The 225,519-nt window shown below is 73.5% G+C and carries 216 protein-coding genes, 4 pseudogenes and 1 riboswitch (1 of these 221 cut by a window edge); of the genes and pseudogenes, 125 read left to right on the forward strand and 95 right to left on the reverse strand.

Annotated features, from left to right (window positions below):
• Positions 1-166 precede the first annotated feature (166 nt).
• On the reverse strand, positions 167-967 hold the full coding sequence (locus CP977_RS21080; RefSeq protein ID WP_062752652.1) for an esterase/lipase family protein: 801 nt from the start codon (positions 965-967) through the stop codon (positions 167-169).
• 301 nt (positions 968-1,268) lie between these two features.
• Between CP977_RS21080 and icmB the strand changes: the two genes are divergently transcribed.
• Entirely contained in the window at positions 1,269-1,676 is a 408-nt protein-coding gene (gene icmB, locus CP977_RS21085; RefSeq protein WP_062752650.1) for a coenzyme B12-dependent isobutyryl CoA mutase small subunit, read from the forward strand.
• A 300-nt stretch (positions 1,677-1,976) separates the two neighbouring features.
• Here icmB and CP977_RS21090 read toward each other — a convergent pair whose 3' ends face one another.
• Both CP977_RS21090 and CP977_RS21095 read right to left on the reverse strand, forming a co-directional pair.
• Positions 1,977-3,749: a DUF5691 domain-containing protein gene (locus CP977_RS21090; protein WP_221331359.1), complete on the reverse strand. Its 1,773-nt coding sequence runs from the start codon at positions 3,747-3,749 to the stop codon at positions 1,977-1,979.
• A 123-nt stretch (positions 3,750-3,872) separates the two neighbouring features.
• Complete coding sequence (locus CP977_RS21095; RefSeq protein WP_229991402.1) at positions 3,873-5,189, reverse strand: SWIM zinc finger family protein; 1,317 nt, start codon at positions 5,187-5,189, stop codon at positions 3,873-3,875.
• Between the two features lie 203 nt (positions 5,190-5,392).
• Between CP977_RS21095 and CP977_RS21100 the strand changes: the two genes are divergently transcribed.
• From CP977_RS21100 to sucD, 6 genes are all read left to right on the forward strand, one after another.
• A complete protein-coding gene (locus CP977_RS21100) occupies positions 5,393-5,842 on the forward strand; it encodes an MmpS family transport accessory protein (RefSeq protein ID WP_152370644.1) in 450 nt (149 codons plus the stop codon).
• A gap of 125 nt (positions 5,843-5,967) precedes the next feature.
• Entirely contained in the window at positions 5,968-7,125 is a 1,158-nt protein-coding gene (locus CP977_RS21105; RefSeq protein WP_062752646.1) for an ATP-binding protein, read from the forward strand.
• Between the two features lie 152 nt (positions 7,126-7,277).
• A complete protein-coding gene (locus CP977_RS21110) occupies positions 7,278-9,761 on the forward strand; it encodes a DUF5682 family protein (protein ID WP_372460619.1) in 2,484 nt (827 codons plus the stop codon).
• A gap of 86 nt (positions 9,762-9,847) precedes the next feature.
• Positions 9,848-11,287, forward strand: coding sequence for a VWA domain-containing protein (locus CP977_RS21115; RefSeq protein WP_208420883.1), 1,440 nt, complete (start codon positions 9,848-9,850; stop codon positions 11,285-11,287).
• Between the two features lie 412 nt (positions 11,288-11,699).
• Positions 11,700-12,878, forward strand: coding sequence for an ADP-forming succinate--CoA ligase subunit beta (gene sucC / locus CP977_RS21120; protein WP_152370645.1), 1,179 nt, complete (start codon positions 11,700-11,702; stop codon positions 12,876-12,878).
• Positions 12,879-12,899: 21 nt separating this feature from the next.
• A complete protein-coding gene (gene sucD / locus CP977_RS21125) occupies positions 12,900-13,784 on the forward strand; it encodes a succinate--CoA ligase subunit alpha (protein ID WP_062752639.1) in 885 nt (294 codons plus the stop codon).
• Between the two features lie 118 nt (positions 13,785-13,902).
• On the opposite strand, the gene CP977_RS35350 is transcribed toward sucD, so the two are convergent.
• Positions 13,903-14,772, reverse strand: coding sequence for a sigma factor-like helix-turn-helix DNA-binding protein (locus CP977_RS35350; protein WP_308433244.1), 870 nt, complete (start codon positions 14,770-14,772; stop codon positions 13,903-13,905).
• Between the two features lie 489 nt (positions 14,773-15,261).
• Positions 15,262-15,402 (reverse strand): annotated as a pseudogene (locus CP977_RS35355) (helix-turn-helix domain-containing protein); the annotation flags it as partial.
• 119 nt (positions 15,403-15,521) lie between these two features.
• On the opposite strand from CP977_RS35355, the gene CP977_RS34180 reads away from it, so the two are divergent.
• Positions 15,522-17,096 (forward strand): cell division protein PerM, encoded by a 1,575-nt coding sequence (locus CP977_RS34180; RefSeq protein ID WP_167308901.1) that lies wholly within the window; start codon positions 15,522-15,524, stop codon positions 17,094-17,096.
• Positions 17,097-17,103: 7 nt separating this feature from the next.
• Here CP977_RS34180 and CP977_RS21135 read toward each other — a convergent pair whose 3' ends face one another.
• The gene (locus CP977_RS21135; RefSeq protein ID WP_152370647.1) at positions 17,104-17,874 is read right to left on the reverse strand and encodes a hypothetical protein; all 771 of its coding nucleotides are present in this window, start codon (positions 17,872-17,874) and stop codon (positions 17,104-17,106) included.
• Between the two features lie 364 nt (positions 17,875-18,238).
• On the opposite strand from CP977_RS21135, the gene purN reads away from it, so the two are divergent.
• From purN to CP977_RS21150, 3 genes are all read left to right on the forward strand, one after another.
• The gene (purN, locus tag CP977_RS21140) at positions 18,239-18,868 is read left to right on the forward strand and encodes a phosphoribosylglycinamide formyltransferase (protein ID WP_062752633.1); all 630 of its coding nucleotides are present in this window, start codon (positions 18,239-18,241) and stop codon (positions 18,866-18,868) included.
• Complete coding sequence (purH, locus tag CP977_RS21145) at positions 18,843-20,408, forward strand: bifunctional phosphoribosylaminoimidazolecarboxamide formyltransferase/IMP cyclohydrolase (protein WP_062752631.1); 1,566 nt, start codon at positions 18,843-18,845, stop codon at positions 20,406-20,408. The genes purN and purH overlap by 26 nt, the downstream gene beginning before the upstream one ends.
• A 140-nt stretch (positions 20,409-20,548) precedes the next feature.
• Positions 20,549-22,057: a DUF2079 domain-containing protein gene (locus tag CP977_RS21150; protein ID WP_152370648.1), complete on the forward strand. Its 1,509-nt coding sequence runs from the start codon at positions 20,549-20,551 to the stop codon at positions 22,055-22,057.
• A gap of 70 nt (positions 22,058-22,127) precedes the next feature.
• On the opposite strand, the gene CP977_RS21155 is transcribed toward CP977_RS21150, so the two are convergent.
• On the reverse strand, positions 22,128-22,718 hold the full coding sequence (locus CP977_RS21155) for a hypothetical protein (RefSeq protein ID WP_109185200.1): 591 nt from the start codon (positions 22,716-22,718) through the stop codon (positions 22,128-22,130).
• A gap of 250 nt (positions 22,719-22,968) precedes the next feature.
• Between CP977_RS21155 and CP977_RS21160 the strand changes: the two genes are divergently transcribed.
• The 7 genes from CP977_RS21160 (at position 22,969) to CP977_RS21190 (ending at position 30,218) form a co-directional block, all read left to right on the forward strand.
• Positions 22,969-23,829 (forward strand): bifunctional methylenetetrahydrofolate dehydrogenase/methenyltetrahydrofolate cyclohydrolase, encoded by an 861-nt coding sequence (locus CP977_RS21160; protein WP_109185201.1) that lies wholly within the window; start codon positions 22,969-22,971, stop codon positions 23,827-23,829.
• Positions 23,830-23,851: 22 nt separating this feature from the next.
• Positions 23,852-24,259: a DUF3017 domain-containing protein gene (locus CP977_RS21165; protein WP_079131062.1), complete on the forward strand. Its 408-nt coding sequence runs from the start codon at positions 23,852-23,854 to the stop codon at positions 24,257-24,259.
• A 259-nt stretch (positions 24,260-24,518) separates the two neighbouring features.
• On the forward strand, positions 24,519-25,676 hold the full coding sequence (locus CP977_RS21170; protein WP_152370649.1) for a helix-turn-helix domain-containing protein: 1,158 nt from the start codon (positions 24,519-24,521) through the stop codon (positions 25,674-25,676).
• A 202-nt stretch (positions 25,677-25,878) separates the two neighbouring features.
• The gene (locus CP977_RS21175; protein ID WP_062752624.1) at positions 25,879-26,868 is read left to right on the forward strand and encodes a malate dehydrogenase; all 990 of its coding nucleotides are present in this window, start codon (positions 25,879-25,881) and stop codon (positions 26,866-26,868) included.
• Positions 26,869-27,087: 219 nt separating this feature from the next.
• Entirely contained in the window at positions 27,088-28,878 is a 1,791-nt protein-coding gene (locus CP977_RS21180) for a hypothetical protein (RefSeq protein ID WP_109185203.1), read from the forward strand.
• Entirely contained in the window at positions 28,871-29,254 is a 384-nt protein-coding gene (locus CP977_RS21185) for a hypothetical protein (protein WP_062752622.1), read from the forward strand. The genes CP977_RS21180 and CP977_RS21185 overlap by 8 nt, the downstream gene beginning before the upstream one ends.
• Position 29,255: 1 nt before the next feature.
• Entirely contained in the window at positions 29,256-30,218 is a 963-nt protein-coding gene (locus CP977_RS21190; protein ID WP_152370650.1) for a serine/arginine repetitive matrix protein 2, read from the forward strand.
• 9 nt (positions 30,219-30,227) lie between these two features.
• Here CP977_RS21190 and CP977_RS21195 read toward each other — a convergent pair whose 3' ends face one another.
• Positions 30,228-30,725, reverse strand: coding sequence for a carboxymuconolactone decarboxylase family protein (locus tag CP977_RS21195; RefSeq protein WP_152370651.1), 498 nt, complete (start codon positions 30,723-30,725; stop codon positions 30,228-30,230).
• Positions 30,726-30,772: 47 nt separating this feature from the next.
• On the opposite strand from CP977_RS21195, the gene pdxR reads away from it, so the two are divergent.
• Together pdxR and CP977_RS21205 are read left to right on the forward strand one after the other, a co-directional pair.
• Positions 30,773-32,173 carry a MocR-like pyridoxine biosynthesis transcription factor PdxR gene (gene pdxR, locus CP977_RS21200; RefSeq protein ID WP_152370652.1) on the forward strand — a complete coding sequence of 467 codons (1,401 nt, stop codon included), beginning with the start codon at positions 30,773-30,775 and terminating at the stop codon, positions 32,171-32,173.
• A 34-nt stretch (positions 32,174-32,207) separates the two neighbouring features.
• Positions 32,208-32,474 (forward strand): annotated as a pseudogene (locus tag CP977_RS21205) (dienelactone hydrolase family protein); the annotation flags it as partial.
• A gap of 45 nt (positions 32,475-32,519) precedes the next feature.
• Here CP977_RS21205 and CP977_RS21210 read toward each other — a convergent pair.
• Positions 32,520-33,257 carry a 3-keto-5-aminohexanoate cleavage protein gene (locus CP977_RS21210; RefSeq protein ID WP_152370653.1) on the reverse strand — a complete coding sequence of 246 codons (738 nt, stop codon included), beginning with the start codon at positions 33,255-33,257 and terminating at the stop codon, positions 32,520-32,522.
• Positions 33,258-33,386: 129 nt separating this feature from the next.
• On the opposite strand from CP977_RS21210, the gene CP977_RS21215 reads away from it, so the two are divergent.
• Positions 33,387-33,638: a hypothetical protein gene (locus CP977_RS21215; protein ID WP_062752610.1), complete on the forward strand. Its 252-nt coding sequence runs from the start codon at positions 33,387-33,389 to the stop codon at positions 33,636-33,638.
• A 54-nt stretch (positions 33,639-33,692) separates the two neighbouring features.
• Here the strand turns inward: CP977_RS21215 and CP977_RS21220 are convergent, their stop codons facing one another.
• The gene (locus tag CP977_RS21220) at positions 33,693-34,400 is read right to left on the reverse strand and encodes a hypothetical protein (protein WP_062752609.1); all 708 of its coding nucleotides are present in this window, start codon (positions 34,398-34,400) and stop codon (positions 33,693-33,695) included.
• A gap of 35 nt (positions 34,401-34,435) precedes the next feature.
• On the reverse strand, positions 34,436-35,272 hold the full coding sequence (locus tag CP977_RS21225; RefSeq protein WP_062756916.1) for a DMT family protein: 837 nt from the start codon (positions 35,270-35,272) through the stop codon (positions 34,436-34,438).
• 130 nt (positions 35,273-35,402) lie between these two features.
• Between CP977_RS21225 and CP977_RS21230 the strand changes: the two genes are divergently transcribed.
• Together CP977_RS21230 and CP977_RS21235 are read left to right on the forward strand one after the other, a co-directional pair.
• A complete protein-coding gene (locus tag CP977_RS21230; protein WP_062752608.1) occupies positions 35,403-35,714 on the forward strand; it encodes a hypothetical protein in 312 nt (103 codons plus the stop codon).
• A 14-nt stretch (positions 35,715-35,728) separates the two neighbouring features.
• Positions 35,729-36,913, forward strand: a complete 1,185-nt coding sequence (locus CP977_RS21235; protein WP_062752607.1) for a glutathionylspermidine synthase family protein — start codon at positions 35,729-35,731, stop codon at positions 36,911-36,913.
• Between the two features lie 15 nt (positions 36,914-36,928).
• On the opposite strand, the gene CP977_RS21240 is transcribed toward CP977_RS21235, so the two are convergent.
• Positions 36,929-37,624: a polysaccharide deacetylase family protein gene (locus CP977_RS21240; RefSeq protein ID WP_062752606.1), complete on the reverse strand. Its 696-nt coding sequence runs from the start codon at positions 37,622-37,624 to the stop codon at positions 36,929-36,931.
• A gap of 107 nt (positions 37,625-37,731) precedes the next feature.
• Entirely contained in the window at positions 37,732-38,937 is a 1,206-nt protein-coding gene (gene rocD, locus CP977_RS21245) for an ornithine--oxo-acid transaminase (protein ID WP_062752605.1), read from the reverse strand.
• Between the two features lie 115 nt (positions 38,938-39,052).
• Positions 39,053-39,143: riboswitch (ZMP/ZTP riboswitch) on the forward strand.
• A 74-nt stretch (positions 39,144-39,217) separates the two neighbouring features.
• On the opposite strand from rocD, the gene CP977_RS21250 reads away from it, so the two are divergent.
• The 3 genes from CP977_RS21250 (at position 39,218) to CP977_RS21260 (ending at position 42,399) form a co-directional block, all read left to right on the forward strand.
• Positions 39,218-40,504 carry a serine hydroxymethyltransferase gene (locus CP977_RS21250; RefSeq protein WP_062752604.1) on the forward strand — a complete coding sequence of 429 codons (1,287 nt, stop codon included), beginning with the start codon at positions 39,218-39,220 and terminating at the stop codon, positions 40,502-40,504.
• A gap of 163 nt (positions 40,505-40,667) precedes the next feature.
• Entirely contained in the window at positions 40,668-41,681 is a 1,014-nt protein-coding gene (gene trpS / locus CP977_RS21255) for a tryptophan--tRNA ligase (protein ID WP_152370654.1), read from the forward strand.
• Positions 41,682-41,808: 127 nt separating this feature from the next.
• Positions 41,809-42,399: a 2'-5' RNA ligase family protein gene (locus CP977_RS21260; protein ID WP_062752602.1), complete on the forward strand. Its 591-nt coding sequence runs from the start codon at positions 41,809-41,811 to the stop codon at positions 42,397-42,399.
• A 16-nt stretch (positions 42,400-42,415) separates the two neighbouring features.
• Here CP977_RS21260 and dprE2 read toward each other — a convergent pair whose 3' ends face one another.
• Entirely contained in the window at positions 42,416-43,171 is a 756-nt protein-coding gene (gene dprE2 / locus CP977_RS21265; protein ID WP_152370655.1) for a decaprenylphospho-beta-D-erythro-pentofuranosid-2-ulose 2-reductase, read from the reverse strand.
• Positions 43,172-43,188: 17 nt separating this feature from the next.
• On the reverse strand, positions 43,189-44,565 hold the full coding sequence (gene dprE1, locus CP977_RS21270; RefSeq protein WP_152370656.1) for an FAD-binding oxidoreductase: 1,377 nt from the start codon (positions 44,563-44,565) through the stop codon (positions 43,189-43,191).
• Between the two features lie 214 nt (positions 44,566-44,779).
• Here dprE1 and CP977_RS21275 point away from each other — a divergent pair, with 214 nt between their 5' ends.
• Positions 44,780-45,781 (forward strand): YihY/virulence factor BrkB family protein, encoded by a 1,002-nt coding sequence (locus CP977_RS21275; protein WP_152370657.1) that lies wholly within the window; start codon positions 44,780-44,782, stop codon positions 45,779-45,781.
• On the opposite strand, the gene CP977_RS21280 is transcribed toward CP977_RS21275, so the two are convergent.
• Entirely contained in the window at positions 45,669-46,985 is a 1,317-nt protein-coding gene (locus tag CP977_RS21280) for a D-alanyl-D-alanine carboxypeptidase family protein (RefSeq protein WP_229991400.1), read from the reverse strand. The two genes, CP977_RS21275 and CP977_RS21280, sit on opposite strands and share 113 nt — an antisense overlap.
• A gap of 109 nt (positions 46,986-47,094) precedes the next feature.
• Here CP977_RS21280 and CP977_RS21285 point away from each other — a divergent pair, with 109 nt between their 5' ends.
• From CP977_RS21285 to CP977_RS21295, 3 genes are all read left to right on the forward strand, one after another.
• Positions 47,095-47,340 carry an SCO4848 family membrane protein gene (locus CP977_RS21285; RefSeq protein WP_109185214.1) on the forward strand — a complete coding sequence of 82 codons (246 nt, stop codon included), beginning with the start codon at positions 47,095-47,097 and terminating at the stop codon, positions 47,338-47,340.
• A gap of 22 nt (positions 47,341-47,362) precedes the next feature.
• Complete coding sequence (locus tag CP977_RS21290; protein ID WP_062752586.1) at positions 47,363-48,661, forward strand: metallophosphoesterase; 1,299 nt, start codon at positions 47,363-47,365, stop codon at positions 48,659-48,661.
• 193 nt (positions 48,662-48,854) lie between these two features.
• Complete coding sequence (locus tag CP977_RS21295; protein ID WP_062752585.1) at positions 48,855-50,408, forward strand: ABC transporter substrate-binding protein; 1,554 nt, start codon at positions 48,855-48,857, stop codon at positions 50,406-50,408.
• A 48-nt stretch (positions 50,409-50,456) separates the two neighbouring features.
• On the opposite strand, the gene CP977_RS21300 is transcribed toward CP977_RS21295, so the two are convergent.
• The 3 genes from CP977_RS21300 to CP977_RS21310 form a co-directional block, all read right to left on the reverse strand.
• Positions 50,457-51,194 carry a TetR/AcrR family transcriptional regulator gene (locus tag CP977_RS21300; protein ID WP_062752584.1) on the reverse strand — a complete coding sequence of 246 codons (738 nt, stop codon included), beginning with the start codon at positions 51,192-51,194 and terminating at the stop codon, positions 50,457-50,459.
• Positions 51,195-51,204: 10 nt separating this feature from the next.
• The gene (locus tag CP977_RS21305) at positions 51,205-51,657 is read right to left on the reverse strand and encodes a thiol-disulfide oxidoreductase DCC family protein (protein ID WP_229991431.1); all 453 of its coding nucleotides are present in this window, start codon (positions 51,655-51,657) and stop codon (positions 51,205-51,207) included.
• A gap of 99 nt (positions 51,658-51,756) precedes the next feature.
• Positions 51,757-52,191, reverse strand: a complete 435-nt coding sequence (locus tag CP977_RS21310) for a hypothetical protein (protein WP_062752582.1) — start codon at positions 52,189-52,191, stop codon at positions 51,757-51,759.
• 150 nt (positions 52,192-52,341) lie between these two features.
• Here CP977_RS21310 and CP977_RS21315 point away from each other — a divergent pair, with 150 nt between their 5' ends.
• The gene (locus tag CP977_RS21315) at positions 52,342-53,121 is read left to right on the forward strand and encodes an alpha/beta fold hydrolase (protein ID WP_152370659.1); all 780 of its coding nucleotides are present in this window, start codon (positions 52,342-52,344) and stop codon (positions 53,119-53,121) included.
• 142 nt (positions 53,122-53,263) lie between these two features.
• Positions 53,264-53,809 carry a MarR family winged helix-turn-helix transcriptional regulator gene (locus tag CP977_RS21320; protein ID WP_062752580.1) on the forward strand — a complete coding sequence of 182 codons (546 nt, stop codon included), beginning with the start codon at positions 53,264-53,266 and terminating at the stop codon, positions 53,807-53,809.
• Between the two features lie 36 nt (positions 53,810-53,845).
• On the opposite strand, the gene CP977_RS21325 is transcribed toward CP977_RS21320, so the two are convergent.
• The 6 genes from CP977_RS21325 to CP977_RS21350 form a co-directional block, all read right to left on the reverse strand.
• Positions 53,846-54,427 (reverse strand): hypothetical protein, encoded by a 582-nt coding sequence (locus tag CP977_RS21325; protein ID WP_062752579.1) that lies wholly within the window; start codon positions 54,425-54,427, stop codon positions 53,846-53,848.
• A 106-nt stretch (positions 54,428-54,533) separates the two neighbouring features.
• Entirely contained in the window at positions 54,534-55,292 is a 759-nt protein-coding gene (locus CP977_RS21330) for a succinate dehydrogenase iron-sulfur subunit (RefSeq protein ID WP_062752578.1), read from the reverse strand.
• The gene (gene sdhA / locus CP977_RS21335; protein ID WP_062752577.1) at positions 55,292-57,046 is read right to left on the reverse strand and encodes a succinate dehydrogenase flavoprotein subunit; all 1,755 of its coding nucleotides are present in this window, start codon (positions 57,044-57,046) and stop codon (positions 55,292-55,294) included. The genes CP977_RS21330 and sdhA overlap by 1 nt, the downstream gene beginning before the upstream one ends.
• 24 nt (positions 57,047-57,070) lie before the next feature.
• A complete protein-coding gene (locus CP977_RS21340; RefSeq protein ID WP_062752576.1) occupies positions 57,071-57,544 on the reverse strand; it encodes a succinate dehydrogenase hydrophobic membrane anchor subunit in 474 nt (157 codons plus the stop codon).
• A gap of 8 nt (positions 57,545-57,552) precedes the next feature.
• Positions 57,553-57,933: a succinate dehydrogenase, cytochrome b556 subunit gene (gene sdhC, locus CP977_RS21345; RefSeq protein WP_073809812.1), complete on the reverse strand. Its 381-nt coding sequence runs from the start codon at positions 57,931-57,933 to the stop codon at positions 57,553-57,555.
• A gap of 192 nt (positions 57,934-58,125) precedes the next feature.
• Entirely contained in the window at positions 58,126-58,644 is a 519-nt protein-coding gene (locus tag CP977_RS21350) for a 2-oxo-4-hydroxy-4-carboxy-5-ureidoimidazoline decarboxylase (RefSeq protein WP_062752575.1), read from the reverse strand.
• A 389-nt stretch (positions 58,645-59,033) separates the two neighbouring features.
• Between CP977_RS21350 and CP977_RS21355 the strand changes: the two genes are divergently transcribed.
• The 4 genes from CP977_RS21355 (at position 59,034) to CP977_RS21370 (ending at position 62,034) form a co-directional block, all read left to right on the forward strand.
• Positions 59,034-60,641, forward strand: coding sequence for a beta-N-acetylhexosaminidase (locus tag CP977_RS21355; RefSeq protein ID WP_062752574.1), 1,608 nt, complete (start codon positions 59,034-59,036; stop codon positions 60,639-60,641).
• A 43-nt stretch (positions 60,642-60,684) separates the two neighbouring features.
• Complete coding sequence (locus CP977_RS21360; protein WP_062752573.1) at positions 60,685-60,915, forward strand: FitA-like ribbon-helix-helix domain-containing protein; 231 nt, start codon at positions 60,685-60,687, stop codon at positions 60,913-60,915.
• A 5-nt stretch (positions 60,916-60,920) separates the two neighbouring features.
• Complete coding sequence (locus CP977_RS21365) at positions 60,921-61,331, forward strand: type II toxin-antitoxin system VapC family toxin (protein ID WP_208420874.1); 411 nt, start codon at positions 60,921-60,923, stop codon at positions 61,329-61,331.
• Positions 61,332-61,458: 127 nt separating this feature from the next.
• A complete protein-coding gene (locus CP977_RS21370) occupies positions 61,459-62,034 on the forward strand; it encodes a hypothetical protein (RefSeq protein ID WP_062752571.1) in 576 nt (191 codons plus the stop codon).
• Between the two features lie 90 nt (positions 62,035-62,124).
• On the opposite strand, the gene CP977_RS21375 is transcribed toward CP977_RS21370, so the two are convergent.
• On the reverse strand, positions 62,125-62,874 hold the full coding sequence (locus CP977_RS21375; protein WP_062752570.1) for a Clp protease N-terminal domain-containing protein: 750 nt from the start codon (positions 62,872-62,874) through the stop codon (positions 62,125-62,127).
• 401 nt (positions 62,875-63,275) lie between these two features.
• Between CP977_RS21375 and CP977_RS21380 the strand changes: the two genes are divergently transcribed.
• The gene (locus CP977_RS21380) at positions 63,276-63,965 is read left to right on the forward strand and encodes an RNA polymerase sigma factor (RefSeq protein WP_062752569.1); all 690 of its coding nucleotides are present in this window, start codon (positions 63,276-63,278) and stop codon (positions 63,963-63,965) included.
• Positions 63,965-65,161: a hypothetical protein gene (locus tag CP977_RS21385; RefSeq protein ID WP_152370661.1), complete on the forward strand. Its 1,197-nt coding sequence runs from the start codon at positions 63,965-63,967 to the stop codon at positions 65,159-65,161. Before CP977_RS21380 ends, CP977_RS21385 begins: the two co-directional genes overlap by 1 nt.
• 163 nt (positions 65,162-65,324) lie before the next feature.
• Here the strand turns inward: CP977_RS21385 and CP977_RS21390 are convergent, their stop codons facing one another.
• Positions 65,325-66,281: a L,D-transpeptidase family protein gene (locus tag CP977_RS21390; RefSeq protein ID WP_152370662.1), complete on the reverse strand. Its 957-nt coding sequence runs from the start codon at positions 66,279-66,281 to the stop codon at positions 65,325-65,327.
• 216 nt (positions 66,282-66,497) lie between these two features.
• Between CP977_RS21390 and leuE the strand changes: the two genes are divergently transcribed.
• Both leuE and CP977_RS21400 read left to right on the forward strand, forming a co-directional pair.
• Positions 66,498-67,163, forward strand: a complete 666-nt coding sequence (gene leuE, locus CP977_RS21395) for a leucine efflux protein LeuE (RefSeq protein ID WP_109185223.1) — start codon at positions 66,498-66,500, stop codon at positions 67,161-67,163.
• Between the two features lie 58 nt (positions 67,164-67,221).
• Positions 67,222-68,043, forward strand: a complete 822-nt coding sequence (locus CP977_RS21400; protein WP_109185224.1) for a MerR family transcriptional regulator — start codon at positions 67,222-67,224, stop codon at positions 68,041-68,043.
• A 59-nt stretch (positions 68,044-68,102) separates the two neighbouring features.
• Here CP977_RS21400 and CP977_RS21405 read toward each other — a convergent pair whose 3' ends face one another.
• Both CP977_RS21405 and CP977_RS21410 read right to left on the reverse strand, forming a co-directional pair.
• Positions 68,103-69,425 (reverse strand): polysialyltransferase family glycosyltransferase, encoded by a 1,323-nt coding sequence (locus CP977_RS21405; RefSeq protein WP_109185225.1) that lies wholly within the window; start codon positions 69,423-69,425, stop codon positions 68,103-68,105.
• Complete coding sequence (locus CP977_RS21410; RefSeq protein WP_104860422.1) at positions 69,422-70,456, reverse strand: glycosyltransferase family 2 protein; 1,035 nt, start codon at positions 70,454-70,456, stop codon at positions 69,422-69,424. The genes CP977_RS21405 and CP977_RS21410 overlap by 4 nt, the downstream gene beginning before the upstream one ends.
• A 220-nt stretch (positions 70,457-70,676) precedes the next feature.
• On the opposite strand from CP977_RS21410, the gene CP977_RS21415 reads away from it, so the two are divergent.
• From CP977_RS21415 to CP977_RS21470, 12 genes are all read left to right on the forward strand, one after another.
• Complete coding sequence (locus CP977_RS21415) at positions 70,677-71,966, forward strand: DUF6716 putative glycosyltransferase (protein WP_152370663.1); 1,290 nt, start codon at positions 70,677-70,679, stop codon at positions 71,964-71,966.
• 182 nt (positions 71,967-72,148) lie between these two features.
• Positions 72,149-73,354 (forward strand): acylneuraminate cytidylyltransferase, encoded by a 1,206-nt coding sequence (locus CP977_RS21420; protein ID WP_062752562.1) that lies wholly within the window; start codon positions 72,149-72,151, stop codon positions 73,352-73,354.
• An 11-nt stretch (positions 73,355-73,365) separates the two neighbouring features.
• Entirely contained in the window at positions 73,366-74,259 is an 894-nt protein-coding gene (locus tag CP977_RS21425; protein ID WP_062752561.1) for an N-acetylneuraminate synthase family protein, read from the forward strand.
• A complete protein-coding gene (locus CP977_RS21430; RefSeq protein ID WP_062752560.1) occupies positions 74,256-75,461 on the forward strand; it encodes a hypothetical protein in 1,206 nt (401 codons plus the stop codon). The genes CP977_RS21425 and CP977_RS21430 overlap by 4 nt, the downstream gene beginning before the upstream one ends.
• 150 nt (positions 75,462-75,611) lie before the next feature.
• Positions 75,612-76,832 carry an amidohydrolase gene (locus tag CP977_RS21435; RefSeq protein WP_062752559.1) on the forward strand — a complete coding sequence of 407 codons (1,221 nt, stop codon included), beginning with the start codon at positions 75,612-75,614 and terminating at the stop codon, positions 76,830-76,832.
• A 323-nt stretch (positions 76,833-77,155) separates the two neighbouring features.
• Positions 77,156-78,214 carry a BMP family lipoprotein gene (locus tag CP977_RS21440; protein ID WP_062752558.1) on the forward strand — a complete coding sequence of 353 codons (1,059 nt, stop codon included), beginning with the start codon at positions 77,156-77,158 and terminating at the stop codon, positions 78,212-78,214.
• A 106-nt stretch (positions 78,215-78,320) separates the two neighbouring features.
• Positions 78,321-80,036 carry an ABC transporter ATP-binding protein gene (locus CP977_RS21445; protein WP_062752557.1) on the forward strand — a complete coding sequence of 572 codons (1,716 nt, stop codon included), beginning with the start codon at positions 78,321-78,323 and terminating at the stop codon, positions 80,034-80,036.
• A complete protein-coding gene (locus CP977_RS21450) occupies positions 80,033-81,151 on the forward strand; it encodes an ABC transporter permease (protein WP_062752556.1) in 1,119 nt (372 codons plus the stop codon). The genes CP977_RS21445 and CP977_RS21450 overlap by 4 nt, the downstream gene beginning before the upstream one ends.
• A complete protein-coding gene (locus CP977_RS21455; protein WP_062752555.1) occupies positions 81,148-82,410 on the forward strand; it encodes an ABC transporter permease in 1,263 nt (420 codons plus the stop codon). Before CP977_RS21450 ends, CP977_RS21455 begins: the two co-directional genes overlap by 4 nt.
• On the forward strand, positions 82,407-82,811 hold the full coding sequence (locus CP977_RS21460; RefSeq protein ID WP_062752554.1) for a cytidine deaminase: 405 nt from the start codon (positions 82,407-82,409) through the stop codon (positions 82,809-82,811). Before CP977_RS21455 ends, CP977_RS21460 begins: the two co-directional genes overlap by 4 nt.
• 82 nt (positions 82,812-82,893) lie before the next feature.
• Positions 82,894-84,171, forward strand: a complete 1,278-nt coding sequence (locus CP977_RS21465) for a thymidine phosphorylase (protein WP_062752553.1) — start codon at positions 82,894-82,896, stop codon at positions 84,169-84,171.
• Positions 84,172-84,277: 106 nt separating this feature from the next.
• Positions 84,278-84,877, forward strand: coding sequence for a Uma2 family endonuclease (locus tag CP977_RS21470; protein ID WP_062752552.1), 600 nt, complete (start codon positions 84,278-84,280; stop codon positions 84,875-84,877).
• Here the strand turns inward: CP977_RS21470 and CP977_RS21475 are convergent.
• The gene (locus CP977_RS21475) at positions 84,874-85,533 is read right to left on the reverse strand and encodes an HAD family hydrolase (RefSeq protein WP_152370664.1); all 660 of its coding nucleotides are present in this window, start codon (positions 85,531-85,533) and stop codon (positions 84,874-84,876) included. The two genes, CP977_RS21470 and CP977_RS21475, sit on opposite strands and share 4 nt — an antisense overlap.
• A gap of 63 nt (positions 85,534-85,596) precedes the next feature.
• Between CP977_RS21475 and CP977_RS21480 the strand changes: the two genes are divergently transcribed.
• Positions 85,597-85,893 (forward strand): STAS domain-containing protein, encoded by a 297-nt coding sequence (locus CP977_RS21480; RefSeq protein WP_229991399.1) that lies wholly within the window; start codon positions 85,597-85,599, stop codon positions 85,891-85,893.
• Here the strand turns inward: CP977_RS21480 and CP977_RS21485 are convergent.
• From CP977_RS21485 to CP977_RS21495, 3 genes are all read right to left on the reverse strand, one after another.
• Positions 85,876-86,847, reverse strand: coding sequence for a sigma-70 family RNA polymerase sigma factor (locus CP977_RS21485; protein WP_062752551.1), 972 nt, complete (start codon positions 86,845-86,847; stop codon positions 85,876-85,878). The genes CP977_RS21480 and CP977_RS21485 overlap by 18 nt on opposite strands.
• 82 nt (positions 86,848-86,929) lie before the next feature.
• Positions 86,930-87,637: a L,D-transpeptidase family protein gene (locus CP977_RS21490; RefSeq protein ID WP_062756911.1), complete on the reverse strand. Its 708-nt coding sequence runs from the start codon at positions 87,635-87,637 to the stop codon at positions 86,930-86,932.
• A gap of 126 nt (positions 87,638-87,763) precedes the next feature.
• The gene (locus tag CP977_RS21495; RefSeq protein WP_062752550.1) at positions 87,764-89,023 is read right to left on the reverse strand and encodes an MFS transporter; all 1,260 of its coding nucleotides are present in this window, start codon (positions 89,021-89,023) and stop codon (positions 87,764-87,766) included.
• A 62-nt stretch (positions 89,024-89,085) separates the two neighbouring features.
• Between CP977_RS21495 and CP977_RS21500 the strand changes: the two genes are divergently transcribed.
• Complete coding sequence (locus CP977_RS21500) at positions 89,086-90,057, forward strand: LysR family transcriptional regulator (RefSeq protein ID WP_030218010.1); 972 nt, start codon at positions 89,086-89,088, stop codon at positions 90,055-90,057.
• Between the two features lie 15 nt (positions 90,058-90,072).
• Here CP977_RS21500 and CP977_RS21505 read toward each other — a convergent pair whose 3' ends face one another.
• Positions 90,073-90,846: an alpha/beta hydrolase gene (locus CP977_RS21505; RefSeq protein WP_062752548.1), complete on the reverse strand. Its 774-nt coding sequence runs from the start codon at positions 90,844-90,846 to the stop codon at positions 90,073-90,075.
• Between the two features lie 186 nt (positions 90,847-91,032).
• Between CP977_RS21505 and CP977_RS21510 the strand changes: the two genes are divergently transcribed.
• Positions 91,033-92,187 carry an adenosine deaminase gene (locus CP977_RS21510; RefSeq protein WP_062752546.1) on the forward strand — a complete coding sequence of 385 codons (1,155 nt, stop codon included), beginning with the start codon at positions 91,033-91,035 and terminating at the stop codon, positions 92,185-92,187.
• Between the two features lie 179 nt (positions 92,188-92,366).
• Positions 92,367-92,729 (forward strand): hypothetical protein, encoded by a 363-nt coding sequence (locus CP977_RS21515; protein WP_062752545.1) that lies wholly within the window; start codon positions 92,367-92,369, stop codon positions 92,727-92,729.
• Between the two features lie 90 nt (positions 92,730-92,819).
• On the opposite strand, the gene CP977_RS21520 is transcribed toward CP977_RS21515, so the two are convergent.
• The 5 genes from CP977_RS21520 to afsQ1 form a co-directional block, all read right to left on the reverse strand.
• Entirely contained in the window at positions 92,820-93,026 is a 207-nt protein-coding gene (locus tag CP977_RS21520) for a PspC domain-containing protein (protein WP_030218001.1), read from the reverse strand.
• 90 nt (positions 93,027-93,116) lie between these two features.
• Positions 93,117-93,707: a VanZ family protein gene (locus CP977_RS21525; RefSeq protein ID WP_208420666.1), complete on the reverse strand. Its 591-nt coding sequence runs from the start codon at positions 93,705-93,707 to the stop codon at positions 93,117-93,119.
• Between the two features lie 40 nt (positions 93,708-93,747).
• Positions 93,748-94,407, reverse strand: a complete 660-nt coding sequence (locus tag CP977_RS21530; protein ID WP_152370665.1) for a hypothetical protein — start codon at positions 94,405-94,407, stop codon at positions 93,748-93,750.
• Positions 94,404-95,933 (reverse strand): sensor histidine kinase, encoded by a 1,530-nt coding sequence (locus tag CP977_RS21535; protein ID WP_109185236.1) that lies wholly within the window; start codon positions 95,931-95,933, stop codon positions 94,404-94,406. Before CP977_RS21535 ends, CP977_RS21530 begins: the two co-directional genes overlap by 4 nt.
• Positions 95,930-96,607 (reverse strand): two-component system response regulator AfsQ1, encoded by a 678-nt coding sequence (afsQ1, locus tag CP977_RS21540; protein WP_017239746.1) that lies wholly within the window; start codon positions 96,605-96,607, stop codon positions 95,930-95,932. The genes CP977_RS21535 and afsQ1 overlap by 4 nt, the downstream gene beginning before the upstream one ends.
• A gap of 170 nt (positions 96,608-96,777) precedes the next feature.
• On the opposite strand from afsQ1, the gene CP977_RS21545 reads away from it, so the two are divergent.
• Entirely contained in the window at positions 96,778-97,500 is a 723-nt protein-coding gene (locus CP977_RS21545; protein WP_030217986.1) for a SigE family RNA polymerase sigma factor, read from the forward strand.
• Positions 97,501-97,680: 180 nt separating this feature from the next.
• Here the strand turns inward: CP977_RS21545 and CP977_RS21550 are convergent, their stop codons facing one another.
• Positions 97,681-98,313, reverse strand: coding sequence for a uridine kinase family protein (locus tag CP977_RS21550; RefSeq protein WP_062752541.1), 633 nt, complete (start codon positions 98,311-98,313; stop codon positions 97,681-97,683).
• 117 nt (positions 98,314-98,430) lie between these two features.
• Between CP977_RS21550 and CP977_RS21555 the strand changes: the two genes are divergently transcribed.
• Complete coding sequence (locus CP977_RS21555; protein ID WP_062752540.1) at positions 98,431-98,829, forward strand: hypothetical protein; 399 nt, start codon at positions 98,431-98,433, stop codon at positions 98,827-98,829.
• A gap of 57 nt (positions 98,830-98,886) precedes the next feature.
• On the opposite strand, the gene CP977_RS21560 is transcribed toward CP977_RS21555, so the two are convergent.
• From CP977_RS21560 to deoC, 3 genes are read right to left on the reverse strand one after another with little or no spacing between them, the layout of a single operon-like run.
• On the reverse strand, positions 98,887-99,780 hold the full coding sequence (locus tag CP977_RS21560) for an aldehyde dehydrogenase family protein (protein WP_062752539.1): 894 nt from the start codon (positions 99,778-99,780) through the stop codon (positions 98,887-98,889).
• Positions 99,773-101,209 carry an aldehyde dehydrogenase family protein gene (locus tag CP977_RS21565; protein WP_062752538.1) on the reverse strand — a complete coding sequence of 479 codons (1,437 nt, stop codon included), beginning with the start codon at positions 101,207-101,209 and terminating at the stop codon, positions 99,773-99,775. Before CP977_RS21565 ends, CP977_RS21560 begins: the two co-directional genes overlap by 8 nt.
• 5 nt (positions 101,210-101,214) lie before the next feature.
• Positions 101,215-102,174, reverse strand: coding sequence for a deoxyribose-phosphate aldolase (gene deoC / locus CP977_RS21570; protein ID WP_152370666.1), 960 nt, complete (start codon positions 102,172-102,174; stop codon positions 101,215-101,217).
• Between the two features lie 286 nt (positions 102,175-102,460).
• On the opposite strand from deoC, the gene CP977_RS21575 reads away from it, so the two are divergent.
• The 3 genes from CP977_RS21575 (at position 102,461) to CP977_RS21585 (ending at position 105,193) form a co-directional block, all read left to right on the forward strand.
• Entirely contained in the window at positions 102,461-103,699 is a 1,239-nt protein-coding gene (locus tag CP977_RS21575) for a hypothetical protein (protein ID WP_152370667.1), read from the forward strand.
• Between the two features lie 155 nt (positions 103,700-103,854).
• Positions 103,855-104,487: a class F sortase gene (locus CP977_RS21580; RefSeq protein ID WP_152370668.1), complete on the forward strand. Its 633-nt coding sequence runs from the start codon at positions 103,855-103,857 to the stop codon at positions 104,485-104,487.
• Positions 104,488-104,521: 34 nt separating this feature from the next.
• Positions 104,522-105,193 (forward strand): PH domain-containing protein, encoded by a 672-nt coding sequence (locus tag CP977_RS21585; RefSeq protein ID WP_062752534.1) that lies wholly within the window; start codon positions 104,522-104,524, stop codon positions 105,191-105,193.
• 79 nt (positions 105,194-105,272) lie between these two features.
• Here CP977_RS21585 and CP977_RS21590 read toward each other — a convergent pair whose 3' ends face one another.
• The 3 genes from CP977_RS21590 to CP977_RS21600 form a co-directional block, all read right to left on the reverse strand.
• A complete protein-coding gene (locus CP977_RS21590) occupies positions 105,273-106,937 on the reverse strand; it encodes a phospho-sugar mutase (RefSeq protein ID WP_062752533.1) in 1,665 nt (554 codons plus the stop codon).
• 336 nt (positions 106,938-107,273) lie between these two features.
• Positions 107,274-108,077 (reverse strand): purine-nucleoside phosphorylase, encoded by an 804-nt coding sequence (locus CP977_RS21595; protein WP_062752532.1) that lies wholly within the window; start codon positions 108,075-108,077, stop codon positions 107,274-107,276.
• Positions 108,078-108,247: 170 nt separating this feature from the next.
• Positions 108,248-108,685 carry a gamma-glutamylcyclotransferase family protein gene (locus CP977_RS21600; RefSeq protein ID WP_062752531.1) on the reverse strand — a complete coding sequence of 146 codons (438 nt, stop codon included), beginning with the start codon at positions 108,683-108,685 and terminating at the stop codon, positions 108,248-108,250.
• A 236-nt stretch (positions 108,686-108,921) separates the two neighbouring features.
• Between CP977_RS21600 and CP977_RS21605 the strand changes: the two genes are divergently transcribed.
• A complete protein-coding gene (locus CP977_RS21605; RefSeq protein ID WP_030217003.1) occupies positions 108,922-110,361 on the forward strand; it encodes an NAD(P)H-quinone dehydrogenase in 1,440 nt (479 codons plus the stop codon).
• 225 nt (positions 110,362-110,586) lie between these two features.
• Complete coding sequence (locus CP977_RS21610; RefSeq protein WP_062752530.1) at positions 110,587-111,513, forward strand: DeoR/GlpR family DNA-binding transcription regulator; 927 nt, start codon at positions 110,587-110,589, stop codon at positions 111,511-111,513.
• A gap of 52 nt (positions 111,514-111,565) precedes the next feature.
• Here CP977_RS21610 and CP977_RS21615 read toward each other — a convergent pair whose 3' ends face one another.
• Positions 111,566-112,111: a TetR/AcrR family transcriptional regulator gene (locus CP977_RS21615; RefSeq protein ID WP_152370669.1), complete on the reverse strand. Its 546-nt coding sequence runs from the start codon at positions 112,109-112,111 to the stop codon at positions 111,566-111,568.
• A gap of 79 nt (positions 112,112-112,190) precedes the next feature.
• Positions 112,191-113,945, reverse strand: coding sequence for an acetyl/propionyl/methylcrotonyl-CoA carboxylase subunit alpha (locus tag CP977_RS21620; protein ID WP_062752528.1), 1,755 nt, complete (start codon positions 113,943-113,945; stop codon positions 112,191-112,193).
• A gap of 373 nt (positions 113,946-114,318) precedes the next feature.
• Between CP977_RS21620 and CP977_RS21625 the strand changes: the two genes are divergently transcribed.
• Entirely contained in the window at positions 114,319-114,762 is a 444-nt protein-coding gene (locus CP977_RS21625; RefSeq protein ID WP_167308900.1) for a hypothetical protein, read from the forward strand.
• A gap of 5 nt (positions 114,763-114,767) precedes the next feature.
• Here the strand turns inward: CP977_RS21625 and CP977_RS21630 are convergent, their stop codons facing one another.
• The 4 genes from CP977_RS21630 to CP977_RS21640 all read right to left on the reverse strand — a co-directional run bounded on the left by CP977_RS21630 (position 114,768) and on the right by CP977_RS21640 (position 117,553).
• On the reverse strand, positions 114,768-115,373 hold the full coding sequence (locus CP977_RS21630) for a nucleoside triphosphate pyrophosphatase (protein ID WP_062752527.1): 606 nt from the start codon (positions 115,371-115,373) through the stop codon (positions 114,768-114,770).
• Positions 115,374-115,454: 81 nt separating this feature from the next.
• Positions 115,455-115,583 (reverse strand): morphogenic membrane protein MmpB, encoded by a 129-nt coding sequence (mmpB, locus tag CP977_RS35240; protein ID WP_260321758.1) that lies wholly within the window; start codon positions 115,581-115,583, stop codon positions 115,455-115,457.
• Positions 115,584-115,721: 138 nt separating this feature from the next.
• Positions 115,722-115,934 (reverse strand): acyl-CoA carboxylase subunit epsilon, encoded by a 213-nt coding sequence (locus CP977_RS21635; protein WP_062752524.1) that lies wholly within the window; start codon positions 115,932-115,934, stop codon positions 115,722-115,724.
• A 26-nt stretch (positions 115,935-115,960) separates the two neighbouring features.
• The gene (locus tag CP977_RS21640; RefSeq protein WP_062752523.1) at positions 115,961-117,553 is read right to left on the reverse strand and encodes an acyl-CoA carboxylase subunit beta; all 1,593 of its coding nucleotides are present in this window, start codon (positions 117,551-117,553) and stop codon (positions 115,961-115,963) included.
• A 134-nt stretch (positions 117,554-117,687) separates the two neighbouring features.
• On the opposite strand from CP977_RS21640, the gene CP977_RS21645 reads away from it, so the two are divergent.
• The 5 genes and pseudogenes from CP977_RS21645 to hutH all read left to right on the forward strand — a co-directional run bounded on the left by CP977_RS21645 (position 117,688) and on the right by hutH (position 124,008).
• The gene (locus CP977_RS21645; RefSeq protein WP_062752522.1) at positions 117,688-118,542 is read left to right on the forward strand and encodes a biotin--[acetyl-CoA-carboxylase] ligase; all 855 of its coding nucleotides are present in this window, start codon (positions 117,688-117,690) and stop codon (positions 118,540-118,542) included.
• 170 nt (positions 118,543-118,712) lie between these two features.
• Positions 118,713-119,852: an adenylate/guanylate cyclase domain-containing protein gene (locus CP977_RS21650; RefSeq protein WP_062752521.1), complete on the forward strand. Its 1,140-nt coding sequence runs from the start codon at positions 118,713-118,715 to the stop codon at positions 119,850-119,852.
• A 69-nt stretch (positions 119,853-119,921) separates the two neighbouring features.
• Positions 119,922-120,710 carry an enoyl-CoA hydratase/isomerase family protein gene (locus CP977_RS21655; RefSeq protein WP_062752520.1) on the forward strand — a complete coding sequence of 263 codons (789 nt, stop codon included), beginning with the start codon at positions 119,922-119,924 and terminating at the stop codon, positions 120,708-120,710.
• A gap of 112 nt (positions 120,711-120,822) precedes the next feature.
• Positions 120,823-121,932, forward strand: a pseudogene (locus CP977_RS21660) (GGDEF domain-containing protein); the annotation flags it as partial.
• Positions 121,933-122,466: 534 nt separating this feature from the next.
• Complete coding sequence (gene hutH / locus CP977_RS21665) at positions 122,467-124,008, forward strand: histidine ammonia-lyase (RefSeq protein WP_062752518.1); 1,542 nt, start codon at positions 122,467-122,469, stop codon at positions 124,006-124,008.
• A 92-nt stretch (positions 124,009-124,100) separates the two neighbouring features.
• Here hutH and CP977_RS21670 read toward each other — a convergent pair whose 3' ends face one another.
• On the reverse strand, positions 124,101-124,373 hold the full coding sequence (locus CP977_RS21670; protein WP_062752517.1) for a hypothetical protein: 273 nt from the start codon (positions 124,371-124,373) through the stop codon (positions 124,101-124,103).
• 111 nt (positions 124,374-124,484) lie between these two features.
• Here CP977_RS21670 and CP977_RS21675 point away from each other — a divergent pair, with 111 nt between their 5' ends.
• Positions 124,485-124,826 (forward strand): hypothetical protein, encoded by a 342-nt coding sequence (locus tag CP977_RS21675; protein ID WP_062752516.1) that lies wholly within the window; start codon positions 124,485-124,487, stop codon positions 124,824-124,826.
• A 193-nt stretch (positions 124,827-125,019) separates the two neighbouring features.
• Positions 125,020-126,291 (forward strand): L,D-transpeptidase, encoded by a 1,272-nt coding sequence (locus CP977_RS21680; RefSeq protein ID WP_109185247.1) that lies wholly within the window; start codon positions 125,020-125,022, stop codon positions 126,289-126,291.
• Positions 126,292-126,354: 63 nt separating this feature from the next.
• Here CP977_RS21680 and CP977_RS21685 read toward each other — a convergent pair whose 3' ends face one another.
• On the reverse strand, positions 126,355-127,218 hold the full coding sequence (locus CP977_RS21685) for a helix-turn-helix domain-containing protein (RefSeq protein ID WP_062756908.1): 864 nt from the start codon (positions 127,216-127,218) through the stop codon (positions 126,355-126,357).
• 127 nt (positions 127,219-127,345) lie between these two features.
• On the opposite strand from CP977_RS21685, the gene CP977_RS21690 reads away from it, so the two are divergent.
• Positions 127,346-128,398: an NAD(P)-dependent alcohol dehydrogenase gene (locus tag CP977_RS21690; protein WP_062752514.1), complete on the forward strand. Its 1,053-nt coding sequence runs from the start codon at positions 127,346-127,348 to the stop codon at positions 128,396-128,398.
• Between the two features lie 90 nt (positions 128,399-128,488).
• Positions 128,489-128,839, forward strand: coding sequence for a DUF1330 domain-containing protein (locus CP977_RS21695; protein ID WP_152370671.1), 351 nt, complete (start codon positions 128,489-128,491; stop codon positions 128,837-128,839).
• 9 nt (positions 128,840-128,848) lie between these two features.
• On the opposite strand, the gene CP977_RS34470 is transcribed toward CP977_RS21695, so the two are convergent.
• From CP977_RS34470 to CP977_RS21710, 3 genes are all read right to left on the reverse strand, one after another.
• A complete protein-coding gene (locus CP977_RS34470) occupies positions 128,849-130,057 on the reverse strand; it encodes an HNH endonuclease signature motif containing protein (RefSeq protein ID WP_152370672.1) in 1,209 nt (402 codons plus the stop codon).
• A gap of 43 nt (positions 130,058-130,100) precedes the next feature.
• Positions 130,101-130,763: a peptide-methionine (S)-S-oxide reductase MsrA gene (msrA, locus tag CP977_RS21705; protein WP_062752512.1), complete on the reverse strand. Its 663-nt coding sequence runs from the start codon at positions 130,761-130,763 to the stop codon at positions 130,101-130,103.
• 67 nt (positions 130,764-130,830) lie between these two features.
• Positions 130,831-131,937 (reverse strand): hypothetical protein, encoded by a 1,107-nt coding sequence (locus CP977_RS21710; protein WP_062752511.1) that lies wholly within the window; start codon positions 131,935-131,937, stop codon positions 130,831-130,833.
• A 71-nt stretch (positions 131,938-132,008) separates the two neighbouring features.
• Between CP977_RS21710 and CP977_RS21715 the strand changes: the two genes are divergently transcribed.
• Positions 132,009-133,163 carry a cystathionine gamma-synthase gene (locus CP977_RS21715; protein WP_030217059.1) on the forward strand — a complete coding sequence of 385 codons (1,155 nt, stop codon included), beginning with the start codon at positions 132,009-132,011 and terminating at the stop codon, positions 133,161-133,163.
• 128 nt (positions 133,164-133,291) lie between these two features.
• Here CP977_RS21715 and CP977_RS21720 read toward each other — a convergent pair whose 3' ends face one another.
• Both CP977_RS21720 and CP977_RS21725 read right to left on the reverse strand, forming a co-directional pair.
• On the reverse strand, positions 133,292-133,483 hold the full coding sequence (locus tag CP977_RS21720; RefSeq protein WP_030217063.1) for a DUF1059 domain-containing protein: 192 nt from the start codon (positions 133,481-133,483) through the stop codon (positions 133,292-133,294).
• A gap of 80 nt (positions 133,484-133,563) precedes the next feature.
• Positions 133,564-134,127 carry a MarR family winged helix-turn-helix transcriptional regulator gene (locus tag CP977_RS21725; protein WP_062752510.1) on the reverse strand — a complete coding sequence of 188 codons (564 nt, stop codon included), beginning with the start codon at positions 134,125-134,127 and terminating at the stop codon, positions 133,564-133,566.
• A gap of 149 nt (positions 134,128-134,276) precedes the next feature.
• Here CP977_RS21725 and ilvA point away from each other — a divergent pair, with 149 nt between their 5' ends.
• The 3 genes from ilvA to CP977_RS21740 all read left to right on the forward strand — a co-directional run bounded on the left by ilvA (position 134,277) and on the right by CP977_RS21740 (position 137,619).
• Positions 134,277-135,506 (forward strand): threonine ammonia-lyase, encoded by a 1,230-nt coding sequence (gene ilvA / locus CP977_RS21730; RefSeq protein WP_062752509.1) that lies wholly within the window; start codon positions 134,277-134,279, stop codon positions 135,504-135,506.
• Between the two features lie 161 nt (positions 135,507-135,667).
• On the forward strand, positions 135,668-136,759 hold the full coding sequence (locus tag CP977_RS21735) for an ATP-binding cassette domain-containing protein (RefSeq protein ID WP_062752508.1): 1,092 nt from the start codon (positions 135,668-135,670) through the stop codon (positions 136,757-136,759).
• A complete protein-coding gene (locus CP977_RS21740; RefSeq protein ID WP_079131054.1) occupies positions 136,756-137,619 on the forward strand; it encodes an ABC transporter permease in 864 nt (287 codons plus the stop codon). Before CP977_RS21735 ends, CP977_RS21740 begins: the two co-directional genes overlap by 4 nt.
• 34 nt (positions 137,620-137,653) lie before the next feature.
• On the opposite strand, the gene CP977_RS21745 is transcribed toward CP977_RS21740, so the two are convergent.
• From CP977_RS21745 to CP977_RS21760, 4 genes are all read right to left on the reverse strand, one after another.
• Positions 137,654-139,996: a serine/threonine-protein kinase gene (locus CP977_RS21745; RefSeq protein ID WP_152370673.1), complete on the reverse strand. Its 2,343-nt coding sequence runs from the start codon at positions 139,994-139,996 to the stop codon at positions 137,654-137,656.
• Positions 139,997-140,001: 5 nt separating this feature from the next.
• The gene (locus tag CP977_RS21750; RefSeq protein WP_152370674.1) at positions 140,002-142,581 is read right to left on the reverse strand and encodes a protein kinase domain-containing protein; all 2,580 of its coding nucleotides are present in this window, start codon (positions 142,579-142,581) and stop codon (positions 140,002-140,004) included.
• Positions 142,582-142,692: 111 nt separating this feature from the next.
• Entirely contained in the window at positions 142,693-143,190 is a 498-nt protein-coding gene (gene greA / locus CP977_RS21755) for a transcription elongation factor GreA (RefSeq protein ID WP_062752505.1), read from the reverse strand.
• A 189-nt stretch (positions 143,191-143,379) separates the two neighbouring features.
• Complete coding sequence (locus CP977_RS21760; protein ID WP_062752504.1) at positions 143,380-143,781, reverse strand: DUF4307 domain-containing protein; 402 nt, start codon at positions 143,779-143,781, stop codon at positions 143,380-143,382.
• 99 nt (positions 143,782-143,880) lie between these two features.
• Between CP977_RS21760 and mca the strand changes: the two genes are divergently transcribed.
• The 4 genes from mca to CP977_RS21780 all read left to right on the forward strand — a co-directional run bounded on the left by mca (position 143,881) and on the right by CP977_RS21780 (position 149,722).
• On the forward strand, positions 143,881-144,762 hold the full coding sequence (gene mca / locus CP977_RS21765; RefSeq protein WP_062752503.1) for a mycothiol conjugate amidase Mca: 882 nt from the start codon (positions 143,881-143,883) through the stop codon (positions 144,760-144,762).
• Entirely contained in the window at positions 144,755-144,991 is a 237-nt protein-coding gene (locus CP977_RS21770; RefSeq protein ID WP_062752502.1) for a hypothetical protein, read from the forward strand. The genes mca and CP977_RS21770 overlap by 8 nt, the downstream gene beginning before the upstream one ends.
• A gap of 347 nt (positions 144,992-145,338) precedes the next feature.
• The gene (locus tag CP977_RS21775; protein WP_062752501.1) at positions 145,339-147,582 is read left to right on the forward strand and encodes an FG-GAP repeat domain-containing protein; all 2,244 of its coding nucleotides are present in this window, start codon (positions 145,339-145,341) and stop codon (positions 147,580-147,582) included.
• Positions 147,583-147,703: 121 nt separating this feature from the next.
• Positions 147,704-149,722, forward strand: a complete 2,019-nt coding sequence (locus tag CP977_RS21780) for a thioredoxin domain-containing protein (protein ID WP_062752500.1) — start codon at positions 147,704-147,706, stop codon at positions 149,720-149,722.
• A 79-nt stretch (positions 149,723-149,801) separates the two neighbouring features.
• Here the strand turns inward: CP977_RS21780 and CP977_RS21785 are convergent, their stop codons facing one another.
• Positions 149,802-150,209 (reverse strand): rodlin, encoded by a 408-nt coding sequence (locus CP977_RS21785; protein ID WP_183953225.1) that lies wholly within the window; start codon positions 150,207-150,209, stop codon positions 149,802-149,804.
• 269 nt (positions 150,210-150,478) lie between these two features.
• On the opposite strand from CP977_RS21785, the gene CP977_RS21790 reads away from it, so the two are divergent.
• Positions 150,479-150,652 carry a hypothetical protein gene (locus CP977_RS21790; RefSeq protein WP_229991398.1) on the forward strand — a complete coding sequence of 58 codons (174 nt, stop codon included), beginning with the start codon at positions 150,479-150,481 and terminating at the stop codon, positions 150,650-150,652.
• Between the two features lie 67 nt (positions 150,653-150,719).
• Here CP977_RS21790 and CP977_RS21795 read toward each other — a convergent pair whose 3' ends face one another.
• Positions 150,720-151,118 carry a rodlin gene (locus CP977_RS21795; protein ID WP_152370675.1) on the reverse strand — a complete coding sequence of 133 codons (399 nt, stop codon included), beginning with the start codon at positions 151,116-151,118 and terminating at the stop codon, positions 150,720-150,722.
• A gap of 219 nt (positions 151,119-151,337) precedes the next feature.
• Between CP977_RS21795 and CP977_RS21800 the strand changes: the two genes are divergently transcribed.
• The gene (locus tag CP977_RS21800) at positions 151,338-151,748 is read left to right on the forward strand and encodes a rodlin (RefSeq protein WP_062752498.1); all 411 of its coding nucleotides are present in this window, start codon (positions 151,338-151,340) and stop codon (positions 151,746-151,748) included.
• Positions 151,749-152,002: 254 nt separating this feature from the next.
• Positions 152,003-152,236 carry a chaplin gene (locus CP977_RS21805; protein ID WP_062752497.1) on the forward strand — a complete coding sequence of 78 codons (234 nt, stop codon included), beginning with the start codon at positions 152,003-152,005 and terminating at the stop codon, positions 152,234-152,236.
• On the opposite strand, the gene CP977_RS21810 is transcribed toward CP977_RS21805, so the two are convergent.
• Positions 152,226-153,533, reverse strand: a complete 1,308-nt coding sequence (locus CP977_RS21810) for a carboxylate--amine ligase (RefSeq protein ID WP_229991397.1) — start codon at positions 153,531-153,533, stop codon at positions 152,226-152,228. The two genes, CP977_RS21805 and CP977_RS21810, sit on opposite strands and share 11 nt — an antisense overlap.
• A 156-nt stretch (positions 153,534-153,689) precedes the next feature.
• Between CP977_RS21810 and CP977_RS21815 the strand changes: the two genes are divergently transcribed.
• On the forward strand, positions 153,690-155,243 hold the full coding sequence (locus tag CP977_RS21815; RefSeq protein WP_152370676.1) for a glycoside hydrolase family 26 protein: 1,554 nt from the start codon (positions 153,690-153,692) through the stop codon (positions 155,241-155,243).
• On the opposite strand, the gene CP977_RS21820 is transcribed toward CP977_RS21815, so the two are convergent.
• From CP977_RS21820 to CP977_RS21855, 8 genes are all read right to left on the reverse strand, one after another.
• The gene (locus CP977_RS21820) at positions 155,221-156,381 is read right to left on the reverse strand and encodes a GNAT family N-acetyltransferase (protein ID WP_152370677.1); all 1,161 of its coding nucleotides are present in this window, start codon (positions 156,379-156,381) and stop codon (positions 155,221-155,223) included. The two genes, CP977_RS21815 and CP977_RS21820, sit on opposite strands and share 23 nt — an antisense overlap.
• Complete coding sequence (locus CP977_RS21825) at positions 156,378-157,043, reverse strand: YveK family protein (RefSeq protein ID WP_062752496.1); 666 nt, start codon at positions 157,041-157,043, stop codon at positions 156,378-156,380. Before CP977_RS21825 ends, CP977_RS21820 begins: the two co-directional genes overlap by 4 nt.
• A gap of 14 nt (positions 157,044-157,057) precedes the next feature.
• Positions 157,058-158,191: a glycosyltransferase gene (locus tag CP977_RS21830; RefSeq protein WP_109185262.1), complete on the reverse strand. Its 1,134-nt coding sequence runs from the start codon at positions 158,189-158,191 to the stop codon at positions 157,058-157,060.
• Positions 158,188-158,994 carry a polysaccharide deacetylase family protein gene (locus CP977_RS21835; RefSeq protein ID WP_152370678.1) on the reverse strand — a complete coding sequence of 269 codons (807 nt, stop codon included), beginning with the start codon at positions 158,992-158,994 and terminating at the stop codon, positions 158,188-158,190. Before CP977_RS21835 ends, CP977_RS21830 begins: the two co-directional genes overlap by 4 nt.
• Complete coding sequence (locus CP977_RS21840) at positions 158,888-160,525, reverse strand: lipid II flippase MurJ (protein WP_372460616.1); 1,638 nt, start codon at positions 160,523-160,525, stop codon at positions 158,888-158,890. The genes CP977_RS21835 and CP977_RS21840 overlap by 107 nt, the downstream gene beginning before the upstream one ends.
• Positions 160,526-161,075: 550 nt before the next feature.
• Positions 161,076-162,407 carry an O-antigen ligase family protein gene (locus CP977_RS21845; RefSeq protein ID WP_109185264.1) on the reverse strand — a complete coding sequence of 444 codons (1,332 nt, stop codon included), beginning with the start codon at positions 162,405-162,407 and terminating at the stop codon, positions 161,076-161,078.
• Between the two features lie 2 nt (positions 162,408-162,409).
• The gene (locus CP977_RS21850) at positions 162,410-163,876 is read right to left on the reverse strand and encodes a sugar transferase (protein ID WP_152370679.1); all 1,467 of its coding nucleotides are present in this window, start codon (positions 163,874-163,876) and stop codon (positions 162,410-162,412) included.
• Positions 163,873-165,009, reverse strand: coding sequence for a glycosyltransferase (locus CP977_RS21855; protein ID WP_062752492.1), 1,137 nt, complete (start codon positions 165,007-165,009; stop codon positions 163,873-163,875). Before CP977_RS21855 ends, CP977_RS21850 begins: the two co-directional genes overlap by 4 nt.
• Before the next feature lie 452 nt (positions 165,010-165,461).
• Here CP977_RS21855 and CP977_RS21860 point away from each other — a divergent pair, with 452 nt between their 5' ends.
• From CP977_RS21860 to CP977_RS21880, 5 genes are all read left to right on the forward strand, one after another.
• Positions 165,462-165,701, forward strand: coding sequence for a chaplin (locus CP977_RS21860; protein ID WP_062756905.1), 240 nt, complete (start codon positions 165,462-165,464; stop codon positions 165,699-165,701).
• Between the two features lie 448 nt (positions 165,702-166,149).
• A complete protein-coding gene (locus CP977_RS21865) occupies positions 166,150-166,431 on the forward strand; it encodes a hypothetical protein (protein ID WP_062752491.1) in 282 nt (93 codons plus the stop codon).
• Between the two features lie 232 nt (positions 166,432-166,663).
• Positions 166,664-167,509 (forward strand): hypothetical protein, encoded by an 846-nt coding sequence (locus CP977_RS34475; RefSeq protein ID WP_183953226.1) that lies wholly within the window; start codon positions 166,664-166,666, stop codon positions 167,507-167,509.
• A gap of 152 nt (positions 167,510-167,661) precedes the next feature.
• The gene (locus CP977_RS21875) at positions 167,662-168,123 is read left to right on the forward strand and encodes a hypothetical protein (protein ID WP_229991396.1); all 462 of its coding nucleotides are present in this window, start codon (positions 167,662-167,664) and stop codon (positions 168,121-168,123) included.
• Positions 168,124-168,402: 279 nt separating this feature from the next.
• Positions 168,403-168,684, forward strand: a complete 282-nt coding sequence (locus tag CP977_RS21880) for a chaplin (RefSeq protein WP_062752488.1) — start codon at positions 168,403-168,405, stop codon at positions 168,682-168,684.
• Between the two features lie 91 nt (positions 168,685-168,775).
• Here the strand turns inward: CP977_RS21880 and CP977_RS21885 are convergent, their stop codons facing one another.
• On the reverse strand, positions 168,776-169,642 hold the full coding sequence (locus CP977_RS21885) for a tyrosinase family protein (RefSeq protein WP_109185268.1): 867 nt from the start codon (positions 169,640-169,642) through the stop codon (positions 168,776-168,778).
• Positions 169,626-170,042 carry a tyrosinase family oxidase copper chaperone gene (locus CP977_RS21890; RefSeq protein WP_152370681.1) on the reverse strand — a complete coding sequence of 139 codons (417 nt, stop codon included), beginning with the start codon at positions 170,040-170,042 and terminating at the stop codon, positions 169,626-169,628. Before CP977_RS21890 ends, CP977_RS21885 begins: the two co-directional genes overlap by 17 nt.
• Before the next feature lie 175 nt (positions 170,043-170,217).
• On the opposite strand from CP977_RS21890, the gene CP977_RS21895 reads away from it, so the two are divergent.
• From CP977_RS21895 to CP977_RS21915, 5 genes are all read left to right on the forward strand, one after another.
• On the forward strand, positions 170,218-170,721 hold the full coding sequence (locus CP977_RS21895; protein WP_208420663.1) for a DUF5949 family protein: 504 nt from the start codon (positions 170,218-170,220) through the stop codon (positions 170,719-170,721).
• 29 nt (positions 170,722-170,750) lie between these two features.
• Entirely contained in the window at positions 170,751-171,398 is a 648-nt protein-coding gene (locus CP977_RS21900; RefSeq protein ID WP_152370682.1) for a vitamin K epoxide reductase family protein, read from the forward strand.
• 1 nt (position 171,399) lies between these two features.
• Positions 171,400-172,431 carry a glycoside hydrolase family 26 protein gene (locus CP977_RS21905; protein ID WP_229991395.1) on the forward strand — a complete coding sequence of 344 codons (1,032 nt, stop codon included), beginning with the start codon at positions 171,400-171,402 and terminating at the stop codon, positions 172,429-172,431.
• A gap of 74 nt (positions 172,432-172,505) precedes the next feature.
• Positions 172,506-173,105 carry a TetR/AcrR family transcriptional regulator gene (locus tag CP977_RS21910; RefSeq protein ID WP_152370683.1) on the forward strand — a complete coding sequence of 200 codons (600 nt, stop codon included), beginning with the start codon at positions 172,506-172,508 and terminating at the stop codon, positions 173,103-173,105.
• 13 nt (positions 173,106-173,118) lie between these two features.
• The gene (locus CP977_RS21915) at positions 173,119-174,072 is read left to right on the forward strand and encodes a hypothetical protein (protein ID WP_208420662.1); all 954 of its coding nucleotides are present in this window, start codon (positions 173,119-173,121) and stop codon (positions 174,070-174,072) included.
• Here CP977_RS21915 and CP977_RS21920 read toward each other — a convergent pair.
• Positions 174,061-174,666, reverse strand: a complete 606-nt coding sequence (locus CP977_RS21920) for a TetR/AcrR family transcriptional regulator (RefSeq protein ID WP_152370684.1) — start codon at positions 174,664-174,666, stop codon at positions 174,061-174,063. The genes CP977_RS21915 and CP977_RS21920 overlap by 12 nt on opposite strands.
• A 17-nt stretch (positions 174,667-174,683) precedes the next feature.
• Positions 174,684-175,370: a PAQR family membrane homeostasis protein TrhA gene (gene trhA, locus CP977_RS21925; RefSeq protein ID WP_062752483.1), complete on the reverse strand. Its 687-nt coding sequence runs from the start codon at positions 175,368-175,370 to the stop codon at positions 174,684-174,686.
• Between the two features lie 196 nt (positions 175,371-175,566).
• Here trhA and CP977_RS21930 point away from each other — a divergent pair, with 196 nt between their 5' ends.
• Positions 175,567-177,390 (forward strand): phosphoenolpyruvate carboxykinase (GTP), encoded by a 1,824-nt coding sequence (locus CP977_RS21930; protein WP_062752482.1) that lies wholly within the window; start codon positions 175,567-175,569, stop codon positions 177,388-177,390.
• A 129-nt stretch (positions 177,391-177,519) separates the two neighbouring features.
• On the opposite strand, the gene CP977_RS21935 is transcribed toward CP977_RS21930, so the two are convergent.
• From CP977_RS21935 to CP977_RS21960, 6 genes are all read right to left on the reverse strand, one after another.
• Positions 177,520-178,113, reverse strand: coding sequence for a hypothetical protein (locus CP977_RS21935; protein WP_183953227.1), 594 nt, complete (start codon positions 178,111-178,113; stop codon positions 177,520-177,522).
• Complete coding sequence (locus CP977_RS21940; protein WP_152370685.1) at positions 178,100-179,689, reverse strand: substrate-binding and vWA domain-containing protein; 1,590 nt, start codon at positions 179,687-179,689, stop codon at positions 178,100-178,102. Before CP977_RS21940 ends, CP977_RS21935 begins: the two co-directional genes overlap by 14 nt.
• The gene (locus tag CP977_RS21945; protein WP_152370686.1) at positions 179,686-180,933 is read right to left on the reverse strand and encodes a toxic anion resistance protein; all 1,248 of its coding nucleotides are present in this window, start codon (positions 180,931-180,933) and stop codon (positions 179,686-179,688) included. Before CP977_RS21945 ends, CP977_RS21940 begins: the two co-directional genes overlap by 4 nt.
• Positions 180,930-182,066, reverse strand: coding sequence for a hypothetical protein (locus CP977_RS21950; RefSeq protein WP_183953228.1), 1,137 nt, complete (start codon positions 182,064-182,066; stop codon positions 180,930-180,932). The genes CP977_RS21945 and CP977_RS21950 overlap by 4 nt, the downstream gene beginning before the upstream one ends.
• Positions 182,067-182,205: 139 nt before the next feature.
• Positions 182,206-182,601, reverse strand: a complete 396-nt coding sequence (locus CP977_RS21955; protein WP_062752479.1) for an SCO4983 family protein — start codon at positions 182,599-182,601, stop codon at positions 182,206-182,208.
• Positions 182,602-182,683: 82 nt separating this feature from the next.
• Complete coding sequence (locus CP977_RS21960) at positions 182,684-183,895, reverse strand: pyridoxal phosphate-dependent aminotransferase (RefSeq protein WP_109185273.1); 1,212 nt, start codon at positions 183,893-183,895, stop codon at positions 182,684-182,686.
• Positions 183,896-184,014: 119 nt separating this feature from the next.
• On the opposite strand from CP977_RS21960, the gene mptB reads away from it, so the two are divergent.
• Positions 184,015-185,472 (forward strand): polyprenol phosphomannose-dependent alpha 1,6 mannosyltransferase MptB, encoded by a 1,458-nt coding sequence (mptB, locus tag CP977_RS21965; protein ID WP_062752477.1) that lies wholly within the window; start codon positions 184,015-184,017, stop codon positions 185,470-185,472.
• On the opposite strand, the gene CP977_RS21970 is transcribed toward mptB, so the two are convergent.
• Together CP977_RS21970 and CP977_RS21975 are read right to left on the reverse strand one after the other, a co-directional pair.
• Entirely contained in the window at positions 185,447-187,048 is a 1,602-nt protein-coding gene (locus CP977_RS21970; protein ID WP_109185275.1) for an N-acyl-D-amino-acid deacylase family protein, read from the reverse strand. The two genes, mptB and CP977_RS21970, sit on opposite strands and share 26 nt — an antisense overlap.
• Positions 187,049-187,077: 29 nt before the next feature.
• Positions 187,078-188,406: an alanine racemase gene (locus CP977_RS21975; RefSeq protein WP_152370687.1), complete on the reverse strand. Its 1,329-nt coding sequence runs from the start codon at positions 188,404-188,406 to the stop codon at positions 187,078-187,080.
• Positions 188,407-188,674: 268 nt separating this feature from the next.
• Between CP977_RS21975 and CP977_RS21980 the strand changes: the two genes are divergently transcribed.
• The 4 genes from CP977_RS21980 to CP977_RS21995 are packed head-to-tail and all read left to right on the forward strand — an operon-like array spanning position 188,675 to position 191,418.
• Positions 188,675-189,721: a sugar kinase gene (locus CP977_RS21980; protein WP_208420854.1), complete on the forward strand. Its 1,047-nt coding sequence runs from the start codon at positions 188,675-188,677 to the stop codon at positions 189,719-189,721.
• Positions 189,718-190,479 (forward strand): IclR family transcriptional regulator, encoded by a 762-nt coding sequence (locus tag CP977_RS21985; RefSeq protein ID WP_062752475.1) that lies wholly within the window; start codon positions 189,718-189,720, stop codon positions 190,477-190,479. The genes CP977_RS21980 and CP977_RS21985 overlap by 4 nt, the downstream gene beginning before the upstream one ends.
• Complete coding sequence (locus CP977_RS21990) at positions 190,476-190,910, forward strand: RidA family protein (RefSeq protein WP_062752474.1); 435 nt, start codon at positions 190,476-190,478, stop codon at positions 190,908-190,910. The genes CP977_RS21985 and CP977_RS21990 overlap by 4 nt, the downstream gene beginning before the upstream one ends.
• Positions 190,911-190,962: 52 nt before the next feature.
• Positions 190,963-191,418, forward strand: a complete 456-nt coding sequence (locus tag CP977_RS21995) for a hypothetical protein (RefSeq protein WP_062752473.1) — start codon at positions 190,963-190,965, stop codon at positions 191,416-191,418.
• Between the two features lie 60 nt (positions 191,419-191,478).
• Here CP977_RS21995 and CP977_RS22000 read toward each other — a convergent pair whose 3' ends face one another.
• Complete coding sequence (locus CP977_RS22000) at positions 191,479-192,852, reverse strand: M14 family metallopeptidase (protein ID WP_152370688.1); 1,374 nt, start codon at positions 192,850-192,852, stop codon at positions 191,479-191,481.
• Between the two features lie 211 nt (positions 192,853-193,063).
• On the opposite strand from CP977_RS22000, the gene CP977_RS22005 reads away from it, so the two are divergent.
• Positions 193,064-194,392, forward strand: a complete 1,329-nt coding sequence (locus CP977_RS22005; RefSeq protein WP_152371619.1) for a serine/threonine-protein kinase — start codon at positions 193,064-193,066, stop codon at positions 194,390-194,392.
• Between the two features lie 86 nt (positions 194,393-194,478).
• Here CP977_RS22005 and CP977_RS22010 read toward each other — a convergent pair whose 3' ends face one another.
• Positions 194,479-196,197 carry a chitinase gene (locus CP977_RS22010; protein ID WP_183953230.1) on the reverse strand — a complete coding sequence of 573 codons (1,719 nt, stop codon included), beginning with the start codon at positions 196,195-196,197 and terminating at the stop codon, positions 194,479-194,481.
• Positions 196,198-196,604: 407 nt separating this feature from the next.
• On the opposite strand from CP977_RS22010, the gene CP977_RS22015 reads away from it, so the two are divergent.
• The 13 genes and pseudogenes from CP977_RS22015 to CP977_RS22070 all read left to right on the forward strand — a co-directional run bounded on the left by CP977_RS22015 (position 196,605) and on the right by CP977_RS22070 (position 206,296).
• The gene (locus tag CP977_RS22015; RefSeq protein ID WP_152370689.1) at positions 196,605-197,708 is read left to right on the forward strand and encodes a hypothetical protein; all 1,104 of its coding nucleotides are present in this window, start codon (positions 196,605-196,607) and stop codon (positions 197,706-197,708) included.
• A gap of 106 nt (positions 197,709-197,814) precedes the next feature.
• A complete protein-coding gene (cpaB, locus tag CP977_RS22020) occupies positions 197,815-198,522 on the forward strand; it encodes a Flp pilus assembly protein CpaB (protein WP_062752469.1) in 708 nt (235 codons plus the stop codon).
• Positions 198,523-198,529: 7 nt separating this feature from the next.
• The gene (locus tag CP977_RS22025) at positions 198,530-199,792 is read left to right on the forward strand and encodes a CpaE/TadZ family protein (RefSeq protein WP_062752468.1); all 1,263 of its coding nucleotides are present in this window, start codon (positions 198,530-198,532) and stop codon (positions 199,790-199,792) included.
• Positions 199,793-199,795: 3 nt separating this feature from the next.
• Complete coding sequence (locus tag CP977_RS22030) at positions 199,796-200,158, forward strand: TadE/TadG family type IV pilus assembly protein (protein WP_152370690.1); 363 nt, start codon at positions 199,796-199,798, stop codon at positions 200,156-200,158.
• Complete coding sequence (locus tag CP977_RS22035; RefSeq protein WP_152370691.1) at positions 200,155-200,607, forward strand: TadE/TadG family type IV pilus assembly protein; 453 nt, start codon at positions 200,155-200,157, stop codon at positions 200,605-200,607. Before CP977_RS22030 ends, CP977_RS22035 begins: the two co-directional genes overlap by 4 nt.
• On the forward strand, positions 200,604-201,947 hold the full coding sequence (locus CP977_RS22040) for a TadA family conjugal transfer-associated ATPase (RefSeq protein ID WP_062752465.1): 1,344 nt from the start codon (positions 200,604-200,606) through the stop codon (positions 201,945-201,947). Before CP977_RS22035 ends, CP977_RS22040 begins: the two co-directional genes overlap by 4 nt.
• 73 nt (positions 201,948-202,020) lie before the next feature.
• Positions 202,021-202,962, forward strand: a complete 942-nt coding sequence (locus tag CP977_RS22045; RefSeq protein WP_109185282.1) for a type II secretion system F family protein — start codon at positions 202,021-202,023, stop codon at positions 202,960-202,962.
• Positions 202,963-202,973: 11 nt separating this feature from the next.
• Entirely contained in the window at positions 202,974-203,861 is an 888-nt protein-coding gene (locus CP977_RS22050) for a DUF5936 domain-containing protein (protein WP_109185283.1), read from the forward strand.
• A gap of 98 nt (positions 203,862-203,959) precedes the next feature.
• Positions 203,960-204,133, forward strand: a complete 174-nt coding sequence (locus CP977_RS34195) for a hypothetical protein (RefSeq protein ID WP_159057759.1) — start codon at positions 203,960-203,962, stop codon at positions 204,131-204,133.
• A 96-nt stretch (positions 204,134-204,229) separates the two neighbouring features.
• Positions 204,230-204,436 carry a Flp family type IVb pilin gene (locus tag CP977_RS22055; RefSeq protein WP_152370692.1) on the forward strand — a complete coding sequence of 69 codons (207 nt, stop codon included), beginning with the start codon at positions 204,230-204,232 and terminating at the stop codon, positions 204,434-204,436.
• 38 nt (positions 204,437-204,474) lie between these two features.
• Positions 204,475-205,074: pseudogene (locus CP977_RS22060) on the forward strand (pilus assembly protein TadG-related protein); the annotation flags it as partial.
• Between the two features lie 14 nt (positions 205,075-205,088).
• A complete protein-coding gene (locus CP977_RS22065) occupies positions 205,089-205,676 on the forward strand; it encodes a hypothetical protein (RefSeq protein WP_341874346.1) in 588 nt (195 codons plus the stop codon).
• Positions 205,673-206,296, forward strand: a complete 624-nt coding sequence (locus CP977_RS22070) for an OmpA family protein (RefSeq protein WP_062752460.1) — start codon at positions 205,673-205,675, stop codon at positions 206,294-206,296. Before CP977_RS22065 ends, CP977_RS22070 begins: the two co-directional genes overlap by 4 nt.
• A 409-nt stretch (positions 206,297-206,705) precedes the next feature.
• Here the strand turns inward: CP977_RS22070 and CP977_RS22075 are convergent, their stop codons facing one another.
• Both CP977_RS22075 and CP977_RS22080 read right to left on the reverse strand, forming a co-directional pair.
• Positions 206,706-208,952 (reverse strand): tetratricopeptide repeat protein, encoded by a 2,247-nt coding sequence (locus CP977_RS22075; RefSeq protein WP_167308896.1) that lies wholly within the window; start codon positions 208,950-208,952, stop codon positions 206,706-206,708.
• Positions 208,953-208,956: 4 nt separating this feature from the next.
• A complete protein-coding gene (locus CP977_RS22080; RefSeq protein ID WP_152370695.1) occupies positions 208,957-209,412 on the reverse strand; it encodes a hypothetical protein in 456 nt (151 codons plus the stop codon).
• Positions 209,413-209,649: 237 nt separating this feature from the next.
• On the opposite strand from CP977_RS22080, the gene CP977_RS22085 reads away from it, so the two are divergent.
• The 3 genes from CP977_RS22085 to CP977_RS22095 all read left to right on the forward strand — a co-directional run bounded on the left by CP977_RS22085 (position 209,650) and on the right by CP977_RS22095 (position 212,472).
• The gene (locus CP977_RS22085) at positions 209,650-210,024 is read left to right on the forward strand and encodes a hypothetical protein (protein WP_062752457.1); all 375 of its coding nucleotides are present in this window, start codon (positions 209,650-209,652) and stop codon (positions 210,022-210,024) included.
• Between the two features lie 138 nt (positions 210,025-210,162).
• The gene (locus CP977_RS22090; RefSeq protein WP_152370696.1) at positions 210,163-211,236 is read left to right on the forward strand and encodes a CCHC-type zinc finger protein; all 1,074 of its coding nucleotides are present in this window, start codon (positions 210,163-210,165) and stop codon (positions 211,234-211,236) included.
• A gap of 99 nt (positions 211,237-211,335) precedes the next feature.
• Positions 211,336-212,472: a glycosyltransferase family protein gene (locus tag CP977_RS22095; protein WP_152370697.1), complete on the forward strand. Its 1,137-nt coding sequence runs from the start codon at positions 211,336-211,338 to the stop codon at positions 212,470-212,472.
• Here the strand turns inward: CP977_RS22095 and CP977_RS22100 are convergent.
• Positions 212,444-212,845 carry a DUF192 domain-containing protein gene (locus CP977_RS22100; RefSeq protein ID WP_104860413.1) on the reverse strand — a complete coding sequence of 134 codons (402 nt, stop codon included), beginning with the start codon at positions 212,843-212,845 and terminating at the stop codon, positions 212,444-212,446. The two genes, CP977_RS22095 and CP977_RS22100, sit on opposite strands and share 29 nt — an antisense overlap.
• A gap of 202 nt (positions 212,846-213,047) precedes the next feature.
• Between CP977_RS22100 and CP977_RS22110 the strand changes: the two genes are divergently transcribed.
• On the forward strand, positions 213,048-213,785 hold the full coding sequence (locus CP977_RS22110) for a prepilin peptidase (RefSeq protein ID WP_152370698.1): 738 nt from the start codon (positions 213,048-213,050) through the stop codon (positions 213,783-213,785).
• Positions 213,786-214,070: 285 nt separating this feature from the next.
• Here CP977_RS22110 and mgrA read toward each other — a convergent pair whose 3' ends face one another.
• Entirely contained in the window at positions 214,071-215,108 is a 1,038-nt protein-coding gene (gene mgrA, locus CP977_RS22115) for an L-glyceraldehyde 3-phosphate reductase (protein WP_152370699.1), read from the reverse strand.
• Between the two features lie 126 nt (positions 215,109-215,234).
• Here mgrA and CP977_RS22120 point away from each other — a divergent pair, with 126 nt between their 5' ends.
• The 5 genes from CP977_RS22120 to CP977_RS22140 all read left to right on the forward strand — a co-directional run bounded on the left by CP977_RS22120 (position 215,235) and on the right by CP977_RS22140 (position 220,958).
• A complete protein-coding gene (locus tag CP977_RS22120; RefSeq protein ID WP_062752452.1) occupies positions 215,235-215,996 on the forward strand; it encodes an isoprenyl transferase in 762 nt (253 codons plus the stop codon).
• A 294-nt stretch (positions 215,997-216,290) separates the two neighbouring features.
• Positions 216,291-217,616 carry an RNA 5'-3' helicase PhoH2 gene (gene phoH2, locus CP977_RS22125; RefSeq protein ID WP_062752451.1) on the forward strand — a complete coding sequence of 442 codons (1,326 nt, stop codon included), beginning with the start codon at positions 216,291-216,293 and terminating at the stop codon, positions 217,614-217,616.
• A gap of 374 nt (positions 217,617-217,990) precedes the next feature.
• Positions 217,991-218,719, forward strand: a complete 729-nt coding sequence (locus tag CP977_RS22130) for an aggregation-promoting factor C-terminal-like domain-containing protein (protein WP_062752450.1) — start codon at positions 217,991-217,993, stop codon at positions 218,717-218,719.
• Positions 218,720-218,853: 134 nt separating this feature from the next.
• Positions 218,854-220,287: an AI-2E family transporter gene (locus CP977_RS22135; RefSeq protein WP_062752449.1), complete on the forward strand. Its 1,434-nt coding sequence runs from the start codon at positions 218,854-218,856 to the stop codon at positions 220,285-220,287.
• Entirely contained in the window at positions 220,284-220,958 is a 675-nt protein-coding gene (locus CP977_RS22140; RefSeq protein WP_062752448.1) for a hypothetical protein, read from the forward strand. Before CP977_RS22135 ends, CP977_RS22140 begins: the two co-directional genes overlap by 4 nt.
• 62 nt (positions 220,959-221,020) lie before the next feature.
• Here CP977_RS22140 and CP977_RS22145 read toward each other — a convergent pair whose 3' ends face one another.
• On the reverse strand, positions 221,021-221,560 hold the full coding sequence (locus CP977_RS22145; RefSeq protein WP_062752447.1) for an alkyl hydroperoxide reductase: 540 nt from the start codon (positions 221,558-221,560) through the stop codon (positions 221,021-221,023).
• 6 nt (positions 221,561-221,566) lie between these two features.
• The gene (locus CP977_RS22150) at positions 221,567-222,121 is read right to left on the reverse strand and encodes a peroxiredoxin (protein WP_062752446.1); all 555 of its coding nucleotides are present in this window, start codon (positions 222,119-222,121) and stop codon (positions 221,567-221,569) included.
• 134 nt (positions 222,122-222,255) lie between these two features.
• Between CP977_RS22150 and CP977_RS22155 the strand changes: the two genes are divergently transcribed.
• Positions 222,256-223,242, forward strand: a complete 987-nt coding sequence (locus CP977_RS22155; protein WP_079131048.1) for a hydrogen peroxide-inducible genes activator — start codon at positions 222,256-222,258, stop codon at positions 223,240-223,242.
• A gap of 52 nt (positions 223,243-223,294) precedes the next feature.
• Here CP977_RS22155 and CP977_RS22160 read toward each other — a convergent pair whose 3' ends face one another.
• On the reverse strand, positions 223,295-225,519 hold the 3' portion of the coding sequence (locus CP977_RS22160) for an FtsX-like permease family protein (RefSeq protein ID WP_109185616.1). 151 nt of this gene lie beyond the right edge of the window; only the last 2,225 of its 2,376 coding nucleotides appear in the window; its start codon lies off the right edge, out of view — the gene reads right to left on this strand; the stop codon is at positions 223,295-223,297.

The raw sequence follows: 225,519 nt of genomic DNA on the forward strand, positions 1-225,519 counted from the left end.
GTTTCGCCAGCTCACGGAGAGAGCTTTGGCCTTGTGTTCGAGAAACGTTCGAACAGGGGTGTCGCGCGGTCGGGCGAAGGGGTGGCGACACCGTCGACGCCTTGTGAAAGGGCGGCCACGGTGTGTCCACAGGACGTCTACGAGACGCGGGCGCGGCGATTTCCGGTCAGGCCACGGAGGACGCGTCCGGCCCCTCTCCCCGGTCGGCCCGGGTGCCGGGGCCGTCGCCGTCGAGCGCCTCGCGGACCCCGGCGGCCACCGTCGGGTGCACGGGCAGCGCGAGATGCCCGATGCCGCTCACCCGCACGTTGTGCACCACCAGGTCGGGGTGGTCGAGACGGGCGGTCTCCACCGGCACCATCACCTGGTCCAGATCGCTCCAGAAGCTCACGAACCTGGTCCGGCAGCCCGGCGCGGGGCCCGCCAGCTCCCGCAGCACCTCCGAACCGGGCCTCATCTGCCGCACCAGCGGATGGGCGGCGGCGAGCCGGGCCACGGTCGTGCCCGCGTGCGGGGTGCCGAGCATGACCAGGGTCCGCACCCGCGCGTCACCCCCGAGGCACTGCACGTAATAACGGGCGATCAGCCCGCCGAGGCTGTGCCCGACGATGTCGACCTCGGCGTGTCCCGTGCGGGCGCGGATCTCGTCCACCCGGCGGCCGAGCAGCTCGGCGGCGGCCCGCAGGTCGCAGGTGAGCGGTGAGTAGTTGAGCGACTCGATTCCGTCACGACCGTGCCGAGCGAGGGAGCGGCGCAGCATGACGAAGACGGAGCGGTTGTCGACGAAACCGTGCAGGAGCAGGACGGGGCGCCTGCCCCGGCCGAGTCCTTCGGCCGGCGTGTCGGACGGGGCGGGGGCGAGGCGCTCGGCCGCGATCCCGGTGGGGTAGAGGACGAGATGGCCGGTGAGGATCGCGAGCTCCAGCGCGGTGGCCTTCATCAGGGTGGTGACCTTGGCGAACTCCATGGCCGGCCTCCCGAACGGCGTGTGGGGTCTGACGATGTGGCCGGTGCGCCGCGCCTCCGCGCCGCACGGACGGCGGCACGGAGGCGCGGCGACCACGTCGCGGCTCCCTTCGCGACCGGGCCCGCCTGCGGCTGGTGGGCCCAGGAGGAGGGCCCGGGAGCGGGTCGGCGCGGAGCGAACATGTCCCACGTGTGATTTCCCCCTCGGTGGCTGCCGCGAAACGGCCGCTTGCGGGATGCTGGGGATAACGTTCGTTCACCTCCCCGGCAAAGAGGCGCGGGGGTCGCATGTGGAGGCAGTGATGGGTGTGACCGGTCCGATCCGCGTGGTGGTGGCCAAGCCGGGTCTCGACGGCCACGATCGCGGGGCCAAGGTGATCGCGCGAGCGCTCCGGGACGCCGGCATGGAGGTCATCTACACCGGGCTCCACCAGACGCCCGAGCAGATCGTCGACACCGCGATCCAGGAGGACGCCGACGCGATCGGCCTCTCGATCCTCTCGGGCGCGCACAACACCCTCTTCGTGAAGGTCCTGGAGCTCCTCAAGGACCGCGACGCGGAGGACATCAAGGTCTTCGGCGGCGGCATCATCCCGGAGGCGGACATCGCGCCGCTGAAGGAGAAGGGCGTGGCGGAGATCTTCACCCCGGGCGCGACGACGACGTCCATCGTCGACTGGGTGAACGCGAACGTCCGCGTGGCCGCGTAGGACGCGGTCCGCGCGTCCGGGACCTGGTCCGCGTGTCTGGGGCCCGGTCCGAGCGTCTGGAACCTGGTCCGCGTGCCTGGGACCCGGCCCGTTCGGGTGGCCGTGTACTCGTCCGTTCGGGTGGCCGTGCCGAGTGGCCGGTACGTTCGCGTGGGTACGCGGAAGGTGGTCCGCGCGCCCGGACGCCTGGCGCCCGGCCCGTTCGCGCGGCCGCGCAGTACCTGGCCCGTGCGTGTCGCGCCCCCTCGCTGTCCAGGGCCCTCCCCACGGGAGGGCCCTTCGCCGTTTCCGTACGGATCCTCAGGCGGGCGGCGTGAGTTCGGCGCGTATCGAGGCGCGCAGGCGGAGCGTGGAGACCAGGCGCCGGAAGGCCTCCGACCAGTAGCCGCCCGCTCCCGGAACGATGTCCTCCGCCTCGTCCGGACGGGCCGTCAGGGGTTCGAGGCGCCCGACCGCCTCCGGGGCGAGGCAGCGCTCCGCGAGGCCCATCACCCCGCTGAAGCTCCACGGGTAACCGCCCCCCTCCCGCGCGATGTCCAGGGCGTCGATCACCGCCTCGCCGAGCGGTTCCGCCCACGGCACGGCGCAGACGCCGAGGAGCTGGAACGCCTCCGACAGGCCGTGGGCCGCGACGAACCGGGCGACCCAGAGCGCCCGTTCCTCCGGGGACAGCATCGACAGGAGCCGGGCCCGCTCGGCGAGCGACGAGGTCCCGGGCCCGGTCGCGGGCGGGATCGCGGGCGGACCGAGCAGCGCCCGCGACCAGTCCGCGTCCCGCTGCCGCACGGCCGCCCGGCACCAGGCCGCGTGCAGCTCGTCCCGCCACCCGTCGGCGACCGGCAGGGCCACGATCTCCTCCGGGGCGCGTCCCCCGAACCGGGCCGGCCAGCAGGAGAGCGGGGCCGACTCCACGATCCGGCCCAGCCACCAGGACCGCTCGCCCCGGCCCGCCGGGGGGACCGCCACGACGCCGTCGCGCCGCATCGCCGCGTCGCACTCGTGCGGGGCCTCGACCCCGATCGTCGGCACGTCGGCCGTCCGGTCGAGGCCGACGCAGGTCAGGGCCCGGGCCGCCATCCGGCCCGCGAGGGCGGAGGCGGGGAGGGCGGAGAGGAGTTCGGCGGCGGTGGCGCGGACGTTCCGGCTGCGGTCGCCGAGGGCCGCCTCCAGGAACTCCTCGTCCGCGTCGGAGATCCCGGCCCGCAACGAGTCGAGGAACATCAGCCGGTCCTCCGCCCGCTCGGTGGCCCAGGTGGAGGCGAGGAGGGCGAGACCGGCGGCCGGATCGTCGTTCCGTACGGCGGCGAGCAGGGCGACCCGCTCGGCGAACAGTCCCTCGTCCCACAGGGCCCGCACCCCCTCCGCGTCCCGGGGGGACGGGAGGGCGCCGGCCGCCCCCGTACCGCGGAGGGCGAACCTCCACTCGGGATTGAGCCGGGCCAGCCACAGCCCGCGCGGCCCCGCGAACCGGAGGGCCGAGGGACGCAGGTCGGTGCGGGCCCTGGCCGCGTCCAGGAGGGCGGGCAGGGCGGCGGCGGGCGCCTTGTACCCGTGCCCTTCGGCGAGGGCCAGCCACTGGGGCAGCAGTTCGGCGAGGTCGGGCGCGGCTCCCCGCCGCCCGGCGGGCGAAGGCGCGGTCCGGCCCGCGAGCAGCTGGTCGAGGCGCCGCCGGGCCGCCTCGGGCAGCGGCACGCGCGGGTCCTCCGGGGCGGGCTCCGGCGGGGGCGCGGCGGGCCCGGGGCGCAGCCCCGCCCTGCGCCGTACGGTGTGCAGCGCGGCGGCATCGAGCAGCGCGCCCGCCGCGTCGCCGACTGCCGCGTCGCCGGCTGTCGTGCTGCCGCCCGCCGCCGTGCCGCCCTTCGCTGCTTCGCCGCCGGTCGGGCGCGTGAGCCCGGTCGGTGTCCGCCGGTCCGTCCCGAGCAGCGCCGAGGTGACGAGTTCCTCCCAGAAGCGGTCGGGAGCGGCGCCGGGCTCGACGGTCGTACGGCCCTCGTCGCCGCCCGTGGCGCGAACGGTCACGGTGTCCGCGACTTCCGGCGCGGCCGTGGCGGAAGTGGTCGTGGCGGTGTCCATCGGGTTCCTCCGTGCGGTCGGTGATCGGCGGTTGGAGGTCGGCTGCGGTTGGCGGTCGGTGATCGACTGTGGTCGGCGGTTGGCGGTCGGCCTTGGGATCACGGGCTCAGTGGCGTCACGGGTTCATACGAGAGGCACCGTCTCCGTCGGTGTCTCCGGCGACCAGGCGGCGAGCGGGGTGAACCCCCGGTGCCCGCACTCCCCGAAGACGGTCACCGGAGCGCCGCCGGACAGGGCGACGAGCCGCCAGAGGCCCGGGCGGGACCGGGCTTCGGGCGTCAGCGGCAGGGCCTCGCGGCCGTCCGCGTCGGCGAGCTGCCAGCCGTACTCCGCCCGCGCCGGCACGACCCCGTCCAGCGTCACGGGCCACGCGTCCAGCCACGGGTCCTCGCGCAGCGCGCGCCCGTACGCGTCGAGGGCCGCGCCGACCGGGCCGCCCGGCGGCGGGGCGGCGGGGCCGCCGACCGGGACGAAGCGCTCGCCCGGCTCCGCCCGCAACTGCCCGGAGCCGCCGTACGGGGTCAGCTCGCCGTCGAGCACCGCGCCCACCGGGAGGGACAGTCGGGGCGCCCGGCCCGCCGCCCCGTACGAGAGGACGAGCGCCGTGCGTCCGCCGGCCGTCCCGTACAGCCAGACGCGCCGGGTGGTCAGCCGGGTGTCGCCCGTGTCGTACTGCGCGAGGACGAGCCAGTGGTCGCGCACCGGGGCCCCGGAGACCGGGGCGGGGAGGCCGACCCGGGTCCGTACGGTCGTCGCGAAGGGGGCGGGCAGCCGGTCGGCGGCCAGCCAGGCCCGGTCGAGGAGGTGGGTCAGCGCGCACTCCTCCAGGAGCCGCACGGGCCAGCCGGGCCCCGAGCCCGGTATCGCCCCCAACTCCCTCACCCGGCCGGCCAGTCCCGGCGCCTGGGCGTCGACCATGCGGGCCGCCGTCTCCTCCCACAGGCCGTATCCGGACTGCCCGGCCGCCGCGAGGCCGCCGCGCAGCAGGTCGGTGAGCCGCTGCTCCAACTCCCTCGTCCCCGAGGTGATCCGGGCCGCCCTCCGCTCGGCCCTGCGGCGGGCCGCCTCCGGGTCGGCCACGCCTTCGCTCCCGGCCCGCCGCTCCGCGAGCCGCCGACCGGCCCAGTCGGGCACGGCCGACTCCTCGAACACGGTCCCGTCCGACGCCCGGAGCAGCAGCAGGCCCAGCGCGTGCGCGCACGGGGGCGGGTCGGCGGGACAGTCGCACGCGTAGGCGTACGCGGGCCCCGCGGTGTCGACGACCGTCCGGTGCGCGGTGCCGCCGCCGTCCCGGCACAGACCCCAGACGGCGCCGTCGCCGCACCCCGTGTCCGACCACGGCCCGGCCGTGCCGAGACTGCTCCCCGCTCTGCGCGCGGTCTCGTCAGGAGCCAGCGCCAGCACCTGCTCGACCGTCGAACGCACCCCCATGCCATTCATGACCACGACGGTAGAGGCCGCCACTGACAACGCCTCCGGCCTGTGGTTTCGCCCGGAAAGGGGGGAGTTGACGGGGAGTCGGGCGGGGGAGGGGAGAGGGTGTGGGAGGGGTGAGGGGGAAATCGGAGGGATTTGACTTTACTCTCCCTTTACGATTCTCTGCGCGGGATCCACGATCGATTCCACACACCAGGGGGACCCGCGTGAAGCGCACCGCCCGTACCGCCCGTACCGCCAGTACCGCCCGTACCGTCCGCACCGCCGTCTCGGCCCTCGCCGTCACCGGCCTCGCCCTCGGCCTCGGCGCCTGCTCTGAGGCCGCGGAGAAGGCCGTCGACCAGGTCGACAAGTCCGTGAACGAGACCTACGAGGTCACGTACGAGATCACCGGCAGCTCGATCGAGTCCATCGACTACCACGCCGGCGGCGGCACCGCGATGGAGCCGAAGGTCGAGTCGGAGAAGAAGCCCGCCACCCCGTGGAAGAAGACGGTGACCCTGAAGGGGATCATGCCGCCGGCCGTCATGCCGGTCTCGCTCAACCCCTCCGACCTCACCTGCAAGATCACCTACAACGGCAAGGTCATCAAGGAGGCCAAGGCCGAGCAGGCGATGGCGGGCGGCTGCGTCGCCGTCTCCCCGATCGTCGGCTGACCCCCGCCGGGACCGGAGGGCACGTCGGACCCTCCAACCGCCCCTGACCAGCGGTGACATCGGATTGTCAGTGGCATGGTGCACGGTGGATCGCACAGCAGGTCGAACGATCTGGAGGGGGATCCATGCCCGTGCCCGAAACCATCGCGAAGCCCGGTGACGGTGCCGAGACGGACACCGCGCCGGGCCGGCCGCAGACCTCCACCGAGGTCCTGCGGCCGCACGCCGAGCACGCCTTCGCCGCCGAACTCGCGGCGCTCGCCGCCGCCGACGACCGGCCGCGGCCCGCCCGCTGGCGCCTCTCGCCCTGGGCCGTCGCCACCTACCTCCTCGGCGGCACGCTCCCCGACGGGACCGTGATCACACCCAAGTACGTCGGCCCGCGCCGCATCGTGGAAGTCGCCGTCACCACCCTCGCCACCGACCGGGCGCTGCTCCTCCTCGGCGTCCCCGGCACCGCCAAGACCTGGGTCTCCGAGCACCTGGCCGCCGCCGTCAGCGGCGACTCCACCCTCCTCGTCCAGGGCACCGCCGGCACCCCCGAGGAGGCGATCCGGTACGGCTGGAACTACGCCCGGCTCCTCTCCCACGGCCCCGACCGGGAAGCGCTCGTGCCGAGCCCCGTCATGCGGGCCATGTCCCGGGGCGCGACGGCCCGCGTCGAGGAGCTCACCCGCATCCCCGCCGACGTGCAGGACACCCTCATCACGATCCTGTCCGAGAAGACCCTGCCCGTCCCCGAGCTGGGGGAGGAGGTGCAGGCCGTCCCCGGCTTCAACCTCATCGCCACGGCCAACGACCGCGACCGGGGCGTCAACGAGCTCTCCAGCGCCCTGCGCCGCCGCTTCAACACGGTCGTGCTGCCGCTGCCCGCGACCCCCGAGGACGAGGTCGACATCGTCGCCCGGCGCGTCGAGCAGCTCGGCCGCTCCCTGGAACTGCCGGTCCCGCCGGACGGGGCGGCCGAGATCCGCCGGGTCGTCACCGTCTTCCGCGAACTGCGCGACGGGGTCACCGCCGACGGGCGCACGAAGGTCAAGTCCCCCTCTGGGACGCTCTCCACGGCCGAGGCCATCTCCGTCGTCACGGGCGGCCTCGCCCTCGCCGCCCACTTCGGCGACGGCGTCCTGCGCCCCGCCGACGTCGCCGCCGGCCTCCTCGGCGCCGTCGTCCGCGATCCGGCCGCCGACCGGGTCGTCTGGCAGGAGTACCTGGAGACGGTCGTCCGGGAGAGAGACGGCTGGAAGGACTTCTACCGCGCCTGCCGCGAGGTGAGCGCGTGACTCCGCCCGCGACCTTCTCCTCGCCCGCGACCTTCTCCTCGTCCGCCGCCGCGGCTTCGTCCGCGACCCCACCCGCGCCCGCGCTCTCGTCCCCGTCCGTGACTTCGTCCGCTGCCGCGCCCTCGTCCGCTGCCGCGGGTACGCCCACCGCCATGAACCCGCCCGCCGCCGCGGTCCCGTTCGCCTCCGCACCCCTGTACGCTGCTGCGGCTTCGTCCGCCGCCATCACGCCGTCCGCTGCCGCGAGTTCGTCCGTCACCGCCACCGCACCGTCCGCTGCCGCGAGTTCGTCTGCCGCTGCCGCACCGCCTGCCGCTGCGTCTCCGCCCGCCGCCACGGCCCCGTCCGTCCCCCGCGCCCCGCGCGCGGACCCCGGCGGCCCCCTGCTGCTCGGGGTGCGGCATCACGGGCCCGGGTCCGCGCGTGGGGTGCGGGCCGTCCTGGAGGCCGAGCGGCCCGCCGCGGTGCTGATCGAGGGCCCCGCCGAGGCCGACGCGCTGGTGGAGCTCGCGGCGGACCCGGGCATGCGCCCGCCCGTCGCCCTGCTCGCCCACGCCCTGGACGACCCCGGGCGGGCCGCGTTCTGGCCGATGGCCGAGTTCTCGCCCGAATGGGTCGCGCTCCGTTGGGCCCTGGAGCGGGGCGCCGCCGTCCGCTTCTTCGACCTGCCCGCCGCGCACACCCTCGCCGCCGACCCCACCTGGGACGACGGCGAGAACGAGGGGGAGGAGGGGGCCGTCGGGGACGGGGCGCGGATCGACCCCGTCGCGGAACTCGCCGGGGTCGCCGGGTACGAGGACGCCGAGCGCTGGTGGGAGGACGTCGTCGAGCTGCGCGGCGACGGCGACCCCGCCGCCCCCTTCCGGGCCCTCGCCGAGGCCATGGGCGCCCTGCGCGAGGCGTACGGGCACGGCGGCCACCCCCGCGACCTCGTCCGCGAGGCGTACATGAGGCTCCGGCTCCGCGAGGCGCGCAAGGAGTTCGGGGACTCCGTCGCCGTCGTCTGCGGCGCCTGGCACGTCCCCGCGCTCACCCTGCGCACCACCGTCGCCGCCGACCGGGCCCTCCTCAAGGGCCTGCCCAAGGTGCGGACCGGGGCGACCTGGGTCCCCTGGACCCACCGCAGGCTCGCCCGCCGCTCCGGCTACGGCGCCGGCATCGACGCCCCCGGCTGGTACGCACACCTCTTCACCGCCCCCGACCGGCCCGTCGAGCGCTGGACGACCCGGGTCGCCGGTCTCCTCAGGGCCGAGGACCACCCCGTCTCCCCCGCCCACGTCGTCGAGGCCGTCCGGCTCGCCGAGACCCTCGCCGCCCTGCGCGGCCGCCCGCGCCCCGGCCTCGACGAGACGACCGACGCCGTCCGCGCCGTCCTCTGCGAGGGCTCCGACGCGCCACTCGCCCTCGTCCGGGACCGCCTCGTCGTCGGGGACGTCCTCGGCGAAGTGCCCGAGGGCGCCCCCGCCGTCCCCCTCCAGCGCGACCTGACCCGACGGCAGCGCTCGCTGCGCCTCAAGCCCGAGGCGGAGGAGCGCGAGCTCGCGCTCGACCTGCGCAAGGGGACGGACGGCGACCGCAGCCGCCTGCTGCACCGGCTGCGGCTCCTCGGCGTCCACTGGGGCGAACCGGCCCCCGGCCGCACCGGCACCGGCACCTTCCGCGAGACCTGGCGGCTGCGCTGGGAGCCCGAGCTGCACGTCCGGGTCGCCGAGGCCGGCGTCTGGGGCACCACCGTCGAGGCCGCCGCCACCGCCAGGGCCGAGGGCCGGGCCCTGGCCGCCACCACCCTCGGAGACATCACCGCCCTCGCCGAGGACTGCCTCCTCGCCGGACTCGCCGACGCGCTCCCCGCCGTCATGCGGGCCCTCGCGGACCGGGCCGCGCTCGACACCGACGTCGTCCACCTCGCCCGCGCCCTCCCGGCCCTCGCCCGCGCCCTGCGCTACGGCGACGTCCGGGGCACCGACACCGCCGCCCTCGGCGAGGTCGCCGCCGGGCTCGCCGAGCGGATCTGCGTCGGCCTGCCGCCCGCCTGCGCCGGGCTCGACGCCGACGCCGCCGCGCCCCTGCGCGAGCGCATCGAGGAGGTCCACCGGGCCCTCGGCCTGCTGCCCGACGCCGAGGGGACGCGCGAGCGCTGGACCGGCGTCCTGCACCGGCTCGCCACCCACGACCGGGTGCCCGGACTCCTCCGGGGCCGGGCCGCCCGGCTCCTCCTGGACGAGGGACGCATCCCCGACGACGGGGCCGCCCTCCTCATGGGCCGCGCCCTCTCGCCCGGCGCCCGGCCGCCCGACGCCGCCGCCTGGATCGACGGCTTCGCCGGCACCGCCTCCGGCGGCGGACTGCTCCTCGTCCACGACGAGCGCCTCCGCGGCCTCGTCGACGCCTGGCTCGCCTCCGTACCGGCCGAGGCGTTCACCGACGTCCTGCCCCTGCTGCGCAGGACCTTCGCGGCGTACGAGCCGGGGGTGCGCCGCGCCCTCGGCGAGCTGGCCGCCCGGGGGCCCGGCGCCGGCGGCCCCGGCGCCTCCACGCCCGGCGTACCCGGCTTCGCCCCCGCCCCCGACCGGGAGCGCGCGGACGCCGTCCTCCCCCTCCTCCACCTCGTCCTCGACACGGAGGCCCCCGCATGACGCCCCTGACGCCTCCGACGCCCCTGACCCCCATGGCTCCCACGACCTCCGCGGCCCCCACGCCCCGCCCGAGCGGCGACCCGAGCATGTCCGACCCCACGGCCTCCGCTCCTGCGCCCTCCGCCCTGGTGGCCTCCGCTCCCGCGCCCTCCGCCCTTGCGGCCCCCGCTCCCACGGCCGCCACCCCCGCGCCTGCGTCCTCCGACCTCACGGCTTCCGCTCCCGCGCCCCCCGGCCCCACGGCCTCTGCCCCCACAACACCCGCTCCCGCGACCCCCACCCCCACGGCCTCCGCCCCTGCCGCCTCCACCCCCTCGGCCCCCGCTCCAGCACCCCCCACACCCCCCGTCCCCGCCGACGAGCGGCTTCGCCGCTGGCGGCTCGTGCTCGGCGGGGGTGACGCCGACGGCACCGGGCGCGTGCTCACCGGGACCGACGCCGCCGTGGACGGAGCCCTCGCCGCGCTCTACGACCGGCACCCGGACGACCACGGCCACGACCGCACAAGCACCGGCACCGGCACCGGCACCGGGCGGAGTCGTACCGCCGGGCTCGGCGCCTCCGTGCCCTCCGTCGTCCGCTGGCTCGGCGACATCCGTGCGTACTTCCCCGCCCCCGTCGTCCAGGTCATGCAGCGCGACGCGATCGACCGGCTCGGTCTCGCCACCCTCCTCCTGGAGCCGGAGATGCTGGCGGCCGTCGAGCCCGACGTGCACCTCGTCGGCACCCTCCTCTCCCTCCGCGACGCCATGCCCGAGACCACCAGGGAGACCGCCCGCGCCGTCGTCCGCAAGGTCGCCGACGACCTGGAGAGGCGCCTCGCCGCCCGCACCCGCGCCACCCTCACCGGCGCGCTCGACCGCTCCGCCCGCACCAGCAGGCCCCGTCACCGGGACATCGACTGGGACCGTACGATCCGCGCCAACCTCAAGAACCACCTGCCCGAGCACCGCACGGTCGTCCCCGAGCGGCTCGTCGGCCACGCCCGTGCGGCCCGGGGCGTACGGAAGGAGGTCGTGCTCTGCGTCGACCAGTCCGGCTCCATGGCCGCCTCCGTCGTCCACGCCGCCGTCTTCGCCGCGGTCCTCGCCTCCCTGCGGACGATCGCCACCCGGCTCGTCGTCTTCGACACCGCCGTCGCCGACCTGACCGACCGGCTGGACGACCCCGTCGACGTCCTCTTCGGCACCCGCCTCGGCGGCGGCACCGACATCGACCGGGCCCTCGCCCACTGCCAGGCGGGCATCACCCGCCCCGCCGACACCGTCGTCGTCCTCATCAGCGACCTGTACGAGGGCGGCGCCCGCGACGGGCTGACGAAGCGGGTCGCGGCGATGAAGGCCTCCGGCACGCAGGTCGTGGTCCTGCTCGCGCTCTCCGACGAGGGCACCCCCGCCTACGACCGCGACCGGGCGGCGGCGCTCGCCGCGCTCGGCGTCCCGGCCTTCGCCTGCACCCCCGACCTCTTCCCGGAGATCATGGCGGCCGCCCTGGAGGAGCGCCCCCTGCCGATACCCGCCGACTGATCCCCGCAGGACACCCGCAAGGTGCGGAATCCGTCGTCGCGGACCACCCGCACGGGTGGACGGAGCGCGACTGAGTTCCATATCACAGCGGCCTCGAGGCACCCCTCACGCAGCCGCCCCGCGCCCGGTGAGGGACCGGAACCCCGGGCCCCGCCTGCCACGACCGCCGCGGTCGGCCCTCCCGCGCCCCCCGCGGACCGTCCCGCCGCCCTCACGCCCTGTGACCCGTATCACCGCTCTCCTGTGATCTGCGATTTAGGGACCCACGGCACACGGCGATAACCTGCGAGACGGACATGCCGCGTCCACGGACACCGTGTACGCCTCCCTTGTGACAGAGCAGTCACGTTGCCCTCCGCGGCACGCCCACGCAGACAACGAACCGCGATCATCAGAAAAGGGACGGACGCGCGTGGACCTGTTCGAGTACCAGGCGAGGGACCTCTTCGCCAAGCACGGTGTACCGGTGCTGGCCGGTGAAGTCATCGACACGCCTGAGGCGGCGCGCGAGGCCACCGAGCGTCTTGGCGGCAAGTCGGTCGTCAAGGCGCAGGTGAAGGTCGGCGGCCGCGGCAAGGCCGGCGGCGTGAAGCTGGCCGCCACCCCGGAGGAGGCCGTCGCCCGCGCGACGGACATCCTCGGGATGGACATCAAGGGCCACACGGTCCACAAGGTGATGATCGCGGAGACCGCTCCGGAGATCGTCGAGGAGTACTACGTCTCGTACCTTCTCGACCGCACCAACCGCACCTTCCTGGCGATGGCCTCCGTCGCCGGCGGCATGGACATCGAGGAGGTCGCCGCGACGACCCCCGAGAAGCTCGCCAAGGTGCCGGTCGACTCCAACAAGGGCGTCGACATCGAGAAGGCCCGCGAGATCGTGGCCCTGGCGCAGTTCCCGGCCGAGGTCGCCGAGAAGGTCGCCGAGGTCCTCGTGACCCTGTGGGACACCTTCGTCGCCGAGGACGCGCTCCTCGTCGAGGTCAACCCGCTGGCGAAGGTCGCCTCCGGCGACGTCATCGCCCTCGACGGCAAGGTCTCCCTCGACGCGAACGCCGACTTCCGCCAGCCCGGGCACGAGGCCCTGGAGGACAAGGCGGCGGCCAACCCGCTCGAGGCCGCGGCCAAGGCCAAGGGCCTCAACTACGTCAAGCTCGACGGCGAGGTCGGCATCATCGGCAACGGCGCCGGCCTGGTCATGTCGACCCTGGACGTCGTCGCCTACGCCGGTGAGAACCACGGCGGCGTGAAGCCGGCCAACTTCCTCGACATCGGCGGCGGCGCCTCCGCCGAGGTCATGGCGAACGGCCTGGAGATCATCCTGGGCGACCCGGACGTCAAGTCCGTGTTCGTCAACGTCTTCGGCGGCATCACCGCCTGCGACGAGGTCGCCAACGGCATCGTCCAGGCCCTGGAGCTCCTCGCCTCCCGCGGCGACGAGGTCACCAAGCCGCTGGTCGTGCGCCTCGACGGCAACAACGCCGAGCTGGGTCGCAAGATCCTGTCGGACGCCAACCACCCGCTGGTGCAGCGCGTGGACACCATGGACGGAGCGGCCGACAAGGCCGCCGAGCTCGCGGCTGCGAAGTAAGGGACGAGGGACACCAGAGCCATGGCTATCTTCCTCAACAAGGACAGCAAGGTCATCGTCCAGGGCATGACCGGTGCCACGGGCATGAAGCACACCAAGCTCATGCTGGGTGACGGCACCAACATCGTCGGCGGCGTGAACCCGCGCAAGGCCGGCACCAAGGTCGACTTCGACGGCACCGAGGTCCCGGTCTTCGGCACCGTCGCCGAGGCCATGAAGGAGACCGGCGCCGACGTCTCGGTCCTCTTCGTGCCGCCGGCCTTCGCGAAGGCCGCCGTCGTCGAGGCCATCGACGCCGAGATCCCCCTCGCGGTCGTCATCACCGAGGGCATCGCCGTCCACGACTCCGCCGCGTTCTACGCGTACGCCGTGGAGAAGGGCAACAAGACCCGCCTCATCGGCCCGAACTGCCCCGGTCTCATCACCCCGGGCCAGTCCAACGCCGGCATCATCCCGGGCGACATCACGAAGCCGGGCCGCATCGGCCTGGTCTCGAAGTCCGGCACGCTGACGTACCAGATGATGTACGAGCTCCGTGACATCGGCTTCTCGTCCGCCGTCGGCATCGGTGGCGACCCGGTCATCGGCACCACGCACATCGACGCCCTGGCGGCCTTCGAGGCCGACCCGGAGACCGACCTGATCGTGATGATCGGCGAGATCGGCGGCGACGCCGAGGAGCGTGCGGCCGACTTCATCAAGGCCAACGTCACCAAGCCGGTCGTCGGCTACGTCGCGGGCTTCACCGCGCCCGAGGGCAAGACCATGGGCCACGCCGGCGCCATCGTCTCCGGCTCCTCCGGCACCGCCCAGGCGAAGAAGGAGGCCCTGGAGGCCGCGGGCGTCAAGGTCGGCAAGACCCCGACCGAGACGGCCAAGCTGGCGCGCGCGATCCTCGCGGGCTGACGCCGCCGCATCCGCACAGCGAGTGGGCCCCGCCCCCTCCCGGGAAACCGGGCGGGGGCGGGGCCCACTCGCGTACGTACGGGACGGCGCCCGCTCCCGTACGGGACGGGGACGGGGGCTACCCGGCCACCGGGATCAGCCGCTCGGGCCCCGGGTTCGGTTCGGAGCGCAGCTGGTCGCGGAGCTCCACGTCCTCGGGCCTGAGCTTCTCCGGGCCGCCGCGCACCGGCACCCCGTTGACCGTCTCGCCGGGCGCGTTCACCGGGACGTACCGGGTCGGCGCGGTCACCGCCGTGAAACCGGTCATCGCGATGAGGACCGCCGTCACGCCGACCACCGCCCGCGTCCAGGTGCGGGTCCGGTGCTCGCTGCCGGTCCGGACCGCGTGGGCCGCCGGAAGGTCCGCCACCGGCTCCTCCGCGACCAGCGCGTTCAGCCGCCGGTGCAGTTCCTCGGGCTCGGTGAGGTCGGGGTCCTTCCGTCCGAGGACCGTGCGCGCGTGCAGCAGCCGGTTGGCGGCGGCGGGGGTGCTCGCCTCCGTCTCGGCCGCCGTGTCCGGCAGGTCGAGGCCGAGGCCGTCGTAGAGCAGCACGGTGCGGCGGTACGGCGGCGGCAGTTCGAGCAGCGCGGAGAGCAGCTCCTGCCCCCGCCTGCCCGCCTCGGCCGGCGGGGCGTCGGGGTGCTTGTGGGCGCGGCGCAGCCGGTGCCAGGGGGAGAGGGCGTACTCGTACGCCGCCGCCCGCACCCAGCCCACCGGGTCCGCGTCGACCGCGACCTCGGGCCAGCGCTGCCAGGCCTGCTGGAAGGCGCGCTCGACGGCCTCCCGGGAGAGCGCCCGGCGGCCGGTGAGCAGGAACGTCTGGTGGACGAGGTCGGGCGCGGCCTGCGCGTAGAGCGCGTCGAACGCCTCCTCGGGGGTGAGGCCAGGCGCGGCGGACTCCGCCTCCCCCGACGCGGAGACCTCCGGTTTCAGGCGCTCCGCCGGCATGGAGACCCCGTCACCGGCGGGCACGGGGGGAAGCACCCGGGTCGGCCCGGCGTCCCCGGCGGGGCGCCGGGAGGAATCGGGGGAGGAGGGGGCCGAAGGAGTGACCCCGGCGGTTCCGACACCCGTTTCCGGGCCGGGCACGGCTCCCGGCCCGGAGGCCGTTCCTGAAACCGCTCCTGAAACGGACCCGCCTCCCGCCCCGGCGACCGCTCCCGGGCCGGTGGGCGTCCCCGAGCCGGTAGTCGTCCCCGGACCAGGGGTCGCTCCCGGGCCGGAGGCCGCTTTCGTCCCAGGCGCCGCTTCCGTCTCGGGCGCCGCTTCCGCCCCGGGGGCCGTTTCCGTCCCCGGGGCCGTGGTCGGCCCGGGCGTCGCTTCCGTTCCGGGGGCGGGGCGCCGTGTTCCGGTCTCTCCGGTGGGGGCCGGGCCGAGGAGCAGCCTCGCGTACGCCTCGCGCTTGCGGCCCCGGGGCGCCGAGCGTCCGTTCTCCCACGCCTTGACCGTGGCTTTCGTGACGCCCAAGGTCTCGGCGACCTGCTCCTCGCTCAGGGCGAGGGCCTCGCGCAACCGGCGCCGCTCCTTGGGGGTCGGCAGGGTGGCGGAGGGGGTGGAATCCGCGGTGCTCCGGCTCATGGGCGTCGACCTCCCGCAGAGCTTCTCTGGGCGGAAAAGTACATAAACGTATCTTGGGCGACACAACGGATGTTTGCCTGTTACGCGGCGAAAGCGCGTGTCGTTGGGAGCATGGCCCCGTGACCCACGTGACCGAGCATCCCCTGGTCCAGGGCGGCCGCTCCGCCGCGCTCGCCGCCGCCTGCGTCCGGGGCGGGGTCGCCGCCGGACTGGGCCTCGGCGCCCTCGCGGTCCTGGCGATCGCGGCCTGGATCAGCTCCCCGTTCCCCGACGGCGGCCCCCACGACGTCCTGCACGCCGTCGCCGGGCTCTGGCTGCTCGCCCACGGCGTGGACCTGCTCCGTACGGACACCCTCTCCGACGTGCCCGCGCCCCTCGGCGTCGTCCCGCTCCTCCTCGCCGCCCTGCCCGTCTGGCTCGTCCACCGGGCCGCTCGCGACACCCTCGATCCGGGCGCCGGCGGCCGGAACCGGCCGCGCCCCTCCCCGAGCGGCGCGATCGGCGCGGTGGCCGGGGGATACCTGCTGGTCACGGCGGCGGTCGTGCTCTACAGCGAGAGCGGACCGCTGCCCGCCGACCTGGTCACGGCCGGACTCTGGCCGCCCGCCGTCGTCACCGGCGCGGCGGCGGCCGGGGCCTGGACGGCGCTCGGCCGCCCGTTCCCCGGGCCCCGGTGGGCGGTCCTCCCGCGCGCGGCGGGGTTCGGCCTGGTGACGCTGCTCGTCGGCGGCGCGACGGTCGCGGCGGTCCCGCTGGTCCTGCGCGCGGACCGGGCGCAGGACCTGTTCCTGGGCCTGGCGGGGGAGTGGTCGGGCCGGGCCGCGGTCCTGTTGCTCGTCCTGGCGCTGCTGCCGAACGCCGCCGTGTGGGGGGCCGCGTACGGCCTCGGGCCCGGCTTCGCCCTCGGTACGGGCGCCCTCGCGACCCCGCTGGGCCTCGCCGGGGACCCGGCCGTACCGCCCTTCCCGCTCCTGGCGGCGGTGCCCGCCGAGGGGCGCGGCACCTGGCTCCACTGGTCGGCCGCGGCGGTCCCGCTGGTCGCGGCCGTGCTCCTGGGGCACCGGGTGGGCCGCTCGGCGCGGACCTGGACCGTCCGGGACACGGTACTGACGGCCCTGGGCGCGGCCGGGGCGTGCGCGGCGGCCTTCACCGCCCTCGCGGGCGCGGCGGGCGGCCCGCTGGGCTCCGGCCGGCTGTCCGCGTTCGGCCCGGTGTGGTGGCAGGCGGGCGCGGCGGCGGCGCTGTGGACGGTCTGCGCGGGCGTTCCGACGGCGCTGGGGGTACGGGCCTGGGGCCGCCGCTCCCCGCGACCGAAACACGCACCGGCCCCCGTCCCGACCGCCCCGGACCCCACGGAAGCGGAGGTGGAGACGGAGACGGAGACGGGGGAGGGCGCCGCCACCGGCGGGAAGCCCTCCCGGATGCCCTCCCTGAAGTGGGTACGGCTCCGGGACCGGGATCGCGGCCGGGCCCGGAACCGCTTCCGGCTCCGGGGCCGGCGGTCCGGTGCGGCTCAGGGAACCCCGGAGCCCGGCACCGACCCGTACGACGGCGATCCGTACGACGACCTGTACGGGGACCCCTTCGGCGACACCGGCTACGAGCCGTACGACTTCCTCCCGGCGGCCTGGGAGCCCACCGCGAAACCGGAGCCGGAGCCGGAGCAGGACTCCGAGGGCCCCGGCACCGCGTAGGGCCCGTCTACTCCCGTACCCCGAAGCCCGCCCGCAGCGGCTTCGGCAGGAGGTCGTTGCAGGACAGCCGGCCCGCGTGGGTGAGGGCGTCGTCGCGGCACTCGTAGAAGTCGCGGTAGACGATCTGCATGGTGAAGCCGCCCGCCACGATCGCCAGGGCCACGCTCGACGCGACCAGACCGCTGATCGCGGCCGTCCGCATCGCCCGCAGCGGGGCGGCCGCCGGGGAGGCGCCCTGCCCCGGAGCCTGGCCGGGGGCCCGTCCCGAGGGCTGGGACGCCGACTGTGACGTCGGCGACACCCCGGAGGCCCCGTCCGCCGCCTGCCGCTCGTCCCGCTTCGGCTTGGCGCGCAGCGAGCTGATCGCCCAGTAGAGGCCGAGGGCGCCGAGGAGCAGCGCCAGCTCCGGGAGCTCGAAGAGCGCGAAGAAGAAGCCCCACATGCCGGCGAGGATCGCGTACCGCGCCCGCCGCTGCGCCGGGTCCGTCGGGTCCCAGCGGAGCCCCGGGCCGCGCCCGGACCCGCCCTGCCCGGACCCGCCCTGGCCACCCTGGCCGCCCTGGCGCTCGGGTCCGCGGCCGAAGCCGTCCCCGGAGGGGCCCGGCTGGCGCGGGCTCCAGCGCCCGTCGGACGGGCCGGACGGCCCCGACGGGTCGGGGGGTCCGGACGCGTCGCCGTCCGAGCCCTCCGGTCGCCGCGGCTGCCACGGCTGGTCCGGCCGGCCCTCGGGCGGCGGCGCGAACGGGTTGTTGTCGTCCGTGGACTGGCGTTCCGGCATCTGCTGAACGTCTTCCCTCTGTCGTCTCGACCACGGCCGCACCCGTGGTCTCCGCTGTGTGTCTCGACTGCTGTCTCGTACTGCCTGCGTACCGCTTGCGCACGGTCTGCGTGCTTTGCGTACTGCTTGCGTGCTGCCCGGCACCGACCGGCACTGTTTCCCGTCCGCGGCGCCCGGCCCCCGACCGGTCCGGCGCGCGTCCGGCCCAGGGCCTGACGCTACCGCCCTGCTCCGCCCCCGTCCCGTGGGGGCCGTCCGGTGTGCCGGTATCGTTGCTGACGGTCGAGCCATTCGTAGGGTTCCCCGTATCGAGCGACACGATTCGTTCGTACGACCGCACAAACACCACGGAAAGAGTGACCCAGTGGCTGCCGCCCGCCTCGTCGTCCTGGTCTCCGGTTCCGGTACCAATCTGCAGGCCCTCCTCGACGCCGTCGCCGCCGACCCCGACGGGTACGGCGCCGAGATCGTGGCCGTCGGCGCCGACCGCGACGGGATCGCCGGTCTGGAGCGCGCCGAGCGCGCCGGGCTGCCGACCTTCGTGTGCCGGGTGAAGGACCACGCGAGCCGCGAGGAGTGGGACCGCGCCCTGACGGAGGCCACCGCCGCGCACGAGCCCGACCTCGTCGTCTCGGCCGGCTTCATGAAGATCGTCGGCAAGGAGTTCCTCGCCCGCTTCGACGGCCGGGTCGTCAACACCCACCCGGCCCTGCTGCCCAGTTTTCCCGGTGCCCACGGGGTGCGCGACGCCCTCGCGTACGGCGCGAAGGTCACCGGGTGCACCGTCCACTTCGTCGACGACGGCGTCGACACCGGCCCGATCATCGCCCAGGGCGTGGTCGAGGTGCGGGAGACGGACGATGAAGCCGCTCTGCACGAGCGCATCAAGGAAGTCGAGCGCTCGCTGCTCGTCGACGTCGTGGGGCGTCTCGCCCGGCACGGCTACCGCATTGAGGGACGAAAGGTTCATGTCGGTGAACACGGACACCGTTAAGCCCATCCGCCGCGCGCTGGTCAGCGTCTACGACAAGACGGGGCTCGAAGACCTGGCCCGCGGCCTGCACGAGGCCGGTGTCGAGCTCGTCTCCACCGGCTCCACCGCCGGGAAGATCGCCGCGGCGGGCGTTCCCGTCACCAAGGTCGAGGAGCTGACCGGCTTCCCCGAGTGCCTGGACGGGCGCGTCAAGACCCTCCACCCGCGCGTGCACGCCGGCATCCTCGCCGACCTGCGCCTGGAGTCGCACCGCGAGCAGCTCGCCGAGCTGGGCGTGGAGCCGTTCGACCTGGTCGTCGTGAACCTCTACCCGTTCCGCGAGACGGTCGCCTCCGGCGCCACCCCGGACGAGTGCGTCGAGCAGATCGACATCGGCGGCCCGTCCATGGTCCGCGCCGCCGCGAAGAACCACCCGTCCGTGGCCATCGTCACCAGCCCGGAGCGGTACGGCGACGTGCTCGCCGCCGTCCGGTCCGGCGGCTTCGACCTGACCGCCCGCAAGCGCCTCGCGGGCGAGGCCTTCCGGCACACCGCCGCGTACGACGTGGCCGTCGCCTCCTGGTTCGCCGACGACTACGCGGCGGCGGACGACAGCGGCTTCCCGGGCTTCCTGGGCGCCACGTACGAGCGGAACAACGTCCTGCGGTACGGCGAGAACCCGCACCAGGGCGCCGCGCTCTACGTGGACGGCACGGGCGGCCTGGCCGAGGCCGAGCAGCTGCACGGCAAGGAGATGTCGTACAACAACTACACGGACACCGACGCCGCGCGCCGGGCCGCGTACGACCACGACGAGCCCTGCGTCGCGATCATCAAGCACGCCAACCCGTGCGGCATCGCGATCGGCGCCGACGTCGCCGAGGCCCACCGCAAGGCGCACGCCTGCGACCCGCTGTCCGCGTTCGGCGGCGTCATCGCCGTCAACCGCCCGGTGACGGTCGAGCTGGCCGAGCAGGTCGCGGAGATCTTCACCGAGGTCATCGTCGCCCCGGCCTACGAGGACGGCGCGGTCGAGGTCCTGGCCAGGAAGAAGAACATCCGCGTGCTGCGCGCCGAGGGCGCCCCGGCCAACCCGGTCGAGGTCAAGCCCATCGACGGCGGCGCCCTCCTCCAGGTCACCGACCGCCTCCAGGCCGACGGCGACGACCCGGCGAACTGGACCCTCGCCACCGGCGACGCCCTCTCCGACGGGGAGCTGGCCGAGCTGTCCTTCGCCTGGAAGGCCTGCCGCGCGGTCAAGTCCAACGCGATCCTGCTCGCCAAGGACGGCGCCTCGGTCGGCGTCGGCATGGGCCAGGTCAACCGCGTCGACTCCGCGAAGCTGGCCGTCGAGCGGGCGGGCGAGGAGCGGGCGCGCGGCTCGTACGCCGCCTCCGACGCCTTCTTCCCCTTCCCCGACGGCCTGGAGATCCTCACCGCGGCCGGCGTGAAGGCGGTCGTGCAGCCCGGCGGCTCGGTCCGCGACGAGCTGGTCGTCGAGGCGGCGGCCAAGGCCGGCGTGACGATGTACTTCACGGGCACCCGCCACTTCTTCCACTGACCCGTGTCCGCGTGACGCGAACGGCCCGCCGTCCCTCCCCGGGGCGGCGGGCCGTCCACGTCGTGTCGGCGGATCAGTCGATCGGGTGGTCTCTGTTCTAATGGATTGCTCTTCTGTCGACCGCCGGTAATGAGGGCGTGATGTTGGACGTAGGGAACAAGTCCCCCGAGGAGGCCGTCGGAGCCGATGCCCCCGCCGTCGGCATTCCCGCCCCGGCGAGCGCCCCGGAGGCCTCGGGGGCCCCGGACGCCGCTGGCACCGGGGCGCCGGCCGGTCTCGCGCCCGCCCCCCTCCGCCCGTACCTGATCGTCGCGGGCGTCCTCTGCGCGCTCTACTTCCTCTACTCCTGGGTGCAGTACGCGCACTTCCGGACCCCCTCCTGGGACCTCGGGATCTTCGGGCAGTCCGTCCGCGCGTACGCCGAGTTCCGGGCCCCGATCGTGGACATAAAGGGGCCCGGCTTCCCGATCCTCGGGGACCACTTCAGCCCGGTCACCGCCCTGCTCGCGCCGCTGTACTGGATCTGGCCCTCGCCGGTCGCCCTGCTCTTCGCGCAGGCCGCGCTCTTCGCCGCCTCGTCCGTCGTCGTCGGCCGCACCGCGCAGCAGGTGCTCGGCAGCCGGGCCGCCGGCCTCGGGCTCGCGATCGCGTACGGGCTCTCCTGGGGGCTCCAGGAGGCGGTGAAGTCCGACTTCCACGAGATCGCCTTCGCCGTCCCGCTGCTCGCCCTGACCTGCCGGGCCCTGATCCTCGGCCGCTGGTCCCTGGCCGCCTCCTGGGCGATCCCGCTGATCCTGGTCAAGGAGGACATGGGGCTCACCGTCGCCATGGTCGGCGCGGTCCTCTTCCTCAAGGGGAGCCGGCGGCTCGGCGCCGCCCTGGCCGCCTTCGGCGTCGCCGCCTTCGCCCTCACGGTCCTCGTCCTGATCCCGGCGGCGAGCAGCCTCGGCCAGTACGACTACTGGTCCAAGATCGAGAAGACCGGCGAGGGGGCCGACACCTCCTTCGGGCAGATCGTCGGCGACGCCCTCGCCTCCGGCGACCGCTGGGAGATGGTCTTCCACCTGCTCGCGATCACCGGCTTCCTCGCCCTGCGCTCCCCGCTGGTCCTGCTCGTCCTGCCGACCCTGGGCTGGCGCTTCCTCTCCCAGGACCCCAACCACTGGGGCATGCTCTGGCACTACAGCGCGATCCTCATGCCGGTCGTCTTCCTGGCCCTCGTGGACGGCGCCCGCGCGGTGCGCACCTCGCCGCGTGCCTGGCTCGTCTCGTACGGGAGGGTCGTCGTCCCGGTGGCGACGGCGGTCGCCCTCGCGCTCGCCGCGCACCTGCCGCTGCGGGAGCTGACGAAGCCTGAGACGTACCGGGCGGACGCGCGGGTCGCGCAGGCGCGGGCGGCGCTGGCGGCGGTCCCGGAGGGGGCGAGCGTGGAGACGGACGTCTCGCTCCTCGCCCACCTCACGGCGGACCACCGGGTCTACTGGGCCGGGACCTCCCAGGACGTCGATCCCGACTACCTGGTCTACGACCTGCGCGGCTGGTCGCAGCACGCCTCGGACCCGGAGCTGCTGGCTTCGCAACTGCATCCGCGGGCCCGGTACGAGCTCACGCACCGCTCGGACGGATTCGCGGTCCTGAAGCGGCGGTGACGCACGGCGCACGACGGACGGCGGGGGCCCGGTTCCTGAAGGAACCGGGCCCCCGCCGTCCGTATGCGGATCAGTACTGCTGCTTGTTGCGGTTGAACCAGGCCGCGCCGTCCGACTTCGCCACGAAGACGATGATCAGGATGGCGAGGACGAGGCTCACGATGCCGAGGGGCAGCGAGAAGAGGCTGAACAGCGCGCCGATCGAGGCCCAGACGATGGAGCCGATGCGGACGCCGCTTCCGCCCGACTTGAACTTGGCGGCCAGCACCATGCCGAAGACGGCGAAGACGAGCGAGACGACGCCCGCGACGATCAGGATGCCCTGGCCCATGTCGGCGAGCATCTGGGCGTCGGCGGAGTTCGCGCCCGACTTCTCCAGCTCGCTGTCGAGGGCGAAGGACATGCCGATCACCACGAGGCCGCCGAGCAGGTTGAAGGCGCTCAGGATCCACAGCATCACGCGCGCGGCCTTCACACCGCCGGGCATCTCCATGGTCGCGCCCGGGTAGCCGCCGCCGTACGGCGAGACCGGCGGGGCCGCCGGGTAGCCGTAGCCCTGCTGCGGGACGCCCTGCGGGGTCTGCTGCGGGTAGCCGTAACCGGGCTGCTGTCCCTGTCCCTGGGGCTGGCCGTAGGGGTTGTTCGGTTCGCCGAAGCTCATCGCGGGGTTCCTCCGTGAATTTCTCTGTGCGGGGACGACGCGGCCCGCGCGGAGGACCTTCACGGCATCTGAGCGGATTTCCCCCCGGCACTTTCCGCGGTACTTCGCGGATCATCGTCGTCGCAAGGGCAACTTTTTGTCCAGTCGATACGTCGTGGAGTTGTGCAAGTGCAACCTTCCGTTCCGCGGCCGGAGCCCCTCCGTACGGGCGAATTGGAAGAAGGCGGGGGGCATCCGGGAAGATGGCTCCATGAGCGCCCAGATTCTCGATGGCAAGGCCACCGCAGCCGCGATCAAGTCCGATCTGACCGCCCGTGTGGCGGCCCTCGGGGAGAAGGGCGTCACGCCCGGCCTCGGCACCCTCCTCGTCGGCGACGACCCGGCCAGCCAGAAGTACGTGGCCGGGAAGCACCGCGACTGCGCGGAGGTCGGCATCGCCTCCATCCAGCGCACGCTGCCGGCCACCGCCACCCAGGAGGAGATCGAGGCGGTCGTACGGGAACTCAACGAGGACCCGGCCTGCACGGGCTACATCGTGCAGCTCCCGCTGCCCAAGGGCATCGACGAGAACCGCGTCCTGGAGCTCATGGACCCGGAGAAGGACGCGGACGGACTGCACCCGACCAACCTCGGCCGCCTGGTGCTCAACGAGCCCGCCCCGCTGCCCTGCACCCCCAACGGCGTCATCACCCTGCTGCGCCGCCACGGCGTCGAGATCAACGGCGCCGAGGTCGTGGTCGTCGGGCGCGGCGTCACCATCGGGCGCTCGATGCCCCTGCTGCTCACCCGCCGCTCCGAGAACGCCACCGTGACCCAGTGCCACACCGGCACCCGGGACCTCGCGGCGCACCTGCGGAACGCCGACATCATCGTCGCGGCGGCCGGTGTCCCGCACCTGATCAAGCCCGAGGACGTGAAGCCGGGCGCGGCCGTCCTCGACGTCGGCGTCTCGCGCAACGCCGAGGGGAAGATCGTCGGCGACGTGCACCCGGGCGTCGCCGAGGTCGCCGGCTGGATCTCCCCGAACCCGGGCGGCGTGGGCCCGATGACCCGCGCCCAGCTCCTCGTCAACGTCGTCGAGGCCGCCGAGCGCGCGGCCGCGGCGCTCTGACGTGACCCCCGGGAGCTCCCTGATGCGACGCGGACCGCGCAGACGGCCGCCCACCGTCACCACCGACACCGCGCGCCCCGAGGGCGGCGGGCGCGCGGCGCCCGGCGCCGCCCCGGCGCCCGCGCGCCAGTGGCCGCTGCTCACGGTCCTCTCCGTGGCCGGGGCCGGGCTGCTCGTGGTGGGCACGGACGCGTTCCCGCACGCCTTCCGCGTGGGGACGCTCCTGGTCGGGGCCGCGCTCCTGCTCGGCGCCGTGATGCGGCGGACGGTGTCGTCCGTGGGCATGCTGGCGGTCCGGTCCCGCTTCACGGACATGATCACGTACGGGGTGATGGGCGGCCTGATCGTGCTGCTCGCGCTCATGGTGCAGCCGGAGCCCTGGCTGCGGATCCCGTTCCTGGAGGACATCCTCCACCTGACGGTGACGTGAGCCCCTTGTGATGTGAGCCTCTTGAGCCCCTTGTGACGGGTGCGGCGCCCGCCCTCTCCCCCGTGGGAGGGCGGGCGCCGTCGTGATCAAGGGTCATGTACGTGCCAACGCCGGTTCAAGGTCCGTCGGTGCGCTGTGGCACGGAAGTGACCATTCCGGTACGTCGTCCCGGCGCGGGGGCCCACGCCGCTCCCGGAGCTGCCATCCTTCGACGTGACGGACGGGACAGGGGACGAGAGCAGGGACGAGGGGGCCGCACATGCCTGGCTGGAAGGCGCTTCCGGAGGAACTCGACCCGGAGGTACGCGCGTTCACGGAACTGATCCGGCGCCTGATCGACCGCAGCGGCCTCGGCGTGGCGGCCGTCGCCGAACGCACCGGGCGCGAACGGGCCTCCTGGTACGCGTACCTGAACGCGCGCCAGCCGATGCCGAGGGGCGCGGTGACCGCCCTCGCGGAGGTGACGGGCGCGGAACCGACGGACCTCGTGGGGCGGTGGGAGCGGGCGAGGGGGCGCTTCGCGACCGGTGGACCCGAGGGCGCTGGTCCCGGTTCCGAACGGCCCGGCCTGTCCGGCGGTTCCGAACGGCCCGGCCTGTCCGGCGATCCCGAACGGCCCGATGCCCCCGGCGGCCACGACCGCTCCGGCCTCCCCGACGAGCCCGGCAACGACAGCACCATGCAGATCCGGCGCCTCGACCCGGAGCGCCCGGCGAAGGCCCCGGGCTCGGTCCCGGACTCCGTCCTGGCCCCGGGCCCGGGTCCGGAACCGGCCGGATCCCCGGACCCGCACCCGGCCCCGCCCCGGGACCGGGACCGGGCCCAAGTCCCGGCCCCCGCCCCTTCTCCCGGCGGAGCCCCCGCTCCCGCCCCCTCCCCCCGTAAAACCCCCCTCCTCCTCTACGTCGCCGGCATCCTCGGCGCCCTGCTCGTCGTCACCGCCGCCCTGCTCCTCGTCGACCTGGGCGGCGGCGACGGGGCGGACGGCGGCGCGGACGGGCGCGCGTCCGCGCCGCCCACCACCCCCGCCCCGAGCCCCACGTCCCGTCCCGAACTCCCCGCGGGGGTGAAGTGCTCCGGGGCCGAGTGCGCCGGGCGGGACCCCGAGGCCATGGGGTGCGGCGGCCCCCTCGCCGTCACCGTCGCCCGCGTCCGCGTCGGCACCGCCGGCGTCGAGGTCCGCCACAGCGCCACCTGTTCGGCCTCCTGGGCCCGGATCACCGGCGCCGCCCCCGGCGACACCGTCTCCGTCGAGGTCGCGGGCGCGACCGAACGCGCCACCGTCCCGGAGGGCGCCGACACGGCGGCGGCGGAGACCGACGCGTACACCCCGATGCTGGCCGTCACGCCGCGGGCGGCCGCGCGCGCCTGCGGCACCCTCGCGGACGGCACCAGGGCCTGCACGGCGGGACGGTAGGGCCCGCACGGAGGGCAGGGAGCACGGCCCGCGCGGACGGGTGGCAGTGAGCCGGACCACAAGGGGGTGGGGATTCAGGAGGGCCCGGGTCGGATAGCCTGACCGCTGGATATCTCTTCACGTCGAGACACCGATCGATCAAGAGGGGTATCCCGCACCAGGGGCAGGGACCCCCACCGCCAGCTGTCTTACGGAGATCGCCATGACCCGCACTCCCGTGAATGTCACCGTGACCGGCGCGGCCGGCCAGATCGGCTACGCGCTGCTCTTCCGCATCGCCTCCGGCCACCTGCTCGGCGCGGACGTGCCGGTCAAGCTGCGCCTCCTCGAGATCCCGCAGGGCGTCAAGGCCGCCGAGGGCACCGCCATGGAGCTCGACGACTGCGCGTTCCCGCTGCTCAAGGGCATCGACATCTTCGACGACCCGAACCAGGGCTTCGAGGGCGCCAACGTCGCGCTGCTCGTCGGCGCCCGCCCCCGTACCAAGGGCATGGAGCGCGGCGACCTGCTCGCGGCCAACGGCGGCATCTTCAAGCCGCAGGGCAAGGCCATCAACGACCACGCCGCGGACGACATCAAGGTCCTCGTCGTCGGCAACCCGGCCAACACCAACGCCCTGATCGCCCAGGCCGCCGCCCCGGACGTCCCGGCCGAGCGCTTCACCGCGATGACCCGCCTGGACCACAACCGCGCGCTGTCGCAGCTCGCGGCCAAGACCGGCGCCTCCGTCGAGGACATCAAGCGCCTCACCATCTGGGGCAACCACTCCGCGACCCAGTACCCGGACATCTTCCACGCGGAGATCGCCGGCAAGAACGCCGCCGAGGTCGTCGCCGACGAGGCGTGGCTGGCCGACACCTTCATCCCGACCGTCGCCAAGCGCGGCGCCGCGATCATCGAGGCCCGTGGCGCGTCCTCCGCCGCCTCCGCCGCGAACGCCGCCATCGACCACGTCCACACCTGGGTCAACGGCACCGCCGAGGGCGACTGGACCTCCATGGGCGTCCCGTCGGACGGCTCCTACGGCGTCCCCGAGGGCCTCATCTCCTCCTTCCCCGTCACCACCAAGGACGGCAAGTACGAGATCGTCCAGGGCCTGGAGATCAACGACTTCTCCCGCGCCCGCATCGACGCCTCCGTGCAGGAGCTCGCCGAGGAGCGCGACGCGGTCCGCGAGCTCGGCCTCATCTGAGCCGGCTCCCCCCGCACCTCCGGCGCCCCCGGTCCGTACGACGCCCGTACGGACCGGGGGCGCCGCCTTTTCCGCGCCGCCCTCCCTGCCGCCTTCCGCGCCGCCGCCCTCCCCGCCGTTTTTCCACCGGCGGGGAGCTCCCCCCTCGCCTATGCTGTGCCACCGGCTCCCGGTCAACTCTTCGGGAGCGAAGGACAGTTCCACACCATCGGGGGAGCCTTGGCGCAGTCGTTCGTACCCCAGCAGCCCGGAGAACCACCCAGCACCCCGCCGCACGGCACACCGCCCCCCGGCACACCGCCGCACGGCACCCGGCCGCCGGGCGCCCACCCGGCCACCAGCGAGGCGACCCGGCTGCTCTGCGCCGGCGCGTACCTCGACGACGGTTTCCGCGACGCGGTCATCGACCAGCTGTACGTCCACGAGGAGCGCTTCGCCGCCCCCTCCCTCGGCTACGACGCGAGCCGCGTCCTCGCCCACGCGCTGCGAGCCCGCCGCGTCGAACTCGGCTGGGCCGCCGGCATCCTGGCCCTCTGGATCGTCGCGTTCCCGCTCACCAAGGGCCTCGTCGTCCTCCTCGTCGCGCCCTTCCTGATCCTCGGGATCGCCCGCTGGATCCGCGGCCGGGCCACCACCGCCGCCACCCCCGTGTACCGCCTCGTCCCGGCCTTCTTCCTGCGCTGGTACGGACGGCTCATGCTCCTCCAGGGCGCCCTCCTCCTTCTCTTCCTCGCCCTCGGCGACGAGGAGGACCGCTGGGAGCTCCTCGGCGACCTCTCCGAGGCGGGCGAGTTCCTCGGCGGTGCCCTGTCCCTGCTCGCCGCCGAGGAGATGTGGGGCGTCGGCCGGCTGGAGGCGTGGATCACCGTCGCCGTGCCGCTGCTCGTGGCCTGGGCGGTGGCCGTCCAGCGCGGCCAGTTCGCCCGCGCGCTCACCCAGGAGCTCTCCAGGGAGCGCTTCCCCGACCAGCGCGCCGACCCGGCCGAGCAGGCCGAGGGCGCCCGCTCCCGCCGCCTGCGCGACCGCATCCGGATCGAGCAGCACGCGCGTCTGGTGATGTACGGCGCCGACGACCCGTTCTGCGGCGCGGGCGAACCGTACGAGCCCTGGTCGCTCTCCATCGAGCTGCGCCCCCGCAAGAACCTCGACGGCAAGGCGCCCGAACCGCTCGACAACAGCGCCATCATGCGGCACGTCGTCCCGCTCGTGGAGGCGCTGCGCGTGCCCTCCCCGCACGGCTCGCCGCAGATCCAGGCGGCCGTACGGGACCGGCTGCGCGACCTGGAGATCGACGAGGTGGTCTTCCTGCCCGTCGACGGCCTCCCGGCCCGCACCGCCGCCCCGTACACCCCGGAGGGCTTCGAGGCGCACCGCTCGGGCTCCATCGAGGAGGGCGGCGAGACCCGCCGCCACTTCCTGCGCATCCGGGTCGGCGGCTGGGGCGAGGAGATCGTCACCACCGTCTTCGTCCGCGTCCACACGCAGGGCGGCATGCTGATGCTGGAGGTCGCCCCGCACGTCCTGCGGCCGGTGAAGCCGCTCTACCGGTACGCCGACCGGATCGCCCACCGCTACCGGCACAACCACCGCTTCGGCAAGGCCGTCTGGGCCCTCGGGCAGACCCCGCGCTCCGCCGGGCACGCCCTCGTCACCCTCTGGCGCGCGCTCGGCCACGCCTGGCGGCTGCTCACCGCGGGCCACGCCCACGCCCTGCCCGAGGGGCCCGAGGTCTCGGTCCGCGAGCTCGGCTCCGACGACGAGGCCTCCCTGTTCCAGGAGATGGACGTCAGCCGCTACCTCAAGAGCATCCAGGACCGGGTCGCGAACGGCGTGACGGTCGCGCTCCGCGAAGCCGGTTACGAGACCGCCGAGTTCGAGCAGAAGATCGTCCACGTCGCCGAGGGCGGCACGTTCATCGAGAACACCAGGGGCAACGTCACCCTCGGCAACAACAACACCGTCACCAACAAGTCCTTCACCACCTCGACGCCCGGAGGCACCCGTGGCTGACACCGACGACAACACCCCCCGCCGCGACGGCATCCAGGTCTCCAACACCGGAGGCAACGTCACCATCGGCGACCACAACACCGTCACCAACACCGTGAACGGGAGCGGGCCCGCCCGCGACCCCCTCCAGGAGGAACTGCTCCGGGCGATCCGCCGCCTGCGCGCCGACCTGGAAGGTGTCGTCCCCTCCGAGCAGACGGCCGCCCTCGACGCCGAACTCTCCGACGCCGAGGACGAGATCGAGGGCACCGGCCGCGCGGACACCGGCCGCCTCACCCGCCTCCGCCGCGCCCTCGCGGACGCGGGCGCCGTGACCGGCATCCTCGCCTCGGGCGTGGCCGTGGGGCAGGCCGTCGGCGCCCTCCTCGGAGGGTGAGATGAGCGGGTACGGGGGAGGCGGGGGCGGCGGGGCCCGCTGGAACGACGAGACGCAGAGCTGGGAGACGATCGCTCCGGCATCCGGGCCCGGCCCCATCGGCGGGTCCGGCCCCGCCGGCGGGCCCGGCCCGCTCCTCCCGCCACTGCCACCACCCCCGCCGCCGACCGCACCGGAGTACGTCCCGGGCCCGGGACACAGCCCGGGGTACGACCCGGGACACGGCCCCCAGTACGTACCGGAGACCGGCGAATGGCAGTACGCGCCGCCCCCGCCCCCGCCGTCCAGGCCCCCCGCGCGGACGGCGGTCGCGGCCGGGGTGGCCGCGGCCGTCCTGGCGGCGGGCTCCGTCGGCGGCTGGCTGCTCTGGGGCGGGGACGGCGACGGGAAGAACCCGGCGGCGGCCCCGCCGGGTTCGGTGTCGGCCCCGGAGGGGACGCCGGAGACGACGGAGACGCCCCCCGACGCCCCGACCCCGACGCCCACCACCTCCGCGACCCCCTCGGACGACGTGCCCCCGCCCGGCTACCGGGCGGTGAAGGACCTCAAGAGCTTCACGATCGCGATCCCCGAGGACTGGCACCGCACCGAGACCGACCAGGGCGTCTTCTACAACGCCCCGGACGGCCGGAGCCTCCTCCAGGTCTTCGTGGTCACCGAGGACGGCCTGACGCCGTACGAGGCCCTGCGCGGCACCTCGCGGGACGGAAAGGCCACCAAGCCCGGGTACGAGGAGATCAGCCTCGAACGGATCACCGGCGAGCCGGACGCCCCGGCCGACACCGTCGAGCTGGTGTACGCGTACGACCGCGACGGGGGCCGCCGCAAGGTGGTCGACCGGGCGTTCACGGCGCCGGACGGCAACCACTACGCGATCCTGGCGGCGGGCCCGGAGGAGGACTGGCCGAAGCAGCGCGAAGTGCTCCGGGTGGCCCTGGAGTTCTTCGAACCGGGCCCGTACTGACCCGGGGGCCTACGGGGCGCCCGGCTTGTAGTGGCCGGGCGTCATCCGGGTGGTGACGCCGATCCGGTTCCAGGCGTTGATGGTGACGATCGCGGCGATCACCCGGGCCAGTTCGGTCTCCTCGAAGTGCGCGGCGGCGAGCGCGTACACCTCGTCGGGCACGAAGCCGTCCGTGAGGACGGTGACGGCCTCGGTCAGGGCGAGCGCCGCGAGCTCCCGCTCGGTGTAGAAGTGCCGGGACTCCTCCCAGGCGGAGAGCTGCACGATCCGCTCGACGCTCTCGCCCTCCGCGAGGGCGTCCTTGGTGTGCATGTCGACGCAGAACGCGCAGTGGTTGATCTGCGAGGCCCGGATCTTGATCAGGTGGTAGAGGGCGGGGTCGACGTCCTTGGCGGCGGCCGTCTCCAGGCGGACCATCGCCCGGTAGAACTCGGGGACCCGCTCGGCGAAGGGCATCCGGGGCGCGTGCTCGTGGGCGCGCTCGACGGTGGTGTGCGTACTGGTCATGGCGTCCACCGTAGGAGCCGGTTGGCGCAGGGGTATGGTCCATTTCCATGCCGAACGACTGGGCCACTTTCGGGGCCGACCTCCATCTGGAACTCCGCGGGACGCGCCTGCGCGCGGGGCTCATGGACGCCCTGCGGGAGGCGGTGCGCAGCGGGCGCCTGGAGGCGGGTACCCGGCTGCCGTCCTCCCGCTCGCTCGCCGCCGACCTCGGCACGGCCCGCAACACGGTGGCCGACGCGTACGCCGAGCTGGTCGCCGAGGGCTGGCTGACCGCCCGGCAGGGCTCCGGCACCCGGGTGGCCCGCCGGGCGGAGCCCCGGGACCGGCCGCGCCACCGGGCCCCCACCCCTCCGGCCACGGCCACCCCCGTCCACAACCTCAAGGCGGGCACCCCCGACCTCGCGGCCTTCCCCCGCGCCGACTGGCTCAAGGCGTACCGGCGGGCGCTCACCACCGCCCCCGACGAGGCCTTCGGGTACGGGGACCCGCGCGGCCGCCCCGAACTGCGCGCCGCGCTCGCCGAGTACCTGGCCCGCGCGCGGGGCGTGCACGCCCGGCCCGAACGGATCGTGGTCTGCGCGGGGTTCGCGCACGGCCTGACGCTGCTCGGGCAGGTGCTGCGGGACCGGGGGGTGCGGGCCGCGGCCGTGGAGCCGTACGGCCTGGGGCTGCACGCCGACGTGCTGGCCCGCGCGGGCCTGGACACCCCGGCCCTACTCCTGGACGAACGGGGCACGAGGGTCGAGGAGTTGCCGTCCCTCGCGGGCTGCGGGGCGGTCCTCATGACGGCGGCGCACCAGTTCCCGCTCGGCGGGGCGCTGCCCCCGGACCGGCGGGCGGCCGTCGTGGACTGGGCGCGGGCCTCGGGCGGCCTGGTCCTGGAGGACGACTACGACGGGGAGTTCCGCTACGACCGGCAGCCGGTGGGGGCGCTCCAGGGCCTCGACCCGGAGCGGGTCGTGTACCTCGGCACCGCGAGCAAGTCCCTCGCCCCCGGCCTGCGCCTGGCCTGGGCGGTCCTGCCGGAGGGCCTGGCGGACGAGGTGGCGGCGGCGAAGGGCACCGTGCACGGGGCGTCGAGCGCGCCGGACCAGCTGGCGTTCGCGGAGTTCCTGCGCTCGGGGGCGTACGACCGTCACGTACGGGCGATGCGGCTGCGCTACCGGCGACGGCGCGACCAGCTCGTGGCGGCGGTGGCCGCGCACGCGCCGGCGACCCGGGTCGGCGGCATCGCGGCGGGCCTGCACGCCGTCCTGACCCTCCCCCCGGGCACCGAACGCCCGACCCTGCGGGCCGCCGCCCGCCACGGCCTCGCCGTCCAGGGCGTCTCCCACTACCGCCGCCCCACCGCGGCCCCGTCCCCGGACGCCCTCGTCGTCGGCTACGCCACCCCGTCGGACAGCGCGTGGCCGGGCGCGCTGGAGGCGCTGTGCGGGGTGCTGCCGTGAGGCGCGCCCGCGCTGCTCCGCCGACGGTGAACTCCGGTCCGACGCCCACACCGAACTGGGGTACGTCGCGCTGGCCTTCGACCTCCACGGCGGACGCCGTGTGAGCGACCCCGAGGAGATGCTGGCCCGTTGCCTGCCGCTGCTCGCCGACCCCGACCGGATGCGGGGCATCGGCCACGCGGCGCTCGACGTGCTGCGCGCCGAACCGCGGATCGAACCCGACCGGATCGCCGCCATCGGCTACGGGACCGGGGACGCGATCGCGCTGGAACTCGGGCGCGACGGCGTCGACCTGCTCGCCGAGTGCCTGCCCGTGACGGAGTGATCCGGTCCGGTCCGCACGGGCTCAAGGCCGTCGGGTGCGGTGTTCGGTGAGGACTTCCCGGGCCGCCCGTACGAGGTGGGCGTTGTCCGTCGCGGGGGAGCCGTCCGGCAGGGTCAGGGTGTCCTCCAGGCCGATCCTGGTGGCCAGGCCCAGGGTGGTCGCCGCGTGCAGTACGGGCCAGGCGCCGCCGTCCTCGCCGTGCAGCAGCAGGGGTGCCGGGGGGTCGTCGCCCAGTTCCCGCAGCAGGGCCGTGGCGGTGGCCGTCGCCGTGGTCGGGTCGGTGTCGGTCACCTCGGCCAGGACCCGCAGCACCCGGTGGGCCGACGGCCAGGCGCGGAACCGGCGGGCGCCGTCGGTGCCCGACCAGACGCCGGCCTCGACGCCGATCCCACGCTCCAGCAGCGCGTCCGCCACCGCCTCGGCGCCCTCCTCGTGCCAGTTCACCGAGGCGTGGTCGGGCAGCACCGTCCAGGACCGGATCAGCCCGACCCGCTCCTGCGGGTCCGGCGCCGCCCAGGCCCCGGTGGTGACCCCGACCCGTACCCCCTCCGGTACGGCGGCCCGCACCGCGCCCACCGCCTCGCCGACCGCCCCGGGCCCCAGCGAGTCGCGGCCGTCGGCCCCTCGGGGGTGGAGGTGCACGTCCTCCGCCCCGGCCTCCACCGCCCGTACCGCCTCGGCCGCCAACTCGGCCGGACTCACCGGGATGTGACGGCCCTCGTCCCGACTCCGCACTCCGTTCAGGCACACCTGCAGCATGCGTCGAACTCTGCCAGACACCGTCGGCGCCCTCCACGGGGCGTGCGGCCCGGAGAAGTGGGCGCTGACGCCGTACGGGGCTACGGTGTACGGGCGTTCGGCCGGGAGGCGTCGTGCGAAGGATGCGGAGTGGTGGCGGTGAGCCGTGTCGGGCGGTGGCTGGTGGTGGGGGCGGTGCTGCTCGGCGTCGCCGGTGCCGTCGCCACCGAGATGCTCGAAGGCAGCACCCGGCCGGGGCCTCCCCTCGTCTGGGAATCCGTTACGACGCCCGCTCCCTGCGATCCGTCGGCGCTTCCCGGCACCGACGGACGGCCCGCCGACTTCGCCGCCGAGGCTGAGCCGGGGTCCGGGTCGGAGTCCGATCCGTGCGTGGCGGATTGAGGCCGCGGGCCTGAGGGGGGCCGTGCCCGCACATCCCCGGCGCGCCGGAGTCCGTCAGCGCACCCCGTCCCCGCACTCCGCCCGGAACAGGACCGCCCCCGGCGGCAGTTCGTCCGGGTGTCGGGCGGGTATCCGCAGGCACGCCTCGGGGGAGGCGTCCTCGGGCGGGTACTCCAGGGTGAGGCCGTTCAGTACGGTGACGTCCCCGTCGTGGTGCAGCTCCGCCGGCCGCGCGCCCTCGGGGAAGCGGCCGGCCAGGACGCCGAAGGCCACCGTGCCGTCGCCGTCGGCGACGCGCTCGCGGATCTCGAAGCGCCAGTGCGCGGCCGCGTCGGCCGGCAGCGACCTGCCCCTCCCGCCCAGGCCGGTGAGGAAGTCGGCGTGGGCGCGCAGATGGTGGGCGAGGGCGCAGCAGAGCCGCGTCGCGGTGCCGTCGGGTGCCGCCACCCGCTCGTACCCGGCGTGCGGGCGGAACCGCAGGGCCTCGTCGAGCAGCCCGAGCGCGGTGTCCCTCGCCGCCGGACGGCCCCGCCGGGCGATGTCCAGGAGCAGCGGGGCGGCGATCGCGGCCGCCGGGAACACCGAGCCGCTGTGGTCGTGGACGATCCCGCCGCAGCCGAGCAGCGCCCCGGCCTCCGCCGCCCGCACCAGGCTCGACGCCTCGGTGAGGATCCGCAGGCCGGGGGCGACGCGGTCCGGCTCGTACCATCCGGGAGGGCCCGGCACCGCGCCCCAGTCCACCGCTTCGATCTGCTCCAGCACGGTCGGATCCTCGCACGCGGCCGCTCCCCGTCCGGCTACCCGGGCTGATGCGAGCGCCCCGCCCCCGGCTCCGGCGCCTCCCCGAACCGCGCCAGCGTCAAGGACCCCGCCACCGCCACCGCGAAGCCGGTGACCGCGAGCCAGCCGAGGCCCGGGCGGGTGGTGTCCCCGAGCCAGGCCACCCCGACCGCCGCCGGGCCGATCGTCTCGCCGAGCACCATCCCCGCCGTCGCCGTAGTCACCGAGCCCCGCTGGAGCGCCGACGTCAGGAGCAGGAACGCCGCCCCGCCGCCCGTCAGCAGGGCGTACAGGGCCGGGTCCGTCAGGTCCACCCCGTCGAGCAGGCGGACCGCGACCTCCACCACCCCGAAGCCGAAGCCCGCGCCCAGGCCGAGGACGAGCGCGCGCGGGCGCTCCGGCAGCCGGCCGGCCGCCGCGCCGAGCAGCAGGATCCCGCCCACGACGGCCAGGAGCGCCCAGTCCAGGGCCGCCGGGCCCGTCCGGTGGCCCTCCCTGCCCGAGGCGAGGGCCAGCATCGCGAGCCCCGCGCAGACCACCGCCACCGCCGTCCGCTCCACCCGGCTCAGCCGCACCCGCAGCACCCGCGAGGCGACCACCGCCGTCACCGCCAGGCTCGCCGCGAGGGCCGCGCCCACCACGTAGACGGGCAGCGTCCGCAGGGCCACGACCTGGAGGACGAACCCCAGCCCGTCCAGGCAGAGACCGGCGAGATAGCGCCACTGCCGCACCGCCCGCCACAGCAGCGCGACGTCCACCCCGCCGCCCGTGCCCGGCTCCGAAGCGCGGGCCGCCACCGCCTGGAGGACGGAGGCCGTGCCGTAGCAGATGGCTGAAGCAAACGCACAAATCATCCCGAGGAGCACGAAATGACTCTAGGTCCTGCGACCGGAAAGCACCGGCCTAGACTGGCGGTCGCGGCATGTGTGACCGTGGGGTGCGCGGCCGCGAGGATCGCGACCGCGAAGGGGGAGGATGACAGGCATGCGGAGGCTGAGGTCGAGCACGGTGGTGCTCGGCGGGATGGGCGTCCTGGCGGCGACGATCACGGCGTGCGGTTCCGAACCGGACAAGCGGTGCGTGGACCCGCTGACCCGGGAGCAGCTGCCCCGTTACGAGTGCGACGGCAAAAGCAGCGGCAGCGGCACCAGCGGGAGCGGGACCACCGTCGCCACTCCCCGGGGCTCCTACTACTACGGCGGTTCCGTCAGCGACAACAAGGTGAGCGGCGGCAGCTTCAACAAGACCGCCGTCGACAGCGGCGGCTTCGGCTGCTCCCGCACCGGCGGCGGCTGAGGCGGGCCGGAGGCATGGAACGTCACACCACCGAGCCCCGCCCGGACTGGCAGCGGACGGTCGAGGAGCAGGGCGTCGTCTACCCGCTGACCCGCTACCCGGACGGCTCGCTGCGCCCGTACTGGGACGAGAGCGCGTACTACTCCTTCTCCCTGCCCGAGGTCGAGGCGCTGGAGGAGGTCGTCGAGGAGCTGCACGAGATGTCCCTCGCGGCCGCCGCGCACATCGTGGAGAAGGAACGTTTCGCGGAGCTCGGCGTCACCGACCCCCGGCTGGCCGGCCTGATCGCCGAGTCCTGGCGGCGACGCGACGAACTCCCCTCCGTGTACGGGCGGTTCGACCTCCACTACGACGGCACCGGGCCGGCCAGGATGCTGGAGTACAACGCCGACACGCCGACCTCCCTCGTGGAGGCCGCGAGCGCCCAGTGGTTCTGGATGGAGGAGCGGTTCCCCGGCGCCGACCAGTGGAACTCCCTCCACGAACGCCTCGTGGAGGCCTGGCGGAGCCAGGCCCACCTGCTGCCGCCCGGCCCCGTCCACTTCGCGCACTCGGAGGGCGACGAGCTCGGCGAGGACCTGATGACGGTCGCGTACCTGCGCGAGACCGCCCAGCAGGCCGGTCTGGAGACCGAGGCGCTCTCCGTCGAGCAGATCGGCTGGGACCGGCTCTCGGGCCGCTTCGTCGACGACCGGCTCCGCTTCCTCCGCAGCTGCTTCAAGCTCTACCCGTGGGAGTGGCTGACCACCGACCGCTTCGGCCCGCACGTCCTGGACACCCTCGACAACGGCGGCGGCACCGGCACCACCTGCTGGATCGAGCCCGCCTGGAAGATGCTGCTCTCCAACAAGGCGCTGCTCGCGATCCTGTGGGAGCTGTACCCGGGCCACCCCAACCTGCTGCCCGCCTACCTCGACGGGCCGCGCGAACTCGCCGCCACCACCGGCTGGGCCGCCAAACCGCTGCTCGGCCGCGAGGGCGAGGGCGTCACCCTGCACGAGGCCGGTACGGAGCCCTTCGTGCGGGACGGGGAGCCCTGCTGCTACCAGGGCCTCGCCCCGCTGCCCGACTTCGACGGCAACCGGGTGGTCCTCGGCGCGTGGGTCGTCCAGGACGAGGCGGCGGGCCTCGGCATCCGGGAGTCGGCGGGGCTCGTCACCGACGAGTACGCCCGCTTCCTGCCGCACGTGATCCTCTGACCGTCCCGCCGCGGGCTATTCGGGGACGTACTCCCTGAGCGGGGCGGGCCTCAGGCCCGCCTTCCCGGCCAGGTCCAGGGCCCGCTCCAGGTCCTGTTCCAGGGTCTCGTTGAAGTGCAGCAGGATGATGTCGCCGGCCTTGAGCTCCGGGGTCGGCGGGGCCCACTGGCCCCAGGTGGTGAGGTCGTGCGTCCAGGTCACCACGGCCTTCGCGCCGCAGGCGCGGGCGGCGGTCAGGGTGGTCGCGTCGTACGTGCCGTACGGCGGGCGCAGCAGCCGGGGCCCGTCGCCGAACCGGGCGAGGTGCTGGTCCCGGGCCCCGCAGAACTCCGCCTCCTGCCCGGCCGCGTCGAGCGTGGTCAGGTCCGGGTGGTTGACGGTGTGGTTCTCGACCCGGGAGGGGCCGTGGTCGAGCAGGGTGCGGAAGTACTCGGCGTCGTACGAGTACGCGCCGGGCAGCAGGAACAGCGAGGCGGGCACCCGCCGTTCGAGCAGCAGCTTCGCGGCGGCGGGGTCGTGGAACCAGCCGTCGTCGATGGTGATGAAGACGACCGGGTCGGTGGTCTCGACGTGTGAGACCACCGGGACGGGGGCGGGCCGGGCCGTCTCGGGGGCGGCCTGCGCGGGTCCCGTGACCGTGCCGACGAGCGCGAGCGGGACGAGGGCGGCGAGCGCGGCACGCACGGCGTGGCGCGAGCGGGGTCTCGGCATGGCCGCATCATTGGCCTAGACCAACTGTCGTGTCAATGGTCCGCGTTGGCCCGAACCGATGCCCCGCCCCCGCCGCCCCTTCCGGAACGGACCCGTCCCGAACCCCCTCAGCCCGCCAGCACCCCCCGCAACTGCTCGAGCCCCCAGTCCAGGTCCTCCTTCGAGATGACCAGCGGCGGGGCGATCCGGATCGTCGAGCCGTGGGTGTCCTTCACCAGGACGCCCCGGTCGAGCAGCCGCTCCGAGATCTCCCGGCCCGTGCCCTTCGACGGGGCGATGTCCACGCCCGCCCACAGCCCGCGCCCCCGCACCGCCTCCACCGCGCCGCCGCCCACCAGCAGCCCCAGCTCCGCGTGGAGGTGGTCGCCCAGCTCCGCCGCCCGCTCCTGGTACTCGCCCGTCCGCAGCATCGCGACCACCTCCAGGGCCACCGCGCACGCCAGCGGGTTCCCGCCGAAGGTCGAGCCGTGCTCGCCCGGCCGGAAGACCCCGAGCACGTCCCGGTCGGCCACCACCGCCGACACCGGCACCACCCCGCCGCCCAGCGCCTTCCCGAGCAGGTACACGTCCGGCACCACGCCCTCGTGGTCGCACGCGAACGTCCTCCCCGTACGCCCGAGGCCCGACTGGATCTCGTCCGCCACGAACAGCACGTTCCGCCGCCGGGTCAGCTCCCGCACCCCCGGCAGGTAGCCGGCCGGCGGCACCAGGACCCCCGCCTCGCCCTGGATCGGCTCCAGGAGCACCGCCACCGTGTTCTCCGTGACCGCCGCCTCCAGGGCCGTCAGGTCCCCGTACGGCACGATCTCGAACCCCGGCGTGTACGGCCCGAAGTGATCCCGCGCCTCGTGGTCCGTGGAGAAGCTCACGACCGTCGTCGTCCGGCCGTGGAAGTTGTTCGCCGCCACCACGATCTTCGCGTGCCCGTCCGGCACGCCCTTCACCTCGTACCCCCACTTCCGGGCCGTCTTGACGGCCGTCTCCACCGCCTCCGCCCCCGTGTTCATCGGCAGCACCGCCTCCTTGCCGCACAGCTCCGCGAGCCGCGCGCAGAAGTCGGCGAACCGGTCGTGGTGGAAGGCCCGCGAGGTCAGCGTCACCCGCTCCAGCTGGGCCTTCGCCGCGTCGATCAGACGCCGGTTGCCGTGCCCGAAGTTGAGCGCCGAGTACCCGGCGAGCAGATCGAGGTACCGGCGCCCCTCGACGTCGGTCATCCAGGCGCCGTCCGCCGAGGCGACGACGACCGGAAGGGGGTGGTAGTTGTGGGCGCTGTGCGCCTCCGCGGAGGCGATGGCGTCTTCTGTCCTCGACACGGGATCTCCGTTCGTCCTGCGGCCCGGGGTGGATGTGCCCCCTTTCCCTATCGTCGCTCGCGCACCGGACGGGGAAACCTCCGACACGGCACGCCCGCCGGGCCGCTACTCTGACGGCACGCACGGCGACTGGCGTACGGGGAAGCGACCCCGGGGGAGCCGTGCGCGGCAGACCGCACGAGGCGCCGCCCGCCTGGGCGTCCCGGGACCGACGTCCCGCGCGGCGCCGCGACCTCCTCGCCGTGCCCCGGGACACCGACCACGCCCGGAGGACACCACCGTGACCACCACCGCAGCCACGGACATCGCAGCCACCCACCCCGCCCTCTCCGCCGCCGACCCCGAACTCGCCGCCCTCGTCGGCGCCGAGGAACGGCTCCAGGCCGACACCCTGCGCCTCATCCCCAGCGAGAACTACGTCTCCGCCGCCGTCCTCGAAGCCTCCGGCACCGTCCTCCAGAACAAGTACAGCGAGGGCTACCCCGGCCGCCGCTACTACGAGGGCCAGCAGAACGTCGACCGGGTCGAGGCCCTCGCCGTCGCGCGCGCCAAGGCCCTCTTCGGCGCCGACCACGCCAACGTCCAGCCGTACTCCGGCTCCCCTGCCAACCTCGCCGTCTACCTCGCCTTCGCCGAGCCCGGCGACGCCGTCATGGGCATGGCCCTGCCCATGGGCGGCCACCTCACCCACGGCTGGGGCGTCTCCGCCACCGGCTCGTGGTTCCGGGGCGTCCAGTACGGCGTGCGCCGGGACACCGGGCTCGTCGACCTCGACGAGGTCCGCGACCTGGCCCTGAAGGAGCGCCCGAAGGTGATCTTCTGCGGCGGCACCGCCCTGCCCCGCACCGTCGACTTCGCCGCCTTCGGGGAGATCGCCCGCGAGGCCGGCGCCGTCCTCGTCGCCGACGTCGCCCACGTCGCGGGCCTGATCGCGGGCGGCGCCCACCCGTCCCCGGCCGGGCACGTGGACGTGATCTCCACGACCACCCACAAGACCCTGCGCGGCCCGCGCGGCGCCATGCTCCTGTCCCGCGAGGAGCACGCCAGGGCCCTCGACCGGGCCGTCTTCCCCGGCCTCCAGGGCGGCCCGCACAACCAGACCACCGCCGCCATCGCCGTCGCCCTGCGCGAGGCCGCCCAGCCCTCCTTCCGCACCTACGCCCACGCCGTCGTCGCCAACGCGAAGGCCCTAGCCGAGGCCCTCCTCGCCCGCGGCTTCGACCTGGTCTCCGGCGGCACCGACAACCACCTGATCCTGATGGACCTCACCTCCCGGCAGGTCCCCGGCAAGACCGCCGCCAAGGCCCTCGACCGGGCCGGGATCGTCGTCAACCACAACACCGTCCCCTACGACCCCCGGAAGCCCTTCGACCCCTCCGGCATCCGCATCGGCACCCCCGCCCTCACCTCCCGCGGCCTCGGCACCGCGCACATGCCGCGGGTCGCGGACTGGATCGACCGGGGCGTCACGGCCGCCGGCCGGGGCGACGAGGACGCCCTCGCCGCGATCCGCGCCGAGGTCGCCGACCTGATGGCCGCCTTCCCGGCCCCGGGCCTGCCCGTCTGACCCGACCGTCACCGAACGGGGGCGCGGACCGGCGCGCGCACTGTGTTCCTGGTCTCATCCACCACGGGCCACGGCCGCCGCGACCGGAACCGCGCCCCCGCGCGCGTACCACTGACGGACCGGTCGGGCGGGGACCGGTCCCGCACCTGAGAGAATGATGTGCATGGCCTTCGACAGTCCCCGTGTGCTCTCCGGAATCCAGCCCACCGCCGGCTCGTTCCACCTCGGCAACTACCTCGGCGCCGTCCGCCAGTGGGTCGCCCTCCAGGAGAGCCACGACGCCTTCTACATGGTCGTGGACCTGCACGCGATCACGGTCCCGCAGGACCCGGCCGAGCTGCGCGCCAACACCCGGCTCGCCGCCGCCCAGCTGCTCGCCGCCGGCCTCGACCCGGACCGCTGCACCCTCTTCGTCCAGAGCCACGTCCCCGAGCACACCCAGCTCGGCTGGGTCATGAACTGCCTCACCGGCTTCGGCGAGGCCTCCCGCATGACCCAGTTCAAGGACAAGTCCGCCAAGCAGGGTGCCGACCGCGCCACCGTCGGCCTCTTCACGTACCCGATCCTCCAGGTCGCCGACATCCTGCTCTACCAGGCGAACGAGGTCCCGGTCGGCGAGGACCAGCGCCAGCACATCGAGCTGACCCGCGACCTCGCGGAGCGGTTCAACGGGCGCTTCGGCGACACCTTCACCATCCCCTCGCCGTACATCCTGAAGGAGACGGCGAAGATCTACGACCTCCAGGACCCCTCGGTCAAGATGAGCAAGTCGGCGTCCACGCCGAAGGGCCTCATCAACCTCCTGGACGACCCGAAGGTCACCGCGAAGAAGGTCAAGAGCGCCGTCACCGACACCGACACGGTGATCCGCTTCGACCCGGAGAACAAGGCCGGCGTCTCCAACCTCCTCAGCATCCTGTCCACCCTCACCGGGAAGAGCGTCCCGGAGCTGGAGGAGGACTACGAGGGCAAGATGTACGGCGCGCTCAAGACGGACCTCGCCGAGGTGATGGTGGACTTCGTCACGCCGTTCCGGACCCGCACCCAGGAATACCTGGACGACCCGGAGACGCTGGACTCGGTCCTGGCCAAGGGCGCGGAGAAGGCCCGCGCGGTCGCCGCCGAGACCCTGGCGCAGACGTACGAGCGGATGGGCTTCCTGCCCGCCAAGCACTGAGCCATAGGACCCTGGCCACGAGGGTGGTGCAGGCCGCACACTGGCGGCTGCACCACCCGCGTGCCACCCGCGCACGCGACGCACCGACACGCACCGGCACGCACCGAGAACGACGGAGGAGAACGACGTGGGGACCGTAACGCTCGGCGTTTCGATCGCGGTCCCGGAGCCCTACGGCAGCCTGCTCCAGGAGCGGCGCGCCGGCTTCGGGGACCAGGCCGCGCACGGCATCCCCACCCACGTCACCCTCGTCCCGCCGACCGAGGTCCCCCGCGAGCGGCTGCCGGAGATCGAGGCCCACCTCGCGCACGTGGCCACCGGCTACCAGCCCTTCCCCGTGCGCCTCAAGGGCACCGGCACCTTCCGGCCGCTCTCCCCGGTGGTCTACGTGAAGCTGGCGGAGGGCGTCGCCCCCTGCGACCGGCTCCAGCAGCGGATCAGGGACGAGGCCGGGCCGCTCGTGCGCGAGCTCCAGTTCCCGTACCACCCGCACGTCACCGTGGCGCACGGCATCTCCGAGGAGGGGATGGACCGGGCGTACGAGGAGCTCGCCGGCTACGAGGCGGCCTGGACCTGCCGCTCCTTCGCGCTGTACGAGCAGGGCGCGGACCAGGTGTGGCGCAAGCTGTACGACTACGAGTTCGGCAGCGGCCATCCGACCCCCGCCGTCCCGGCCCAGGGCGGCAGCCCCGTCGACACGCCGACGCCGAGCGCCTGAGCCCGGGGCGGGCGTCTCACACCGGCAGCCGCCGGTACAGCGGCCTCGGCACGTGCCGCACCGCCGCCGTCACCATCCGCAGCGCCCCCGGCACCCACACCGTCTCCGAGCGGCGCCGCAGCCCCCGCTCGATCGCGCCCGCGACCTCCTCCGGAGTGGTCGCGAACGGCTCCTCCGGACGCCCCTCCGTCGCCCGCGAGCGCACGAACCCGGGCCGCACCACCATCACGTGCACCCTGGTGCCGTACAGCGCGTCCCCGAGCCCCTGGGCGAAGACGTCCAGGCCCGCCTTCGAGGAGCCGTAGATGAAGTCGGCGCGGCGGGCCCGCTCGGCCGCCACCGAGGAGAGCACCACCAGCGAGCCGTGCCCCTGCGCCTGGAGCGCGCCCGCGCACACCAGGCCCGCCGAGACGGCGCCGGTGTAGTTCGTCCCGGCGACCCGGGCGGCGGCGACCGGGTCGGACTCGTCGCGCGCCTGGTCGCCGAGGACCCCGAAGGCGAGCAGCACCACGTCCACGTCGCCCGCCGCGAAGACCGCCCCGAGCCGCTCCTCGTGCGACCCGGGGTCGAGCGCGTCGAAGGCGACCGTCCGCACCTCGGCCCCCAGCGTCCGCAGCGAGGCGGCGGAGGCGTCGAGGGCGGGGGAGGGGCGGCCGGCCAGGTGGACCATACGGGTGCGCCGGGCGATCGTCCGGCGGGCCGTGGCGAGCCCGATCGCGGAGGTGCCGCCGAGGACGAGCAGGGACTGCGGTGCGCCGAAGGCGTCTTTCATGGCGACTCCTGGAAGGCTCAGAGACCGAGACGGCGGGAGAGGTCCGAGACGAGCACGGACCCGGGATCGAGCGCGGCCCGCAGCGCCCGGAACTCGTCCAGCCGCGGGTACATCGCGGCCAGGACCTCCGGCCGCACCCGCGCGTCCCCGGCCAGGTGCACCCGGCCGCCCGCCTCCGCGACCTCCTCGTCGAGCGCGTCGAGGAAGGCCCCGAGCCCGGGGAGCCCGGTCGGCAGGCCGAGGGACAGGGACCAGCCGGGCAGCGCGAAGGAGAGCGGCCCGGGACCGCCCGGACCGAACCGCTGGAGGACGGCGGGCAGCACGGGCCAGCGCCGCCCCGCGATCCGCCGCACGATCCCCCGCAGCACCTCCTCCCGCCCGCACGGCAGGACGAAGCGGTACGGGACGGAGCCCCCGGGCCCGTACAGCCGGTTCCAGTGCGGGACGGCGTCGAGCGGGTGGAAGAAGCCGGACAGCGGCCGGAGCCGGCCGGTGGCGGCGCGGGGCGACGCCCGGTACCAGAGCGCGTTGAAGAGCCCGGCCGGGGTGCCGCCGAGCAGCCCGCCGGGGACGTACGGCGGCGCGGCGGGCAGCCGGGCGGGCCGGAAGGCGAGCGGCGCCCGGCGGGCCGGGTGGCGGCGGGGCAGCGCGTCGTACGGGGCGGGGTCGCCGCGCGTGAGGACGGCGCGGCCGGTGGCGGCGCCCCGGGCGAGCAGGTCGACCCGGGCGGTGGAGTACGCGTACCGGTGGTCGCCCCCGGCGAGCCGGGCGAGGAGGTCGTCCAGGTCGCGGGCCCGCTCGGTGTCCACGCGCACCAGGGAGGTCTCGACGGCCGGCAGCCGCAGGACGGCGGAGAGGATCACGCCGGTCAGGCCCATGCCGCCGGTGGTGGCGTCGAAGAGCGGGGTGCCGGGCCGGACGGTCCTGATCTCCCCGTCGGGGGTGAGGAGTTCGAGCGAGACCACGTGCCGGCCGAAGGAGCCGGCGACGTGCTGGTTCCCGCCGTGGACGTCGGCGGCGACCGCGCCGCCGACCGTCACGTACCGGGTGGCGGGCACGACCGGGACGAACCGGCCGAGCGGCAGCAGCACCTCCATCAGCCGGTGCAGGCTGACGCCCGCCTCGCAGTCCACGAGCCCGGCGCGCGCGTCGACGGCGCGGATCCGGTCGAGGCCGGTCATGTCGAGGACGGTGCCGCCGGCGTTCTGGGCGGCGTCGCCGTGGGCGCGCCCGAGACCGCGGGCGATCGCGCCCCGGGGGCCGGGGGCGCGCAGGGCGGCGGCCGCCTCGGCGGGACCGCGGGGCCGGTACACGCGCGCGAGGGTGGGGGCGGTGCGGCCCCAGCCGGTGAGGGCTTCGCAGTCGTCGTCCGGGACACGGGTCTCGACAGCCATGGAGCCGACCGTATAGGCGTCAATGTCACTTATGTCGGTATTGGACCGTCTTGCTTGGCGGTTCGTCGAAAGGGGTGACGATCCGACAGGAGGAAGGTCGGAAGAGCATCCCGACACCCGGGGCCATGTCGCTCGCGCATGCACCGGCCCGATGGGAGGATTCTCGTACTCCGGTCACCCGCGCAGCGCACGCATCGAGGGGTACACGCACGACATGGACTGGCTGACCAAGCTCCCCGTCATCGGCCCCTGGGTCGTCCGCCTCATGCGCACCCACGCATGGCGCGCGTACGAGACCCTGGACCGGGCCCACTGGACGCGACTCGCGGCGGCCATCACCTTCCTCTCCTTCCTCGCCCTCTTCCCGCTCATCACCGTCGCCGCCGCGGTCGGCGCCGCGCTCCTCAGCGACGAACAGCTCGACCGGATCGAGGAGAAGATCGGCGAGCAGGTCCCCGGCATCTCCGACCAGCTGAACATCGGCGGACTGGTCGACAACGCCGGCACCGTCGGGATCGTGGCCGGCGCCCTGCTCCTCTTCACCGGCATCAGCTGGATCGGCTCCATGCGGGAATGCCTGCGCGCGGTGTGGGGCCTGGACGACGTCGAGGGCAACCCGGTCCTGCTCAAGGGCAAGGACGCGCTGATCCTCGTCGGCCTCGGCGGCGTCGCCCTCGCCTCGCTCGCCGCCTCCTGGCTCGGCTCCACCGCCGTCGGCTGGAGCGCCGAACAGGTCGGCGTCTCCGAGGGCGGGGCGGGCGGAGTCCTGCTCCAGACCGCCGCCGTCCTCGTCGGCGTCGTCGCCGACTTCCTGATCCTGCTGTACGTCCTGACCCTGCTGCCCGGCGTCGAACCGCCCCGCCGGGACCTGGTGGTGGCCTCGCTGATGGGCGCGGTCGGCTTCGAACTCCTCAAGCTGCTTCTCGGCGGCTACATGAAGGGGGTCGCGGCGAAGTCGATGTACGGGGCGTTCGGCGTCCCCGTCGCCCTGCTCCTCTGGATCAACCTCACCGCGAAACTGCTGCTGTTCTGCGCGGCGTGGACGGCGGCGGCCGCGGCGGCGTCCGAGCCTCGGGAGGAGGCGGCGGGGGAGCCGAACGAGACTAGCGACCCGGCTCCTGCTTCGGCTCCGCCTCCGGACCCGGCTCAGGGTCCGGCCCCTGCCCCCGGCCGCGGAGACGTGCCGCCGTCACGGCCGACGGCCAGCGGCGGTTGACCAGGAACACGGCGCCGGCGAGGAGCACGAGGACCCCGCCCGCCACGGCCAGCGCGGTGCCGACCCCGCCGGTCCTCCCGGCCGCGACCGCCTGGACGGGCTGCGCGGGGGCGTTCCCGCCGCCCGCCGACTCCGCCGCGCCGACGGGCGTGGGCGACTTCGTACGGGCCGAGAGCGGCGGCACCAGCTCGCCCACCGGCTCCACCTTCCCGAGCGACGCGAAGCCCCAGTCGAACAGCCGGGCGGTCTCCCGGTAGACCGCGTGCTGCTCCTTCGAGGAGGGGTTCATCACGGTGACGAGCAGGACCCGGCCGTTCCGCTCGGCGACTCCGGTGAAGGTCGCGCCCGCGTGCGTGGTGTTGCCGTTCTTGACCCCGGCGATGCCCTGGTACGGCGGAACGCCGAAGTCGCCGGTGAGCAGGCGGTTGGTGTTCTGGATCTCGAAGGTCCCGCGCTTCTTCTCGCCGGGCTTCTGTATGCCGGGGAAGGCGGCGCGGACCGTGGCGGCGTACTCGCGGAAGTCCGGCTTCGTCATGCCGCTGCGGGCGATGAGGGTGAGGTCGTACGCGGAGGAGACCTGGCCCGGGGCGTCGTAGCCGTCCGGAGTGACCACCTTGGTGTCGAGCGCCTGGAGCTCGACCGCCTGGGCGTTCATGTCCTGCACGGTCTGCTGGAGGCCGTTGTTCATCTGGGTCAGGACGTGCACGGCGTCATTGCCGGAGCGCAGGAAGACGCCGAGCCACAGGTCGTGGACGCTGTAGGTCTGCTTCTCCTTGACGCCGACCAGGCTGGAGCCCTCGCCTATGCCCGCCAGGTCCTGGCTGGTGACCAGGTGGTTCCGCGTCTTGGGGAACTTCGGCAGCAGGGTGTCCGCGAAGAGCATCTTCAGGGTGGAGGCGGGGGCGAGCGGCCAGTGCGCGTTGTGCGCGGCGAGCACCTGGCCGCTCTCCGCGTCCGCGACGATCCAGGACCGGGCCGACAGCTCCTTGGGCAGCACGGGCGCCCCGGCCTTGAGCCGCACCTGCGTACCGGGCCTGCCGAGCAGCGCACCGCCGACCTCGGACATGACGGCGGGAGGCTTGGGCTGCGTGTCCTGGACGACCTTCTCGTCCTTCCCGTCCGCGTGGGCCGGCGGCGCGGCGAGGGCGAGCGGAAGGAACACAGCAGCGGCGACCGCCCAGGCGGTCTTCTTCGAAGCAGACACGGTCGTGAACGTACAGGTACGGAACAGGGACCCGAACCCCGGCAGGCCGTTCGAACCCACCCGTCCACCCGGACGCGGGGGCCGGGGGGCCGACGGTGATACTGGGGCCATGAAGCTCAGCCGTCGCGTCTCCTGGTTCCTGCTCGCGTTCGGGGTGTGGAGTTGGTTCATCTGGATCACCTTCGTCAAGAACCTCTGGAACGACGGGAGCGGCCTCGCCTTCGACGACGCGGGCGACCCGACGGCCTACTTCTGGGTTCATCTGCTGCTTGCCGTCACGTCCTTTGTCCTGGGGACGGTGATCGGCGTCCTCGGGTTGCGCGGGGTGCGCGCCGCGCGCCGCACCGGCGCCTAGAAGAAGTAAGGAGTTCCGGGGCGTGGTCGTCTTCCTGCTGGTCCTGGTCGTGGTCCTCGCGCTGCTCGGCGGCGTCCACTGGTACGTGTGGCGGCGGCTCGTCCGGGACGTGACGGCGCCCGGGGGGCTGCCGCGCCGGATCGGCACGGCCGCCGTCGTGGTCCTGCCGCTGCTCTCGCTCGGGGCCCTGGTCTCCGCCCGGGCGGGCGTGCCCTTCCCGGTCCAGCAGGTGATCGCCTGGCCGGGGCAGATGTGGCTCGCCGTCCTCCTGTACCTGGTCCTGGCCCTGGTGGTGGGCGAGGCCGTCCGCCCGCTCCTGCGCGCCTGGCTCGCCCGCCGGGCGCCCGCCGCCGCGGCCGCCCCCGCGCCCGCTCCGGCGGTCCCCGAGGCCGTACCGGTGCCGGCCGCGGCGACCGAGCCCCTGACCGAGACGGCCCCGGCCGCCCCGGACGCCGCCACCGCGACTCCGGTCGGCCCGGAAACCCCCACCGACGTCTCCCGCCGTCTCTTCGTCTCCCGGGTCGTCGGCGGCACCGCCGCCGCCGTCGCGCTCGGGACCGTCGGGTACGGGACGTACGGCGTGCTGCGCGGGCCCCGCGTCAAGCGGGTCACCGTGCCGCTCGCCAAGATCCCGCGCGCCGCGCACGGCTACCGGATCGCCGTCGTGTCCGACATCCACCTGGGCCCGATCCTGGGCCGCGCCCACACCCAGCGCATCGTGGACGCGATCAACTCGACCCAGCCCGACCTGATCGCGGTCGTCGGCGACCTGGTCGACGGCACCGTCGAGAACCTCGGCCCCGCCGCCGAGCCGCTCGCCCGGCTCCGCGCCCGCCACGGCTCCTTCTTCGTGACCGGGAACCACGAGTACTTCTCGGGCGCCGACGCCTGGGTCGACCACGTCCGCGAGCTCGGCCTGCGCCCGCTGCGCAACGAGCGCCTGGAGATAGCGGCCGGCTTCGACCTCGCCGGCGTCGATGACGTCGCGGGCGAGAGCGAGGGCCAGGGGCCCGACTTCGTCCGTGCCCTCGGCGACCGCGACCGGGCCCGCGCCGCCGTCCTCCTCGCGCACCAGCCGATCGTCGTCCACGACGCCGTGCGCCACGGCGTGGACCTCCAGCTCTCCGGCCACACCCACGGCGGCCAGCTCTGGCCCGGCAACCTCCTCGCCGAACTGGCCAACCCGACCGTCGCCGGGCTCGAACGGTACGGCGACACCCAGCTCTACGTCTCCCGGGGCGCGGGCGCCTGGGGACCCCCGGTCCGGGTCGGCGCGCCCTCCGACATCACCGTCGTCGAACTCGCCTCGAAACAGGCTTAAACGGGATTGGTCACTCCCTGCACTGAGAGTGATACATGCTGCTCATCGGCTTAAATTCTCATATCCCGGACATATACCTGTGGTGTGAAGGTTTTCTCTTCCGATTGTGAAACCCGTGTGATGGGATGACCGCATCGTGGCGTTTCGGGGGGACGCCACAGCTGGGGTGGTACCAAAAAAAGGAAGCACGGCAATGCGGTCGACGGTCCGTCTGCGGATCCTCATCACTTGTGGAGTACTGGTGGCGGCCGGAGCGGGGGGCTGGCAACTCCTGCCCTCCGACGGCGTCCGGACCGATCCGATCACCGTCGGCACCACCGACGGGGTCACTTCACTGGACCCGGCCGGCGCCTACGACGCCGGATCCTGGGCGATCTACAGCAACATCTACCAGTCGCTGCTCACCTTCAAGCCGGGCTTCACCGAGCCGGTCCCGGACGCCGCCGAGAGCTGCGGGTTCGTGGGCTCCGGGCTCACCACGTACCGGTGCACGCTCCGCGACGACCTCACCTTCTCCAACGGGCGCAAGATGACCGCCGAGGACGTCGAGTACTCCTTCGAGCGGATGCTGGGCATCAAGACGGACGTCGGTCCGCAGCCCCTCTTCCCGACCCTGAAGAGCGTCGACTCCGAGGGCCGCACCGTCACCTTCCACCTCAGCGCCAAGGACGTCACGTTCCCGCTGAAGCTGGCCACCGGCGCCGGTTCGATCGTGGACCGAGAGCGCTACCCGGACAAGGCGCTGCGCCCCGACGAGGCGGTCGACGGCTCGGGGCCGTACGTCCTCAAGGAGTACAAGCCGGGCGAGTCCGCCCTCCTGGAGCCCAACCCCAGGTACAAGGGCTCCATCACCAAGGCCGGCCGCCCGGTCCTCGTGAAGTACTACGCCAAGTCCGAGGACCTCGCCAGCGCCTGGAAGGCGAAGGACGTCCAGGTGACGCACCGGCAGCTCCCGCCGGAGTTCGTCTCCACGCTGGAGACCTCGGACGGCACCCGGGTCACCGAGGCGGAGAGCGCCGAGATCCGCAACATCAACTTCAACGTCCGGCCCGGCTCGCCCATGGCGGACAAGGCCGTGCGGCAGGCCGTCGCGGCGGTCCTCGACCGCCCGGCGATCACCACCGGCCCCCACAAGGGCACGGTCGAGCCGCTGTACTCCCTCATCCCGCAGGGCTTCGTCGGCCACAGCACCGCGTTCTACGACCTCTATCCGGAGCCGAGCGGCAAGAAGGCGGCGCAGATCCTGAAGGCGGCCGGGGTCAAGACTCCGGTGAAGTTCACCTTCGGCTTCCGCAAGGGCGACATCTACGTCGCCGAGACCGCCGAGATCGAGCGGCAGCTGGAGGAGACCGGCCTCTTCGAGGTCGAGACCGTCGAGGTCAAGTGGGAGGACTTCCAGAAGCAGTACGCGAAGGGCGACTTCGACGCGTACACCGTCGGCTGGCTCCCCGACTTCCCCGACTCCGACAGCTTCACCGCGCCGCTCGTCGGCACCGGGAACACCCTGCACAACGGGTTCTCCAGCAAGCGGATCGACTCCCTGATCGCCTCGACGCAGCGCTACAGCGACCGCTCCAAGGCGACGAACGACTTCAGGGCCATCCAGACCGAGGTCGCCACCGACGTCCCGCTCGTGCCGCTGTGGCAGAAGAAGGACTACGTCCTCTCCACGGACGCGGTCGCGGGCTCCCAGTACCTGACGGACGGCACCGGCATCTGGCGCCTGTGGGAACTGAACTGGATCTAGCCGGAACCCGTGGGGCCGTACTCGCACGAGTACGGCCCCACGGCGTTCCTACTGCTTCCAGCCCGTCCGCTTCGGCTTGCCCGAGGCCGCCATCCCGGCCGCCGTCGGCATGAAGTCGGCCAGCAGCTCGTGGGTCTCCTTGACCAGCGGGCGCAGGATCCGGAAGCGGGAGAGCGAGATCGCGCGGGCGGTGACCGGCGCGAGCCGCTCCACGAGCCGCCGGCTGTTGGCGGCCCCCTCCGACCGGTCGTACACCCAGAAGAGCACCAGGCCCATCTGCTGGAGCCACAGCAGCTGCGGCAGCGCCTCGGCCAGTTCCGGATCGACCTTCACCGAGGCCCCGGAGAGGACCCGCCGGTGCACGTCGATCGCGGCCTCGCGCGGTCCCTCCGACTCGGGCGAGAACGGGCTCAAGGGGCTGTCCGGGTCGGCGGCGTTCTTGAAGAACTGGGCGGCGAACTCGTGGTACGGCTCCGCGATGTCCAGCCAGCCGAGGTACACCCCCCGGATGCGGGCCGTCAGGTCCTTCTCGCCCCCGGCCAGGATGGGCTCGACGGCCGACTGGTGCTCCTCGGCGATCCGGTCGTAGAAGCCCTGGACCAGGTGCTCCTTGGAGGAGAAGTAGTAGTACGCGTTGCCGACGGAGACCCCGGCCTCCTGGGCGATGGCCCGCATCGTCGTCTTGTCGTAACCGCGCTCCTTGAACAGCCGGAGCGCGGTTTCGAGGATGAGCGTGCGGGTCTGCTCGCTCTTGGGGGCCTTCTTCTCTTCCTTCACGTCCTTCACGGGGCCGAGCCTAACGGGGCGGACCGGGCACTTCGCAGCGCCCGTCCCCGCAGCCGTCCGCTCCGGGGCTCCCGCCGGGGCCCTCTCCGGGCCCCTTGAGGGCCTCGCGCCACTTCGCGGCGGCCAGGACGGTCATCCGGGCGAAGGGCTGCCCGGCCGGGGTGGCCAGCCAGTGGGCCTTCGGCCGGTGCTCGGCGAGGGCCCAGAGGCAGACGATCCAGGCGGCGGTCGCCCGGTAGACCTGGCCCCGGTCCCCGACCACGGTGATCTCCCGCAGGGTGGTGGCGTGGTCGAGGTCCGGGAACCGGCGCCGGGCCTCCTGGGACCCGGCCGGCACCAGGTCGAGCGGGACGAGCTGCCGCTGCCGCAGCAGCCAGTGCCGCAGGTGCACGCAGAGCGGGCAGTCGGCGTCGTACAGCACGGTCAGGCGCCGCACGGGCGTCCGCGGGGCGGGCGCCGGCACGTACTCCGGTACGTGTTCCCCTACGGGGGCCGATACGTGTTCCGGGGCGGGGGTGCCGTGTCCGGCGGCGCCCCGGTCGGGTGCGGTCGGCACGGCGGTTCAGCCCTGCGGCGCGGGCGGGGCCCAGGGGCCGCCCTTGGGGGGCGCGGTCCAGCCCTGCGGGCCGACCGGCGGCACCTGCTCGCGCTCCATGACCCCGCGCCGGCGGATCTTGTTGAGCACGTACACGTTCCCGAGGTGCATCACGCCGAGGACGAGCAGCACGACCCCGAGCTTGACGGAGAGGGCCTCGAAGAGTGCCCGGGCGTCGAGGACGGCTTCGTCCTGGCTCAGGTAGAGGGCGACGAAGCCGAAGTTGACGAGGTAGAAGCCGACCACGAGGAGGTGGTTGACCGCCTCCGCGAGCTTCTCGTTCCCGTGCAGGACGTCCGCCAGGAAGATCCTTCCGTTGCGGCTGAGCGTGCGGGCGACCCAGACGGTCAGAGCCACGCTGATCAGCAGGTAGACGATGTACGCGACGACAGTGAGGTCCATGCCCCACCCTCCCTTGAACGCGTTCAAAAGCTGGTGTCCCCGACTGTAGTCCTCTTCTTGAACGTGTTCAAGGTGCTGGGGAGGAGTACGGGAGCGGTGCGGCAGGGAAAGGGATGGCCCCCGGCGCTCCGGCCGCCTAGGGTCGCGCGGGTGACGCTCTCTCATGACCTGGCCGGTACCGGCCCCTCGACCGTCGTCCTGCTGCACTCCGGGGTCTGCGACCGCCGGATGTGGGACGCGCAGTTCTCCGCGCTCGCCGAGGCGGGGCACCGTGTCGTCCGCTGCGACCTCCGTGGCTTCGGCGAGACCCCGATCGACGCCCCGCACACCCACGCGGAGGACGTCCGGGACCTGCTCGACCACCTCGGCGCCGACCGCGCCGCCGTCGTCGGCTCCTCCTTCGGCGGCGAGGTGGCCCTGGAGTTCGCCGCCCGCCACCCCGAGCGCGTCGCGGCCCTCGCGCTGCTCGGCTCCGGCATGCCCGGCATGGAGCCGAGCGCGGAGCTGCGGGCCTGGGGCGACCGCGAGCGCGACCTCCTCATCGCGGGCGACCTCGACGCCGCCGTCGAACTGAACGTCGACACCTGGCTCGGCCCCGAGGCCGGGGAGGAGGCCCGCGCCCTGGTCCGGCGGGCGCAGCGACACATCTTCGAGGTGCAGCTCCCCGTCCCCGACGAGCACGGCCCGGTCGACCCCGAGGTCGCCCGGGACGAACTCGCCCGTATCCAGGCTCCCGCCCTGGTGGCCGTCGGCGCCCACGACCTCCCCGACTTCCGGGCGGTCGCCGACGAGTTGACCCGCCTCCTGCCGGCCGCCCGCCGCCTCGACCTCGACTGGGCCGGCCACCTCCCCGCCCTGGAGCGCCCGGAGGAGACCGCCCGCCTGCTCACCGCCTTCCTGGCGGAGGCCCTGGAGCCCGCCGCTCCCTGAGCGACGGCGGAGGCCCCGGCGCCCGCCGCTCCCCGAGCGACGGCGGGGGACCGGCACCCGCTTCACCCGGACGGCGGCCAGGAGCGGGAGCTGCACCGCCGCGCGGGGAGAGGGGTGCCCGGTCCCGACGTACGATCGCCCCATGGACCCGACCCCCGCGCCCCCCGGCCCCTCGGAGCGGCGCGACTGGACCGACGGTCACGTCGCCCGCTGGCAGCCCGTCCTGCCCGGCCTCGACCCCGTGGTCGAGGGCGCGGTCACCCGGATGAAGAAGCTCTCGGTCCATCTGCGCCGGGTCAGGGAGCAGTCGCTCGTCGACTTCGACCTGGAGCGCCACGAGTTCGACACGCTCCACAGGCTGGCCGGCCGGGGCGGCAGCGCCGCCCCCTCCGAGCTGGCGCAGGACCTCGACCTGGCCCCCGCCTCCGTCTCGGGCCGCCTCGACGCGCTGGAGCAGCGCGGCTTCGTCCGGCGCGTCCGGTCGGCCGCCGACCGGCGCCGGGTCGTCGTGGAGCTCACCGCCTCCGGCCGCGAGACCTGGCACGGCGCGATGGACGTCCTCGGCCGCGAGGAGTACCGGCTCCTCGGCGTCCTCACCCCCGAGGAGCGCACCCTGCTCAACGACATGCTGCGCCGGGTGATGGTGGCGGCGGAGGCGGGCGGCGCCCCCGACGCCTGGCACCACTGAGACCGGCCCCGCGCCCGGGGCCGGTTCTCCGGACCGTCACACGCTCAGCGAGCGCGCGAAGTTCAGCTGGCCCATCACCCAGTGGATGGTGTCCGGACCCGTCGCCGGGATCATCGTCGCGTGGTGCCGGCCCCCGCTGGTCACGGTGACCTGGATGAAGCCCGTGGTCTTCTTCTCCTTCATCAGGAGGAACAGCAGACCCACCAGGCACAGCAGCGCGAAGACGATCGCGAGCACGATCCCGACCGTCGGGATCTTCTCCTCGGTCCGCGACATGTCCATCGCGTTCCACACCGCGCCCTTCAGCGGCATCGACCCGGCCGGCGTGATGATCTGGTCCCCGACGACCGTGATGTCGCCGAGCGCGAGCACCGGCGCGGCCCCGGCCGGCGCCGGCGGGAAGTGCTGCGGCACGGGCACGCCCTCGGCGAGGGTCGGCTGGTACGCCGGGGCCTGCGGGTACGCGGGGGTCTGCGGGTACCCGTACCCGGGGACCGCGTCCTGCGGATACCCGTACCCCGGCGTCCCGGGCGCGCCGCCCTGGCCCGGTGCCTGCCCGGGGCCCTGCCCAGGACCCCACTTGTACTCGCCGTCCGCGTAAGGGTTCGGCTCGCTCATCAGTCCAGTCCCCGCTCTCCACAACGACACACGTGCGCGTGCGGACGGGAAAGCCCGCCCCCGCACGCCGAGCGTACAGAAGCGGGCTCAACCGCCATGCGGTGGTTCAGAAACGACGCGTGATCAGCGCGCGCTTCACTTCCTGGATCGCCTTGGTGACCTCGATGCCGCGCGGGCAGGCGTCCGTGCAGTTGAACGTGGTGCGGCAGCGCCACACGCCGTCCTTGTCGTTCAGGATCTCCAGGCGCTGCTCACCGGCCTCGTCGCGCGAGTCGAAGATGAAGCGGTGCGCGTTGACGATCGCGGCCGGACCGAAGTACTGGCCGTCGTTCCAGAAGACCGGGCAGGACGACGTGCACGCGGCGCACAGGATGCACTTGGTGGTGTCGTCGAAGCGCTCGCGGTCCTCGGCGGACTGCAGGCGCTCGCGGGTCGGCTCGTTCCCCTTGGTGACCAGGAACGGCATGACGTCCCGGTACGCCTGGAAGAACGGCTCCATGTCCACGACCAGGTCCTTCAGGACCGTCAGGCCCTTGATGGCCTCGACCGTGATCGGCTTCTCGGGGTTGATGTCCTTGATCAGCGTCTTGCAGGCGAGCCTGTTCTTGCCGTTGATCCGCATCGCGTCCGAGCCGCAGATGCCGTGCGCGCACGACCGGCGGAAGGTCAGCGTGCCGTCGACGTCCCACTTGATCTTGTGGAGGGCGTCGAGCACGCGCTCCTTGGGGTCGATCTCGATCTGGAAGTCCTCCCAGACCGCCGCGTCCGAGATCTCGGGGTTGAAGCGGCGGATCCGCATCGTGACCGTGATGTACGGCGACGCGGCGGAGTCCTTCTCGACCTTGTCCAGTACGGGAGTAGCCATCAGTACTTACGCTCCATCGGCTGGTAGCGGGTCGTGACGACCGGCTTGTAGTCGAGACGCACGGTCTCGGAGCCGTCCTTGCCGACCTCGCGGTACGCCATCGTGTGGCGCATGAAGTTGACGTCGTCGCGGTTCGGGTAGTCCTCGCGGTAGTGACCGCCGCGGGACTCCTTGCGCGCCAGGGCCGAGACGGCCATGACCTCGGCCAGTTCGAGCAGGTTGCCCAGCTCGATGGCCTCCAGGAGGTCGGTGTTGAAGCGCTTGCCCTTGTCCTGGATGGACACGTTCTCGTAGCGCTCGCGCAGCTCGGCGATCTTCTCGACGGCCGTCTTGATGGTCTGCTCCGTGCGGAACACCATCACGTTGGCGTCCATCGTCTCCTGGAGCTCGCGGCGCAGGTCGGCGACCCGCTCGTTGCCCGTGGAGTTGCGCAGCTTCTCGATCTGCCCGACGACGAAGGCCTCGGGGTTCTCGGGCAGCTCGACGTAGTCGGCCTTGGCGGAGTACGCGGCCGCGGCGATGCCGGACCGCTTGCCGAAGACGTTGATGTCGAGCAGCGAGTTGGTGCCGAGGCGGTTGGCGCCGTGCACCGACACGCAGGCGACCTCGCCGGCCGCGTACAGGCCCGGGACGACGGTGGTGTTGTCCGAGAGGACCTCACCCTCGACGTTGGTCGGGATGCCGCCCATGGCGTAGTGCGCGGTGGGCTGGATCGGGATCGGGTCCGTGTACGGCTCGATGCCGAGGTACGTACGGGCGAACTCGGTGATGTCCGGCAGCTTGGCGTCCAGCTGCTCCGGCGGGAGGTGCGTCAGGTCCAGGTAGACGTGGTCGCCCTCGGGACCACAGCCGCGGCCCTCGCGGATCTCCGTGTAGATGGAGCGGGAGACGACGTCGCGGGACGCGAGGTCCTTCATGACGGGCGCGTACTTCTCCATGAAGCGCTCGCCGTCCTTGTTGCGCAGGATGCCGCCCTCGCCGCGGGCGCCCTCCGTGAGCAGGATGCCCATGCGCCAGATGCCCGTCGGGTGGAACTGGAAGAACTCCATGTCCTCCAGGGGCAGGCCGCGCCGGTAGCAGGCGGCCTGGCCGTCACCGGTGAGGGTGTGCGCGTTGGAGGTCACCTTGAAGAACTTGCCGGTGCCGCCGGACGCGTAGATCACGGCCTTGGCCTGGAAGATGTGGATCTCGCCGGTGGCCAGCTCGTAGGCGACGACGCCCGCGGAGTGCTTGACCCCGTCGACCTCGGTGATCAGCTGGTCGAGGACGTAGAACTCGTTGAAGAACTCCACGCCCTCCTTGACGCAGTTCTGGTACAGCGTCTGGAGGATCATGTGGCCGGTGCGGTCCGCGGCGTAGCAGGACCGGCGGACCGGGGCCTCGCCGTGGTTGCGGGAGTGGCCGCCGAAGCGGCGCTGGTCGATGGTGCCGTTCGGGGTGCGGTTGAACGGCAGGCCCATCTTCTCCAGGTCGAGGACGGCGTCGATGGCCTCCTTCGCCAGGATCTCGGCGGCGTCCTGGTCGACCAGGTAGTCACCGCCCTTGACCGTGTCGAAGGTGTGCCACTCCCAGTTGTCCTCCTCCACGTTGGCGAGCGCGGCGGCCATGCCGCCCTGCGCGGCGCCCGTGTGGGAGCGGGTGGGGTAGAGCTTGGTGAGCACGGCGGTGCGGCTGCGCTTCGTCGCCTCGATGGCGGCGCGCATGCCGGCGCCGCCGGCGCCGACGATGACGGTGTCGTACTTGTGGATCTTCATGGGTGGATTACCTCAGCCCCGTGCCTAGCGGATGTTCGGGTCGAAGGTGAAGATCACCAGCGTGCCCAGAAGGATGGTGAACACCGTGGCGGTGTACAGCAGGCCCTTGAGCCACAGGCGCGTGTTGGCCCGCTCCGCGTAGTCGTTGATGACCGTACGGAGGCCGTTGGCGCCGTGCAGCATGGCGAGCCAGAGCATCAGCAGGTCCCAGACCTGCCAGAACGGGGACGCCCAGCGGCCGGCCACGAAGGCGAAGCCGATCTTGGAGACGCCGCCGTCCAGGAAGAGCTGGATCAGCAGGTGGCCGAGGACCAGCACGACGAGGACCACGCCGGAGAGGCGCATGAAGAGCCACGCGGCCATCTCGAAGTTGCCGCGGGTCGCGCGCGGGGTCTTGCCGGTGCGCTTGCGGGGGGCCTCGATGTACGGCGCGGGGTTGTCCACGTCGTAGCCGCCGCCCTCGACGGGGCCGATCGCGGAGGTGGTGTCAGTCGACATGTCTGGCGTCAGCTCCCGAACAGTTCACGTGCGGCGTGCCCGAGGATGGGGTACAGCGAGCCCGCCATCAGCACGACCCAGATGCCCACGACGGTCCAGAGCATCTGCTTCTGGTAGCGCGGGCCCTTGGACCAGAAGTCCACGGCGATGACGCGGAGGCCGTTCAGCGCGTGGAAGAGGATGGCGGCGACGAGGCCGTACTCGAGGAGAGCGACGATCGGCGTCTTGTAGGTCGCGACGACCTCGTCGTAGGCCTCGGGGGAGACGCGGACGAGAGCGGTGTCAAGGACGTGTACGAACAGGAAGAAGAAGATGAGGACGCCGGTGACTCGATGAGCCACCCAGCTCCACATTCCTTCCCGGCCGCGGTACAGCGTTCCAGCCGGCACGGAAAAACCCTCCGGGAGCGGGGATCAGGGCCGGCCGGCTTCTCTGTCGGTCTGGCCCGGCCGGGTACGGTCCACCGGCCCCGGTCATCGTAGCGACGAGTTGTCGGTTCGCTCGCGCGGGGTCCATAGGTGTGATCAAACAGGCACGGACGGGCTATCGTACGAGCCGGAATCACCGCATTCCGGACGAACTCACGCCTCGGGGTGTCGGGTCGTGAGCCCTTCGGCCAGCCGGAGGGCCAGTCGGGCGCGGGCCAGCCGGCGCAGTTCCTCGGCCGCGATCACCCTCTCCTCCTCCGGTTCGTTGCCGAGACGTGACCGGATTCCGGCCAGAACCTGGTCGAGCCGCTCCCCGGGACGCACTCCGTCGAGGCTGATCACGAACGCGTGCCCGAAGCTGCTCTCGTACGCGGCGTGCGCGGCCCGCAGCGCGGTCCGGGCGGCCGGCGGGGCGCCGGGGTGCGGCGGCAGGGAGGACTCGGCGGCCAGGGCCCCGTCGAGATCGGCGCGGGACAGGTCGTACCCGGCCTCGTCGGCGGCGGCGAGCAGGGCGTCCACCGTCGGATAGGGGCGGTGCGCCGCCACCCGTTCGGCCCAGCGGAGGCTGTGGCAGCAGGAGAGCAGCAGGGCCACGGCCTCGGCGCGGGACGCGGCGTTGAAGCCGACGAGCCCGCCGGCGCGCCGGGGCGCGGGGGGCGGCGGGCCGGGTATGGCGGACGCGTCCGTGGAGCCCGGTTTCCGGCAGGGGGCGTGGGTGTCGCTGGTCAGCGTGGGCTCCGGTTGCTCCGGGACGGATGGGGTGGGCGTGACGGAACGTTATCGACGGGACGGGGGAAGTGTCCGACGGGTGCGCGATTTTCACCCGGAAGGGAGAGTTTCGGAACACCTGATGGACGCCGGGGTTCCGGTCGCCGGCCCGCGGGTGAACACGGGGCGTCGATCGGCTCCGCCGACGCGGTCGCCGCCGCACCGGGTGACGGCATCCGGGGTTCCGGCGTTCCCTCCGTCCCGGATGCGGGGGTTCCGATCCCGCCGTCCGGTCCGTCCCGGACCGTCGCCCGATTGGCCGGACCCGGATCCGTAGGAGAGGATTCCGATTGATGCGGTACTCCATACGAGGGCCCCGGCGGGGCCCCGCGCTCCTGGCGACCGCGGTGGCGCTGGCCACCGCGGCGGCCTGCTCCGGCGGCTCCGCGGCGGGGCCGTCCGGCTCGCCCTCCGTCCCGTCCCCCGGCCCGGCCACGAGCGCGCAGCCCTCGCCGACGCCGACCCCGACCCGTACGTACCCCCTCTCCAGCGCGCCCCGCACGGTCCCCGCCGTCCGCGCCCACGAGCCCGCCCGCGGCCCCGGCTGGAAGCCCGCGCCCACCGGCGGGGTCGTCATCGCCGCGAACAGCGGGGGCCTCGCCGACGAGGGGAAGCTGATAGCGGGCGAGCTGGGCATCCCGTACCGGGGCGCCGCCGCCCCCGGCCCCGGGGACGTCGAGCTGGCCCTCGGCGGGACGGGCGCCCCCGAGTCGTACACCCTGACCGTCCGGGACGACCGGGTGCGGATCAGCGGGCCCGACGAGGCCGGGGTCTTCTACGGCACCCGGACCCTCAAGCAGTCGGTGAAGGCGACCGGCGCGATGCCCGAGGGGACGGTGAACGACCGGCCGGCCAAGCCGCAGCGCGGACTGAACGTGGACACCGCCCGCAAGCACTTCACGGCCGCCTGGATCGAGGACCGCATCCGTGAGATGGGCGACCTCAAGCTCAACCAGCTCGGACTGCACTTCTCCGACGACCAGGGCTTCCGGATCGAGTCCGACAGCCACCCCGAGGTGGTCTCCGCCCAGCACCTCACCAAGGCCGAGGTGCGGCGGATCCTCGCGCTCGCCGCCGAGCGGCACGTGACCGTCGTCCCCGAGATCGACTCCCCGGGACACCTCGGCGCCGTCATCGCCGCCCACCCGGACCTCCAGCTCCGCAGCGCGACCGGGCGGGCCCCGCGCGGCGCCGTCGACATCGCGAACCCGGCGTCCGCGAAGATCGTCGACGACCTGCTGCGCGAGTACGCCCAGCTCTTCCCCGGCGCGTACTGGCACCTCGGCGCCGACGAGTACGTGGCCCTCATGGCGAAGAACCCCGAGGCCACCTATCCGGAGCTGGCGCGGGCCGCGAAGGCGAAGTACGGGCCCTCCGCCCGCGTCCAGGACCTGGCCACCGGCTGGCTCAACGACCGCGCCGCCGTCGTCCGCCCCACCGGCAAGACCCTCAAGGCCTGGAACGACGGCTTCTTCACGGGCGGGGTCGTGAACGCGGCGAAGGACCTGGAGGTCGAGTACTGGACGGGCAAGGAGATCGGCGCCCGGTCGCCCGTCTCGTACCTGAGCCAGGGCCGGAAGATGGTCAACCTCAACGACGAGTACCTCTACTACGTCCTCGGCGAGCCCAACGACTTCACGTACCCCACCGGCCGCCGGATCTACGAGCAGTGGACCCCGCTGGTCGTGCGCGGCACCGGCCCCGTCCCGGCGAAGTACGACGCCCAGATCCTCGGCGCCCGCTTCGCCGTCTGGTGCGACCTGGCGAACTCCCAGACCCCGGCCCAGGTCGCGGCCGGCATCCGGCTCCCCCTGGCGGCCCTCTCCCAGAAGGTCTGGAACCCGACGAAGCCGACGGAGAGCTGGGACCGGTTCAGGGCGCTGGCGGAGCGGGTCCGGTGAGCGGCTGCTATCAAAGTGCTAGCAGTGCGACTAAAGTAGTCGCATGGCCACTCTCTATGTACGAGACCTGTCCGAGGAAGCGCTGACCGAGCTGAAGACAAGGGCCGCCCGCAACCGACAGTCCCTCCAGGCGTACGCCCGCGCCCTGCTGGAGCAGGAGGCCGCCACGCCCTCGCTCGACGACGTGGTCGCCCGCATCCGGGAGCGGGTCACCGCCCGGCTGTCGACGGACGACGTGCTCGACGAGGTCGACCGGGGAAGGCGACGCGAGTGATCGTCATGGACGCCGGTGCGCTCGTCATGCTGCTGGCCGACGCGGGCCCGGTCGGCGAGGGGGTGCGGGAGCGGGTGAAGGGGGAGCGCCTGCTCGCCCCGCACCTCGTCGACATCGAGGTGACCTCGGCCCTGCTGGGCCGACACCGCGGCGGCAAGCTGACCGACCGCGAGCTGGACGACGCCTGCGCCGCCTTCGCGGAGCTACCGCTGCGCCGGTCGGAGCACCTTCCGCTGCTGCCCCGGGTGCGCGAGCTGTACGCCAAACTCAGCCCCTACGACGCCCTGTACGTGGCGCTCGCGGAGGGGTACGACGTGCCGCTGGTGACCAGCGACGGCCGGATCCGGGACGGGGCGCGGGCCACTCGGGCCACGTGCCCGGTCGAGGTGTTCAACGAGAGGGCCCTCGGGCTGTGATCGCCTCGTACCCCTAGGCAACGAGCCGACCCCACTGGCATGATTCCGGCCACACAGTGACGAAAAGGCGACCCCCTGCGACGTAAGGGGAAGCGTCGCCTCCGTATCGGGTGGCGAGGAGGCGTCCATGACGTCGGGGAAGTCGGAGAACGACCGGAGCCTGCGGGAGCTGATCGACGGGGCCGACGAGCGGGGGCTGGCCGCGGCCGGCCTCGCCTGTCTCGACCGCTGCCTCCCGCTGCTCGCCGCCGACCGGGGCGACGTCCTGCGGCCCGTCTGGGCGGCCGTCGCGCGCGCCGACGGCGGCGCGTGGGGCGAGGCCGTCGCCAAGGCCCGCGTCGAGCTGGACGCCGAGGGAGGCGGGGACGCGGCGGAGGCCGTGCGCGGCATGCTGGCGTCCGCCCCCGGGGAGTGGACGCCGGAGGCCCTGCGCGCCTGGGTCGGCACCTGCTCCGGCACCGCCCTCGCGCTGCACGGACGGTACGACGCGGCCGGCGCCGACGAGGGCCTGGTCGAGCGCTGCCGCGCCGGGGACGCGGACGGTGCGGGCCCGCTGCTCGCCGGGGAGCTCCGCCGCCAGCGGGCCGTCCTCGAATCGGCCGCCCACGGCCCGACCGGCCTGCGCCGGGCCCGCGAACTCTCCGTCGAGGGCGGCCGGGTCCTCCGCGCGGTCGTCTCGCGCCGGGCCCGCACCACGGCCTGAGGGGGCGGACCCGTGCCCTCGCTCGAACGGGGGCGGGCCCGCGCCACCGCTCGGGGCGCGGGTCCGCGTCACCGTCCGAGGGGCGGTCGGTCAGGCTTCTGGCTCCGGCTCCGGGGCCTTGATCGCGATCGAGGCGACCGCCTCGGAGATCTCCCGCTCCGCCGTCGCCTTGTCGAGGCCGAGCCCGCTCAGTACGCCCTCCCCGTCCTCGTGCTCCAGGAGCGCCAGCAGGACGTGCTCGGTGCCGACGTAGTTGTGCCCGAGGCGCAGGGCCTCGCGGAACGTCAGCTCCAGGACCTTCTTCGCCGCCGCGTCGTACGGCACGAGCGTCGGCGGCTCCTCGACGGCCGGCGGCAGGGTCGCGGCCGCCGCCTCGCGCACCCGCTCCAGGGGTACGCCCCGCGAGGCGATCCAGTGCGCCGCGAGCCCCTCGGGCTCGGCGAGCAGGCCGAGTACCAGGTGGGAGGGGGTGATCTCGGCGTTGCCGACGGCCGTGGCCTCGTTCTGGGAGGCCATGACCACGTTCCGCGCGCGGGGCGTGAAGCGGCTGAACCCGGCGTTCGGGTCCATCTTCTCGGCGTCGGGGTCCTTGGGCACGAACCGCTTCTGGGCCGCCTGGCGGGTGACGCCCATGCTGCGGCCGATGTCGGTCCAGGAGGCGCCGGAGCGCCGGGCCTGGTCCACGAAGTGGCCGATGAGGTGGTCGGCGACGTCACCGAGGTGGTCCGCCGCCACGACCGCGCCGGAGAGCTGCTCCAGCGCGTTCGGGTGGACCTTCTTGATGGCTTCGATGAGTTCGTCGAGACGGACGGGGACGGTCGGAACGACTGGATTCGTCATGAGGCAACCCTAGGTTGACACTCCAAGAGTGTCAACCGCGCGTTGACATGTGCGGGGGCATGTCGAGTCGACGGTCCGGAGACCGGGAAAAGGGAGGGGCAAGGGGAGAAAAGGAGAGACGACCGAGGCCGCCACCCCCCACAGGAGAGGCCCCGGTCGTCCTCCACGGAGCCGCAGCACGGCTCCGTACTCCTATCAGCGCCGGGAGTGCTCTTTCTGTCACACCGCGTCCGGACACTGGAAGGTTGCAAGTTGTACAAAGGGCGGACACCGCGTGGACGCGGCGCCGGAGCACCACGTAGCGTGCTGGTGCGTCAGGGCCCGTCCGGCGGAACACGGCCGGGGCCGCGGCGGTGACCAGCCGCGACGGGACGACGCGACCGACGAACAGGGTTTGGGGAGTGCTGGGGGACGACGCGGAGCTGACGGCCGCGGTGCTCGCCGCACAGCAGGGGGACGAGGACGCCTTCCGTGCTGTGTATCGCGCCGTGCACCCCCGGCTGCTCGGCTACATACGCACACTGGTCGGCGACACCGACGCGGAGGACGTGGCCTCCGAGGCCTGGCTCCAGATCGCGCGCGACCTCGACCGCTTCGGCGGCGACGCGGACCGCTTCCGCGGCTGGGCCGCCCGGATCGCCCGCAACCGCGCCCTCGACCACATACGGATGCGCGGCCGGCGACCCGTCGTCGGCGCCGACGAGAGCGAACTCACCGACAAGCCCGCCGAGTCCGACACCGCGAGCGAAGCCCTGGAGGCCCTGGCCACCGGCCACACCATGGACCTGATCGCCCAGCTCCCGCAGGACCAGGCCGAGGCCGTCGTGCTGCGCGTCGTCGTCGGCCTGGACGCCAAGAGCGCCGCCGACACCCTGGGGAAGCGCCCCGGCGCCGTGCGCACCGCCGCGCACCGCGGCCTCAAGAGGCTCGCCGAACTCCTCGGGGCGGACGGCGCCCCGGACGGCCCCGGCGGGACCGTCGTCCCCCTGGACGGCGTGCCTCCGCAGCGCGGCCGGCCCCCGGGAGCGGTACCGGGGGCGGCGCCCGGCGGTGTGACGCAATGGCGTCCGCGTACGCAGAAGGACATGTGATGGCCGACGAGCGGTATCAGTGGCTCGACGAGGAGACCGCGGAGCGATTGCTCCGCGGCGAGCCCGTCGACCCCGTCGGCCCCGCCGACGACCCCGCGCGCCTGCGGGCCGGACACCTCGCGGACGCCCTCGACGCGCTCCGCGCCCCGGCGGCCGAAGCCGGCGAACTGCCGGGGGAGGCCGCGGCCCTCGCCGCCTTCCGCGAGGCGACGGCGGCCCGCGCCGCCGCCACGGGCGCCCCCGGGAGTACGTCCGCCGGAGACGCCGCCGCCACGAGCGCCCCCGGAAGCGCCCCCGCCGGAGGCGCCGTCGCAGACCTGGGCCGGGTGCGGATCGCGCGCGTCGTCTCCCCGCCGCGGCGCTGGGGCCGCTCCACGCGGTACGGCCTCGCCGCCGCGGTCGCCGCCGTCGCCGTCGGCGGGGTCGCCGTCGCCGCGGGCACCGGCGCCCTGCCGCTGGTGGGCCCCACGCCCGCCAGCTCCGTCTCGGCCGAGGACACCGCGCGCCCGCTCGTCTCGCCGGAACCCGAGGGCATACGCGAGGACCCCGGCATACCCGGGCCCCCGCCGCCCGGCGGCGACCGCACGCCCGGCTCGTCCCCCTCCGCCGGGACGGGCCCCACGGCACCGACCGCCCCCGGCGACGGCGACGGCACGGGCGGGCCCGAGCGGGACGGCGCGGGGCCCGGCCGGGGCACGGCGGGCACGGACAGGACCCCGGCCCCGGGCCGCACGGGCGGCCGTGACCGGGACGGGAACGGGGACGAGGGCCGGAACGACGGTACGAACCTCCGGGAGAAGGCCGTCGAGGCCTGCCGGGCGTACCGCGCGGGGAAGCTCGACGACGGCGGCCGCCGCCGGCTCGCGGAGGCCCTGCGCGACGGCGAGACCCTGCGCCGCTACTGCGACCGCGTCCTCTCCGGAGCCACCGGCGCACCCGGAAGCGGCCTGGGCGACGGCTCCTGGGGCGGCTCCAAGGACCGCCCGGGCAGCGGCTCCAAGGGCGGCCCGAAGGGCGGTGGCCACTCCGGCGGCGGGGGCGGGGACTCCCGGAACGAGAACGGAAGCGGGGACGGGAACGGGGACGGTCGCGGCACCGTCCGGCCCTCGGCGGCGCTCCGCACCGGACCGGCCCCCGCGAGCCCCGCCGGCCCCTCGGAGACGGGCGCGACGCCGCACCTCCCGGTCGCGGTGTAACACTTCTCGGCCCGTCGGCGCAGTACGTAATGCCGACTGGTCATCGGCCGCGCGACGAGCCGGGGTTCCCCCCGTACCTGCGGCTCCGCGCACCCGGCGCGGGTGGGGCACGTTCCCCCGGCCCCACCCGCGCCCTTTCTCCCCTGTCGGCGGACCTCCGGGTCTACCAGTGGACGACGACCTTGTCCCCGACCTTCACCTGGTCGAAGAGGACCGCGAGCTTGGCCCGGTCCCGGACGTTGACGCAGCCGTGCGAGGCCCCGGCGTAACCGCGGGCCGCGAAGTCCGACGAGTAGTGCACGGCCTGGCCGCCGCTGAAGAACATCGCGTACGGCATGGGCGTGTGGTAGATCGTCGACGTCCATTCGCGGGCCTTCCAGCCCACGCTGAACGTGCCCTCGCGGGTCGGGGTGTTCTCCGAGCCGAAGCGGACGTCCATGGACGAGACGACCTTGCCGTCGATCATCCAGGCGAGGGTCCGGCTCTCCTTGCTGATGCAGAGCACCCGGCCGGTCATGCACGCCGGCGCCGGGGTGTCCAGGGCGTTGGTGGTCGACGGCTTCAGCTCGTCGGCGGTCGGCTTCCGGCTGGCGCCGAGCAGCCGCTGCCAGGTGGTCTCGTCCACCGAGCCGGTGCCGGTCAGCCCCTGCTTCTTCTGGAAGGACTTCACCGAGCGCGCCGTCATCGACCCGTAGAAGCCGGTGGGGGCGCGGTCGAAGTGCTTGAGCTGCCGCAGCCGCGCCTGGAGCTCGCGCACCTGCTCGTTCTCGTCCCCGTCCTTCATGAGGACCGGAGACGCGGGCGCCCCGTCGGAGGCCGAGCCGGAGGGCTCCGGCGTGGGGAAGGCGGGGGAGGAGGACGGCGCCTTGCCGTCGTCGGTGGGGGAGGCGTCGGGGGAGGCGGACGCCGACTCCGAGTCGGAGGGCGACGCGGAGGCCGACTCCGACGCGGACGGCTGCGCCGAGGTGCTGCCCGAGGGCCCCGCGGCACCGCTCCCCGTACCGGCCGCCTGGGCCGTACACCCGGCGACGAGCGCCACCGAGACCGCCGCCAGCACCACTCTGCGCACCGCTCCTCCGCGCACGACGCCGCCGCGCGCGACGGTCGAAGACCGCTTCATCCTTGCCCCCCGAAAACCGAAAACCCGTGTGTACGTAGTGGGATGCTTCCCGCGCCCGAGTGGTTGCGCACCACGGCCGAAAAAGACCCCTCGCGGAGGCGCGGACACCCCTCCTCCCCGGGCCGGACGGCGGACCCGCCCCCGACGGCGCCTCCCGATCTTCCGCGATGCGAAACACAGGGGCGCAACGCCGTACGCGCGTGCGACACTCCGCCCATGCTGGGTGTCACCGATCTGCCGACCTACCTCGCCGGGCTCGTCCTCATCATCCTCCTGCCCGGGCCGAACTCGCTCTACGTCCTGTCCGTCGCCGCCCGCAAGGGCACCCGGACCGGCTACAAGGCCGTCGCCGGCGTCTTCACCGGCGACGCGGTCCTCATGACCCTGGCCGCCCTCGGCGCGGCCTCCCTCCTCCAGACCACCCCCGTCCTCTTCATGATCGTGAAGTACGCGGGCGCCGGATACCTGGCCTGGATGGCGTACGGGATGCTGCGGGCGGCCCGGTCGATGTGGCGCTCGCGCGAGGAGTACGGGGAGACGGCCGCGGAGGAGACCCCGGGCGCCCCGGCGACCCCCGCCGAGCGCCCGTACCGGCGCGCGCTGATCATCAGCCTTTTCAACCCGAAGGCGATCCTCTTCCTGATCTCCTTCTTCGTGCAGTTCGTGGACCCCGGATACGCCTACCCGGCGCTCTCCTTCCTGGTCCTCGGCACCCTGCTCCAGCTCGGCAGCTTCCTCTACCTCACGACCCTCATCTTCGGCGGCACCCGCCTCGCCGCCGCCTTCCGGCGCCGCAGGCGCCTCTCCGCGGGCGCGACCTCGGCGGCCGGTGCCCTCTTCCTCGGCTTCGCCGCGAAGCTCTCCCTCAGCAGCGCCGCCTGACCCCCTGGGGACACCGCTTGACCCTCACACCGTGTGAGGCCGTTCCGTAGGGGGCGTCATGTTCACCATCGGAGACTTCGCCCGGCACGGGCGGGTGTCGGTCCGGATGCTGCGTCACTACGACGCGATCGGACTGCTGCGCCCGGCCCGGGTCGACCCGCACACGGGCTACCGCTTCTACGCGGCGGACCAGCTGTCCCGGCTCAACCGGATCATCGCGCTCAAGGACCTCGGCTTCACCCTCGAACAGGTGGGGGCCGTCCTGGAGGAGCGGATCGACGCGGAGGGGCTGCGGGGCATGCTGCGCCTGCGCCGGGCCGAGCTGGAGACGGCCCTGGCGGAGGCGCGGACCCGGCTCGACCGGGTCGGCGCGCGGCTCCGAGCCATCGAGAGCGAGGGACGCATGTCCGCCCAGGAAGTCGTCGTCAAGAAGATCCCCGCCGTCCGGATCGCCGAACTGAGCGCGGTCGCCGCGAGCTTCGGCCCGCAGGACATCTCCCCCGTCATCGGCCCGCTGTACGACGAGCTGTGCTGCCGGCTCGGAGGCGCGGGCCTCACCGGCTTCGGCCCGGGCGTCGCGTACTACGAGGACGCGGGCCGGGGCGACGGCTCGGTCGTCGTCCACGCCGGGATGACCGTCCCCGAGGGCACGGAGGTGGAGGGCGTCCTCGTGCACGTCCTGCCCGGCGTCGAGGAGGCGGCGACCGTCGTCCACCACGGCGCGATGGACGACGTGCTGCCGACCGCGCAGACCCTGGCGACCTGGATCGACGCCAACGGCTACGCCTCCGCCGGGTACACCCGCGAGCTGTACCTGGAGTGCCCGGAGGACCCGGCGCGGTGGGTGACCGAACTCCAGGAGCCGGTCGTCCGCGCCTGAGGACGCGGGCGCGTACGCGTGCGAAGCCCGGGGCCCCGACCGGCCCCGGGCCCCGGCGGCTACCTCTTCAGCGCCCTGCGCAGCCGCAGCGCCCGCCGGGCCAGGCGGCGGACCCCCGGGTGCCGGGGGAGGGGCAGGCCGCCGGGGAGGCCCAGGACGGTGAGGCGGCGGCGGGTGAAGTGGTGCCGGGTGCGCTCGGCGAGCGGCCCGGACAGGTGCCGTACCGCCGCCGCCCGCAGGTCCGGCCGGATCTTCGGCTGCATCGCGAAGCCGACCGCCGCGACCAGGTCGTTCAGCTCCTCCGTACCGACTCCGGAGCCGTCGCCCGCCGGGCCGTCCAGCGGCGGGACGACCGCGTCCACGACCGTGAGCGGGATCCGGTTGCTGTTCTGGAACGGCGTGAGCCGCGCCAGGAGGGGACGGGTGCCGACCCGGGCGACCGGCAGCCCGTAGAAGGTGCGCGCGGTGAGCAGCGCCGTCGAGAAGCAGCCGACGACCAGGGCGGGCCGCAGCTCGCGGTAGAGCACCTCCGCCAGGACCGGCCGGTCCTCGATCGTCAGCTCCGCGCCCAGCTCCTCCGCCGCGCGCACCAGCGACCGCGACCAGGCGTCCGGGGCCGTCGGGTGCGGCTTGAAGACCAGCCGCCGGTGGCCCCGGGCGACCGCGCCCCGCACCATCCGCAGGTGCAGCTCCTCCTCCTCGGCGGCGGTCAGCAGGTTCAGGGCCGCCAGGTACTGGCCCAGGAGCAGTGCCGGGCCGTCCTCGTCGGCCGTACCCGGGTCCGGGCCCGCCAGCTCCTCGACGCACTTGGTGAACGCCTCCACCGGTACGGCCTCCGGCACCGCCCCGAACTCCCCGAGCAGCAGCGGCGCGAGCCCCGGGACCAGGTCCAGGTGGAGCAGCCGGGACACCCGGCCGCCGATCAGCGGGTCGATCTTGTTGCGGGTCGGCCCGTAGCTCATCAGCCCGTCCGCGTACACCGTGATCGAGGCCTCGGGGAGGAGCTGGGCGATCGCGAGCGCGGGCGTCACCTGGATCGACTCCAGGGCCAGTTCGACCCGGTCGTCCCCGAGGTCCCAGAGCTTGCGCAGATGGCGCTGGAGGAGGGGGAGGTCGCTCGCACGCGGGGTCCAGCCGCCCGGGTGGAGCGGGGAGATCACCTCGTTCCAGGAGAGGACGGAGTCGAAGCGGCCGCGCAGCCGCGCGAAGCCCTCGGCCTCGTCCAGGGCGGGCGTCGTCTCCGGCACGGGCGCGTTGTTGGTGACCAGGAGGATCCTGCGGCCGGCGGCGCCGAAGCAGCCGCTGTCGATCGCGGCGGCGAGCGTCACCGCCCCGTAGAGGGTGGAGGCACAGAAGACCTGGGTGGTGCGACGGGGGCTCACGCGGCCACCTCCGGAGAGGTGGAGGACGAGGAGGCGGAGGACGGGGAGGCGCCGGGTCCGGACGGCGGTGGCGCCGGCCTGCGCCTCCGCAGCCTCCGCAGCAGCGTCGCGCGGTCCCCGCCCATCGCCGTCAGGGCCTCGTCGAGGACGTCCTGCGGCATCCGCCGCAGCGCCCCCGCGCTCATCGCCCGCAATTGCCGCGCCACTTCCGGCTCGAACTTCCCGATCGAACCGATGTGGTGGGAGATCACCGCGCAATAGGTGCGCACGGCTTTCGGGAGAAGGAGATCCGCGTCCCGGTCCCGCGCCGTCTCCTCGATCACCTGGTCGAAAGCGCGGATGAAATCCAATTGCCGGACATCACCGATCTGGGTGAGGGACGTCGCCACTCCGCGCCGGTAGAAGACGCCGAGTTCGCCGACCGCCGCGAACGATTCCGCCTCGCGGTGCAGCCGCCAGATCCACGGCCGGTCCTCGGCCGTCCGCAGCCCGGGCGTGAAGTGCAGCAGGCCCCGGTCCAGGAGCCGCCGGTGGTAGATCCCGGCCCAGGCGTACGGGTAGTCGACGGAGGTCGTCCGGTGCGCCGGCAGGATCGCGTCCCTCGGGCGCAGCACCTCGCCGCGCCGGGGGACCGGCGCCCGGCGCAGCCCGCGCTCGCGGCCGGTCACCGAGACGTGGTCGGTGCGCAGGAAGTCGCAGCCCAGCTCCTCGGCCGCGGCGACCAGCCGGGAGTAGTGCCCGGGGGCGAGCCAGTCGTCCCCGTCGAGGAAGGCGACGTACTCGCCGCGGGCCGCGTCGAGCCCGGTGTTCCGGGCCGTGGCGAGGCCCTCGTTGCGCGCGTGCCGGAGCAGGACGGCGCCCGGGAGCTCGCGCGCGGCCCGTTCGAGGAGCTCCGGGGTCCCGTCCGACGAGCAGTCGTCGACAAGCAGGAACTCGAAGTCCTCGCGGGCGTTGGCCCGCAGGCTCGTGAGGGTGTCGGGGGCGTATGTCTGCACGTTGAAGAACGGCACGACGACGGAGAGCTTGACCACGCGGCCGACGCTAGGCGCCGGCCCGGCATTCCCCCCGACCGCCGGGAGGATGTCCGGTGAACACCAAGCGGCGGGCCGATTAACCGCCTTTACGGAAAGGGGGAAATCCGGCCCCGGGCGACCGGATGCCGACCCGCTTCAGCGTGCGGTGAGGCTCTGTTCACCGGTTGTTGTGGCCCAGTTGGGCCGGAAAGCGGAATGCCCTTCTAGCGTCCTCGACGTGCCATCACGTACCCGAGAAGCGATACGGACCGCCGTACTCGCCGACTCCGACACCCGGTGGAAATGGGGCGCCCTCACCGCGCGCCGCATCACGGCGACCGGCGCCGAACCCACCGGCTTCGTCCTGCGCGGACGCGCCACCCCCACCGCCCGCCAGCTCGCCGAGACGGGGGTGTCCACGCACGCCCCGCGCGAGGTGACGGGCGCGGAGTTCCTGCGCGCCGTACGGGACGCGGAGGCGCGCGGCGAGGGGTACGACGTGGTCGTCCTCGCCCTCGTCGGCGGCACCGTCCGGGCCGTCCTCCAGGGCCTGGCCGACCTGGGCCTGGAGCGGCGGCCGGTGATCGTCACCGGGTACGTCGGCGTCGTCTACGAGAAGCTGACCGACGGGCTCCTGCTGCGCCACGGCGCCGACGTCGTCCTCGCCAACTCCCGCCACGACGCGGAGCGCTTCCGCGCGGTGTACGAGGGGGTGGGCGCCGGGTCCGACCCGGTCGTGGAGGCGGCGCTGCCCTTCCTCGGCGGCGCCCCGTACGAGCCCGCCGCCGGCCGGGACACCCTGGTCTTCGCCGCGCAGCCCTCCGTGCCCGCCACCCGCGCCGAACGCGCCTACGTGCTGCGGCGGCTGATCGGGCACGCCCGGCTCCACCCGGGCCGCGAGGTGCTCCTCAAACTGCGCTCCAAGCCGGGCGAACACACCACGCACCTGGAGGAGTTCCCGTTCCAGAAGCTGGTCCGCGAGCTCGCGCCGCCGGACAACTTCCGCCTGGTGTACGGGCACATGGGCGAGGTCCTGGACCGCACCGACCTCCTGGTCACCGTCTCCTCGACGGCCGCCCTCGAAGCGCTGCACCGGCGGATCCCGACCGCGATCCTCACCGACCTCGGGGTCCGCGAGGCGCTCGGCAACCACCACTTCGTCGGCTCCGGCCTGCTGGCCTCCTTCGACCGGCTCGACAAGGGGGCCGTGCCGGCGCCCGACGCGACCTGGCTCGCCCGCCAGGGGGTCGCCTCCGACGGCTCGTACGAGGAGGCCTTCGACGCGGCCCGCGCCCGGGTCGCCGCGCTCCTCGCCCTGCCCGGACTCCCCCCGATCAGCCCCTACTACACCGCGGAGACGGCCCCCGGCTACCTGCCCGGGATCCTCGCCCGCCACCGCCTGGACGTCACCGCGCCGGAGCCCCGCGAGAGCGGCCTGCGCCGGATCGTCCGGGAGGCCGCGCGGGGCGCGTACCGCCACGGCGTACAGCGCGTGGCCCCCGTCGTCCGCCGCCTGGGAGAACTCTGATGACCACCGCACCCGCTTCGGGGCCTGCCGCTCCTGCGCCTGGAGCCTCTGCTCCTGCGCCTGAGGCCGCCGTACCCGCTTCCGGGCCTGCTGGACGTGCGCCCGAGGCCGCCGCTCCTGCCTCCGGGACCGCGCCCGCCTCCGCGACCGCCGCGTCCGCCCCCGCGCCCGTCGTCCTCGCCGTGATCCCCGCCCGGGGCGGTTCCAAGGGCGTGCCCGCCAAGAACCTCGCCCCGGTGGCCGGGGTCCCGCTGGTCGGCCGGGCCGTCCTCGCCTGTCTCGGCGCCCGCCCGGTCACCCACGTCGTGGTCTCCACCGACGACCCCGCCATCGCGGCGGCGGCCCGCGCCGCCGGTGCCGAGGCCGTGCACCGCCCCGCCGAGCTCGCGGGCGACACCGCCACCAGCGAGGCCGCCGTCCTGCACGCCCTGGACGCCTTCGAGGCCGCCCACGGCCGTACCGCCGACGTGGTCCTCCTCGTCCAGTGCACCAGCCCCTTCCTCACCCCCGCCGAGATCGCCGAGACCGCCGACCGGATCCTGACCGGCGCCGCCGACACCGCCTTCACGGCCGCCCCGTCGCACGGCTTCCTCTGGCGCGAGACCGAGCGGGGCGCCGAGGGCGTCAACCACGACAAGGCGCACCGCCCCCGCCGCCAGGACCGGGAGCCCGAGTACCTGGAGACCGGCGCCGTCTACGCCATGGCCGCGCCCGGCTTCCGCACCCACCGGCACCGCTTCTTCGGCCGCACCGCGCTCGTCGCCACCGACCCCGCCCGGGTCCTGGAGATCGACGACCCGCACGACCTGGCCCGCGCCAAGGCCCTCGCCCCGCTCCTGGACGCGCCCGTCACCCCCGGCTTCGCCGACGTGGACGCGGTGGTCCTGGACTTCGACGGCACCCAGACCGACGACCGGGTCCACCTCGACGCCGAGGGGCGCGAGTTCGTCTCCGCGCACCGCGGCGACGGCCTCGGCATCGCCGCCCTGCGCCGCGCCGGACTCCCCGTCCTGATCCTCTCCACCGAGCAGAACGCCGTCGTCGCCGCCCGCGCCCGCAAGCTCCGCATCCCCGTCCTGCACGGCATCGACCGCAAGGACCGGGCCCTCAAGGAGTGGTGCGAGGCCGAGGGCATCGACCCGCAGCGCGTCCTCTACGCCGGCAACGACGTCAACGACCTGCCCTGCTTCCACCTCGTCGGCTGGCCCGTCGCGGTGAGCAGCGCCCACGACTCCGTACGGGCCGCCGCCCGCGCGGTCACCGCCACCCCGGGCGGCGCCGGAGCGGTCCGCGAGATCGCCGCCTGGCTCCTCGGACCCGAGCTCGACACCCCCGTACGCGCCGACGCCGCGCGCACGACCCCCGCACGCACCACCACCGAACCCTAAGGACCCGCACCATGAGCACCCGTCTCCGCACCCTCGGCACCAAGACCGCCGGCCCCGGGCAGCCCGTCTACGTCACCGGCGAGATCGGCATCAACCACAACGGCGAGCTCGACAACGCCCTCGCCCTGATCGACGTCGCCGCCGAGGCCGGCTGCGACGCGGTCAAGTTCCAGAAGCGCACCCCCGAGATCTGCACCCCGCGCGACCAGTGGGACATCGAGCGGGACACCCCGTGGGGCCGCATGACGTACATCGACTACCGGCACCGCGTGGAGTTCGGCGAGGAGGAGTACCGGGCCATCGACGCGCACTGCAAGGAGCGCGGCATCGACTGGTTCGCCTCCCCGTGGGACACCGAGGCCGTCGCCTTCCTGGAGAAGTTCGACGTCCCCGCCCACAAGGTGGCCTCCGCCTCCCTCACCGACGACGAGCTGCTGCGCGAGCTGCGCGCCACCGGCCGCACGGTGATCCTCTCCACCGGCATGTCCACGCCGAAGCAGATCCGGCACGCCGTCGAGGTCCTGGGCAGCGACAACATCCTGCTCTGCCACGCCACCTCCACCTACCCGGCCAAGGCCGAGGAGCTGAACCTGCGCGTGATCCAGACGCTCCGGGAGGAGTACCCGAACGTCCCGATCGGCTACTCCGGCCACGAGACCGGCCTCCAGACCACCCTGGCCGCCGTCGCCCTCGGCGCCGTCTTCGTCGAGCGCCACATCACCCTCGACCGCGCCATGTGGGGCTCCGACCAGGCCGCCTCCGTCGAGCCGCAGGGCCTTCAGCGCCTGGTCCGCGACATCCGCACCATCGAGACGGCCCTCGGCGACGGGGTCAAGAAGGTGTACGAGTCGGAGCTCGGCCCGATGAAGAAGCTCCGCCGGGTCCAGGGCGCCGTCGCCTCATGACCGGGCAGCTGGCGTTCGTCGAGAGCCCGGTCCAGCTCCTCAACGTCCTGGAGTGGGCGCACACCCGGAGCCCCGGTACGGGCACAGGTGTGACCCCCGGCACGGAAGCACCCGCCACGGGCACGGCTCCCGGCACCGGGGCGCCCGCCACGGGAGCCCCCGCCGCCGGGAAGCCCGCTTCGGGAGCCCCCGCACCCGTCACGGCACCCGGCACCACGCCAGCCCCCCTCACGGTCGTCGTCCTCTCGCCGACCGACCCCATGTCGCGGGGCCAGCTGCGCCGGATGGCCCAGCTGGCCCGCGACGAGGGCCTCACCGTCCACTGGCAGGAGGCCCGCGACGGCGGGGGCGCCCTCCTGCGCACCCTGCGGCGGCTCGCCGGGCCGCTGCGCTCGGCGGAGCGGGTGATCATCGGGGACCCGTTCTCCCGGTACGTCCAGCTCCTCCTGACCCTCTTCGGCCCCCGGCACCTGACCGTGGTGGACGACGGCACCGCGACGATGGAGTTCGCCGCCCAGCTCGGCCGCGGCGAGCGCCTGGTCCGCTGGCACCGCAAGGGCAGCCTGGGCCCGCGCGAGCTGGTCCTCGCCCCCGTGACCACCCTGGCCCGGCGGCGGCTCGCCCCGGCCCGGGGCCGTACCGTCGAGATCTTCACCTCGCTGCCCGTGGAGGCCCCGGCGGGCGTCGAGGTCACCGGGAACGCCTACGCCTGGACCCGCGCCCGCTTCGGCCCGCCGCTGCTCACCGGCGGCGCGGACCTGGTCGGCACCTCCCTGGTGGAGACCGGGGTGGTCGACGCCGACCACTACGCGCGCGTGGTCGGCGAGCTCGCCGACGCCCACGGCGCCACCCGCTACTTCGCGCACCGCAGGGAGGGCGCCGAGAAGCTGCACCGGATCGCGGTCGACACGGGCCTCCAGGTGGTCCGGCCCGAGCTGCCCCTGGAACTGGTCGCCCGGCGCGGCCCGGTCGGCCGCACGATCGTCAGCTTCCCGTCCACGGTCGTGCACACCCTGCCGCTGGCCCTGGCCGGCACGGGCGTGAGGGTCGCCGTCTGCGAGGTGGCTCCCGAGTGGCTGCGGGCGACGGCCTCCCCGCGCGCGCAGGGCTTCCTCTCCGGGGTGACGGGCACGGCGGCCCACGAGGTCGACCGGCTCACCGCCCGTCCGGCCCGCCCCGCCGACCGGCTCGAATTCGGGTGATGTTTCCCCTCGCCGATGCGGGGCAATCGGGTGAGGATACCCACATGGAGTGGTCCCTAAGCCCGGAAAATCGAGGTTCTTTCCCCTAACGGACTGAACTTTTCGTGATCAACGGGCAGTTGACCACCCTGAAGGCCTACCCTTCAAAAGGTGAACCAGTTGAAGTCCCGTGAGCCAGGCTCCGTCACTCTGTCCGGAAAGCTGCCCGCAACCCTGCGCGACGAACTGATCATGTTCCGCAGGGACTTGCACATGCATCCCGAGCTCGGGAAGCAGGAGTTCCGTACGACCGCCGCGCTCAAGGCACGCCTGGAGGCGGCCGGACTCGCGCCGGAGGTCCTTCCGGCGGGCACCGGACTCATCTGTGACATCGGCACGCCGGACCCGGACCGGCCCATGCTGGCGATCCGCGCCGACCTCGACGCGCTGCCCATCCCGGACGTCAAGACCGTCGCCTACCGCTCCACCGTGGCCAACCGCGCCCACGCCTGCGGACACGACGTCCACACCACCTCCGTCCTCGGCGCGGGCCTCGTCCTCGCCGAGCTGGCCCGGCAGGGGCTCCTCCCCAACGCCGTGCGGCTGATCTTCCAGCCCGCCGAGGAGGTCCTGCCCGGCGGCGCCGTCGACGTGATCGAGGCCGGCGCCCTGAACGGGGTCGGACGGATCATCGCCGTCCACTGCGACCCGAGGGTCGACGCGGGGAGGATCGGCCTGCGCGCCGGGCCCATCACCTCCGCCTGCGACCGGCTGGAGATCACCCTGGACGGCCCCGGCGGCCACACCGCCCGGCCGCACCTCACCACCGACCTGGTCACCGCCGCCGCCCGCGTCGCCACCGACGTCCCCGCCGTCCTGGCCCGCCGCGTCGACGCCCGCTCGGGCCTCTCCGTCACCTGGGGCCGCATCGAGTCCGGCCACGCCCCCAACGTCATCCCGCAGCACGCCGAGCTCTCCGGCACCGTCCGCTGCCTCGACCTGCCGGCCTGGCGCGACGCGCCCGACCTGGTGCACGCGGCCATCGACGAGGTCGCGACCCTGCACCGGGCCAAGTCGACCGTGACGTACGTCCGGGGCGTCCCGCCGGTCGTCAACGACGCGGCCGTCGCCGAACTGCTCCGCGACGCCATGGCCGCCCGGCGCGGACCGCACGCGATCGAGGACACCGAGCAGAGCCTCGGCGGCGAGGACTTCTCCTGGTACCTGGAGCACGTCCCCGGCGCCATGGCCCGCCTCGGCGTCCGCGTCCCCGGCGACACCCGCGTCCGCGACCTGCACGCCGGCGACTTCGACGTGGACGAGAACGCCATCGAGGCGGCCGTGGAACTCTTCACGGCGGCGGCGCTGCTCGACGGCGCGCGGGAGGCCTGAGGGCCCCCGGGGCGCCGAGCCGCCCCGTACGCCCGAGCGATGCTTTCCGGCCGGACGGACCCCCTCATCCGTCCGGCCCACCCGTTCCCCCCGACGGCCCAGCGCCCGGCGTGTCCCCGTACGCCCCCTGTCGCGCCGGGCGTCCCCGCCGGTATAACCGGCGGTACCGGGCCGAACGCCCTCGGTCGCCCCGCGCGGCCGGTTCGCGACGATCCGATAACGACTCATGAACGGGTCTTTAACTGACATCTACGCGCGTTACGATCGCCGCGAAACCAGCGCCGGAAGAGGCGCTTTCGGTCAGTCTTGAAGGGACCCTCCTCTTGCGCCGGATCACCAGGATCACGACCGTGGGCATCGCCTCCGCGGCGCTCGCCCTCTCCGCCACCGCGTGTGGCAAGTCCTCGACGGACGCCGGTTCCAGCTCCGCCTCGGACTCGAAGAACATCACGGCCGCCATCGCGTACGACATCGGCGGCCGCGGCGACCAGTCCTTCAACGACGCCGCCTACGCGGGTCTGAAGAAGGCCGAGGACGAGCTCGGTGTCAAGGGCACCGAGGCCGAGCCCTCGGAGGGTGAGGGCGACGCCGACAAGGTGCAGCGCCTCACCGCCCTCGCCCGCGCCGGGAACAACCCGGTCATCGGCGTCGGCTTCGCCTACGCCCCGGCGATCGCCAAGGTCGCCAAGGCCTACCCGAAGACCACCTTCGGCCTCATCGACGACACCTCGGTGACCGCCCCGAACATCGCCAACCTCGTCTTCAACGAGGAGCAGGGCTCCTACCTGGCCGGCGTCGCCGCCGCCAAGACGTCGAAGACCGGCACGGTCGGCTTCATCGGCGGCGTCGAGGTCCCGCTGATCAAGAAGTTCCAGGCGGGCTTCGAGCAGGGCGTCAAGGACACCAACCCCAAGGCGAAGGTGCTCGTCCAGTACCTGACCCAGCCGCCGAACTTCGACGGCTTCTCCAAGCCCGACCTCGGCAAGGCCGCCGCGCAGGGCCAGCTCGACAAGGGCGCCGACGTGATCTACGCCGCCGCCGGTCTGGCCGGTTCGGGCTCGATCGAGGCCGCCGCCGCCGCTGACAAGTGGGCCATCGGCGTCGACTCCGACCAGTACAACCAGGCGGGTCTGGCCTCCTACAAGGACCACATCCTGACCTCGGTCACCAAGGACGTCTCGGACTCCGTCTTCAACCTGATCAAGTCGGTCAAGGACGGCAAGCCGCAGTCCGGTGAGGTCCGCTACGGCCTGGCCCAGGACGGCGTCGGCCTGTCCGACTCCAACCCGGCGTACAAGAAGATGACCGACGTCATCGCCGCCGTGGACGAGGCGAAGAAGAACATCGTCGACGGCAAGATCACGGTCAAGACCGCTCCGTAAGGAACCGCGGGTCATCGACCTCAGGGCCCGGCGACGGTGGGACCCCACCGGAGCCGGGCCCCGTTCCCGTACGGATTTTCGTCTTTCGGCAGCGCTACGCGTGTAGATGTCTCCCTGGCACGATAACTTCGCCCCGCCCTGCCCTCCCGCTCCCACTCCTTCCGGCCAAGGAGAGTGCGTCATCAACGCGTCCAGCCCCCCTGCCGTAGAACTGCACGGCATCACCAAGCGATTCCCCGGCGTCGTCGCCAACAAGGACATCGCCATCACGGTCCGCAAGGGCACCGTGCACGCCCTCATCGGCGAGAACGGCGCCGGCAAGTCGACCCTCATGAAGATCCTCTACGGCATGCAGAAGCCGGACGAGGGAACGATCGCCATCGACGGCGAGCAGGTCGCCTTCGCCAGCCCCGGCGACGCCATCGCGCGCGGCATCGGCATGGTGCACCAGCACTTCATGCTCGCCGACAACCTCACCGTCCTGGAGAACGTCGTCCTCGGCGGCGAGAAGCTCCACGGCATCGGCGCCAAGGCCCGGAAGAAGATCCAGGAGATCTCCGACCAGTACGGCCTCGGGGTCCGCCCGGACGCCCTGGTCGAGGACCTCGGCGTCGCCGACCGGCAGCGCGTGGAGATCCTCAAGGTCCTCTACCGCGGCGCCCGGATCCTCATCCTCGACGAGCCGACCGCCGTCCTCGTCCCGCAGGAGGTCGACGCGCTCTTCGACAACCTGCGCGAGCTCAAGTCCGAGGGCCTGACCGTCATCTTCATCTCGCACAAGCTGGGCGAGGTCCTGAAGGTCGCCGACGACATCACCGTCATCCGCCGGGGCACCACGGTCGGCACCGCCGACCCGAGGACCGCCACCACCAAGCAGCTCGCCGAGCTGATGGTCGGCAGCGAGCTGCCCTCCCCGGAGACCCGCGAGTCCACCGTCACCGACGTGCCGATGCTCCAGGTCCGCAACCTGACCCTGTCCGAGGCCGGCGCCGTCGCCGCCGCCCCGCTGACCAGCGCGGCCCCGCCGGACCCGGCCAAGGCCACCACCGTCCTGGAGGAGGGCGCCGAGGGCCGCAAGCTCCTCGACGACATCTCCCTCACCATCCACAAGGGCGAGATCCTCGGCATCGCGGGCGTCGAGGGCAACGGTCAGACCGAGCTCATCGAGGCCCTCATGGGCATGGCCACCCCCGACGCGGGCACCATCTCCCTCGACGGCCGGGACATCTCCAAGGTCTCCGTGCGCAAGCGCCGCGAGGGCGGCATCGGGTACATCCCCGAGGACCGGCACCGCCACGGCCTGCTCCTGGAGGCCCCCCTCTGGGAGAACCGCATCCTCGGCCACGTCACCGAGGCCCCCAACTCCAAGCGCGGCATCCTCGACCCGAAGGCCGCCCGCCAGGACACCGAGCGGATCGTCCGCGAGTACGACGTGCGCACCCCCGGCATCGACGTCACCGCGGCCTCCCTCTCCGGCGGCAACCAGCAGAAGCTGATCGTCGGCCGCGAGATGAGCCACGCCCCCAAGTTCCTGATCGCCGCCCACCCCACCCGCGGCGTGGACGTCGGCGCGCAGGCGCAGATCTGGGACGCGATCCGGGACGCCCGCCGCGAGGGCCTGGCGGTGCTGCTGATCTCCGCCGACCTCGACGAGCTGATCGGCCTCTCCGACACCCTCCGGGTCATGTACCGCGGCAAGCTGGTCGCCGACGCCGACCCCGCCACCATCACGCCCGAGGAGCTGGGCTCCGCCATGACCGGCGCGGCCTCCGGCCACCTCGAAGGCACCGAAGAGCAGTCCGAAGACGGTGACGCCCGATGATGAAATTCGACAAGGACCGGCTGATCCTGGGCGCGGCGGGACCGGTGCTCGCGCTGGTCTCCTCGTTCGTGCTCACCGTGCTGGTGCTGCTCGCGACCGGACTCGACCCGATCGAGCCGATCCGGATCATGATCGAGAACGCCGGGTACTCCGACATCCAGGTCCTGATCGTCAACCAGACCGGGATCTACTACCTCGCGGCCCTCGCCGTGGCGGTCGGCTTCCGGATGAACCTCTTCAACATCGGCGTCGACGGCCAGTACCGGCTCGCCGCGATGGTCTCCGCCCTCGTGGGCGCCTCCGTCGAGCTGCCGGGCCCGCTGCACATCCTCCTGATCGTGCTCGTCGCCATGCTGACCGGCGCCTTCTGGTCCGGCATCGCCGGCATCCTCAAGACGACCCGAGGCGTCTCCGAGGTCGTCTCGACGATCATGCTCAACGCCATCGCGACCTCCCTGGTGGCCTGGCTGATCCTGCCGAAGAACTTCGGCGTCCAGCCCGAGGGCTCCAACAACCTCACCACCGGTGAGATCGCCGAGTCCGGCTGGTTCCCCGGCATCGACATGGGCCAGGGCAACGGCGTCATCTACGGCTTCACGTTCGTGGCGCTCGCCCTCGGCGTCGTCTACTGGTTCGTCCTCAACCGCACCCGGTTCGGCTTCGACCTGCGCGCCACCGGCGCCAGCGAGTCCGCCGCCCAGGCCAGCGGCGTCGACGCCAAGCGGATGATCCTCACCTCGATGCTGCTCTCGGGCGCGCTCGCCGGCCTCTCCGGCATGCCGACGCTGCTCGGCGAGTCCCACACGTACAGCCTCGACTTCCCGGTCGGCGTCGGCTTCACCGCCATCACCATCGCGCTGCTCGGCCGCAACCACCCGGTCGGCATCCTCTTCGCCGCCCTCCTCTTCGCCTTCCTCGACAAGGCGTCCTCGTCGCTCGACACCTTCGGTTACCCGAAGGAGATCACCAAGATCATGCAGGGCATCATCGTGATCGCCGTGGTCGTCTCCTACGAGCTCGTCCGCCGTTACGGCCTCCGCCGCCAGCAGCAGAAGGTCGGCGAGGAACTCGCCGCCGGCGGCGCCCTCAAGACCGACAAGGAGGTCTCGGCATGAGCACCGCCGCTGCCACCAAGCCGAGCGCCGCGCCCAAGGGCGGCGGACGCCGCAAGCTCACCCTGCCGTGGATCATGCTGATCGTCGCGGCCGGCCTCGTGCTCTTCTCGCTGGTCCGGGTCGTCTCCGGGGCCAACGACCTCACCTCCGTGGGCCAGGTCTCCGGCGCGCTCCAGCTCGCCGTCCCGATCGGCCTCGCCGGCCTCGGCGGCCTGTGGGCCGAGCGCGCGGGCGTCGTCAACATCGGCCTCGAGGGCATGATGGTCCTCGGCACCTGGTTCGGCGCCTGGGCCGGCTACCAGTGGGGCCCCTGGACCGGCGTCCTGTTCGGCCTCGTCGGCGGTGCGATCGGCGGTCTGCTCCACGCGATCATCACCGTCACGTTCAACGTGAACCACATCGTCTCCGGTGTGGCGATCAACATCCTCGCGGTCGGCTTCACCCAGTACCTGTCGAACTTCACGTTCGCCGAGGCCCCGGGCGGCTCCTCCAAGCAGTCCCCCCGCATCGACGAGATCACCAAGATCACGATCCCAGGGCTCTCCGACTGGTTGCAGGACCTCCAGGCCAAGCACTGGTTCCTGATCTCCGACCTCGCCGGCATCCTCGGCGGCCTGGTCACCAACCTGTCGCTGCTCACCGTCGTCGCGATCCTGCTGATCCCGGCCACCTGGTGGATCCTGTGGCGCACGGCCTTCGGCCTGCGGCTGCGCTCCTGCGGCGAGAACCCGGTCGCCGCGGAGTCCCTGGGCGTCAACGTCTACAAGTACAAGTACATCGCCGTCACCGTCTCCGGCGCCCTCGCCGGCCTCGGCGGCGCCTTCCTCGCGATCGTCGCCACCGGCATCTACCAGGAGGGCCAGACCGGCGGCCGCGGCTACATCGGCCTCGCCGCGATGATCTTCGGCAACTGGATGCCCGGCGGCATGGCGCTCGGCGCCGGACTCTTCGGCTTCACCGACAGCCTCAAGCTGCGCGGCGGCGCCGAGAACGTCCACGCGCTGCTGCTCCTGGTCGCGCTGCTCCTGGTGATCGCCGCCCTCTGGCAGCTGTACAAGAAGAAGTACGTGGTCGCGGTGGTCTCCGCCGCCTTCTCCGCCGTCTTCTTCCTCTGGTACGCGCTGACCGACGAGGTCCCGAGCCAGTTCGTCGACGCCGCCCCGTACGTCACCACCCTCCTCGTGCTCGCCCTGTCGGCGCAGCGCCTGAGGATGCCGAAGGCGGACGGACTGCCCTACCGGAAGGGCCAGGGCAAGTGACCGCGGCGCTCTCCGAGGCCGACTGGGAGGCCCTGCGGGTCACGGCGCGCGAGGCGATGTCCCGCGCGTACGCCCCGTACTCGGGCTACCCGGTCGGTGCGGCGGCCCTCGTGGACGACGGGCGGACGGTCTCCGGCTGCAACGTGGAGAACGCCTCCTTCGGCCTCGGCCTGTGCGCCGAGTGCGGGCTCGTCTCGCAGCTCCAGGCCACCGGCGGCGGCCGGCTGACCCACTTCGTCTGCGTGGACGGCCGGGGCGAGCCCCTGGTCCCGTGCGGACGCTGCCGGCAGCTCCTGTACGAGTTCGGGGGCCCCGACCTCGTCCTGGAGACCCCGGCCGGGCTGCTGCCCCTGGCCGACATGCTCCCGCAGGCCTTCGGCCCGGACCACCTGTCCAAGTAGCACTTCGGAGCGGCCCTTCCGGCACGATGGAAGGGCCGCTCCTCCTTTCACCCTCTATGCGCGTAGAAAGAGGCACCACCCCATGGACGTCATCTCCGTCATCCGGACCAAGCGGGACAAGGGCGAGCTGAGCCCCGAGCAGATCGACTGGGTCATCGACGCGTACACCCGCGGCGCGGTCGCCGACGAGCAGATGTCCGCCCTGGCCATGGCGATCCTGCTGAACGGCATGAACCGCGACGAGATCGCCCGCTGGACCGCGGCCATGATCGCCTCCGGCGAGCGCATGGACTTCTCCTCGCTCTCCCGCCCCACCGCCGACAAGCACTCCACCGGCGGCGTCGGCGACAAGATCACCCTCCCGCTCGCCCCGCTCGTCGCCGCCTGCGGCGCGGCCGTGCCGCAGCTCTCCGGCCGGGGCCTCGGCCACACCGGCGGCACCCTCGACAAGCTGGAGTCGATCCCCGGCTGGCGCGCGCTGCTCTCCAACGAGGAGATGCTGCACGTCCTCGACACCACCGGCGCGGTCATCTGCGCGGCGGGCGACGGCCTGGCCCCGGCGGACAAGAAGCTGTACGCGCTCCGCGACGTGACGGGCACGGTCGAGGCCATCCCCCTGATCGCCTCCTCGATCATGTCCAAGAAGATCGCCGAGGGCACGGGCTCGCTGGTCCTGGACGTCAAGGTCGGCACCGGCGCCTTCATGAAGAGCATCGAGGACGCCCGCGAGCTGGCCTCCACCATGGTCCAGCTCGGCACCGACAGCGGCGTGAAGACGGTCGCGCTCCTCACCGACATGTCCACCCCGCTCGGCCTGACCGCCGGCAACGCCCTGGAGGTCCGCGAGTCCGTCGAGGTCCTCGCGGGCGGCGGCCCGGCGGACGTCGTCGAGCTGACGATCGCGCTGGCCCGCGAGATGCTCGACGCGGCCGGCATCAAGGACGCCGACCCGGCGAAGGCCCTCGCCGACGGCTCCGCGATGGACGTCTGGCGCCGGATGATCGCGGCCCAGGGCGGCGACCCGGACGCGACCCTCCCGGTCGCCCGCGAGCAGCACGTCGTGACGGCCCCGTCCTCCGGCGTCCTGACCCGCCTCGACGCCTACGACATCGGCATCGCCGCCTGGCGCCTGGGCGCGGGCCGCGCCCGCAAGGAGGACCCGGTGCAGGCGGGCGCGGGCGTCGAACTCCACGCCAAGCCCGGCGACACGATCACGGCGGGCCAGCCCCTCCTGACCCTCCACACGGACACCCCGGAGAAGTTCGACTACGCCCTGACCTCCCTGGAGAACGCCTGGGACGTCGCCCCGACGGGCACCTCCTTCGAAGCCTCCCCGATCGTCCTGGACCGCATCGCCTGAACCGAGGGCATATGCGCCTGACACGTTCAGGCGAACGGGACCGGTGGACCCCCGCCGGTCCCGTTCGGCATGCTGGGATCGGTGACGACCGACTGAGGAGCACACCATGAGCGCACTCGCCGTCGAGCCCGAGCCTGCCATGGGTGACGGGTGGGACGAACTCGTCCGGATCTGGGAAGAGACGGACGCCCCCGAGGGCTGCAAGGTGGAGATCATCGAGGGGATCGTCACCGTGGCGCCACCGCCCGCCAACCAGCACAACAGCATTGCCGCGAAGGTTCACCGGATCCTGATCCGTGAGATTCCCGAAGAGTGGAACGTCTACCAAACGCTCGGGCTCGCCTTTCCTGACCGGGCCGGGATGTACATGCCGGACCTGGTCGTCGCGCCCGAGGCGGCCGTGGACGATGAACCGGGCAACTTCGTTCCGGCAGCGGTGGCCGAGCTCGTCGTGGAAATCACCTCGAAGTGGAACGCGAACCACGACCGGATCGTGAAGCTCCAGGCCTACGCCACCGCCGCCGTCCCCCTCTACCTGCTCATCGACCGCTGGCACTCCGGCCGCCCCACCGCCACCCTCTACGGCGAGCCGAAGAACGGCCTGTACCGGGTCCTCGACGCGGTCGAGTTCGGCAGGGAACTCCACCTCCCCGTCCCCTTCGACCTGACGATCGACACCGGCACCTTCCCGCCGGACACGCCCTAGAGCCCCGTCCCCGACAGCAGCCCCGGCAGCGTCCGCATGTCCTCGAAGACCACCGTGCCCGGGCCCGTCAGGCGGTGGGCGGGGGTCAGGCCGCCGCAGTAGCCGAAGGCGCGCATGCCGGCGGCGCGGGCCGCCTCGACGCCGTACGGGCTGTCCTCCACGACCGCGCACCGCTCGGGCGGGACGCCCATCGTGGCGGCGGCGTGCAGGAAGAGGTCCGGGGCGGGCTTGCCCCGGGCGACGTCGCGGGCGCTGAAGATCCGGTCCTCGAAGCGCTCCAGGAGCCCGGTGCGGCCGAGGTTCCGCCGGATCGTGGGGTGGCTGCCGTTGGAGGCGAGGCAGTACGGGACGGACAGCGCGTCCAGGACGTCGGTGACGCCCTCGACGGCGGTCAGCTCGGCGTCGAGCGCGTCCTCGTACCGCTGCCGGAAGGGCTCGTTCCAGCCGGGCTCCAGGGGGCGCCCGATGCGCTCCTCCAGGATCGCGGTCAGGACCTCGTGGGAGGAGCCCACGAACCGCTCGACGATCTCCGCCTCGGTGAACTCCGCCCCGAGCCCGGCGAACACCTCCCGGTCCACCCGGCAGTAGATCCGCTCGCTGTCCACGAGGACGCCGTCGCAGTCGAAGATCACCAGTTCGACAGGTTCGAGAGTCATGATCGAGAGCCTAGCCAGAGGGGCCTCCGATGAGTTCCCGGCCCCCGGCCGGTCTCATCGGACGTGGACACCAGCCAGCCGGGCACCAGTCGGCCCCTCGTCGTGACCCTGACCGCCCGGCCCGGGCGGGAGGAGGTCGACCGCCTCTGCGCGCGGCTCGCCGCCGCCCCGCCCGCCGAGGTCGTCTGCGAGGCCGGCGCGCTCGTGCCCGCCGGGCTCGCCGCCGTCGACGCCCTCGCCCGGCTGGGACTCGCGGCGACCCGGCACGGCCACCGCCTCCGCGTCGAGGGAGTGGGCCCCGAGCTGCGGGCCCTGCTCCGGCTCACCGGGCTCGACGAAACCCTAGGCCTCCAGCCGTGACGGCAGGTCGAAGAGCGGGAACCAGCGCTCGGTGTCCAGGAAGAAGTCCATCCCCGCCACCTTGCCCTCCCGCAGCTCCAGGACGATCAGCGCCCAGGGGCTGAAGCCGCCCTCCGGGTCCGGGTGGTACTGCGCGAACGCCGGCGAGCCGTTCGCCACGGTCGGCACCAGCTTCGAGCCCGCGCAGACCTCGCCGACGCCCAGCATCCAGCCCACGATGTCGTCGTGTCCCCGGAGCCACAGGTCGTACGGCGGCATGGACATCGTCGCGTCCTCGTGGAGGAGCGCGGTCAGCGCCTTCATGTCGTAGCCCTCGAAGGCCGCCACGTACCGCTCCAGGAGTGCCTTCTGCTCCTCGTCCAGCGGGTCCGCCGGGTCGGAGGCGGCCGGGGCCTGCTCGGCCAGGGTCGCGCGGGCCCGCTGGAGCGCGCTGTTCACCGAGGCCACGGAGGTGTCGAGGAGCTCGGCGACCTCGCTCGCCCTCCACGCGAGCACCTCGCGCAGGATGAGGACCGCCCGCTGCTTGGGCGGCAGGTGCTGGAGCGCGGCCACGAACGCGAGCCGCACGGTCTCCCGGGAGACGGCCGCCTCCGCCGGGTCCGCCACCGACGGCAGCACGCGCCCGTCCGGCACGGGCTCCAGCCAGGTGATCTCGGGCTGCTTCACCAGCTGCGCCTGGGCCACGGGCGTCGGGGAGGTCAGGTCCATCGGCCGCGCCCGCCTGTTCCCCGCGTTCAGCGCGTCGAGGCAGACGTTGGTCGCGATCCGGTACAGCCAGGACCGCAGCGAGGAGCGGCCCTCGAAGGAGTCGAGCGCCTTCCAGGCCCGCACCATCGTGTCCTGCACCGCGTCCTCCGCCTCGAAGGAGGACCCGAGCATCCGGTAGCAGTAACCGGTCAGCTCACGGCGGTACTTGTCGAGTTCCTCGGTCGTCGCGACCACGGTGTCGCTCATCGGTCCACACCCCGCTCACCCTCATCGGCACCCGTCCGGTGCCGATGGGAGCGAAGCTACCGCAGCGCACTGACAGCCGGGGTCAGGTTCCCGGCTTGCGCCCGTAGACGTACACGTCGTCGCCGTTGCGCAGCAGGTTCCAGTACGCCTTCGCGTCGGCCGACGTCATGTTCACGCAGCCGCCCGAGCCCGGCGGGTTCCACATCGACTTGGTGGTCGAGTGGAAGGCCTGGCCGCCGTCGAAGAACTGCGAGTACGGCATGGCGACGTTGTAGAGCGTCGACCAGTGGTTGATGTTCCGCCAGTAGATCTTCTTCAGGCCGGTGCGGGTCTCCGTCCCGTCCTTGCCCGTGCGGACCGGCACCGGGCCGTACTTCAGGGTGGCGCCGTCCTGGATCCAGCTCAGCTGCCTGGTCAGGTCCACGCAGGCGATCCGGCCCTTGTTGGTCGGACACTTGCGGTCCTTGTTCGGGTTCTTCCCGGCCGCCTTCTGCTGGAGCATCGTGTTCATGGTGCGCCAGGTGATCTCGCCCGCGTATCCGGCGGTCGGGGTGATCCCGTGCTTCTTCTGGAAGGCCTGGATGGCCTTGCAGTCGGCGGACGACTGGCGTCCGTCGACCGGCCGGGCCAGGAACTTCTCCACCTGCTTCTGGTACGGGCCGGTCGTCACGTTGCAGGAAGCGGCCTCGGCCGTCCCCGTGCCCAGCGCGACCGTCAGCGGCACCACCAGCGCCGTGAGCCCCGCCGTGACCGCCGCTCTGCGGCCCGTCCGCCGTATGGATTCCCTCATGATCGTCAACTCCCCCTTGAGTCCTGCCCGAGAAGACGAACGGGGGAGCCCGACGGTTGCGGTCCCGGAGGGGACGGAATCGGGGCGCGCCGGGCGCGGGCGGAACCGGGACGGACCGGGCGCCGCTCAGGCGGTCGCCGGACGGAGCCGCCGCGCCTCCACGCGCGCGCTGTGCGTGCCGTACAGGGTGATCGAGACGACGCCGAGGACCGCGACCAGGCCGATCAGGACCGTGCCCGCCCAGCCGCCCGCGTGGAAGGCGACCGCGCCGAGCGTGCCGCCCGCGCTGGAGCCCAGGTAGTACGCCGACTGGTACAGCGCCGAGGCCTGCGCCCGGCCCGTCTTCGCCGTCCGGCTCACCGAGGAGGACGCGACCGCGTGGCCCGCGAAGAACCCGGCCGTGATCAGGACGAGGCCCGCCAGGACCGCCGGGAGCGCGTCGGCCAGCGAGAGCAGCAGGCCCGCGGCCGTGGTGGAGACCGCCAGGTAGAGCGCCCCGCGCCGGCCGAGCCGCCCGACCAGCTTCCCGGCGGCGGCCGAGGAGACCGTACCGACCAGGTACACGAGGAAGATCGAGCCGATCACGCCCTGCGGCAGCGAGAACGGGGCCTCCACCAGGCGGTAGCCGATCACGGTGTACACCGCGCCGAACACCGTCATGAACAGCGCGCCGATCGCGTACAGCCGCATCAGGAGCGGGTCGGAGAGGTGCGTGCGGACGGTGCGCGCCAGCGCCTTCGGGTTCAGCGTGCCCGGCGTGAAGTGCCGGGCCTTCGGCAGCAGTGCCCGGAAGGCGACCGCGCACGCCAGGGAGAGCAGGCCCACGGCGGCCAGGCCCGCGCGCCAGCCCCACAGCTGGGCGACCCAGCCGGACACGATCCGGCCGCTCATCCCGCCGATGGAGTTGCCCGCCACGAAGAGGCCGATCGCGCCGATCAGCGCCTTGGGCCGCACCTCCTCCGCCAAGTACGCCATCGCGGAGGCCGGGAGCCCGGCGAGCGCCGCGCCCTGGAGGGCGCGCAGCACGACCAGGGACTCCAGGTTCGGCGCGAGCGGCACCAGGAGCGCCAGGGCGACCGCGACCGACAGGGAGGCGGTCATCAGCGTGCGCCGGCCGAAGCGCTCCGAGAGGGCACTGAGCGGCAGGACGCACAGGGCGAGGGCGCCGGTCGCGGCGGAGACCGTCCACGAGGCGGCGGAGGCGGTGGCGCCGAACCCGGCGGAGATCGCCGGGAGGAGGGCCTGCGTGGAGTAGAGGAGGGTGAAGGCGGCGAGCCCGGCGGCGAAGAGCGCGAGGCTCATGCGGCGGTGGCCGGGGGCACCGGGAGCGAGGCGGGTGTCGGCGGACGCGAGGGTGGCGGCCGCCCTGGTACTGGCGGAAGGCATGCCACGAACGTAGGACGGTCGCTTTCATGCGTCCAATGCACGGAACTGCTGTAATCGTTCCCATGGCGCATGAGTACAGGTCACAGCCCCGCCTGTCACCGAACAGTAACGAAGAAGACATGGGGCTGCTGCTCGCGCCCCGGCTCGCGTACTTCGCGGCCGTCGCCCGGCACGAGCACGTGACCCGGGCCGCGGCCGAGATGGGCGTCCCGCAGTCCACGCTCTCGCGGGCGATGGTCCGGCTCGAACAGGACCTCGGCGTGGCCCTCTTCGCCCGCCGGGGCCGCACGGTCTCCCTCACCCCGGCCGGCCGCCGCTTCCTCACCGCCGCCGAGCGGGCCCTCGCCGAGGTGGAGCGGGCCGCCGACACCGTACGCGCCGACGCCGACCCGGCCGCCGGACGGGTCGCCTTCGGGTTCCTGCACACCATGGGCTCCGAGACCGTCCCCGGGCTCCTCCGCGCCTTCCGGGTCGACCACCCCCGGGTCCGCTTCACCCTCGTCCAGAACTACGGCGAGGCCATGATCGAGCGGCTGCGGGCCGGCGACCTCGACCTCTGCCTGACCTCGCCGGTGCCGGACGCCCCCGACCTGGTGGCCCGGCGCCTGGACGAGCAGCGGCTGCGGCTCGTCGTCCCGGACGACCACCGGCTCGCGGGCCGCAAGCGGGTGCGGCTCGCGGAGGCCGCCGACGAGACCTTCGTGACCCTGGAGCCGGGGTACGGGCTGCGCCGCATCACCGACGACCTGTGCGCGGAGGCCGGGTTCAAGCCCCGGGTGGCCTTCGAGGGCGAAGAGGCCGAGACCCTGCGCGGCCTGGTCGCCGCCGGTCTCGGCGTCGCCCTGCTGCCCCCGCCGGCCGTGCCCCGGCCCGGCGTCGTCGAACTGACCGTCACCGCCCCGCGTGCGGTCCGCGAGATCGGGGTCGCCTGGCTCGACGGGCACCCGGACACGGCCCCGGTGGCCGCCTTCAAGAAGTTCCTCCTGAGCCGGCGCGGCCACCTGCTCCCGAAGGAGCCCGCGCCCCCGGCGTGAGCCCGGCCCCCGGGCCTACCGCCGCCGCGCGCCCCCGAACCCCGCCGCCAGCGGCATCCGCAGCCCCAGCGGCGGGGGCGCGGCGAAGGCGTCGGTCAGCGGGCGGGCGACCGGCCGGGAGAAGAGGGCGCCGAGGACGAAGTCGGCGGCCAGGGCCCGGACCTCGTCCGCGTACTGGCGCAGCGCGTGCCCGTCCGAGTGCACCTCGAAGCGGCAGGTCTCCCGGTTCGCCTTCTTGGCCCGCTCGGCGAAGCGGAACGACAGCTCCGGGTCCCTCCGGGAGTCGTTGGTGCCGTGCACCAGCAGCACCCGGCGCCCCACCAGCTGCCGCACCGGCTCCGGTTCGGCCGCCACGTCGTCCTCCGGGAGCCAGGGGGCGAGCGCCAGGACCGCGCCGACCGCGTCCTCCCCGGCGGCCCGCAGCGCCGCCCGCCCGCCGAGCCCGTGCCCGGCCAGGCAGACCGGGACGTCGCCGTAGCGCCGTACCGCCTCCGCGACCGCCCAGGCGGCGTCCGCCGCGAGGTCCGCGTCCGCGCCGTTCCAGCCGCGCGCCCGGTAGCGCACCACGTGCGCGACGAGCCCCTCGTCCCGGCCCGCCCGCACCAGGGCGCGCCCGAGCGGCAGCATCGCCGCGTGGGCCCGCGCGGAGGCCCGCCGCCTCGACGACGGCTCGCCGTCCGGAAGCAGCAGCACCACGCCGCCCACCGCCGACGTGCCGGAACCTGCGACGGACCGTCCGAGCCGGGGTCTCCGTGCGTCGGGCGGCCCCACGAGTGCGAAGTGCGCCATGGCAGAACAGTCTCAGAAGCGGAGGTGTACGCCAGCCGTACGCGCGGTCTCTGTTACGTATCGCCGCGCCCGACTCGAACGGGCGTGCCCGGCAACCCCGTTCGAACCCGGGGGCGCCGCCGCGGACGCACCGGAAGCCGGGCGTCACGAGGAGCGCTCTACGCGCGTAGGGGCTAGAGTGCGGCAATGACGAGCCAGACCCACAGCGTTCCCACCGCGGACCAGATCCGCCGCGCCCCGAAGGTGCTGCTCCACGACCACCTCGACGGCGGGCTGCGCCCCGGCACGATCATCGAACTCGCCCGCGAGCAGGGCTACGAGAACCTTCCCGAGACCGAACCCGACAAGCTCGGCGTCTGGTTCCGGGAGGCCGCCGACTCCGGGTCCCTGGAGCGGTACCTGGAGACCTTCGCGCACACCTGCGCCGTCATGCAGACCCGGGAGGCCCTCTTCCGCGTCGCCGCCGAGTGCGCCGTCGACCTCGCCGAGGACGGCGTCGTGTACGCGGAGGTCCGCTACGCCCCCGAGCAGCACCTGGAGGGCGGACTCACCCTCGAAGGGGTCGTGGAGGCCGTCAACGCGGGCTTCCGCGAGGGCGAGCGGCGGGCCAGGGAGAACGGCCACCGCATCCGGGTCGGCGCCCTGCTCACCGCCATGCGGCACGCCGCCCGCTCCCTGGAGATCGCCGAACTCGCCAACACCTACCGGGACTCCGGCGTCGTCGGCTTCGACATCGCGGGCGCCGAGGCCGGCTACCCGCCCACCCGTCACCTGGACGCCTTCGAGTACCTCAAGCGGGAGAACAACCACTTCACGATCCACGCCGGCGAGGCCTTCGGGCTGCCCTCCATCTGGCAGGCGCTCCAGTGGTGCGGCGCCGACCGCCTCGGCCACGGCGTCCGGATCATCGACGACATCGAGGTCGCGGACGACGGCTCGGTGAAGCTGGGCCGGCTCGCCGCCTACGTCCGGGACAAGCGGATCCCGCTGGAGATGTGCCCCTCCTCCAACCTCCAGACCGGCGCCGCCGCCTCGATCGGCGAGCACCCCATCGGCCTGCTCCGCACCCTGCACTTCCGCGCCACCGTCAACACCGACAACCGCCTCATGAGCGGCACGAGCATGAGCCGGGAATTCGAGCTGCTGACCGAGGCATTCGATTACACGCTCGACGACATGCAGTGGTTCACAGTCAATGCGATGAAATCCGCGTTCATTCCTTTCGATGAACGACTCGCCATGATCAACGAGGTCATCAAGCCCGGATACGCGGAGCTCCGGTCCGAATGGCTGTTCCAGCAGACCGCCGCGACCAGCGGATCTTCCCGTACGGAGGGCTGAACGGCGGCTCCGGTGAGGAGTACGGGCGGCCGGGTCTGCACGACACCCGGCCGCTTTCCGGTGTTTGCGGCGGGATCCCCCGCTGGTTAGGTTGCAGAGCCGCTCTGCATTCCCCGTTGCCCGGATTTCCCCGTACGGCTTTCCCGAAGCCCCCGGATTCCCCCAAGGAAGATTCTCAGATGAAGCAGTCCGCCAAGAAGCTCGGTGTCGCCGCCCTCGGTGCCGCTTTCGCCGCTGCCGCCGCCGGCACGGCCTCCGCCGCCCCGGCCGTGCCCGCCGCCCCCGACGCGCTCGGCCTGGTGACCCAGACCGTTCCGCTGGGCGACGGCCTCGGCGAGCTCCCCGCCGACGCCGCCGAGGGACTCCACGTCGGGCAGGGCGTCCTCGGCCAGGGCTTGGACCAGGCCACCAAGACCCTCCCGGCCGCCGCCGGCCAGGCCACCCAGAACCTCCCGCTCGACGCCGCCGCCGGCGGCCTCGGCGCCACCCCGCTCGGCGGACTCCTCGGCGGCCTGCCGCTGAACGGCCTCCCGCTCGGCTGACCCGGCCCGTACGGCTCCGTACGCACGCCGAAGGGGCGCACCCCCGGGAAGGTTCCGGGGGTGCGCCCCTTCGGCGTGCGTACGAGCGACCTACCAGGCCGCGCCCGCCGCCGCCTTCCGCTCCGACGGCAGCAGCAGCCACAGCGCCAGGTAGAGCAGGAACTGCGGGCCCGGCAGCAGGCAGGACGCCAGGAAGATCACGCGCATCGTCGTCGCGGAGGTGCCGAAGCGCCGGGCGAGCGCCGCGCACACCCCGCCGATCACGCGTCCGTCACGGGGGCGGATCAGTGCGGCCATGGTGGGCTCCTTCGGAGTCGGTCCGGGAGCCGCTCCGTCGGGCTCCCGGTGACTCCATACTGCCGCCGGAAAGCGGGACGAAGCGTCGGTCTACGGGGCGATCGGGACCCTGGAAATCGTCGGGGTCGCACCCTGAGAACCCTCGTCCCGCGGCAGGGCGGAACCCCGACCCCGCCCCCTCCCTCCGGACGACCCCGAGCGGCCCGCCTCCGACCTGCGGCGCAGCCAGATCCGCCCGGCCGGCACGAGCAGGAGGTGCGCGAGTGCCACGCCCGCCGTGTTCAGGAGCACCGAGTCCACGTCCACGACCTGCCCCGGCACCGCGGTCTGCAGCAGCTCCACCGCGAGCGACACCAGCGCCCCGGCGGCGGCCGTCCGCGTCAGGGAGGCCCAGCCGGGGACGTCGAGCCGCCCGTCGGCCATCGGGAGCAGCACCCCGAGCGGGGCGAGCAGCAGCAGGCCCTCCCCGATCAGCCGGGCCGCCTCGGCGGACCCCAGCGCGAGATCGGCCCGCAGCCCGTCCAGGGGCACCGTGTTCGGCGCGGTCACCCAGGCCACGTCCCGTGGGCGCAGGCTGATCCAGGCGACGAGCAGCAGATGCGCGACGAGGAGGACGAACCCCGTCGCGCGGACGACCACGGCGGCACTGCCGCCCGAACCTTGACGCTGCACGCACCCCAAGACGTGCCCGGGAGCGGAATCGGTTCCGCCGCGCCCCGGCTCAGCCGGTCGGGGCCGCCGGGGGCGACCCCGGGACCGGCTCCGAGGGCGAGGCCGTCGCGGTCGCCGGCGGAGCCGTCGGCGGCACGGACTCCGGGCGCTCGCGCAGCTCCGTCGTACACCGGTAGCGCTTCGGCGCGTACGGACCCGGGCCGCCGAGCAGGACCGTGCGGTCGCCCGCCCCCGCCGCGCTCTCCCCGAAGGAGCAGACGAGCTGCGACAGGGCGACCGGCGCCAGGTCCTCCGGCTGCCGGCTCAGCCGCAGCGCGCCCGCCGGGTCGCCCCGCCGCCCGCCGCCCACCGTCAGCGGACCGCGCACCGCGGTCGTGAAACCGGCCTGCCGCTCGGCCTCCGAGGGCACGGCGAGCAGCTGCGCGAGGAGCAGCCGGGCCGTCCGCACCGGATCGGCGTCCGCCTTCCCCTCCGGCAGCGGCGACCGGCGGTCCACCGTCTCCAGCTGCGAGCCGCAGACCAGGAACACCCGGACCGGCACGCTCCCGGCCGCGGTCCCCGTCGTCCCGTCCTCGGCCACGCTGCACGGCACCCGGGACGGGGCCGCGCCCGCGTCCACCGGGACCGACGTCGTCCTGATCCCGCAGCCGGCCACCAGGGCGGCGAGCGCGACCGCGCCGGCCGCGCTCCCGAGCGTACGGAGCCTCACGCTTCCTCCACCTCGCCCCGGCCGCTGCGGGTCTTCACCTCGCTGGTGATCCCGGAGGCGTCCAGGGGCAGCCGCAGCACGAACACCGCGCCGTCCACCTCCCCGTCCTCGCCCACCGAGTTCGAGGCCGTGATCGAACCACCGTGGATCAGGGCGTTCTCCATCGCGATCGACAGGCCGAGACCGCTGCCGTCCGACCGGGGCCGGGACGCGCTCGCCTTGTAGAAGCGGTCGAAGACGTGCGGCAGCACCTCCTCGGGGATGCCGGGGCCGTGGTCGCGGACCGCGATCACCAGCTCCCCGTCCTCCGTGCGCACCGACACCCGCACCGGCGAACCGCCGTGCTTGAGCGCGTTCCCGATCAGGTTCGCCAGGATCACGTCGAGCCGGCGCGGATCGAGCGGCACCACGATCCCGCGCTCGGCGTCGAGCTCCACCGCGTCCAGCCACGCGCGCGCGTCCACGCACGCCGTGATCTGGTCGGCGATGTCCACGTCGTCCAGGACGAGCCGGGCGGTGCCCGCGTCGAAGCGGGTCACCTCCATCAGGTTCTCCACCAGGTCGTTCAGGCGCCGGGTCTCGCTCACCACCAGCGCCACCGCCGGCGCGATCATCGGGTCGAGGGCGTCCTGCTCGTCCTCCAGGACCTCCGTGACGGCCGTCAGGGCGGTCAGCGGGGTGCGCAGCTCGTGCGACATGTCGGCCACGAAGCGGCGGCTGGACTCCTCCCGCGCGCTCATGTCCGCGACCTTCTTCTGCAGCGACTCGGCCGCGCCGTTGAACGTGCGCGACAGGTCGGCCAGTTCGTCCTCGCCGGTGACCCGCAGCCGGGTGTCCAGCTTGCCCTCGCCGAGCTGCCGGGCCGCCTCCCCGAGCCGGTGCACCGGCCGCAGCACGGTCGTCGCCGCGACCTGCGCGAGCAGCACCGAACCGGCCACCGCGAGCGCGGTGGCGATCCCCAGCGACCAGGCCAGCGAGTTCAGATCGGCCTTCTCCGCCGCCAGCGACTTGAACATGTAGCCGGCGGGCCCACCGCCGTCGATCCGCGTCCCGCCCACCAGGTACGGCGTCCCGCCCCGCTCCGTACGCTGCCAGAACAGGTGGTACGGATACGGGTTGGCGTCCGTCACCGGCCGCCGGGTGTCCACGGCCTCGCGCAGCGACACCGGCACGTCGGCCAGGGTGAAGTCGTCCGGGTCCGAGGCGCCCACGATCGGCTTGCCCTCGTCCCGCTCGCCGAGCAGCAGCACCTGGTAGTCCGCGCTGCCGCTCGCCATCTGCTCGGCGGTCCGCCGCAGGTCCTCCTGGCCGGGCCGCAGCGGCAGCGTCGCCACCCGGTTCTGCATCTCCTGCCGGAAGTCGTTGAGCGCCCCGTCCTGGGTGCGGGTGAGCACCGCCTCGCGGTTGAGCCAGTACGCGATGCCGGAGGCGGCGACGGCCGCGGTGAGCGCGACCAGGGCGAAGACTACGACGAGCCGCAGGCGCAGGCTGGAGAGGCGCAGCCGCGCGAGGATCCCTCTGCTCACGCAGGAACGTCCAGCCGGTAGCCGACGCCGCGCACGGTGCGGATCAGGGTCGGCGAGGACGGCACGTCCTCCACCTTGGCGCGCAGCCGCTGCACGCAGGCGTCCACGAGCCGCGAGTCGCCCAGGTAGTCGTGCTCCCACACGAGCCGCAGCAACTGCTGCCGGGACAGCGCCTGTCCGGGCCGCCGGCTCAGCTCCAGGAGCAGCCGCAGCTCGGTCGGGGTCAGCTGGAGGTCCTCGCCGTTCTTGGTGACCGTCATCGCCGACCGGTCGATGACCAGCGAGCCGTACGTCGCCGAGTCCGTCGACTCCCGCTCCCCGCGCCGCAGTACGGCCCGGATGCGGGCGTCCAGGACCCGGCCCTGCACGGGCTTGACGACGTAGTCGTCGGCCCCGGACTCCAGGCCCACGACCACGTCGATGTCGTCGCTGCGCGCGGTCAGCAGGATGATCGGCAGCTGATCGGTCCGGCGGATCCGCCGGCACACCTCGAAGCCGTCGATGCCGGGCAGCATGACGTCGAGCACGACCAGGTCCGGCCGCTGCTCGCGCAGCAGCTGGAGGCCGTCCTCGCCCGTGGCGGCGGTGGCCACCCGGTGGCCCTGCCGGGACAGGGACAGCTCAAGGGCCGTACGGATGGCGTCGTCGTCCTCGATCAGCAACAGAAAAGGCACGGCAGCATTCTGTCCCATACGGCCGTCCGAGTTCGACCGTCGGGGAGCACGCTGTCCGCGACAGGCCCTGTGACACGCCTGTGACAGTCGGCGGACAGCGCCATGAAGTCCCCGGGGCAAGCTTCTTGGCACACGGACCGAAACACACTCCAGCCGACGGGGGGCGCGAGATGAACGCACTGCACAGCACGAACTCCGGCGCAGTTGTCACGCGTCTCCACGATGTCGTCAGGAGCACGGAGAAGTCCGGCGCGCAGAACGGACGGGGGTGCGTTCGCAGCGTCGGACGTCAGCGCAAGGCGCCGTACATGGTGGCCGTCGCTGACGGGGGAGCGGTGTACGGGGAGGCCACGGGGGAACGCCCTGGCTGTTCGGAGGCCGAGTTCACGGCCTACGTCCAGGAGCGTCGGGCCTCCCTGTACGCCACCGCCTACCACCTCACCGGCGACCGTTTCGAGGCCGAGGACCTGCTCCAGAGCGCGCTGTTCTCCACGTACCGCGCCTGGGACCGGATCAGCGACAAGGCCGCGGTCGGCGGGTACCTCCGCCGGACCATGACCAATCTGCACATCAGCGCCTGGCGCCGTCGCAAGCTCAACGAGTACCCCACCGAGGAGCTGCCGGAGACGGTCGGCGAGACGGACGCGATGCGGGGCACGGAGCTGCGAGCGGTCCTGTGGCAGGCGCTGGCCCGACTGCCCGAGCTCCAGCGCACGATGCTGGTGCTGCGGTACTACGAGGGCCGGACCGATCCGGAGATCGCGGAGATCCTGGACATCAGTGTCGGCACGGTGAAGTCGAGCATCTGGCGCTCGCTGCGGCGACTGCGCGAGGACGAGGTGCTGAGCTTCGGCCGTGACGAGGAGGAGTCCTTCGGCGAGCTGGTGGCCTGAAGGTCGGGGGGAAACGGGGGAAAACAGGGGGGGGAAAGACCCACGGGAGCCCACGGGGGAAACGGGGCTCGCGGGGGAAGCACGGGGGAACCGTACGGGGGTACGGGGGAAAAGGAAGAAGCGGATCGTACGGGCCCGGGGGTCTCGTACGATCCGCTTCTTGCGTCTCGGGGGACGCCCCTACGGGTGGGCGGCCGGGGTGCGGTGGCGGCCCGCCGCCGCGGCGGCCAGCCGGCCCAGGGCCTCCGGCTTGGCGCACGGGTGGGCGCCCAGCTCCGCCTGGCGCGCCACGATCGCGCGCTCGGCCCGCATCAGGCGCCAGCCCCGGCGCAGCAGGAACGGCACCGACTTGCGGCCCTCCCTGAGGTCCCGGGCCAGGCGGCGGCGGAACGTGGTCGAGGGGCGGCCGCGCAGACAGATCGCGTCGGCCAGGACGCCGAGGTCGCGGCAGCGGGCCACGATCTCGGCCGCGAAGATCCCCTCCGCCACGAACAGCGGGGTCCGCCCGATGTCCAGGCCCTCCCGGCCCGTCCGGGAGCTGGTGGCGATGTCGTACACGGGGACGTCGGTCCGCCCCGTACGGCACAGCTCGACGACGGCGGAGACGGCGGCGTCCGCGTCCCAGGACTGCGGCGAGTCCCAGTCGATGTCCGCGCTGCCGGCGACGAGCGGGAGCGACGGGTCGTCGTGCTCCTTGTAGAAGTCGTCGAGGCGCAGGACCGGGAGGCCGGTGACGGCGGCGAGGGACGACTTGCCGGAGCCGGAGGGGCCCGTCAGCAGGACGACCCGGGTCGGGATCGGTTGGGAACTCACGGAACACCAGTGTGAGGCATTCCCCCGTGCAGGGGACCCCCGGGGAGGGCGTTGGTATCGGGCGTCACACCTCCACTACTGTCGGTGTCCGCCCGAACACCCCCTGGAAGGAACGCCATGGCGCGTCACGCAGCCCCCAGCACCTCCCGTCGCAGCGCCCTGCTCAAGGCCGGACTGACCGTCACGGCGGCGGGCGCCGCGCTGGTCGGCGCGGGGGCCGGGGCCCAGGCCGCCGCGCCGGTGCCGCTGCCGCTCGACGGCCTGACCAGGACGGACACGGGAGCGGCCGGCACGGGCGCGCTCGACGGGGTCGGCTACGCCCTGGGCCCGCTGACCCAGCTCAAGCTCAACCCGCTGGCCGACACCGGCGTCGACCCCCTCGACAACGGAGTCGGCACCCAGGTCGCCGACTTCAAGCCGCTCGGCACGAACCTGGTCACCGACCACGTCACCAAGGGCGGGGCCGTGGCGGACCTGCCGGTGGTCGGCCCGCTGTCGCAGGGGCTGCTTCCGTGACGCGGACGCGGCGAAGGGCCCCCGGGGTCGCCCCGGGGGCCCTTCCGCACGCGTCTTCTAGTACGAGGAGCCGGAGGCGCCCAGGCTGCCCGTCGGGTGCCAGACCGTCTTCGTCTCCAGGAACGCGGTCATGCGGTCCGTACCGGGGGTCTCCGCGAAGTCCTCGGTGCGGCGGCGCAGGACGCGCTTCAGGTTGTCCGCGGCCGCGATCTCCAGCTCGCGGGCGAGGTCGTCGTCGGACGCGCCCGTCAGGTCGATCGCGTTGACGTCCTGGTGGGCCGCGAGGTGCGGGCCCATCTCGGAGGCCTTGCCGGAGAGGATGTTGACCACGCCGCCCGGCAGGTCGGAGGTGGCGAGCACCTCGCCCAGGGAGAGCGCGGGCAGCGGGGACCTCTCGCTCGCGACCACCACGGCCGTGTTGCCCGTGGCGATCACCGGGGCGATCACCGAGACCAGGCCCAGGAAGGACGAGTCCTGCGGGGCCAGGACCGTGACGACACCGGTCGGTTCGGGGGTGGAGAGGTTGAAGTACGGGCCCGCGACCGGGTTGGCGCCGCCCGTGACCTGGGCGATCTTGTCGGTCCAGCCCGCGTACCAGACCCAGCGGTCGATCGCGGCCTCGACGAGGACGGCCGCCTTGTTCTTGGACAGGCCCTCGGCGTCCGCGACCTCGTGCACGAACTGGCCCTTGCGGCCCTCCAGCATCTCGGCGACGCGGTAGAGGATCTGGCCGCGGTTGTACGCGGTCGCGCCCGCCCAGCCGCCGAAGGCCTTGCGGGCGGCGACGACCGCGTCACGGGCGTCCTTGCGGGAGGACAGGGGGGCGTTCGCCAGCCACTTGCCCTTGGAGTCGGTCACCTCGTACACCCGGCCGCTCTCGGAGCGGGGGAACTTGCCCCCGACGTACAGCTTGTAGGTCTTGAAGACGCTCAGACGGTTCGCGTCAGACATCGAGGTAGGCCTCCAGACCGTGACGGCCGCCCTCGCGGCCGAAGCCCGACTCCTTGTAGCCGCCGAAGGGCGAGGTCGGGTCGAACTTGTTGAACGTGTTGGCCCAGACGACCCCGGCCCGGAGCTTGTTCGCCACCGCGAGGATGCGGGAGCCCTTCTCCGTCCAGATGCCCGCCGACAGGCCGTACTGGCTGTTGTTGGCCTTCGCCACGGCCTCGTCGGGCGTACGGAAGGAGAGCACCGACAGGACCGGGCCGAAGATCTCGTCGCGGGCGATGGCGTGCGCCTGCGTGACGTTCGTGAAGAGCGTCGGGGCGAACCAGTAGCCGGCGGACGGGATCTCGCAGGCGGCGGTCCAGCGCTCGGCGCCCTCCGCCTCGCCCTGCTCGACCAGGGTGGTGATCCGCGCCAGCTGCTCGGAGGAGTTGATGGCGCCGATGTCGGTGTTCTTGTCCAGCGGGTCGCCGAGGCGGAGGGTGGAGAGCCGGCGCTTCAGGCTGTCCAGGAGCTCGTCCTGGATCGACTCCTGGACCAGGAGGCGCGAGCCCGCGCAGCAGACCTGGCCCTGGTTGAAGAAGATGCCGTTGACGATGCCCTCGACGGCCTGGTCGATCGGGGCGTCGTCGAAGACGATGTTGGCGCCCTTGCCGCCCAGCTCCAGGGTCACCTTCTTGTCCGTGCCCGCGACGGAGCGCGCGATGGCCTTGCCGACGGCGGTCGAGCCGGTGAAGGCGACCTTGTCGACGTCCGGGTGCTCGACCAGCGCGGCGCCCGCGTCCCCGTACCCGGGGAGGATGTTGACGACGCCCTTCGGCAGCCCGGCCTGGCGGCAGATGTCCGCGAAGAACAGGGCGGAGAGCGGGGTCGTCTCGGCCGGCTTCAGGACGACCGTGTTGCCGGTCGCGAGCGCCGGGGCGATCTTCCACGCCAGCATCAGCAGCGGGAAGTTCCACGGGATGACCTGGCCGGCGACGCCCAGCGGACGGGGGTTCGCGCCGTAGCCGGCGTGGTCGAGCTTGTCGGCCCAGCCCGCGTAGTAGAAGAAGTGCGCGGCGACCAGGGGGAGGTCCGCGTCGCGGGTCTCCTTGATCGGCTTGCCGTTGTCCAGGGTCTCCAGGACGGCCAGCTCGCGGCTGCGTTCCTGGATGATCCGGGCGATCCGGAAGAGGTACTTGGCGCGCTCGGAACCGGGCAGCGCCGACCACTTCTCGAAGGCCTTGCGGGCCGCCTTCACCGCGCGGTCGACGTCCTCGGCGCCCGCGCGGGCGACCTCGGACAGGACCTCCTCGGTGGAGGGGGAGACGGTCTTGAAGACCTTGCCCCCGGCCGCGTCGACGAACTCGCCGTCGATGAACAGGCCGTAGGAGGGGGCGATGTCGACGACGGACCGGGACTCGGGCGCCGGCGCGTACTCGAATGCAGATGCCATGTTGATCAGTCCACCGTCACGTAATCGGGGCCGGAGTAGCGGCCGGTCGCCAGCTTCTGGCGCTGCATCAGCAGGTCGTTGAGCAGGCTGGAGGCGCCGAAGCGGAACCAGTGGTTGTCCAGCCAGTCCTCGCCCACGGTCTCGTTGACGAGCACCAGGAACTTGATCGCCTCCTTGGTGTTGCGGATGCCGCCGGCCGGCTTCACGCCCACCTGCACGCCGGTCTGCGCGCGGAAGTCGCGCACGGCCTCCAGCATGAGGAGCGTGTTCGCCGGGGTGGCGTTGACCGCGACCTTGCCGGTCGAGGTCTTGATGAAGTCCGCGCCGGCCATCATGCCGAGCCAGGAGGCGCGGCGGATGTTGTCGTACGTGGACAGCTCGCCGGTCTCGAAGATCACCTTGAGGCGGGCGCGGTCGCCGCACTCCGCCTTGATCGCGGCGATCTGCTCGTACACCTCCAGGTAGCGGCCGGCGAGGAAGGCGCCACGGTCGATGACCATGTCGATCTCGTCGGCCCCGGCGGCGATGGCGTCGGCCGTGTCGGCGAGCTTCACGGGGAGCGCGGCGCGGCCGGCCGGGAAGGCGGTGGCGACCGAGGCGACCTTGACGTCCGAGCCCGCGAGGGCGGCCTTGGCGGTGGCCACCATGTCGGGGTAGACGCAGACGGCGGCGGTCGTCGGGGTCGTGCGGTCGGTCGGATCGGGGTTGACGGCCTTGGCGGCGAGCGCCCGGACCTTGCCCGGGGTGTCCGCGCCTTCGAGCGTCGTCAGGTCGATCATGGAGATGGCCAGGTCGATGGCGTACGCCTTGGCCGTGGTCTTGATCGAGCGGGTGCCGAGGGACGCGGCGCGCGCCTCCAGGCCGACGGCGTCGACGCCGGGCAGCCCGTGGAGGAAGCGGCGCAGCGCACTGTCGGACGTGGTCACGTCGGCGAATGCGAGTGCTGCGGGTGCAGTGGTGGGCATGGTCACCAGTCGAGCATATCTACGCGCGTAGCGACCTGTACAGGGGAGGTGGTCGGCAGAGCCCGAGGTCACAGGCGGGCGGTCGGCGTGGTGGTCGGTGCGGGAGGGGCGGGCGATCGGCGGGTGACCGCCGTCACAGGCCCGTGACATGGAGCGGACAAGTCCTGAATACAAGATCAATAGATTTCTTCTTGCAGCCGGCCAGACCTCACCGGAATCAAGACGGACCGAGAAAAAGCGGCATGCGGCTCTCCATCCACCACCTGCCTGAAACACAGGAGTCGTTATGCGCACCGCCCTTCGCACCGCCCTCGCCACCGCCCTCGTCGCGGGCGTCGCGATCACCGCCCCCGCGTTCACCGCGGGTGCCGCTTTCGCGGCGGACGGCCCGTCCGCCGCTCCGACCGCTCCGTCCGCCCCGACCCCGGCTGCCACGACCTCCGCGCCGACCGCCACGACTCCGGTCCCGACCGCCACGGCCACCACGCCGACCGGCGCCGAGGCCGACGCCGCGAAGGGGATCCTCGTCCGCACCGAGACCCTCCTCAACGGCACGGTCGCCAAGATCTACAAGGTCAAGCAGCAGAACCACCGCGCGGAACTCTTCCGCCAGGGCCGGCCGGTCGGCGTCCTGGAGGCGGTCACCCGCCCCGCCGCCGGTCAGGACAACGGCGAGTTCTTCGTCCTGAACCCGGACGGCACCACCCACAACTGGGTCGGGAACACCGCCCCCAACACCCCCGGCGTCTACCGGCTCGTCGACGGCACCGTCCTGGAGCTGGGCAGGAAGGACGGCCGCTTCGGCCTTCAGCTGATCGAGAACGGCAAGGGCCGCGGCTACACCTATGTCAACGGCGTCCGCACGGTCTGGACCTTCGGCAAGGCCGTCGTCGTCCTGGAGCAGGACGGCCAGTTCTCCGCCTACGTACCCGGCTCGCCCCGGCAGGCCGCCCCGGAGCCGTACGGCACGGGCGGCGGCCGGCCCACCGCGCCCGCCCCCGGCGCCCCTGTCGTCCTCGGCGAGTGCACCGTCCGGCAGGTGGTCCCCTCGGTTTTCGGTGACGGTTGGAGCGTGACGCTCACCCATGACCTGGCGAAGGGCCCGAAGGCCGTCCTCATCGACAACGAGGGCAAGGTGCAGGGCACCGCCGACCGGGCCCACCCCTTCGACAGCCGGGTCGGGCTGAAGATCGAGGGTGCGGACACCCTCGCCCCGCGGCTCGGCCAGCGCACCCAGGGCGGTGACACCCCGTTCCGCTGGAGCGCGTTCCCGAAGCTGCCCAAGGGCTGCGAGAAGGACGACGCCACCCCGGCCCCGGCCCCCTCCGCCACCACGGGCACCGCGCCCCACAACGCCGGTCAGACCACCGTCGTCCCGAAGGGCGGCGTCGCGGCCGGCGCCGAGCCCGGCACCGGGGGCGACTCCACCGCCCCGGTCGCGGCCGGCGCCGGTGCCGCCTCGCTCGCCGCCGCGGGCCTGGGCTTCGTCGTCCTGCGCCGCCGGACGGCCGCCGCCCGCGTCTGATCCCGTACGGGGACAGTCCGTACGCCGTCCCCCGCCGCACCACCCGTCTCCCCGCCCCTTGACCCGAGCGGGAGCACCACCCCACCCCCGGCCGGCCGCCGCGTCCCGCGCGGCGGCTGGCCGCACCCCGTCACCCGCCCGCCCGGAGCCCCGCCGTGAACCGCACCCGCCCCCGTACCGCCGTCCTGCTCCTCGCCTCCCTGGCATCGCTCGCCGCGCTCACCGGATGCTCGGCCGGGGGCGGGGCCGCGGCGCAGGCCGTCCCGCCCGCACGGGTCACCGAGACCGCCGCGCCCGCGCCGAGCGCCGCCCCCGTCCGGCCGCTGGCGCGCTCCCTGCCCGTCCGGGTCCGGATGGCCTCCACCGGGGTCGACGCCGGACCCGTCCTGGAACTGGGGCTCGCCGCCGACGGCACCGTCGAGGTGCCCTCCGTCGCGGACGCCGACCGCATCGGCTGGTACGACAAGGGCGTCACGCCCGGCGAGACCGGCCCCGCCGTCCTCATCGGGCACTTCGACACCGCACGCGGCCCGGCCGTCCTCAAGGACGTCTCCCGCGCCCGGGCCGGCGACGAGATCGCCGTCACCCGCGCCGACGGGAAGACCGTCGTCTTCCGCGTCAGGGAGCTGGAGCAGGTCGACAAGGACTCCTTCCCGACCGCCAAGGTGTACGGCGACACCACCCGGCCCGAGCTGCGCCTGATCACCTGCGGCGGCGAGCTGACCGGCGGCCACCGCCCCGACAACATCATTCTGTACGCCGACCTCGTGGCCGTGCGGGCCGCCTGAGCCCCCGTCCGCCCGCTGAGGCAGAATCGGCGGCATGACGACCCCTGAGCCGACCCCCGAGCCGCGCCACGAGCCCGGCTCCGGGTCGACACCTGAGCAGTCCTACGCCGACCGGGTCTTCCGGTCGCCCCTCGGGATCGCGAGCGGGGTGTTCCTCCTGGTGCTCGCGGCCGTGTTCGCCGGCGACGCGATGCTCCGCGGCGAGGGCCGCGCCCCCTGGCTCGCGCTCGCCGGGCTCGTCCTCGCCGTGCCGCTGATCGTCGCCTTCACGATCCGGCCCGCCGTGTACGCCAATGACCGGCGGCTGCGGATCCGCAACCCGTTCCGGACGGTCACGCTGCCCTGGGCCTCCGTCGCCGACGTCCGCGCCGGCTACTCCAGCGAGGCCTTCACCCAGGAGGGCGACAAGTACCAGCTCTGGGCCGTCCCCGTCTCGCTGCGCCAGCGCAAGAAGGCCGCCCGCCGGGCCGCCCGCGCCTCCCAGGACGACCCCCACGGCCGTACCTCCGTCACCGCCGACGTGCGGCAGAGCGCCGCGCGCACCGCGCCCACCGACCAGACCGTCGCCGACCTGCGCGAGCTCGCCGAGCGCCACGCGGGCAGCCCGGAGGCGCAGGGCGAGCCGCAGGTGCGCTGGGCGTACGAGATCATCGCGCCCGCCGTCGCCGGACTGCTGCTCCTGGTGGTCCTGGGCGCGACGGGCTGAGCGGACGGACGCCCGGACACGCGTCGGGGCCGGTACGGAAGTCCCCTTCCGTACCGGCCCCGACGCGTGTGCCGGTGGCCTACAGCCCCGCCGCCTCCGCCAGGTCCCGCTTGAGCGCGCCGAGCAGCTCCGCGGCCGTGGCGCGGGCCGTCGGCAGCGCGTCCGCGCCGGCCACCGGGACCACGACCTCCAGGTAGCACTTGAGCTTGGGCTCGGTGCCGCTGGGGCGCACGATCACCCGGGCGCGGTAGTCGCCCTCCAGGTGGTAGCGCAGGCCGTCCGTGGGCGGCAGCGCCTCCGTGCCCTTCGTCAGGTCCTCGGCCGAGACGACCGTCAGCCCGGCCAGGGCGACCGGCGGGCGCTCGCGCAGCGCGGCCATCGCGTTCGCGATGATCCCCAGGTCCTCGACCCGCACCGACAGCTGGTCCGTGGCGTGCAGCCCGTGCTCCACGGCCAGGACGTCCAGGAGGTCGGTCAGGGACCGGCCCTCCTCCTTGAGCACCGAGGCCAGCTCGGTGACGAGCAGCGCGGCCGTGATGCCGTCCTTGTCGCGGACGCCCTCCGGGTCGACGCAGTAGCCGAGCGCCTCCTCGTAGCCGTACCGCAGGCCCTCGACGCGGGCGATCCACTTGAAGCCGGTCAGCGTCTCCTCGTACCCGACGCCCGCCGCCTCCGCGATCCGGCCGAGCAGCGAGGACGAGACGATCGACTCGGCGAAGACGCCCGTGACGCCCCGGCGCACCAGGTGCGCGGCGAGCAGCGCGCCCACCTCGTCGCCCCGGAGCATCCGCCAGCCGCCCTCGACGGCCGGGTCCGGCACGGCCACCGCGCAGCGGTCGGCGTCCGGGTCGTTGGCGATCACCAGGTCCGGGGCCACGGCGCGGGCCGCCTCGAAGGCGAGGTCCATCGCGCCCGGCTCCTCCGGGTTCGGGAAGGCGACCGTCGGGAAGTCCGGGTCCGGGTCGGCCTGCTCGGCCACCAGGGCGGGCGGCGGGAAGCCGGCGCGCGCGAACGCGGCCGTCAGGACGTCCTTGCCGACGCCGTGCATGGCCGTGTAGACGGTCCGCGCGGTCCGGGGCGAGCCGGGCGTCAGGACCGCGTCCGTACGCTCCAGATAGGCGTCGAGCACCTCGTCGCCCAGGGTCTCCCAGCCGTCCTCCGGGCGCGGCACGTCGTGCAGCGAGCGGACGGCGGCGATCTCGGCGGCGATCTCCGCGTCGGCGGGCGGCACGATCTGCGAGCCGTCGCCCAGGTAGACCTTGTAGCCGTTGTCGCGCGGCGGGTTGTGGCTCGCGGTCACCTCGACGCCGGCGACGGCCCCCAGGTGCCTTATGGCGTACGCGAGGACGGGCGTCGGCAGCGGGCGGGGGAGCAGCGCGGCGCGCAGCCCGGCGCCGGTCATCACGGCGGCGGTGTCGCGGGCGAAGTCGGCGGACTTGTGGCGGGCGTCGTAGCCGATGACGACGAGGCCGCCCTCCTGGCCCTTGCCCTTCAGGTACGCGGCGAGGCCGGCGGCGGCGCGGATGACCACCGAGCGGTTCATCCGCATGGGGCCCGCGCCCAGCTCGCCCCGGAGTCCGGCCGTGCCGAACTGGAGCGTGCCGGCGAAGCGGACGGCGAGCTCGTCCGCCGTACCGGCCCTGCCGGCCTCGATGAGCCGCGCGAGCTCCTCGCGGGTCTCCTGGTCGGGGTCCTCGTCGAGCCAGGCCTGGGCCCGGGTGAGGAGGTCGTCGTCCTGCGTCACGGTGTGCCTTTCGGAGGGGGCGGGCTCTGTACGGGGGCGGGGCGGGGGTGGGGGTGGGGCGGTGCCGGTGGGTGGGGTGCGGGTGGGTGTGTGGGCCGCTGCGCGGAGCCTTTCCCCATCCCGCCCCTTCCCGTAACCGGGGGCGAGCCCCCGGACCCCCGTACGCCCTGCGGGCGTGTCCTCAGAGGCCGGACGGGCTGAAGGCCCAGCCTCGCTGGGGGTCCCCGCGCGCCGCTAGGCGTAGGGGGAGGGGTGGGGGAGAGGCCCCGCGCAGCGGCACCCCCGCCCGCACCCGACCGCGCCCCGGAGCGCCCGCCCCGGCGCGCGGGAAGAGGATCAGATCCGGTCGAGGACCCGCGTCAGCAGTTCGCCCATCCGGGCCGCCGAGTCCCGGCCCGCCTGGAGGACCTCCTCGTGGTTCAGCGGCTCGCCCGAGAGCCCCGCCGCCAGGTTGGTGACGAGCGAGATGCCCAGGACCTCGGCGCCGGCCTCGCGGGCCGCGATGGCCTCCAGGACGGTGGACATGCCGACGAGGTCGCCGCCCAGGACGCGGACCATGTTGATCTCGGCCGGGGTCTCGTAGTGCGGGCCGGGGAACTGCACGTACACGCCCTCTTCGAGGGTCTCGTCGACCTCCTTGCACAGCGCGCGCAGCCGCGGCGAGTACAGGTCGGTGAGGTCCACGAAGTTCGCGCCGACGATCGGGGAGGCGGCCGTCAGGTTGATGTGGTCGCTGATCAGGACCGGCTGGCCGGGGCGCATGCCCTCGCGCAGGCCGCCGCAGCCGTTGGTCAGGACGACGGTCTTGCAGCCGGCGGCGACGGCGGTGCGGACGCCGTGGGCGACGGAGGCGACGCCCCGGCCCTCGTAGAAGTGGGTGCGGCCCAGGAAGACCAGGGCGCGCTTCTCGCCGATCTTGTACGAGCGGATCGTGCCGCCGTGGCCCTCGACGACCGGCGGCGGGAAGCCGGGGAGCTCGGTCACCGGGAGCTCGGCCTCGGGGGCGCCGAGCGCGTCGACGGCGGGCGCCCAGCCCGAGCCCATGACCAGGGCGACGTCGTGGCTCTCGACTCCGGTCAGCTCGCGAAGACGTGCGGCGGCGGCCTCGGCGGCCTCGTACGGGGTGGCAGTTGCGTTCACTGACTTCTCTCGCCTCGGGGAGGGGGGGTCCGAGGCGGGCCCCGGACGATTTGCTACGCGAAGAAGCGTAGCCGGAGAATCCCTACGCGCGTAGATGACGGTGCTGACGGACATGCGATCGTTGTCTTGTCGTTTCCGACGAAAGCACGGCCGGACGGGTCCGCGGGCGCTCAGCAGGGGCGCTTGCGCAGCTCCATCACGTAGTCGTGCGGCGCGCCCGCCGACTCGGCCGCGTCCGCGACCTCGCCCAGGTAGCGGGCCGACGGAAGACCGCCCTCGTATCCGTTGAGGACGTACACCCAGGCGGGTTCCTCGCCGTCCAGGGTGTGCACCCGCACCCGCATGCGCCGGTAGACGTCGAGGCCCACGCCCTCCCAGCGGTCCAGGGAGTCCTCGTCCATCGGCGCGATGTCGTACAGCGCCACGAAGACCTGGGAGCGGGGGGCCTCCACGATGGTGGCGAGGGCTCCCTCCCACCCCATCTGCTCCCCGCCGAAGGTGAGGCGCCAGCCGTTCAGCCAGCCGGTCCCGCGCAGCGGGGAGTGCGGTGCGCGGCGGCTCATCAGCCGCGCGTCCAGGTTGCCGGCGAAAGCGGCGTAGAGGGACATGGGACCGAGGGTACGGGAGGGGGTGAGGGGGCGGGCCGGTTCCCCGGCCGCTCCCCGCCCGCTTCCCCGGTCGCCCCTCGGACCGTCCCCGCACCCCTTCGGAGCCCCCGCCGCGTGCCCGCGCCGGACGTGCGGGACAATGGGGTACGCACTTGAAGCGTGCGGGACAATGGCGTACGCACTGCAGCCCACGGGGGGACCCCCCGGCAGAACGAGAGCGCGAGGCGTAGATCCCAGTGACCCGGATCGTGATCATCGGCGGCGGACCCGGCGGATACGAGGCGGCCCTGGTGGGCGCCCAACTCGGCGCGGAGGTGACCGTCGTCGACACCGACGGCCTCGGCGGCGCGTCCGTCCTGACCGACTGCGTCCCCTCCAAGACCCTGATCGCCACCGCCGAGGTGATGACCACCTTCGACTCCTCGTACGAGGAGCTGGGCATCATCGTCGCGGACGACACCCCGCACATCGACCAGGCCGCCCGGGTCGTGGGCGTCGACCTCGGCAAGGTCAACCGGCGGGTGAAGCGCCTCGCGCTCGCCCAGTCCCACGACATCACCGCCTCCGTCACCCGCGCCGGCGCCCGCGTGCTGCGCGGCCGCGGCCGGCTCTCCGGCCGTCAGGCCGTGGACGGCTCCCGCCAGGTGGTCGTGACCGCCGCCGACGGCACCGAGGAGACGCTGACCGCGGACGCCGTGCTGATCGCGACCGGCGGCCACCCGCGCGAGGTGCCCGACGCCAAGCCCGACGGCGAGCGCATCCTGAACTGGACGCAGGTCTACGACCTCAAGGAGCTTCCCGAGGAGCTCATCGTGGTCGGCTCCGGCGTCACCGGCGCCGAGTTCGCCGGCGCCTACCAGGCGCTCGGCTCCCGGGTCACCCTGGTCTCCAGCCGCGACCGGGTCCTGCCCGGCGAGGACCCGGACGCCGCCGCCGTCCTGGAGGACGTCTTCCGGCGCCGCGGCATGAACGTCATGGCCCGCTCCCGCGCCGAGTCCGCCAAGCGGGTCGGCGACCGGGTCGAGGTCACCCTCGCCGACGGCCGGGTCATCTCCGGCACCCACTGCCTGATGGCCGTCGGCGCGATCCCGAACTCGGCCGGCATGGGCCTGGAGGAGGCGGGCGTCCGCCTCAAGGACTCCGGGCACATCTGGACCGACCGGGTCTCGCGCACCTCCGCCCCCGGCGTCTACGCGGCCGGCGACGTCACGGGCGTCTTCGCGCTCGCCTCGGTCGCCGCCATGCAGGGCCGGATCGCGATGTACCACTTCCTGGGCGACGCGGTGACGCCGCTCAACCTGAAGACGGTCTCCTCGAACGTCTTCACCGACCCCGAGATCGCCACCGTCGGCTACACCCAGGCCGACGTGGACGCGGGCAAGATCGACGCCAAGGTCGTCAAGCTGCCGCTCCTTCGCAACCCGCGCGCGAAGATGCAGGGCATCCGGGACGGCTTCGTCAAGATCTTCTGCCGCCCGGGCACCGGCATCGTGGTCGGCGGCTGCGTCGTCGCCCCGCGGGCGAGCGAACTGATCCATCCGATCTCGATCGCGGTCGACAACAATCTGACCGTCGAACAGATCGCAAATGCTTTCACCGTGTACCCCTCCCTGTCGGGCTCGATCGCGGAAGTGGCACGGCAGTTGCAGACCCGAAAGTCGGCGGGCGACGCCTAGTCGCCGCGTCCGGCCCGGCTCCCGCCTGCGGGAACGGTTCGCCGACTCGGACAACCCCCGGCAAGCCGGGGCATAGAACGATCAATGACGGGGCCTCCCATACCACTTGGGGGCCCCGTCCGTGCGCAACTTCTGCAATTCGCCGCATACTGCTGAAAAGCATCGCTCGGCCATGTTACTGTCAGTTTCGTGTTCGCTGCAGAACGTCGCCAGTTGATCCTCGAAATGGTGCGCGCCAACGGAGCCGTGTCGCTCCGTGAGCTCGCCCGCGTCGTCCAGACCTCGGAGGTGACCGTACGGAGGGACGTACGGGCCCTGGAGGCAGAAGGACTCCTCGACCGCCGCCACGGCGGTGCGGTGTTGCCGGGCGGATTCACGCGAGAATCCGGCTTCCCGCAGAAATCCCATCTCGCGACCGCGGAGAAGACGGCCATCGCCGACGTCGCGGCGAGCCTCGTCGACGAGGGCGAGGCCATCGTCGTCGGCGCCGGGACGACCACGCAGGAGCTGGCCCGCCGGCTCGCCCGCGTGCCCGGCCTGACCGTGGTCACCAACTCCCTGCTCGTCGCCCAGGCCCTCGCCCACGCCAACCGGGTCGAGGTCGTCATGACCGGCGGCACCCTGCGCGGCTCCAACTACGCGCTGGTGGGCAGCGGGGCCGAGCAGTCGCTCCAGGGGCTCAGGGTCTCCCGGGCCTTCCTCTCCGGGAGCGGCCTGACCGCCGAGCGCGGCCTGTCCACCTCCAACATGCTCTCCGCGAGCGTGGACCGGGCGCTCGTCCAGGCGGCGGCCGAGGTGGTGGTCCTCGCCGACCACACCAAGCTGGGCTCCGACACCATGTTCCAGACGGTGCCCACGGACGTGATCACCCGTCTGGTCACCGACGAGCCCCCGGCCCACGACGAGCGGGCCGCCACCGAGCTCCAGGCCCTCGCGGACCAGGGCGTGCAGATCGCCGTCGCGGGCACGGGCGCCGGCTCCGGACCCGCCGGGGGCGACCAGCTCCCCCCGGGAGCCCGGCCCCGCCGTGACGTGCCCCTCCCGGGCCAGCGCGGCCGGATGGTGGCGGGGCAGTTCCGGGGCCCGGGCGGCGGGCTCGCCGCGGAGACGCTGGAGCGCACGGCCCGGGTCGCGGACCTGCGCCGCCGCTGAGGGGCGGCGCCCGGCCCGCCCCGGGGACGCGCGCCCGGGGCCCGTACGGGCCTCAGGCCTTGATCCCCCGCAGCGTCAGCGCGAGCAGACGGTCCGCCAGCTCGGCGTCCTCCGGGCACTGTTCCGCCGCGAGCGCGATCGCGTTGGTCAGCTGCATCAGGTCCCCGATCGACACGTCGGCCCGGACCTGGCCCGCCTCCCGGGCCCGCCCGAGCAGCAGCTCGCCCGCCGCGCGCAGCGGGTCGCTGCACCGGAAGAGCGCGGAACTGCGGTCGTACGAGGCGCACATCAGCGCGTGCGCGAGACCCCGGTACTCGCCCGCGTGGGCGACCAGGGCCCGCAGCCACTCCACCAGCGCCCGGCACGGCTCGTCGGTGTCCGCCAACGCGCGCGAGCGGTCCAGGAGTTCCGCCAGGGCCTCCTGGAAGACGCCGTTCAACAGGTCGGCACGGGTGGGGAAGTGGCGGTAGAGGGTGCCGATCCCCACGCCCGCCCGGCGCGCGATCTCCTCCAGGGGAGCGTCGGCGCCCTGGACGGCGAAGGCGGCCCGGGCCTCGACGAGCAGTCGTTCGTGGTTGCGGCGTGCGTCGGCGCGCATGGCGGTCGGAGGCCCTCCCCTCGGCGAAGGGCCCGCAGGCGGCTGCCTGCGGGCCCTCCGTACCGTACTGGGTGCGGCGTCAGTCCTTGATGTCGCAGATGGCGGCGCCGGAGGTGACCGAGGCGCCGACCTCGGCGTTCAGGCCCTTGACGGTGCCGGAGCGGTGCGCGTTCAGCGGCTGCTCCATCTTCATGGCCTCCAGGACGACGATCAGGTCGCCCTCCTTGACCTCCTGGCCCTCCTCGACCGCGATCTTCACGATCGTGCCCTGCATCGGAGAGGCGAGGGTGTCGCCCGAGGCCGCCGGGCCGGACTTCTTCGCCGCGCGGCGCTTCGGCTTGGCGCCGGCCGCCAGACCCGTACGGGCCAGGGACATGCCCAGCGACGACGGCAGCGAGACCTCCAGGCGCTTGCCGCCGACCTCGACGACGATCGTCTCGCGGCCCGACTCGTCCTCGTCGGCGTCCGGGCCGGCCGGGGCGAAGGGCTTGATCTCGTTGACGAACTCCGTCTCGATCCACCGGGTGTGGACCCGGAACGGGTCCGCGGTGAACGCCGGGTCGACCACGACCGCCCGGTGGAACGGGATGGCGGTGGCCATGCCCTCCACCTTGAACTCCGCCAGGGCGCGCGCGGCGCGCTGGAGGGCCTGCTCGCGGGTGGCGCCGGTGATGACCAGCTTCGCGAGGAGCGAGTCCCAGGCCGGGCCGATGACCGAGCCGGACTCCACGCCCGCGTCCAGGCGGACGCCCGGACCGGTCGGGGGCTGGAAGAGGGTGACGGTGCCGGGGGCCGGGAGGAAGTTGCGGCCCGGGTCCTCGCCGTTGATGCGGAACTCGAAGGAGTGGCCGCGGATCTCCGGGTCGCCGTAGCCCAGCTCCTCGCCGTCGGCGATGCGGAACATCTCGCGGACCAGGTCGATGCCCGTGACCTCCTCGGTCACCGGGTGCTCGACCTGGAGGCGGGTGTTGACCTCCAGGAAGGAGATCGTGCCGTCCAGGCCCACGAGGAACTCGACCGTGCCGGCGCCGACGTAGCCGGCCTCCTTCAGGATCGCCTTCGACGCGGCGTACAGCTGCTTGTTCTGCTCGTCCGTCAGGAAGGGGGCCGGGGCCTCCTCCACCAGCTTCTGGTGGCGGCGCTGGAGCGAGCAGTCGCGGGTGGAGACCACGACCACGTTGCCGTGCTGGTCGGCCAGGCACTGGGTCTCGACGTGGCGCGGCTTGTCCAGGTAGCGCTCCACGAAGCACTCGCCCCGGCCGAAGGCCGCGACGGCCTCGCGGACGGCGGAGTCGTACAGCTCCGGGACCTCTTCGAGGGTGCGGGCGACCTTCAGGCCGCGGCCGCCGCCGCCGAAGGCGGCCTTGATGGCGATCGGCAGGCCGTGCTCCTTCGCGAAGGCCACGACCTCCTCCGCGCCCGAGACCGGGTCGGGGGTGCCGGCCACGAGGGGGGCGCCGGCGCGCTGCGCGATGTGACGGGCCGCCACCTTGTCGCCCAGGTCCCGGATCGCCTGCGGCGGCGGGCCGATCCAGATCAGGCCCGCGTCCAGGACCGCCTGCGCGAACTCGGCGTTCTCCGAGAGGAAGCCGTAGCCCGGGTGGATCGCGTCCGCCCCCGAGTCCTTCGCGGCCTGGAGGACCTTGGCGATGTCCAGGTAGCTGGTGGCCGGAGTGTCACCGCCCAGGGCGAACGCCTCGTCGGCCGCACGGACGTGCAGCGCGTCCCGGTCCGGCTCGGCGTACACGGCCACGCTGCCGATACCCGCGTCCCGGCACGCCCGGGCCACACGGACAGCGATTTCGCCACGGTTGGCGATGAGCACCTTGCGCACGATGGCTCCCTCCTTGAAACAAGCTGAGTTTAGGGACTGCCGACACGGCCTTTCGACCCGTCCCCAGTGGTGAGCTTTCCCACACGGAGGGTGACCCAGGGCCTGCTCGGATCGTGAATTCCCTTGTCGCACCACGGTACGCAGGGTTCCTTTACGGCACAGTAGCTCCGGGGTGTGGCGCAGGTCTCTGTTCATGAGGCCAGTCGCCGTTCGGGTTTCTTTGTCGGGTCCCTACGAACGGTTCGGCGTTTCTTTGCGCGACCTTCCGTCGTGCCCCGGCGTGTGCGAACTCTTGTCCAGGGGTTTACCGGCCAGTAGCCTTCCCGCTGTCGATCGTACTGTCGGTAACAGGCGAATCCAGGGGGTGGCCGAGGTGGCCCGCAGACCGATAGCCCTCGTGACGGCAGCGGTGCTCCTCCTGGAGGCACCCGGCATCGTCGCGATCAACGCCGTCATGGCGCGCTTCGTGGAGGTCCAGTCGATGTCCCTCGACGGCATGGACCCCGGCGCGATGGTCACCGGCACCTGGGCCCTCGGCATCGCCTCCGGGGCGGCCCTCGTCCTCTGCGCCCTCGTCGCCCTCCGCGCGGGCCTCCGCGACCGCCGCCCGGGCCGCTTCGGCCGGGGCCTGCTCATCGGCTGCGCGATCGTGCACGGCGTCCTCGGCGCGGTCGCCGTCGGCCTCCTCGGCTGGCAGGCCTTCGCCTTCCTGATGACGGTGCTCGGCCTGGTCGTCCTCACCCTGGTGGCGTACGGGAAGGGGGCCGGGGAGCGACCGGCCGCCGAGGAGGAGACCCCGGCCCCGGCCCCCGCCTGAAACCCTCAGGCCCAGAGGTCCGTGATCTCCACGCCCAGCTTGCGCAGCAGCCGCCGCAGCAGCGGCAGGGACAGGCCGATCACGTTGCCCGGGTCGCCGTCGATGCCGTCGATGAACGGCGCCGAGCGCCCGTCCAGGGTGAACGCGCCCGCCACGTGCAGCGGTTCGCCGCTCGCCACGTACGCCGCCACCTCCTCGTCCGTCGGCTCGCCGAAGCGGACCACGGTGGAGGCGGTCGCCGACTCGTAGCGCTTGGCGGCCGTGTCGTACACGCAGTGACCCGTCTGGAGGACGCCGACCCTGCCCCGCATCGCCTTCCAGCGGGCCACGGCCTCCTCGGCGTCGGCCGGCTTGCCCAGTGCCTTCCCGTCCAGCTCCAGGACCGAGTCGCAGCCGATGACCAGCGCGCCGAACACCTCGGGCCGGGCGGCCACATGGGCGGCCTTCGCCTCCGCGAGGGCGAGCGCGAGCTCGGCCGGGGTCGGGGCGTGGACCTTGTCCTCGTCGACGCCGCTCACGATCACCTCGGGAGCGAGTCCGGCCTGCCGCAGCAGACCGAGCCGGGCGGGGGAGGCGGAGGCGAGCACGACACGGCGCGGATCAGCAGTCATGGGGGCAGCGTAGCCAGTACGGGGGCCGGGGTACGCGCGCGTGGCTGTGCCTGATCTGCCGGAGGCACGTACGCGCGTGGCTCAGCGCACGCCGACCGCGAACATCGCCACCACCATCGCGAGCGCCAGGAGCACGCCGGCGCGGCGGAGCATCGCCTGCATCTCGCGCATGAACTTCGGCGGCTGATTCTTCGGGTCGGACCACAGCATGCCCACGATCCTGCGGCCGGAAGGGGGTACGGCGCCTGAGTACGGGTACTCAACCGGCCCGGTGTCCGCGGTCACACGCGCGGAGGGCCGGACCCCCCGCACAAGGGATCCGGCCCCGCGGCCTTCCGGCCCCCACGTCTACACGGGCCAGTACGACCTCGCCCAGGCCCGCGGACCCGGGCGCTGCCGTACGGCCCGCGCGATACGGGAGGGGTCCGACCACCCCTCCGGTACCGCCGGGCCGCCGCTCTCGGCGGACGCCGCCGCCGTGGCCGCGGCCCGGGCCTGAACCACCGCCAGTGCGGCGGCCAACTCCTCCGGAGTCGGGTTTCCTCGTACGACCTTGATCATGTCGGCTCCTTGCAGGTCCGGAGGGTTCAGAGCGGGATGTTGCCGTGCTTCTTCGGGGGCAGGGATTCCCGCTTCGTACGGAGCTGACGCAGGCCCTTGACGATCTGCGGGCGCGTGTCGGACGGCAGGACCACGCCGTCGATGTACCCGCGCTCGGCCGCCGTGTACGGGTTGAGCAGGGTGTCCTCGTACTCCTGGATCAGCCGCGCCCGGGTGCCCTCCACGTCCTCCGCCTCGGCGATGGTGCGGCGGTGCAGGATGTTGACCGCGCCCTGCGCGCCCATGACCGCGATCTGCGCCGTCGGCCACGCCAGGTTCAGGTCCGCGCCCAGGTGCTTGGAGCCCATGACGTCGTACGCGCCGCCGAAGGCCTTCCGGGTGATGACCGTGATCAGCGGGACCGTGGCCTCCGCGTACGCGTAGATCAGCTTCGCGCCGCGCCGGATGATGCCGCCGTACTCCTGGTCCACGCCCGGCAGGAAGCCCGGCACGTCCACGAAGGTCAGGACCGGGATGTTGAAGGCGTCGCAGGTGCGCACGAAGCGCGCGGCCTTCTCGGAGGCGTCGATGTCCAGGCAGCCGGCGAACTGCATCGGCTGGTTGGCGACCACGCCGACCGGGAAGCCCTCGACGCGGCCGAAGCCGGTCAGGATGTTCGGCGCGAACAGCGCCTGCGTCTCCAGGAACTCGCCGTCGTCCAGGACGTGCTCGATGACCTTGTGCATGTCGTACGGCTGGTTCGCCGAGTCCGGGATGAGCACGTCCAGCTCGCGGTCCTCGTCCGACACCTCGGTGTCCGCGGTCTCCGGGAAGGCCGGCGGCTCCGACAGGTTGTTCGAAGGGAGGTAGGAGAGCAGGGACTTCACGTACTCGACGGCGTCCTTCTCGTCCCCCGCCATGTGGTGCGCCACGCCCGAGGTCGCGTTGTGCGTCCGGGCGCCGCCCAGCTCCTCGAAGCCCACGTCCTCGCCGGTCACCGTCTTGATGACGTCGGGGCCCGTGATGAACATGTGCGAGGTCTGGTCGACCATCACCGTGAAGTCGGTGATCGCCGGGGAGTACACCGCGCCGCCCGCGCACGGGCCGACGACCAGCGAGATCTGCGGGATCACGCCGGAGGCGTGGGTGTTGCGGCGGAAGATCTCGCCGTACATCCCGAGCGCGCTCACGCCCTCCTGGATGCGGGCGCCGCCGGAGTCGTTGATGCCGATGACCGGGCAGCCGGTCTTCAGCGCGAAGTCCATCACCTTGATGATCTTCTGGCCGTACGTCTCGCCGAGCGCCCCGCCGAAGACCGTGAAGTCCTGCGAGAACACGGCCACCGGGCGCCCGTCGACCGTGCCGTAGCCGGTGACGACGCCGTCGCCGTACGGGCGGTTCTTCTCCAGGCCGAAGTTGGTGGAGCGGTGCCGGGCGAACTCGTCCAGCTCGACGAAGGACCCCTCGTCGAGGAGGAGGGCGATCCGCTCGCGCGCGGTCAGCTTCCCCTTCGCGTGCTGCTTCTCCACCGCACGCTCCGAGCCGGCGTGGGTGGCCTCGTCGATACGGCGCTTGAGGTCCGCGATCTTGCCCGCGGTCGTGTGAATGTCGATCTCGTGCTGCTCTGCCGGCTCGGACATCGGGATGCGGCTCCCTGCCTGGTCACGGGGGGTTCGTTGACTGCGAATGGGCTACTGGTGCCCTACTGACCCGTAGCGTATCCACGCCGATACGGTTCGGCACTGCGGTCTTTGCCACACCTACTCTGGCTTGCATGACGTCCTCCCAAGGCTCCGGCGGACGCTGGTCCGACCTCGACCGGCCCCCGCTCAACGAGACGGCCCTGCGCCGCGCGCTCGTCCTCCCCGACGGACTGTGGACCTCGCTCGACGTGGTCCCCACCACGGGTTCCACCAACACCGACCTCGCCGCCCGGGCCGCCGACCTGCCCGAGGGCGCGGTCCTCGTCGCCGAGGAGCAGACCTCGGGCCGGGGCCGTCTCGACCGCACCTGGACCGCCCCCGCCCGCTCCGGGATCTTCGTCTCCGTGCTGCTCAAGCCGGACGTGCCGGCCCACCGCTGGGGCTGGCTCCCGCTGCTCACGGGCGTGGCGGCGGCGACCGGCCTCGCGAAGGCCGCCGGCGTCGACATGTCCCTCAAATGGCCCAACGACCTCCTCGTTTCCGTCAAGGGCGAGGAACGCAAGACCGGCGGCATCCTCGCCGAGCGGGCCGGCACGGACGGCGTCGTCGTCGGCCTCGGCCTCAACGTCACCCTCCGCGAGGACGAACTGCCCGTCCCCGGCGCCGGCTCCCTCCTCCTGGCCGACGCGGTCTCCAGCGACCGCGACACCCTCCTGCGGGCCGTCCTGCGCTCCCTCGCCCAGTGGTACGGGGAGTGGGTGCGGGCCGGCGGCGACCCCGCCGCCTCCGGGCTCCAGGAGGCCTACGCGGCCGGCTGCGCGACCCTCGGGCGCCGGATCAGGGCCGAGCTGCCCGGCGAGCGGACCCTGGAGGGCGAGGCGATCGCCCTGGACGGCGACGGGCGCCTGGTGGTGGCCACGGAGGGCGGCGGCACGGAGGCGGTGGGCGCGGGCGACATCGTCCACGTACGGACGCCGGACCTCTGACGGACCCGGAGGGGTCGGGGAGCCGTTCCGGAACGGCTCCCCGACCCCTCCGGGGGACGGAACGGCCCGCCTTCCGGGCGTGAGCCATTCCACACCTGTCGTATCGTGGAGCGCGATCCAGGCGACAGATCGGCAGGGCAAGTGGGCAGGGAACGGGCAGGAGGCGGCCGGTGACCGTCGACGACGAGAACTCGGGCGGAGCGCCCGAGCCTCCCGCGTACCCCACCCCCCACCACGAGGTCGACCACACGGCCGAGCCGAGCGACGACCCCCTCGCCATCCGCCTCGAACAGCTCATCCTCGGCGCGGACCGCCGCTACACGCCCTTCCAGGCCGCCCGGACCGCCGGCGTCTCCATGGAGCTGGCCTCCCGCTTCTGGCGCGCCATGGGCTTCGCCGACATCGGGCAGGCCAAGGCGCTCACCGAGGCCGACGTGCTCGCCCTGCGGCGGCTCGCGGGCCTCGTCGAGGCCGGGCTGCTCAGCGAGCCGATGGCCGTGCAGGTCGCCCGGTCCACCGGGCAGACCACCGCCCGGCTCGCCGAGTGGCAGATCGACTCCTTCCTGGAGGGCCTGACCGAGCCGCCCGAGCCCGGCATGACCCGCACCGAGGTCACGTACCCCCTGGTCGAGCTGCTCCTGCCCGAGCTGGAGGAGTTCCTGATCTACGTGTGGCGCCGGCAGCTCGCCGCCGCCACCGGCCGGGTCGTGCAGGCCGCCGACGACGAGGAGATGGTCGACCGTCGGCTCGCCGTCGGCTTCGCGGACCTCGTCGGCTTCACCCGGCTCACCCGCCGTCTGGAGGAGGAGGAGCTGGGCGAGCTGGTCGAGGCCTTCGAGACCACCTGCGCCGACCTCGTCGCCGCGCACGGCGGCCGGCTCATCAAGACCCTCGGCGACGAGGTCCTCTACGCGGCGGACGACGCCGGCATCGCCGCCGAGATCGCGCTGCGCCTGATCGAGACCCTCGGCCACGACGACACGATGCCCGCGCTGCGCGTCGGCATCGCCTTCGGCACCGTGACGACCCGGATGGGCGACGTCTTCGGCACCACCGTGAACCTGGCCAGCCGGCTCACCTCGATAGCCCCCAAGGACGCCGTCCTGGTCGACAGCGCCTTCGCGAAGGAGCTGACCAGGACCGGCGAGGCGCCCGTCTCGGAGGCGGAGGCGGCCGAGGAGGCGGCCCGCGCCGAGAAGGAGGGCCGCACGCCCGCCGCGTACCGCTTCGCGCTCCAGCCGATGTGGCAGCGCCCGGTCCGCGGCCTCGGCGTCATCGAACCCTGGCTCCTGAGCCGCCGTCCGTCCTAGGATCTCCTCCGTGAACGCCGGTTAACAGCCGTTAACGGGCGGAGCCGGCTGGTGGGAGGGTGTGCGGTCATGTCCGAGCAGCGTTTCGGTGAGTTCGTGGTGGTCCGGCGGGAGGGGCACGTCGCCGAGCTGGTCCTCGACCGGCCCAAGGCGATGAACGCCGTCTCCTCCGAGATGGCCCGCTCCCTCGCGGCCGCCTGCGACGCGCTCGCCGCCGACGCCGCCGTCCGCGTCACCGTCCTCACCTCCTCGAACGACCGCGCCTTCTGCGTCGGCGCCGACCTCAAGGAGCGCAACTCCTTCACCGACGCCGAGCTGGTCCGCCAGCGCCCGACCGCCCGCGCCGCCTACACCGGCGTCCTGGAGCTGCCCATGCCGACCGTCGCCGCCGTGCACGGCTTCGCCCTCGGCGGCGGCTTCGAGCTGGCGCTCGCCTGCGACGTGATCGTGGCCGACGCGACCGCCGTCGTGGGCCTGCCCGAGGTCTCCGTGGGCGTCATCCCCGGCGGCGGCGGTACGCAGCTCCTCCCGCGCCGGGTGGGCGCGGCACGCGCCGCCGAGCTGGTCTTCACGGCCCGCCGGGTGGAGGCCGCCGAGGCCCGCGAGCTGGGCCTGGTGGACCTCCTGGCGGAGGACGCGCGCACGGGGGCCCTGGAGCTGGCCGGGCGGATCGCGGTCAACTCCCCGGTGGGCCTGCGCGCCGCGAAGAAGGCCATGCGGCTCGGCCAGGGCCTGGATCTGCGGGCGGGCCTGGAGGTCGAGGACGCGGCCTGGCGCTCGGTGGCCTTCTCGGGCGACCGGGCCGAGGGCGTGGCGGCCTTCAACGAGAAGCGGAAGCCGGAGTGGCCGGGGGAGTGACCCGCCCGGTCCGGCCGGGCCGCCCGATTCACCCGGTCTCGATCCGCCCGACGGGTCACTTTCCGTGACGTCCCGGAGGGGAAAACGGATCAAACCTCCCTAAGCTGGAGGAATGGGTGAGGACGGGCGGCTGCGGGCCGTAGTGGCGCTGGCGCAGGCGATGGCGGCGGCGCACACTCCACGGGAGTTCTGGCGGGCGGCTGCGCTCGGGGCCCGCGACGGGCTCGACGGGAGCTTCGCCGCGCTGTCCGTCTGGGAGCGGGACCACGGACGGCTCAAGGTCCTGGTGAACGCCGGGGAGCGGGCCGTGGGGGAGGAGGAGTTCCCGGACGCGGAGACGTACCCGGTCCACCAGTTCCCCGAGATCACCGAGTTCCTGCACGAGCGGTGGGCGGGCGGCGGCGAGCCCGACGCCTGGGTGGAGACCGCCGCCGACCCCGTCGCGACCGGCCGCGTGACCGGTCTGCGGCGGCGCGGCCGGGGCTGCTGCGTGGTCGCCCCGATCGTGCTCCACGGGCGGGCCTGGGGCGAGCTGTACGTGGCCAGGCCGCCCCAGGCGAAACCTTTCACCAGCGCGGACGCGGGCTTCGCGACCGTCCTCGCGGCGGTCGTCGCGGCGGGCATCGCCCAGGCCGAGCGCCTGGAGGAGGTCCGCAAGCTCGCCTTCACCGACCCCCTGACCGGCCTGGCCAACCGGCGGGCCGTCGACACCCGGCTGGACGAGGCCGTCGAGCGCTACCGGACGGACGGCTCCGTGGTGAGCCTGGTGGTCTGCGACCTCAACGGCCTCAAACGGGTCAACGACACCCACGGCCACGCGGTCGGCGACCGCCTCCTCGAACGCTTCGGCTCCGTCCTCTCCCGCTGCGGCGCCCGGCTCCCCGGCGCCCTCGCCGCCCGCCTCGGCGGCGACGAGTTCTGCCTCCTGACGGTCGGCCCGACGGCGGACGAGGTGGTCGCGGTCGCCGAGGAGCTGTGCGTACGGGCGGCGGAGCTGGAGCTGGGCGAGGGCGTGGCCTGCGGGGTGGCTTCCACGGGCGACCCGATCGGACCCCTCAAGTCGGCCCGCCGCCTCTTCCGGCTCGCGGACGCCGCGCAGTACCGGGCCAAGGCCGGGCGCTCGGCGAAGCCCGTGGTGGCGGGGCGCGACGGCACGGTCGTGCGCCTCGCGGACGCGCCGCCGGGCGCCCGCGACCGCCGCCGCTTCCGCGACGCGCCGCCGGTGGAACTGCCGGAGCCGGGGACGACGGACCCGGAACCGGGACTGCCGGCCCCGGATCAGGACCCGGACCCCGGCCCTGGTTCTGGCCCCGGCTCCGACCTCGGCCCGGGCCGGGGCCCGGAGCGCCCCGAGCCCGCGGCCTGGCCCGTGGAGCCCCCGGGCGAGGACCCGACGGAGACGGCCCTCCGGCCCGAGGAGCCCCCGTCGGAGGACGGGCCCCCTCCGGCGGACCGGTGAACGGGCCTTACGGGACCCGGCGGGTGACGGGCCCGGTCGCGGCGGGCGGTCCGGCGGCACCGGAGACGGGATCGGCGACAGCGCCGGGCGGCCCGGCGACAGCGGGAGCGGAAGCTGCACCGGCACCAACACCGCGTCCGGCACCAACACCGCCTCCGGCACCGACACCGCGTCCGGCACCGGCCCGGAGGCGGTACCGGAGGCGCCGACCCGGTAAGGGACAACCCCCACCCGGGCCGGTGACGAAATCCCCTAGTGACAGGTCGGTCTTCAATCCGTAGGGTGCTGAATATGGATATGCAGACAGTCGTCCTCGGCACGTCCGGCACGACCCCGCAGGACGTCGTCGACGTCGCCCGCCACGGCGCCCGCGTCGAGCTGTCGACCGAGGCCGTGCAGGCCCTCGCCGCCGCCCGGGAGGTCGTCGACGCGCTCGCCGCCAAGCCCGAGCCCGTCTACGGGGTCTCCACCGGCTTCGGCGCCCTCGCCACCCGCCACATCGGCCACGAGCTCCGCGCCCAGCTCCAGCGCAACATCGTGCGCTCGCACGCCGCCGGCATGGGCCCCCGCGTCGAGCGCGAGGTCGTGCGCGCCCTGATGTTCCTGCGCCTGAAGACCCTCGCCTCCGGCCGCACCGGCGTCCGCCCCGAGGTGGCCCGCACCATGGCCGACGTCCTCAACGCCGGCATCACCCCGGTCGTGCACGAGTACGGCTCCCTCGGCTGCTCCGGCGACCTCGCCCCGCTCTCCCACTGCGCCCTGGCCCTCATGGGCGAGGGCGACGCCGAGGGCCCCGACGGGCAGGTCCGCCCCGCCGGCGAGCTGCTCGCCGAGCACGGCATCGCGCCCGTCGAGCTCAAGGAGAAGGAGGGCCTCGCCCTCCTCAACGGCACCGACGGCATGCTCGGCATGCTGGTCATGGCCCTCGCCGACCTCGACACCCTCTACAAGTCGGCCGACGTCACCGCCGCGCTCTCCCTCGAAGCCCTCCTCGGCACCGAGAAGGTCCTCGAACCCGAGCTGCACGCCATCCGCCCCCACCCCGGCCAGGCCGCCTCCGCCGCCAACATGCTGGCCGTGCTCAAGGGCTCCGGCCTCACCGGCCACTTCCAGGCCGGTGAGGCCCCCCGCGTCCAGGACGCCTACTCGATCCGCTGCGCCCCGCAGGTCGCCGGCGCCGGCCGCGACACCCTGGCCCACGCCCGCCTCGTCGCCGAGCGCGAACTGGCCGCCGCCGTCGACAACCCGGTGGTCCTGGCCAACGGCGAGGTCCGCTCCAACGGCAACTTCCACGGCGCCCCCGTCGCGTACGTCCTCGACTTCCTCGCGATCGCCGCCGCCGACCTCGGCTCCATCGCCGAGCGCCGCACCGACCGGCTCCTCGACAAGAACCGCTCGCACGGCCTGCCGCCCTTCCTCGCCGAGGACGCCGGCGTCGACTCGGGCCTGATGATCGCCCAGTACACGCAGGCCGCCCTGGTCAGCGAGATGAAGCGGCTCGCCGTCCCGGCCTCCGCCGACTCCATCCCGTCCTCCGCGATGCAGGAGGACCACGTCTCCATGGGCTGGTCCGCCGCCCGCAAGCTGCGCACCGCGATCGGCAACCTCACCCGGATCATCGCCGTCGAGCTGTACGCGGCCACCCGGGGCGTCGAGCTCCGCGCGGGCCTCACCCCGGCCCCCGCCTCGCGGGCCGTCATCACCGCCCTGCGCGAGGCCGGCGTCCAGGGCCCCGGCCCGGACCGCTTCCTCGCCCCCGACCTGGCCGCCGCCGACGCCTTCGTACGCGAGGGACGGGTGGTCGCCGCCGTGGAGCCGGTCACCGGCCCGCTGGCGTAAGGGCGTTGGAGCACGCGCGAGGGCCCGCCCCCACCGGAGGTCTCCGGCGGGGGCGGGCCCTCACGCACAAGTGCGCGACGGGGGAACGCGGTTCAGGAGGCCCGGCCCCGGCGGCGCATCGCCAGGACCACGAAGCTCGCACCGACGCCCAGGAACGCCGTCCCGCCGAGCAGGTACGGCACCGTGTCCCGGCCCCCGGTCTCCGCGAGGCGCCCGTCGGGCACGGCGGGACCGCTCTCGCTCACCCCGACCCGTACCCCACCGCCCCACCGGTCGGCGGCGTTCGCGGACGGCACGAACCACAGGGCGCACAGCAGCGTTCCGGCGACGGCGGCGGTCAGCAGGAGGCGTCGGGCGGCGGACACGGAGATTTCGATCCTCCTTGCGGAAACCGTGAATCGGTCGGCGTGCCGATGCTAGTGAACACAGCGGGTCGCGGGAAAGCCGAGGCCCTCCCGACCCCTACGCTCCGGACCATGAGCACTTCTGACACCACGCGCTATGTACGCCTTCGCGTCGATGTGGTCCTGGAGATCGACGGACCGGCCGAACTGGCCGCGGCGGCCGAGGCCCGGATCGACGCCGACGAGTTCATGCCCGAGGAGGAGCGGACGCACGCCCGCGCCGCCGCGCGCGAGGACGGCGCCGAGGCCCTCGCGTACCTCGTCGAACCCTTCGACCTGATCCGCGACGTCCCCGGCATCGAGATGGTCCAGGCGTCCTGGAGCAGCGAGGAGATCGATTACGACCCCGATGCGCTGGAATGGGACCTCGGAGAGGAAGATGGGGCGGAGGAAGACGAAGACGACCGCCCCTGAGGCCGGTGTCCTGCCTGCTCGCGGGCCCCGGGACACCGTCCCGGGGCCTTCCCGCGACACCGGGCGCCCGGCGGGGAACCGAACGCTCCGCCGGTGCGTGTCGATCAGTGGTGTTCCCCACAAAACGTACGGTTCCCGAACCGAACGGGTTGTCATGGGTAGGGAAGCAAGCGTGCACAGGGAATCGGCGACGATGGAGAAGCGTGTGATGACGGACGGCAAGCGCCGCAGGAGCCTGGCGGCCGCGGCTGCCCTGCTCAGCGGTGTGTTGGTGCTCTCGGCGTGCGACGACGGCGACAAGGGCGGCAGCGGCGCCTCCGGAACCGCGACCCCGCAGTCGCAGGAGCAGGTCGACGAGGCGGCGGCGCAGAAGACCTCCAAGGCCCGGATCACGATCTCGCCGGAGAACGGCGCGCAGAACGCCTCCATCAACAACGACGCCAAGGTCACCGTCGCCGACGGCAAGCTCACCGAGGTCGTCATGACCTCCGCCGAGGGCACCGCCGTCAAGGGCGAGATAGCGGCCGACGGCCTCAGCTGGAAGCCGACCGTCGCGCTCAAGCGGGCCACGGTCTACAAGATCACCGCCACCGCGGCGGACGCGGCCGGCCTGGAGGCCCACGAGAACTCCTCGTTCACCACCGTCTCGCAGGCCAACAGCTTCATCGGCAACTTCACGCCCGAGGACGGCTCGACCGTCGGCGTCGGCATGCCGGTCTCGATCAACTTCAACAAGGCGATCACCGACAAGAAGGCCGTCCAGAGCGGCATCACCGTCACCTCCAGCTCCGGCCAGGAGGTCGTCGGCCACTGGTTCAACTCCCAGCGCATCGACTTCCGCCCCGACGAGTACTGGACCGAGGGCTCGACCGTCACGCTGAAGCTGGACCTCGACGGGGTCGAGGGCGCCGACGGCGTCTACGGCGTCCAGCAGAAGACCGTCACCTTCAAGATCGGCCGCAACCAGGTCTCCACCGTCGACGTCGCCACCAAGACCATGACGGTCAAGCAGGACGGCAAGACGGTCAAGACCATCCCGATCTCCGCCGGCTCCCCGGAGAACCCGACCTACAACGGTCAGATGGTGATCTCCGAGAAGTTCAAGGAGACCCGGATGAACGGCGCCACCGTCGGCTTCACCGACGACGACGGCAAGGGCGAGTACGACATCAAGGACGTGCCGCACGCCATGCGCCTGTCCAGCTCGGGCACCTTCATCCACGGCAACTACTGGGGCCCGGACTCGATCTTCGGATCCTCGAACACCAGCCACGGCTGCGTGGGCCTCAACGACGTCAAGGGCGCCGGCGACCCCAACCAGATGGCCGCCTGGTTCTACGACCACTCGCTCATCGGCGACGTCGTGATCGTCAAGAACTCCAAGGACAAGACGATCAAGCCCGACAACGGCCTCAACGGCTGGAACATGAACTGGTCGGACTGGAAGGCCGGCTCGGCCCTCTAGCCCCCTCCCGCGCGCACCCGAAGGGCCCCTCCACCGGGAGGGGCCCTTTTCGCGCGTGCGGCCCTACCGCGCGTCCACGGGCTCGTCCACGCCCCACTGCGCGAGCAGCCGCAGCGCCTCCGCCGAGGGCGTGCCCGGCTCCGCGTGGTACGTCACGAGCACCAGGTTCGGATCGGCGCCGGACACCTTCAGCGTCTCGTACGACAGCTCCATCTCGCCCACCAGCGGATGCCGCATCCGCTTCGTGCCGTGTCCCTTGTCCGCCACGGTGTGCGCCGCCCACAGCGAACGGAACTCCTCGCTCCGCACCGACAGCTCGCCCACGAGCGCCAGCAGCTGCGGATCGTCCGGGTAACACCCCGCGTACAGCCGCAGCACGCTCACCACCTCGGTCGCCTTGCACGCCCAGTCGAGGTACAGGGACCGCGCGTTCGGGTCGAGGAAGACCATCCGGGCCATGTTCCGCTCGTGCGGCTCCCAGGCGGTGAAGTCGCCGAGCAGCGCCCGCGCCGTCCGGTTCCAGGCGAGCAGGTCGAGCCGGCGCCCCAGGACGACGGCGGGCACCCCGTCCATCGAGTCCAGCAGGTACGAGAGCCCCGGCCGCACCTGCTGGGGACGGGAGATCGCCGCCCGCTGCCGCTTCTTCACCGTCGGCTTCGCCAGGTGCGTCAGATGCGCCCGCTCGGTGTCGCTCAGGCGCAGCGCCCGCGCGATCGCGTCCAGGACCTCCATGGACACGTTGCGGCCGTTGCCCTGTTCGAGCCGGGTGTAGTACGCCACCGAGACCCCGGCCAGCTGCGCCAGCTCCTCGCGGCGCAGCCCCGGCACCCGCCGGTGCCGCCCGAACTCGGGCAGCCCCACGTCCTGCGGCTTCAGCCGGGCTCTGCGGGAGCGCAGGAATTCACTGAGTTCGGCACTGGGGTCCATCCGTCCCATTATCGCCGCCGGACCGGGCCGCCGGACGTACGTTCCTGACCCTGCCAGTGGTAGGCACGGCGGTCGTACGAAGAACAGGTGCCTGGGTGGCGCCGGCGTTCCCGAGCAGGCTGGGGGCATGACCACGAACGTGACCACCGTCCCCGCCTACGCCGCCCCCGCCGCCCACGCCCCCCTCGAACGCACCACCGTGCCGCGCCGCCCGGTCGGCGAACACGACGTCCTCATCGAGATCAAGTACGCCGGGATCTGCCACTCCGACATCCACCAGGCGCGCGACGGCTGGGGCGAGGGCATCTACCCGATGGTCCCCGGCCACGAGATCGCCGGCGTCGTCGCCGCGACCGGCCCCGGCGTGACGAAGTTCCGAGTGGGCGACCGGGTCGGCGTCGGCTGCTTCGTCGACTCCTGCCGGGAGTGCGAGTACTGCCTGCGCGGCCTGGAGCAGTACTGCGTGCAGGGCGGCACGGGCACGTACAACGCCCTCGACAAGAACGGCGAGCCGACCTACGGCGGCTACTCCACCCACATCGTCGTGGACGAGAACTACACCCTGCGCATCCCCGAGGGCATCGGCCTGGACGAGGCCGCCCCGCTGCTCTGCGCCGGCATCACCCTCTACTCGCCGCTCGCCCACTGGCAGGCCGGCCCCGGCAAGAAGGTCGCGATCGTCGGCCTCGGCGGCCTCGGCCACATGGGCGTCAAGATCGCCCACGCGCTCGGCGCGGAGGTGACCGTCCTCAGCCAGTCCGAGAAGAAGCGGGAGGACGCCCTGAGGCTGGGCGCCGACCACTACCACGCGACGAGCGACCCGGAGACCTTTACCGCCCTCGCCGGCACCTTCGACCTGGTGCTCTCCACCGTCTCGGCACCGCTGGACTTCGACGCCTACCTGGGCCTGGTGCGCACGGACGGCGCCCTGGTGAACGTGGGCGCGCCCGAGGAGCCGGTCGAGATCGGCCTGTTCTCCCTGATCGGCGGCCGCAAGACCCTCGCCGGCTCGATGATCGGCTCCATCGCGGAGACGCAGGAGATGCTCGACTTCTGCGCCGCGCACGGCCTGGGCGCGGAGATCGAGGTGATCGCCGCGGACCGGATCAACGAGGCGTACGAGCGGGTGATCGCGAGCGACGTCCGCTACCGCTTCGTGATCGACACGTCGACCATCTGACGCGCCCGCGTACGGCCGCCGGGACCTGACGGCCGGGGCATGACGTCCGGAGTAATCGACCCGCACGGCACGCCCCGGCACGCTGTCCCCATGACCGCATACGCCCTCGGAAACCTGCACCCGAAGCCCGTCCTCGACGAGGAGGTCTTCACGTACATGGAGCGCATCCAGTCCACCCTGGACCCCTACGGCGGCCGCTTCCTCGTCCACGGCGCCCCCACCCGCGAGGTCCCGGAGGGCACCTGGCCCGGCGCCCTCGTGATCATCGCCTTCCCGACCTACGAGAACGCCCGCGCCTGGTACACCTCCACCCCCTACCAGGCCCTGATCCCCCTCCGCACCCGCCACATGAAGGGTGACGTCCTCCTGATCGACGGGGTCCCGGAGGGCTACGACCCGGCGACCACCGCCGCGGCCCTGCGGGCGGCGACGGCGGGGTGACGGGAGCGGCTACGACGGGAGCGGGCCCCGCCGGTGACGTTCGAGCGCCACCTCCAGCAGGATCTCGCGCAACCGGTCGCGGCTCCGGCCGCGCGTCTTCACCGCGTGGCAGTTCGGGCACAGCGCGACCATCTGGCTCGGGTGGTCACGGCCGCCCGCCGCCAGCTCCACCACGTGGTCGACCTCCAGCAGGGGCAGCCCCCGGTCGGTCCGGTCGTCCGGCTGCCCCGGACACTCCGGGTTCTCGCACCGGTCGCCGCAGCGGATCAGCACGGCCCGGCGCGCCGGACCCGACCGGAGGGGGTCCCGCACGGTCCGCTCGCGGTACCGGACCCCGTCCCGGGCCTCGCGCCGATCGACGAGCGCGCACCACTTCTCGTACTGCGCGGCGGCGGCCACCGGGTCCACGGGACCGGCGTCGCCGTCGTGGACCGGGTCGTCGGCCACCGAGTCCTCGTAGAGCCCGACCTCCTCCAGGAGCGGGACCTCGTCGAGGCCGTCGAAGAACCGCTCGACGATCGCCCCGACCACGGCGACCCGCGCCTGCCCCGACCCGGCGACGAGCGCGTGGACCGGGGCGGCCAGGCCGCCCTCGGGCCGCTGCTCCGAGAACCACTGGTGGAGGGCCGCGTCGCCGTGCGCGGACGGGACCTCGCCCGTGTGCCCCTCCAGGGACCACAGGCCGGCGCGGTGGAGCGCGAGGACGGGATAGTCCGGCCGCGGCCGCTCGCCGCGCAGCCCGTGGCGCCCGAGCAGCCCCCGCAGGGCGGTGGCCGTCTCCCCCCAGGAGAGCATCCGCGGCTCACCGCGCAGGGCGCGTCCGACCGCCCACAGAAGGGTGATCGGCTGGTAGAGCCGCGGACCGCCGACCGTCGAGGCGACCCGCAGCTTCGCGATCCGCTCGACGAGCCGGTCGGCACCGGCATCGGCTTCGACGGCCGACGAGCGCTCCACCCGGAAGCCCAGGTCCGTCAGCAGTCTCACCGCGTGGTCGAGGCCGCCCGAGAACTCCGAGGGCTTCAACGGCCGCTGCCCGGGCAGGTGGCCGTGGGCCGCCCCCACGATCGCCTTCGAGTCGTAGGACCGCCCGTCGACCACCAGCCGGTACGTCCGCGACGGCCCGAACCCGTACCGCTCCAGGAACGCCCTGCGCCCGAGGCGGTCGAACTCCTCGACCGCCTGCATCACCTGCGCGGCACCTATGTCAGTCAGAGTCACGGGCCCGACGGTAGCCGAGGGGCCCGCTCCGGAGGACGGGGGATCAGCCCTCCGCCTTCGCCACCCCGATCGGGCACGAGACCCCCGTGCCGCCGATGCCGCAGTAGCCCGCCGGGTTCTTGTCCAGGTACTGCTGGTGGTAGGCCTCCGCCGGGTAGAACGGGCGGTCGGCGGCCGGGAGGACGTGGGTGGTGATCTCGCCGTGGCCCGAGCCCGTCAGGACCTTCTGGTAGGCCGCGCGGGAGGCCTCCGCCGCGGCGGCCTGGGCGGGGGAGTGGGTGTAGAGCGCCGAGCGGTACTGGGTGCCCACGTCGTTGCCCTGGCGGAAGCCCTGCGTCGGGTCGTGGGACTCCCAGAACAGCTTCAGGAGCGTCTCGTACGAGACCTCCGACGGGTCGAAGACCACCCGGACGACCTCCGTGTGGCCGGTCAGGCCCGAGCAGACCTCCTCGTACGAGGGGTTCCGCGTGAAGCCGCCCTGGTAGCCGACGAGGGTCGTCCAGACGCCCTCGGTCTGCCAGAACTTGCGCTCGGCGCCCCAGAAGCAGCCCAGGGCGAAGTCGGCGACCTCCAGGCCCTCCGGGTACGGGCCGACGAGCGGATTGCCGAGGACCGTGTGCCGCGCGGGCACGGAGAACTCCGGCTCGGCGCGGCCGGGCAGCGCCTGCTCGGGGGTGGGGAGGACGGGGGTGCGGGACAGGAACATGCTGCATCTCTCCTCGACGGTCGTCGGCAGTCCGCACAACACCGGCGGACCGGAAGGGATTCCCCCGTCAGCGCGGCAGCGTCAGCGGGCTGCCGCCGTTCGCCTCGTACCCCGCCACCGCCAGGTTCCGGAAGACCGTGTACTCCGCCGCCGGGTCCGCGCTCAGCGTCCACGGCACCGCGCCCACGTGCCCGTCCACCTTCACCAGCTGGTGCATGGCCTCCGCCCAGCGCTCGCCCCGCACCAGGAACCAGATCAGCAGATGGCGCACGTGCGCCGGCATCGGGTCGTCCGGGCGGGCCGAGTGCACCGCGTACAGCGCGCCCTCCACCGCCTTCGACACCACCGCCGTACGGAAGAAGTCCTGCACGAGCACCACGTCCGGCACGTGCTCGTACACCGCGAACAGCGGCAGCGCGGCGAGCAGCGAGCCGCGCGGGGCGCGCGCCGCGGCCGTCGTCGCGAAGTGGTCCGCCTCCTCGCGCGAACCGTGCCACTTCTCGCACCAGTAGTGCAGCGCCGCCAGGTGCGCCCCCATGTGCGCGGGCGCCCGGTCGATCACCTTCGCCCACACCTGGTCGAACCGCTCCGGCCCGTAGCCCAGACCGCGCGCCACCGCCAGCTGCGTGATGTACGGGACGGGGTCGCCCGGGGCGAGCAGCGCCGCCTCCTCGGTGACCTTCAGCGCCTCCTCCAGGATGATCCGGAAGTCGTCGCTCCCGGCCACCGAGGACCGCCACGCCTGCTGCACCAGGAACTCGGCGTGCACCGCCGCCCCGCCCGGGTCCTTCGGCGCGTCCGCCCGCCAGGCCCGCAGCCACGCCCCGCCGACGCCCGGCTTCTCCTGGAGCTCCAGGGAGGCCGCGCCCGCGAACGCCTGCACGCGCTGCCAGCGCACCTCGCCGTCCTTGCCGGTCCCGGCGAGCAGCTGCGAGGCCGCCTTCCAGTCCTGGGTGGCCTGCACGACGTTCAGCACGTCGAGCAGGTCCTCGTCCGCCCCCGGCAGCCGCACGTCCTGGTCCTCCTGCGGCACGAACCCGTACGCCGCCGGGTCCGCCGCGTCGGGCGACCCCGGCGCGGCCAGCCGGATGCCGCCGGCCCGGCGGCGCAGCAGATAGGGGCCGAGGACGCCGAACAGCAGCCCGAGCGCGATGAGGAACCAGAGAATCTCCATGTGTCCATTGTCCAGGACAGGCCGTGAGACGAACGCGGCGGCGGGAGCCTCGCGGCACTACGCTCCTGAGCATGAGCGACCAGCACATCCACCAGAGCTTCGAGACCCGCGCGATCCACGCGGGCAACACCGCCGACCCGCTGACCGGCGCGGTCGTCCCGCCCATCTACCAGGTGTCCACGTACAAGCAGGACGGCGTGGGCGGGCTGCGCGGCGGCTACGAGTACAGCCGCAGCGCCAACCCGACCCGTACCGCCCTGGAGGAGAACCTGGCGGCCCTGGAGGGCGGCCGGCGCGGCCTCGCCTTCGCCTCCGGCCTCGCCGCCGAGGACTGCCTGCTGCGCGCGCTGCTGGTCCCCGGCGACCACGTCGTCATCCCGAACGACGCCTACGGCGGCACCTTCCGGCTCTTCGCCAAGGTCGTCGAGCGCTGGGGCGTGGACTTCTCGGTCGCGGACACCTCCGACGTCGCCGCCGTGCGGGACGCGATCAACGACCGTACGAAGCTGGTCTGGGTCGAGACCCCCTCGAACCCGCTCCTCGGCATCACCGACATCGAGGCCGTCGCGGGCGTCGCCCGCCAGGCCGGCGTGAAGCTCGTCGTCGACAACACCTTCGCCTCGCCCTACCTCCAGCAGCCGCTGGCGCTCGGCGCGGACGTCGTCGTGCACTCGCTCACCAAGTACATGGGCGGCCACTCGGACGTCGTCGGCGGCGCCCTGGTGACGGCCGACGCGGCCCTCGGCGAGGAGCTGGCGTACCACCAGAACGCGATGGGCGCGGTCGCCGGGCCGTTCGACTCGTGGATCGTGCTGCGCGGCATCAAGACCCTCGCCGTGCGCATGGACCGGCACAGCGAGAACGCCGAGAAGGTCACCGAGATGCTGACCCAGCACCCGAAGGTGACCCAGGTCCTCTACCCGGGCCTCCCGGAGCACCCGGGCCACGAGATCGCCGCCAAGCAGATGCGGTCCTTCGGCGGCATGATCTCCTTCCGCGTGCAGGGCGGCGAGGAGGCGGCCGTCGAGGTCTGCAACCGCGCGAAGCTCTTCACCCTCGGCGAGTCCCTGGGCGGCGTCGAGTCCCTCATCGAGCACCCGGGCCGGATGACCCACGCGAGCGTCGCGGGCTCCGCCCTGGAGGTCCCGGCCGACCTCGTCCGCCTCTCGGTGGGCATCGAGAACGCCGACGACCTGCTCGCGGACCTGCGGCAGGCGCTGGGCTAGGACCGGCGGCAGGCCGGTCCGGCCGAACCGGCGGACGCACGACGGCCGGGTGCGGCCCCCGAGGGGGTGCGCCCGGCCGTCGCCGTGTTCCGGCGTGCTCCCGTGTGCTTCCGCGCTTCCGTGCGTCCTCAGGCCGGGACCTTCTCGTCCTCCAGCTCCGCGCGGACCATCGCCCGCAGCTCGGGGGTGTCCTCGTGGCCGTGGACGGAGACCGCGTGCTCGGCGGCGGCCCGTACCACTTCCTCCTCCTCACCGGTGATGGTGAGGGTGCAGTTCATGACGCTCGGCGTCCTGCGGCAGTCGGCGACTTTCCTGGTCATGACAGCCTCCTCGGCACCCGTGCGCGTGCCGTCTCCCTCCAGCCTAGGACCGTTCGCGCCGGGCTTCGAGCGGCGGGCGGTCAGGAGGCCGGGGACGACTCGCCCTCGGGAGCCGTGCCGGGCGCGGTCCCGCCCGCGCCCCCCGACTCCGCCGGCGCGTGCCCCGTGTGCGCCGACTGGCGTGCGGACAGGGCGGTGTTGAAGCGGGTGAGCAGGGTGCAGAAGGCCTCGCGCTCCTCCGGCGTCCAGCCCTCCGTGACCTCGACCATCAGCCGGCGGCGCGAGGCGCGGACCTCCTCCAGCCGCGCGAGTCCGCGCTGCGAGAGCTGGAGGACGACCGCCCGCCCGTCCTCCGGGTGCGACGTGCGCTTCACCAGGCCGGTGTCCACGAGCGGGGCGACCTGGCGCGTCACGGTCGAGGAGTCGATGCCCATGCCCGCCGCGAGCGCCTTGACGCCCATCGGGCCTTCCTGGTCGAGCCTGTTGAGGAGGAGGTACGCGGCCCGGTCCATGGAGTTGCGGAGCTGGCCGGTGCCGCCGAGGCGGGTCTGCTCGGCCCGGCGCGCGAAGACGGCCACCTGGTGCTGGAGGGCGTCGAGGAGACCGGGGTCGAGAGCGGTCGTCATGTCCTGGGACGGGGGCATGGCTGTGGGTCTCTCTCGTGCGGGAGCGGTCGGACGGTGGGGGACAGAGTACGCGGACCCGAGGGGGTCCGTACCGGGCCCGTCCAAACCCGTTCGGACACCCGCCCGCCGGGCGGTCACCAAGGCTGTGAGCTGCGAGACTTGCTGTCATGAGCTTCCGTACACCACGCCCCTTGCACCGGCTGATGCTCGACGACGTGCGCGGCGCGCAGAAGATGCTGTCCGGGGTGGCCCGCGTGACGGCGATGGAGGGCAGCCGCCACCTGTCCTCCCTGGTCGGGGCGCCGGTGCACCTCAAGTGCGAGAACCTCCAGCGGACCGGCTCCTTCAAACTGCGCGGGGCGTACGTGCGGATCGCCGGGCTGCGGCCCGAGGAGAAGGCCGCCGGGGTCGTCGCCGCCTCCGCCGGCAACCACGCGCAGGGCGTCGCGCTCGCCTCCCGGCTGCTCGGCGTGCGCGCCACCGTCTTCATGCCGGTCGGCGCCCCGCTGCCGAAGGTCGCGGCGACCCGGGAGTACGGCGCCGAGGTCCGCCTCCAGGGGCAGGTCGTGGACGAGACGCTCGCGGCGGCGGAGCGGTACGCGCGGGAGACCGGCGCCGTCCTCATCCACCCCTTCGACCACCCCGACGTCATCGTCGGACAGGGCACGGTCGGCCTGGAGATCCTGGAGCAGTGCCCCGAGGTCCGCACGATCGTGGTCGGCGTCGGCGGCGGCGGTCTCGTGGCCGGCATCGGGCTCGCGGTGAAGTCGCTGCGCCCGGACGTGAAGGTGATCGGCGTGCAGGCCGAGGGCGCCGCCGCCTACCCGCCCTCGCTGGCCGCCGGGCACCCGGTGGTCGTCGAGTCGCCGGTCACGATGGCCGACGGCATCAAGGTGGGCCGCCCCGGCGACGTGCCGTTCGACCTGGTCAGGGAGTACGTGGACGAGGTCCGCACGGTCTCCGAGGACGCCCTCTCCTCCGCGCTGCTGCTCTGCCTGGAGCGCGCCAAACTGGTCGTGGAACCGGCCGGTGCCAGCCCGGTCGCGGCCCTGCTCTCCGACCCGGAGTCCTTCCGGGGGCCGGTGGTCGCGGTCCTCTCCGGCGGCAACGTCGATCCGCTCCTCCTCCAGCGCGTGCTGCGGCACGGCATGGCCGCCGGGGGCCGCTACCTGAGCCTGCGGCTGCGCGTGACGGACCGGCCGGGGGTGCTCGCCTCGCTCCTCGCGGCCCTGACGGTGGTCGATGCCAACGTCCTGGACGTCAGCCACGTACGGACCGACCCGAGGCTCGGGCTGACCGAGGCGGAGGTCGAACTGCACCTGGAGACGAAGGGCCCGGAGCACTGCCGGGAGGTGACGGAGGCGCTGCGGGACGCGGGCTACACGGTCCTCGGCTGACCTCTCGTACGCGCGTGGCTCCGCACGCCCCGCACCCGCCGGACCCCGCCGTACCCCTCTGACCTCGGCTTGTGGCGCGAGTCACAAATTCGCTGGGCGCGGCCCGTCCCCGAAACCTAGGATCGGTGGGAAAAAGTCCCGATCCATGGGGAGTGACCCACATGCCAGGCGCGATCTACGCCGAAGGTCTGGTGAAGACCTTCGGCGACGTACGAGCTCTGGACGGGGTGGACCTCGACGTGCCCGAGGGCACCGTCCTGGGCCTGCTCGGCCCGAACGGCGCGGGGAAGACCACCACCGTGCGCGTGCTGACGACCCTCCTGCGGCCCGACAGCGGACGGGCCGTCGTCGCCGGCATCGACGTCCTCGCGCACCCCAACGAGGTGCGCCGCTCGATCGGACTCTCCGGCCAGTTCGCGGCCGTCGACGAGTACCTGACCGGCCGCGAGAACCTCCAGATGGTCGGACAGCTCTACCAGATGAAGGCGAAGGCGGCGAAGGCGCGGGCGGGCGAGCTGCTCGACCGGTTCCACCTGGCCGAGGCCGCCGACCGCCCCGCCAAGACGTACTCGGGCGGCATGCGGCGCCGGCTCGACCTCGCGGCGGCCCTCGTGGTCTCCCCGCCGGTCATGTTCATGGACGAGCCGACCACCGGCCTCGACCCGCGCAACCGGCAGGAGCTCTGGGAGGTCATCAAGGAGCTGGTCGCCGGCGGCACGACCCTGTTGCTCACCACCCAGTACCTGGAAGAGGCCGACCACCTCGCCCACGACATCTGCGTGGTCGACCATGGCCGGGTCATCGCGCGCGGCACCTCCGACCAGCTCAAGGCCCGGACGGGCGGCGAGCGCGTCGAGGTCGTGGTCCGCGAGCGGGAGATGCTCGCCGGCGCCCGGGAGGTCCTGGGCCGCTACGGCGCCGAGGGGGCCGGGGGCACCGGCCGCGGCGAGGTCTCCGTCGAGGAGCACACCCGCATGCTGACCGTCCCCGTCACCGGCGGCGCCAAGCTGCTGGCCGAGGTCATCCGCGACCTGGACGCCGTCGGCGTCGGGATCGACGACATCGGCCTGCGCCGCCCCACCCTCGACGACGTCTTCATCTCCCTCACCGGCCACGCGGCCGAGCGGGAGGAGGCGGAGGAGGACGGCGCCGGGGACCGGCAGGGCGGCCGCGGCCGCAAGCACCGCACGAAGGCGGCCGAGAACGCGGAGGCCGCCGGGTCCGCCGGGGACGTGAAGGAGGAGGCGCAGTGAGCACCGTGACCACCGAGGCCCCGACCCGGGCCCCACGGCCGCGCGGAGGAGTCGCCCAGTCCTTCGGCGACTCCCTCGTCGTCGCCAAGCGCAATCTGATCCGAATGACCCGGATTCCCGAGATGATCCTCTTCGGGGTCATCCAGCCGGTGATGTTCGTGGTGCTCTTCACGTACGTCTTCGGCGGCTCGATGGCGATCGGCGGCACCCTCGATCCCGACGTCTACCGGGACTTCCTGATGGCGGGCATCTTCGCGCAGACCGTCACCTTCGCCACGGCGGGCTCGGCGGCCGGCATCGCCGACGACATGCAGAAGGGGATCATCGACCGCTTCCGCTCGCTGCCGATGGCGCGGGGCGCCGTCCTCACCGGCCGCACCGTCGCCGACCTCGCGCAGACCTCGGTCACGCTGCTCGTCCTCGCGATCGTGGCGCTGCTCGTGGGCTGGCGCACCGGCTCCGCCGAGCCGACCAACGCCGGCAAGGTCCTGGCCGGCTTCGCCCTGCTCCTCCTCCTCGGTTACGCCTTCACCTGGATCGGGGCCCTGATCGGCCTCTCCGTCCGCACCCCGGAGGCCGCCACCTCGGGCGGCATCATCTGGCTCTTCCCGGTCACGTTCATCTCGAACGCGTTCGTGGACTCGGACCAGATGACGCCCTGGCTGCGCCACATCGCCGAGTGGAACCCGTTCAGCGCCACCGTCCAGGCCTGCCGGGAGCTGTTCGGCAACCCCGGCGTCTCGACCTCGGACGCCTGGCCCATGCAGCACCCGGTCTGGGCCTCCATCATCTGGTCGGTCCTGATCATCGTCTTCTTCCGCACCCTCGCGGTCCGCAAGTACCGCTCGGCGGCGTCCTGACCCCCGGGCCCGCAGGGGGCCCGGGTGCGCCGGATCAGGGCAGGTAGCCCGAGACGACGAGGCCGCCGGGGAGCGGCAGGAAGGCGGCGCCCCCGGCGACCAGCGGCTCCCCGGCGACCTCGGCGGTGAAGCCGGGGGGCAGGCTGAGCCGGTAGGACGCGTACTCCCGCTCGCCGGCGGACAGGAAGGGGCCGGCGGCCGGATAGGTCCGGATCTCGTCCTCGCTCGTGGTCACGACCCGGTCGCCCGCCAGGTGGACGCGGTCGGCGGAGGTGCCCGCCACCCGCCACCGCTCCCGGCCGCTCGCCAGGTCGTACGCGAAGAGCGTGCCCTGCGCGTCGACGACGGCGACGAGCCCGGCGGCGTTCACCGCGGGGCCGGCCGCGACCTCGGAGCCCAGGGTCCGCACCGTCCGCAGCGTCCGCGGGTCGAGGACCCCGACGGCGCCGTCCTGCCGGGTGGAGCAGAGCACGGTGCCGCTCTTCTCGTGGACGACGAAGCCGCCGCAGTACTCCGCCCCGCGCGCCGTCTCCTTCCCGGTGCCGGCGTCCAGGGACACCGGCGTCGCGCCCACCGGGACGAGCACCCGCCCGGCCCCCGCGACCGGCTGCTCCGGCAGGCCGTCGAGCGGCGAGCGCCACAGCTCCTTCCCGTCGCGCAGGCGCACGGCCGTGACCAGGCCGGTGCGCTCGTCGCGCACGTTGACGTACGTGGAGTAGAGGACCCCGTCCCGCAGGTCGGTGCCCTTCACGGCCCAGTCGTCCCCGGGCCGGGGGACGCGCCGCCGTTCCTTCCCGTCCGAGAGCCCGTACGCGACGATCCCGTCGGGCCCCGTCACGTACGCCGTGTCGCCGACGACCGCCGGGTACTGCGGCGCGCTGCGCAGCCCCTCGCCCCGGCCCGGCACCTTCCACAGCTCCTTGCCGTCCGCCGCGCCCAGGGCGGTGACCGCGCCGCCGTTCCCCGGGCAGACCAGGACCTTCGGGGAGAGCGCGCAGGCGCCGCCGTCCGGCTCCCCCTCGGCCCGCCAGGGCGACCAGCCGGCCGGGCGGGAGGCCCGGTCCGTACCGGCCGCGCCGAAGTCGCCGGCCCGGCCCGTGCCGCCGTACGGCAGGACGACCCGGCTCAGCGAGGCAGGGGCCGGAGCCGGGGTCGAGCCCGGGGGCGCCGACGCGGCCGACGCGCCGGCGGAGGGCCCACCGGACGCCCCCGGGCCGGCCTCCTGCCCGCCCGTCCGGTTCAGGAGCACCGCGCCCGCCGTCGCCAGGACGGCCACCGCCACCGCGCCCGCCACCAGGGCGCCCCGGCGGCGCGGCCGGCCCGCCGGGGCGGCGGCCGGGACCGCCGGCCGGCCGGTCACCGCCGTGGGGGAGTACGGCACCACGGGACCGAGCGTCGGCAGGTCCGCCACGCCCGCGCCCGAGGCCGCCGCCTCCCCGACCGCCCGGGCCGCCTCCCGGCACTCCGCGACCAGCGAGAGGACCCCGCCCGGCCACGGGAAGGCCCCCGGAGCGCCCCCGCCGCCTTCGCCGTCGCGACCGTCTTCGCCGTCGCGACCGCCGAGGAGCACCGCCAGCTCCGCCGCCGGGGGCCGCTCCCCCGGGTCGAGCCGCAGACAGCGCTCCAGTACGGGCCGCAACTCCCCGGGAACACCGTCCAGTTCGGCCTCCGCCCGGCTGATCCGGTAGATCACGGCGGCCATCTCGTCGTCGTGGAACGGCCCCCGGCCGCTCGCCGCGAACGCGAGCACCGCCCCCAGGCAGAACACGTCCGACGCGGGCACCACCGCCCGGCTCCCCACCAGGTGCTCCGGCGACATGAACCCCGGCGAGCCCACCACCAGGCCGGTCGACGTCAGCGCCGTCGCCTCGAAGGCCTGGGCGATCCCGAAGTCGATCAGCTTCGGCCCGGCCGCGCCGAGCAGCACGTTCGCCGGCTTCAGGTCCCGGTGCAGCACCTTCACGCCGTGCACGGCCGCCAGGGCCCGGGCGAGCGCCGCCCCCAGGGCCCGTACGGCCCCGACGGGCAGCGGACCGGTCCGTACGACGGCCTCGGCGAGCGAGGGGCCCGGCACGTACTCGGTCGCCAGCCACGGCGAGGGCGCGTCCGGTCCGGCGTCCACCAGCCGCGCCACCCCCGGCCCGTCCACGGTCCGCGCCGCCGCGATCTCCCGCCGGAACCGGGTCCGGAAGTCCTCGTCGACCTCCAGGTCCTCCCGGACGGTCTTCACCGCGACCATCCGGTGCGGATCGGCCGTCGGCGCGTCCGCGCGGCAGGCGAGGTGCACCTCGCCCATGCCGCCCGCGCCGAGCCGGGCGAGCAGCCGGTACGGGCCGACGAACCGGGGCGGCCGCCCCTGGGGCAGGGCTTCCAGCAAGGGACTCACTCCTTCTCTTCGGCGGCCGGGCCGGCCGCCCGGTCAGGGGCCGTGCCCAGGGCCTCGCGGGGAAGCTCGACGGAGACGACGACCCCGGTGTCGTACACGACGTGGGCCACCCCGCCCAGCGGCAGCACCAGCGGCGGCCGGATCTCCCGGCCCAGGTGGGTCCCGCCCGAGCGGTCGTACTCCTCCTCCGCACGCGGGCCGGGCGCCCCCGGCACCGGCACGACCCGCTCCTTCCCGGGCCTGCCGTCCTCGCCGATCGGCACCACCCGCAGGGCCGAGTAGTCCGCGTACACCAGCGCGCTCCCCGTGAGCAGCGGAGGGGAGACGAGCTGCCGCCGCCCGTCCGCCGCGAGCGGAGGGATCGGGTAGTGGCCGAGGCGCCCGCCGGTGGCCGGGTCCAGGACGTACACCCCGTCGTGCGCGCCCGTGTCCCTCCTGTCCACCCAGCGCGCGGGGCCCGCGTCGAGGACGACGGCGGCGCGGTCGGAGACGGCGGTCGGCCAGGCGCCCGACTCCGCGACCCCGGCGGGCACCGCGAGCGGCCCCGACCCGGTGGCCGCGAGCGTCACGGCGTCCAGGCGGTGGAGCACGAGCGGGGCGTCGTTCCCCGCGTCGAGCGGCGCGCAGTAGGCGTACCGGCCCCGGACGAGCAGGGCGTCGCACTCCTTGGCCTCCGGCGGCACCTGGCCGCGCTGGTCGCCGGTCTTCGCGTCGTACGCCACGAAACCGGCGTCGCTCATCGCGTACACCAGCCCGTTCGCGGCGGCGACCGGCTCGAAGTCGCGGAAGTCCACCCGCGCGAGGTCGGCGTTGGTGAGCGCCTTGGACCACAGCTCGCGCCCGTCGGCCAGGGCGAAGGCCGTCATCCGGCCGCCGGCGTCGTCGCCGGTCGGGACGAAGACCGTGCCGTCGGCCACGACGGGCCGGGTCGCGAGCCCGCCCCCGGACGGGCCCTCCTTCTCCCAGCGCACCGCGCCGCTCCGGGCGTCCCGGACCTGGAGGCGCCCGCCGGAGAGCAGGACGGCGTACGGGCCGTGGACGGCGGGCACGGCGGTGCCGCCCGCGACGAAGACGCCGCCGGTGGGGCCGATGAAGCTCTGGTCGTCGCGCGGGTCCTCGACCAGGTCGGCGGCCCACAGCCGCTTCCCGCCCGCCGGGTCCAGCGCCTCGTACCGGCCGTCCGTCGTCCGGCAGACGAGCGCCGCCTCGCCGGCCGAGCAGCCGAACGCCGGCGCGCCCAGCTCCGCCCGCCAGGGCTTCCAGCCGGCCGGGCGCTGGGCCGCGTTCTGCGCGACGAACCCGGACCCGTCGGCCGGGCCCCGGTCGTCGACGCCCGGCACCCGGGGGCCGGCGGCCTTCACGGGCGCCTTGTCCTTCCCGCCGCCGCCCCCGCCGCCGTCCTCCGGCCACAGCAGGTACGCGCCGGTGCCGCCGGCCGCGACCACCAGGGCCAGGGCGGCGGCGAGCAGCCGCCCCCGGCGCGGCCGGTCGCGGCCGACGGGCGCGGTGGGCGGGTACACGGGGTGCGGGGCCCCGGGGGCGAGCGTCGGTACGGAGTGGAGGCCCGGGACGTCCGGCACGACGACGGGACCGAACCCGGCCGGCGCCTCCAGGAGAGGCCCGCCCGACGCCACGAGCTGCGCCAGCTCCCTGCCGTACTCCCCGATGTGCTCCCGCACGCCCTCCGGCCACGGGAAGGCCTTCGCGGGGGCCGGCCCGAGCAGCTCCGCGAGCCGCTCCGGGGACGGCCGGTCCGCCGGGTCCGCGGCCAGGCAGGCGGCGAGCGTCCCGCGCAGCTCCTCCGGCACCCGGGACAGGTCGGCCTCGGCCTGCGAGACCCGGTAGAGGACGGCCGCGAGGGGGCCGTCGCCGAAGGGGTCCTCGCCGGTCGCCGCGTAGCAGAGCAGCGAGCCGAGGCAGAAGACGTCGGAGGCGGCCGTGACGCGCCGGGCCCCGGCCACGTGCTCGGGGGACATGAAGGAGGGGGTGCCGACCATCACGCCGGTGGCGGTCATGGTGGTGGCGGTGCTGCTGCGGGCGATGCCGAAGTCGATGAGGCGGGGGCCGTCGACGGAGAGCATGACGTTCCCCGGCTTCAGGTCCCGGTGCAGCACCCCGGCCCGGTGCAGGTCGGCCAGGGCGCGGGCGATCCCGGCGCCGAGCGCGCGCACGGTGCCGACGGGCAGCGCCCCGCCGCGCCGCACCGCCTGCGCGAGGCTGGGCCCGGGGACGTACTCGGTCGCCAGCCAGGGCGTCCCGGCGTCGGCGTTCCCGCCGACGGGCGCGGCGGCGTACGGGCTGTCCACGAGCGAGGCGACCCTGATCTCCCGCCGGAACCGGTCCCGGAAGGCGGGCTCCCCGGCGACGTCCCGCCGCACGGTCTTGACGGCGACGAAGACGCCCTGGACGGGCGCGACGGGCCCGCCACCGCCGCCCGGGTGCGAGCCCGGGGAGGTCTCCGGGAGCCCCGTGCCCCGGGCGAGGAACACCTCGCCCATGCCGCCCGCACCCAGCCGTGCGAGCACTTCGTACGGTCCGATCCGGCGCGGCGCGTCCGCGCGCAACGGTCCCAGCATCTCGTCGCCCCCCTGTGACGTGTCGTCAGCGCGGCCTCATCGTACGGAGGCGCGCGCACGACGGAGGGCCGGACCCCGCGGGGTCCGGCCCTCCGTGGAGAAGCGGGGGTCTCAGGCGGTGTACGGCTTCGCGCTGAGGATCTTCACCTTGGCCTTCTTGCCGTTCGGCAGCTCGTACTCGGCGTCGTCGCCGGCCTTCTTGCCGTTGAGGCCGACGCCCAGCGGGGACTGCGGCGAGTAGGTCTCGATGTCACCGCTCGCGTACTCGCGGGAGGCGAGGAGGAAGGTCAGGGTGTCGTCCTCGTCGCCGTCGAAGGCGATCGTGACGACCATGCCGGGCTCGACGATGCCGTCGTCCGCCGGGGCCTCGCCCACCTTGGCGTGCTGGAGCAGCTGGGTGAGCTGACGGACCCGGAGCTCCTGCTTGCCCTGCTCCTCCTTGGCCGCGTGGTACCCGCCGTTCTCGCGCAGATCGCCCTCTTCGCGCGCGGCGGCGATCTTGGCGGCGATCTCGGTACGCGCGGGACCAGACAGGTACTCAAGCTCGTCCTTGAGCTTGTTGTACGCCTCCTGGGTGAGCCAGGTGACGTTGTCGCTGGTCTGGGTCACAGGTGCTCCTCGTAGGTACTGGGAATACAAAGCATCGCCCTACACGGGAATGCTGTGCTGTCCCGGGTGGGCGAAACCACGAGCCTAACAATGAGTGGCGAAAAGCGGGAGGACATAAACCACGGAATGGCGTCACCCCAGGTCACGGTGGTGACCCGCCGGGACTCGTCACCGGCTCCCTACCCACCGCTACCGGGTCGTACACCCGATCAGTTCGGCGCTCGTCGCGTGGGCGGTGGTGCGGAGGGAGAAGACCTGGTCGACCCGGGCGGCGGGATCGTCGATCCGCACGTCCTTGCGGGCCACCTCGGTCCCGTCCTCGGAGCGGGAGCGCAGCGTGCAGACGCCCTCGACGCCCTCGTCCTTGCGGACCTCCAGGTGCACCTGGACCTCGGTGGCGCTCACCACGTCGAACTTGATCAGCTCGGCGCTGATCCTGCTGTCGACCACGTAGTACCAGCCGAACCAGCCGAGGAGACCGAGGAAGAGGACCCCGAGGACCGACCCGACGATCCTGAGCTTGCGGTCGGCCCGCTCGTCCGCGGAGCGCCCGTAGCGCCCCTCGGGAAGCTGCTCTCGCACCGCGCTCATGATCGATCCTCTCGAAGCCGGGGGGTGGCGGAATTTTCGGCCCCCCGATTCCGTCACTATAGAGACCCCCCTCCACGACCAATCACTGAGGATCGAGTCTTGACTGACCAGCTGCGACTGATGGCCGTGCACGCCCACCCCGACGACGAGTCCAGCAAGGGTGCGGCCACGATGGCCAAGTACGTGTCCGAGGGGGTGGACGTCCTGGTGGTGACGTGCACGGGCGGCGAGCGCGGCTCGGTCCTCAACCCCAAACTCCAGGGCGACCCCGAGATCGAGGCGAACATCCACGAGGTGCGCCGCAAGGAGATGGACCGGGCCCGCGAGATCCTCGGCGTCTCCCAGGAGTGGCTGGGCTTCGTCGACTCGGGCCTGCCCGAGGGCGACCCGCTGCCCCCGCTCCCCGAGGGCTGCTTCGCCCTCCAGGACGTGGACGAGGCGGCCGGCCGGCTGGTCCGCAGCATCCGCTCCTTCCGTCCGCAGGTCGTCACGACCTACGACGAGAACGGCGGCTACCCGCACCCCGACCACATCATGACCCACAAGATCACGATGGTGGCCTTCGACGGCGCGGGCGACCCCGAGGCGTTCCCCGAGGACGAGTTCGGCCCGGTCTGGCAGCCCCTGAAGCTCTACTACAACCAGGGCTTCAACCGGCCCCGCACCGAGGCCCTGCACCAGGCGCTCCTCGACCAGGGCCTGGAGTCCCCCTACGGGGAGTGGCTGGAGCGCTGGAAGGAGTTCGAGCGCAAGGAGCGGACCCTGACCACCTTCGTGCCCTGCGCCGACTTCTTCGAGACCCGGGACCGGGCGCTGATCGCCCACGCCACCCAGATCGACCCCGACGGCGGCTGGTTCCGCGTCCCCATGGAGATCCAGAAGAAGGTCTGGCCGACGGAGGAGTACGAGCTCAGCAAGGCGCTGGTGCCGACCTCCCTCCCCGAGGAAGATCTCTTCGCGGGCATCCGCGACAATGCCTGACATGAGCGCACACCTGGCACTGACCCAGCTTGTCCCCTTCGCCGCCGAAGAGCTGGACAAGAACAAGGTGACCCCCGGCGTCCTCGGCTTCGTCGTCTTCGCGGTCATGGCCCTGGCGGTCTGGATGCTGATGAAGTCGATGAACCGCCACATGGGCCGGGTCTCCTTCGAGGAGGCCCCGGACCCGGCGACGGCACCGGCGACACCGACCGAGGCCCCCAAGAAGTAGCCGACACGCCCCGCCCTCCGGGCCGTACTCCAGCGGTACGCCCCGGAGGGCGCCCGCGCGTCCGAGCGCTCGCCCTGCGCTTTCGCGCCGCGACGTACCCGTGCCGCCGGTGACAGTGAACCCGCGAACCCGGTGGCGGGCGGTACTCGCACCCCCCTGATGATCACGGGCCCCGCACTGCCTTCCCCCGCACCGAACGGTGATCACAGCCGGTATCCGCTCGGGTGCGCCCAGGAGGAATCGGATGTGCCCAGAAGGAAACCGCGACCTCGCACAACCATTCCCCCCACCCACGAGTCCGATCATGCGCGGCACCCCCGTGCCCGCTGTTCTCGTGGGAGTTGACCTTGCGATTCCGCACCACCCGTCCCCGTCTCGCCTCGGCCGTCACGGCAGTCCTCACCGTCACGGCCCTCGGCGCCGGCAGCCTGGCGACGGCGCCGGCGGCCTTCGCGGCCCCCGCCGCCCAGGAGGCCACCGAGACCGGTGCCCTGCCCGTCTTTCCGACGGGCGCCGAGGTCCTGGCCACAGGGCCCTCGGGCTTCCTCACGCAGGACCGGTTCACGTCCGGTGCCGGCGCCCCGACACTGCTCTGGACCCCGTACGGCGGTGGGACACCGACCCCGGTCACGGTGCCGGCCGGTGGCGGGTGGGCCTCGGCCGGCGGCGACGTACTGGCCATCGGCGACGCGCCGTCCGCCCGCGACATGCGCGTGGTCACCCTGCGGAACATGGCCGCTCCGGCCGCCCCGGGCGTGACCTTCGACCTTTCCTCCCTGAACGCCTCCTACGTGACCGTCCTCGGCCCGACGAGTGTCCTCGCGCAGGTGCGGAAGGGCGACGGGGAGGCGGAGTTGCTCGTGGTGACCCGGAACGGCGCCGCGCTCGACACCCGGCCGGTGACCGGTCTGCCCGCCCACGCCCAGCACTTCTGGAGCGACGCGCCGATCGTGAACGGGCAGGTGTTCGTCGGCCACATGGCCAGCAAGAGCGACCCGGTGGCCGGTGGCCGGTCCGTCATCGACATCGCCTCCGGGTCCGTCGTCCTCACGTACGGCGCCGACGAGGGCGGCATCGACTTCAGCCACCTGCTGTTCTCCGAGTCGTACGTGGGCTGGTACGAGCGCGAGGGCACCGCGATCACCCTCACGGCGGTCTCGCGCGGCCAGAACCCGGAGCGGACCGAGAAGACCCTCAGTTCCGCGCAGACCGACCTCACCGCGCTCGCGGGCGACTGGCTCGTCCACGGGAACCCGTGGGCGGGCGTCAGGGCCTACTCCCTGTCCTCCGGCGACAGCCGCCCCGTCAGCAACGCGTCCGGTACGACCGGCCTGGCGGCCGCGGGCGACGGCACCGCGGTGGTCAGCGGCGAACGGCCCGACGGCACCCGCGGCCTGTTCCGGCTGGCGACCGCGGACGACGGCGACCTGACCGTCACCAAGATCGCGGACATGGAGGTCGGCGTCCCGCTGGCCGTCGTGCGGTCCCACGTCCCCGCGACGGTGAACCTCGACAAGAGCGGCGGCAAGGTGGCGCTGGGATGGACGCTGTCGCGCCCCGACGCCACCATGGACGTGACGCTCACCCACATCGCGACGGGCAAGGTCTTCCGCCAGTACCTCGCACCCGTCACGGACGGCACCTCCCGCTTCTCCTTCGACTGGGCCGGCGAGGTCTTCGGACCGAACGCGCCCTACTCGGACGACGCGCCGAACGGCGCGTACACGGTCGCGATGGAGGCCAGGCAGGTCGACGCCATCGGCGAGACCGTCCGGGACACCCGGCGCACGGAACTCAGCCGGACGCCCAACCCGCACGACTTCACGGACAACGGCTCCACCGACGTCCTCGCCCGGGACGCCGCCGGTGTGCTGTGGCGCGACGACCTGCGGGACCGGCCGCTGGACGGCCAGGTCAAGGCGGCCCAGCGGAGCCGGATCGGTGCCGGCTGGAACACGTACAAGCAGATCGAGGCCGTCGGTAACACCGGCGGCGCCGCCCACGGCGACCTGGTCGGCCTCGACGGCTCGGGCGTCCTCTGGAGCTACCTCGGCAAGGGCGACGGCACCTTCACCTCCCGCGTCCGGGTCGGCGGCGGCTGGGGCGCCTACAACAAGATCACCGGTGGCAGCGACCTGAACGGCGACGGCCGGTCCGACCTCCTCGCCACCGACACCGCCGGCGTCCTGTGGCTCTACAAGGGCACCGGCAACTGGTCCGCGCCCTTCGCGTCCCGCGTCCGGGTCGGCACCGGCTGGGGCACCTACAACCAGATCACCGCCACCGGGAACATCGCGGGCGCGTCCGCCGGCGACCTCGTCGCCCGCGACAAGGACGGCGTCCTCTGGCTTTACCTCGGCAAGGGCGACGGCACCTTCGCCCCCCGCATCCGCGTCGGCGGCGGCTGGAACGCCTTCTCCCAGCTCGTCGGCGCGGGCGACCTCGACAACGACGGCCGCCCCGACCTGATCGCGTACGGAGCGGGCGGCACGTACGTCTACCGCTCGACGGGCTCGTGGAGTTCGGCGTTCACCCGCCAGACGACGCCCCTGTACACCGGCGAGGGCACCAAGTTCACCAACATCGCCTGACCCGCACGCCCCAGGGAGGGAACCGCTCCGGTACCGCCCCGGTACCGGAGCGCCCCTCGTCCCACGAACGCCCACGCCGGACACCGCCGGTCACGCCAACCGCTGTGAGAGGCTGGACCGCATGAACCGGCTGGCTGGTGTGACCTCCCCGTATCTGCTGCAGCACGCTGACAACCCGGTCGACTGGTGGCCGTGGGGCCCCGAGGCCTTCGAGGAGGCGCGGCGGCGCGACGTGCCCGTGCTGCTGTCGGTCGGTTACTCCGCGTGTCACTGGTGCCACGTCATGGCCCACGAGTCCTTCGAGGACGAGGCCACCGCCGCGCTGGTCAACGAGAACTTCGTGGCCGTCAAGGTCGACCGCGAGGAGCGGCCCGACGTCGACGCCGTCTACATGGAGGCCGTGCAGGCCGCCACCGGGCAGGGTGGGTGGCCGATGACCGTGTTCCTCACGCCGGACGCCGCGCCGTTCTACTTCGGTACGTACTTCCCGCCCGAGCCCCGCCACGGCATGCCCTCCTTCGGCGAGGTCCTGGCCGGTGTCCGGGACGCCTGGGCCGGGCGGCGCGGGGAGGTGGACGAGGTCGCGGACCGGATCGTGAAGGAGCTCGCCGGCCGCTCCCTCGCGTACGGCGGCGACGGCGTCCCCGGCGAGGAGGACCTCGCGCAGGCCCTCCTCGGCCTCACCCGCGAGTACGACGCCACCCGCGGCGGCTTCGGCGGCGCGCCCAAGTTCCCGCCGTCGATGGTGCTGGAGTTCCTGCTCCGCCACCACGCCCGCACGGGCTCCGAGGGCGCCCTCCAGATGGCCTCCGACACCTGCGAGGCCATGGCCCGCGGCGGCATCTACGACCAGCTCGGCGGCGGCTTCGCCCGTTACGCCGTCGACCGCACCTGGACGGTCCCGCACTTCGAGAAGATGCTGTACGACAACGCCCTGCTCTGCCGGGTGTACGCGCACCTCTGGAAGGCCACCGGCAGCGACCTGGCCCGCCGGATCGCCCTGGAGACCGCCGACTTCCTGGTACGGGAACTGCGGACCCCCGAGGGCGGTTTCGCCTCCGCGCTCGACGCCGACTCCGACGACGGCACCGGAAAGCACGTCGAGGGTGCCTACTACGTCTGGACGCCCGAGCAGCTCGCCGCCGTCCTCGGCCCCGAGGACGCGGCCGTCGCCGCCGCCCACTACGGCGTCACCGAGGACGGCACCTTCGAGGAGGGCAGCTCCGTCCTCCAGCTTCCGCAGGACGCGGGCGTGGCCGACGCCGGGCGGATCGCCTCGATCGCGGACCGGCTCCGCGCCGCCCGCGACGAGCGCCCCCGCCCGGGCCGGGACGACAAGGTCGTCGCCGCCTGGAACGGCCTCGCGATCGCCGCGCTCGCCGAGACCGGCGCCCTCTTCGACCGCCCCGACCTGGTCGAGCGCGCCACCGAGGCCGCCGACCTGCTCGTCCGCGTCCACATGGACGAGGGCGCCCGCCTCACCCGTACGTCCAAGGACGGCCGGCCCGGCACCAACGCGGGCGTCCTGGAGGACTACGCCGACGTCGCCGAGGGCTTCCTCGCCCTCGCGGCCGTCACCGGCGAGGGCGCCTGGCTGGAGTTCGCCGGCTTCCTCCTGGACCTCGTCCTCGACCGCTTCACCGCCGAGGGCGGCGCGCTGTACGACACGGCCCACGACGCCGAGACCCTGATCCGGCGCCCCCAGGACCCCACCGACAACGCCACCCCGTCCGGCTGGACCGCCGCCGCCGGAGCCCTGCTCTCGTACGCGGCCCACACCGGCTCCGAGGCCCACCGGGCCGCCGCCGAAGGCGCCCTCGGCGTCGTCAAGGCCCTCGGCCCGCGCGCGCCCCGCTTCATCGGCTGGGGCCTGGCGGTCGCCGAAGCGCTCCTCGACGGCCCCCGGGAGGTCGCCGTCGTGGGCGACCCCGGCGACGGGGCCTTCCGCGAGCTGCGCCGTACCGCGCTCCTGGCCACCGCCCCCGGCGCGGTCCTCGCCGCCGGCGCCCCCGGCGGCGGGGAGTTCCCGCTCCTGGAGGGCCGGCCGCTGGTGGACGGGCGGCCCGCCGCGTACGTCTGCCGCCGCTTCACCTGCGACGCGCCGGTCACCGGCCCGGACGAGCTGCGCCGGAAGCTCTGAGAAGGGCCCGGAACGGGGACGGCCCCGCCACCCCTCCGAAGAGGGGCGGCGGGGCCGCGCCGTGGCCGTAGCCGGCCGCTCAGCCGTTGCCGGCGCCGTTGCCCGACAGGACCGGGATGTCGCTGAGGATGTGCGACAGCGCCTCGTCGCCCTTGGCCTGGGTGGAGTTCTCGACGCACTGCTGGTTCTGCGGGGAGGACAGCACGTTGATGTCCTGGACGGTGATCGGGACGAGGCCGATCAGCGAACCGGCGTTGACCTTCGCGGGCAGACCCACGCACGGCTTGTTCAGGGAACCCTGGACCAGCGCCAGCTGCGGGCTCATGTCGCCGTGGGTGGCGGAGTTGCCGTACACCTGGCTGGCACCGTTGCCGCTGAGCGAGGTGGTGCCGGTGTCGTCGGCGATCGCGAGCGCCTGCCCGGCACCCGTCGCCGTCGCGCCGAGGACCGTCGCGGCCACAGCAGCCGTAGCGAACAGCTTCTTCATCAGTTCAGGCCTTTCGGATACTGGCTCGCCGATTGCCGAGCCGTGCTGACCAACCGGTGGGAATGAGGAAGGTTCCGGAAAGTCCACCGGACGGACTACGGGCAGATGAGCGAAATGCTTTGCCCCGCACCGCATTTCGAGCCGTTCGCACAGAAGTGCGTGACGCGGCGCGGGGAGGGTGAACAACTCTCCCGTGTCCCTTGTGCAATGATGCGGAAATACCAGCGGAAGGGGCGAAGATGGCGCCGGATCCCGGGAAATGGGAACGAATGGCATTCATTCCGAAGAGCCGGTACGTGAGCGACCCGGCCCCCGCCGACCGCACCCCGTTCCCGGTCTACTCCGCCCTGGTGGCGCAGTGGACGCAGGCGGGTCGCGCGGTACCGGGCATGCCGGACCGGGAGTGGGAGCGCCTGATGGCCGCCCCCGTCTGGCCGCGCTGAACGACGGGGGACACGACGAAAGGGGCTGCTCCCGGGGGAGCGGCCCCTGACGCGTGGACCGGGAACGTCAGTTGTTGCCGACGCCGTTGCCCGACAGGATCGGGATGTCCTCCAGGAGGTGCGACAGCGGCTCGTCGCCCTTGGCCTGGGTGGAGTTCTCGACGCACTGCTGGTTCTGCGGGGAGGACAGCACGTTGATGTCCTGGACGGTGATCGGGACGAGGCCGATCAGCGAACCGGCGTTGAGCTTGGCGGGCAGGCCGATGCAGGGCTTGTTCAGGGAGCCCTGGATCAGAGCCATCTGGGGGCTCATGTTGCCGTAGGTGGCGGAGTTGCCGAACGCCTGGGTGGCACCGTTGCCGCTGAACGAGGTGGTACCGGTGTCGTTGCTGATGGCCAGCGCCGGGGAGGCCACGGCGGCGATGGAGACGGCCGCGGCCGCGGTGGCCATAACCTTCTTGATCACGGGAGTTCCCTTCTAGAACCGGCTCCGTGCAGGGAGCGACCTGATCAACAGGGGCCCGGCCCCGTGGGTTCCGCCGTGTCACCCTCATGGCGGAGCGCGCGCGGCAGCGCGAAGAGCGGCTCCCTACGAACGGGTGAAGCGCCGGAACCTAACCCTCCGAAGCCAGTTGAGCCGGTCGCATCAATCAGGTCGATTGGTGGGAACAGGAACGGAATCACCGTGATCAAGAAGATTGTGGCGGCTGCGGCTGTTGCGGCCTCCGTCGTCGGCGCTTCTGCCGCGGCGGCCTCCCCGGCGCTCGCCATCAGCAACGACACCGGCACCACCTCGCTCAGCGGCAACGGTGCCACCTCGGCGTTCGGCAACTCGGAGACCGCGGGCGACCAGAGCCCGCAGCTGACCCTGGTCCAGGGCTCCCTGAACAAGCTCTGCCTCGGCGTTCCGGTCAAGGGCAACCTCGGCTCCCTCGTCGGTGTCGTCCCGATCACCGTCCAGGACGTCAACGTGCTGTCCTCCCCGCAGAACCAGCAGTGCGCGGAGAACTCCACCCAGGCCAAGGGCGACGAGGCGCTCTCGCACCTGGTGGACGACATCCCGGTCCTCTCCGGGAACGGCATCGGCAACAACTGATCGTCGGCGTGCACGACAGGGCCGGCGGAGAACGGCGACGTTCTCCGCCGGCCCTGTCGCATGTGGTCTTCCGCCTGTTCCGTGCGGGCGATTCCGTGCGGGCAACGGGGTGAAAAGAACACCTCCCGCGTTATTCCGGTTTCCTTCGCGCGGGATGTTCGTTGTGTTGGGTACAGCGGAGGCCGGGGAACTCCCCTCCCCGGGCATCACGAGATCCGTGAGAATTCTTCCGCCGAGGAAAGGATCCAGACGAAATGAACTGTAAGAAGGCTGCGGCCGTCGTCGCCGGAATCATCATGGCCATGGGTGCGGCGTCGCCCGCCTTCGCGGACGCCGACGCGGAGGGTGCGGCCGTCGGCTCGCCCGGCGTCCTGTCCGGCAACGTCATCCAGGTTCCGGTCCACATCCCCGTCAACGTCTGCGGCAACAGCGTGAACGTCATCGCGCTGCTGAACCCGGCCTTCGGCAACGTCTGCGTCAACGACTGACCCGACGCGGTACGCGGACAGACGCGGGGCCGGTCCCGGGGAGCACCCGCTCCCCGGGACCGGCCCTTGCGCGTGACCGCCGCCGGCGCGCCACCGCCAGGGCCTTGCGCAGCAGGTGTACGAGCCAGGCGCGGCCCATCGCGAGCGCGGGCAGCGGGTCGTCGGCCGCGCACCACGCCCACTCGGTCCGCCGCCGCGCCCCGCCGGTCTCGGCCGCGTACCTCCGGCGCGGGACGGCGAGCAGCGAGAGCAGCGCGTAGTTCTCGACCACGAACCGGCGCCCGTACGCGGGGGAGGGCGGTGGTACGGGACGCCCGGTGAGGTCCAGGTGAAGGGCCCGGACCGCGTCCAGGCCGTCCTGGTCGGTGAAGAGCCGGAACTGCGCGCCCGGCCGGGGGTTGAAGTCGAGCAGGTGGTACGCGCCGGTCGTCCGGTCGAGCCGGAAGTCCAGGTCGCACACGCCCCGGTAGCCGAGCGCGTCCAGCAGGGTCCGGGCCGCGCGGTCCACGGCCGGGTTCACGGTCCAGCGGCCCGCGGCGGTGAGCCCGGCCCCGGTGGGCCAGGCGCGCTCCTTGCGCCCGGTCGCCCCGGTCGGGCAGCGGCCGGCCGAGTCCACGTACCCCTGGAAGAACCAGTCCAGGTCCCGGCCCTCGGGAAGGAGCTCCTGGAGCAGCAGCCGGCTGCCGGCCTCCGGGGAGCGGGCGTACAGCTCCCGGACCTCGGCGGGCGAGCGCAGGATCGACGTGCTGCGCAGCCCCGCGCCGGCCGGCAGCAGCCACGGCCGGCTCCACTTGGCGACCACCGGGAGCCCCAGCGCCCGGGCCATGGCGGCGGCCTCGTCGGCGCCGGTGGGGAGCGCGGTACGGGGGTGGGGGAGGCCCAGGGCCGCGCAGGTCTCGGCGAGCGCCGCCTTGTCGGCGACCCGGAGCAGCTGCGCCTCGGTCTGCTCGGGCAGCAGGAAGCGCGGGGCGAGTTCGGCGCGGCGGCGGGCCAGGGCGAGCGCGGTGACGTCGTCCAGCGGGACGGCGAGCAGGGGGGCCGGGGCCCCGCCGGAGACCTCGTCCCCGACCCGGAGGAGGAAGTCGGCCAGTTCGGCGGAGGAGGCGTCGGCGGGGCCGGGGCGGGCCGACCGGAGGTGGCGGGAGCGGGCCACCGGGCTGGTCCGCGATTCGACGACGGCGTGGACCGGAATTCCCGCCCGGCCCAGGGAGCGGACCGCCCCGAGGGTGCCGTGGTGAAAGGGGTTCCGGTCGAGCCGTACGAGGACGGCCGGGACGCGGGTGTCAAAACTCGGCACGGCATGCCCTTCGTCTCGGTGCACCAACCGGGCGATCAAATCCTCTAATGGACCAACGAGCGGAGGAAAGCCGAGTTCACGGACGGCGCATTAGGAATACTTTCGGAACATCCGATTGACGATCTGTCACCTACTGTGCGACGCGGAGGAGCGGCCATGAAAGCTGCAAGCCGGAGAAGTTCGAGAGCATGGCTGGGGGTGTTCACCGCCGGTCTCCTCGCCTCGGGCTCCCTCGCGCTGTCGCCCCCCGCCCACGCCGCGGAGCCCGTGGACGGACGGGAGACGGGGGACGCCGGGGTGACGCGGGAGGCGCAGGACCCCGGGCCGTCGTCGGTCGCCGGCGCCATGGGGGCCTTCCTGTCCTCCGGCGCGTACGGGGTCGCCCGCATCGGCGAACTCGAACGCTGGCTCGGCGGCCGCGAACTCCGCGTCGGCCACACCTACCTGCCCGGCGACCTCTGGAAGAACATCGAGGGACCTCCCGGCTTCCTCGACGCCTGGGCGCGCTGGCGCAACGAGAAGGCCGATCGCCTCTTCGTCCTCAACGTCCCCATGCTGGAGCGCAACGAGGCCCGCGTCCCGGACGCCGAGGTCCGCCGGCTGCTCCGGCTCGGCGCGGCCGGGCACTACGACCACCACTTCAGGACCCTCGCCCGGCGCCTCGTCGAGCTGAGGGCGAACGACACCGTCGTCGTCCTCGGCTGGGAGATGAACGGCATCACCTACACCCACCGGTGCGGGCCCGACCCCGAGGCCTGGAAGCAGTACTGGAACCGCATCGTCGCCGCGATGCGCTCCGTCCCCGGTCAGAAGTTCCGCTTCGACTTCAACCCGAGCCGCGGCCGCGACGCCGTTCCGTGGACCGAGTGCTACCCGGGCGACGACGTCGTGGACATCATCGGCATGGATTCGTACGACCAGCCGCCGGGAAGCAGTTTCGACGAACACGTCGACGAACCGTACGGCCTGCGGAAGCAGATCGAATTCGCGGCCGAGCACGGAAAGCTGATCTCCTATCCCGAATGGGGCCTCTTCCGGAACGGCGACAACCCGGAATACATGCGGCGCATGCTCGAATGGATGGAGCAGCACAAGCCGCTCTACCACACGATCACCGACTACTGCCCGCACGGCGTCTGGCAGTGCGACGAAAACCCGCGGTCGTCACTGGTCTTCCGCCAGATGCTGTACGGGAAGGAGCCGGAGCTCCCGACGCCGGTTCCTACGCCTGTACCGACGCCGGTGCCTACGCCCACTCCCACTCCCACTCCCACGCAGCCCGCGCCGGAACCCGAGCCCGAGCCGACGCCGACCCCGACGCCGTCTCCCACGCAGCCCGAGCCGAAGCCCGCGCCGACGCAGACGACGCCGGAACCCGAGCCGACGCCGACGCCGACCCCGACGCCGTCTCCCACGCAGCCCGAGCCGAAGCCCGCGCCGACGACGCCGGCGCCCACGTCCACGCCGACTCCCACTCCCACCCCCACGCCGACCCCCACACAGCCCGAGCCGAAGCCCGCGCCCACTCAGCCCGAGCCCACGCCCGTGCCCCTTCCCACGCCCGTGCCCCAGACCGACTGCTGGACCGTCGACCTCGGTTCCTGGGTGGAGAGCTGGCTCGGAGGGCCCGTCTGCGTGCCGACGGGCACCCTGAAGGACGAGGTCGACCTCGACTGGAAGGAGGCGCTCAAGGGCGTCTGGCCCTTCTGACCGGCCCCGACCGGGGCGGGCGGCCCTTCATCCGGTCGAGCGCCCGCCCCGCCCAGGCCCGTTCCCGGGCCTGGCGGGCCGCCCAGCTCCGCGCGCCGGCCGCGCCCGCGCGGAGCCAGAGCAGCGGGGCCGTACCGCGCCCGGCGAGGAGCAGCCGGGAGTTGCGCACGGGCTCCGGGCGCCAGTGGTGCTTGTACGGTTCACTGCCCCGCAGCATGCTCAGCGTGGCCCGCCCGCCCGCGCTGGTCTCGCGGGCCCCGTGCCGCAGCAGCATCGTCGCCACGTCCACCTTGCGGTCCCGCAGCGCCGGATCGGCGCCGTACAGGTAGCCGCCGGCCAGGCGCGGCGACATCAGCGTCAGGTCGGCGGCGACCACGTCCCCGGCCAGCCGGAATTCGGTGACCATCGCGTCCCCCCGCTCCACCATGGGCCGCACGGCCCGGTTCAGGTGCTGGGCGAAGCGCTCGCTGGTGTGCTCGGCGGTGACGCCCCGGCCCTGCCACTGGAGCCGGTGGAGCGCCAGGAGCCGGCCCAGGGCGGCCGGGACCTCCTCGCCGGTCACCACGCGCGCGTCGATGCCGAGCGCGTCCAGCTTGCGCAGCTTGGCGCGTACCCGCTGGGCCTTCCCGGAGGGGATCCGTTCGAGCAGGCCCTCCATCGGGACGGCCGGCAGCTCCAGGCACAGAGAGTCGGGCAGCCGCCGGCGCGGCCCCCGCCAGTGGGCGAAGACCCGTTCGCCGGCCGCGCCCGGCCGGACCTCCCGCAGGTCCACCACCGCCCCCCGGGCGGTCCGCGCGACCGCCCGGACCAGGGCGGGGACCGCCTCCGGGCAGCCGTCGTCCAGGAGCACGTCCGTGAAGTCGGTGATCGAGCCGCCGAGCAGGGTGAGCACGGGCAGCGGGCCCCGGGCCCGCATCAGGGGCGCGGCGGCGACCAGCGCGCCGTCCCCGCGCCGTACGAGCACCACCCGCAGCGCACCGGGCCGCCCGTACGAGAGCCACCAGGAGTGCAGCCAGGAGTGGGACTGGAAGGGGGTGGCGGAGGAGCAGCGGCCGTACAGCGCCGTCCACTCGGCCGCGAGCCGCCCGAACCCCTCCTCGTCACGGCAGACCTCCGTCCGCAGGGCGCCCGCGGTCACACCGTCTCCGGCTGGTGCGCGCCGGCCGCCGGGGCGGGCACGGGGGCCCCGGCCCGGCGGGAGTGGCGGGACTCGCCGCGCGCGGCGGCCCGCTTCGGGCGGACGAGGAGGCCCAGGCCGCCGAGGAGGCCGCCCGCGCAGCCGCCGACGAGCGCGGCGAGCGGCGCGGACGGGGAGACCGGGTCGAGGGGCTTCGTGGCGCGGGAGAACTGCACGACCTTCACGCCCGTGCTGGCCGCCACGTGCGAGCTGTCCAGGATGAGCGCCCTGGCCACCCCGTCGGCCATGGACACGGCCTTCGCGGGCCGCTCGGCCCGCGCGGTGATCGAGATCATCGGGGCGTCCGGGGAGGTCTCCGCCGTCACCTGCCTCCGCAGCGTCGCGGCCGTCACCCCGGCCCACACCTGGGCGTCACCGGTCACCGCGATGTCGGTGGCGACCCGCCCGTACGCCTGGGCGAAACCGAGGGCCCCCGCCGGGTCGGACTTCCCGGCCGGTACGACGATGACGTAACTGGTCGCCGCGTACTCCGGCGTCTTCAGGGCTCCGTAGCCGCCGCCGAGCACGGCTCCGGCGAGGACGGCGGCGGGCAGCACCGCCCAGCGGCCGGGGAGACGGAGCCCGGCGGGCGGGAAGGCGCGGGACGGTGTGGTGGTCTTCATGGGTCGGACTTCTCTCAGTTCAAGCGGGTCGACGGGGTGGGGACGGCCTGGTCGTAGAGGGACGCCAACTGCCGGGCGCTGCGCGCGATGTCGTAGTGGCGGGCGGCCTCCGGCACCGGGAGCCGGGCGGGCCGGGCCACCGCCAGGTCACGGAGGGCGGCGGCCAGTTCGGGCGCGGACCCGCCGGTGCGGCGCGCGCCCGGGGCCGCGTCCGCCGGCAGGTCCTCGATCGCCGGGCAGGCCGCGTACAGGACGGGCAGGCCCGCCGCGAGCGCCTCGACGACCGCGAGCCCGAAGGCCTCGTCGGGCGAGGCGGACACGAAGACGTCCATGGCGGCGAGCAGTCCGGGCAGCGACGGCCCGGTCGAGCCGGCGGGCGGCGGGTCCGCGCAGGCCCCGGTGAGCAGCACCCGGTCGGCCGCCCCCAGTTCCCGGGCGAGCCGCAGCAGCTCCTCCCGCTCGCCGCCCTCGCCGACGAGCAGCAGCCGGGCCTCCGGGACCGCCGCCACCGCCCGTACGAGCAGGTCGAACCGCTTCCCGGGGGCCAGCCGTCCCACCCCGCCGACCACGTACGCGTCCTCGGGGAGGCCGAGCGCCGCCCGGGTCCGGCGGCGGGCCGCGGGATCGTAGGCGAACCGGGCGGTCTCGATGCCGTTCGGCACCACCCGGATGCGCTCCTCGGGCACCCCCCAGTCCGCGAGCCGCCGGGCCACGCTGGGCGAGACGGCGACCGTGGAGGTGCCCAGCCGCTCGGACGCCAGGTAGAGGGCGCGGGTGCCCGCCGACAGCGGCCGGCCCTCGATCTGGTGCGCGCCGAGGGAGTGCTCGGTGGCGACGATCCGGCGCACCCCGGCGATCCGGGCCGCCGCCCTGCCGTACACGCACGCCCGGTACAGGTGCGTGTGCACGAGGTCGTAGCGGCCCTGCCGGACGATGCGGGCGAGGCGGGGGAGGGCGCCGAGGTCGCGGTTGCCGGTCATGCCGAGGTGGGTGACGGGGGTGCCGTCCGCCTCGATGCCGGCGGCGACCGCTCCCGGGTTGGTGAGCGTCACCACCCGGCCCTGGACGGGCAGGTGGCGCAGCAGGAGGCGGAGCTGCTGCTCGGCGCCGCCGATGCCGAGGCCGGTGATGACGTGCAGGACCCTCATCGCGCACCCACCACGGCCGGGGCGTGCGCGGCGGGGAGCGGCAGGTCGGCGGGCCGGCGGCGGCGCAGCGGGTGCAGCAGGCGCTTGGCGGCGAGCCGCCAGGCGGTGTCGTTCTCGCCGATGTGGATGCGGGGCAGGGCGTACGCGCCGGTGTACGGGCCCGGGTCGATCGCGCAGGCGTAGCGGTAGCCTGCCCGGCGCACGGCCCGCATCGCGCGCGGGTCGACCCGCCCGTACGGATAGCAGAAGCCCTCCACCGGACGGCCCGTCATCTCCTCCAGGACCTCGCGGCTGCGGCGGGTCTCGGCGACGAGCGTCCGGTCGTCGGCCTCGGGCAGCGCCACGTGCGTCAGGCCGTGCGAGCCGATCTCCATCCCGGCGCGGGAGATCCGCCGGATCTCCTCCCCGGACAGCAGCCGCTTGCGCGGTCCTGCCGTGTCCCAGCCGTTCTCGCCGCCGAGCCGGCCCGGCAGGACGTACACCGTGGCCGTGAAGCCGTGCCGGCGGAGCAGCGGCAGCGCCGAGTCCACGAAGTCCGCGTAGCCGTCGTCGAAGGTCAGACCCACCAGGCCCTTGGCGCGCCCCTGGGCGGTGGCGGCCAGCAGCTCCCGCACCGACACCCCGCGCAGCCCCCGGTCGCGCAGCCAGCGCAGCTGCCGGGCGAAACGCGCCGGGGAGACGGTCACCCGGTACGGATCATCGGCGGTGTCCGCGATCGAGTGGTACATCGCCACCCACAGGGGCGGTTTCGGCAGCAGGGAAGGCCTCGGCAGCAGACGGCTCGGCGCGGTGACGGCGGGCATGGGGGGTCCTCCGATAGGCGGAGCGGGGCAGGGAAGGAAGGCCGGACGCCTCGGGGGCGCAGGCCAGGAAGAGCACGAGGACGCCGGTGGCGGCGAGGGCGGCGACGGCGACGGCCGGGACGGCGGGGCCGATCGCGACCGAGCAGATCCAGCCGGCCCCGGTGGCGCACGCACCGGCGGCGGCGAGCCGGAGCAGCTGGGTGCCGAGCCGGCCGGACCGGACCGGGACGGACTGGCGGTGCGCGCCCCGCAGGAGCAGGACGGCGGTCAGGGTGATGCCGAGCGCGTTGGCGCCGGCGATGCCGACCGCGCCCCAGTACTGGGCGCCGGGCACGCCCGCGGCGCCGGTCGCGACGAGCCCCGCGCCCATGGCGGCGGCCGGGTACCAGAGCGGGCGGGCGGCGGAGAAGTAGCAGCGGACCAGGGCGCCGACCATCGTCTGGCCCAGCAGGCCGAGCGCGTACACCCGCATGACGGCGGCGGTCGCGGTGGTGTCGGCGCCCCCGAACTCCCCGCGCTCGAAGAGGAGTTCGACGATCCTGGGGGCGGCGGCGATCACCGTCGAGGCGCCGACGAGCACCACGACGGCGGCGAGCAGCAGGTCCCGTTCGACCCGGTGGCGGGCCGTCTCCTCGTCGCCCGCCGCGAGGGCGCGCGCGACCACCGGGAAGCTGACCGTGCACAGCATCAGCGAGAGGATCATCGGCAGCTGCGCGACCTTCTGCGCGTAGTTCAGGTGCGAGATGGCCCCGGCGGGCAGCGGCGAGGCGAGGAACCGCTCGATCAGCGTCTGCGACTGGCGGCACAGAGAGAACGCGACGACCGGCGCGATCAGGCCGATCACCAGGATCCGGCCGTCCTGCCCGCCCCGGGACGCCCTGGACGCCCGGGGAGGGCGCGGTGGCGGGGGTACGGAGCCGGAGCGCAGCTCCCGTACGAGGAAGGGCGCCTGGACCAGGACCATCAGGACCCCGCCGACCGCGACCCCGGCGGCGGCCGACCGCACCCCCCAGGGCTCGCGGAGCACCAGGATCGTGCCGATGATCCCCACGTTGTACGCCGTGTAGATCAGGGCCGGCGGCAGGAAGCGGCCGTGCGCGCGCAGCGCGGCCGAGCAGTAGCCGACCAGGGCGAACGAGAGCACGCAGGTCGCGGTGAGGCGCGTGCAGTCGATCGCGAGCGCCGGGTCGGGGAGGCCGGGGGCGAGGGCGGCGACGAGCAGCGGGGCGGCGACGACGAGGACGGCGGCGGCGAGCCCGACGGTGAGGGTGAGCCGGGGGAGCGTCCCGCGCACGAGCGCGCGCACCGGGTCGCCGAGCGCGCCGTCGCCGCGCCGGGCCAGGGCGCGGGAGAACGCGGGCACCAGGATCAGAGCCATCGCGTCCTCGATGAGCAGCGTCGAGGCGAACTCGGGGACCGTCCACGCCACCAGGAACGCGTCGGTCGCGGCCCCGGCCCCGAAGTACCCGGCCAGGATCTGGTCCCGTACGAGCCCGAGCACCGACCCGACGGCGGTGAGCCCGGCGGTCACGGCCGCCGCCTTCGCCAGGAACCCGCGGCCCTGGGGCCTGTCGGCCCGCGCCCCGCGCGCGCGTGCGTGGGCACGGCGGCCGGGGCGGGGCGGTGCCGGCGGCGTCGCAGTCGGCTTCGTGGTCGTGGCCGCAACCGTGCCCTCGGACCGATGGCGTACGGCGATACGACGGGCCCCGGCGAGGCCGCCCGCGGGCGGGGCGCTGTCGAACGGATCACCGCCGGGGCGATGGTCGGCTTCGGGAGTCCACGCCGGCACCCCACCGGGCCACGGCGCCGCGTCCCCCGCCCCCGGCAGCACGACGGCCCCCGGGGCCCACGGGGAGTCCGTGGGGCTCAGGGGCGGGATCGACCAGGGGTCGGCCGACGGGGCGCCGCAAGGCTGTCGGGGCGAGCGGCCCGGCCACGACGCGGGCTGCGGCCCGTCGGACCGCGGCGGGTCCACGGGGCCCGTGCCCCCGGACCACCGCGCGTCCACGGGCCCCGCGTCACCCGGCCCCGCCGGTCCCGGCCACCCCGCGTCCGTGGGCTCCGGTTCCGCGGCCCACGGGTCACGCACGTCTCGCCCCCACCAGCGACCACCAGGCCGCCAGGCCGAGCACGACCGACATCAGGACCGTCGAGGGGCCGCCGATGTCCGCGTAGAAGAAGTCGGTGAACTGCCAGACGAGCAGACCCGTCGCGACGAGTGCGCAGTCCGCACCGGCACCGGACCCGGGGCCGAAGCCGCCCCGCCGCCGCAGCGCCCCCACGAGCAGCGCCGCCCAGCTCCCCGCCAGGGCCAGCAGCCCCACGAGCCCCTGCTCGCTCAGCACGAGCAGGTACATGTTGTGCGGGGAGAGCAGCGGCTGCCGCTGGAAGGCCGCGCCCGCGCCCGCCGTGTCGCTGCCCGAGGACAGCGCGACCGAGGCGTGCGCGTCGCGGTACTGCGGGAAGCCCTTCAGACCGACGCCCGTGAGCGGTTCCGCGCGCCACATCTCCCCGGCCGCCGCCCACATCGTGTACCGGTCCGTCACCGACTGGTCCGGCGCCGCCGTCACCCGCGTGATGCTGGCGACCCGCTCCTCCACCAGGTCCGAGCCGATCCCGAGGCCGCCGACGAGGACCACCCCGAGCGCCCCCGCCGCGAGGCCGACCCGCACCGCCCGGCGCGCCCCCGCCAGGAGCAGCTGGAGCGCGCAGGCGACCGCGGTCGCGATCCACGCGCCCCGGCTGAAGGAGAGGACCAGCGGCGGGAACAGCAGCCCCGCGCAGACCAGGGCCGCCGTCCGGGCCCGCCCGGGACCGCTGCCGAGCGCGATCCCGGTGACGACGACGAGCCCGTACGAGACGACGGTCGCCATGCCCATCACGTCGGTCGCCCCGAACGTGCCGACCGCCCGGATGTCCTCGCCCTGGTACGAGGCGCCCGTGCCGGTCAGGTACTGGGCGACGCCCACAGCGCCCTGGAGCAGCGCGAGCCCGACGAGCGCCCAGGCGACCACGGCGAAGTCCCGCCGGTCGCGGACCGTCAGGAGCACGGCCGCCGGGACCAGGACGAAGACCTGCACGTAGCGGGCGACGCCCGGCAGGCTCGACGCCGGGTCGTTCGAGGTGATCGCGGCCAGGCAGATCCCGAGGACCGGCAGCCCGAGGACGACGGCCGCCGTACGGGTCAGGGGCCGGGCCCCGCCCCGCACCACCCGGACCAGGCAGATCAGGACGAGGAGCCCGGAGGCCGCGTCGGCGACCGTGCCCGTGCCGCCGGTGCCGCCCTGCGCGCCCCCGCCGCCGGGGACGAGCAGCAGCGCGACCACGGCGAGGACCGGGGCCGGCGTCCCGGTCCTGCGGAGCAGGTCCCGCGCCCCCGCGCCGACCACGGGCAGCGTCGCGGCCGTGGCCATCCTCAGCTCCCCGTGGGTCGGACGAGCTCGGCGGCCGTGCGCAACAGGATGCAGACGTCCTGCCACAGCGACCAGTGGTCGATGTAGTGGTTGTCGAAGCGGCAGCGGTCCTCGATCGAGGTGTCGCCGCGCAGCCCGTGCACCTGCGCGAGCCCGGTGAGCCCCACCGGCATCCGGTGGCGGGCCGCGTACCCGGCGTGGACCTTGCTGAACTGGGCGACGAAGTAAGGGCGTTCCGGCCGGGGGCCGACCAGGCTCATGTCCCCGCGCAGCACGTTCCACAGCTGCGGCAGCTCGTCCAGGGAGGTCTTCCGCAGGAAGCTCCCGGCCGCGCTCATCCGCCGGTCGCCCGCCACGTTCCAGCGGGTCGCCGACTCGGTGTCGTCCGAGGGGCGGAGCGTACGGAACTTGAGCAGCGTGAAGTGGCGCCCGTACTGGCCGACCCGCTCCTGCCGGAACAGGACCCCGGGGCCGTCCGAGAGGCGCACGGCGAGCGCGCAGAGCAGCAGCACGGGCAGCGCGAGGACGAGCGCGGGGGCGGCGAGGGCGATGTCCAGGGCCCGCTTGGCGGTGAGGCCGCGCCGCTCGTCCAGCGGGACGATCCGGTGCCAGGCGTACCCCCACATGTGTTCGCCCATCGGCCCGTCCTGGTGCCGGCCGCCGACCCGCCAGGTGGTGCAGCCGTACTGCTGGAAGAGCGTCACCAGGCCCGGGTCGTCGTCCAGGAACACCGCGTCGCACACGGTGTTCTGGATGACGGCCCGGTGGATCTCCTCGGTCGTGGTGAGCACCGGGAGCCCGGCCTCCCCGGACGTCCGGGCGCCGCCCTGCTCCGGCACGCCGACGATCCCGACCGGCCGCACCCCGTACTCGGGATGCTGGACGGCCGCCGCCGCGAACCGGCGCGCGTCCCCCGTCCCGCCGACGACGAGCGCCGACCGGGGGTGGGCCTTCGCGACCCGCCGCCGCCGGCCGATGACGAGGGCGCGGACGGCGCAGACGAGGAGGACGTGGACGGCGTACGCGGCGCAGAGCCGCAGCGGGCCGATCGCCAGGTGCGGGGAGTACGCGGCGACGCCCGCCGCCGCCAGGCACCAGGCGACCCCGGCGCGGGAGGCGAGCGCGGGCAGCTCGTCCAGGGCCCGGACGTGCGCGGCGGGCCGGTGGAGCCCGGCGTGCCCGTCGAGGACCAGGACGAGCGCCAGGACCGGCAGGACGAGCCGGAGGTCGTGGTGCGCCGCGCTCAGGACCGAGGCGGCCGCGACGACCGCCAGGGCGTCGGCCACCACGAGCGGCGCCGCGCCGGACCTGGTACGGGCCCGGGGGCGGCGGTGGCGCGGCACGTCGACCCGGCCGGGGGCGCCGCGGGGCGGCGCGAGGGAGGCGAGGCCGAAGGACTGGCCCTGACCCTGGCCCGCCGTGGGCCAGGGGCCGGGCGAGGAGGGGACGCTGGTGCTTTCCGTGGTCACTGTGCGATCGGCTCTCTGTGCTCGGCCCCCCGCACTCCGGCCAGCTCGCGGTAGACGTCCGCGACGGCCGCGCCGGTGCGCCGGACATCGAAATGGCTGAGGACGTGCTCGTGGGCCTCCCGGCCCAGGCGGTGCCGCAGCTCCGGCCTGCCGAGGAGGCGGCCGAGGGCGGCGGCGAGCGCGGCCGGGTCCTCGGGCGGGACCAGGCACAGGGGTTCGTGGGCGGGCGGCAGGCTCTCCCGGGCCCCGTCCACGTCGCTGACGACGACGGGCCGGCCGCTGGCCATGGCCTCCAGGGGCGCGAGCGCCATGCCCTCCCAGCGGGACGGCAGGACGACCACGTCGGCGGCCCGGTACCAGGGGGCGGTGTCCCCGACGGCCCCGGCGAACCGCACCGAGGGGCCGGCGGCGGCCCGCAGCCCCTCCGCGTCCGGGCCGTCGCCGACCAGGACGAGCCGGGCCGCGGGCACCTCCGCGAGGACGGCGGGCCAGGCGGCGAGCAGCACGTCCTGCCCCTTCTGGCGGCAGAGCCGGCCCACGCAGACGACCGTGGGGGCCGGGTTGCGGGGCGGCCCGTCGTTCGCGAACCGGGCCGTGTCCACACCGTTGTGGACGACCGACCAGTCCGCCTCGACCCCGGCCGCCTCGCCGGTACGCCGCTCGGCCTCGCTCACGCAGAGGATCCGGTCGGTCCAGCGGGCGCCGAACCGCTCCCAGCGCCGGGCGAGCGCGGCGGTCGTCCCGCGCACGGCCTCGAAGGACCAGGCGTGCGGCTGGTACACCGTGGGGACCCGGCCCCGCAGGACGAGCCGGGCGCACAGGCCCGCCTTGGCGCTGTGCGCGTGGACGAGGTCGGGCCCGACGGCGCGGACGAGCCGGGCCAGGGACGCGGTCTCGCGGACGAGGGCGGGCCCCGGGTCGCGGCCGGCCCGCCAGTCGTGGACCTCGGCCCCCTCGGCGCGCACGGCGTCGGAGAGGGCGGTGCCGGGCGGGCAGGCGACCGCGACCCTCAGGCCGGCGGCGCGCTGGGCGCGCACGAGGTCGGCGACGACACGGGCGACCCCGCCGTCGCCGGGCTGGACCGCGTGCAGGACGGTGACGGACCCCGGGTCCGTGTCGAATGGTGACAGCACGTCAGCGCCGCACGTCCGCCCGGGCGGCCGACGTGCCGCGGGGCACGGCAAGAACCGCTGAATTCCGCATACAGGTTCTCCGCTTTGCTGAGAGAAGGAAGGGAAGACCCGCGAAGGCCGGGAAGGGAGAAGGTTTCGTCCGCACGAAAGGAATGAACGCGCGGCCGGCCCGGAAGCAACGTTCGGGAAAGTTATAACCCCGGAGCGGGCCGATAGTAAGCATGAGATGTCCGGAAACACTAACTCCCTTAACCGGGCGGTACGTTACTCGCCGCGCGTGTCGCGCGATTCCGCGCCCGAACGTCAGAGCGCCCCTCCCGCGACCCGAAGGGCGACCGGACGTCACCCGTTCGGGAGAGCAACCGATGGAAATCGGAGGCGTTGTTGAAGGAGTCGGACCGACCAGTCCGCGCAGTCCGAGTCGTATGAATTCGATCGAGGAGAACTTCTCCATGTCCCGTATCGCCAAGGCCGTTGTCCTGACCGCGAGCGCCGCCGCGGCCGTCGCCGGTGCCGCCGGTTCCGCCGTCGCCGACGCCGGCGCCGAGGCCGCGGCCGTGCACTCCCCCGGCGTCCTCTCGGGCAACGTCGCCCAGGTCCCGGTCCACATCCCGGTCAACGTCTGCGGCAACACCGTCAACGTCATCGGCCTGCTGAACCCGGCCTTCGGCAACGCCTGCGTCAACGACTGATCCGGCACGTCCGTTCGGTCCTTTCGAGGCCGGTGCGCCCGCCCCCACCGGGGACGGGCGCACCGGCTTTTTCCTTGTCGTGAAGGGGCGGCACTCGCTCGGGCGCACTCCCGCGCGCCGCCCGGTGCAACGGCGTACGCCCCTTTCCGGGGCAGGGCGGGAGCCCGGATTCACTCGAACGGATGCGTGGCGCTCGGTAGTTCTCCGAACGCGGAGGGCTATAGCCGCAGGCCTTCCCGGGTGGCGCCCGACCGGCCCGCGAGAAAGGGGAACGCGTGTGCGGTCGGCGCGTGGTGCCGGTTCATCGATCGGGTGCAGTGTCGAGAAATCCTTCCTCCCGGAGTTTCCGGGAAGCGCACTTCTCGTTACAGAAGCAGAACGGCGTACGGGATTCGTCCAAGGAGCCCGTACGAGAAGTGACTTGAAAGCCAGCGGAAGGATTCACCCCATGAAGCCCACCAAGGTCGCCGCGGTCGTCGCCGGTTCGCTGATGGCCCTGGGTGCCGCCGCGCCCGCCATGGCCACGGAGGCGCTCACCCCCACCAGCCTGAACGGCGGCCTGGAGGCCATCGCCGCCAACGGCCTGAAGACGGACGTGCTGAGCAGCACCACGGAGGGCTCCCCGGTGAAGACCGTCACCGACACGGCGTCCCAGCTCAACGAGGCCACCAAGGGCGGCTCGCTGCTGGGCGGCCTCCCGCTCGCCGGCGGCCTTCCGCTGGGCGGCTGATCCCCCGTCGGTACGGGTGCCCCCCACGGGCATTCCCCGAGGCCTTCGCGCCCCGTTCCCCACGGTCGGCTGATCGAATGATTTTCAGATGATCTGCCGTGTGGTCCGTGCTCCACGCCCCGCTCCGGCTCCTACTCTCTCGCCAGTCCCCCGCGCACGTCGGTGGGCACCAGGCCGGTCGGAGCGAGGGGGGAGCCTCGTCGGCCTCTCCTTTTCTCAGAGGAAGAGCGGTATGCGGTCCATCATCAGCAGGAAAGTACTCACCGCGGCGGCAGCGACCGGAATCCTGTCGCTGAGCGGCGGTTTCGCCCTTGCCGCGGGCTCCCACCCGGGCGCGGGCGACGGACCGGGCCCGGGCGCGGCCGGCCAGGTCCAGGGCCCCCTGACGGCGGACGTCTGCGGCCGGATCGCGGAGAAGGGCGGCGCCGCGGCGGCGGCCGTCGGGCACCTCTGCGGCCAGCAGGGAGGCCACGGCGACGGCTACGGCCAGGTTGACGACGGGTACGGCGAGGACGACGGCGGCTACGGCGAGGAGCCGTCGCACCCGCCGACGACGCCTCCCACCAAGCCGCCGACGACCCCGCCGACCAAGCCGCCGACGACCCCGCCGACGACGCCTCCCACGACCCCGCCGACGACGCCGCCGACCACTCCTCCCACGACGCCCCCCACCACCCCGCCGACGACGCCTCCCACGACGCCGCCGACCACGCCCCCCACGACCACGCCTCCCACCACGCCCCCGACGTACCCGCCCAAGCCGGACGACTGCGAGCACCCCAAGCCCGGTCAGCCGAAGCCCAGCTGTGGTCCCACGACGCCGCCGCCGACGACGCCTCCCACCAAGCCGCCGACGACGCCGCCGACCACTCCTCCCACGACCGCACCGCCCACGACCCCTCCGTCGACGACGCCTCCCGCGACCCCGCCGACGAAGCCCCCGACCACTCCGCCGCAGCTCCCCGAGACCGGTAGCGAGCCCGCGCTCGCGGGGGCGGCCGCGGTCAGCGCCGCGCTCGTCATCGGCGGTGCCGTGGTCTACGCCCGTGCCGGACGGCGGTTCGCGCGCCGCCACTGACCCTCCGTACGGACACCGCGCCAACCGGGGCCCCCGCCTTCACCGGTGGGGGCCCCGAGCGCTGCCGCACCCAGGGGAGTCCCGCCACGTTCTCCCGAAGGCCTCGTTGTCAGAGCATGAATCCGCGTTCTCACGCCGGAATGGGTCTCCTCGTGACCGCACTCGCCTCCGCCGCCCTGGTCGCGCCGGCCTCCGCCGTCGAGGCGCCGGTGATCGTCCCGCTCGAAGGGCTCGAACCCGTCCTCCCCATGGACGCCCCCACGGTGGCCACCGGCGTCCCCGTCCCGATGCCCGGCGCCCCCACCGGCTTCCAGGAGGGCACCGGCACCCTGCCCGCCGTGCCGCTCGCCGGCACGCTCCCGAAGACCGTGGTGGACGCCCCGCTGCCCGAACTCCTGCGGGGCAGCGAGCCCGGCCACGCCCTCCTCACCACCCCGCACTCGGAGGTGGCGGCGGCCACCCCCGGCGCCACCGTCGGCAACCCGATGGAGGCGCCCCGCGGCGACGGCCTCGACGGACTGCCGGACCTCACCCTGCCGAGGGTCCGCCTGCTCGCCCCGGCCCTGAGCGGCGCCCTGGACTCCCGGCTCGGCCTGGCACCCGGGGGACGCTGACCGCGCGGGTGAAGGGACGATTCTTCCCGTCACCCACCACCCGTCACCCCGGCGGGCCGTCGATCGTTGCAGAAGAAGGCTTGTCGCATGGCCGCGGTCCGCGGACCGGAGCCGTCCCGTCGTATCCGGCGGCGGACGGAATTCCGGTCCGCGGGCCATTTTTTCTTCTTTCCTTCTTCCCGTTCGGCCCAACGCCCGTGACCGCTTTCCCCGAACGGCGTTGAACGGGCATGACGGCCGTGATTCCTGCGGTCGCTTTCCACGTCCAAGGAGTTCTTGATGTCTCGCATCGCGAAGGCTGCCGCTGTTCTCGCCGGCACGGGTGCCGTGGCCCTCAGCGGAGCCGGCCTGGCCGTCGCCGACTCGGGCGCCGAGGCCGTCGCCGCCCACTCGCCCGGTGTCGCCTCCGGCAACGTCCTCCAGGTCCCGGTCCACGTCCCGGTCAACCTCTGCGGCAACACCGTCAACGTCATCGGCCTGCTGAACCCGGCGTTCGGCAACACCTGCGCCAACGTCAGCGACGGCGAGGACCGCGAGGAGGACGGCGGCTACGGCGGCTGATCCCCTCGCTCCCCACCCGTGTCCCCCCGGCCCGACGAGGCCGGGGGGACACGCGCGTACGGGCCCGTGCGCGGCGGCCCGGGCGCACCGGTCAGGCGTACCGGTAGATCCGGCTGTGGTCGAACATCGAGGCCGGGGTCACCCCCCACGGCGCCATCGTCTGGTGCCGGGCGACCACCTTGCGGTACTGCCCGTCGCCGAGCGGCGGCGGCTCCGCCGGCAGGTAGGCGGCCCCGGGGTTCCGCTGCTGCCAGCGCGACCAGACCAGGTCCACGAAGGCGTGGTGCAGCCAGAAGACCGGATCGTTCACGGAGCCGCCGCCGAGCATCAGGCCGCCGACCCAGCGGTGCACCCGGTTGTGGATCCGGAAACGCTCGTTGCCCCGCCCCGACGCCCACCCCTCCAGACGGTTGCGGAAGCCGGACGGGCTGGTCGAGTTCCAGGGCGTCACGTCGTACACCCGCTCCCGCATCACCTCCTCCAGCTGGGCCTGGGTGGGGAGCGTGATCGGGTCGCGGGGGCGCCCGAAGTCCCTGGTCAGGAAGCGGCCCTCGGTCATCGACTGGGTGATGTTCCAGCGGCCGGAGGAGTGCGCGAAGGGGCCGGTCATCACCTGGAGGTCGGACCGGCGCCCGTTGCCGCCCATGAAGTCCTCGTTCCAGATCGAGGAAGCCGGGCTGTTGTCCCGGGTCCAGTCCCAGTACGGGACGGTCACCGTGGGGTCGATCCGGCGCAGCGCCGTCTCGAACTCCAGCAGGAACTTCCGGTGCCACGGCAGGAAGCTCGGCGTCATGTGCGCGACCCGCAGCCCGCCCTCCCCGTCGGCCACGTAGTGGTCGATGTGGGTGCGGACGAAGCGGTCGTACGTCCCGGTGCGCTTGAGCTCCAGGACGGCGGCGACGAACTTGCGGCGCTCGGCGCCGGTCAGGTCGCGCTGGTTCTTACGCGTGTACACCACGCGGGCTCCCTCCCGTCGGGTCCGTGGGGGCGCCGTGGGCGCCCGCGAGGGGGGAGAGCGGGGCGGTGCCCAGCTCGTCCACGGCCGCGCGGACCGCCGCCAGGGGCGTCGGACAGGACTCGTAGTGGTCGATCGGAGTGACGTAGCCGCCGTCGGCGCAGCGCATCAGGTGCAGCGGCCGGCCGTCGACGAGGGCCGTCGGCTCGCCGCCGGGGCCGGAGAAGCCCAGGATGCGGCGGCCCCCGTACATCTCGTCGAAGGCGTGCGGGTCGTCGGCGGGCGGGCCGCCCGGCCCTCCGGCCGAGGCGCGGAGCGCGACGCGGCCGAGGGCGCCGCCCGTGAAGGCGGTGACGGCCAGGGCGAAGAGGGACCGCAGTACGACGCGGCGCGGGACGATCATCGGTGATCTCCAGGGGGTCGGCTGGGGGTCCCCCCGCCGCAGGTTAGGGGGAGCCTTCAGAGCACAACGATGAAAACCCGGGTTCGTTGCGGCGGAAATGCCAGCGGCGTGAATGTCGGCCGTTCGGGTGAAAGGGGCACGGGGAAAAGGCGGTTGGAGCACTAGCATCCGATTCATGACCACTTCCAACGTCGTGTCCTCCGCGCGCAGCGCCTCTCCGCTGGGAACCCTCACGGTGATCCCGTGGTCCAGCGAGCCCTCCGCCGAGTCGGCGGGCACGCCGTTCCTCATGGCGTACTCGCTCGGCGACGGCCGGGACGGCCCGGAGGCCGGTCGGCAGGCGATGCGGACCGCCCTGGAGACCATGGGCCTCTCGGTCGGCGACCGGCTCTTCGACCTGGAGCGGGACACCGGGATCAACGCCTCGCTGCTCGTCGAGGGCGGCTCGGCCGTGCTCAACCTGCCCTTCCTGAAGGTGCAGTGCCCGGTGCCGGACGAGTGGCAGACGGCCGCCCGCGAGAGCGGCAAGGTCTATCTGATCTGCTCCGTGCGGCCCTGGCCCGAGGCGGTCCCCGGCCGGCCCGTCGAGGAGGAGCGGCTGCGGGCCTTCGTCTCGGACGAGGAGATGCTCGCGGACAGCGCCCACGTCCTGATGCCGGTCCGCCGCGTCCAGGGCTGAGCGGAAGAACCGGGAAGAGGGGTCGCGCCATGGCGACGGTGGACGTACGGGGCGGGGTGCCGGGACAGCGCCGGGAGGAGGCCTCCCGGGAGTCCGGCGGACCGGTCGGGGCGGGCCGGGGCCTCGCCTGGCTCCTGGTCGTCACCGGTGCGGCGGGCGTCCTGGCCGGCTGGGTGATCACGCTCGACAAGTTCAAGCTCCTGGAGGACCCGGGCTTCACCCCGGGGTGCAGCCTGAACCCGGTGGTCTCCTGCGGCAGCGTCATGAAGAGCGAGCAGGCGGCGGTCTTCGGGTTCCCCAACCCGATGCTCGGGCTCGTCACGTACGCCGTCGTCGTCGCGATCGGGGCCGGGCTGCTCGCCGGGGCCCGCCACCGGGGCTGGTTCTGGCTCGGCCTGAACGCCGGGACGCTCTTCGGGGTCGGCTTCTGCACCTGGTTGATGCAGCAGTCGCTGTACGAGATCAACGCGCTCTGCCTGTGGTGCTGCCTGGCCTGGACCGCGACGATCCTGATGTTCTGGTCCGTCACCGCGCACAACGTGCGGACCGGGGTGCTGCCGGCGCCGGCGGGGGTGCGGACCTTCTTCGGCGAGTTCGCCTTCGCCCCGCCCCTGCTGCACCTCGGGATCGTCGGGATGCTGATCCTGACCCGGTGGTGGGACTTCTGGACGAGCTGACGTGAGCCCCCGCCCCCGCCTTTTCATCCGGCCGCGAGCCGCACCGACCGTGCTGCTCGCGGCCGTTCTCGTCCTCGCCCTCGCCCTCCTCCTGTCGTACGACAGGCTCGTGCCCGACGGGCGGCGGGCCGAGCCCGTCGGGGAGCGGCCGCTGCCCGGGGTGCCCTCGGGGTTCTTCACCGGCTCCGACGAGGCCGGGGTGCGCCGGATCGCCCGGGTGCAGGACTGGCTCGGCGGCGAGGCGCTGACCGTCGGGCACACGTACCTGCCGGGGGACCGCTGGTCCAACATCGAGGGGCACCCGGCGCTCTTCGGGCCGTGGGCGCGCTGGAAGGAGGAGCGGCCGGGGCGGCTCTTCGTGCTCAACGTGCCGCTGCTCGACCGCAGCGAGGCCGGTCTGTCCGACGACGAGGTCCGGGAGGGGCTGCGGCGGGGCGCGGAGGGCGCGTTCGACGGGCACTTCCGGACCCTGGGGGAGCGGTTGGTGGAGCACCGGCTCGGGGACGCGGTCCTGGTCCTGGGCTGGGAGATGAACGGCACCACGTACAGCCACCGCTGCGGCCCGGACCCGGAGGCCTGGAAGGCGTACTGGCGGCGGACGGTGGAGGTGCTGCGGGCGGTGCCGGGGCAGCGGTTCCGCTTCGACTTCACGGCGAGCCGGGGGCGCGACGCCGTGCCGTGGCCGCTCTGCTACCCCGGGGACGACGTCGTGGACATCGTCGGCCTGGACGCCTACGACCAGCCCGCGGGCCTCTCCTTCGAGGACCAGGTGCACGAGGAGTACGGCCTCGCCCATCACGTGCGGTTCGCGGCGGAGCACGGCAAGCCCGTCTCGTACCCGGAGTGGGGGCTCTTCCGGAACGGCGACAACCCGGCGTACGTCCGGGGGATGCTCGACTGGTTCGCCGCGCACCGGCCGGTCTACCAGACGATGACGGACTACTGCCCGCACGGGGTGTGGGAGTGCGCGGACAACCCGGAGTCGGCGCGGGTGATCAGGGGCGCGCTGGGGGCCGGTGGGGCGGGGGCGTGAGCGAGTAGCATTCCGGAAGTCGGTTCTGGTGTGCGGGTGTCGGGGGGGCGGCATGGGAGGGGGTGGGCCGGTTCGTGCCTCCTAAGCAGCAGCGGGGCGAGGCCACCGTCGACCGGCTCCTCACGGCGGCGCTCCGGGTGTACGCCGAGTCGGGCCACGAGGGGTTCACGGTGCACGCCGTCACCAGGGCCAGCGGGATCAGCGCAGGCAGCCTCTACCACCACTTCGGCAGCTTCGACGGGCTCGCGGCGGCCCTCTACGCCCGCTGCATGGAGCAGCTGTTCGAGCAGATGGTCACCGCCCTGACCCGCTCCCGCACCGGCCGGACCGGGGTCCGGGCGCTCGTCACGGCCTATCTGCGCTTCACCGAGGAGCACGCGGACGCCGCGCTGTTCCTCCACGCCTCCGCCTACTCCGGCTACCTCGACGCGCACGCCGAGGAGATCCGCGCGGCCAAGGAGTCCTTCCGGCAGTCCGTCGCCGCCTGGCTGCGCCCGCGGATCGAGGCGGGCGAGATCGCGCCCGTGCCCGAGGCCCTGATCGAGGCCGTCGTCATCGGACCGATCGCCGAGGTCGCGCGCCGCTGGCTGTCCAGCACGTACGAGGCCGACCTCGCCGAGGCCCGGCGGGTCCTGCCCGACCTGATCTGGCAGTCCCTGCGCCGGGTCCCGTGACCCGGACCGGCCGATGACCGGCGTGCGGCGCGGGGACGTCTTCGGGGGCGACGGGGGCTGGGAGGGCCTGGCCCTGGAGGTGGAGTCCCGCGACCGGCCCGGACTGTGCCTGTTCGCCGCCGAGGGGCGGCTGCTGCTCGTCCAGGGGGAGAGGCCGGTGCTCCTCGCCGCTGTGGACGACGATCACTGCGGGGTCGAGTTCCGGCGTACCGGCGCCTACCGCTCCGTCGTCCCGCCGGTGCGGGCCGTGGCCGCGCGGGAGACGGCCGGGTGGCCGGACCGGTGGGCGCACCGCTTCGCGGAGCACCTGGCGGAGGCGGCGGACGGGCCGCTGCACGGCGGGCGGTGGCTGCTCGCGCGCGAGAGTCCGCTGCTGCGCCGGAACCACGAGGGCCTGCCGCTCTCCGCGCACTGGGGCGGGACGGTCGTCGAGGGGCATCCCGACGGGTACGTCGACTGGTTCGTCCACAACGGGTCGCGGGGGATCCTGCCGCTGCGGGCGATGCCGGACCGCGGCGACGCGCGGGTCAAGGCGTACCGCAAGCAGGCCCGCGACGGCACCCTCCCGCCCGTCCTGCTGTGGTGGATCGGCGGGCTCGACTGCCACGTGGTCCTGGACGGGCACGCGCGGCTGGCCGCCGCGGTCGCCGAGTCGGTCGTGCCCCCGCTGCTGCACCTGCACCGCACCGCGCCCGGCGACGAGGTGGCGGCGGGGACGGAGCGGGCCGTGGCGGAGTACGAGGCGGAGCTGGTGCGGTACGCGGGGCTCCGGGACCGGCACGGCCCCGTCGTTCCCGACGGGGCCGTGATCGCGGGGGCCTCGCTGGCCCGGCGTCTCGAAGGGCTGCGTACGGGGGTGCGGCCCACCTGGGCCTGGCCGCTGCCCGGCGGGCGGGACGCGTGGGAGCGCGTCGCCCGGGAGGCGGCCGGGGGCGGCCCGTCGGGGTGGCCGGGGTCAGGGGAGTGACGGGCCGCCCCTGAGGGTGTCGAGGGTGCGGTCGAGGAGGGCCACGAGGTCGTCGGTGCGGCCGCGTTCGGCCCAGTACACGGTGGCCTCGCGGAAGGCGCCGAGGACGGCGGCGGTGAAGACCCGCACCTCCAGGGCGTCGGGGGCGCGGCCGGTGCGGTCGGCGAGGACGCGGGTCAGACGGCGGCCGGTCTCGGCGGTGGTCTCGGTGAGGCGGGTGCGCACGGCGGGGATCTCGACCATGAGCCGGGCGCGCAGCCGGGTCTCCTCCGGTGCCTCGGCGAGGGCGGCGCGGACCGCTTCGAGGAGGACCGCGCGCAGGGACTCCAGGGGGTCCTCGCCGGCGGGCCGGGCGCGCAGTCGGGCTTCGAGGACGGCGTCGTCCTCGTCGGTGAGGAGGATGTCCTCGCGGACCGGGAAGTAGCGGGCGACGGTCGAGGGGGAGACCTCGGCCGTCGCGGCGATCCGGTCGGCGGTGGCGGCCTCCCAGCCGTGCTCGGCGACGATCCGGTAGGTGGCCTGCCGGATCGCCGCGCGGGTCTTCGCCTTCTTGCGTTCGCGGAGGCTGGGGCGGGTGGGGGCGTCGGCGGCCATGCCGCCATTCTCCCGGGTCAGGCGTGCTGGTACGCCACCAGCGAGATGCCGATGTAGTGGACGATGAAGGCCGCCAGGGTCAGCGTGTGGAAGACCTCGTGGAAGCCGAACCAACGCGGGGACGGGTTGGGGCGCTTGATGCCGTAGATGATCCCGCCCGCGCTGTAGAGCAGGCCGCCGACGACGACCAGGACCAGGACGGCGATGCCGCCCGCCCGCATGAAGTCGGGCAGGAAGAAGACCGCGGCCCAGCCCATCGCGATGTAGCAGGGCGTGTACAGCCAGCGGGGCGCGCCGACCCAGAAGACCCGGAAGGCGATGCCGGCGAGGGCCGCCGCCCAGACCGCCCACAGGAGCGGTTTCGCCGTGGAGTCGGGGAGCAGGAGCAGGGTGAGCGGGGTGTAGGTGCCCGCGATGATCAGGAAGATGTTGGCGTGGTCCAGGCGCCGGAGCACGGCCTCGCCGCGCGGGCCCCAGGTGCCGCGGTGGTAGAGCGCGCTGACGCCGAAGAGGAGGCACGCGGTCAGGACGTAGATCCCGCAGGCGACGCGGGCGCGGGGCGAGTCGGAGAGGGCGACCAGGACGAGGCCCGCGACGATCACGGTGGGGAACATGCCCGCGTGCAGCCAGCCTCTCAGCATGGGCTTCAGCGGGAGCGCCGGGGAGGGGTCGTCCGGGGTCACTTCCGGTGTGGCTGCAGTCATGGACGGAATCGTACCTACGGGCCCGTAAGTCCTGAATACGAGTGGCGATGCTCACGTGTGCACCCCCCTGGACAGATGGGCGGATCCGTCGGATGATCAAATGAGTGCGGTCGGCACCGGATGAGCAAGCTACGAAGCATCCGGGTCGCGGCCCCCACGGGGCAAACATCTAAAAAACCCCTCAAAAGGAGCAATCGTGGCGCGCGACAACGCGGCTCCCACCACCGTCCCCACCCAGCACCAGGAGCTCGTCTCCTGGGTGAACGAGATCGCCGAGATCACGCAGCCGGACAGCATCGTCTGGTGCGACGGCTCCGAGGCCGAGTACGAGCGCCTGTGCGAGGAGCTCGTCGCCAAGGGGACGTTCAAGAAGCTCGACCCGACTCTGCGCCCGAACTCCTACTACGCCGCCTCCGACCCCTCCGACGTCGCGCGCGTCGAGGACCGCACCTTCATCTGCTCCGAGAAGGAGGAGGACGCGGGCCCGACCAACCACTGGAAGGCCCCCGCGGAGATGAAGGACATCTTCGCCGGTGAAGAGGGCATCTTCCGCGGCTCGATGCGCGGCCGCACCATGTACGTCGTGCCCTTCTGCATGGGCCCCGTCGGCTCCCCGCTCTCCGCCATCGGCGTCGAGATCACCGACTCCGCGTACGTCGCCGTCTCCATGCGCACCATGACCCGCATGGGACAGGCCGTCCTCGACGAGCTGGGCGACGACGGCTTCTTCGTCAAGGCCGTCCACACCCTCGGCGCCCCCCTCGCGGAGGGCGAGCAGGACGTGCCGTGGCCCTGCAACACCACCAAGTACATCTCGCACTTCCCCGAGACCCGCGAGATCTGGTCGTACGGCTCGGGCTACGGCGGCAACGCCCTGCTCGGCAAGAAGTGCTACGCGCTCCGCATCGCCTCCGTCATGGCCCGTGACGAGGGCTGGCTCGCCGAGCACATGCTGATCCTCAAGCTCACCCCGCCGCAGGGCGAGTCGAAGTACGTCGCCGCCGCCTTCCCCTCCGCCTGCGGCAAGACCAACCTGGCCATGCTGGAGCCCACGATCTCCGGCTGGACCGTCGAGACCATCGGCGACGACATCGCCTGGATGCGCTTCGGCGAGGACGGGCGCCTGTACGCCATCAACCCCGAGGCCGGCTTCTTCGGCGTCGCGCCCGGCACCGGCGAGCACACCAACGCCAACGCCATGAAGACCCTCTGGGGCAACTCCGTCTTCACCAACGTCGCCCTCACCGACGACGGCGACGTGTGGTGGGAGGGCATGACCGAGGAGGCCCCGGCCCACCTCACGGACTGGAAGGGCAACGACTGGACGCCCGCGTCCGAGACGCCCGCCGCCCACCCCAACGCCCGCTTCACCGTCCCCGCCGGACAGTGCCCGACCATCGCGCCGGAGTGGGAGGACCCGAAGGGCGTGCCGATCTCGGCCATCCTCTTCGGCGGCCGCCGTGCCTCCGCCGTCCCGCTGGTCACCGAGTCCTTCGACTGGAACCACGGCGTCTTCCTCGGGGCCAACGTCGCCTCCGAGAAGACCGCCGCCGCCGAGGGCAAGGTCGGCGAGCTGCGCCGCGACCCCTTCGCCATGCTGCCCTTCTGCGGCTACAACATGGGCGACTACATGGCCCACTGGGTCAAGGTCGGCGCCGATGCCGACGCGGCGAAGCTGCCGAAGATCTACTACGTGAACTGGTTCCGCAAGAACGACGCCGGCAAGTTCGTCTGGCCCGGCTTCGGCGAGAACAGCCGCGTCCTCAAGTGGATCGTCGAGCGCCTCGACGGCAAGGCCGAGGGCGTCGAGACCCCCATCGGCATCCTGCCGACCCCGGAGTCCCTCGACACCGACGGCCTGGACCTGCCGGCCGAGGACCTGGAGTTCCTCCTCAAGGTCGACCGTGACGTGTGGCGCGAGGAGGCCGCCCTCGTCCCCGACCACCTCAACACCTTCGGCGACCACACGCCGAAGGAGCTGTGGGACGAGTACCGGGCGCTCGTGGAGCGCCTGGGCTGATCCCGCCCCCCGAACTCGTGGTGGGTTGCCCCGAAATTCCGCCCTGACCAGTGGGGTCACGACGGCCCACCACGATCCGCCCGGCCCCCGGAGCCCCCTCAGGCTCCGGGGGCCGGCGCATTCTCCCGGTCAGCCGCGCCCCCGGTCCTCCAGATAGCGGGTGTGCGTCCGCTGCCGGATCTCCTCCGCCTCCTGGAGCGCGGCGGCGATCCCGGCCGCCTCCCCGTACAGCGCGTCCAGTTGGCGCCGCAGGTGCCGCTCCGGCGGCTCCGTGCCCGGCGCCACGCGAGCCCACCACCGGGTCCGTACGAAGGCGTCCACCGCCTCCGGTACGTCCTGGCGGATCGCGCGGGCCAGGACGTGCAGGTGGTCCGGGTCGCTCACCCAGCCCGGCTCCAGGAGCGCTTCGAGCAGGGCGTCCAGCTCGGCCAGCCGGTCGCGGGCGGCGGCCGGGAGGTCCACCTCCGCGAGGTACGCGCGCAGGGTCGCGAAGTCGGCCCGCAGCGGTTCGAGCCGGTCGCCGCCCTCCTCGAAGTCCGGCGCGTCCGGCCGCTCGGGCGGGGCGACCAGGGCCCCCGCCCCGTACAGGCCCGCGACCACCAGCGGCCAGAGCCCGCCCGCCGCGCCGGTCAGGGCGATGCCCACGCCGGCCAGGCCGCCGAGGCAGCCCGCCAGGTTCTTGCGGGACTCCGCGTACCGCAGCAGCCGCTCACTGATAGCCACGGATCTCCTCGAAGGCGCCTTCCAGAGAGCCCCCGGTGGCGTCGAAGAGCTTTCCGCCGGTCAGCTCCGCGATCCCCTCCAGCTCGGCCCGGTCGGAGTCCCCGAAGAGGATCGGGAAGACCGGGGTGTGCCGCTGATCGGCCGGGAGCGCGCGGTGGAAGGCGGCGAAGTCGGCCGCCGTGTCCCCGTCGGTGTTCTCGCCGTCCGTCATCAGGACCACCGAGGCGAAGGTGTCGTCCGACGACCTGCCGAGGGAGCGGTACGCCTCCCGGAGGCTGGAGTAGACCGCCGTCCCGCCGGAGGCCGAGAGGCCCGCCGCCCCGGCCCTGATCGCGTCGAGCGCCGCCTTCGGGGACGCCGGGTCGACCGTGTGCGTCCGCACCTCCGACCGCTTCACCGAGGAGCCGAACGGCATCAGGGTGACCTCCTCGCGGTCCCGGAAGTCCCCGGTCAGCTCGGTGAGGGCCGCCTTGAGCCGGTCGAGCCGCTCGCCCCGCATCGAGCCCGAGGTGTCGAGCACGTACACCGTCCGGGAGGGCCTGCGCAGGGTGTTCTCGTACGCGTCGAGCAGCCCGTCCGCGACGGCCCGGCTGCCCGGGAAGGGGAGTTCGCGGCGCTGGTCGCGGGCGAGCGCGGGCGCCGGGGCGGTCCCGGCGACGACCGGGCGGCGCAGGGTCGTCTCCGTGATCCGCCGCTGCACGTCCGGGGTGCGCAGGTGCGCGGTGAGCCGCCCGGCCGCCTCCTTCGCCTCGGGGCGGGCGGAGGCGAGGAGGGTGAACGGGTAGTCGGCGGTGACGACGCCGTCGGACGGCCGGATCACGGTCAGCTCCCCCGGCCGGAACGAGGACAACAGCACCGACTCGTAGTTGACCAGCGCGTCCACGTCGGGACGGCGCCCGTAGGCGGTGGCCAGCCAGCCGGAGGAGCCCGAGGTCAGCTTCTGCCCGGTGAAGAACTCCTTGAGCTTCGGCGTGGCCCGGCGCACGTCCTCCCCGGTCAGCGCCGACTGGGCGCCGGAGAGCCCGGAGGCGACCGAGACGAGCGCGGAGAGGCCGGAGTTGGAGCGCTTGGGGTCCGTCATGCCGTACGTCAGCCTCCCGTCGGCGACGGCCCGGTGCAGCCGCGACCAGGTGACCTCCGCCGGGTCCCAGCCGAGCCGGGCGAGGGCGGCGGGCCGCACCCCGAGCGCCACCGGGGAGGCCATGACCGGGGTCTCGCCGGTGATCCGCCGCGCCGTGTCGGGGCGGAGCCGCAGGTAGTCGTTGGAGGAGAGCCAGACCGCGTCGAAGTCCTTCTCCGCCTCGCCGGACGCGATCCGCTCGACGGCGTCGAGGGTGCCGGTGTAGGTGGGGCGGACGGTGATCCCGGTCGCCTTCCTGGCCTCTTCGAGGACCGGTTCCATGTCGGAGAGCTCGGAGGAGGCGAGGACGCGGAGGGTGCCGGGCTCGAACGCCGTGTCCCCGTCGGTCCTCGCCGGCCGGTCGCCGGGCCCGCAGGAGCCGCCGGTGGCGGTGACGAGCAGGACGAGGGCGAGGGCGGCGAGCGTGCGCCGCAGGGGGCGGGAGGCTCCGGTCATGAAAGAGCCCCGCCTTCCAGCGCGTTCGCGTGCCGGCCGCGCTCCAGGTGGGCCCTCGCCTCCTGGAGTTCGGCCGTCAGGGACTCGACCGTCGCCGCCATCGACTCCGTCGCCCGCGCCTTGTACGTGTCGATGGCGTCGAGCGTCCGGTAGATCTGCTGGAAGGCGGCCCGGAGGGTCTCCGCGCCCACCGCCGGGTCCGCCGCGATCCGCTGGATCTCGCCGGCCTGGGTCGCCAGCATCCCGGCGTTGCCCCGGATCAGGTCCTCGGTGGTGGAGCGCAGTGCGTTCACCTGCTCGGTGACCTTGCGCTGGTTCTCCAGGGCGGAGGCCAGCATCACCGCGATCCGCAGCGCCGCCAGGGTCGTGGTCGCCGCCCGCTCCACGCCCTTGATCAGCTCCTCGTTGTTCCGGCGGACCACGTCCATCGCCAGGTGCCCCTGGGCGCAGACGGCGAGCTGGGTGAGGACGTCCTGGTGCTTCTGCCGCACCGGGAACAGCAGGTCGGCGCGGAGCGCGTCCGCCCGGGCCGGGTCCGGAGTGCGGGCGATCCGCTGCTCCACGGCCGCGTCCAGGGCCTCGGTGAGCACCGCGTACTCCTGGAGCCGGCCCATGGTCTCCCACAGGCGGGCCCGCTCGGTCTCCAACGCGGCGTTGTCCCGGCGCAGTTCGTCCTGGCCGCCGCGCAGCGCGCCGACGATCCGGTTCAGGGTGGCCTGCGAGGAGGCGTACGCGGCGACGTGGTCGCGCAGCCTGTTGCCGCCGGGGAGCTTCGCCAGGAACCCCTTGAAGCCCTTGGCGGGGGTGGCGCGGGGGTTCAGGTCCTCGACGGTGCGCCGGAGTTCGACGAGGGAGGCGCCGACCCGTGCCTGCGGGTCGCCGCCGGGGGCGCCGGCGCCGAGGGAGCGGACCGTGCGGTCCAGCATGCGGTTCGACTGCTGGGCGGCCGAGCGCATCTCGCCCGCGCCGAGCGCCGCGATCTCGCCGACGCGGCCCGCGAACTCGGGGGAGCGCGGGTCGAGTCCCTCGATCGAGCCGATGTACTCGGCGGCCCGGCGGGTCATCTCCGTACGGGTCGCCTCGTCGAGCGGCACCAGACCGGAGGCCTGCGAGGCGCGCACGGGCGGCACGGGCTCGGGCGGGGTGAGGACGAGCGGGGGTTCCTGCCCGGTCCTGCTCGGATCGGTGATTCCCAGGTCGGTGGTCCTCGGGTCGGTGGTCCTCGGGTCTTCCGGTGTCGTCATGCGGTGTCCCCCTGGTCGCGGGCCCGCAGTGCCATCTCGTGCAGCACCTTGCCGGTGGGCACGGGCGCCTGGCGGACTCCGCTCAGCGTCTGGTTGAGGTAGGCGGTGTGGCCGGCGGTCGCGGCGGTGAACTCGCTCGCCGCGCCCTGAGGTCGGAAGCCGTGGCGGACCGCGAGCCGGCGCAGCTCGGGGTCGGTGGAGAGGAGTTCGCCGAGCGCCCGGCCGTTCTCGGTGAGCGGTACGAGGGTGTGGTCGCTGCTGACCGTGGTGTCCGGGTACAGGACGACGAGGTCGCCCATGGGCCGGCCGGCCAGGAGCTGCGCGGCGACCTGGGACTCGTACACCAGGACCAGCGGGTTGCCGACGCCGCTGACGAAGTCCCGGAAGGGGGCGTCGGAGCCGGACTGCTGGGCGCCCTGCACCTGGATCAGCTTGCGCAGGAGCGGGGCCGTGCGGCCCACGGCGGCCTCGTCGCCCGCGACCCGCCCGCCGTCGGCGACGTAGCTCGCGGCGGCGAGGTAGAGGGCGCCGGAGCTGGAGGCGACCGGGTCGGTGGAGGTGACGAAGAGGGTGCCGCGCAGTTCGGCGTGGTCCTCGGCCCCCTTGAGCTGCTGCCAGGTGCGGTCGGCGCGGGCCGCCGCCAGGTAGGCCTCCATGTTCAGGGTGCCGCTGGTGCCGCGCGGGCCGAGGGTCGCCAGGCCGTTCCCGGCGAGGACCCGGGCGGCGGCGCTGTGGGCGACGACGACGAGCGGCGAGTAGAAGGGCCGCAGCGGGGCGGTGACCGCCTTGTCCTTCACCTGGACGGCGGCCTTCGCGCGCAGGCCGTCGGCCGGGGCCTTCGAGGCCGGGAAGGCGAAGTCGTAGCCGTCTAGGGGGAGTTCCTCCATGTCCCAGGATCCGGAGGTCTGGGTGCCCACGGTGAAGCCCCGGTCGGCCAGGGCCTCCACCACCCGCGGGTCGGCGAAGAACTCGGCCTTCTCCGATCCGATGACTCCCCGCACGGCCTTCGTCGCCGTGCCCGTGTCCTTGTCGCCGCCCGTCACGAGGACGGCGGCCACGCCGCCGAGGAGCAGGACGGCGAGGACGATTCCCAGGATGCGTCTCACGCGGGAAGCGTGCTCGCGGAAACCCACGTTCCGGGGCGGGCCGGGTGTACGGGGGGTGAAGGGGCGATCCCGGTACCGAACCGGAGCGGTCGGTACCGCGGCTTCCCCGGCGAGGGGGGTGGTTGGCGCCCGGTCCGCGCGGTTCGTGCCGCGCGGACCGGGGCCGTCAGGGGGCGGCGACCAGGGCGGGTTCCCCGGCCAGCGCCGCGGTGTGCGCGTCCATCCGCTCGGCGGCGAGGATCGCGGCGGTCGTGTCGGCCCGGGAGGCGGCGACGACCAGGGCGCGGCCCGCGAGGGCGTGCGCCTTCTCGTGCAGCTCCCGCGCGGACGCGCCGCTCAGGGCCGCGTGCCGCGCGGGCGGCGCGCCGCGCAGCCGCGCCACCTGCCGGGCGATGAGCTCGCCGGCCTCCGTGTCGCCCAGCTCGTCGGTGACGGCGAGCAGGGCCGCGAGGTGTCCGGCGAGCTGGATGTCCAGCTCCTCCTCGCGGGAGCGGTGCGGGTACGCGTCGTGGTCGTCGTCGGCCATCCGGTGGACCGACTTGGTGCGGATCGGTTCGTACATGGGACGGCCTCCTGAGGTGCTCTGGAGCCATCCTAGCTTAGATTCAGTCTAAAGTTGAGCGAGGTCCGGAAGCGGGGAGGGGCTACGGCTGGCCGTAGCCGTCCAGGAACCGCCCGATCCGCGTCACCGCGTCCGCCAGGTCCGCCGCCGCCGGCAGCGTCACGATCCGGAAGTGGTCCGGCTCGTGCCAGTTGAAGCCCGTCCCGTGCACCACCATGATCTTCTCGGCCCGCAGCAGGTCCAGGACCATCTGCCGGTCGTCCTTGATCTTGTAGACGTTCGGGTCGAGCCGGGGGAAGAGGTACAGCGCCCCCTTCGGCTTCACGCACGTCACGCCCGGGATCTGCGTGAGCAGCTCGTACGCCGTGTCCCGCTGCTCCAGGAGCCGCCCGCCCGGCAGCACCAGGTCCTCGATCGACTGCCGGCCCTGGAGGGCGGCGGCCACCGCGTGCTGCGCCGGCATGTTCGCGCACAGGCGCATGTTGGCGAGGATCGTCAGGCCCTCGATGTACGAGGACGCGTGGTGCTTCGGGCCGCAGACCGCGAGCCAGCCGGAGCGGAAGCCGGCCACCCGGTAGTTCTTGCTCATCCCGTTGAAGGTGAGGCAGAGCAGGTCGGGCGCTATGGCCGCGGTCGGGGTGTGCGTGGTGCCGTCGTAGAGGATCTTGTCGTAGATCTCGTCCGAGCAGACGACCAGGCCGTGCCGGCGGGCGATCTCCGTCAGGGAGCGCAGCATCTCGTCGTCGTAGACGGCGCCGGTCGGGTTGTTCGGGTTGATGATCACGATCGCCTTGGTGCGGTCGGTGATCTTCCGCTCGATGTCGGCGAGGTCCGGCATCCAGTCGGCCTGCTCGTCGCAGCGGTAGTGCACGGCCGTACCGCCCGCGAGCGACACCGAGGCCGTCCACAGCGGATAGTCCGGGGCCGGGACGAGGACCTCGTCGCCGTCGTCGAGGAGAGCCTGCATCGCCATCTGGATCAGCTCGGAGACGCCGTTGCCGAGGTAGACGTCCTCGACGGAGAGCGGGATGCCCTTGGTCTCGTAGTGGCTCATGATCGCCCGGCGGGCCGAGAGCAGCCCCTTCGCGTCCCCGTAGCCGTGCGCGTCGGCCAGGTTGCGCAGCACGTCTTCCAGGATGGCGGGCGGGCACTCGAAGCCGAACGCGGCCGGGTTGCCCGTGTTGAGCTTGAGGATGCGATGACCCGCGGCTTCGAGCCGCATCGCCTCTTCGAGCACCGGACCCCGGATTTCGTAACAGACGTTGGCGAGCTTCGTGGACTGGATCACCTGCATGACGAGAGCTTACGGCGGGGGAGGCCGGGACGCTCCGTGTTTTGGGCCACGTCGGGGAGGGCGGGAGGGGCGGGACCGGGCGCGGCGCTGTACGGCGGGACCGGATAGGTTGGCGCGTCATGTGGTTTTTCAGCGCCTCCGGATGCCGGTGGCTGGGTGCGGGCGGGGCGCTCGCCGTCGCCGTGGGCGGATGGTTCGCCGGGACGCTGCCGGTGCGCGGCGGCTGGGGCCTGTGGGAGCGGCACGGCCCGGCGCCCACCACCGCCGGGGCCCTCCTCGCGTACCTCGGCCTGACCCTGCTCGTCGCCGCGTGGTGGCGGTACGGGGTGCTGCTCGTCCGGGGCGCCGCGGCCGCGCGGGACGGGGTCCTCGCGACCCTCGCCTGCTGGACCGCGCCCCTGCTCCTCGCCCCGCCCCTCTACAGCGCCGACGTCTACAGCTATGTCGCCCAGGGCGCGATGGTCCTCGAAGGACACGACGTGTACGGCGCCGGGCCCTCCGTCCTCGGCCCCGGGGACCTCGGCGCCGAGGCGGCGGCGAGCGTCGGCGGGCACTGGACCGACACCCCCGCCCCGTACGGCCCCGCCTTCCTGCTCCTCGCGGCGGCGGTCGTGAAGCTCACCGGCGGCGCGGTCGTGCCCGCCGTCCTCGGCATGCGCCTGATCGCCCTCGGCGCGCTCGCGCTCACCGTGTGGGCCGTCCGGGGGCTCGGCGGCGGGCCCGGCGGCCGGGCGGGCGCGCTGTGGCTGGCCGTCCTCAACCCGCTCTTCCTGATCCACGTCGTCGGCGGCACCCACAACGACGGCCTGATGATCGGCCTCGTCCTCGGCGGGGTCCTGTTGACGACGCGGGGCCGGTGGGTGCTCGGCAGCGTCCTCGTCGGCTTCGCCGTGATGGTGAAGTCCCCGGCGGCGGTCGCCCTGCTCTTCATCGGGATCGTGGTCGCCCGCCGGGACGGGGGCGGCGTACGGGGCCTGGCGAAGGGCCTCGTCCTTCCCGGGGCCGTCGCGGGGGCCGTGGCGGCGGGGGCGACGCTGCTCGCCGGGACCGGGTTCGGGTGGCTGCGGACGCAGAGCGTCGCCGGGACCATCCACACCGCCCTGTCGCTCACCAGCGACCTGGGGCTCGGGCTCGGGCTGCTCCTCGCGGACGACCCCGACCCGGTGAAGGACCTGGTGCAGAAGCTGGGCCTCGCCGCCGCGCTCGTCCTCATCGCGGCCCTCGCGTGGCGCTCCTGGCGGGGGCGCCTCGACCCGGCCCTCGGCCTCGGCCTCTCCCTGACGGCCCTGGTCGCGCTCTCGCCGATGGTCCAGCCCTGGTACCTGCTGTGGGGGACGGCCGTCGTGGCGTCGACGGCCTGGTACGGCCGGGCGGGGCAGGTCCTCGCGGTCCTCTCGGCGGCGCTCGTGTACGAGACGGCGCCGTCGGGGCGTACGCCCTGGTACGGGTTCGTGGCGGCGGGGGGCGTGGCCGCGCTCGGTCTGCTGTGGGCGCGGCGGGAGCCGTGGCGGGCCGGCGCCCCGGAGGACGCCGACCAGCCCGTGGGCACTCCTACCGGGCGACCGGCGTCCTCCTGATCGCGCGCCCCGCCAGCACGTCCGTCCGTCTGCCGTCCTCGATCACGAACCGTCCCCCGACCAGGACGTGCGGGATGCCCGTCGGGAGGGTCCTGGGGTGTTCGTACGTCGCGCCCGAGGCGACCGTCGCCGGGTCGAAGAGGACCAGGTCGGCGACGTATCCCTCGCGGACCAGGCCCCGGTCGGGGAGACGGAGACGGGCGGCCGGGCGGGAGGTCAGATGGGCGACGCACTCCTCCAGGGACAGGACGCCCAGGTCGCGCGCGTACCGCCCCAGGTACTCGGGGAACGTGCCGTACGCGCGCGGGTGCGGCTTGAGGCCCTGGAGGATGCCGTCCGAGCCGCCGGTGTGCGTCCGGTGGCGCATGATCGTCCGGACGTTCTCCTCGTGGCCCACGTGCTGGAGGATCGTGGTGCCGAGCCGGTCCTCCAGGAGGAGCCGGCGGGCCGTGGCCCAGCCGTCGACGCGGCGGCCGACGAACTCCGCGAGCGCGGGTTCGTTCACCCCCGAGACCTCGATCGTGGACCAGTCGACCGGGACGCCGTGGCAGCCGTCCGAGCCCGTCTCCTCCAGGTGGTGCCGGATCCGCTCGGCCGTCGCGTCGTCCCGGAGCCGCGCGAGCACCGCCTCCGGGCCGCCCTCGCTCGCCCAGCCGGGCAGCAGCGCCACCAGGGTCGTACAGCCGGGGGTGTACGGGTACGTGTCGAGGCTGAGGTCCGCGCCCGCGTCCAGGGCCTCGTCCAGGAGGGCGAGCAGTTCGGGGGCCCGGCCCTCGTTCACGCCGAAGTTCATGGTGGCGTGCGCCAGGTGCAGGGCGCACCCGGCCGCGCGGGTCAGGGCGATCATCTCCGCGTACGCGTCGAGCGCCCCGGCGCCGTACGAGCGGTGGTGCGGGCAGTAGTAGCCGCCGTACTCCGCGACGACCCGGCACAGCTCGGTCAGCTCGGCGTCCGGCGCGTACATCCCCGGGGTGTACGTGAGGCCGGAGGACATGCCGACCGCGCCCTGCTCCAGGCCCTCGGCGACCAGCCGCCGCATCCGGTCCAGCTCGGCCGCCGTCGCCGGGCGGTCCTCCCAGCCGACCGCGAGGGCCCGGACCGTGCCCTGGGGGACGAGGTAGGCGGCGTTGACCGCGATGCCCCGGCCGCCGTGCGCGCCGTCGAGCCGGTCCAGGTACTCGCCGACCGTGCGCCAGTCCAGGTCCAGGTCGGAGCCGTCGCCGTTCCAGCCGGCGATCGCCCGCCGCACCTCCGCGCGCGTGCGGTCGTCCACCGGGGCGTACGACAGGCCGTCCTGGCCCAGGACCTCCAGGGTCACGCCCTGCGCGGCCTTCGCGGAGTGGTCCGGGTCGCGGAGCAGCGCGAGGTCGCTGTGGGCGTGCATGTCGATGAAGCCGGGGGAGAGGACCAGGCCCTCGGCGTCCATGATCCGGCGGCCGGTGGGCCGCTGGCAGCCGGCCGCCGCGGCCTCCTGGACGATCGTGGTGATCCGGCCGCCCTCGACGCCGACGTCGGCCCGGTAGGAGGGGCCGCCGCTGCCGTCGACGACCTCGGCGTCGCGGATGACGAGTTCCATCACTGTCCCGGCTCCTCGGTTTCCTGGTCCTAGAAGAACGTGCGGATGTGGTCGACCACCGTGCCGTCGGCCTCGACCAGCGGGATGAGCTGCCACTTGTCGAACGACGTGCACGGGTGGGAGAGGCCCATCCCCACCCAGTCCCCGACCTCCAGGTCCGCCCCCGGCTCCGTGCGCAGCCAGGCGTGCTGGTCGGAGAGGCCCGTCACCGTGATGCCCCCGGCGGGGCGGATCCCGCCCGTGCGGGCGTCGCGGACCACCTGGGCCTCCGGGAGGTGCAGGTCGTGGGCGGCGTCCCGCTTGCCCGCGTTGGTGAAGGCCTGCTCGCCGGTGGGCCGGGAGACGACCTGCGACCAGAGCCGGAACGCCGGCTGGAGCGCGCCCTCCTCCGGGACCCGGTTGAAGGGGGTGAGGTGCCGGTAGTGGCCGTCGTCGTGCGAGACGTACGCGCCGGAGCGCAGCAGCTTCAGGACCGGGAGGGAGAGCGCGGGGATCTCCGCGAAGACCTCCGCGACCGTGTCGAACCAGGCGCTGCCGCCCGCGCTCACCACGATCTCGCCGATCCCGGCGTCGAAGCGGCCCTCCTCGTCGAAGGCGGCGGCGAGGCCGGTGAGCCGCAGCAGCCAGGCCCGGACCCGCTCCGGGTCCGCCTTCGGCACCTCGCCCTCGTAGCCGGCGACACCGACGAGCCGCAGGGTGTCGGCGGCGGCGACCGCGTCCGCGACGGCGGCGCACTCGGCCTCCGTACGGGCGCCGGTACGGGCCCCCTCGCCCGCGCCCAGCTCCACGACGACGTCCACCGGGCGGCCTGCCCCGGCCGCGCGCAGGGCCTCGTCCATCAGCTCGACCCCGCGCACCGAGTCCACGTAGCAGACGAGGCGGAAGTCCGGGTCGGCGTCGAGCTCGGCGGCGAGCCAGCGCAGGGCGGCGGGGTCGACCAGCTCGTTGGCGAGGAAGATCCGGGCGATGCCGTGGGCGCGGTAGACGCGGGCCTGGTGGGGCACGGCGGCGGTGATGCCCCACGCGCCGTGCGCGAGCTGCCGGTCGAAGAGCTGGGGGGCCATGGAGGTCTTGCCGTGCGGGGCGAAGGCGAGGCCGTGGCGCTCGGCGTACGTCTCCAGGAGGCGCAGGTTGTGCGCGACGGACTCGGCGGAGAGGGCGAGGACGGGGGTGGTGTAGCCGCCGGTGAAGAGGTTCCGGCGCTGGGCGGAGAGCTCGCCGACGGTCAGGCCCTCGGCGTCCGGGGGGAGGGCCTTGAAGCGGTGGTCGACGCGCTCGGCGGAGAGGTCGGGGACCTCGCGCCCCTTCCGCGCGCTCCGCGCGTTCTGCGCGGGTGTCTCGTTCACCGGGTCGGGCATGGGCTCCTCCTCATGGGTGTTGCATGATGCGCAACGCTCATTGCGTATCGTGCTCACGGCTGTCTAACATCCGGGCCAAGGCCGGGTCAATGGACCCGTGGGAGTCGCAGGGAGCACGAGAGTGAGCGGACACGCGCCCCCGGACACGACTCCGGACGCGATCCCGGAGGCGCTTCCGGACACGATCCCGGACACCGCCCGCCGCGTGGACCCGGTGGGCCCCGTGGGCGCGGCGGATCCCGTGGACGTCGTCTGCCTCGGCGAGTCCATGGTCACCTTCCTCCCCTCCCGGCCGGGCCGCCTCGCGGACGTCCCCTCCTTCACCCGGGCGATCGGCGGCGCCGAGTCCAACGTCGCCTGCGCCCTGGCCGCCGCCGGACACCGCGCCCGGTGGGTCGGCCGCGTCGGCGCCGACGGCTTCGGGGACCACCTGGTCGACACCATCGGCGCCCACGGCGTCGACGTCACGGCCGTGGGCCGCGACCCGCGCCGGCCGACCGGGATCTACTTCCGTACGGACGAGGACCGGGCCACCGACGCCCACGAGGTCGTCTACTACCGGGCCGGTTCCGCCGCCTCGGCCATGTCGCCCGCCACCGTCCCGTACGAGAGCGTCGCCGGGGCCCGGATCCTGCACCTCACCGGCATCACCGCCGCCCTCTCCGGGGACTGCCTGGCCCTGGTGCGGGAGCTCACCGCCCGGCGCCCCGGCCGCCCCCTCGTCTCCTTCGACGTCAACCACCGGCCGGCCCTGTGGCGCGACGGCGACGCCCCCGGCGTCCTCCTCGAACTGGCCCGCCGCGCCGACGTCGTCTTCGTCGGGGCGGACGAGGCGGAGCGACTGTGGGGGCTGAGGGGGGCGCGGGAGGTCTTCGAGGCCGTCTCCGGGCCCGGGGTGGTCGTGGTCAAGCTGGGCGGGGGCGGGGCCGTCGCGACCGACGGGGAGGCCCGTACGGGTGCCGTGGACGGCGTCCTCGTCCCCGCCCCCCGCGTCGACGTCGTCTCCCCGATCGGCGCCGGGGACGCCTTCGCCGCCGGGTTCCTCTCCGCGACCCTCCGCGGCCTCGACCTGCGGAACCGGCTCCGGCACGGGCACCTCATGGCCGCCGCCGCCCTCACCGTCCCCGGCGACCTGGCCGTCCCGCCCCGCCGCGACCGCCTCGACCGCCTCGCCGCGCTCGGCGACGCGGCCTGGGGGACACTTCACCTCGGCCCCGGCTGGACGGAGGCCGACGAGAAGGATCCCGGGCGGACGGGCGGGGGCCCGGAAGGCCCCGGCCGTACGGGGGACGACCAGGAGGTACGCACGCCATGAGCCAGACCGTCGACCGGGCGCTCAGCATCCTGCCGCTGCTCGCGCGGGGCCCCGCCGACCTCGGACAGGTCGCCGAGAGCCTCGGCGTCCACAAGTCCACGGCCCTGCGGCTGCTGCGCACCCTCCACGAGCACGGCCTCGTCCACCGCCAGCAGGACCAGCGCTACCGCCTGGGCGCCCGGCTCTTCGCGCTCGCGCAGGAGGCCGTCGAGAACCTCGACATCCGGGAGATCGCCCACCCCTACCTCACCGCGCTCAACGAGCGGATCGGGCACACGGTCCACCTCGCGGTGTACGAGGAGGGCGAGGTCCTCTACATCGACAAGGTCGAGAGCCGCTACCCGGTCCGCATGTACTCGCGGATCGGCAGGCCCGTCGCGATCACCGTCGCCGCCGTCGCCAAGCTGCTCCTGGCCGACCTGCCCGAGGCCGAGCGGCGCGCGGTCGCCGCGAAGCTCGACTACCCCCCGTACACGCCCCGTTCGACGCCGAACGCCGCCGCCTTCCTCAAGGAGCTGGCGACCGTGCGCGAGCAGGGGTGGGCCACCGACCTCGGCGGCCACGAGGAGTCCATCAACTGCGTCGGCGCGCCCGTCCGGGGCGCCGACGGGCGGGTCGTCGCCGCCATGTCGGTCTCGGCGCCCAACGTGGTCGTCACGGCCGAGGAACTCCTCACCCTCCTCCCGCAGGTGCGCCGCACCGCGGACGCCATCAGCCGGGAGTACTCCGGCACCGCCCCGACCAAGGACACCGCATGAGCGACCAGCCGACCGCGCAGCCCGCCGAGAAGATCGCCCTCACCCCGGCGACCCACACCACCCCGCCCGCGAAGTTCTCGCACGGCGTGAGGAAGGGCAACATCCTCCAGGTCGCCGGCCAGGTCGGCTTCCTGCCCGCCGTCGAGGGCCGGGCGCCGACGGTCGCGGGCCCGACGCTGCGCGAGCAGACCCTCCAGACCTTCGCCAACGTCAAGGCGATCCTGGAGGAGGGCGGCGCGACCTGGGACGACGTCATGATGACGCGCGTCTACCTGACCGACGTGGACCACTTCGCCGAGATGAACGAGATCTACAACCAGTACTTCGAGGAGCAGGGCCTCAAGGCCCCCGCCTCCGCCCGCACCACGGTCTACGTCGGCCTCCCGGCCGGCCTCCTCATCGAGATCGACGCGCTGGCGGTCCTGGGCTGAAAAGCCCTTCTCTGTGCGAGGGTTGAACCCCGAGAGCACAGGGGGACCTCACATGGGACGCACCAGGGGGACGAAACCGCTCGGCATCGGCGTGCCGGTCGCGGCGGCGGCCGCACTGTGCGCGGCGCTGCTGTCCGGCTGCGGCGGGACGGAGGAGAAGCCGGACCTGGCGGACCAGGACCGCTTCCTCGGACGGTACGTGTCGCTGCTCAACGCCTCGGACGAGCCCGGCCTGGCCGACCTCCTCCGCGGCCACCCGAACGGCGGTGACGACGCCCGCGCCCGGATCGCGGCGTACGGCGGCCAGGACTGGGACGTGACGTGGAAGCGCACCTCCGAGTTCCCGGACGTCTGGAGCGTCCGGCTGACCGGGACCGCCGGCGACCGGAAGCGCCCGGTCGAGGTCGTGGAGACCGTGAACCGGGAGGACGGCCACTGGTCGCTGACCCCCCTGGACGGCGTGGTCCCGAAGCCGTCCGGCGCGGCGGACACGACGCGCCCGAAGTGACGGGAGCGGGCCCGTACCCCCCCGAGGGGGGTACGGGCCCGCGCCGGGCCGCCGACCGGGTCACGTCGTGCAGTACTGCCCCTGCTTGCCGATCGAGCGGTACATGCAGTCCGCGTTCTCCAGGAGTTGGAGCACCGCGTCGCGGTTGCGGGAGGTCTCGCGTTCGATGACCTCGTCGGGCGGGTAGAAACCGCCGTTCCAGGAGGACGTCGGGTACATCTCGAAGGTGTACGCGAAGATCCGCTGCGCGCCCCACAGGTAGTCGTCGATCGAGCCGTCCGTGACGTACAGGTCGCTGGACTGCTGGGGCGTGTAGCCGTTGCTCGCGGCCATCTTCCCGCCCACCGCCGCGAAGGCGTTCCGGTCGTCCTGGGTCATGCCCGGGGCGGTGTCGGCGGTGGTCCAGCCGAACGGCCAGAGCACCAGCTCGCTGTACGTGTGGAAGTCGATCGACGCCCTGATCTGCTGCTTTCCGCCGACCACCCGGGAGCGGACGAAGTCGGCGACGACCTTCACCTCGGGGGCGGACTCGGGGGCCGTGCCCCGGTAGGTCTCGGAGCTCTTGGTGCCGGAGGAGCCGCCGCAGCAGCCCCACTTGTAGTTCCAGTTCCGGTTCTGGTCCGTGCCGACGTACGAGGAGCCGGAGTTGGGCTGCCGGTTCTTGCGCCAGCTGCGGTAGGAGCCGGACGCGATGTCGTACTCGCCGCCGTCCGGGTTGAGGTCCGGCACGATCCAGATCTCGCGCCCGTTCACCGCGTTGGTGATCCTGCTGTCCGTGCCGTAGCCCGCGCCGAGTTCGCGCAGCAGGTAGAGCGCCATCTCGACGGTGAGGTGCTCGCGGGCGTGCTGGTGGTGGGTGAAGAGGACCTCGGGCTCGTTCTCGTCGACGGCCACGTTGTCGCTGACCTTGATCGCGACGATGTCCCGGCCCTCGTACGACTTCCCGATCACCCGCCTGCTCATGATCGAGGGGTACTGGGCGAGCCGCTGGGCGATCTCCGCGTTCGCCTCGGCGTAGTTGTGGTAGCGGGAGTCCGCCGACGGGAAGTCCAGCGGGCCGAGCGCCGACCGGGCGGCCTCGCCCCGGTCCGGCGGACCCGGCAGGGCCATCGGCGCGTAGCCCAGGGCCCTGACGCGCCGGAGCTGTTCGGCGTTCGCGCTGACCACGACCGCGCGGGCGTCGACCTCGTCGATCGAGACCCCGGTGGCGGCGAGCGCGGTGCGGGCGGCCGGGGTGGCGGGGCCGGCGACCTCGTACTGCCGGACCACCTCCCCTGAACCGGAACCGGCGGTACGGGTGGCGGCGGTCGGCGCCGGGTCGGCCCCGGCGGGCGTCGAGAGCGCGGAGAGGGGCGCCGCGAGGGCGAGCGCCACGAGGGACGCGAGGAGGGCGGGCCTCCTGCCGGGCCTCCTCGCGCGGAGGGAACGTCGCATGCTGTCTCCTGGGTGGGGAGTGTGGGGGGTGCGACAACGACAAACGACAAAGTGGAGTGGAGCGCGGGGGTGATGCGGGGTCGTGCGGGGTGTTCCGGACATGGTGAAGTGATGTCATGGACCGGTCAAGAGACGGACTTCGGCCATACTGTTCCGCGTGGGGACCCTCATCGGCAGATACGTCATCGAGCACAAACTGGGCGAAGGCGGCATGGGCACCGTCTACCTTGCCCGATCGCGCGGCGGACGCGCCGTCGCCGTCAAAGTGGCGCGGCCGGAACTCGCCTCCGATCCCTCCTTCCGCGCACGTTTCCGCGCCGAGGTCGCCGCCGCCCGGCAGGTCGGCGGCTTCCACACCGCGCAGGTCGTCGACGCCGACCCCGAGGCCGAGGCGCCCTGGCTCGCCACCGCCTACGTCCCCGGCCCCACCCTCGCCGCGCTCGTCACCGACGAGGGCCCCATGGACGAGCCGCGGCTGCGCGCCCTCGGCGCCGCGCTCGCCGAGGCCCTGGAGGCCATCCACGCCTGCGGGCTCGTCCACCGCGACCTCAAGCCCGGCAACATCGTCATGGCCCCCGACGGGCCGCGCGTCCTCGACTTCGGGATCGCCCGCGCCCTGGAGTCGACCCGCCTCACCGCCACCGGCTCCGCCTTCGGCACCCCCGGCTACCTCGCCCCCGAACAGGCCCTCGGCGAGGAGGTGACGGGCGCCGCCGACGTCTTCGCGCTCGGCGCCGTCCTCGTCGCCGCCGCCGGTGGCCGCCCCTTCGGGGAGGGCACCCCGATGGGCCTCATGTACCGCTCGGTCCACGAGGCCCCGGACCTGGCCTCCGTCCCGGAGTCCCTGCGCGGCCTCGTCGCCCGCTGCCTCGCCAAGGACCCGGCCGAACGCCCCACGCCGGACGAGATCCTGGACGCGCTGGGGGAGGGGACGCCGGGGGCGGGGGAGCGGCCGCCGGCCACGACGGTCGTACCGACGCCGACGCCGACGCCGACGCCGACACCCGCCGGTCCCGCCACGCCCGCCGGCCCCGTGCCGCCCCTCCACCCCTACGGCTCCGTGCCGTCCGCCGGTCCCGCCGTGGCCGGCTTCCCGACGGCGCCCGCCTACGCGCCTCCGGGGTACGCGCCCCCGCCCGGCTTCGGGCCCCCGGGCGCCTTCGCCGTACCGCCGCCGCCCTCCGCGCCGCCCGGAGCGGTACCGCCCGGAGCCGTACAGCCCAGGGCCGTACAGCACGGAGCCGCCCCGCACGGCCCCGCGCCCACGGAGTTCGTGGCCGCCGACCGGGTGTCCGGGATCGTCGTCGACGGATCCGGCGTGCACCTCCAGCTCTACGGCGAGGAGGTCGACTTCGGCTGGGAGGAGATCTCGGGCGTGGACCTGCTGCGGACCCGCCGCGGCCGGGGCCTGCGCGTCGTGGTCTCGCTCCGCGAGGGCGGCGCGTACACCTGCGACCTCGACGGACGCCGCGCCGCCCGGGTCGAGGATTGGGTGGCCCGGCTCGACCCGGTCCTGGCCGGATTCCTGCCCCGCCGCTGACACGCCTCCGGGGGCGGGAACGACACAGCGCCGCCGGGGGAGCGGCGGCGCTGCGAAGCCCGTACGGGAGGCGGGGAAGGATCCCGTTACGGGAGGCCGTGCACGTGCGGGCCGACCGCGTTCGACCAGGCGTTGCCGGCCGTCGCGTCCCAGTTGGTGGACCAGGTCATGGCGCCGCGCAGGGACGGCCAGGCCTGGGCCGGCTTGAAGTTGCCGCAGTTGGTGAGCTTGGTCAGGCAGTCGAGCGCGTTGTTCACGATCTGCGGCGAGACGTAGCCGCTGCCCGCGCCCCGGGTGGAGGCGGGGACGCCCAGGCCGACCTGCGACGGGTCGAGACCGCCCTGGATCTGGATGCAGGCGAGCGCGGTGAGGAAGTCCACCGAGCCCTGGCTGTAGACCTTGCCGTCGCAGCCCAGCATCGAACCGCTGTTGTAGTACTGCGTGTTGATCACCGTGAGGATGTCCTTCACGGCGAGCGCGGTCTTGAAGTACTCCGTGCCCGTGTTCTGCATGTCGATGGTCTGCGGGGCCATCGTCAGGACCATGCCCGGGCCCGCCTTCGCGGAGAGCTGGCGCAGCGCCTTGGTGAGGTACGTGGAGTTGATGCCGTGCTCGAGGTCGATGTCGACGCCGTTGAAGCCGTACTCCTGCATCAGGGCGTACGTGCTGTTCGCGAAGGCGGTGGCGCTCGCGTCACTGTTGATCGTGACGTTGCCCTTCTCGCCGCCGACGGAGATGATCACGGACTTGCCGGCCGCCTTCTTGGCCGCCACGTCGGACTTGAACTCGGCGACCGAGGAGTAGCCGACGGCCGGGTCGAGGTTGAAGACGATCTGGCCGGGCGTGGCCGTCGAGTCGGCGAAGGAGACGGCGATGATGTCGTACGCCGCCTGCACGTCCCGCAGCTTCTGCTTGGCCGCGCCGTTGTCGAAGTTCTGCCAGTAGCCGGTCACGGCGTGCTTGGGCACGGCCGGGCCGGGGCCCGTCTGGTTCTTGGCGGTGCGCGCCGTCACGGCGGCCGACTTCGCGGACTCGCCCGCGGAGTTCACCGCGGAGACCTGGAACTGGTAGGCCGTGTCGGCGGCGAGCCCGGTGATCGTGGCGGAGGTGCCGCTCACGGTCTGCGGGGCGACGCCGTCCCGGTACACCTTGTAGGACGTCGCACCGGAGACCGCGCCCCAGCTCAGGCTGACCGAGGAGGAGGTGGTGCCGCCCGCCGCGAGGCCGGCGGGGGTGGTCGGGACGACCGGGTCGGGGTCCGGGACGCCGCCCCCGTCGGGCCCGAAGACGCTCACGTCGTCGACGAGGTAGGGGGAGGTGCCGTACCAGCCGTGGGTGTAGATCTCGACCGAGGTGGTGGAGGCGCCCGTGGTGAAGGTGGTGGTCAGCTGCTTCCAGGACGGGGAGTCCGGCGACCAGGTGGAGACCGAGCCGGTGCCGGTCCCGGTGCCGCTCGCGCCGAGGTAGGCGTAGCCGCCCTGGACCCAGGCGCTCAGCGTGTACGTCGAGTTGGGCTTCACGGTCACGGTCTGCACGCACTTGGCGTTGTCGAGACCGGCCGGGGCGGCCCGCAGGGCGCCGGTGCCGGTGCGGACCGGCGAGGAGACGGCGGCGCCGCTCCCGGCGGAACAGGCCCAGTTGGCGAGGCCGTTCTCGAAGCCCGCGTTCCGGGCGACGTTGACGTCCGCGGCCTGGGCGGTGCCGGCTCCGCCGACGAGGACGATCCCGGAGCCGACGGCGAGCGCGAGGGCTCCGCCGAGCCATCTGCGTCCGTGCGGGCGGGTGGTGGTGCGGTCCACGTGCATCCTCCGTGGGGGAGTTGGGGATGTGGAGGTGCCGTACGTCGTCGTACGGAGGGGGTTCGTACGGGGGTACGAGGCGGTACGAGGGGTACGGGTTCGGACGGTGGCCACCGTTGTCCGAACAAGCTGGTCCAGACCAATCGCGTTGTCAAGACCTCTGACGACAACCGGTGTTCGGGCGACGGGAGGGCGCCGAGCGAAAAAGCCCGCGGGACGGGGGATCCGCACCCGCCCTCCGCGCCCGCCCCCGGGTCCGAATAAATGGAGGGAGCTTGGCGGATTGTGTGTTCACCACCCCGGGGGACGCGGATAGGGTGCAGAGGCGGCCGCACCCCGGTGTGACGTCGTGAACGCGGTAAGTGAACCGTGACCCCCGTGACTCCGGGGGCCGGAGGGGACGGGGGTCCGACGTGCCGACAGCGATCGCGGTCACCAGCGCCGACCTGGTGCTGCCGCCGACCGACCCCGGGACCCCGCGCGCCGCCGTCCTCCCGCCCCCCGAAGGGCGCCCGCTGGACGCCTCGGTCGCGGACGTCCAGCAGCTCCTCGCCCGGTACGGACACGTGGTCGTCGTCTGCCCCACCTCCGTCCCGGCCGCCGTCGAGAACCGCCTCCACGCCGTCCGCTCCCTCCTGGAGAGCGACCGGATCGCGCTGGTCAGGACCGACCTGCCGCCGCTCGGCGCGGCCGTGCTCGTCCGCCAGCTGTGCCTCCTCGCCGGGTACGACTTCAGCCCCGGAGTCCTCGCCTCCGCCGCCCGGCTGCTCGCCCACTACATCTACGCGGGCGCCGTCCTCGGCTCCGTCTCCCGGCTCGACCGCGTCCCCGTCGGCCTCGGCACCCACCTCAAGAGCTGGCTGCCCGGAGCCCACTTCGCCGTCCTCGCCGGACCCACCCCGCAGATGGTGCGCGTCGGCAGCGGGGAGGAAGCCCTCGCGGGCCCGGAGTTCGCCACCGAACTCCTCCTCGCCCGCGGCCGGCTCCAGACCGACTGGCCCGCCACCACCCTCGTGCCCCGCTGGCGGATCCCGGGCCCGGTCCAGGAGACGCCGCTGCCCGCCTCCTCGCCCGGCTGGTGGGGCACCGGGAAACTGGTCGAGTTCGCCGCGTACCTCCCCGACCCGGCCGTCCTCCACCAGCTCGTCTCCTCCGTACGGCGCGAGATCTGCCACTGGTGCGGCATGGACCTCATCGGCGACCGCTGCGGTTTCTGCGGGGCGCCTCTGACGGTCCTGGAGGGGGGCGGGACGCGGGGGGCCGGTTCGTACGCGGGCGTGCAGGACGTCGGCTCGTACGCGGGCGCGTACACGGACGCGCAAGGCACCGGTCCGTACGCCGACGCACGAGGCACCGCCCCCCGCGCCGTCGATCCCCGCACCACCGACCCGCGGCGCGCCCTGCCCCCCGCGGACACCGGCACCGCCCCGGCGGACGCCCACGCCCCGGGGCCCGCCGTCCCGCACCCCACCCGGGCCCTCGGCCCCGGCGCGCACACCCCCCGCGCCCTGCCATGAACCGCGCCCCGACCCCCGCTCCCGTACGCCCACGAGCCCCCGTACGCCCACCGACCCACCGTCTCCGTCCGCCCGGACCCACGTCTCCGATCGAGGTAGTACGGCCATGAACTCCCGCCAGCGCCGCGGCGTGATCCTGCTGCTGCTCTCCGTCCTGTGCGCCCTCGGCGCCTTCGCCGGCGTGCTCGCCGTCATCAGCGACGTGAACTCCAAGGTCGGCCCGGAGACCACCGCGTACCGGATCAAGACGAACGTGAAGCCCTACGAGGCCCTGAACGCCGGCCAGTTCGAGAAGATCACCATGCCGAAGCGCTGGCTCTCCGAGACCGCCGTCACCGACCTCGCCGCGATCAGGGGCAAGATCGCCGTCACCACCCTCAAGGCCGGCTCCCTCCTCCAGGAGGACATGATCGTGGACCGGCCCGCGCTCCAGCCGGGCCAGCAGGAGATCGCCATCATGATCGACGCCGGCACCGGCGTCGCGGGCAAGATCACCGCCGGCGCCACCGTCAACATCTACGCCACCTTCGCGGGCGAGAAGAAGGGCGACCCCGACCAGTCCCGGATGATCGTCTCCGGCGCCCGCGTCCTCGACGTCGGCAGGCTCACCCCGGCCTCCGAACGCTCCGACCGCTCCGACAAGGCCACCTCCACCGTCCCCATCACCTTCGCGCTCTCCACCCTCGACACCCAGCGCGTCGCGTACGCCGAGTCCTTCGCCGAACACGTACGCCTCGCCCTCGTCGCCCCCTCCACGGGCGGCGCCCCCGTCGACCAGCGCGACCGCACGTACACCCTCGACAAGGACAGGTGAGGCCGGTATGACCACGAGGATCCTGCCGGCCGTCGGCGACCCCGACGCGGCCCGGTCCGTCACCACGCTGCTCAGCCAGCTGCCCGACGCCGAACCCGCCCCGCCGGTCGCCGACTCCACCCAGCTCGTCGACACCCTCGCCCGCCTCGCCGCCGCCTCCCTCGACGAACTCCCCGAGGTCGTCCTCGTCCACGAGCGGATCGGGCCCGTCCCCGCGCTCGAACTCGTCCGCGAGGTCGCCCTCCGCTTCCCCGCCGTCGGCGTCGTCCTCATCACCGCCGACGCCGGCCCCGGCCTCTTCTCCGCCGCCATGGACTCCGGCGCCCGCGGCCTCGTCACCCTGCCCCTGGGGTACGAGGAGCTGGCCAGCCGCGTACAGGCCGCCGCCCAGTGGTCCGCCGGGGTCCGCCGCCACCTCGGCACCGGGCCCGACCGGGCCGCCGGGCCCGGCGGCACCGTCGTCACCGTCAGCGGCGCCAAGGGCGGCGTCGGCACCACCGTCGCCGCCGTCCACCTCGCCCTCGCCGCCCGCGCCTCGGGCCGGAGCGTCGCCCTGGTCGACCTGGACCTCCAGAGCGGCGACGTCGCCTCGTACCTCGACGTCCAGTTCCGGCGCTCCGTCGCCGACCTCGCCGCCATCACCGACATCTCGCCCCGCGTCCTCCAGGACGCCGTCTACGTCCACGAGACCGGCCTCTCCCTGCTCCTCTCCCCGGCCGAGGGCGAACGCGGCGAGGAGGTCACCGACCGCGCCGCCCGCCAGGTCGTCAGCGCCCTGCGCGGCCGACACGAGGTCGTCGTCGTGGACTGCGGCTCCCGGCTCGACGGCGCCGGCGCCGCCGTCATCGAGATGGCCGACACGGCCCTGCTCGTCACCACCCCGGACGTGGTCGCGGTACGGGCCGCCAAACGGACCGTACGCATGTGGGAACGGCTCCAGGTCCGCAAGGCCGAGGAGACGATCACCCTCGTCAACCGGCAGCACCGCTCCAGCGAGATCCAGCCGCCCCTCGTCCAGAAGATCACCGGGACCCGCGTCGCCGGCGTCTCCGTCCCCGCGAACTTCAAGGAGCTCCAGGCCGTGGTGGACGCCGGACGCCTCCACGAACTCGACGCCAAGTCCACCGTCAAGCAGGCCCTCTGGGCCCTCGCCGGCGAACTGGGCCTCGTCCGGGCGACCCGGGCCGCCGGACAGCCCGGCAAGCAGCTCGCCCGCTCCGGCGGCGACCGCGGCTCCCTCGGCCTGCGCCGCCGCACGGGGGGCCGCTGACCCATGCGTGTCCACGGGGGCGACGACAAGGGGCAGGTGGCGGTCGAGTTCCTCGGCATGGTCCCGCTGATCCTGCTCACCCTCGCCCTGCTCTGGCAGGTCGTCCTGGTCGGTTACACGTACAGCCTGGCGGGGAACGCGGCGGACGAGGGGGCGCGGGCGTGCGCGGTCGACGACGACTGGGACGCCGCCGCCCGCCGCCACATCGACGGCGCCTGGAACGTCTCGGAGGCAAGCTGCGACCAGGGCGGCGGCATGGTCCACGTCCGGATCCGGGTCGACGTGCCCGCCCTCGTCCCGGGCCTGGGGGGCCTCTTCCCGGTCACGGCGGAGGCGGGCGCGGTGAAGGAGGAGCCGACACCATGAGCCGACAACCACGTACGAGGGCCCGTGTCACGAACGAACCCCGGCCCGCCCGCGCCACAAACGTCCGACCACAACCCGGGCGGGCCCGCGACCGCGGCCAGGCCGCCGTCGAGTACCTCGGATTCCTCCCGATCCTGCTCCTCGTCGGCCTCGCCGGACTCCAGCTCGGCATCGCCGCGTACGCCGCCCAGCAGGCGGGCACGGCGGCGCGGGCGGCGGCCCGGGCGGCGAGCAGCGACGACGAGGAGGCGCCGAGCCCGGAAGCGGCCGCCGACGCCGCCGTGAGCGGCTGGATCGCGAGCCGCTCCTCCGTCTCCCCGGGTGGGGCGAGCGGGGAGGCCACCTACACCGTCACCGTCGAGATCCCCTCCGTCGTCCCCTTCTGGACCTTCGACGACGTGCAGAAGACCGCCACCATGCCGATGCCCGACGAGGAGGACCTGCCGTGAGCCTGCGCTCCCGGATCAACGCCCCCGAGGAGAGCGGCGCGGCGGCCGCCCGCGAGGACGGACACCTCGTCGCCGCCTTCCGCGCCAAGCTCCTGGAGGAGATCGACCTCACGGAGATGTCCGCGCTCGCCGCCGCCGAGCGCCGGGCCCGCCTGGAGCGCGTCCTCGGGCACATCATCAGCCGCGAGGGCCCGGTCCTCTCCACCGCCGAGCGCGCCCGCCTGATCCGCCGGGTCGTGGACGAGGCCCTCGGCCTCGGCGTCCTCGAACCGCTCCTCGAAGACGCCTCCATCACCGAGATCATGGTCAACGGCCCCGACCAGATCTTCATCGAGCGGGGCGGCCGCGTCGAACTCCTGCCGCTCCGCTTCGCCTCCCACGACCAGCTGATGCAGACCATCGAGCGGATCGTCTCGACGGTCAACCGGCGCGTGGACGAGTCGAACCCGATGGTCGACGCCCGCCTCCCCTCCGGCGAGCGCGTCAACGTCATCATCCCGCCGCTCTCCCTCACCGGCGCGACCCTCACCATCCGCCGCTTCCCGCGCGCGTACACCCTCCACGAGATGATCGGCCTCGGTTCCCTGGACGAGCAGATGCTGCTCCTGCTCTCGGGGCTCGTGCAGGCCAAGTTCAACCTGATCGTCTCCGGCGCCACCGGCACCGGGAAGACCACCCTCCTCAACGCCCTCTCCGGGCTCGTCCCGGACGGCGAGCGGATCATCACCATCGAGGACTCGGCCGAGCTCCAGCTCCAGCAGTCCCACGTGATCCGCCTGGAGGCCCGGCCGCCCAACATCGAGGGCCGCGGCGCCGTCTCCATCCGCGACCTGGTCCGCAACTCCCTGCGCATGCGCCCCGACCGCATCATCGTCGGAGAGGTCCGCGGCGGCGAGACCCTCGACATGCTCCAGGCCATGTCCACCGGCCACGACGGCTCGCTCGCCACCGTGCACGCCAACTCCGCCGAGGACGCGCTGATGCGGCTCCAGACCCTCGCCTCGATGTCGGAGGTGAAGGTGCCGTTCGAGGCGCTGCGCGACCAGATCAACAGCGCGGTCGACGTCCTCGTGCAGCTGACCCGGCACCCGGACGGCACCCGCCGGATCACCGAGATCGCGGTCCTCGCCTCGCACGGCCGGGAACGCTTCCTGCTCGCCACGGTCTGCCGCTTCCACGCCGAGCCGCTCGCCGCCGACGGACGGGTGTACGGGCGGTTCACGTACCACCCGCTGCCGCGCCGGGTCGCCGAACGCCTCTACCTGGCCGGGCAGCCCATCCCGCAGGCCTTCGGGGTGGCGGCGACGGACGCGCACCTGGCCGTCAGGGAGGCGGAATGACGCCCGACGGACACAGCGGACACGGCGGACACGACAGGCACAACAGGCACGCATCCGTCGGGGAGGCGGAACGATGACCGACCCCTTCTGGCTGACGATCGGCGTCGCACTGCTCTGCTGCGTCCTGGGCGTGACCGGCGTCCAGTTGTACGCGAGCGGGGCCCGCCGGCACGCGGCCCTCGTCGCCCGGCTGGACGAGACGACCGAGCCCGAGGCCCCAGGCCGCCGCAGGCGCCGCTTCCGGGGCGTCGACCGGCGGGTGCGCAGGACCGCCCTCGGCCGGAAGCTGGAACTGCGGATCGCGGCCACCGGCCTGGACGTCACGCCCGGCGAGTTCACGGTCGCCCTCGCGGCGACGGTGGCGGTCCTGTGGGTCGTGGGGCAGGCGGCCCTGTCGCCCTTCTTCGGCCCGATCTGCGGATTCCTCGGGATCTGGGTGGCCCTCGGCTACCTCAACTGGCAGCGCCAGAAGCGCATCGAGAAGTTCATCAACCAGCTCCCCGAGCTCTCCCGCATCCTGGCCAACGCCACCCAGGCCGGCCTCGCGCTCCGGATGGCCCTCAGCCTGGCGGCCGACGAGCTGGAGGCCCCGGCGGGCGACGAGCTGGAGAAGGTCTCCCAGCAGCTCTCCGTCGGCACCTCCCTGGACGACGCCCTGGGCGAACTCGCCGAACGCCTCCCCTCCCGGGAACTCGTCGTCCTCGTCACCACCCTGGTCCTGGCCAACCGGGCCGGCGGCACCGTCGTCTCCTCCCTGCGGAACCTCACCGAGACCCTGGAGGAGCGCAAGGAGACCCGGCGCGAGGTCCGCACCCAGCTCTCGCAGGTGAGCATGACGGCGTACTCGGTCCCGGTCATCGGCGTCGGCTCGCTCCTCCTCATCGACAACATGCAGCCGGGGGCGCTCGACCGGATGACGGGCTCGGGCCTGGGGCAGTTCGCGGTGATCGCGGCGTTCGCCCTGTACGCGGTCGGTTTCGTCATCATCCGCCGCTTCTCGAAGATCGACGTGTAGGGACGGCAGCCGTGGAACTCCTCCTCGCCCTCCTGGCCGGCCTGGCGGTCGCCGGTGCCTGCTACGGCGTCCGGCTCTACCGGGCCGACGCCAAGCTCCCCGACGACCTCCGGCTGGCCCTGGAGGTCGGTGCGACCCGTACCGGCGCGGTCGACTCGGCGGTGGACCGCCTGGGCATGCGCTGGTCCCCGGCGGTCCTGCGCCTGATGGGCCCGAAGCGGGTCAACGCGGTGCGCCGCCGCATCGACCTGGCGGGGAACCCGGGGGGCCTGACGATCGACCGGTACGGCGCCCGTCGGGCGGTGTACGGCTTCCTGGGCGCCCTGGGAGCCTTGCTGATGCTGTCGAAGGGCTCGTACCTCACGGCACTTCTCCTCCTGGCCTTCGGGGCGTTCTGGACGGAGGTGGGCATCTGGTCGGCGGTCCGGATCCGCAAGGACCAGATCGAGCGCACGCTGCCGGACTTCCTGGACGTCCTCGCCGTCGTCGTCTCGGCGGGCCTCGGCTTCCGGCAGGCGCTCGAACGGGTCGCGGAGAAGTACGAGGGCCCGTGGTCGGACGAACTGCGCATCACCCTGCGCCAGATGGACATGGGCGTCAGCCGCCGCCAGGCCTTCGACGAACTGCGCCGCCGCAACGACTCGGAACAGGTGGCGCAGTTCGTGACGGCGCTCCAGCAGGGCGAGGAGCTGGGCGCCCCGATCGTGGAGACCCTGATCCAGATCGCGAACGACATGCGGCGCACCGACGCGCAGAACGCGCGCCGCAAGGCGGCGAAGGCGGTTCCGAAGGCGACGATGGTGATCACCACCCTGATGGTCCCGGCGACGATGATCCTCCTCGGCGCGGGCCTGTTCCTGGGCACGGGAACGGACTTCGGCTCGGTGACGGGGGAGTGAACGGGTGGGCCCGTCCGAAGACTTGTTCGCGCAAAAGGCTTCGCGGATGCAACGGAGTGTGTCACAGTGCGGACTGAGAGCGAGGGGAGGAGGGGGCGGTGGACCTGAAGACCACGGGCCTCGACGACCGGCGGATCGCCGCGACACGCTTCGTCCCGGAGAAACCGGTCAAGAATCAACTCGACCGTTTCAACCGAATCTTCGCCGAACTCCCCACCCGCACCGGTGCCGAGGCCATAACCTCCTGGCGGGGCACGAGGTCCCTCCCATGACCCGACCTGACGAATGGGCCCGGGGACCCTGTGCACCGACGGCACCATCGGCATACCGTGCCGGGGCGCAGGCGTCCGACCGCGGAGGGGACCACGATGAACGACGCGATGCTGAAGGCTCTGACCAAGGCCAGGATCGAACTGACCACACGCGCGATGTCCAGGACCGGGGACCGCGGGCAGACGGCGGTGGAGTACCTGGGGATCATTGTGGTGGTGGTGGCGATCACCGGGACGGACATCGGAAACTCGATCAAGAACGCCATTACGCAGAAGATCGCCGATCTGACCGGGGGCAAGTAGCCGCGGTTCGCTCGCGTGGCGACGCCGGTCAGGCATTCCCTGTCTACGTTGCTTCCATGGCGGGCCTCCTGTTCTTGGCCTTCGTCTACTTCATGTTCGGGCAGGCCGCCGCCACCCGAAACAGCGCCCAGACCGCTGCGGACGCAGCGGCGCTCGCAGCCGCCCAGGACGCACGGGACCAGCTGCGCGAGAGATGGCTCGACGTGATCCTCGACCCTGCGCAGTGGAGCGGATTCCTTGAAGGTAAACATTTCGCTACCCCTTCCGCGTGCCAGCAGGCGGCCGCCTTCGCCGCCAAAAACGGCGCGAAGATCTCGGGTGACGGTTGTATGCGTCTCTCTGGGGAGCATGAGGGTTTCAGCGTCACCGTGCAGACGACGGGAACGGAAGCGCAGGATGCCACCGCGTCTGCGAAAGCCGTGATCGAGCCGAAGTGCAGCTTCGAGGACCCGGAAGTGCCGGCACCGGAGGAAACAGAACCTGATCCCGATCCCACGGAGCCGGAGGAAGAACCGGAGCCGGAGTCGATTACCGGCCTGACGTGTGACGGCGATGCCTGGACGATCGACCCCGATGATCCGGCACTGCCCAGTGCCGTCGATCTCTTCACTGTTCGACTGACCGGCGACGACGAGTAAAGGAAGCACGCTTCATGAACGTTCGGTACGCACGGAGAGGGCTTTCTTCCCTCGCGGTCGCGTCGATGGCTCTCCTCACCGTCGGCTGCGGAGCCGACGAGAAGCCGAAGGCGGACAAGCCCGCCTCGACGTCTGTCGCCCCCTCCAAGGGTGGATCGGCCACACAGGAGTCGCAAGCGGCTGAGGAGCCCACGGAGACGTTGGCTGTACTCAAGGGCAATGACGGGGTCGAGCTCGTCCTTTCCTCGGCCGAGCGGGACGCAGGTGGATTCCTGACGATCAAAGGGTCCCTGAAGAACACTTCTTCACGCTCGCTTGCGCTTCCCGGTCAGATTCGTGGAGATGAGACCGAGGTCATGAAGCACGGCAACTCCCTGGGCGGAGCCACCCTCCTCGATTCCGCAGGGAAGAAGCGGTACTACGTCTTGCGTGACACTGACGGCCGCCCGTTGACCACTACTGGCCTCGACATTCTTCCCGCCGGGGGAACCGCTACCGTCTTCATGCAATTCCCCGCCCCCCCGCCTCCACCACCGAAGTCTCCTTCCAACTCCCCACCTTCGAACCCGCCACCCTCAAGCTCTCCTGAGGCGACGCCATGACGACGACGACCCACCGCCGCCTCGCCGCAATCGCCCTCGTCTCCGTGGTCCTGTGGCCCCTCTCCGTGCCCCTCGCCCACGCCGACGACCCGCCCGGCTCCGCCGGCACCGCGTCCCCCGTGCCCGTCATCGACGACAAGGCGCCGGGCCTGATGCTCCCCGACGGGGCCGTTCTCGCGGCCCCGAAGATCCTCGACATCAAGCAGATCGTCGAGGAGGAGGGCGGCGCGCAGCGCCGGCAGGACACCAACGTGGACGTGACGTTCGCGCTCCAGGCCGAGGTGCTGTTCCCGAAGGACAGCGCCAAGCTCGGGGCCGCCGCCACGAGCCGGATCGACGCGATCGCCGCCGAGATCGAGAAGCAGGGCTCCGGACGGGTCCGGGTCTTCGGGTTCACCGACAACCTCGGCACGTACGAGCACGGCCTCAAGCTCTCGAAGGAGCGCGCCGTGGCCGTGCAGCAGGTGCTCGCCCGGACCCTCGGCCCCGGGATCACCTTCGACATCCGCGGCTACAGCGAGGACTACCCGATCGCCGACAACGCCTCCGAAGAGGGCCGCAAGAAGAACCGCCGGGTCGAGATCTCCTTCCCGCGCACCACACCGCCCGCCAGCCCCTGACCGGCGCGGTTCAGCCGCGCAACGCCTTCATGCGACTCCGGATGTCGGCCGCCCGGTCCCGGACCTCTGCGACCGGAGGGATGCGGGGCCCGTGCAGTACGGGGGGTCGTTCGCCCCGGCAGGGCCCGCAGTCGCCGTCCCGCAGGGTGTCCGCTTACCCGGGTGCCCCGCAGGTGCTGCATTCGAGGATGCGGAGCGGGGCGGGGTCGCCCTGAACGGGAAGGGGCGGCAGCTTGTCGTAAAGGCGGCGGCGTACGAGGCCGGTGATGTTGCTGCACCTCGACGGGGGTCGTCTGTTTCACAGTCCTGCGCTCACGCTAGAGGCATATTACACTGCGTGGCAAGTCGGCGACCCTCCGTCGGCTGGCAGGGTGAGTGGGTGGGTTCATCCAGTCCCGAACCCCGAAACTTAAGCTTCGGGCCCACGGCCCCGCCCCCACCGGAACCAGCGCCGCCACCCCCGCCGCTCACGATCCTTCTCCCTCTCGAGCAGGGTCGCGTCAAGGGCACGCTCGGCCAGACCTTTGCTGTACAGGTCGTCGAACTCCTCGAAGATGGCGATGGCTCGGGTGTGGGTGTGGATGGCGTCGTCGTAGCGCCGTACCTTCCGGAGCGCGATGCCGAGGTTGTTGAGTGAGCCGGCTTCACCATGACGATCTTCGAGTTCGCGGTAGATGTCTGCGGCTTGGGTGTGGGTGTGGATGGCGTCGTCGTAGCGCCGTACCTTCCGGAGCGCGATGCCGAGATTGTTGAGCGCACTGGCTCCGCCGTACCGGTCGTCGAACTCGTCGAAGATGGCGATGGTTCGGTCGTGGGCGTGGATGGCGTCTTCATAGCGCTGTACCTTTTGCAGCGCGATGCCGAGGTTGTTGAGCGCGTTGGCTTCACCATGACGATTACCGAGTTCGCGGTGGATGTCCGCGGCTCGGGTGTGGGCGTGGATGGCGTCGTCGAGACGTCGCGCTTCTGCCAGGGCGATGCCGAGGTTGTTGAGCGAGCTCGCTTCACCGTGGCGATTTTCGAGTTCACGGTAGATGCCCGCGGCTTGGGTGTGGGCGTGGATGGCGTCGTCGTAGCGCCGCACCCTTCGTAGGGCGATGCCGAGACTGTTGAGCGTGTTGGCTTCGCTGCGACGGTCTTCGAGTTCTCGGGTGGCCGTGAGGGCGTACTCATTGACGGTGAGGGCGTCATGGAAGTGGCGTCGCTGAACGAGATAGACGCTCAGGCTTTCGGCTAGGAGCAAGACCATCCGGGAATGGCCGGCTGCGGCGTGAGGGACCATGGCGGTGAGGTTGGCCCGTTCAGCGTCCAGCCACGTCAGTGCGGCAGCTCGGTCGGCGAAGAGCTCAGGTACCGGTTGGCCCGGTAGCGCGCGCAGGTGGTCGTCGGCGGCATCGCAGGTGGTCGTGTAGTACGTCAGCAGTCGCTCCAAGGCCTCCTTTTCCCCCTCCTCCGGCAGTTCCGCCGCGTACAGCCGGATCAGGTCGTGGGCGCGCCAGCGGCCGGAGCGGGGTGGCTGTTCGTTGAGCAGGCCGGCGCGGGCGAGAGTGGCCAGGCCGGTGCGGGTCTCCCGCTCCTCCCGGTCGCTCAGTACGGCGGCAGCCTCGGTGGACAGGTCCGGGCCCGGGTTCAGGGACAGCAGGCGGAACAGGCGGGCGTTCCGCGGGCCGAGGCGTTGGTACGACAGGTCGAAGGCGGTCTCGACGGCCAGGGAGCGGCCGTCGCCGTCCTCGTGCTGGAGCCGCTTCAGGCGGGTGCGGATGTTGGCGAGGTCGTCGGCCAGGGTGGCGATCGGGAGGCCGGGGTCGTCGGTCAGCAGCGCGGCGGCGATCGTCAGCGCCAGAGGCAGTCGGCCGCAGTAGTCGGCCACCCGCTCCAGGGCCCCGGGGTCCTCCTCGGCGCGCGGGTCGTCGGGGCTCACCTCGGCGAGCGCGGTGGTGATCAGCGCGGCGGCCGACTCGGCGTCCAGTTCGTCCAGGGGTACGAGCCGGGCCCGGAAGTCGGGGGCGGTCAGGGCGTCGCGGGACGTCACGAGGAGCCGATGCGCGGGGTGCGCGGGCACGAGGTGGCGGAGCTGGCCGGGGGAGGAGGCGTCGTCGGCGACGATCAGGACCGCCCCGTGCGCCCCGGCGCGCCGGTTCAGCTCCGACCGGTACAGGGCCGCCTGCTCCTCGACCGTCGGCGGCAGGTCCCCGTCCCGTACCCCGAGCGCCCGCAGCAGCGACTCCAGGGCCTGTTCGGGGCCGACCGCGCCGGCCGGGTCGTAGCCGCGCAGGTGTACGTAGAGCGTGCCGCCGGGGAAGCGCCCCCGCTCCACGGCGCGGTGCGCCGCGTGCAGGGCCAGTACGGTCTTGCCGACCCCGGGTAGGCCGGTCACCACCGTCGTGCCCGCCCCGTCGGGCGCCAGGGCATCGAGGAGCGCGTCGGTCCGCTCCTTCCGGCCGGTCAGCGGCCGATCGGGCGGCAGGGAGGCCGTGGCCTGGGGGGCGGGACCGCTGCCGGGGCCCCAGTAGTTCCGGGTCTCCGAGACGTGCTGGTCCCTGCCCGCCTGGTAGTTACGGCCGTTGTCGGACGCACGGGCCCACTGCCGGGTACCGGCGGGCGGGCCGGGCCTCTCCACCCGGTCGGCGCCCTCGGCGTCGTACCGCTCGCTCAACGCCTCAAGGCCCCTCGACCTGCTGGTCCCCGCCGGCCTGCGCGATGTGTCCCCGGCCGGACGCCTTCGCGCGCTGGTCGACCTCGGCGGCGCCACCGCCGGTCTGGGTGATGGTCCCGTCGTCGGACGCCTCGGCGTGCTGACCGACCCGGAAGAGGGCTCCGTTGGTGGACTGCGGGCCGCCGGCCTGTGCGATCCGGCTGTTCCCGGACGCCGTCGCCTCCTGCGTCACCGTATGGTGAGGAACCGGGGCCGGCGGCCGCTCCCGCGAGGACCACCAGATGCACACCGCCAGTACCGCCCCCGCCGTCACCGTGCCGAAGGCGAGGGCCGTGTCGAGCCGGGGTCCCTCGCCCTGGGGCAGCCACCCCCACGACACCACCCGCACCACCCACACGCACACCCCGAACGTGGCGGCGGCCGCCACCACGGTCACCAGCCACCGCATCGCGCGCGTCATCCCGTACCCTCCCCGTTCCTCCGGCCCGGTCGTGCCACGGGCCGCTCCCATGGTCCCGGACGAGGACCGTGCCCGTCACGCCTTGCGCCGGATCGAGGCCGCCGGATCGGGACCACCGGAGTACGGCTCGGGCGCGCGGCTTCCGGAGGGCGACCCGGAGACCGATCCGCAGGGGTGGTTCCAGGGAAAACGCAAAAGCGACGGGACGCCGTCGTCGGACAGGAGCATTCTGGACGGATGACGACGACGCCGAGCGTGACGCCGAGTGTTCAGTTGGTCAGCGACCTCGTCGCCCGGATCCCCGAGTTCCGCGAGGCCTACGAGACCCATGTGCTCCACCAGGGCGGCGTGCTGCCGCACGTGTTCTTCTGGGACGTCGTCCAGGACACGGTCCGCTCCTTCCTCGGCGAGGACCCGGCCGCGCCCGACTGGCGCCGCACGCTCGCCTTCCTGGAGGAGGAGAGCCGTCGCGGGATCCTCGGCGTCGACGAGGTCATCGTCACCTCGTTCCTGGGCGACCTGCCCTCCCCGCACGAGCCCGGCCACGCCATCGTCCACCGGCTCGGCCCCGTCATGGCCGCGAAGTTCGCCCGTCTGAGGCCCCTCGGCTGATCCCCGCGCCGACCTCTCCACCAGCCCCCGTAAGGCCCCGCGTTATTCAACTCGCCTCCGTCCACGGTTACTTGGGTATCGTTCCGCGGACACGCCGAGGCCGACGCGCTCCGGCGCGGACCGGGGGGTGGCGCGAGCGTGCTGAGCGACGAGGACGTCCTGGCGGCCGTACGGCGCCGGGTCGAGGAGCGCGGCGGGGCCGGTCGGGTGCCCCCGGGCGGGGCGGACATCACCCGGCACCTCCTGATCGAGGGGCGGGTCCTGCGCTGCGTGGAGACCCGTACGGAGGAGGAGCGGTTCCACCAGGGCTCCATCGACCTGTCCGACCGGCCCGTCTACGGCTCCGACCTCGACTCGTACCGCATACCGCCCCCCGAGGACCCCGCCTCCGAGACGACGCTGAGACTGGTGCGGCGCGGTTCGGTGGACGACCGTTCCTGCGACTGCGGCAACGGCGTGGTGGCCTGCGAGCGTTGCAAGGGGCGCGGTGAGCTGCCGTGCGTCCCGGCCGAGGCCTGCGGCGGGTGCCGGGGGGTCGCCGCCTGCCTGTGGTGCGACGGCACCGGCCACCGCAGCCGCCGGACGTACGGCAGGCTGAACACGGGGCCGCAGACGAGGGCGGGACGCGTCACCTGCGGCCGGTGCGGCAGCGTGGACGCGGCGTGCGCCGACTGCCGCGGACGCGGCAGGAACACCTGCGCCCGGTGCGGCGGATCGGGCTCCCGCGGCTGTCCCGACTGCGGCCGGGCGGGCACCGTGCCCCACCGGCGCTGCGGGGGCACCGCGCGGATCGTGACGTGGACCGAGGGCGTCGTCACCCGGAGCCCGCTCGTCGTGAAGGTCAAGATCTCCTCCCCCGACCTGCCGTACGGGGCGTGGAAGAGCGCCCGCGACCACGGGGCCTGGGCCGACGTCCGCGTGGTCGGCCCCCGCTCCTCCCTCGCGCGCGACACCGCCGGGGACGTGGCCGCGGCCCTGGAGCCGTGGCTCGTCCCCCACGAAGGGGAGGTGGGCCGGCGGATCACCCTGCGCCACCTGTCCCTGGCGCGCGTCACCCTCGCCTCGGAGCCCCACCGGGTGTTCTTCGTCGTCCCCGGGCGCGACGGGCCGCACGTCGCCGCGTGGCCCTCCGGGGGGCGGGTCCGGCTGATCGCCGCCGTCGCGCTTGCGGCCCTGGTGGCCCTCGTCGTCGTGTCCCACCTCCTCGCCTGAGCCCGACCGGTACGGAGTACCTGCGGTACGGAGTACCTGCGGTACGGAGCACCCGCCCCGCCGCCCCACCCCCTCCGCCCGGAACCGATAATCGAACCCATGCCCCCGCCCCGACCCGCCGACCCCGACAGCCCCGTCGGCCCCCGCCGCCCCTCCCGCCCCCTCCTCCTCGCCCTCGGCGGCTACGCCGCCACCCGCGCGATCGGTCTCGTCGTCCTCGCGATCGCCGCCGCCGCGACCGGCGAGGACGGGCTGCACCGGCTCAAGGGCCGCTGGGACTCCGTCTGGTACGTGCGGATCGCCGAGCACGGCTACGGGTACGAGACCGTCCTGCCCAACGGCGACGTCCACTCCGACCTGGCCTTCTTCCCGCTCCTCCCGCTCCTGGAGCGTGCCCTGTCCGCCGTACTCCCGCTCGACGCGGCCGGCGCGGGGCTCCTCGTCTCCTGGACCGCCGGGCTCGTCGCCGCCTGGGGCATCTTCAAGTGCGGCGCCCACGCCCTCGGGCCGCGGACCGGCGTCCTGCTCGCCGTCCTGTGGGGCGTGTACCCGACCGCGTTCGTGCAGTCCATGGCGTACACGGAGACCCTCTTCACCGCCCTCGCCGCCTGGTCCCTGTACGCGGTCCTGCGCGACCGCTGGATCCTCGCCGGCCTCCTCTGCGCCGCCGCCGGCCTCACCCGCCCCACCGCCGTCGCCCTGATCGCCGCCCTCGGCATCACCGCCCTCGCCGCCCTCGTGCGGGACCGCCGGCTGCCCGCGCGGACGGTGGCCGGCGTGCTGCTCGCGCCCCTGGGCTGGCTCGGGTACATCGTGTACGTGGGGGTACGGCAGGACAGCCCCACCGCCTACTTCGAGGTCCAGGCCGCCTGGGGCAACTCCATCGACGGCGGCCTCGCGCTCGCCCGGTTCGTCGCGGGCCTGCCCTGGCCCGCCGCCCTCGGCCTGACCGCGGCCCTCGCCCTGCTCGCCTGGCTCGTCGTCCTCTGCGTACGGCAGCGGCAGCCCCTGCCCCTGCTCGTGTACACGATCGGCGTCGTCCTCGTCTCGCTCGTCGGCGCCGCCTACTTCGGCTCCCGGCCGCGCCTGATGATGCCCGCGTTCGGACTGCTGCTCCCGCCCGCCGCGGCCCTCGCGCGCCTCCGGCCCCGCGCCGCCGCCCCGGTCCTCGCCGGCCTCGCCCTCGCCTCCGCCGCGTACGGCGCCTTCACGCTCCTGGGGTCGGGCCCTCCGTGAGCCCTCCCCGGCCCGGATCCCCCGTGAGGTCCACGCGCACGCGTACCCCCGCCCGCACCCCCCACCCCGCCAGCGCGCCCGCCTCCGCCTCCAGGACGTGCCGGCCGCGCGGCCGGACCATGCCCAGCCGGCCCGGCCGCATCGTGACCACGGACAGGACCCGGAACGAGCGGTCCAGGTGCGCCACGTCGATCGCGAACCGCATCCCGAAGGTGTGCACGCTGTTCGTCCGGACGATCAGCAGCGCCCCCGCGACCCCGTCCCGCCCGAGCAGCCCCCGCCGCCGCGCCCGGTACGACGCCGCCACCTCCAGCGGGACCGCCGCGCCGCCCGGCACCGTCAACGTCCCCGCCCCGTCCGCCCATTTCCCCATGCGCCAGACCGTAGCCGCCTCCGCTCCCCAGGGGGTGTCTCGCCGATCATGCCGGGCTCGCGGTGTCCGGCACCGCACCTCGCCGCGTTGTCGTCACTCGCCAGGGCTCCGCCCTGACTCCCTCCTCCGCCTTGCGATGCACGGCACCGGACACCGCTCCCTGATCCGGCCTGATCGACAAGACACCCCCTAAGGTCTGCCCGTGGACGTCCTGCTGCTGATCTCCGTCGCCGCCCTGTGGGGCGCCGCCACCGGGCTGCTCGTCCCGCGGGCCGCCCACCGTCTCTCCGTCGAGCCGGAGGAGCCGTGGCGGGACCGCTGCCCCGCCGGGCACGTGCTCGCGGGGCCCGCGGGCGGCTGGCTCGGCGGGCCCGGCCGGGGCGAGTGCGCGACCGCCGCCCCGCTCGCCACCCCGCTGCTCACCGCCCTGGTCTGCGCCGTGCTCGCCGCCGCCACCGGCACGCCCCGGCCCGAACTGGCGGTCTGGCTGCTCGCCGCCCCCTTCGCCGTCCTCCTCGCCCGCGTCGACGCCCGCGTCCACCGCCTCCCGGACGGGCTGACCCTGCCGCTCGCCGCCGCCCTGCCGCTGCTCCTCGGGGCCGCCGAGCTCCTCCCGTACGACGCCGGCTCCTGGCTCCACGCGCTGCTCGGCGCGCTCGCCCTCGGCGGCGGCTACCTGGTGCTCTTCCTGGTCAACCCGAGCGGCCTCGGCTTCGGCGACGTGAAGCTGGCGCTCCCGCTGGGCGCGGCCCTGGGCTGGTACGGCTGGGGGGTCCTCTTCGCCGGGGCGTTCGCCGGCTTCCTCCTCGGCGCGGTGTACGGCCTCGTCCTGGTCCTGCTCCGGCGGACCGACCGCTCCTCCGCGATCCCCTTCGGCCCCTCCATGCTCGCGGGCGGACTGCTCGGCCTCCTCCTCGGCGCGTTCACCGCCGTTCCCTGAGCAGCCGTCCCCGAGGCGCTGCCCGCCGCCCCCGCGTCAACGTCGCGCCCCCGCCGCCCGGTCCCCCCTGGGAGGGACGGAACCCCGCCGCCACGCCGGGGCGTAAACCCGCCACGGAGCCCCACAGCCCTTGTCCCGCCCGGGATCCGGGGTTTTCCGGACGGGACTTCCGGCGCGCGTGGCGCGCAGGACGACTAATGAAGGGTTATGGTGGAAACCCCCCCTCGGGCCGGTCCGTATCCCCCCCCACGGACCGGCCCGTTTTTCGTCCCCGGCCAGGGGACGTCAGCCCCGGCCGGCCCAGATGTTCGTGCCCGCCGTGTCCACCGCGAACGAGTCGATCTCCGCCAGCTCCCCGTCCGTCAGGGGAGCGCCGCCGAGCGCGGCCACGTTCTCCTCCAGCTGGGCGACGCTGGACGCGCCGATCAGCGCCGACGTCATCCGAGGGTCCCGCAGCACCCACGACAGCGCCAGCTGCGCCAGGGACTGCCCGCGCCGCTCGGCGATGTCCGCGAGGCCGCGCAGGCGCCGCAGCACCTCGTCGGAGAGCAGGTTCGGGTCGAGGGACTTGCCCTGGGTGGCCCGCGAGCCCTCAGGGATGCCCTTCAGGTACTTGTTGGTGAGCAGGCCCTGCGCCAGCGGCACGAAGGAGATGCAGCCCATGCCGGCGGCCTCCAGGGTGTCGAGCAGGCCGTCCTCCTCGGTCCAGCGGTTGATCATCGAGTACGAGGGCTGGTGGATCAGGGCCGGGACGCCCATCTCCTTCAGGATCCGCGCGGCCTCGGCGGTCTGCTCGCTGGTGTAGGAGGAGACGCCGACGTACAGCGCCTTGCCCTGCTGGACGGCGGAGGCCAGGGCCCCCATCGTCTCCTCCAGCGGGGTCTCCGGGTCGAAGCGGTGCGAGTAGAAGATGTCGACGTAGTCGAGGCCCATCCGGTCCAGGGAGGCGTCGAGCGAGGACAGCAGGTACTTGCGGGAGCCCCACTCGCCGTACGGGCCGGGGTGCATCAGATAACCGGCCTTGGTCGAGATGACCAGTTCGTCCCGGTACGGCGCGAAGTCCTGGGCGAAGATCTTGCCGAAGTTCAGCTCGGCCGAGCCGGGCGGCGGCCCGTAGTTGTTCGCCAGGTCGAAGTGGGTGACGCCCAGGTCGAAGGCGCGGCACAGGATCGCGCGCTGCGAGTCGAGCGCGCGGTCGTCGCCGAAGTTGTGCCAGAGGCCGAGGGAGACCGCCGGGAGCTTGAGGCCGCTGCGGCCCGTGCGGCGGTACTCCATGGTGTCGTAGCGGTCCGGGGAAGCGAGGTACGGGGAGGAATCAGTCACGTATCTCTGCTTATCACGGACTTGTGACCGTCCCGGGCTGGGAGCCCGCAGCCCCCGCGCAGTAGTGTGGCCGCCTGCGGACCGCCGATGCCTGGGGTCCGTCGCTGCACAGAGGGGTAAAGAACGGTGAACCTGCGCGACCTGGTGTACGGGCTCTACGCACGCCGGGTGGAGGGCCGTCTCGACCACGCCCAGGTGCCCAAGCACATCGGGGTCATCCTCGACGGGAACCGGCGCTGGGCCAAGGCGTCCGGCGGGACCCCCGAGCAGGGACACAAGGCCGGCGCGGACAAGATCCAGGAGCTGCTCGGCTGGTGCGCCGAGACCGACGTCGAGGTCGTCACGCTCTGGATGCTCTCCACGGACAACCTGAACCGGCCCGAGGAGCAGCTCGTCCCGCTGCTCGGCATCATCGAGAACGCCGTGCGCGCGCTCGCCGCCGACGGGCGCTGGCGGGTCCACCACGTCGGCACGATGGACCTGCTGCCCGCCCGCACCCAGTCCGTCCTGAAGGAGGCCCAGGAGGCCACCCGGGACAACACGGGGATACTCGTGAACGTCGCCGTCGGCTACGGCGGGCGCCAGGAGATCGCCGACGCGGTCCGCTCGCTGCTCCTGGAGCACGCCGACCGGGGCACCAGCTTCGAGGAGCTCGCCGAGATCGTCGACGTCGAGCACATCTCCGAGCACCTCTACACGCGCGGCCAGCCCGACCCGGACCTGGTGATCCGCACCAGCGGCGAGCAGCGGCTCTCCGGGTTCATGCTCTGGCAGAGCGCCCACTCCGAGTACTACTTCTGCGAGGTCCACTGGCCGGCCTTCCGCAAGGTCGACTTCCTGCGGGCGCTGCGCGACTACGCCGCCCGGCACCGGCGCTACGGGACCTGACGCACCCCCCCTCACCCGGTCGGAACCGATCACCTCGTGTTCACGAACACGTCGTCATATGCCATGGCATGGCCGAGGTCGTTCGAGGGCATATCCCTGGTGAAGTGAGCGGCACGGAGACCGCCACCCGGGAGGCCCCTTGCACCAGGACGACCGTGCGGGACACGCACGGGAGACGTGGAGGGCCGTGGTCCGGCCCGCGCATCGCGGCCCGCACCCGGTCCCATCCCGCAGCGACACCGGTTCCGTCGCGCCCCGACCTCACAGGGGTCTTCAGAGGGGGTCTGTCCTTCCGTGGTGACCAGCACGAAGCGCCGCCTTTCCGACCGGCGCACCTATGTTCTCGACACCAGCGTCCTGCTGGCCGACCCCAACGCCGTGTCCCGTTTCGAGGAGCACGAGGTGGTGCTCCCGATCGTCGTGGTCACGGAGCTGGAGGCCAAGCGGCACCATCCGGAGCTCGGGTACTTCGCCCGGCAGGCCCTGCGCCTGCTCGACGACTTCCGGATCCGGTACGGACGCCTCGACGCCCCGCTCCCCATCGGGGACCTGGGCGGCACCCTGCGTGTCGAACTCAACCACTCCGATCCCGGCGTCCTGCCCGCCGGCTACCGGTTGGGGGACAACGACTCACGGATCCTCGCGGTCGCGCGCAACCTCCAGGCCGAGGGGTACGACGTCACGGTCGTCTCCAAGGACCTGCCGCTGCGCATCAAGGCCTCCTCGGTCGGGCTCCTCGCCGAGGAGTACCGGGCCGAGCTCGCCATCACGGACGCCAACGGCTGGACCGGCATGTCCGAGCTCGCCCTCTCCGCCGACCAGGTGGACCTGCTCTACGACCAGGAGACGCTGTACGTGCCGGAGGCCGCCGAGCTCCCGGTCCACACGGGCCTGGTGCTCCAGTCCGAGCGCGGCAAGGCGCTCGGCCGGGTCACCGCCGAGGGGAACGTACGGCTCGTCAGGGGCGACCGGGAGGCCTTCGGGCTGCGCGGCCGCAGCGCCGAGCAGCGGATCGCGCTCGATCTGCTCCTCGACCCGGACGTCGGCATCATCTCCATGGGCGGCCGGGCCGGCACCGGCAAGTCCGCGCTCGCGCTCTGCGCGGGCCTGGAGGCGGTCCTGGAGCGCCGCCAGCACCAGAAGGTGATGGTCTTCCGTCCGCTGTACGCGGTCGGCGGCCAGGAGCTGGGCTACCTGCCGGGCAGCGAGGCCGAGAAGATGAGCCCGTGGGCGCAGGCCGTCTTCGACACGCTGTCCTCGGTCGCGAGCCGCGAGGTGGTCGAGGAGGTGCTCGGCCGCGGGATGCTGGAGGTCCTGCCGCTCACCCACATCCGGGGCCGCTCCCTCCACGACGCGTTCGTCATCGTGGACGAGGCCCAGTCCCTGGAGCGGAACGTCCTGTTGACCGTTCTGTCCCGGATCGGGGCGAATTCGCGGGTCGTGCTCACCCATGACGTCGCCCAGCGCGACAACCTCCGGGTGGGCCGGTACGACGGAGTCGTCGCCGTCATCGAGAAACTGAAGGGGCATCCGCTCTTCGCCCACGTCACCCTCACCCGCTCCGAGCGCTCCCCGATCGCCGCGCTCGTCACGGAGATGCTGGAGGACGTTCAGATCTGACCGTTTCGTACCTTTCCGTATCGGTACGGAAGTTGACGCCGCCCGGCGAAACGCAGGAGCTTAGCCGGGCGGCGTCGCCGTGTCCGCCACATACGCCAAAACACCTGCCCCTTTCACGATGTGAGCTTTCACACGCAACACAGAATTGCCTTGCGGCATCGCCGTCCGGCAAAGTCTTGCTTCCGTCAGGCCCCGCACACGGCACCCGTGCACCCTCAGGGGAGCGCACCGCACAACTCAACAGACGTCCGCCGTATGCCGCCCACAGCACCACGGGCCCGTGTCTCCTGTGACCCCGTACGTCGGAGACCAGTGCCAGGGGCAAGATTTCGCCCGCGTGGTCACCTGTGCGGGCGATGCTGGAAGGAAACCGTGTGAGCCGGATCTCGGTCCGGGGATTCGCGGTGGCTTCGGCCACTGCGGTCACCACCGTCGGCGCCGTCGTCGGCGTCGCCTCGGGCAATGCCGCGCAGCCCGCCGACGACAGCTTCGAGGCCGCCGCCGCCGACACCACGCTGCTCGCGGACATCCCCGCGGGCGAGCAGGCGCAGGTACAGGTCTCGTCCCTCGCGGAGCAGGCCTCCGTCCAGGCCGCCGCGGCCGACTCGGCCGCGAAGAAGTCCGCGGAGGAAGCGGCCCGCATCCGCGCCGCCAAGGACGCCGAGGCCAAGAAGGAAGCGGCCGTCAAGGCCGAGGCGGAGGCCAAGGCCAAGGAGAAGGCCGAGAAGGAGCGCAAGGCGAAGGAGGAGGCCGAGCGCGCCAGCCGTTCCTCCACCCGTGACGTCACGTCCTTCACGGCCCAGGCCTCCTACACCGTCGCCGAGGTCAAGGCGATCGCCCGCCAGATCGTCCCGGCCTCCCAGTTCCAGTGCTTCAGCACCATCGTGGACCACGAGTCCAGCTGGAACTACCGCGCGACCAACCCGTCCTCGGGCGCCTACGGCCTCGTCCAGGCCTACCCGGGCAGCAAGATGAGCTCGGCCGGGGCCGACTGGCGGACCAACCCCGCCACCCAGATCAAGTGGGGCCTCAACTACATGAACGACCGCTACGGCAGCCCGTGCGACGCCTGGGCCTTCTGGCAGAACAACCACTGGTACTAGTACCGGGTCTCAACCCCGCGGAGCCCCTCGCCGTCCTACGGTGAGGGGCTCTTCGCACGCGGGCGTGTAGGTTCGGGGCTCCACGGGCACCCGGGTAGCCACCGGGAAGAGCGGGCGGGGGAAGAGGGAAGAACATGTCGCGAGTGCCAGGGTGGCTGAACCGGCTGGGCGAGGGCCTGAGCCGCGCGGGCCGACGACTCGACGAGCGCAGGGCCGAGGCGGAACGGGACGACGAACTCGACCAGCCGTACGGAAGACCCGGCGGGGACGCCCCCGCGCGGCCCGAGGCCGACCCGGACACCGCCGCGCCCCTCCCCTCCGAGCAGCAGGCCGCCCCCGCGGAAACCGGCCTCTCCGTCCCCGCGCCCCCCTCGTACGCCCCGGCCGTCGCCGCCCGCCCCGACCCCGCCGCCGCCATCCCCTGGGGGATGCGCGTGGCCGCCGAGGCGGGCTGGCGCCTGCTCGTCCTCGCCGGGACGGTCTGGGTCCTGATGAAGGTGATCAGCTCCGTCCAGCTGGTCGTCCTCGCGTTCGTCGCCGCGCTCCTCGTCACCGCCCTGCTCCAGCCCACCGTGGCCATGCTCCGCCGCAAGGGCCTGCCCCGCGGCCTCGCCACCGCCGTCACCGCCGTCTCCGGCTTCGTCGTGATGGGCCTGGTCGGCTGGTTCGTGGTCTGGCAGGTCATGGACAACATCGACAACCTGTCCGACCAGGTCAAGGGCGGCATCGAGGAGCTCAAGCGCTGGCTCCTCAACAGCCCCTTCCACGTGACCGAGCAGCAGATCAACGGCATCGCCCAGAACCTCAGCGACTCCGTCGGCACCAACGCCGAGCAGATCACCCAGGTCGGCCTCCAGGGCGTCACGGTCGTCGTCGAGACGATGACCGGCATCCTCCTCGCCATGTTCTCGACGCTCTTCCTGCTGTACGACGGGAAGAAGGTCTGGGAGTGGACGCTCAGGCTGGTGCCCGCCCAGGCCCGGCCGGGCGTCGCGGGCGCCGGGCCGCGCGCCTGGCGCACCCTCACCGCCTACGTGCGGGGCACGGTCCTGGTCGCCCTCATCGACGCCGTCTTCATCGGCATCGGCCTCTACTTCCTCGACGTGCCGATGGCCGTGCCGCTCGCCGTCTTCATCTTCCTCTTCGCCTTCATCCCGCTGGTCGGCGCCGTGGTGTCCGGCGCCCTCGCCGTCGTCGTCGCCCTCGTCACCAACGGGGTGTTCACCGCCCTCATGGTGCTCGTCGTCGTCCTCGCCGTGCAGCAGATCGAGGGCCACGTCCTCCAGCCGTTCATCCTCGGCCGCGCGGTGCGGGTCCATCCGCTCGCCGTCGTCCTCGCGGTCGCCGCCGGCGGCCTGACCGCCGGCATCGGCGGCGCCGTCGTCGCCGTCCCGCTGGTCGCCGTCACCAACACGGCGGTCGGCTACCTGCGCGCGTACAGCACCGAACAGGCCCTGCGCAGCACGCCGGAGCCGCGCGGGGCGACCGCGTACGAAGTGGCCCCGACGCCCGCCCCCGGCGCGGCGCGGGGCGAGCAGGTCGAGCGGGGCGAGGGTGAGGGCGCGTGATATCGGAACCGGAGCTGGTGGGCGGCGGGGGATTCGAGAGACCCGAGGTGCTCACCGAGGCGCCGCCGTCCCGCCCGCCCCGGGCCCGCCGGCCCTGGCTGTGGGCGCTCGGCGGCGCGGTCGCGGCCTCGGCGGTCTGGGGCGGCGGGCTCTACGCGTACGAGCGGGCGAAGCCGACGGGCCCGGACCTCGGTGGGTACAAGGAGGTGGACGACCTCTGCGGGAAGGCCGGGCTGGAGGCGCTCGCCGGGGTCCTGGGCAAACGGAGCGAGGAAGGCGCCGGGCCGTTGGTGGACGACCCGACGCTGCACAGGAGGAGCTGCATGCTGACCTTCGGCTCGCCGGAGACGGGATACAGCGGAAACATCGTGTACACCCTGCACAAGGCGACCGACCCGGGGCCCGAGTTCGGGGCCTGGGGGAAGTACTACGAGCTCGCCACCCCGATCGACGGTGTCGGGGAGAAGGCCCTCTTCGACGACCGGGGGGGCGAGGGCGGAGAGCTCCGGGTGCTCGACGGCCAGGTCGAGATCGAGCTGAGCGTCTCCCGGCAGTACGTCACCGACGAGAACGGTGAGTTGGTCCAGGAGACCGAGCCGGTGGACCTCTCCGGGATCGAGGTCCCGATGACCCAGGACCTGCTCGCCCTGATGGCCGAGCTCAGGAAGTGACGGAAGGGCCCCGGGGCGGAAAGCCCCGGGGCCCTTCTCGTACGGTCTCGTACGGTCCGCGGTCAGGCCTGCTCGGCGAGGACCGCTTCCGCGTCGAGGGTGACGCCGACCGCCTGGATCACGGCGGCGATCTTCACGGCCTCCTGGATGGTGGCGCGGTCGAGACCGGACTGGCGCAGGACCTGCTCGTGCGAGTCCAGGCACTGGCCGCAGCCGTTGATCGCGGAGACGGCCAGCGACCACAGCTCGAAGTCGACCTTCTCCACGCCCGGGTTGCCGATGACGTTCATCCGCAGACCGGCGCGCAGCGTCCCGTACTCGGGGTCCGACAGGAGGTGCCGGGTCCGGTAGAAGACGTTGTTCATCGCCATGATCGCGGCGGCGGACTTGGCGGCCTGGTACGCCTCGGGCTTCAGGTTCTCCCGGGCCTCCGGCTCCAGCTCCTTGAGCACCTTCGGCGAGCGCGAGGCGATCGCGCAGGCCAGGACGGTGCCCCACAGCTGCTGCTGCGGGAGGTCGCTGTTGCCGATGACCGAGCCCAGGTTGAGCTTCAGGTCCTTGGCGAAGTCCGGTATGGCGGCCTTGAGTTCATCGAGAGCCATGGCGGATCACTCGCCCGAGAGGAGCTTGACGGGGTCGAGCGTGGTCTCGCCCTTGCTCCAGTTGCACGGGCACAGCTCGTCGGTCTGCAGGGCGTCGAGGACCCGCAGGACCTCCTTGGGGTTACGGCCGACGGAGCCGGCGGTCACCATGGTGAACTGGATCTCGTTGTTCGGGTCCACGATGAAGACGGCGCGCTGGGCGAAGCCGTCCTCGCCCTCGACGCCGCAGTCCCGCATCAGGTCGTGCTTGGAGTCCGCGAGCATCGGGAAGGGCAGGTCGCGCAGGTCGTCGTGGTCCTTGCGCCAGGCGTGGTGCACGAACTCGGAGTCGCCGGAGACGCCGAGGATCTGGGCGTCGCGGTCCGCGAACTCGTCGTTCAGCTTGCCGAACGCGGCGATCTCGGTCGGGCAGACGAAGGTGAAGTCCTTCGGCCAGAAGAACACCACGCGCCACTTGCCCTCGTAGGACTTGTGGTCGATCTGCTCGAACTCCTTGCCGCTCTCCAGCGACACGCAGGCGGTCAGGTCGTAGGTGGGGAACTGGTCACCGACAGTGAGCACGCGCTCTCCTTGCAGCAGGGAAACACCCTTTTTGAGGGGTTTCCATGAGGGTTGGACGGATCCACAGCATGGCACGGAGTGCATTGATCAGTGAAATAGCTAGAGTGGGTCGTGTTGATCGAAGGTGGTTATCAGTGGCATCCCCGTACAACCCTCCGTACAGCCCCCCGAACGGCTCGCACCGCACCAAGCAGCCGAGCCTTTCCCAGCTCAGAGCGTTCGCGGCGGTCGCCGAGCACCTGCACTTCCGTGACGCGGCGGCCGCCATCGGCATGAGCCAGCCCGCGCTCTCGGGCGCGGTTTCGGCACTCGAAGAGGCACTCGGTGTCCAGCTCCTGGAGCGTACGACGCGGAAGGTGCTGCTCTCGCCCGCCGGGGAGCGGCTCGCGGTGCGCGCGCGGACGGTCCTCGACGCGGTGGCCGAGCTGATGGAGGAGGCGGAGGCGGCCCGGGCCCCGTTCACCGGGGCGCTGCGGCTCGGGGTGATCCCCACCGTCGCCCCCTACCTGCTGCCCACCGTGCTGCGCCTGGTCCACCGGCGCTACCCGGACCTCGACCTCCAGGTCCACGAGGAGCAGACCTCCTCGCTCCTGGAGGGGCTCGCGGCCGGACGGCTCGACCTGCTCCTGCTCGCCGTGCCGCTCGGGGTGCCCGGCGTCACCGAAGTGCCCCTCTTCGACGAGGACTTCGTCCTGGTCACCCCGTCCGGGCACCCGCTGGCCGGACGGGACGACATCCCGCGCGAGGCCCTGAAGGAGCTGCGGCTGCTGCTCCTGGACGAGGGGCACTGCCTGCGCGACCAGGCCCTCGACATCTGCCGCGAGGCCGGGCGCTCGGACGGCGCCGAGGTCACCACCACCGCGGCCGGCCTGGCCACCCTGGTCCAGCTCGTCGCCGGCGGCCTCGGGGTGACCCTGCTGCCGCGCACCGCCGTCCCGGTCGAGACCGCCCGCAACACCGCCCTGGGGACGGGCCGCTTCGCCGCCCCGGCCCCCTCGCGCCGGATCGCCCTCGCGATGCGGACGGGCGCGGCCCGGCAGGGCGAGTTCGAGGAGCTGGCGGAGGCGCTGCGGGGAGCGATGGAGGAGCTGCCGGTACGCGTGGTGGGCGGCGGTTCCTGAGACCCCCCGGCATCAGGAACCGCCGCCCGTGCGCGTACATCCGATCGACGGGTTACTCCGTGCGCAGCCCGTCCGCGCGCATCAGCCGCCACAGGGCCGGCATGCTCAGCAGCGTCACCAGCCCGATCAGGGCGGCGCCGACGCCGACCACGGGCAGGAACACCCACCAGTCCTGGACCGTCTGCCCGCCCATCTTCAGCAGGACGACCCCGAGGCCGAGCCCGCCGACCACGGCGAGCGCGAGGCCGAGGGCGATCGGCACCGCCGTCTGCCACAGCACCGACCAGCTCAGGGTGGAGCGGCGGGTGCCGAAGGCGACGAGCGAGGAGAGCAACCGCTTGCGGTCCCTCAGCTGCTCCAGGGTGGTGACCAGGAGCGAGGCCGCCACCAGGAGCATCGTCAGGGTGGAACCGACGAGGATGCCGGTGCGGACGCTGGAGAAGGCCGCGTCGCGCTCGATGTCCTTCAGGTCCTTCGTCCAGGCGGTCGGGTCGACCGCCGCCGTCGTGTTCCGCACGTGGTCGGCGGCGTCGGGCACGGCCGGGTCGAGCCGGATCATGTTCTGCGCGTAGGGCGTGTCGAGCAGGCCGGTGTCGATCGCCGACGGGGTGGCGAGGACGCCGTACTGGTACATGCCCGTCGGGTCGGGGCGGGAGTCCACGACCTTCGTGCCGGCGGGGAGCTTCCACAGCGGCACCGGGGTGTCCGCGGGCGGCCGCTCCGGCCCGTCCTTCGGCGGGTGCGGGTCGCGCAGGGCGACCGTGGCGCCCGGCCGCGCGACCGCGGTGACCCGCGCGTCGTCCGGGGAGCCCTGCGCGCCGTGCGCGAGGGCGACGAAGACGTCGCCGTCCCGGCAGGAGGGCAGGGTGGCGAACTCCCGCAGGGAGGAGCAGTCGCCGACCCTGATCGAGGCCGACGGGGCGAAGTCCTTGCCCTCCTCCAGGGGGCCGGGCCGCCACACGTGCGACTCGAGGATCGACGTCGCCGCGTCGACGCCCTCGGTCCGCGTGAAGCGGGCGGTGATGTCGCGGGCCTCGTCGGCGGTCCTGTCGCGGAACCCGACGGCGATCCGGGCCCGGGACGGGTCCTCGCCGGTCGGCAGCGTGAAGTCCCTCTCCATCGCCTGGAAGAGCATCTGGAGCGCGATGGCGCCGGTGGCCGCGACGACGATGCCGCTGACCGCGCGGGCCGCCGTGCCGCTGCTCAACTGGAGCCTGCGGACGGCGAGCTGCCAGGCCACCGGGCCCGCGTGCAGCCGCTTCACCCCGGCCTCGACCAGCCACGGGAGCAGCGTGGTCAGACCGATCAGGAAGAGGACGGTGCCGGTCACGACGGGCACGGTGTCGATGCTGGTCTCGGTCACCGCGACCCGGCCCATGAGCGGGGCGAGCAGGGCGGCGCCGGCCGCCAGGAGCAGCAGCCGCCACCACAGCCGGCGGCGGCGCGGCGCGGAGGCCCGGACGACGCCGAGCGGTTCGATCGCCACCCCGCGCAGCGCGACGAGGGTGACCACGACCGAGGCGACCGGGACGGCGGCGAGGGCGAGGGCGGCGAGCGCGGGCATCGGCACGACGTCGGAGGGGAAGGCGTTGACGTCCCAGATGGTGAAGGAGCCGGCGAACTGCCGGGCCGCCGCGAAGAGTCCGGCGCCGGCCAGGAGGCCGAGGAGCGCGCCCGCCAGGGACTCGCCGGCCGCGATCCGCCGGGTCATGGGGACGTCCGCGCCGACCAGCCGGAGCGCCGCGAGCCGCCGGTCGCGCTGCTCGCCGCCGAAGCGGACGGCGGTCGCGATGAAGACGAGCACGGGAAGCAGCAGGACGACGCAGGCGACGACCACGAGGAGGATCAGGAAGGCGTTCATCGGTTCCTCGGGCACCGACCAGCCGAAGCGCTCGCCGCGCCCGTCGAGGTTGCCGGCGTCGAGGAAGTCGACGTGGGCGACGTACCGCAGGTCGGCCGGGCCGATGAGCCCGCCCTTGCCGAGGGTCCCGGCCACCTCGTAGGGGAGCCGTTCCTCGAGCAGGGCGCCCTCGGGGGAGTCGAGCAGTTCGCGGAGCGCGGGGGAGACCAGCATCTCGCCGGTCCGGGGGAACGCGGTCGCGCCCGGGGGGACCGGGGGCGCGTCGCCGTCGGGCTGCAGCAGCAGTCCGGAGACGACGTCGTCCCGGTAGGTGGTGGCACGGGTGAGGTGGAGAAAGGTGCCGGGCCCGGGGGCGGTGACCTCCCGGCTCGCGTCGACGGCGCGGACCGCCTCCCGCACCTCCCGCTGGAAGAGCA

It is taken from the genome of Streptomyces cinereoruber, from assembly GCF_009299385.1.
In the GTDB taxonomy this organism is placed as follows: Bacteria; Actinomycetota; Actinomycetes; order Streptomycetales; family Streptomycetaceae; genus Streptomyces; species Streptomyces bikiniensis.

Excerpts from the sequence above, each read along its gene's own strand:
- CP977_RS21080 (WP_062752652.1), bottom strand. The coding sequence starts at position 967 with ATGGAGTTCGCCAAGGTCACCACCCTGATGAAGGCCACCGCGCTGGAG.
- icmB (WP_062752650.1), top strand. The coding sequence starts at position 1,269 with ATGGGTGTGACCGGTCCGATCCGCGTGGTGGTGGCCAAGCCGGGTCTC.
- CP977_RS21090 (WP_221331359.1), bottom strand. The coding sequence starts at position 3,749 with ATGGACACCGCCACGACCACTTCCGCCACGGCCGCGCCGGAAGTCGCG.
- CP977_RS21095 (WP_229991402.1), bottom strand. The coding sequence starts at position 5,189 with ATGAATGGCATGGGGGTGCGTTCGACGGTCGAGCAGGTGCTGGCGCTG.
- CP977_RS21105 (WP_062752646.1), top strand. The coding sequence starts at position 5,968 with ATGCCCGTGCCCGAAACCATCGCGAAGCCCGGTGACGGTGCCGAGACG.
- CP977_RS21110 (WP_372460619.1), top strand. The coding sequence starts at position 7,278 with ATGAACCCGCCCGCCGCCGCGGTCCCGTTCGCCTCCGCACCCCTGTAC.
- CP977_RS21115 (WP_208420883.1), top strand. The coding sequence starts at position 9,848 with ATGTCCGACCCCACGGCCTCCGCTCCTGCGCCCTCCGCCCTGGTGGCC.
- sucD (WP_062752639.1), top strand. The coding sequence starts at position 12,900 with ATGGCTATCTTCCTCAACAAGGACAGCAAGGTCATCGTCCAGGGCATG.
- CP977_RS35350 (WP_308433244.1), bottom strand. The coding sequence starts at position 14,772 with ATGCCGGCGGAGCGCCTGAAACCGGAGGTCTCCGCGTCGGGGGAGGCG.
- CP977_RS21135 (WP_152370647.1), bottom strand. The coding sequence starts at position 17,874 with ATGCCGGAACGCCAGTCCACGGACGACAACAACCCGTTCGCGCCGCCG.
- purH (WP_062752631.1), top strand. The coding sequence starts at position 18,843 with ATGTCGGTGAACACGGACACCGTTAAGCCCATCCGCCGCGCGCTGGTC.
- CP977_RS21150 (WP_152370648.1), top strand. The coding sequence starts at position 20,549 with ATGTTGGACGTAGGGAACAAGTCCCCCGAGGAGGCCGTCGGAGCCGAT.
- CP977_RS21155 (WP_109185200.1), bottom strand. The coding sequence starts at position 22,718 with ATGAGCTTCGGCGAACCGAACAACCCCTACGGCCAGCCCCAGGGACAG.
- CP977_RS21160 (WP_109185201.1), top strand. The coding sequence starts at position 22,969 with ATGAGCGCCCAGATTCTCGATGGCAAGGCCACCGCAGCCGCGATCAAG.
- CP977_RS21165 (WP_079131062.1), top strand. The coding sequence starts at position 23,852 with ATGCGACGCGGACCGCGCAGACGGCCGCCCACCGTCACCACCGACACC.
- CP977_RS21170 (WP_152370649.1), top strand. The coding sequence starts at position 24,519 with ATGCCTGGCTGGAAGGCGCTTCCGGAGGAACTCGACCCGGAGGTACGC.
- CP977_RS21175 (WP_062752624.1), top strand. The coding sequence starts at position 25,879 with ATGACCCGCACTCCCGTGAATGTCACCGTGACCGGCGCGGCCGGCCAG.
- CP977_RS21190 (WP_152370650.1), top strand. The coding sequence starts at position 29,256 with ATGAGCGGGTACGGGGGAGGCGGGGGCGGCGGGGCCCGCTGGAACGAC.
- CP977_RS21195 (WP_152370651.1), bottom strand. The coding sequence starts at position 30,725 with ATGACCAGTACGCACACCACCGTCGAGCGCGCCCACGAGCACGCGCCC.
- pdxR (WP_152370652.1), top strand. The coding sequence starts at position 30,773 with ATGCCGAACGACTGGGCCACTTTCGGGGCCGACCTCCATCTGGAACTC.
- CP977_RS21210 (WP_152370653.1), bottom strand. The coding sequence starts at position 33,257 with ATGCTGCAGGTGTGCCTGAACGGAGTGCGGAGTCGGGACGAGGGCCGT.
- CP977_RS21225 (WP_062756916.1), bottom strand. The coding sequence starts at position 35,272 with ATGATTTGTGCGTTTGCTTCAGCCATCTGCTACGGCACGGCCTCCGTC.
- CP977_RS21230 (WP_062752608.1), top strand. The coding sequence starts at position 35,403 with ATGCGGAGGCTGAGGTCGAGCACGGTGGTGCTCGGCGGGATGGGCGTC.
- CP977_RS21235 (WP_062752607.1), top strand. The coding sequence starts at position 35,729 with ATGGAACGTCACACCACCGAGCCCCGCCCGGACTGGCAGCGGACGGTC.
- CP977_RS21240 (WP_062752606.1), bottom strand. The coding sequence starts at position 37,624 with ATGCCGAGACCCCGCTCGCGCCACGCCGTGCGTGCCGCGCTCGCCGCC.
- trpS (WP_152370654.1), top strand. The coding sequence starts at position 40,668 with ATGGCCTTCGACAGTCCCCGTGTGCTCTCCGGAATCCAGCCCACCGCC.
- dprE2 (WP_152370655.1), bottom strand. The coding sequence starts at position 43,171 with ATGAAAGACGCCTTCGGCGCACCGCAGTCCCTGCTCGTCCTCGGCGGC.
- dprE1 (WP_152370656.1), bottom strand. The coding sequence starts at position 44,565 with ATGGCTGTCGAGACCCGTGTCCCGGACGACGACTGCGAAGCCCTCACC.
- CP977_RS21275 (WP_152370657.1), top strand. The coding sequence starts at position 44,780 with ATGGACTGGCTGACCAAGCTCCCCGTCATCGGCCCCTGGGTCGTCCGC.
- CP977_RS21285 (WP_109185214.1), top strand. The coding sequence starts at position 47,095 with ATGAAGCTCAGCCGTCGCGTCTCCTGGTTCCTGCTCGCGTTCGGGGTG.
- CP977_RS21295 (WP_062752585.1), top strand. The coding sequence starts at position 48,855 with ATGCGGTCGACGGTCCGTCTGCGGATCCTCATCACTTGTGGAGTACTG.
- CP977_RS21310 (WP_062752582.1), bottom strand. The coding sequence starts at position 52,191 with ATGGACCTCACTGTCGTCGCGTACATCGTCTACCTGCTGATCAGCGTG.
- CP977_RS21320 (WP_062752580.1), top strand. The coding sequence starts at position 53,264 with ATGGACCCGACCCCCGCGCCCCCCGGCCCCTCGGAGCGGCGCGACTGG.
- CP977_RS21325 (WP_062752579.1), bottom strand. The coding sequence starts at position 54,427 with ATGAGCGAGCCGAACCCTTACGCGGACGGCGAGTACAAGTGGGGTCCT.
- CP977_RS21330 (WP_062752578.1), bottom strand. The coding sequence starts at position 55,292 with ATGGCTACTCCCGTACTGGACAAGGTCGAGAAGGACTCCGCCGCGTCG.
- sdhA (WP_062752577.1), bottom strand. The coding sequence starts at position 57,046 with ATGAAGATCCACAAGTACGACACCGTCATCGTCGGCGCCGGCGGCGCC.
- CP977_RS21340 (WP_062752576.1), bottom strand. The coding sequence starts at position 57,544 with ATGTCGACTGACACCACCTCCGCGATCGGCCCCGTCGAGGGCGGCGGC.
- CP977_RS21355 (WP_062752574.1), top strand. The coding sequence starts at position 59,034 with ATGCGGTACTCCATACGAGGGCCCCGGCGGGGCCCCGCGCTCCTGGCG.
- CP977_RS21360 (WP_062752573.1), top strand. The coding sequence starts at position 60,685 with ATGGCCACTCTCTATGTACGAGACCTGTCCGAGGAAGCGCTGACCGAG.
- CP977_RS21365 (WP_208420874.1), top strand. The coding sequence starts at position 60,921 with ATGGACGCCGGTGCGCTCGTCATGCTGCTGGCCGACGCGGGCCCGGTC.
- CP977_RS21370 (WP_062752571.1), top strand. The coding sequence starts at position 61,459 with ATGACGTCGGGGAAGTCGGAGAACGACCGGAGCCTGCGGGAGCTGATC.
- CP977_RS21375 (WP_062752570.1), bottom strand. The coding sequence starts at position 62,874 with ATGACGAATCCAGTCGTTCCGACCGTCCCCGTCCGTCTCGACGAACTC.
- CP977_RS21385 (WP_152370661.1), top strand. The coding sequence starts at position 63,965 with ATGGCCGACGAGCGGTATCAGTGGCTCGACGAGGAGACCGCGGAGCGA.
- CP977_RS21390 (WP_152370662.1), bottom strand. The coding sequence starts at position 66,281 with ATGAAGCGGTCTTCGACCGTCGCGCGCGGCGGCGTCGTGCGCGGAGGA.
- leuE (WP_109185223.1), top strand. The coding sequence starts at position 66,498 with ATGCTGGGTGTCACCGATCTGCCGACCTACCTCGCCGGGCTCGTCCTC.
- CP977_RS21400 (WP_109185224.1), top strand. The coding sequence starts at position 67,222 with ATGTTCACCATCGGAGACTTCGCCCGGCACGGGCGGGTGTCGGTCCGG.
- CP977_RS21425 (WP_062752561.1), top strand. The coding sequence starts at position 73,366 with ATGAGCACCCGTCTCCGCACCCTCGGCACCAAGACCGCCGGCCCCGGG.
- CP977_RS21430 (WP_062752560.1), top strand. The coding sequence starts at position 74,256 with ATGACCGGGCAGCTGGCGTTCGTCGAGAGCCCGGTCCAGCTCCTCAAC.
- CP977_RS21445 (WP_062752557.1), top strand. The coding sequence starts at position 78,321 with ATGTCTCCCTGGCACGATAACTTCGCCCCGCCCTGCCCTCCCGCTCCC.
- CP977_RS21450 (WP_062752556.1), top strand. The coding sequence starts at position 80,033 with ATGATGAAATTCGACAAGGACCGGCTGATCCTGGGCGCGGCGGGACCG.
- CP977_RS21455 (WP_062752555.1), top strand. The coding sequence starts at position 81,148 with ATGAGCACCGCCGCTGCCACCAAGCCGAGCGCCGCGCCCAAGGGCGGC.
- CP977_RS21465 (WP_062752553.1), top strand. The coding sequence starts at position 82,894 with ATGGACGTCATCTCCGTCATCCGGACCAAGCGGGACAAGGGCGAGCTG.
- CP977_RS21470 (WP_062752552.1), top strand. The coding sequence starts at position 84,278 with ATGAGCGCACTCGCCGTCGAGCCCGAGCCTGCCATGGGTGACGGGTGG.
- CP977_RS21475 (WP_152370664.1), bottom strand. The coding sequence starts at position 85,533 with ATGACTCTCGAACCTGTCGAACTGGTGATCTTCGACTGCGACGGCGTC.
- CP977_RS21485 (WP_062752551.1), bottom strand. The coding sequence starts at position 86,847 with ATGAGCGACACCGTGGTCGCGACGACCGAGGAACTCGACAAGTACCGC.
- CP977_RS21490 (WP_062756911.1), bottom strand. The coding sequence starts at position 87,637 with ATGAGGGAATCCATACGGCGGACGGGCCGCAGAGCGGCGGTCACGGCG.
- CP977_RS21495 (WP_062752550.1), bottom strand. The coding sequence starts at position 89,023 with ATGCCTTCCGCCAGTACCAGGGCGGCCGCCACCCTCGCGTCCGCCGAC.
- CP977_RS21500 (WP_030218010.1), top strand. The coding sequence starts at position 89,086 with ATGGCGCATGAGTACAGGTCACAGCCCCGCCTGTCACCGAACAGTAAC.
- CP977_RS21505 (WP_062752548.1), bottom strand. The coding sequence starts at position 90,846 with ATGGCGCACTTCGCACTCGTGGGGCCGCCCGACGCACGGAGACCCCGG.
- CP977_RS21510 (WP_062752546.1), top strand. The coding sequence starts at position 91,033 with ATGACGAGCCAGACCCACAGCGTTCCCACCGCGGACCAGATCCGCCGC.
- CP977_RS21515 (WP_062752545.1), top strand. The coding sequence starts at position 92,367 with ATGAAGCAGTCCGCCAAGAAGCTCGGTGTCGCCGCCCTCGGTGCCGCT.
- CP977_RS21520 (WP_030218001.1), bottom strand. The coding sequence starts at position 93,026 with ATGGCCGCACTGATCCGCCCCCGTGACGGACGCGTGATCGGCGGGGTG.
- CP977_RS21545 (WP_030217986.1), top strand. The coding sequence starts at position 96,778 with ATGAACGCACTGCACAGCACGAACTCCGGCGCAGTTGTCACGCGTCTC.
- CP977_RS21555 (WP_062752540.1), top strand. The coding sequence starts at position 98,431 with ATGGCGCGTCACGCAGCCCCCAGCACCTCCCGTCGCAGCGCCCTGCTC.
- CP977_RS21560 (WP_062752539.1), bottom strand. The coding sequence starts at position 99,780 with ATGTCTGACGCGAACCGTCTGAGCGTCTTCAAGACCTACAAGCTGTAC.
- CP977_RS21565 (WP_062752538.1), bottom strand. The coding sequence starts at position 101,209 with ATGGCATCTGCATTCGAGTACGCGCCGGCGCCCGAGTCCCGGTCCGTC.
- deoC (WP_152370666.1), bottom strand. The coding sequence starts at position 102,174 with ATGCCCACCACTGCACCCGCAGCACTCGCATTCGCCGACGTGACCACG.
- CP977_RS21575 (WP_152370667.1), top strand. The coding sequence starts at position 102,461 with ATGCGCACCGCCCTTCGCACCGCCCTCGCCACCGCCCTCGTCGCGGGC.
- CP977_RS21585 (WP_062752534.1), top strand. The coding sequence starts at position 104,522 with ATGACGACCCCTGAGCCGACCCCCGAGCCGCGCCACGAGCCCGGCTCC.
- CP977_RS21600 (WP_062752531.1), bottom strand. The coding sequence starts at position 108,685 with ATGTCCCTCTACGCCGCTTTCGCCGGCAACCTGGACGCGCGGCTGATG.
- CP977_RS21610 (WP_062752530.1), top strand. The coding sequence starts at position 110,587 with ATGGTGCGCGCCAACGGAGCCGTGTCGCTCCGTGAGCTCGCCCGCGTC.
- CP977_RS21615 (WP_152370669.1), bottom strand. The coding sequence starts at position 112,111 with ATGCGCGCCGACGCACGCCGCAACCACGAACGACTGCTCGTCGAGGCC.
- CP977_RS21630 (WP_062752527.1), bottom strand. The coding sequence starts at position 115,373 with ATGACTGCTGATCCGCGCCGTGTCGTGCTCGCCTCCGCCTCCCCCGCC.
- mmpB (WP_260321758.1), bottom strand. The coding sequence starts at position 115,583 with ATGCTGTGGTCCGACCCGAAGAATCAGCCGCCGAAGTTCATGCGCGAG.
- CP977_RS21635 (WP_062752524.1), bottom strand. The coding sequence starts at position 115,934 with ATGATCAAGGTCGTACGAGGAAACCCGACTCCGGAGGAGTTGGCCGCC.
- CP977_RS21640 (WP_062752523.1), bottom strand. The coding sequence starts at position 117,553 with ATGTCCGAGCCGGCAGAGCAGCACGAGATCGACATTCACACGACCGCG.
- CP977_RS21645 (WP_062752522.1), top strand. The coding sequence starts at position 117,688 with ATGACGTCCTCCCAAGGCTCCGGCGGACGCTGGTCCGACCTCGACCGG.
- CP977_RS21655 (WP_062752520.1), top strand. The coding sequence starts at position 119,922 with ATGTCCGAGCAGCGTTTCGGTGAGTTCGTGGTGGTCCGGCGGGAGGGG.
- hutH (WP_062752518.1), top strand. The coding sequence starts at position 122,467 with ATGCAGACAGTCGTCCTCGGCACGTCCGGCACGACCCCGCAGGACGTC.
- CP977_RS21675 (WP_062752516.1), top strand. The coding sequence starts at position 124,485 with ATGAGCACTTCTGACACCACGCGCTATGTACGCCTTCGCGTCGATGTG.
- CP977_RS21680 (WP_109185247.1), top strand. The coding sequence starts at position 125,020 with ATGGAGAAGCGTGTGATGACGGACGGCAAGCGCCGCAGGAGCCTGGCG.
- CP977_RS21685 (WP_062756908.1), bottom strand. The coding sequence starts at position 127,218 with ATGGACCCCAGTGCCGAACTCAGTGAATTCCTGCGCTCCCGCAGAGCC.
- CP977_RS21690 (WP_062752514.1), top strand. The coding sequence starts at position 127,346 with ATGACCACGAACGTGACCACCGTCCCCGCCTACGCCGCCCCCGCCGCC.
- CP977_RS21695 (WP_152370671.1), top strand. The coding sequence starts at position 128,489 with ATGACCGCATACGCCCTCGGAAACCTGCACCCGAAGCCCGTCCTCGAC.
- msrA (WP_062752512.1), bottom strand. The coding sequence starts at position 130,763 with ATGTTCCTGTCCCGCACCCCCGTCCTCCCCACCCCCGAGCAGGCGCTG.
- CP977_RS21710 (WP_062752511.1), bottom strand. The coding sequence starts at position 131,937 with ATGGAGATTCTCTGGTTCCTCATCGCGCTCGGGCTGCTGTTCGGCGTC.
- CP977_RS21715 (WP_030217059.1), top strand. The coding sequence starts at position 132,009 with ATGAGCGACCAGCACATCCACCAGAGCTTCGAGACCCGCGCGATCCAC.
- CP977_RS21720 (WP_030217063.1), bottom strand. The coding sequence starts at position 133,483 with ATGACCAGGAAAGTCGCCGACTGCCGCAGGACGCCGAGCGTCATGAAC.
- CP977_RS21725 (WP_062752510.1), bottom strand. The coding sequence starts at position 134,127 with ATGCCCCCGTCCCAGGACATGACGACCGCTCTCGACCCCGGTCTCCTC.
- ilvA (WP_062752509.1), top strand. The coding sequence starts at position 134,277 with ATGAGCTTCCGTACACCACGCCCCTTGCACCGGCTGATGCTCGACGAC.
- CP977_RS21735 (WP_062752508.1), top strand. The coding sequence starts at position 135,668 with ATGCCAGGCGCGATCTACGCCGAAGGTCTGGTGAAGACCTTCGGCGAC.
- CP977_RS21750 (WP_152370674.1), bottom strand. The coding sequence starts at position 142,581 with ATGCTGGGACCGTTGCGCGCGGACGCGCCGCGCCGGATCGGACCGTAC.
- CP977_RS21760 (WP_062752504.1), bottom strand. The coding sequence starts at position 143,781 with ATGAGCGCGGTGCGAGAGCAGCTTCCCGAGGGGCGCTACGGGCGCTCC.
- CP977_RS21770 (WP_062752502.1), top strand. The coding sequence starts at position 144,755 with ATGCCTGACATGAGCGCACACCTGGCACTGACCCAGCTTGTCCCCTTC.
- CP977_RS21780 (WP_062752500.1), top strand. The coding sequence starts at position 147,704 with ATGAACCGGCTGGCTGGTGTGACCTCCCCGTATCTGCTGCAGCACGCT.
- CP977_RS21785 (WP_183953225.1), bottom strand. The coding sequence starts at position 150,209 with ATGAAGAAGCTGTTCGCTACGGCTGCTGTGGCCGCGACGGTCCTCGGC.
- CP977_RS21790 (WP_229991398.1), top strand. The coding sequence starts at position 150,479 with ATGGCATTCATTCCGAAGAGCCGGTACGTGAGCGACCCGGCCCCCGCC.
- CP977_RS21805 (WP_062752497.1), top strand. The coding sequence starts at position 152,003 with ATGAACTGTAAGAAGGCTGCGGCCGTCGTCGCCGGAATCATCATGGCC.
- CP977_RS21815 (WP_152370676.1), top strand. The coding sequence starts at position 153,690 with ATGAAAGCTGCAAGCCGGAGAAGTTCGAGAGCATGGCTGGGGGTGTTC.
- CP977_RS21825 (WP_062752496.1), bottom strand. The coding sequence starts at position 157,043 with ATGAAGACCACCACACCGTCCCGCGCCTTCCCGCCCGCCGGGCTCCGT.
- CP977_RS21830 (WP_109185262.1), bottom strand. The coding sequence starts at position 158,191 with ATGAGGGTCCTGCACGTCATCACCGGCCTCGGCATCGGCGGCGCCGAG.
- CP977_RS21835 (WP_152370678.1), bottom strand. The coding sequence starts at position 158,994 with ATGCCCGCCGTCACCGCGCCGAGCCGTCTGCTGCCGAGGCCTTCCCTG.
- CP977_RS21845 (WP_109185264.1), bottom strand. The coding sequence starts at position 162,407 with ATGGCCACGGCCGCGACGCTGCCCGTGGTCGGCGCGGGGGCGCGGGAC.
- CP977_RS21860 (WP_062756905.1), top strand. The coding sequence starts at position 165,462 with ATGTCCCGTATCGCCAAGGCCGTTGTCCTGACCGCGAGCGCCGCCGCG.
- CP977_RS21865 (WP_062752491.1), top strand. The coding sequence starts at position 166,150 with ATGAAGCCCACCAAGGTCGCCGCGGTCGTCGCCGGTTCGCTGATGGCC.
- CP977_RS34475 (WP_183953226.1), top strand. The coding sequence starts at position 166,664 with ATGCGGTCCATCATCAGCAGGAAAGTACTCACCGCGGCGGCAGCGACC.
- CP977_RS21880 (WP_062752488.1), top strand. The coding sequence starts at position 168,403 with ATGTCTCGCATCGCGAAGGCTGCCGCTGTTCTCGCCGGCACGGGTGCC.
- CP977_RS21890 (WP_152370681.1), bottom strand. The coding sequence starts at position 170,042 with ATGATCGTCCCGCGCCGCGTCGTACTGCGGTCCCTCTTCGCCCTGGCC.
- CP977_RS21895 (WP_208420663.1), top strand. The coding sequence starts at position 170,218 with ATGACCACTTCCAACGTCGTGTCCTCCGCGCGCAGCGCCTCTCCGCTG.
- CP977_RS21900 (WP_152370682.1), top strand. The coding sequence starts at position 170,751 with ATGGCGACGGTGGACGTACGGGGCGGGGTGCCGGGACAGCGCCGGGAG.
- CP977_RS21915 (WP_208420662.1), top strand. The coding sequence starts at position 173,119 with ATGACCGGCGTGCGGCGCGGGGACGTCTTCGGGGGCGACGGGGGCTGG.
- CP977_RS21920 (WP_152370684.1), bottom strand. The coding sequence starts at position 174,666 with ATGGCCGCCGACGCCCCCACCCGCCCCAGCCTCCGCGAACGCAAGAAG.
- trhA (WP_062752483.1), bottom strand. The coding sequence starts at position 175,370 with ATGACTGCAGCCACACCGGAAGTGACCCCGGACGACCCCTCCCCGGCG.
- CP977_RS21940 (WP_152370685.1), bottom strand. The coding sequence starts at position 179,689 with ATGACCGGAGCCTCCCGCCCCCTGCGGCGCACGCTCGCCGCCCTCGCC.
- CP977_RS21945 (WP_152370686.1), bottom strand. The coding sequence starts at position 180,933 with ATGACGACACCGGAAGACCCGAGGACCACCGACCCGAGGACCACCGAC.
- CP977_RS21955 (WP_062752479.1), bottom strand. The coding sequence starts at position 182,601 with ATGTACGAACCGATCCGCACCAAGTCGGTCCACCGGATGGCCGACGAC.
- CP977_RS21960 (WP_109185273.1), bottom strand. The coding sequence starts at position 183,895 with ATGCAGGTGATCCAGTCCACGAAGCTCGCCAACGTCTGTTACGAAATC.
- mptB (WP_062752477.1), top strand. The coding sequence starts at position 184,015 with ATGTGGTTTTTCAGCGCCTCCGGATGCCGGTGGCTGGGTGCGGGCGGG.
- CP977_RS21970 (WP_109185275.1), bottom strand. The coding sequence starts at position 187,048 with ATGGAACTCGTCATCCGCGACGCCGAGGTCGTCGACGGCAGCGGCGGC.
- CP977_RS21975 (WP_152370687.1), bottom strand. The coding sequence starts at position 188,406 with ATGCCCGACCCGGTGAACGAGACACCCGCGCAGAACGCGCGGAGCGCG.
- CP977_RS21980 (WP_208420854.1), top strand. The coding sequence starts at position 188,675 with ATGGTCACCTTCCTCCCCTCCCGGCCGGGCCGCCTCGCGGACGTCCCC.
- CP977_RS21985 (WP_062752475.1), top strand. The coding sequence starts at position 189,718 with ATGAGCCAGACCGTCGACCGGGCGCTCAGCATCCTGCCGCTGCTCGCG.
- CP977_RS21990 (WP_062752474.1), top strand. The coding sequence starts at position 190,476 with ATGAGCGACCAGCCGACCGCGCAGCCCGCCGAGAAGATCGCCCTCACC.
- CP977_RS21995 (WP_062752473.1), top strand. The coding sequence starts at position 190,963 with ATGGGACGCACCAGGGGGACGAAACCGCTCGGCATCGGCGTGCCGGTC.
- CP977_RS22000 (WP_152370688.1), bottom strand. The coding sequence starts at position 192,852 with ATGCGACGTTCCCTCCGCGCGAGGAGGCCCGGCAGGAGGCCCGCCCTC.
- CP977_RS22005 (WP_152371619.1), top strand. The coding sequence starts at position 193,064 with ATGGGCACCGTCTACCTTGCCCGATCGCGCGGCGGACGCGCCGTCGCC.
- CP977_RS22010 (WP_183953230.1), bottom strand. The coding sequence starts at position 196,197 with ATGCACGTGGACCGCACCACCACCCGCCCGCACGGACGCAGATGGCTC.
- cpaB (WP_062752469.1), top strand. The coding sequence starts at position 197,815 with ATGAACTCCCGCCAGCGCCGCGGCGTGATCCTGCTGCTGCTCTCCGTC.
- CP977_RS22025 (WP_062752468.1), top strand. The coding sequence starts at position 198,530 with ATGACCACGAGGATCCTGCCGGCCGTCGGCGACCCCGACGCGGCCCGG.
- CP977_RS22030 (WP_152370690.1), top strand. The coding sequence starts at position 199,796 with ATGCGTGTCCACGGGGGCGACGACAAGGGGCAGGTGGCGGTCGAGTTC.
- CP977_RS22035 (WP_152370691.1), top strand. The coding sequence starts at position 200,155 with ATGAGCCGACAACCACGTACGAGGGCCCGTGTCACGAACGAACCCCGG.
- CP977_RS22045 (WP_109185282.1), top strand. The coding sequence starts at position 202,021 with ATGACCGACCCCTTCTGGCTGACGATCGGCGTCGCACTGCTCTGCTGC.
- CP977_RS22055 (WP_152370692.1), top strand. The coding sequence starts at position 204,230 with ATGAACGACGCGATGCTGAAGGCTCTGACCAAGGCCAGGATCGAACTG.
- CP977_RS22065 (WP_341874346.1), top strand. The coding sequence starts at position 205,089 with ATGAACGTTCGGTACGCACGGAGAGGGCTTTCTTCCCTCGCGGTCGCG.
- CP977_RS22070 (WP_062752460.1), top strand. The coding sequence starts at position 205,673 with ATGACGACGACGACCCACCGCCGCCTCGCCGCAATCGCCCTCGTCTCC.
- CP977_RS22080 (WP_152370695.1), bottom strand. The coding sequence starts at position 209,412 with ATGACGCGCGCGATGCGGTGGCTGGTGACCGTGGTGGCGGCCGCCGCC.
- CP977_RS22085 (WP_062752457.1), top strand. The coding sequence starts at position 209,650 with ATGACGACGACGCCGAGCGTGACGCCGAGTGTTCAGTTGGTCAGCGAC.
- CP977_RS22095 (WP_152370697.1), top strand. The coding sequence starts at position 211,336 with ATGCCCCCGCCCCGACCCGCCGACCCCGACAGCCCCGTCGGCCCCCGC.
- CP977_RS22100 (WP_104860413.1), bottom strand. The coding sequence starts at position 212,845 with ATGGGGAAATGGGCGGACGGGGCGGGGACGTTGACGGTGCCGGGCGGC.
- CP977_RS22135 (WP_062752449.1), top strand. The coding sequence starts at position 218,854 with ATGTCGCGAGTGCCAGGGTGGCTGAACCGGCTGGGCGAGGGCCTGAGC.
- CP977_RS22145 (WP_062752447.1), bottom strand. The coding sequence starts at position 221,560 with ATGGCTCTCGATGAACTCAAGGCCGCCATACCGGACTTCGCCAAGGAC.